The organism is Pseudomonas sp. MF6755, from assembly GCF_016405635.1.
Taxonomy (GTDB): domain Bacteria; phylum Pseudomonadota; class Gammaproteobacteria; order Pseudomonadales; family Pseudomonadaceae; genus Aquipseudomonas; species Aquipseudomonas haemolytica.
The window spans coordinates 57,672-286,786 of record NZ_JAEKDA010000009.1; the positions used below are offsets into that span (position 1 = coordinate 57,672).

At 61.7% G+C, this 229,115-nt stretch carries 191 protein-coding genes, 1 tRNA gene, 4 pseudogenes and 2 riboswitches; of the genes and pseudogenes, 96 read left to right on the top strand and 100 right to left on the bottom strand.

What is annotated here, in order from left to right:
• Positions 1-6: 6 nt before the first annotated feature.
• The 3 genes from codB to JFT66_RS13550 all read right to left on the bottom strand — a co-directional run bounded on the left by codB (position 7) and on the right by JFT66_RS13550 (position 3,093).
• Positions 7-1,275 carry a cytosine permease gene (gene codB, locus JFT66_RS13540; protein WP_034119008.1) on the bottom strand — a complete coding sequence of 423 codons (1,269 nt, stop codon included), beginning with the start codon at positions 1,273-1,275 and terminating at the stop codon, positions 7-9.
• Between the two features lie 284 nt (positions 1,276-1,559).
• Positions 1,560-1,916: a 6-carboxytetrahydropterin synthase QueD gene (gene queD, locus JFT66_RS13545; RefSeq protein WP_003190259.1), complete on the bottom strand. Its 357-nt coding sequence runs from the start codon at positions 1,914-1,916 to the stop codon at positions 1,560-1,562.
• Between the two features lie 97 nt (positions 1,917-2,013).
• A complete protein-coding gene (locus tag JFT66_RS13550; RefSeq protein ID WP_034119009.1) occupies positions 2,014-3,093 on the bottom strand; it encodes a hypothetical protein in 1,080 nt (359 codons plus the stop codon).
• A 158-nt stretch (positions 3,094-3,251) separates the two neighbouring features.
• Here JFT66_RS13550 and JFT66_RS13555 point away from each other — a divergent pair, with 158 nt between their 5' ends.
• From JFT66_RS13555 to JFT66_RS13570, 4 genes are read left to right on the top strand one after another with little or no spacing between them, the layout of a single operon-like run.
• Positions 3,252-3,554 carry a PepSY domain-containing protein gene (locus JFT66_RS13555; RefSeq protein WP_034119010.1) on the top strand — a complete coding sequence of 101 codons (303 nt, stop codon included), beginning with the start codon at positions 3,252-3,254 and terminating at the stop codon, positions 3,552-3,554.
• Positions 3,554-3,865 (top strand): PepSY domain-containing protein, encoded by a 312-nt coding sequence (locus JFT66_RS13560; protein WP_198859418.1) that lies wholly within the window; start codon positions 3,554-3,556, stop codon positions 3,863-3,865. Before JFT66_RS13555 ends, JFT66_RS13560 begins: the two co-directional genes overlap by 1 nt.
• Positions 3,865-4,533 (top strand): response regulator transcription factor, encoded by a 669-nt coding sequence (locus JFT66_RS13565; protein WP_034119012.1) that lies wholly within the window; start codon positions 3,865-3,867, stop codon positions 4,531-4,533. The genes JFT66_RS13560 and JFT66_RS13565 overlap by 1 nt, the downstream gene beginning before the upstream one ends.
• A complete protein-coding gene (locus JFT66_RS13570; protein WP_198859419.1) occupies positions 4,530-5,843 on the top strand; it encodes a sensor histidine kinase in 1,314 nt (437 codons plus the stop codon). The genes JFT66_RS13565 and JFT66_RS13570 overlap by 4 nt, the downstream gene beginning before the upstream one ends.
• Positions 5,844-5,991: 148 nt before the next feature.
• Here JFT66_RS13570 and JFT66_RS30210 read toward each other — a convergent pair whose 3' ends face one another.
• Positions 5,992-6,747 carry a methyl-accepting chemotaxis protein gene (locus JFT66_RS30210; protein ID WP_442963607.1) on the bottom strand — a complete coding sequence of 252 codons (756 nt, stop codon included), beginning with the start codon at positions 6,745-6,747 and terminating at the stop codon, positions 5,992-5,994.
• Positions 6,748-6,849: 102 nt separating this feature from the next.
• A pseudogene (locus JFT66_RS30215) lies at positions 6,850-8,139 on the bottom strand (HAMP domain-containing protein); the annotation flags it as partial.
• A 237-nt stretch (positions 8,140-8,376) separates the two neighbouring features.
• Between JFT66_RS30215 and JFT66_RS13580 the strand changes: the two are divergent.
• The 3 genes and pseudogenes from JFT66_RS13580 to JFT66_RS30225 all read left to right on the top strand — a co-directional run bounded on the left by JFT66_RS13580 (position 8,377) and on the right by JFT66_RS30225 (position 11,542).
• Entirely contained in the window at positions 8,377-9,696 is a 1,320-nt protein-coding gene (locus JFT66_RS13580; RefSeq protein ID WP_161793259.1) for a Na+/H+ antiporter family protein, read from the top strand.
• Between the two features lie 166 nt (positions 9,697-9,862).
• A pseudogene (locus JFT66_RS30220) lies at positions 9,863-10,684 on the top strand (cache domain-containing protein); the annotation flags it as partial.
• Positions 10,685-10,786: 102 nt separating this feature from the next.
• Positions 10,787-11,542 (top strand): methyl-accepting chemotaxis protein, encoded by a 756-nt coding sequence (locus JFT66_RS30225; RefSeq protein ID WP_371319373.1) that lies wholly within the window; start codon positions 10,787-10,789, stop codon positions 11,540-11,542.
• Positions 11,543-11,546: 4 nt separating this feature from the next.
• On the opposite strand, the gene trhP is transcribed toward JFT66_RS30225, so the two are convergent.
• Positions 11,547-12,860, bottom strand: a complete 1,314-nt coding sequence (trhP, locus tag JFT66_RS13590) for a prephenate-dependent tRNA uridine(34) hydroxylase TrhP (protein WP_034119017.1) — start codon at positions 12,858-12,860, stop codon at positions 11,547-11,549.
• Positions 12,861-13,034: 174 nt separating this feature from the next.
• Here trhP and JFT66_RS13595 point away from each other — a divergent pair, with 174 nt between their 5' ends.
• Positions 13,035-14,102 (top strand): AI-2E family transporter, encoded by a 1,068-nt coding sequence (locus tag JFT66_RS13595; RefSeq protein WP_034119018.1) that lies wholly within the window; start codon positions 13,035-13,037, stop codon positions 14,100-14,102.
• Here the strand turns inward: JFT66_RS13595 and JFT66_RS13600 are convergent.
• The 3 genes from JFT66_RS13600 to JFT66_RS13610 all read right to left on the bottom strand — a co-directional run bounded on the left by JFT66_RS13600 (position 14,099) and on the right by JFT66_RS13610 (position 15,171).
• Entirely contained in the window at positions 14,099-14,281 is a 183-nt protein-coding gene (locus JFT66_RS13600; RefSeq protein WP_034119019.1) for a hypothetical protein, read from the bottom strand. The genes JFT66_RS13595 and JFT66_RS13600 overlap by 4 nt on opposite strands.
• Before the next feature lie 91 nt (positions 14,282-14,372).
• Positions 14,373-14,567: a hypothetical protein gene (locus tag JFT66_RS13605; RefSeq protein WP_034119020.1), complete on the bottom strand. Its 195-nt coding sequence runs from the start codon at positions 14,565-14,567 to the stop codon at positions 14,373-14,375.
• Positions 14,568-14,796: 229 nt separating this feature from the next.
• A complete protein-coding gene (locus JFT66_RS13610) occupies positions 14,797-15,171 on the bottom strand; it encodes a hypothetical protein (protein ID WP_080752958.1) in 375 nt (124 codons plus the stop codon).
• 157 nt (positions 15,172-15,328) lie between these two features.
• Here JFT66_RS13610 and JFT66_RS13615 point away from each other — a divergent pair, with 157 nt between their 5' ends.
• Positions 15,329-16,147: a shikimate 5-dehydrogenase gene (locus JFT66_RS13615; RefSeq protein ID WP_034119021.1), complete on the top strand. Its 819-nt coding sequence runs from the start codon at positions 15,329-15,331 to the stop codon at positions 16,145-16,147.
• Positions 16,148-16,267: 120 nt separating this feature from the next.
• Here JFT66_RS13615 and JFT66_RS13620 read toward each other — a convergent pair whose 3' ends face one another.
• Positions 16,268-16,921: a YceH family protein gene (locus JFT66_RS13620; protein ID WP_034119022.1), complete on the bottom strand. Its 654-nt coding sequence runs from the start codon at positions 16,919-16,921 to the stop codon at positions 16,268-16,270.
• A gap of 116 nt (positions 16,922-17,037) precedes the next feature.
• Here JFT66_RS13620 and JFT66_RS13625 point away from each other — a divergent pair, with 116 nt between their 5' ends.
• The gene (locus JFT66_RS13625; protein WP_034119023.1) at positions 17,038-17,547 is read left to right on the top strand and encodes a DUF1993 domain-containing protein; all 510 of its coding nucleotides are present in this window, start codon (positions 17,038-17,040) and stop codon (positions 17,545-17,547) included.
• A 70-nt stretch (positions 17,548-17,617) separates the two neighbouring features.
• Here JFT66_RS13625 and sstT read toward each other — a convergent pair whose 3' ends face one another.
• Positions 17,618-18,838, bottom strand: a complete 1,221-nt coding sequence (sstT, locus tag JFT66_RS13630; RefSeq protein WP_198859422.1) for a serine/threonine transporter SstT — start codon at positions 18,836-18,838, stop codon at positions 17,618-17,620.
• Positions 18,839-19,079: 241 nt separating this feature from the next.
• On the opposite strand from sstT, the gene JFT66_RS13635 reads away from it, so the two are divergent.
• Complete coding sequence (locus tag JFT66_RS13635) at positions 19,080-20,237, top strand: MFS transporter (RefSeq protein WP_198859423.1); 1,158 nt, start codon at positions 19,080-19,082, stop codon at positions 20,235-20,237.
• 4 nt (positions 20,238-20,241) lie between these two features.
• On the opposite strand, the gene nhaR is transcribed toward JFT66_RS13635, so the two are convergent.
• The gene (gene nhaR, locus JFT66_RS13640; protein WP_034119026.1) at positions 20,242-21,144 is read right to left on the bottom strand and encodes a transcriptional activator NhaR; all 903 of its coding nucleotides are present in this window, start codon (positions 21,142-21,144) and stop codon (positions 20,242-20,244) included.
• Between the two features lie 134 nt (positions 21,145-21,278).
• Between nhaR and JFT66_RS13645 the strand changes: the two genes are divergently transcribed.
• The 4 genes from JFT66_RS13645 (at position 21,279) to mnmH (ending at position 24,541) form a co-directional block, all read left to right on the top strand.
• Positions 21,279-21,530: a hypothetical protein gene (locus JFT66_RS13645; protein ID WP_034119027.1), complete on the top strand. Its 252-nt coding sequence runs from the start codon at positions 21,279-21,281 to the stop codon at positions 21,528-21,530.
• Between the two features lie 30 nt (positions 21,531-21,560).
• Entirely contained in the window at positions 21,561-22,310 is a 750-nt protein-coding gene (locus JFT66_RS13650) for a TerC family protein (protein WP_034119028.1), read from the top strand.
• Positions 22,311-22,403: 93 nt separating this feature from the next.
• On the top strand, positions 22,404-23,438 hold the full coding sequence (gene selD / locus JFT66_RS13655; RefSeq protein ID WP_034119029.1) for a selenide, water dikinase SelD: 1,035 nt from the start codon (positions 22,404-22,406) through the stop codon (positions 23,436-23,438).
• Positions 23,438-24,541 carry a tRNA 2-selenouridine(34) synthase MnmH gene (gene mnmH, locus JFT66_RS13660; RefSeq protein WP_034119030.1) on the top strand — a complete coding sequence of 368 codons (1,104 nt, stop codon included), beginning with the start codon at positions 23,438-23,440 and terminating at the stop codon, positions 24,539-24,541. Before selD ends, mnmH begins: the two co-directional genes overlap by 1 nt.
• A 38-nt stretch (positions 24,542-24,579) precedes the next feature.
• Here the strand turns inward: mnmH and JFT66_RS13665 are convergent, their stop codons facing one another.
• Together JFT66_RS13665 and JFT66_RS13670 are read right to left on the bottom strand one after the other, a co-directional pair.
• Positions 24,580-25,635, bottom strand: a complete 1,056-nt coding sequence (locus JFT66_RS13665; protein ID WP_198859424.1) for a permease — start codon at positions 25,633-25,635, stop codon at positions 24,580-24,582.
• Between the two features lie 58 nt (positions 25,636-25,693).
• Entirely contained in the window at positions 25,694-26,395 is a 702-nt protein-coding gene (locus JFT66_RS13670) for a hypothetical protein (RefSeq protein WP_034119032.1), read from the bottom strand.
• A gap of 251 nt (positions 26,396-26,646) precedes the next feature.
• Here JFT66_RS13670 and JFT66_RS13675 point away from each other — a divergent pair, with 251 nt between their 5' ends.
• The 3 genes from JFT66_RS13675 (at position 26,647) to hemB (ending at position 29,283) form a co-directional block, all read left to right on the top strand.
• Positions 26,647-27,345, top strand: coding sequence for a glutathione S-transferase N-terminal domain-containing protein (locus JFT66_RS13675; RefSeq protein WP_034119033.1), 699 nt, complete (start codon positions 26,647-26,649; stop codon positions 27,343-27,345).
• 3 nt (positions 27,346-27,348) lie between these two features.
• Positions 27,349-28,191 (top strand): PhzF family phenazine biosynthesis protein, encoded by an 843-nt coding sequence (locus JFT66_RS13680; RefSeq protein ID WP_034119034.1) that lies wholly within the window; start codon positions 27,349-27,351, stop codon positions 28,189-28,191.
• Between the two features lie 117 nt (positions 28,192-28,308).
• A complete protein-coding gene (gene hemB / locus JFT66_RS13685; RefSeq protein ID WP_034119035.1) occupies positions 28,309-29,283 on the top strand; it encodes a porphobilinogen synthase in 975 nt (324 codons plus the stop codon).
• A 54-nt stretch (positions 29,284-29,337) separates the two neighbouring features.
• Here hemB and JFT66_RS13690 read toward each other — a convergent pair whose 3' ends face one another.
• Both JFT66_RS13690 and JFT66_RS13695 read right to left on the bottom strand, forming a co-directional pair.
• On the bottom strand, positions 29,338-29,724 hold the full coding sequence (locus JFT66_RS13690) for a hypothetical protein (protein WP_153838468.1): 387 nt from the start codon (positions 29,722-29,724) through the stop codon (positions 29,338-29,340).
• A complete protein-coding gene (locus tag JFT66_RS13695; protein WP_198859513.1) occupies positions 29,721-34,466 on the bottom strand; it encodes an RHS repeat-associated core domain-containing protein in 4,746 nt (1,581 codons plus the stop codon). Before JFT66_RS13695 ends, JFT66_RS13690 begins: the two co-directional genes overlap by 4 nt.
• Before the next feature lie 273 nt (positions 34,467-34,739).
• Between JFT66_RS13695 and JFT66_RS13700 the strand changes: the two genes are divergently transcribed.
• Both JFT66_RS13700 and JFT66_RS13705 read left to right on the top strand, forming a co-directional pair.
• Positions 34,740-35,825, top strand: a complete 1,086-nt coding sequence (locus JFT66_RS13700) for a DUF1615 domain-containing protein (RefSeq protein WP_198859425.1) — start codon at positions 34,740-34,742, stop codon at positions 35,823-35,825.
• Positions 35,822-35,950, top strand: a pseudogene (locus JFT66_RS13705) (PaaI family thioesterase); the annotation flags it as partial. The gene JFT66_RS13700 and the pseudogene JFT66_RS13705, both read left to right, overlap by 4 nt.
• A 183-nt stretch (positions 35,951-36,133) precedes the next feature.
• On the opposite strand, the gene JFT66_RS13710 reads toward JFT66_RS13705, so the two are convergent.
• From JFT66_RS13710 to JFT66_RS13720, 3 genes are read right to left on the bottom strand one after another with little or no spacing between them, the layout of a single operon-like run.
• On the bottom strand, positions 36,134-37,315 hold the full coding sequence (locus tag JFT66_RS13710; protein ID WP_056846097.1) for an acetyl-CoA C-acetyltransferase: 1,182 nt from the start codon (positions 37,313-37,315) through the stop codon (positions 36,134-36,136).
• An 11-nt stretch (positions 37,316-37,326) separates the two neighbouring features.
• A complete protein-coding gene (locus tag JFT66_RS13715; RefSeq protein WP_003190327.1) occupies positions 37,327-37,986 on the bottom strand; it encodes a CoA transferase subunit B in 660 nt (219 codons plus the stop codon).
• Between the two features lie 31 nt (positions 37,987-38,017).
• Entirely contained in the window at positions 38,018-38,716 is a 699-nt protein-coding gene (locus JFT66_RS13720; protein ID WP_153872356.1) for a CoA transferase subunit A, read from the bottom strand.
• A 133-nt stretch (positions 38,717-38,849) separates the two neighbouring features.
• On the opposite strand from JFT66_RS13720, the gene JFT66_RS13725 reads away from it, so the two are divergent.
• Complete coding sequence (locus JFT66_RS13725; RefSeq protein WP_034119042.1) at positions 38,850-39,755, top strand: LysR family transcriptional regulator; 906 nt, start codon at positions 38,850-38,852, stop codon at positions 39,753-39,755.
• Positions 39,756-39,815: 60 nt separating this feature from the next.
• Here JFT66_RS13725 and JFT66_RS13730 read toward each other — a convergent pair whose 3' ends face one another.
• From JFT66_RS13730 to JFT66_RS13755, 6 genes are all read right to left on the bottom strand, one after another.
• Positions 39,816-40,145 carry a hypothetical protein gene (locus JFT66_RS13730; protein WP_025854475.1) on the bottom strand — a complete coding sequence of 110 codons (330 nt, stop codon included), beginning with the start codon at positions 40,143-40,145 and terminating at the stop codon, positions 39,816-39,818.
• Positions 40,146-40,633: 488 nt separating this feature from the next.
• A complete protein-coding gene (locus JFT66_RS13735) occupies positions 40,634-41,479 on the bottom strand; it encodes an NAD-dependent protein deacetylase (RefSeq protein ID WP_198859426.1) in 846 nt (281 codons plus the stop codon).
• An 8-nt stretch (positions 41,480-41,487) separates the two neighbouring features.
• Positions 41,488-41,928, bottom strand: coding sequence for a CBS domain-containing protein (locus JFT66_RS13740; RefSeq protein WP_034119044.1), 441 nt, complete (start codon positions 41,926-41,928; stop codon positions 41,488-41,490).
• A 130-nt stretch (positions 41,929-42,058) separates the two neighbouring features.
• Entirely contained in the window at positions 42,059-44,008 is a 1,950-nt protein-coding gene (locus JFT66_RS13745; protein WP_198859427.1) for a DNA topoisomerase III, read from the bottom strand.
• A 164-nt stretch (positions 44,009-44,172) separates the two neighbouring features.
• Positions 44,173-45,795 carry an MFS transporter gene (locus JFT66_RS13750; protein ID WP_153872353.1) on the bottom strand — a complete coding sequence of 541 codons (1,623 nt, stop codon included), beginning with the start codon at positions 45,793-45,795 and terminating at the stop codon, positions 44,173-44,175.
• A gap of 65 nt (positions 45,796-45,860) precedes the next feature.
• Positions 45,861-47,507, bottom strand: a complete 1,647-nt coding sequence (locus JFT66_RS13755) for a GMC family oxidoreductase (protein WP_153838464.1) — start codon at positions 47,505-47,507, stop codon at positions 45,861-45,863.
• 129 nt (positions 47,508-47,636) lie between these two features.
• Here JFT66_RS13755 and JFT66_RS13760 point away from each other — a divergent pair, with 129 nt between their 5' ends.
• Positions 47,637-48,530 carry a LysR family transcriptional regulator gene (locus tag JFT66_RS13760; RefSeq protein WP_034119047.1) on the top strand — a complete coding sequence of 298 codons (894 nt, stop codon included), beginning with the start codon at positions 47,637-47,639 and terminating at the stop codon, positions 48,528-48,530.
• A gap of 124 nt (positions 48,531-48,654) precedes the next feature.
• Here JFT66_RS13760 and JFT66_RS13765 read toward each other — a convergent pair whose 3' ends face one another.
• From JFT66_RS13765 to JFT66_RS13775, 3 genes are all read right to left on the bottom strand, one after another.
• Positions 48,655-50,514, bottom strand: coding sequence for a DUF3857 domain-containing transglutaminase family protein (locus JFT66_RS13765; protein ID WP_034119048.1), 1,860 nt, complete (start codon positions 50,512-50,514; stop codon positions 48,655-48,657).
• A 180-nt stretch (positions 50,515-50,694) separates the two neighbouring features.
• Entirely contained in the window at positions 50,695-52,041 is a 1,347-nt protein-coding gene (locus tag JFT66_RS13770; RefSeq protein ID WP_198859428.1) for a glutamine synthetase family protein, read from the bottom strand.
• A gap of 11 nt (positions 52,042-52,052) precedes the next feature.
• A complete protein-coding gene (locus JFT66_RS13775; protein ID WP_153838461.1) occupies positions 52,053-52,610 on the bottom strand; it encodes a helix-turn-helix domain-containing protein in 558 nt (185 codons plus the stop codon).
• A 61-nt stretch (positions 52,611-52,671) separates the two neighbouring features.
• Between JFT66_RS13775 and JFT66_RS13780 the strand changes: the two genes are divergently transcribed.
• The 3 genes from JFT66_RS13780 (at position 52,672) to JFT66_RS13790 (ending at position 54,699) form a co-directional block, all read left to right on the top strand.
• Positions 52,672-53,019 carry a nuclear transport factor 2 family protein gene (locus tag JFT66_RS13780; protein WP_233094220.1) on the top strand — a complete coding sequence of 116 codons (348 nt, stop codon included), beginning with the start codon at positions 52,672-52,674 and terminating at the stop codon, positions 53,017-53,019.
• An 89-nt stretch (positions 53,020-53,108) separates the two neighbouring features.
• Entirely contained in the window at positions 53,109-53,417 is a 309-nt protein-coding gene (locus JFT66_RS13785; protein ID WP_034119051.1) for an RcnB family protein, read from the top strand.
• 88 nt (positions 53,418-53,505) lie between these two features.
• Positions 53,506-54,699, top strand: a complete 1,194-nt coding sequence (locus JFT66_RS13790) for an MFS transporter (protein WP_153838460.1) — start codon at positions 53,506-53,508, stop codon at positions 54,697-54,699.
• Here JFT66_RS13790 and JFT66_RS13795 read toward each other — a convergent pair.
• Positions 54,662-54,934 carry a DUF1652 domain-containing protein gene (locus JFT66_RS13795; protein WP_034119053.1) on the bottom strand — a complete coding sequence of 91 codons (273 nt, stop codon included), beginning with the start codon at positions 54,932-54,934 and terminating at the stop codon, positions 54,662-54,664. The two genes, JFT66_RS13790 and JFT66_RS13795, sit on opposite strands and share 38 nt — an antisense overlap.
• A 101-nt stretch (positions 54,935-55,035) precedes the next feature.
• A complete protein-coding gene (locus tag JFT66_RS13800) occupies positions 55,036-56,532 on the bottom strand; it encodes a PAS domain S-box protein (protein WP_198859429.1) in 1,497 nt (498 codons plus the stop codon).
• A 201-nt stretch (positions 56,533-56,733) separates the two neighbouring features.
• Between JFT66_RS13800 and JFT66_RS13805 the strand changes: the two genes are divergently transcribed.
• Both JFT66_RS13805 and JFT66_RS13810 read left to right on the top strand, forming a co-directional pair.
• Positions 56,734-57,702 carry a hypothetical protein gene (locus JFT66_RS13805; protein WP_034119055.1) on the top strand — a complete coding sequence of 323 codons (969 nt, stop codon included), beginning with the start codon at positions 56,734-56,736 and terminating at the stop codon, positions 57,700-57,702.
• Positions 57,703-57,780: 78 nt separating this feature from the next.
• On the top strand, positions 57,781-58,401 hold the full coding sequence (locus JFT66_RS13810) for a transglycosylase SLT domain-containing protein (RefSeq protein ID WP_034119056.1): 621 nt from the start codon (positions 57,781-57,783) through the stop codon (positions 58,399-58,401).
• A 316-nt stretch (positions 58,402-58,717) separates the two neighbouring features.
• Here the strand turns inward: JFT66_RS13810 and JFT66_RS29765 are convergent.
• Positions 58,718-58,909: pseudogene (locus JFT66_RS29765) on the bottom strand (DUF6124 family protein); the annotation flags it as partial.
• A 324-nt stretch (positions 58,910-59,233) separates the two neighbouring features.
• Between JFT66_RS29765 and JFT66_RS13820 the strand changes: the two are divergent.
• The 6 genes from JFT66_RS13820 (at position 59,234) to JFT66_RS13845 (ending at position 68,592) form a co-directional block, all read left to right on the top strand.
• Positions 59,234-59,578, top strand: a complete 345-nt coding sequence (locus tag JFT66_RS13820; RefSeq protein ID WP_034119058.1) for an FKBP-type peptidyl-prolyl cis-trans isomerase — start codon at positions 59,234-59,236, stop codon at positions 59,576-59,578.
• Between the two features lie 467 nt (positions 59,579-60,045).
• Positions 60,046-62,751, top strand: coding sequence for a magnesium-translocating P-type ATPase (mgtA, locus tag JFT66_RS13825; protein WP_153872348.1), 2,706 nt, complete (start codon positions 60,046-60,048; stop codon positions 62,749-62,751).
• A 35-nt stretch (positions 62,752-62,786) separates the two neighbouring features.
• On the top strand, positions 62,787-63,503 hold the full coding sequence (locus JFT66_RS13830; RefSeq protein ID WP_034119060.1) for an MgtC/SapB family protein: 717 nt from the start codon (positions 62,787-62,789) through the stop codon (positions 63,501-63,503).
• A 289-nt stretch (positions 63,504-63,792) separates the two neighbouring features.
• Positions 63,793-64,419: a response regulator transcription factor gene (locus JFT66_RS13835; protein ID WP_034119061.1), complete on the top strand. Its 627-nt coding sequence runs from the start codon at positions 63,793-63,795 to the stop codon at positions 64,417-64,419.
• Between the two features lies 1 nt (position 64,420).
• Entirely contained in the window at positions 64,421-68,035 is a 3,615-nt protein-coding gene (locus JFT66_RS13840) for a transporter substrate-binding domain-containing protein (protein WP_198859430.1), read from the top strand.
• Between the two features lie 134 nt (positions 68,036-68,169).
• Entirely contained in the window at positions 68,170-68,592 is a 423-nt protein-coding gene (locus JFT66_RS13845; protein ID WP_034119186.1) for a hypothetical protein, read from the top strand.
• On the opposite strand, the gene JFT66_RS13850 is transcribed toward JFT66_RS13845, so the two are convergent.
• The 5 genes from JFT66_RS13850 to JFT66_RS30030 all read right to left on the bottom strand — a co-directional run bounded on the left by JFT66_RS13850 (position 68,589) and on the right by JFT66_RS30030 (position 73,760).
• A complete protein-coding gene (locus JFT66_RS13850) occupies positions 68,589-69,551 on the bottom strand; it encodes an ABC transporter substrate-binding protein (protein ID WP_198859431.1) in 963 nt (320 codons plus the stop codon). The genes JFT66_RS13845 and JFT66_RS13850 overlap by 4 nt on opposite strands.
• Entirely contained in the window at positions 69,548-69,907 is a 360-nt protein-coding gene (locus JFT66_RS13855) for a (2Fe-2S) ferredoxin domain-containing protein (RefSeq protein ID WP_153872345.1), read from the bottom strand. The genes JFT66_RS13850 and JFT66_RS13855 overlap by 4 nt, the downstream gene beginning before the upstream one ends.
• On the bottom strand, positions 69,907-71,829 hold the full coding sequence (locus JFT66_RS13860; RefSeq protein ID WP_198859432.1) for a TonB-dependent receptor plug domain-containing protein: 1,923 nt from the start codon (positions 71,827-71,829) through the stop codon (positions 69,907-69,909). The genes JFT66_RS13855 and JFT66_RS13860 overlap by 1 nt, the downstream gene beginning before the upstream one ends.
• 91 nt (positions 71,830-71,920) lie before the next feature.
• Positions 71,921-72,125: riboswitch (cobalamin riboswitch) on the bottom strand.
• A gap of 64 nt (positions 72,126-72,189) precedes the next feature.
• On the bottom strand, positions 72,190-73,287 hold the full coding sequence (locus JFT66_RS13865; protein WP_034119064.1) for a 3-deoxy-7-phosphoheptulonate synthase: 1,098 nt from the start codon (positions 73,285-73,287) through the stop codon (positions 72,190-72,192).
• 338 nt (positions 73,288-73,625) lie between these two features.
• The gene (locus JFT66_RS30030; RefSeq protein WP_267910996.1) at positions 73,626-73,760 is read right to left on the bottom strand and encodes a hypothetical protein; all 135 of its coding nucleotides are present in this window, start codon (positions 73,758-73,760) and stop codon (positions 73,626-73,628) included.
• 145 nt (positions 73,761-73,905) lie between these two features.
• Here JFT66_RS30030 and JFT66_RS13870 point away from each other — a divergent pair, with 145 nt between their 5' ends.
• From JFT66_RS13870 to JFT66_RS13925, 12 genes are all read left to right on the top strand, one after another.
• A complete protein-coding gene (locus JFT66_RS13870) occupies positions 73,906-74,655 on the top strand; it encodes a carbon-nitrogen hydrolase family protein (RefSeq protein WP_198859433.1) in 750 nt (249 codons plus the stop codon).
• 1 nt (position 74,656) lies between these two features.
• Positions 74,657-75,103, top strand: coding sequence for a GNAT family N-acetyltransferase (locus JFT66_RS13875; RefSeq protein WP_198859434.1), 447 nt, complete (start codon positions 74,657-74,659; stop codon positions 75,101-75,103).
• 117 nt (positions 75,104-75,220) lie between these two features.
• Positions 75,221-75,586: a helix-turn-helix domain-containing protein gene (locus JFT66_RS13880; RefSeq protein WP_034119067.1), complete on the top strand. Its 366-nt coding sequence runs from the start codon at positions 75,221-75,223 to the stop codon at positions 75,584-75,586.
• A 151-nt stretch (positions 75,587-75,737) separates the two neighbouring features.
• Positions 75,738-76,379, top strand: a complete 642-nt coding sequence (gene gacA / locus JFT66_RS13885; RefSeq protein WP_003190387.1) for a response regulator transcription factor GacA — start codon at positions 75,738-75,740, stop codon at positions 76,377-76,379.
• 1 nt (position 76,380) lies between these two features.
• A complete protein-coding gene (uvrC, locus tag JFT66_RS13890; RefSeq protein WP_153838451.1) occupies positions 76,381-78,204 on the top strand; it encodes an excinuclease ABC subunit UvrC in 1,824 nt (607 codons plus the stop codon).
• Between the two features lie 32 nt (positions 78,205-78,236).
• Positions 78,237-78,797: a CDP-diacylglycerol--glycerol-3-phosphate 3-phosphatidyltransferase gene (pgsA, locus tag JFT66_RS13895; RefSeq protein ID WP_034119069.1), complete on the top strand. Its 561-nt coding sequence runs from the start codon at positions 78,237-78,239 to the stop codon at positions 78,795-78,797.
• A 60-nt stretch (positions 78,798-78,857) separates the two neighbouring features.
• Positions 78,858-78,933, top strand: a tRNA-Gly gene (locus tag JFT66_RS13900).
• Positions 78,934-79,634: 701 nt separating this feature from the next.
• Positions 79,635-80,072: an HIT family protein gene (locus tag JFT66_RS13905; protein ID WP_034119071.1), complete on the top strand. Its 438-nt coding sequence runs from the start codon at positions 79,635-79,637 to the stop codon at positions 80,070-80,072.
• A gap of 188 nt (positions 80,073-80,260) precedes the next feature.
• Positions 80,261-81,037, top strand: a complete 777-nt coding sequence (locus tag JFT66_RS13910; RefSeq protein WP_233094219.1) for an N-acyl amino acid synthase FeeM domain-containing protein — start codon at positions 80,261-80,263, stop codon at positions 81,035-81,037.
• 38 nt (positions 81,038-81,075) lie between these two features.
• Positions 81,076-81,474, top strand: coding sequence for a nuclear transport factor 2 family protein (locus JFT66_RS13915; protein ID WP_153838450.1), 399 nt, complete (start codon positions 81,076-81,078; stop codon positions 81,472-81,474).
• 69 nt (positions 81,475-81,543) lie between these two features.
• Positions 81,544-82,206, top strand: a complete 663-nt coding sequence (locus tag JFT66_RS13920) for an iron-containing redox enzyme family protein (protein WP_034119074.1) — start codon at positions 81,544-81,546, stop codon at positions 82,204-82,206.
• Between the two features lie 137 nt (positions 82,207-82,343).
• Positions 82,344-84,176 carry a long-chain-acyl-CoA synthetase gene (locus JFT66_RS13925; protein ID WP_198859435.1) on the top strand — a complete coding sequence of 611 codons (1,833 nt, stop codon included), beginning with the start codon at positions 82,344-82,346 and terminating at the stop codon, positions 84,174-84,176.
• 211 nt (positions 84,177-84,387) lie between these two features.
• Here the strand turns inward: JFT66_RS13925 and JFT66_RS13930 are convergent, their stop codons facing one another.
• Both JFT66_RS13930 and JFT66_RS13935 read right to left on the bottom strand, forming a co-directional pair.
• Positions 84,388-85,698, bottom strand: coding sequence for an MFS transporter (locus JFT66_RS13930; RefSeq protein WP_198859436.1), 1,311 nt, complete (start codon positions 85,696-85,698; stop codon positions 84,388-84,390).
• Between the two features lie 93 nt (positions 85,699-85,791).
• Complete coding sequence (locus JFT66_RS13935; RefSeq protein WP_198859437.1) at positions 85,792-87,108, bottom strand: L-fuconate dehydratase; 1,317 nt, start codon at positions 87,106-87,108, stop codon at positions 85,792-85,794.
• Positions 87,109-87,191: 83 nt separating this feature from the next.
• Between JFT66_RS13935 and JFT66_RS13940 the strand changes: the two genes are divergently transcribed.
• Positions 87,192-88,178 carry a LysR family transcriptional regulator gene (locus JFT66_RS13940; protein ID WP_198809724.1) on the top strand — a complete coding sequence of 329 codons (987 nt, stop codon included), beginning with the start codon at positions 87,192-87,194 and terminating at the stop codon, positions 88,176-88,178.
• 4 nt (positions 88,179-88,182) lie between these two features.
• Here JFT66_RS13940 and JFT66_RS13945 read toward each other — a convergent pair whose 3' ends face one another.
• From JFT66_RS13945 to JFT66_RS13955, 3 genes are all read right to left on the bottom strand, one after another.
• Positions 88,183-89,763 carry an aldehyde dehydrogenase (NADP(+)) gene (locus JFT66_RS13945; protein WP_198859438.1) on the bottom strand — a complete coding sequence of 527 codons (1,581 nt, stop codon included), beginning with the start codon at positions 89,761-89,763 and terminating at the stop codon, positions 88,183-88,185.
• A 72-nt stretch (positions 89,764-89,835) separates the two neighbouring features.
• Positions 89,836-91,383 carry a UxaA family hydrolase gene (locus tag JFT66_RS13950; RefSeq protein WP_034119080.1) on the bottom strand — a complete coding sequence of 516 codons (1,548 nt, stop codon included), beginning with the start codon at positions 91,381-91,383 and terminating at the stop codon, positions 89,836-89,838.
• A 166-nt stretch (positions 91,384-91,549) separates the two neighbouring features.
• Complete coding sequence (locus tag JFT66_RS13955) at positions 91,550-92,509, bottom strand: LysR family transcriptional regulator (protein WP_034119081.1); 960 nt, start codon at positions 92,507-92,509, stop codon at positions 91,550-91,552.
• Positions 92,510-92,629: 120 nt separating this feature from the next.
• On the opposite strand from JFT66_RS13955, the gene JFT66_RS13960 reads away from it, so the two are divergent.
• Entirely contained in the window at positions 92,630-93,826 is a 1,197-nt protein-coding gene (locus JFT66_RS13960) for a fumarylacetoacetate hydrolase family protein (RefSeq protein ID WP_198859439.1), read from the top strand.
• Between the two features lie 114 nt (positions 93,827-93,940).
• Here JFT66_RS13960 and uraH read toward each other — a convergent pair whose 3' ends face one another.
• Both uraH and JFT66_RS13970 read right to left on the bottom strand, forming a co-directional pair.
• On the bottom strand, positions 93,941-94,351 hold the full coding sequence (gene uraH / locus JFT66_RS13965; protein WP_034119083.1) for a hydroxyisourate hydrolase: 411 nt from the start codon (positions 94,349-94,351) through the stop codon (positions 93,941-93,943).
• Positions 94,352-94,361: 10 nt separating this feature from the next.
• Positions 94,362-94,865: a GlcG/HbpS family heme-binding protein gene (locus tag JFT66_RS13970; protein WP_034119084.1), complete on the bottom strand. Its 504-nt coding sequence runs from the start codon at positions 94,863-94,865 to the stop codon at positions 94,362-94,364.
• Between the two features lie 147 nt (positions 94,866-95,012).
• Here JFT66_RS13970 and JFT66_RS13975 point away from each other — a divergent pair, with 147 nt between their 5' ends.
• Both JFT66_RS13975 and JFT66_RS13980 read left to right on the top strand, forming a co-directional pair.
• A complete protein-coding gene (locus JFT66_RS13975) occupies positions 95,013-95,684 on the top strand; it encodes a heavy metal response regulator transcription factor (protein ID WP_034119085.1) in 672 nt (223 codons plus the stop codon).
• A complete protein-coding gene (locus JFT66_RS13980) occupies positions 95,681-97,051 on the top strand; it encodes a heavy metal sensor histidine kinase (RefSeq protein WP_153838446.1) in 1,371 nt (456 codons plus the stop codon). The genes JFT66_RS13975 and JFT66_RS13980 overlap by 4 nt, the downstream gene beginning before the upstream one ends.
• Positions 97,052-97,188: 137 nt before the next feature.
• Here the strand turns inward: JFT66_RS13980 and JFT66_RS13985 are convergent, their stop codons facing one another.
• Positions 97,189-98,415: an acyl-CoA dehydrogenase family protein gene (locus JFT66_RS13985; protein ID WP_198859440.1), complete on the bottom strand. Its 1,227-nt coding sequence runs from the start codon at positions 98,413-98,415 to the stop codon at positions 97,189-97,191.
• 298 nt (positions 98,416-98,713) lie between these two features.
• Here JFT66_RS13985 and JFT66_RS13990 point away from each other — a divergent pair, with 298 nt between their 5' ends.
• From JFT66_RS13990 to nikE, 5 genes are read left to right on the top strand one after another with little or no spacing between them, the layout of a single operon-like run.
• Positions 98,714-99,781, top strand: coding sequence for an ABC transporter substrate-binding protein (locus tag JFT66_RS13990; protein WP_198859441.1), 1,068 nt, complete (start codon positions 98,714-98,716; stop codon positions 99,779-99,781).
• 4 nt (positions 99,782-99,785) lie between these two features.
• A complete protein-coding gene (locus JFT66_RS13995) occupies positions 99,786-102,020 on the top strand; it encodes a TonB-dependent receptor (RefSeq protein ID WP_198859442.1) in 2,235 nt (744 codons plus the stop codon).
• 48 nt (positions 102,021-102,068) lie between these two features.
• Positions 102,069-103,229, top strand: a complete 1,161-nt coding sequence (locus JFT66_RS14000; protein ID WP_198859443.1) for an LLM class flavin-dependent oxidoreductase — start codon at positions 102,069-102,071, stop codon at positions 103,227-103,229.
• Between the two features lie 5 nt (positions 103,230-103,234).
• Entirely contained in the window at positions 103,235-104,071 is an 837-nt protein-coding gene (locus JFT66_RS14005) for an ABC transporter permease (RefSeq protein WP_198859444.1), read from the top strand.
• The gene (gene nikE / locus JFT66_RS14010) at positions 104,068-105,612 is read left to right on the top strand and encodes a nickel ABC transporter ATP-binding protein NikE (protein ID WP_198859445.1); all 1,545 of its coding nucleotides are present in this window, start codon (positions 104,068-104,070) and stop codon (positions 105,610-105,612) included. Before JFT66_RS14005 ends, nikE begins: the two co-directional genes overlap by 4 nt.
• Here nikE and JFT66_RS14015 read toward each other — a convergent pair.
• The 5 genes from JFT66_RS14015 to JFT66_RS14035 are packed head-to-tail and all read right to left on the bottom strand — an operon-like array spanning position 105,609 to position 110,774.
• Entirely contained in the window at positions 105,609-106,565 is a 957-nt protein-coding gene (locus JFT66_RS14015; RefSeq protein ID WP_198859446.1) for an ABC transporter permease, read from the bottom strand. The two genes, nikE and JFT66_RS14015, sit on opposite strands and share 4 nt — an antisense overlap.
• Positions 106,562-108,145, bottom strand: a complete 1,584-nt coding sequence (locus tag JFT66_RS14020) for an ABC transporter substrate-binding protein (RefSeq protein WP_198859447.1) — start codon at positions 108,143-108,145, stop codon at positions 106,562-106,564. The genes JFT66_RS14015 and JFT66_RS14020 overlap by 4 nt, the downstream gene beginning before the upstream one ends.
• The gene (locus tag JFT66_RS14025; protein WP_198859517.1) at positions 108,145-108,318 is read right to left on the bottom strand and encodes a hypothetical protein; all 174 of its coding nucleotides are present in this window, start codon (positions 108,316-108,318) and stop codon (positions 108,145-108,147) included. The genes JFT66_RS14020 and JFT66_RS14025 overlap by 1 nt, the downstream gene beginning before the upstream one ends.
• 21 nt (positions 108,319-108,339) lie before the next feature.
• Positions 108,340-109,416: an ABC transporter substrate-binding protein gene (locus tag JFT66_RS14030; protein WP_198859448.1), complete on the bottom strand. Its 1,077-nt coding sequence runs from the start codon at positions 109,414-109,416 to the stop codon at positions 108,340-108,342.
• Positions 109,413-110,774 carry an amidohydrolase gene (locus tag JFT66_RS14035; RefSeq protein ID WP_198859449.1) on the bottom strand — a complete coding sequence of 454 codons (1,362 nt, stop codon included), beginning with the start codon at positions 110,772-110,774 and terminating at the stop codon, positions 109,413-109,415. The genes JFT66_RS14030 and JFT66_RS14035 overlap by 4 nt, the downstream gene beginning before the upstream one ends.
• A 266-nt stretch (positions 110,775-111,040) precedes the next feature.
• On the opposite strand from JFT66_RS14035, the gene JFT66_RS14040 reads away from it, so the two are divergent.
• On the top strand, positions 111,041-112,117 hold the full coding sequence (locus JFT66_RS14040; RefSeq protein ID WP_198859450.1) for a sigma-54 interaction domain-containing protein: 1,077 nt from the start codon (positions 111,041-111,043) through the stop codon (positions 112,115-112,117).
• 12 nt (positions 112,118-112,129) lie between these two features.
• Here JFT66_RS14040 and JFT66_RS14045 read toward each other — a convergent pair whose 3' ends face one another.
• The 6 genes from JFT66_RS14045 to JFT66_RS14070 all read right to left on the bottom strand — a co-directional run bounded on the left by JFT66_RS14045 (position 112,130) and on the right by JFT66_RS14070 (position 119,429).
• A complete protein-coding gene (locus tag JFT66_RS14045; RefSeq protein ID WP_153872321.1) occupies positions 112,130-112,933 on the bottom strand; it encodes an ABC transporter ATP-binding protein in 804 nt (267 codons plus the stop codon).
• A 17-nt stretch (positions 112,934-112,950) separates the two neighbouring features.
• Positions 112,951-113,706 (bottom strand): ABC transporter permease, encoded by a 756-nt coding sequence (locus tag JFT66_RS14050; RefSeq protein ID WP_198859451.1) that lies wholly within the window; start codon positions 113,704-113,706, stop codon positions 112,951-112,953.
• Positions 113,703-114,485: an ABC transporter permease gene (locus tag JFT66_RS14055; protein WP_153872319.1), complete on the bottom strand. Its 783-nt coding sequence runs from the start codon at positions 114,483-114,485 to the stop codon at positions 113,703-113,705. The genes JFT66_RS14050 and JFT66_RS14055 overlap by 4 nt, the downstream gene beginning before the upstream one ends.
• A 197-nt stretch (positions 114,486-114,682) precedes the next feature.
• The gene (locus tag JFT66_RS14060; protein WP_198859452.1) at positions 114,683-116,926 is read right to left on the bottom strand and encodes a TonB-dependent receptor; all 2,244 of its coding nucleotides are present in this window, start codon (positions 116,924-116,926) and stop codon (positions 114,683-114,685) included.
• Positions 116,927-117,224: 298 nt separating this feature from the next.
• Positions 117,225-118,286, bottom strand: coding sequence for an ABC transporter substrate-binding protein (locus JFT66_RS14065; RefSeq protein WP_198859453.1), 1,062 nt, complete (start codon positions 118,284-118,286; stop codon positions 117,225-117,227).
• Between the two features lie 12 nt (positions 118,287-118,298).
• Positions 118,299-119,429 carry an LLM class flavin-dependent oxidoreductase gene (locus JFT66_RS14070; RefSeq protein WP_198859454.1) on the bottom strand — a complete coding sequence of 377 codons (1,131 nt, stop codon included), beginning with the start codon at positions 119,427-119,429 and terminating at the stop codon, positions 118,299-118,301.
• Between the two features lie 265 nt (positions 119,430-119,694).
• On the opposite strand from JFT66_RS14070, the gene JFT66_RS14075 reads away from it, so the two are divergent.
• Positions 119,695-120,444: a class II aldolase/adducin family protein gene (locus JFT66_RS14075; protein WP_198859455.1), complete on the top strand. Its 750-nt coding sequence runs from the start codon at positions 119,695-119,697 to the stop codon at positions 120,442-120,444.
• A gap of 98 nt (positions 120,445-120,542) precedes the next feature.
• Here the strand turns inward: JFT66_RS14075 and JFT66_RS14080 are convergent, their stop codons facing one another.
• The 3 genes from JFT66_RS14080 to JFT66_RS14090 all read right to left on the bottom strand — a co-directional run bounded on the left by JFT66_RS14080 (position 120,543) and on the right by JFT66_RS14090 (position 123,538).
• Complete coding sequence (locus tag JFT66_RS14080) at positions 120,543-121,586, bottom strand: alpha/beta fold hydrolase (protein ID WP_198859456.1); 1,044 nt, start codon at positions 121,584-121,586, stop codon at positions 120,543-120,545.
• Positions 121,587-121,680: 94 nt separating this feature from the next.
• On the bottom strand, positions 121,681-122,139 hold the full coding sequence (locus JFT66_RS14085) for an N-acetyltransferase (RefSeq protein ID WP_198859457.1): 459 nt from the start codon (positions 122,137-122,139) through the stop codon (positions 121,681-121,683).
• A gap of 475 nt (positions 122,140-122,614) precedes the next feature.
• A complete protein-coding gene (locus tag JFT66_RS14090) occupies positions 122,615-123,538 on the bottom strand; it encodes a LysR family transcriptional regulator (protein ID WP_198859458.1) in 924 nt (307 codons plus the stop codon).
• A 143-nt stretch (positions 123,539-123,681) separates the two neighbouring features.
• On the opposite strand from JFT66_RS14090, the gene JFT66_RS14095 reads away from it, so the two are divergent.
• Both JFT66_RS14095 and JFT66_RS14100 read left to right on the top strand, forming a co-directional pair.
• On the top strand, positions 123,682-124,527 hold the full coding sequence (locus tag JFT66_RS14095) for an SDR family NAD(P)-dependent oxidoreductase (RefSeq protein ID WP_198859459.1): 846 nt from the start codon (positions 123,682-123,684) through the stop codon (positions 124,525-124,527).
• A gap of 160 nt (positions 124,528-124,687) precedes the next feature.
• Positions 124,688-126,211 carry a sensor domain-containing diguanylate cyclase gene (locus JFT66_RS14100; RefSeq protein WP_162524876.1) on the top strand — a complete coding sequence of 508 codons (1,524 nt, stop codon included), beginning with the start codon at positions 124,688-124,690 and terminating at the stop codon, positions 126,209-126,211.
• A gap of 36 nt (positions 126,212-126,247) precedes the next feature.
• Here the strand turns inward: JFT66_RS14100 and JFT66_RS14105 are convergent, their stop codons facing one another.
• Together JFT66_RS14105 and JFT66_RS14110 are read right to left on the bottom strand one after the other, a co-directional pair.
• Positions 126,248-126,397, bottom strand: a complete 150-nt coding sequence (locus JFT66_RS14105; RefSeq protein ID WP_198859460.1) for a hypothetical protein — start codon at positions 126,395-126,397, stop codon at positions 126,248-126,250.
• Positions 126,398-126,446: 49 nt separating this feature from the next.
• Positions 126,447-126,872, bottom strand: a complete 426-nt coding sequence (locus JFT66_RS14110) for a helix-turn-helix domain-containing protein (RefSeq protein WP_198859461.1) — start codon at positions 126,870-126,872, stop codon at positions 126,447-126,449.
• Positions 126,873-126,953: 81 nt separating this feature from the next.
• On the opposite strand from JFT66_RS14110, the gene JFT66_RS14115 reads away from it, so the two are divergent.
• The 3 genes from JFT66_RS14115 (at position 126,954) to JFT66_RS14125 (ending at position 129,412) form a co-directional block, all read left to right on the top strand.
• Positions 126,954-127,442 carry a DUF2938 domain-containing protein gene (locus JFT66_RS14115; protein ID WP_198859462.1) on the top strand — a complete coding sequence of 163 codons (489 nt, stop codon included), beginning with the start codon at positions 126,954-126,956 and terminating at the stop codon, positions 127,440-127,442.
• 137 nt (positions 127,443-127,579) lie between these two features.
• On the top strand, positions 127,580-128,494 hold the full coding sequence (locus JFT66_RS14120) for a tetratricopeptide repeat protein (protein ID WP_198859463.1): 915 nt from the start codon (positions 127,580-127,582) through the stop codon (positions 128,492-128,494).
• A gap of 72 nt (positions 128,495-128,566) precedes the next feature.
• Positions 128,567-129,412, top strand: coding sequence for a DNA/RNA non-specific endonuclease (locus JFT66_RS14125; protein ID WP_198859464.1), 846 nt, complete (start codon positions 128,567-128,569; stop codon positions 129,410-129,412).
• 6 nt (positions 129,413-129,418) lie between these two features.
• On the opposite strand, the gene JFT66_RS14130 is transcribed toward JFT66_RS14125, so the two are convergent.
• The 6 genes from JFT66_RS14130 to JFT66_RS14155 form a co-directional block, all read right to left on the bottom strand.
• Complete coding sequence (locus JFT66_RS14130) at positions 129,419-129,658, bottom strand: hypothetical protein (protein ID WP_034119107.1); 240 nt, start codon at positions 129,656-129,658, stop codon at positions 129,419-129,421.
• A complete protein-coding gene (locus JFT66_RS14135; protein WP_034119108.1) occupies positions 129,655-129,912 on the bottom strand; it encodes a DUF6555 family protein in 258 nt (85 codons plus the stop codon). The genes JFT66_RS14130 and JFT66_RS14135 overlap by 4 nt, the downstream gene beginning before the upstream one ends.
• A gap of 140 nt (positions 129,913-130,052) precedes the next feature.
• Positions 130,053-131,393: a c-type cytochrome gene (locus JFT66_RS14140; RefSeq protein ID WP_198859465.1), complete on the bottom strand. Its 1,341-nt coding sequence runs from the start codon at positions 131,391-131,393 to the stop codon at positions 130,053-130,055.
• Between the two features lie 16 nt (positions 131,394-131,409).
• Positions 131,410-133,659: a xanthine dehydrogenase family protein molybdopterin-binding subunit gene (locus JFT66_RS14145; protein ID WP_198859466.1), complete on the bottom strand. Its 2,250-nt coding sequence runs from the start codon at positions 133,657-133,659 to the stop codon at positions 131,410-131,412.
• Complete coding sequence (locus JFT66_RS14150; protein WP_153872303.1) at positions 133,659-134,114, bottom strand: (2Fe-2S)-binding protein; 456 nt, start codon at positions 134,112-134,114, stop codon at positions 133,659-133,661. The genes JFT66_RS14145 and JFT66_RS14150 overlap by 1 nt, the downstream gene beginning before the upstream one ends.
• 269 nt (positions 134,115-134,383) lie before the next feature.
• Complete coding sequence (locus JFT66_RS14155; RefSeq protein WP_198859467.1) at positions 134,384-135,319, bottom strand: LysR family transcriptional regulator; 936 nt, start codon at positions 135,317-135,319, stop codon at positions 134,384-134,386.
• Between the two features lie 109 nt (positions 135,320-135,428).
• Here JFT66_RS14155 and JFT66_RS14160 point away from each other — a divergent pair, with 109 nt between their 5' ends.
• The gene (locus tag JFT66_RS14160; protein ID WP_034119191.1) at positions 135,429-136,928 is read left to right on the top strand and encodes a CoA-acylating methylmalonate-semialdehyde dehydrogenase; all 1,500 of its coding nucleotides are present in this window, start codon (positions 135,429-135,431) and stop codon (positions 136,926-136,928) included.
• 176 nt (positions 136,929-137,104) lie between these two features.
• Positions 137,105-137,881 carry an ABC transporter substrate-binding protein gene (locus JFT66_RS14165; RefSeq protein ID WP_034119113.1) on the top strand — a complete coding sequence of 259 codons (777 nt, stop codon included), beginning with the start codon at positions 137,105-137,107 and terminating at the stop codon, positions 137,879-137,881.
• Positions 137,882-137,912: 31 nt separating this feature from the next.
• On the opposite strand, the gene JFT66_RS14170 is transcribed toward JFT66_RS14165, so the two are convergent.
• From JFT66_RS14170 to JFT66_RS14250, 17 genes are all read right to left on the bottom strand, one after another.
• A complete protein-coding gene (locus JFT66_RS14170) occupies positions 137,913-138,539 on the bottom strand; it encodes a helix-turn-helix transcriptional regulator (RefSeq protein ID WP_034119114.1) in 627 nt (208 codons plus the stop codon).
• On the bottom strand, positions 138,539-139,672 hold the full coding sequence (locus tag JFT66_RS14175) for an NAD(P)/FAD-dependent oxidoreductase (RefSeq protein WP_198859468.1): 1,134 nt from the start codon (positions 139,670-139,672) through the stop codon (positions 138,539-138,541). The genes JFT66_RS14170 and JFT66_RS14175 overlap by 1 nt, the downstream gene beginning before the upstream one ends.
• A 13-nt stretch (positions 139,673-139,685) precedes the next feature.
• Positions 139,686-140,633: an ornithine cyclodeaminase family protein gene (locus JFT66_RS14180; RefSeq protein WP_198859469.1), complete on the bottom strand. Its 948-nt coding sequence runs from the start codon at positions 140,631-140,633 to the stop codon at positions 139,686-139,688.
• A 346-nt stretch (positions 140,634-140,979) separates the two neighbouring features.
• The gene (locus tag JFT66_RS14185; protein ID WP_198859470.1) at positions 140,980-142,362 is read right to left on the bottom strand and encodes an isochorismate synthase; all 1,383 of its coding nucleotides are present in this window, start codon (positions 142,360-142,362) and stop codon (positions 140,980-140,982) included.
• Positions 142,359-142,667, bottom strand: a complete 309-nt coding sequence (locus JFT66_RS14190) for an isochorismate lyase (protein WP_034119118.1) — start codon at positions 142,665-142,667, stop codon at positions 142,359-142,361. Before JFT66_RS14190 ends, JFT66_RS14185 begins: the two co-directional genes overlap by 4 nt.
• On the bottom strand, positions 142,664-143,413 hold the full coding sequence (locus JFT66_RS14195) for a thioesterase II family protein (protein ID WP_198859471.1): 750 nt from the start codon (positions 143,411-143,413) through the stop codon (positions 142,664-142,666). Before JFT66_RS14195 ends, JFT66_RS14190 begins: the two co-directional genes overlap by 4 nt.
• On the bottom strand, positions 143,410-145,008 hold the full coding sequence (locus JFT66_RS14200) for a (2,3-dihydroxybenzoyl)adenylate synthase (RefSeq protein WP_153838430.1): 1,599 nt from the start codon (positions 145,006-145,008) through the stop codon (positions 143,410-143,412). Before JFT66_RS14200 ends, JFT66_RS14195 begins: the two co-directional genes overlap by 4 nt.
• A complete protein-coding gene (locus JFT66_RS14205) occupies positions 145,001-145,720 on the bottom strand; it encodes a VOC family protein (protein ID WP_198859472.1) in 720 nt (239 codons plus the stop codon). The genes JFT66_RS14200 and JFT66_RS14205 overlap by 8 nt, the downstream gene beginning before the upstream one ends.
• Positions 145,717-146,862, bottom strand: a complete 1,146-nt coding sequence (locus JFT66_RS14210) for a Gfo/Idh/MocA family oxidoreductase (protein WP_198859473.1) — start codon at positions 146,860-146,862, stop codon at positions 145,717-145,719. The genes JFT66_RS14205 and JFT66_RS14210 overlap by 4 nt, the downstream gene beginning before the upstream one ends.
• The gene (locus JFT66_RS14215; RefSeq protein ID WP_198859474.1) at positions 146,859-148,037 is read right to left on the bottom strand and encodes a cytochrome P450; all 1,179 of its coding nucleotides are present in this window, start codon (positions 148,035-148,037) and stop codon (positions 146,859-146,861) included. The genes JFT66_RS14210 and JFT66_RS14215 overlap by 4 nt, the downstream gene beginning before the upstream one ends.
• The gene (locus tag JFT66_RS14220; RefSeq protein WP_198859475.1) at positions 148,034-149,710 is read right to left on the bottom strand and encodes a class I SAM-dependent methyltransferase; all 1,677 of its coding nucleotides are present in this window, start codon (positions 149,708-149,710) and stop codon (positions 148,034-148,036) included. The genes JFT66_RS14215 and JFT66_RS14220 overlap by 4 nt, the downstream gene beginning before the upstream one ends.
• Positions 149,707-150,741 (bottom strand): class I SAM-dependent methyltransferase, encoded by a 1,035-nt coding sequence (locus tag JFT66_RS14225; RefSeq protein ID WP_198859476.1) that lies wholly within the window; start codon positions 150,739-150,741, stop codon positions 149,707-149,709. Before JFT66_RS14225 ends, JFT66_RS14220 begins: the two co-directional genes overlap by 4 nt.
• Complete coding sequence (locus JFT66_RS14230; protein ID WP_198859477.1) at positions 150,738-151,841, bottom strand: saccharopine dehydrogenase NADP-binding domain-containing protein; 1,104 nt, start codon at positions 151,839-151,841, stop codon at positions 150,738-150,740. Before JFT66_RS14230 ends, JFT66_RS14225 begins: the two co-directional genes overlap by 4 nt.
• A complete protein-coding gene (locus JFT66_RS14235) occupies positions 151,835-153,580 on the bottom strand; it encodes an ABC transporter ATP-binding protein (RefSeq protein ID WP_198859478.1) in 1,746 nt (581 codons plus the stop codon). The genes JFT66_RS14230 and JFT66_RS14235 overlap by 7 nt, the downstream gene beginning before the upstream one ends.
• Positions 153,577-155,316 (bottom strand): ABC transporter ATP-binding protein, encoded by a 1,740-nt coding sequence (locus JFT66_RS14240; protein WP_198859479.1) that lies wholly within the window; start codon positions 155,314-155,316, stop codon positions 153,577-153,579. Before JFT66_RS14240 ends, JFT66_RS14235 begins: the two co-directional genes overlap by 4 nt.
• The gene (locus JFT66_RS14245; protein WP_198859480.1) at positions 155,313-160,766 is read right to left on the bottom strand and encodes a non-ribosomal peptide synthetase; all 5,454 of its coding nucleotides are present in this window, start codon (positions 160,764-160,766) and stop codon (positions 155,313-155,315) included. The genes JFT66_RS14240 and JFT66_RS14245 overlap by 4 nt, the downstream gene beginning before the upstream one ends.
• A 38-nt stretch (positions 160,767-160,804) precedes the next feature.
• Positions 160,805-167,215, bottom strand: a complete 6,411-nt coding sequence (locus JFT66_RS14250) for a non-ribosomal peptide synthetase (RefSeq protein WP_198859481.1) — start codon at positions 167,213-167,215, stop codon at positions 160,805-160,807.
• A gap of 299 nt (positions 167,216-167,514) precedes the next feature.
• On the opposite strand from JFT66_RS14250, the gene JFT66_RS14255 reads away from it, so the two are divergent.
• The 3 genes from JFT66_RS14255 to JFT66_RS14265 are packed head-to-tail and all read left to right on the top strand — an operon-like array spanning position 167,515 to position 173,639.
• Positions 167,515-168,399 carry an ABC transporter ATP-binding protein gene (locus tag JFT66_RS14255; RefSeq protein ID WP_198859482.1) on the top strand — a complete coding sequence of 295 codons (885 nt, stop codon included), beginning with the start codon at positions 167,515-167,517 and terminating at the stop codon, positions 168,397-168,399.
• The gene (locus JFT66_RS14260) at positions 168,396-171,458 is read left to right on the top strand and encodes a hypothetical protein (protein WP_198859483.1); all 3,063 of its coding nucleotides are present in this window, start codon (positions 168,396-168,398) and stop codon (positions 171,456-171,458) included. The genes JFT66_RS14255 and JFT66_RS14260 overlap by 4 nt, the downstream gene beginning before the upstream one ends.
• A 33-nt stretch (positions 171,459-171,491) precedes the next feature.
• The gene (locus JFT66_RS14265) at positions 171,492-173,639 is read left to right on the top strand and encodes a TonB-dependent receptor (protein WP_198859484.1); all 2,148 of its coding nucleotides are present in this window, start codon (positions 171,492-171,494) and stop codon (positions 173,637-173,639) included.
• 152 nt (positions 173,640-173,791) lie between these two features.
• Here the strand turns inward: JFT66_RS14265 and JFT66_RS14270 are convergent, their stop codons facing one another.
• Positions 173,792-175,912 (bottom strand): TonB-dependent receptor, encoded by a 2,121-nt coding sequence (locus JFT66_RS14270; protein ID WP_233097095.1) that lies wholly within the window; start codon positions 175,910-175,912, stop codon positions 173,792-173,794.
• Positions 175,913-176,182: 270 nt separating this feature from the next.
• Here JFT66_RS14270 and JFT66_RS14275 point away from each other — a divergent pair, with 270 nt between their 5' ends.
• Positions 176,183-177,058, top strand: a complete 876-nt coding sequence (locus tag JFT66_RS14275) for a helix-turn-helix domain-containing protein (protein ID WP_233097096.1) — start codon at positions 176,183-176,185, stop codon at positions 177,056-177,058.
• 9 nt (positions 177,059-177,067) lie between these two features.
• Here the strand turns inward: JFT66_RS14275 and JFT66_RS14280 are convergent, their stop codons facing one another.
• The 3 genes from JFT66_RS14280 to JFT66_RS14290 all read right to left on the bottom strand — a co-directional run bounded on the left by JFT66_RS14280 (position 177,068) and on the right by JFT66_RS14290 (position 181,789).
• The gene (locus tag JFT66_RS14280) at positions 177,068-178,333 is read right to left on the bottom strand and encodes a carbohydrate porin (RefSeq protein WP_198859485.1); all 1,266 of its coding nucleotides are present in this window, start codon (positions 178,331-178,333) and stop codon (positions 177,068-177,070) included.
• Positions 178,334-178,390: 57 nt separating this feature from the next.
• Complete coding sequence (locus tag JFT66_RS14285; protein WP_198859486.1) at positions 178,391-180,799, bottom strand: glucose/quinate/shikimate family membrane-bound PQQ-dependent dehydrogenase; 2,409 nt, start codon at positions 180,797-180,799, stop codon at positions 178,391-178,393.
• Between the two features lie 114 nt (positions 180,800-180,913).
• Complete coding sequence (locus JFT66_RS14290; RefSeq protein ID WP_153838416.1) at positions 180,914-181,789, bottom strand: bestrophin family protein; 876 nt, start codon at positions 181,787-181,789, stop codon at positions 180,914-180,916.
• Between the two features lie 329 nt (positions 181,790-182,118).
• On the opposite strand from JFT66_RS14290, the gene JFT66_RS14295 reads away from it, so the two are divergent.
• Both JFT66_RS14295 and JFT66_RS14300 read left to right on the top strand, forming a co-directional pair.
• Complete coding sequence (locus tag JFT66_RS14295) at positions 182,119-182,970, top strand: hypothetical protein (protein WP_198809726.1); 852 nt, start codon at positions 182,119-182,121, stop codon at positions 182,968-182,970.
• A gap of 2 nt (positions 182,971-182,972) precedes the next feature.
• Positions 182,973-184,001: a GGDEF domain-containing protein gene (locus tag JFT66_RS14300; protein WP_198859487.1), complete on the top strand. Its 1,029-nt coding sequence runs from the start codon at positions 182,973-182,975 to the stop codon at positions 183,999-184,001.
• Between the two features lie 14 nt (positions 184,002-184,015).
• Here JFT66_RS14300 and JFT66_RS14305 read toward each other — a convergent pair whose 3' ends face one another.
• The gene (locus JFT66_RS14305; RefSeq protein ID WP_052224569.1) at positions 184,016-184,315 is read right to left on the bottom strand and encodes an ArsR/SmtB family transcription factor; all 300 of its coding nucleotides are present in this window, start codon (positions 184,313-184,315) and stop codon (positions 184,016-184,018) included.
• A gap of 90 nt (positions 184,316-184,405) precedes the next feature.
• Between JFT66_RS14305 and JFT66_RS14310 the strand changes: the two genes are divergently transcribed.
• Positions 184,406-185,497, top strand: coding sequence for an NADH:flavin oxidoreductase/NADH oxidase (locus JFT66_RS14310; protein WP_153838414.1), 1,092 nt, complete (start codon positions 184,406-184,408; stop codon positions 185,495-185,497).
• An 82-nt stretch (positions 185,498-185,579) separates the two neighbouring features.
• Here the strand turns inward: JFT66_RS14310 and JFT66_RS14315 are convergent, their stop codons facing one another.
• The gene (locus tag JFT66_RS14315; RefSeq protein ID WP_034119145.1) at positions 185,580-186,302 is read right to left on the bottom strand and encodes a FadR/GntR family transcriptional regulator; all 723 of its coding nucleotides are present in this window, start codon (positions 186,300-186,302) and stop codon (positions 185,580-185,582) included.
• A gap of 48 nt (positions 186,303-186,350) precedes the next feature.
• Positions 186,351-188,087 carry an IlvD/Edd family dehydratase gene (locus JFT66_RS14320; RefSeq protein ID WP_198859488.1) on the bottom strand — a complete coding sequence of 579 codons (1,737 nt, stop codon included), beginning with the start codon at positions 188,085-188,087 and terminating at the stop codon, positions 186,351-186,353.
• A 191-nt stretch (positions 188,088-188,278) separates the two neighbouring features.
• Here JFT66_RS14320 and JFT66_RS14325 point away from each other — a divergent pair, with 191 nt between their 5' ends.
• From JFT66_RS14325 to araH, 7 genes are read left to right on the top strand one after another with little or no spacing between them, the layout of a single operon-like run.
• Complete coding sequence (locus tag JFT66_RS14325; protein WP_198859489.1) at positions 188,279-189,601, top strand: MFS transporter; 1,323 nt, start codon at positions 188,279-188,281, stop codon at positions 189,599-189,601.
• A 16-nt stretch (positions 189,602-189,617) separates the two neighbouring features.
• Positions 189,618-190,610 carry an AraD1 family protein gene (gene araD1 / locus JFT66_RS14330; RefSeq protein ID WP_198859490.1) on the top strand — a complete coding sequence of 331 codons (993 nt, stop codon included), beginning with the start codon at positions 189,618-189,620 and terminating at the stop codon, positions 190,608-190,610.
• Positions 190,611-190,620: 10 nt separating this feature from the next.
• Positions 190,621-192,201 (top strand): aldehyde dehydrogenase (NADP(+)), encoded by a 1,581-nt coding sequence (locus tag JFT66_RS14335; RefSeq protein ID WP_198859491.1) that lies wholly within the window; start codon positions 190,621-190,623, stop codon positions 192,199-192,201.
• 16 nt (positions 192,202-192,217) lie between these two features.
• Positions 192,218-193,081 carry an SMP-30/gluconolactonase/LRE family protein gene (locus tag JFT66_RS14340; RefSeq protein ID WP_198859492.1) on the top strand — a complete coding sequence of 288 codons (864 nt, stop codon included), beginning with the start codon at positions 192,218-192,220 and terminating at the stop codon, positions 193,079-193,081.
• A 37-nt stretch (positions 193,082-193,118) separates the two neighbouring features.
• Entirely contained in the window at positions 193,119-194,105 is a 987-nt protein-coding gene (locus JFT66_RS14345; protein ID WP_153838410.1) for a substrate-binding domain-containing protein, read from the top strand.
• Positions 194,102-195,604: an L-arabinose ABC transporter ATP-binding protein AraG gene (gene araG / locus JFT66_RS14350; protein ID WP_198859493.1), complete on the top strand. Its 1,503-nt coding sequence runs from the start codon at positions 194,102-194,104 to the stop codon at positions 195,602-195,604. Before JFT66_RS14345 ends, araG begins: the two co-directional genes overlap by 4 nt.
• Before the next feature lie 9 nt (positions 195,605-195,613).
• Positions 195,614-196,582, top strand: coding sequence for an L-arabinose ABC transporter permease AraH (gene araH, locus JFT66_RS14355; protein ID WP_057011311.1), 969 nt, complete (start codon positions 195,614-195,616; stop codon positions 196,580-196,582).
• Positions 196,583-196,634: 52 nt separating this feature from the next.
• Here the strand turns inward: araH and JFT66_RS14360 are convergent, their stop codons facing one another.
• A complete protein-coding gene (locus tag JFT66_RS14360; protein WP_198859494.1) occupies positions 196,635-197,783 on the bottom strand; it encodes an aldose epimerase family protein in 1,149 nt (382 codons plus the stop codon).
• A gap of 139 nt (positions 197,784-197,922) precedes the next feature.
• Between JFT66_RS14360 and JFT66_RS14365 the strand changes: the two genes are divergently transcribed.
• Positions 197,923-198,690: an SDR family NAD(P)-dependent oxidoreductase gene (locus tag JFT66_RS14365; protein ID WP_198859495.1), complete on the top strand. Its 768-nt coding sequence runs from the start codon at positions 197,923-197,925 to the stop codon at positions 198,688-198,690.
• A gap of 50 nt (positions 198,691-198,740) precedes the next feature.
• Here the strand turns inward: JFT66_RS14365 and JFT66_RS14370 are convergent, their stop codons facing one another.
• Entirely contained in the window at positions 198,741-199,337 is a 597-nt protein-coding gene (locus JFT66_RS14370; protein ID WP_198859496.1) for a glutathione S-transferase family protein, read from the bottom strand.
• An 85-nt stretch (positions 199,338-199,422) separates the two neighbouring features.
• Positions 199,423-200,409 carry an AraC family transcriptional regulator gene (locus tag JFT66_RS14375; RefSeq protein WP_198859516.1) on the bottom strand — a complete coding sequence of 329 codons (987 nt, stop codon included), beginning with the start codon at positions 200,407-200,409 and terminating at the stop codon, positions 199,423-199,425.
• A gap of 65 nt (positions 200,410-200,474) precedes the next feature.
• Here JFT66_RS14375 and JFT66_RS14380 point away from each other — a divergent pair, with 65 nt between their 5' ends.
• Complete coding sequence (locus JFT66_RS14380; protein ID WP_198859497.1) at positions 200,475-201,701, top strand: MFS transporter; 1,227 nt, start codon at positions 200,475-200,477, stop codon at positions 201,699-201,701.
• A 42-nt stretch (positions 201,702-201,743) separates the two neighbouring features.
• Complete coding sequence (yghU, locus tag JFT66_RS14385) at positions 201,744-202,571, top strand: glutathione-dependent disulfide-bond oxidoreductase (RefSeq protein ID WP_198859498.1); 828 nt, start codon at positions 201,744-201,746, stop codon at positions 202,569-202,571.
• 29 nt (positions 202,572-202,600) lie between these two features.
• Here the strand turns inward: yghU and JFT66_RS14390 are convergent, their stop codons facing one another.
• Positions 202,601-203,473 (bottom strand): undecaprenyl-diphosphate phosphatase, encoded by an 873-nt coding sequence (locus JFT66_RS14390; protein ID WP_198859499.1) that lies wholly within the window; start codon positions 203,471-203,473, stop codon positions 202,601-202,603.
• Positions 203,474-203,654: 181 nt separating this feature from the next.
• Here JFT66_RS14390 and JFT66_RS14395 point away from each other — a divergent pair, with 181 nt between their 5' ends.
• From JFT66_RS14395 to JFT66_RS14420, 6 genes are all read left to right on the top strand, one after another.
• Positions 203,655-204,161, top strand: a complete 507-nt coding sequence (locus JFT66_RS14395) for a GNAT family N-acetyltransferase (RefSeq protein ID WP_198859500.1) — start codon at positions 203,655-203,657, stop codon at positions 204,159-204,161.
• Positions 204,162-204,506: 345 nt separating this feature from the next.
• Entirely contained in the window at positions 204,507-206,063 is a 1,557-nt protein-coding gene (locus JFT66_RS14400; protein ID WP_162524873.1) for an ABC transporter substrate-binding protein, read from the top strand.
• Between the two features lie 12 nt (positions 206,064-206,075).
• Positions 206,076-207,017 carry an ABC transporter permease gene (locus JFT66_RS14405; RefSeq protein WP_034119162.1) on the top strand — a complete coding sequence of 314 codons (942 nt, stop codon included), beginning with the start codon at positions 206,076-206,078 and terminating at the stop codon, positions 207,015-207,017.
• Positions 207,014-207,868 carry an ABC transporter permease gene (locus JFT66_RS14410; RefSeq protein WP_198859501.1) on the top strand — a complete coding sequence of 285 codons (855 nt, stop codon included), beginning with the start codon at positions 207,014-207,016 and terminating at the stop codon, positions 207,866-207,868. The genes JFT66_RS14405 and JFT66_RS14410 overlap by 4 nt, the downstream gene beginning before the upstream one ends.
• A 2-nt stretch (positions 207,869-207,870) precedes the next feature.
• On the top strand, positions 207,871-209,499 hold the full coding sequence (locus tag JFT66_RS14415; protein WP_034119164.1) for an ABC transporter ATP-binding protein: 1,629 nt from the start codon (positions 207,871-207,873) through the stop codon (positions 209,497-209,499).
• Between the two features lie 155 nt (positions 209,500-209,654).
• Positions 209,655-210,893: an OprD family porin gene (locus JFT66_RS14420; protein ID WP_420875498.1), complete on the top strand. Its 1,239-nt coding sequence runs from the start codon at positions 209,655-209,657 to the stop codon at positions 210,891-210,893.
• 98 nt (positions 210,894-210,991) lie between these two features.
• On the opposite strand, the gene JFT66_RS14425 is transcribed toward JFT66_RS14420, so the two are convergent.
• The gene (locus JFT66_RS14425; RefSeq protein WP_034119166.1) at positions 210,992-211,870 is read right to left on the bottom strand and encodes a GntR family transcriptional regulator; all 879 of its coding nucleotides are present in this window, start codon (positions 211,868-211,870) and stop codon (positions 210,992-210,994) included.
• A gap of 140 nt (positions 211,871-212,010) precedes the next feature.
• Between JFT66_RS14425 and JFT66_RS14430 the strand changes: the two genes are divergently transcribed.
• From JFT66_RS14430 to JFT66_RS14440, 3 genes are read left to right on the top strand one after another with little or no spacing between them, the layout of a single operon-like run.
• The gene (locus tag JFT66_RS14430) at positions 212,011-213,531 is read left to right on the top strand and encodes a serine hydrolase domain-containing protein (protein ID WP_198859502.1); all 1,521 of its coding nucleotides are present in this window, start codon (positions 212,011-212,013) and stop codon (positions 213,529-213,531) included.
• A complete protein-coding gene (locus JFT66_RS14435) occupies positions 213,528-214,823 on the top strand; it encodes an aminotransferase class III-fold pyridoxal phosphate-dependent enzyme (protein ID WP_198859503.1) in 1,296 nt (431 codons plus the stop codon). The genes JFT66_RS14430 and JFT66_RS14435 overlap by 4 nt, the downstream gene beginning before the upstream one ends.
• Positions 214,820-216,241: an aldehyde dehydrogenase family protein gene (locus JFT66_RS14440; protein WP_034119169.1), complete on the top strand. Its 1,422-nt coding sequence runs from the start codon at positions 214,820-214,822 to the stop codon at positions 216,239-216,241. The genes JFT66_RS14435 and JFT66_RS14440 overlap by 4 nt, the downstream gene beginning before the upstream one ends.
• Here JFT66_RS14440 and JFT66_RS14445 read toward each other — a convergent pair.
• The gene (locus tag JFT66_RS14445) at positions 216,228-217,166 is read right to left on the bottom strand and encodes a GlxA family transcriptional regulator (protein WP_034119170.1); all 939 of its coding nucleotides are present in this window, start codon (positions 217,164-217,166) and stop codon (positions 216,228-216,230) included. The two genes, JFT66_RS14440 and JFT66_RS14445, sit on opposite strands and share 14 nt — an antisense overlap.
• A 173-nt stretch (positions 217,167-217,339) precedes the next feature.
• Here JFT66_RS14445 and JFT66_RS14450 point away from each other — a divergent pair, with 173 nt between their 5' ends.
• The 3 genes from JFT66_RS14450 (at position 217,340) to JFT66_RS14460 (ending at position 219,852) form a co-directional block, all read left to right on the top strand.
• The gene (locus JFT66_RS14450; protein WP_198859504.1) at positions 217,340-217,969 is read left to right on the top strand and encodes a TetR/AcrR family transcriptional regulator; all 630 of its coding nucleotides are present in this window, start codon (positions 217,340-217,342) and stop codon (positions 217,967-217,969) included.
• Complete coding sequence (locus JFT66_RS14455) at positions 217,966-218,643, top strand: type 1 glutamine amidotransferase domain-containing protein (protein WP_153872266.1); 678 nt, start codon at positions 217,966-217,968, stop codon at positions 218,641-218,643. The genes JFT66_RS14450 and JFT66_RS14455 overlap by 4 nt, the downstream gene beginning before the upstream one ends.
• A 78-nt stretch (positions 218,644-218,721) precedes the next feature.
• Positions 218,722-219,852, top strand: coding sequence for an alkene reductase (locus tag JFT66_RS14460; protein ID WP_198859505.1), 1,131 nt, complete (start codon positions 218,722-218,724; stop codon positions 219,850-219,852).
• 93 nt (positions 219,853-219,945) lie between these two features.
• On the opposite strand, the gene JFT66_RS14465 is transcribed toward JFT66_RS14460, so the two are convergent.
• Positions 219,946-220,944 (bottom strand): NAD(P)H-quinone oxidoreductase, encoded by a 999-nt coding sequence (locus JFT66_RS14465; protein ID WP_198859506.1) that lies wholly within the window; start codon positions 220,942-220,944, stop codon positions 219,946-219,948.
• Between the two features lie 136 nt (positions 220,945-221,080).
• On the bottom strand, positions 221,081-221,899 hold the full coding sequence (locus JFT66_RS14470) for an alpha/beta fold hydrolase (RefSeq protein ID WP_198859507.1): 819 nt from the start codon (positions 221,897-221,899) through the stop codon (positions 221,081-221,083).
• Between the two features lie 149 nt (positions 221,900-222,048).
• Between JFT66_RS14470 and JFT66_RS14475 the strand changes: the two genes are divergently transcribed.
• Positions 222,049-223,116, top strand: a complete 1,068-nt coding sequence (locus JFT66_RS14475; RefSeq protein WP_153838398.1) for an NAD(P)-dependent alcohol dehydrogenase — start codon at positions 222,049-222,051, stop codon at positions 223,114-223,116.
• A 149-nt stretch (positions 223,117-223,265) separates the two neighbouring features.
• Here JFT66_RS14475 and mntP read toward each other — a convergent pair whose 3' ends face one another.
• On the bottom strand, positions 223,266-223,829 hold the full coding sequence (mntP, locus tag JFT66_RS14480) for a manganese efflux pump MntP (RefSeq protein WP_198859508.1): 564 nt from the start codon (positions 223,827-223,829) through the stop codon (positions 223,266-223,268).
• Between the two features lie 36 nt (positions 223,830-223,865).
• Positions 223,866-224,009, bottom strand: a riboswitch (yybP-ykoY riboswitch).
• Positions 224,010-224,094: 85 nt separating this feature from the next.
• A complete protein-coding gene (locus tag JFT66_RS14485) occupies positions 224,095-224,667 on the bottom strand; it encodes a LuxR C-terminal-related transcriptional regulator (protein ID WP_198859509.1) in 573 nt (190 codons plus the stop codon).
• A gap of 129 nt (positions 224,668-224,796) precedes the next feature.
• Here JFT66_RS14485 and JFT66_RS14490 point away from each other — a divergent pair, with 129 nt between their 5' ends.
• From JFT66_RS14490 to JFT66_RS14500, 3 genes are read left to right on the top strand one after another with little or no spacing between them, the layout of a single operon-like run.
• Positions 224,797-225,975 (top strand): acetyl-CoA acetyltransferase, encoded by a 1,179-nt coding sequence (locus JFT66_RS14490; protein WP_198859510.1) that lies wholly within the window; start codon positions 224,797-224,799, stop codon positions 225,973-225,975.
• Between the two features lie 3 nt (positions 225,976-225,978).
• On the top strand, positions 225,979-227,508 hold the full coding sequence (locus JFT66_RS14495; RefSeq protein WP_198859511.1) for a class I adenylate-forming enzyme family protein: 1,530 nt from the start codon (positions 225,979-225,981) through the stop codon (positions 227,506-227,508).
• A 33-nt stretch (positions 227,509-227,541) separates the two neighbouring features.
• Complete coding sequence (locus JFT66_RS14500; protein WP_198859512.1) at positions 227,542-228,861, top strand: MFS transporter; 1,320 nt, start codon at positions 227,542-227,544, stop codon at positions 228,859-228,861.
• Positions 228,862-229,115: the final 254 nt, after the last annotated feature.

Below are 229,115 nucleotides of genomic sequence, written 5' to 3' on the forward strand. Positions count from 1 at the left end.
AGATCCTCAGGGCGATACCGATGTCCAGGCGGTCATGGCGCGTAGTATGGCGCTGAGTAGCACGTAGGTCAGCGACGCGGCAACAATTCCCACCAATGGCGCGACCCACGGCGAGTTGAATGCCAGCACGGTGCCCACCCCATACGCTACCAGGCCCGGCCAGTTGAACGCTGGCAGGCTAGCATCCGCCAGGCGTGGGTATTGGCCGCGATAGCGATAGAAGAAGTCCGCCATGATCACCCCGCCAATCGGCGGGATGACCGTGCCCAGCAGGATCAGGTAAGGCACCAGCAGGTCGTACATGCCGAGCAAGGCGAGCAGGGTGCCGATCACCGCACCGGCCAGGGTCACGGTCTTGCGGCGCCGGGTGCGCAGCAGGTTGCAGCCGGCGACGGCGAAGTTGTAGATGGTGTTGTCCTGGGTACTCCAGATATTGAGCAGCAACATGGCCATCGCCGCCATGGCGAAACCCTGCAGCAGCAAGACCTCCACCACATCCGGTTGCTGATAGACGATGGCGCCATAGGCACCAATCAGCACCATCAGCCCATTGCCGATAAAAAAGCCGATCAGGCTGGCCAGCACCGCGACCTTGGCCGAGCGCGAAAACCGCGTCCAGTTGGTGGCCTGGGTCGCACCGCTGACAAAGGTGCCGAACACCAGGGTAATTGCCGTGGATAAGTCCAGCTCACCGGTTGGCACCACCGCCAGCAGGCCATCCAGCCCGCCGACTTTCACGGTAGCGACCCACATCGACAGAATCAGCAAAATGCCCATGGCCGGCACTGCGATGTAGGACAGGATCTCCAACCCGCGATACCCCACGTAGGCCGTAGCGCAGAACAGCAAGCCAAACACCACCATCAACCCCAGCACACTGCCCTGGCTCAATTCGAAATACTTGCCCAACACCACGGCCGCCGTGGCAGTGCCCCAGGCATACCAGCCGATCTGCGTGAAGCCGAGGATCAGGTCACTGAGCTTGCTGCCGACTTCGCCAAAGCAGAAACGCCCCATCAACACTGAGTTCAAGCCGCTCTTGAAGGCGATGTAACCCAGGCCTGCGGCGTAGATACCCAACAACAGGTTACCCAGGGCCACGACACCGAGCATGTCGATGAAGCTGAACGCCACCCCCAACTTGCCGCCGGCAAACATGGTTGCGGTGAAAAAAGTGAAACCCAGTAGCACCATGGCCGTAGACGCCAGGCCCTTGCGTGCATGCAAGGGGACTTCGCTGAGGGGGTAATCGTTGCCGGGTTCTTGCTGCGTCATGGGGGTTGCTCCCTGGGTAGTGACGCAGCTCGTTTGCATCGTGCGTGCCAACACAGGGGAGGTAGGCATCAACTGGCGCAAGCAAGCCCTTTACACCGTTACCCCTGCGCAATACAGCGCAAAAGCAGTGCACCCGTGAGCCAAACTGGCTCAGCTCACCGACGCCTGGAAAATCGCCTTGATGGCCGTTCGAAGCCCTTGGCGATCTTCAACGCCAGGGCCAAGCTCGAATCGTAGCGGCCACAAAAAAACCACCCGCAGGTGGTTTTTCAACACGTGATCGCTTACTCGCCGCGATAGATGCAGCCACTCGTGCAGGTCTCATGAATGCGGATCGCACTGAGCTCCGGCAGCAGCGGTTTCAATTCATTCCAGATCCACTTGGCCAGCACTTCGCTGGTAGGGTTTTCCAGGCCGGGGATGTCATTGAGGTAGTTGTGGTCGAGGCGTTCGTAGAGCGGCTTGAAAATCGCCTTGATCTCCGAGAAGTCGCGAATCCAGCCGGTATGGGGATCCAGGTCGCCGCTCAGATGGATGGCCACTTTGAACGAATGCCCATGCAGGCGCCCGCACTTGTGGCCTTCCGGCACGTGAGGCAGGCGGTGGGCGGACTCGAAGGTAAACTCTTTGAAGATTTCCACAGTATTTTCAGCTCGGTCAGGTATCTGGCAGGCGGCGAGTTTAACAGCTTGACCCGCCACTGCGCATACCGCCCCTCGTCTGTAGGCACGGATGCAGTCAAAGGGCCTGCAAGCGCTCACCCAACCCGCTGTTATCCGCCAATGCCAAAAACTCATCCCCGAGTCGCTGGCTCTCGCTCATGGCGGTTTGCCAATACTTGTTGCGGCTCGGGTCGTCGCCCATGAAGCGCTTGAAGTCGGTGCGGTCCGGCAGTTTGCCGTGGGGCAGGCGGGCCAGGTAGTCCCTGGACGGCGCCAGCAGTAACACATCCTGCAAACCTTGCGGGTTGCTGCGTCGCCACGGTAGGCCCTTGTCAAACCAGCCGGGGATGACTCGGTCGGTAAAGTGTGGGTACAGCACAATGTCATCGCCGTGATAGGGCAGGTCGAGGTGGTAGTCCAGCAGGCCGCCGTCGCGGTAGGTACCGGCACCAGCCCCGGGCAGGTCGCGCACGCCTTGCATGACCATCGGGATAGAGCCGGACGCCAGCAGCGCCTGGCGCAGGTTGCCCAACTCCAAGTGAAGGAAGCGCGACGGGAAATCCTTCAGCGGGTGTAACGGTGGCGCCTGGCGTGGGTCGTGAATGATCAGCCGTTCGAAATGCCGCGACAGCCGCGCGCGGCCCCGCAGGTTATCGGCGATTACCGACGACAGGCCCAGGCCCAGTCGCCCACGGTGATCATCGGCGAGCAGGCCATGGCTCTTGACCACCATGATGTTCAGGCGATAGTCGGGGTTGTCCAGCACGCTCGCATCGCGGCCGGCCAGCAGATCATCGAGCATGCGTTGGCAGCTCTGGCTGACTTCGGCCATGGTCACGCCCTTGGCAAAGCGTTGTTCGTTGTACAGTCGGCCCAGGTCCAGCAAGCCTTGCACCGGGTCGGGCAGGCAGGCGCTGGCAAACCGCCAGGAACCGATGGACGCGCCGATCAGCGCACGCTCACGCGGCGCGCGGGGCAGCCAGTCGCCGAACAGCGCCAGGTCCAACCCTTGGATCCCCAGGGCCTTGGGGCCGCCGGCCGCACCTGGGAGGATACCGACGTCGGCAGGCGCAAGGCCCTGTTCGCGGATGCGGGTGAACGCGCGTGTGCCGGCCTTGAGGGTCAAGGCCGGGAACTTGATATGGATGGCTGTCATATCGGTCTCTGTTGAAGCGAGCGGGGCAGTATAGAAAATCTCGCGGGCAGTGGGGAAAACGGCTTGTATGAAATTGCCATGGTGGCAATTCAGTTTCAGTTAAGTTGCAGCAGGTACCGTGGCCGGCGTAGGAAAACATCGTGTAACGGAGACTTGTCATGAAGCGCCTCACTGCTCTGGTCGCCGCCGCTATCATCGCTTCCACTGCCACCCTTGCCAGAGCCGTTGACCCCGACAAACCGCTGACTGTGCCTGTCACTGTTACTATTGTCGCCTTCGACCAATTGGACGCCATGGCCCTGGCCCTGCACCCTGGTTCGACGCTACTGGGCACCGACTTGGATGAGGAATACGGCAAGTACGTCTATGAAGTCGAACTGGAAGACCGCAACGGCATTGAATGGGACATTGAATTGGACGCGCTCACCGGGCAGGTTCTCAAGAATCATCAGGATACGTAATGAAGGTATATTTACGCGTCGGCGGTCTAGCGGCGCTGGTGCTCATGCTGTTCTGCTCCAGCCTGGCGGCCCGCGACCTCAATCAGGATGAAGCCTTGGCGCTGCGCCAGCAGGGCGTGATCCTGCCGCTGGAGCAACTGTTGCAGCAGGCTATGGCGCGGTATCCCGGTTCGCGGCTACTGGAGGCCGAACTTGAAAAGAAACACGGGCAATATGCCTATGAAGTGGAGTTGGTGACCACCGAAGGCGTGGTGCGTGAGATCAAGTTGGACGCGACCAACGGTGTGCTGATCAAAGATGAGGAAGACTGATGCGCCTGCTTCTGGTGGAAGACAATGTACCCCTGGCTGATGAGTTGCTGGCCGGCTTGCAGCGTCAGGGCTATGCAGTCGACTGGCTGGCCGATGGCCGCGACGCCGCGTATCAAGGGCGCAGCGAGCCCTATGATCTGATCATCCTCGACCTTGGCCTGCCCGGTTTGCCTGGTCTGGAAGTGCTCGCGCAATGGCGCGCCGCCGCGCTGGCCATCCCGGTGCTGATCCTCACCGCTCGCGATTCCTGGGCCGAGCGTATCGAAGGGCTCAAGGCCGGTGCCGATGACTACCTGAGCAAACCCTTTCACCCCGAAGAACTCTACCTGCGCATCCAGGCGCTGTTGCGCCGGTCCCACGGCCAAGCCAACCAGCCCACCCTGCAAGCCGCCGGCCTGCATCTGGATGAAGGGCGCCAGTGTGTACTGCGCGATGGCGCCGAGATCCAGCTGACGGCCGCCGAGTTTCGCTTGCTGCGTTATTTCATGCTGCACCCCGAACAGATCCTGTCGAAAAGCCATCTGGCCGAGCATTTGTATGACGGCGAGACCGAGCGTGACTCCAATGTGCTGGAAGTACACGTCAACCATCTGCGGCGCAAGCTGGGGCGCAGTGTGATTGAAACCCGACGCGGCCAGGGCTATCGGTTCGGCGCCCCTGCGGCATGAAGTCGATCCAGCGGCGCTTGAGCCTGGGGTTGATCAGCGTGATGGTGATCGTCGGCGTGGTGCTGGCGCAAACCAGCCTGTGGTTGTTCGAGGCCGGTTTGCAGCGCTATTTGGAGGCGGGCTTGCACAACGACAGTGAGAACCTGCTGGTGGCACTGGTGCGCGGGCCCAATGGCGTACAGTTGGATGAGCAACGCCTGTCGCCCGCTTATCAGCGGCCGTTCTCCGGGCATTATTTCCGTATCGACTTTGCCGATATCCATTGGCGCTCCCGTTCACTGTGGGACCAGGAGCTGCCCAGGCTCCCCGAGGCCGGGCTCAAGGGCAATCTGCAATTAGGGCCGGAAGGTCAACAGCTGTTGGTACTGCGTTCGGACTACAAGCGCTTTGGTAAGTCGATTTCCATCAGCGTGGCCCAGGACTACACGCCCGTGCGGGAAAGTTTTCGCCTGATGCGCCAGATCGGTCTGGTAATCGGGTTGGCGGCGCTGCTGCTGGTGCTGATCCTGCAGCGGGTCACCGTGCGTCGTGCCCTGCGCCCACTGGAGACGGCGCGCAACCAGATCGCCCAGTTGCAACAGGGCCAGCGCTCGCAGCTCGACACTCAGGTGCCGTTGGAGCTGGAACCGCTGGTGGCGCAGATCAACCATTTGTTGGCGCACACCGAAGACAGTCTCAAACGCTCGCGCAATGCCCTCGGCAACCTGGGGCATGCGCTGAAAACCCCAATGGCCGTGTTGTTGAGCGCAGCGTCCAGTGACGCACTCAAAAACCATCCGCAGTTGAGCCAACTGCTGCGCGAGCAACTGCAGCAGGTGCAGCAGCGTCTCAATCGCGAACTCAACCGTGCGCGCCTGGCGGGCGATGCATTGCCCGGCGCCTTGTTTGACTGTGACGCAGAACTACCCGGATTGTTGGCCACCCTGCGCATGATCCATGGCGAACACCTGGACCTGAGCTCCCACGCCGCGCCGGGCCTGCAATTGCCTTGGGACCGTGAAGACCTGTTGGAGCTGCTGGGCAACCTGTTGGACAACGCCTGCAAATGGGCGGATGCCGAAGTGCGTTTGAGCGTCATCGCGACGCCGCGCAGCTACCTGCTGGCGGTGGAAGACGATGGCCCCGGTATTCCCGAGGCCCAGCGTGACCAAGTGTTCAGCCGAGGCGCGCGCCTGGATGAACAAATGATCGGCCATGGCCTGGGGCTGGGGATCGTGCGGGACATCGTCGAGGTGTGGGGCGGGTTGTTGCAGTTGCAGGAGAGTGAGCTGGGTGGGCTTAAAGTGTTGATCGAATTGCCACGCCGCTAACACTGGCACACCACTGCTCAAAATGTGGGAGCGGGCTTGCTCGCGAATGCGGTGTGCCAGTCAATGCATTCGGCACCTGACATACCGCATTCGCAAGTAAGCCCACACACATCTAGATGTTCTTCAGTCTCAAAGGTTGTGCAAGTTGTTACACCCTGAACTGATCCACCAACCCCTGCTGCTGATTCGCCAAACTGTTCAACGCCTGGCTGACCCGCGCCGATTCATTGGCCTGCTCGGACAACGACTCGGTCACATCGCGAATGGTCGCCACGTTGTTGTTGATCTCTTCGGCCACCGCGCTTTGCTCTTCGGCGGCGCTGGCGATTTGCAGGTTCATGTCGCTGATCACCGTGACGGCGTCGCCAATCTGGCGCAAGGCCGTTACGGCCTGGCCGACTTGTTCGACACTGCCTTGAGCCTGGCGATAGCTATTGCCCATCGAGCCGACCACATCGGTGGTGCCGTTTTGCAATTGTTCGATCACCAGACGGGTTTCTTCCACCGATTCCTGGGTACGGCGTGCCAGGTTGCGCACTTCGTCAGCGACCACCGCAAAGCCACGGCCAGCCTCACCGGCACGCGCGGCTTCGATGGCGGCGTTGAGTGCCAGCAGGTTGGTCTGCTCGGCGATGCCGCGAATCACTTCCAGCACCGAGCCGATCTTCTCGCTGTTGGCGGCCAAGCCTTCGACCTGGGCCATGGCAGTGCTCATGTCGGCGGCGAGGTCGCCGATGCTGGCGGTGGTGCGATCGATGACGGTCAAGCCTTCGCGAGTGGCCTGGTCGGCATCCCGTGCAGCTTGGGCCGCCTGAGCGGCGCTGCGGGCCACGTCCTGGGCGGTGGCGCTCATTTCATGGGACGCAGTGGCGACCTGATCCACCTGGCGATACTGCTGCTCCATGCCAGCACTGGTTTGCGTGGCAATCGCGGCGGACTGGTCGGCAGTACCGCGGGCATCCTGCACCGAGCGTTTGACCTCGGCAATGATCGGTTGCAGCTTGTCGAGGAAGCGGTTGAACCAGCCAGCCAACTGGCCCAGTTCGTCCTGTTTGTCGTAGGCCAGGCGCCGGGTCAGGTCACCTTCGCCGCTGGCGATATCTTCGAGCATGTGGGCCACGCCGAGGATCGGCCGGGTCACGCTGCGGGCCATCAGCCACACCAGCATCAAGCCAACCACAGCAGCCAGCAGGCCCAAGCCCAGTTCGAGCAGGGTGCCCTTGGCATTATCAGCGTCCAGCTGGGTTTTCAGCGCTTCGGCCGGTGCCACCAGGACTTTTTCCGGTACATCCAGCAACACGCCCCACGACTTGCCCCCAGGAATTGGAGTGAAGGGCGCGAGTACCTTGAGCTGATGGTCGGTACGCAGGCTGTGTGTCTGGGTACTACTGGCCAACGCACTGACCAACTGCGCGCCGCTGGCCGTGTCGACCTGCTCCAGGCGCTGGCTGAGTTTGCTGGCATCCGGGCTGTAGCCGGCCAGCAAGCCGGTGGGGCTGAGGATGCTGACCTGGGTCTGGCCGTCGTACAGCTTCTGGCTGGCCTGTTGGCTCACGGCCTGCAGGCTGTTGAGGTTGATGTCCACCGACAGTGAGGCGATGACTTTGCCATTGACCATCAGCGGGAACACGATGCTGGTCATCAACACGTTTTGCCCGTCGATCACATAGAAGTAAGGTTCGATGACGCACGGCTTGAGGGTCGTGCGCGGGCAGGTGAACCAGGCGTTGGCTTTTTCGCCGCTGGGGCCGATGGAGGTGTCGGCCATGTCGCTTTCAGGCAGCGCCATCGAGGTGATTTTCCCCGGCGTCGGTTGCGACCAATACAGGGCGAACCGGCCTTTGTCATTACTACCCAGTTCCGCTTGATTGGCGAACAATTCGTCCTTGCCATCCAGCGCATTGGCCTCGAACACCAGGGATAAACCCAGCAGGTCGGGGTTGGCCTGTAGCGCGGCCTTGACCTGGCGGGTCAGGTCCTCACGGGTGTCGAAGGCATCGAGAAAGCGTTTTTCCGCCTGCTCGCGCAAAAACAGCACCTGGCGGGAAAACCCATGGCCGTACTGGTACGCATCCATGAACTGCTGGCGAATGCCCAGCGCCTGCACTTCACCTTGGGCCTCAATGCGCGACTGCGCGGCTTCGTCCAGCATCTGCATGCTGGATGCCTTGACCTGCTCCGAGCTCTGCGCCATGCGGTACAGCGACAGACCCACCAGCAGGGTCACGATCCCAAGCAGGCACAGGCCCGCGAGCAGGGTGATTTTCCATTGAATGGAGAGCTGCCTGAGCGACATCGGGACATCCTTACCTGAAAGCACATGGAAACAGCTTATCGGCCGGCGCCCATGGTTCTTTATTCAAACGATCAATTTTAAACCTCAAAACGCTAGCGTTTTTTGACATGAGCGCCTGCCTGCTGCAAAGTGCGCGCCCTCTAATAAGACCTCTTTCTAGCCTGCACGCCGGCAGCTGTTCCCATGGGCCGTGCGCGGGCATGCCTGTCTTTTATGTTTTTGCTTGAGGTAACCATGATTAACGCAGTCATCGCCGCGGTCGGCACCATGCTGGTGCTCAGCCTGTCCCGCGTGCATGTGGTCATCGCCATTATCGTCGGCGCCCTGGTGGGTGGCTTGACCGGTGGCCTGGGAATCGACGCCACGCTCAAAGCGTTCAACGGTGGGCTGGGAGGCGGCGCGACCGTGGCTTTGTCCTACGCATTGCTCGGTGCTTTCGCGGTGGCGATTGCCAAGTCCGGCCTGGCCCATGCCCTGGCGGACAAAGCCCTACTGTTGGTTGATCGCCAGGAAGCCAGCGGCGGCAGCCACGTCAAATGGCTGTTGATCGGCCTGTTGTGGGTGGTGGCAATCGCTTCGCAGAACATCTTGCCGATCCATATTGCGTTTATTCCGCTGCTGGTACCGCCGCTGCTGTATGTGCTGACCAAGCTGCAACTGGACCGCCGTCTGATCGCCTGCGTGATGACGTTCGGCCTGATCACCCCATACATGTTCCTGCCGGTGGGCTTCGGCAATATCTTCCTCAACCAGATCCTGTTGGCCAACGTGGCCAAGAGCGGTGTGGATATCAGCCAGGTCAATGTGACCCACGCCATGGGGTTGCCGGCGCTGGGCATGGTGGTCGGCCTGCTGGTGGCGGTGTTTATCAGCTACCGCAAAAAGCGCGTGTACGACCTGGAAAAAATCGAGCGTGTCGAACAAGTGGCGGTGCAGTACAACCCCCTGACCCTGCTGGTAGCCGGCCTGGCGATTGCCTCGGCCTTTATCATCCAGCTATGGCTGGACTCGATGATCATCGGTGCCCTGGCCGGGTTCCTGATCTTCTCGGTGTCGGGCATCGTGCGCTGGCGCGACACCGATGACTTGTTCACCGAAGGCATGAAGATGATGGCGATGATCGGCTTCATCATGATCGCCTCGTCGGGCTTTGCCGAAGTGCTCAAGGCCACCGGTGACGTGCGTTCGCTGGTGGAAGCTTCGGCGGCGTTCATCGGTCATAGTCGTGGGGTAGGGGCGCTGCTGATGTTGTTGGTGGGGCTGCTGGTGACCATGGGCATCGGCTCGTCGTTTTCCACGGTGCCGATCCTTGCCGCTATTTTCGTGCCGTTGTGCGTGCAACTGGGCTTCAGCCCGCTGGCCATCGTGTGCATCGTCGGTACCGCCGGTGCGTTGGGCGATGCCGGCTCGCCCGCGTCGGATTCCACCCTCGGTCCCACCTCCGGCCTGAATATAGACGGCCAGCACCACCATATCTGGGACACCGTGGTGCCGACTTTCCTGCACTACAACATCCCGCTGCTGGCGTTCGGCTGGCTGGCCGCGATGACGCTCTGATGAACGCCTTGTAGGAGCGAGCTTGCTCGCGAAAAACGCCAACGATAATGCGATCAACCTGACACCCCGCAGAGTTCTCAGGTTCTTCGCGAGCAAGCTCGCTCCTACAGAAATCACTCACCTGGCCGTTAACCTCTCAAGTCGCCACTCACCAGAGGGAAAAGCCATGCGTCTGAGTTTGAAGGCCAAAGTCCTGGCCCTTGCCGTAGTGCCGGTGTTGTTGTTTGCCGTGGTCATCAGCCTGACCACCGTGTGGATTCTTCAGGGCCAGGCCCGCAACGAAGTGGATGAAACCCGCCAGCGACTGCTCAGCGACGCCAAGGCCACCCTGCAAAGCTATGTCGAGGTGGCCATGACCACCATCAAGCCGCTCTACGACGCAGCCGCGCCCGGCGATAGCGCGGCGCGCGCGCAGGTGGTCAAGTTGTTGTCCAACACCACCTACGGCAAGGACGGTTACTTCTTCGGTTACGACTCCGAGACCATCCGCCTGTTCAAGGGCAACAGCCCGGACGGCGTGGGCAAAAGCTTCAAGGACAACCGCGACCCCAATGGCGTCTATGTCAACCGCGACCTGGTCAAGGTCGGCAAGGACGGCACCCACTACCTGCAATACAGCTCGACCCAACCCGGCCAGACCGAACTGGTGCCCAAGCTCGGCTACACCGAGTATCTGCCCAAGTGGGACATGGTCATCGGTACCGCGGTCAACCTGGACGGCATCGAGGCCCAGGTCGCGGTGGTCGAGGCCAAGGTCGAGAAACGTATGGAAGGCGTGCTGCTGAGCATCTTCGGCGTCGCCGTGGTGGTGCTGCTGGTGATCGCCGCCGTGGGCATGCTGGTCGCCAATACCATCCTGCGTCCGCTGAGCCTGATGAAAGCCAACCTCGACGATATTGCCGCCGGTGAAGGCGACCTGACCCGGCGCCTGGCCATCACCAGCCAGGATGAACTCGGCGACCTGGCCGGTGCGTTCAACCGCTTTGTCGATAAAATCCATGGCCTGGTGCGTCAGATCACCGAAATGACCGCCCAGCTCACCGGCCTGGTCGGCCAGGTATCCGACCAGGCCCAGCGTTCCGAGCAAGCCATGGAACGCCAGCGCCACGAGACCGACCAGGTGGCCACCGCAATCAACCAGATGTCATCCGCTGCCCACGAAGTGGCACGCAGTGCCCAGGGCGCCGCCGTCGCCGCGCAACAGACTGACGCCGAAGGCCAGGCTGCCAAACGTGTGGTGGACGGCAGCATCGCGCAGATCCATGCGCTGGTGAACGATATCCGCAGCAGCGGCGTGTCCCTGGACAGCCTGCAGCAGGATGTTTCGTCGATTGTCAGCGTGCTCGGCGTGATCCGCTCCATCGCCGAACAAACCAACCTGCTGGCGCTCAATGCGGCCATTGAAGCTGCACGGGCCGGAGAGGCCGGGCGCGGGTTTGCCGTGGTCGCCGACGAAGTGCGCGCCCTGGCCAGCCGTACTCAAACCAGTACCCAGGAGATCCAGGGCATGATCGACCGCCTGCAAAAAGGTACCGAGGCTGCCGTGGACGCAATGCGCCGCTCCAGCGATGCCGGCGACGGCACCTCTGCCCAGGCCAATGAAGCCGGGGCGTCCCTGGACACCATGGCCCAGCTGATCGGCACCATCAACTCGATGAACGCGCAGATTGCCAGCGCCGCCGAGGAGCAGACCGCCGTAGCCGAAGAGATCAACCGCAGCGTGCATCAGATCGCTGTGGCGGTGGACAGCGTAGCGGATGAAACCCAACTGGGTGCCCAGACCTCCCGCAGCCTGGCGGATCTGGGCCAGCGCTTGGGGCAGTTGGTCGGTCAGTTCAGGATCTGACTTTTTACAGGTCGCGCATCAGCAGGCCAAAGCGCAGGTCCATTTCCGCCGGCAGGGGCACATACACCGTGTGCCCGTCCCCGGGTGCCACCTCAATGGCTTCGTCCTTGGCGTTTTGCAAGGTGGCCAGGTCAAAGTGAAAATTGCCGGCCGGCGTCATCAATTCCAGGTGATCGCCCACGGCAAATCGGTTCTTCACCTTGACCTCGGCCAACTCGCCGCGACGTTCCCCGGTCAGCTCCCCGACAAACTGCTGGCGCTCTGAAACCGAGCTGCCGTTCTGGTAGTTCTGGTATTCGTCGTGCACATGGCGACGCAGGAAGCCCTCGGTGTAGCCGCGTTGGGCCAGGGAGTCGAGGTTGGTCATCAAGCCGCGATCAAAGGCGCGCCCGGCTACCGCATCATCGATGGCCTGGCGATACACCTGGGTGGTGCGTGCGCAGTAGAAGTGGGATTTGGTACGGCCTTCGATCTTCAACGAGTGCACGCCCATATGCGCCAGACGCTCCACATGCTGCACGGCACGCAGGTCCTTGGCGTTCATGATGTAGGTGCCGTGCTCATCTTCGAAGGCGGGCATTGGCTCGTCGGGGCGATTGGCTTCCTGTAGCAGGAACACTTGGTCGGTTGGCGTACCGATCCCCAGCGTCGGCGGGTACTGCTGGACGATATCGCCGGTCGCGTTCTCCACCGCTGGCGTGGCCTGGTACTTCCAGCGGCAAGCGTTGGTGCAGGTGCCCTGGTTGGCGTCGCGCTTGTTCATGTAGCCCGACAGCAGGCAGCGCCCGGAATAGGCCATGCACAAGGCGCCATGGACAAACACCTCCAACTCCATGGCCGGTACTTGCTGGCGGATTTCAGTGATCTCTTCCAGGGACAGCTCTCGCGACAGGATCACCCGGCAAATACCTTGTTGCTGCCAGAACTCCACGCTGGCCCAGTTCACCGTATTGGCCTGCACCGACAGGTGAATCGGCATCTGCGGGAAGTGCCGGCGCACCAGCATGATCAGCCCCGGGTCGGACATGATCAGCGCGTCCGGGCCCATGGCGATCACGGGCGCCAGGTCCTTGAGGAAGGTCTTGAGCTTGGCGTTGTGTGGCGCGATGTTCACTACCACATAGAAACGCTTGCCCTGGGCATGGGCTTCCAGGATGCCGAGGGCGAGGTTGGCGTGGTCAAACTCGTTGTTGCGCACCCGCAGGCTGTAGCGCGGCTGGCCGGCATAGACGGCGTCGGCGCCGTAAGCGAAGGCGTAGCGCATGTTTTTCAGGGTGCCGGCGGGGGCGAGGAGTTCGGGGGCAATTATCGGGAGCATGGGGGTGGGTCGCAAAAAGGCGCGAGGGTAGTGCAGGGGCGGGCGCGGTTCATTGACCCAGGTCTAAACAAGGCGATCTGTGCTTGTTCGATAAACAAGGGCACTCCCTGGTTTCGCCGCGGACTAAGCAACAGGGCCGACACCGGCCCGCTGCTTTTCTGACATGGATCGAACATGAATCAAACCAACCTGCAATTCAAAACCCTGTTGCTGCTGCTGGCTCTGGTGACCATCGCTTTTATCTGGATATTGCTGCCGTTCTACGGCGCGGTGTTCTGGGCGGTGATCCTCGGCATTATCTTTGCGCCCATGCAACGCCGCCTGCAGCAGCGGTTCGGCTGGAACCGCAACCTGACCTCCCTGACCACCTTGATGGTGTGCCTGGTGATTGCGATTCTACCGGTGATCATTACCAGCGCGTTGCTGGTGCAAGAGGGCGCCACGCTCTATAAAAACGTCGAGAGCGGCAAGCTGGACGTGGCCGGCTATATCGAGCAATTCAAGAATTTCCTGCCGCCGTATTTCCAGCACCTGCTCGACCGCTTCGGCATGGGCAATCTGGAAGGGCTGCGCGAGAAAGTGGTCAAGGGCGCGATGCAGGGCAGTCAGTTCTTTGCTTCCCAGGCATTCAGCTTCGGTCAGGGTACATTTGATTTCCTGGTGAGCTTTTTCATCATGCTGTACCTGTTGTTTTTCCTGCTGCGCGACGGCCCGGAATTGGTGCGCAAGGTGCGTACCGCGGTGCCGTTGGCCGAGCCGCAAAAGCGTCGCCTGCAACTCAAGTTCAACCGGGTGGTGCGGGCCACCGTCAAGGGCAACGTGCTGGTGGCCGTGACCCAAGGTGCGCTGGGTGGCTTGATCTTCTGGTTCCTGGATATTCCCAGTGCGTTGCTCTGGGCCGTATTGATGGCGTTCCTGTCCCTGCTGCCCGCGGTGGGGGCTGGGATTGTCTGGGGCCCGGTGGCGGTTTACTTCCTGTTGAGTGGTTCGATCTGGCAAGGCGTGGTCCTGGCGCTTTTCGGTGTGTTCGTGATCGGCCTGGTGGACAACGTGCTGCGCCCGGTCCTGGTGGGCAAGGACACCAAGATGCCGGACTACCTGATCCTGATCTCGACCTTGGGCGGCCTGTCGGTGTTTGGCCTGAACGGCTTTGTCATCGGGCCGCTGGTGGCGGCGTTGTTCATGTCGTGCTGGGCGTTGTTCGTCGAGACCAAGCCGCGGGTCAAATTGCCGTTGCCCTAGGCGTGAAGCCTGAAGTCGCAGACCAGACGGCGCTGTGTTTCGGCATCGGATAATGAGGTGAGCGGGCCGCTGACCGGCTCGCCATCGAGTACTACGTACCAGCAGGCCAGCAAGCCTAACTTGCGCAAAGGCGTGGGAACGGCGCTGCCGATGACAGACATGATTTGAACAGTGGGCATAAGTACCTCCAATCGCTATGGAGGTCACCTTACGGCGCGCTGGTGCCCAGGAAAAATCACCCGGCTCGATAGTCGACATCAACGCCAGGCGTTAATCCACCACTTGATCGAGCATGTGCACCACTTCCTGTTCATTGAGCAGCCCCTTGCGCACCAGGTTTTCTGTTAGCAGCGCCAGGAGTTTTGCACTGCGATGGCCTTCCAGGTGCTTGAGTTCGGTCAGCACGCTGTAGACCTTGCTGGATGTGCAGAGGCCGGCGGTGCGGTGCGGATTTTGTGTGGGCATGGGCAATCGTCCTTAATTGTTATTGGGTGGACTGGGTCGATAGTGAGACTGTTTTATGACGTAACCATGACAGCGTGAGCGTTCGCCGATCAAGAGGATATTGGACCCCTATCATGTGGGATTGCCGCTCGGGCGCTGTCTTCACAGCGACATCGGCAGGATAAATCCGGACGTTGCAGGCAAAAAAAGGCCCCGCGTGTGGGCGAGGCCTGTTCCATTCAAGTCAACCTTACCAGCCGCGACCGTAGTGGCCGTGGGGAGGGCCGTAATAGCCGCGAGGCGGGCCATAATAGCCGCGTGGTGGCCCGTAATAGACCGGTGCCGGGCGGTAATACACCTGCTGTTGCACATACACTGGCGGTGGCGGTGCGTAATAGACCGGCGGCGGAGCGGCATACACGGGCTGCGGCTGGACGTAGACCGGTTGTTGCACATAGACCTCGCGTGGCTGGCTGGCAACCACGGAGCCGACGACGGCTGCGCCGACAAGCGCGCCCAACACGGCTGGGCCACCCCAACCACCACCGTGGGCGGAGGCTTGGCCGGCCATCGCGAGTGCGCCGATCAGCAAGGCGATCCTGGGGATTTTACGAATCATGGTCATTCCTCGGTTAGCCCCTGCGCTTGTGGTCTGCAATCAATAGACTCAAGGATTGTCGCGGGGATACTGCTAAGACAACGTATTGTTCGAAAAACAGCACAGCCAGTAGGTAAAGGTTGTGTAAGGTCTGTACCGATTTGCTTACTTCAAGGAGTTACCCATGCAAATGCACCCCAACAAGGACACCCAGCTGTGCATGTCACTGTCGGCGCGCCCCGGGAACTTTGGCCTGCGTTTTCATAACCATCTGTATGAACAGCTGGGTCTGAATTTCTACTATAAAGCCTTCAGCAGCCAGGATTTACCCGGCGCGATAGGTGGTATTCGCGCCTTGGGCGTGCGTGGTTGCGGAGTTTCCATGCCGTTCAAGGAGGCCGCCATTGCCTTAGTGGACGAACTCGACGATTCGGTTCAAGCCATTGACTCGCTGAACACCATCGTCAACACCAATGGGCATCTCAAGGCCTACAACACTGACTACATCGCCATCGAGCAACTGCTGAAAAAGCATGCCGTGCCGAAAGACTCGACATTCGCCCTGCGCGGTAGCGGCGGTATGGCCAAGGCGGTCGCCAGTGCCTTGCGTGATGGCGGTTATGCCAATGGCGTGATCGTGGCGCGAAATGAAGCCGCGGGCCAGGCATTGGCCCGGAACCTGGGGTATGAGTGGCAAGCGGACCTGGGCGACCTGCGCCCGCAGATGCTGATCAACGTGACGCCCATCGGCATGACCGGCGGGGCCGAGGCGGATGCGTTGGCGTTCGAGGCGGATGCCGTGGATACCGCGCAGACTGTCTTCGATGTAGTGGCGATCCCGGCTGAAACACCCCTGATCGTGCGTGGCCGTGCCAAGGGCAAGCGGGTGATTACCGGGCTGGAGGTCATTGCGATCCAGGCGCTGGAGCAGTTTGTGTTGTACACCGGTGTGCGCCCGACACAGGAGCAGTTCCAGGCGGCGGTAGCTTTTGCCCGAAGCTAAAGGCTTGCGCACATACCATTGTGGGAGCGGGCTTGCTCGCGAATGCAGTGTGTCAGTCAATGGATTCTTAACTGATGCACCGCATTCGCGAGCAGGCCCGCTCCCACAGTTTTGTCCGTGTCAGGCCTGTTCCAGCTGCACCAGCCGTTCTTCCAGCGCCGCGATCCGGGCTTCCAGCTCTTCAATCCGCTCCAGCGAAACCCCACTGGCGGCCCCACGTTCTACTGGGCTTCCCCGTGCCGCGACAATCGTTTCAATATCCGCCGGATCCCCCAACGCATGGGTATAGCGGTCTTCCCGCTGCCCTGCCTGACGCGGCACCAACAACGCCAGCCCCCGTGCAATCAGGCGTTCCAGCTGATGCACGACCTGCTCGGCATCTTCGAAATCATGCATCCGCCCGCTGCGGGTCAGCAGCTCGTTGACTGTTTGCGGCCCACGCAGGAACAGCAGCCCGATCAAAATCACCTGGGCGGGTACCAGCTCCAGGGCCTTGTCCACCCGCTGTTCCCAGCGGTCGGCGCGGCTGCCCATCACCAGCCGGGTATAACCTTGGCCCTCCAGGGCGCGCAGGCTCTGGCCGACCTGGCCTTGGGTGAGGTTCATCACCGGTTCACGGCTGGTCTTCTGGTTGCAGGCCAGCACCAGGGCGTTGAGGGTCAGGGGGTAGGTTTCCGGATGGGTCGCCTGTTTTTCGATCAGGCAGCCCAGGATGCGAATTTCCGTGCTGTTCAGGCGCGGCTCAGGGGTGTCGGTGTCGTGCTCGGCGGTCATCGCGCTTTCCCTATGCAGTGAACGCTCTAGCCTAAGCTGGAAAAAATAAAAGACAAGCAGCGGGCATGTCTATAATCGCGGTTGGTTCCAACCCTGCCATAACCGATGAGACTGTCATGACCATTTCCCTGTACGCCGCTTCTATCCCAGTCTTCAAGCAAATGCTCACCGCCCTGAGCGGTGTGTTGACCAAAGCCGAAGCCCACGCCACTGCCAAGAACATCGAGCCGAATGCCTTGCTGCAAGCACGCCTGTTCCCTGACATGTTCCAACTGGTGCGCCAGGTGCAGATCGCCGTCGACTTCGCCAAAGGCGTTTCCGCCCGTCTGGCCGAGGTCGAAGTACCGAAATATGAAGACAGCGAAGTCACTTTCGCCGACCTGCAAGCGCTGATCGCCAAGGTCCTGGCGTTCGTCGACACCATCAAGCCTGAGCAGATCGACGGCAAGGAAGGCATCGAGATCGTCACCCGCCCGGGCACTCCGAAAGAGAAGCGCTTCAGCGGCCAGTCCTATCTGTTGACCTACGGCCTGCCGCAGTTTTTCTTCCACGTCACCACCGCTTACGCCCTGCTGCGTCATAACGGTGTGGAAGTGGGCAAGCGCGATTACATGGGCGCGTTCTAATCTAAGCAGCCATAAAAAAGCCCGGGAGCGTTCTTCCACGAACCGTCCCGGGCTTTTTCATGCCTGGCGTTTAAGCCGGCTGTTCTTCCTTGCCCAAACACGCCGCAGCCGTAAACAGCACATCGGTGGACGAATTGAGCGCGGTTTCCGCCGAATCCTGCAGCACGCCGATGATGAAACCGACGGCCACTACCTGCATGGCGATTTCACTTGGAATGCCAAACAGGCTGCACGCCAGCGGGATCAGCAGCAGCGAACCACCCGCCACCCCCGACGCACCACAGGCACACACCGCTGCGACCACGCTGAGCAGCACGGCGGTAGGCAGGTCCACGGCGATCCCGAGGGTGTGCACGGCCGCCAGGGTCAGCACGGTGATGGTGATTGCGGCACCGGCCATGTTGATCGTGGCACCGAGTGGGATCGACACCGAGTAGGTGTCTTCATGCAAGCCCAGGCGCTTGCTCAGCGCCAGGTTGACCGGAATGTTCGCCGCCGAACTGCGGGTGAAAAACGCGGTGATACCGCTTTCACGCAGGCACATCAGCACCAGCGGGTACGGGTTGCGGCGCAGTTTCCAGAACACGATGGCGGGGTTGATTACCAGCGCCACGAACAGCATGCAGCCGATCAGTACTACCAGCAGATGGGCATAGCCGAGCAGGGCGCCGAAGCCCGAGGTGGCCAGGGTCGAGGCCACCAGGCCGAAGATACCCAGCGGGGCGAAGCGGATCACCACGCGTACGATCAGAGTCACGCCGTTGGACAGGTCGTCCAATACCGTCCGCGTGGTTTCGCCGGCATGGCGAATGGCGATGCCCATGCCGATGGCCCATGCCAGGATGCCGATGAAGTTGGCGTTCATCAGCGCGCTGACCGGGTTATCCACCACGCTGAGCAGCAGGCTTTGCAACACTTCGCCGATGCCGCCGGGAGCGCTCACCGTGGCGTCATGGGTGGCCAGTACCAGGGAGGAGGGGAACAACGTACTGGCAACCACTGCAACCACGGCAGCAGCAAAGGTGCCGAGCAGGTACAGGAACAGGATTGGACGGATATGGGTTTCCTGACCATGTTTATGGTTGGCAATCGAGGCCATTACCAGCACAAACACCAGGATCGGCGCGACGGCCTTCAGCGCCGTGACAAACACCTTGCCGATAAAACCGGTAGCGCGGGCGGCCTCGGGGAACAGCAAGGCCAGCACGATACCGGCGATCAGGCCGATGACAATTTGGGTGACCAGGCTGACGCGCATTAAACGTTGCAACAGGGAAGGGGCAGCAGTCATAAACAGTTGTCTCTAGTTTTTTTAGTAGGACACAGCATTGCAGGCAGGAAGTACTGTAGGAAGTAGGTGCAAAGTCTAACATGCTGTAGGACACGTCCCGTTCACTGCGGCATTCCGTCACCTGCGCCTGTCGAGCTTGGCCAAACACGGACATATCCTGTTAAGATTCACCCCTCTCATCTTTCCTCTCCGTCAGCGGGCCCTTCGGGCTGTCGTTGATGTCGTCGTTTCTGGAGTTTCCATGTTGTTCCCTATCCTGCTGCTGTCGGCTGCCGGTTTTACCGTGCTGACCACAGAATTCGTCATCGTTGGCCTGTTGCCGTCGATCGCCCGGGACCTGAATGTCAGTGTGTCCCAGGCCGGGCTGCTGGTGACGCTGTTCGCGTTTACCGTGGCGGCGTTCGGCCCTTTCCTGACCGCGTACTGCGCGCGGTTCCAGCGCAAGCGCCTGTTCATAAGCATTCTGATCATGTTCGCGGCGGCCAATACCGTGGCAGCATTGGCGCCCAATATCTGGGTGATGTCCCTGGCCCGCTTGATCCCCGCGCTGGGGTTGCCAGTGTTCTGGGCCTTGGCCAGCGAAACGGCGGTGGACATTGTCGGCCCGGAATTCGCCGGGCGTGCAATTGAAAAAATCGGCTTCGGCATCGTCTGCGCCACAGTGTTCGGCATTCCAGTGGGCACGCTGATTTCCGACATGTTCGGCTGGCGCACCGCGTTTGCCGTGCTCGCGGTGATTGCCCTGGCCAAGGCGTTGCTGCTGTTTATCTATTTACCGGTCACCCAGGCGAAGAACGAGCAGGTCACCCTACGCTCACAGTTCAAGATCCTGCGCAGCCCGTTGATGCAGGGGCATATTCTGTTGTCGATCCTGGTGTTCAGCGGCATGTTCACCGCCTATACCTACCTGGCGGACATCCTTGAACGCCTGGCCGGGTTCGACGGCACGCTGGTGGGCTGGTGCCTGATGGGCTTTGGCGCGGTCGGGCTGATCGGCAACTCCCTGGGCGGGCGCGCCGTGGATCGCCACCCGCTGATCGCCTCCATGGTGTTCTGCGCGTTCATGGTAGCGGGCATGGTGGCAGTGGTGCCGGCGATTCACTCGACCATCGGCCTGGCCGCGGCGATGGCGGTGTGGGGCGTGACCCAGGCGGCGATGTTCCTGGTCAGCCACGTGCGGCTGATGAAGGCGGCGCCCCATGCGCCGGCGTTTGCCGCATCGCTGAATATCGCCGGGGCCAACCTGGGCATCGGCCTGGGCGCGATGGTCGGCGGGCATGTCATCGACACGTTGGGGTTGGGCAGCCTGGGGTTTGCTGCCTCGGGATTTATCCTGGTGTCGATCCTGCTCGCACTATGGCTGATGACTGCCAAGCAGCCGGTGGCCTCCAGCGCCTGAGCGATCAGGGCAGGGCGGTAAACAGCTCCCGTCGTGCACCTTCGGTAATCGCCACGATACCGGGGTGTTTGACCTTGCGCTCCACCGAGATCGCATAAAACGACTCGGTCACCGCATCGGTCTGGCCAATCAGCGCGACGCCGTATTGGCGTACCACTTCGTCGGCGATCACGCTAGGGGCGATAAAGATCCCGCTGCCGGATTGGCCGAATGCCTGCATCAGCGCACTGTCGTCGAACTCACCGATGATCCGGGGCTGAATCTGCTGTTCGGCAAACCAGCGCTGCAAACGACTGCGCACCACCGTCTCCGCTCCAGGAATCAGTAGCGGCGCGCCCTGCAAACACTGTGGGAAATCACCACCATACTGGTCAGCCAAGGCCTGGGTGGCGAAAAAACTGATGCCGCATTCCCCCAACTTCTGGCTGTAGCCCTTGATGTCCAGATGTGTGGGCATGGGGCTGTCGGAAATCACCAGGTCCAGGCGCTGGATCGCCAGGTCGGCCAATAATCGCTCGAGTTTGTCTTCACGGCAGGTGATACGGATCGGTTCGCTCAGCTCCATGGTCGGTGCGATCAACCGATAGACAATGGACTTGGGCACCACATCCGCCACCCCGACCCGGAACGGAATCTGTTGCTCATCGGGCTGGGCGCGCAGCATCGCCTCCAGTTCATTGCCTGTCTGGAACATCTGTTCGGCGTAGGGCAGGGCCTGACGGCCAGCCTCCGTGAGTTCAAGCTGGCGCCCTACACGCTGAAACAAGGCAATGCCGAAGGTTTGCTCCAACAGGCTGATCTGCCCGCTGATGGTCTGGGGCGTAAGGTTCAACTGCTCGCATGCACGCACAATGCTGCCGGTCTTGGCCACCACCCAGAAGTAATGCAGTTGCCGATAATTGAGCATGACGGTCTACACTTCGTGAAAACCGAAGTATACGCGAGAAAAATACGAATTTTCCTGAACTGTTCGCGTGCATAGAATGCCTCGCTATCGAGGGGCCACTACTTGGACCCAATGGTTCTAACGAGGAATACAGCATGAAACTCAATTCCCTGGGCGCGGCGTCGTTGCTTGCGCTTTCATTGGTAATGATCAGTGGCTGTGATCAGGTCGAGAAAAGCGCGCAACAGGTGTTGGGCAAGGCCACCGAATCGGCCAAGCAGGCCATCGATGACACTCACAAGGCCGCCGAGCAGGCATTGAGCGAAGCAACCCAGGGCTTGATCAGCCCTGAGAAGCAGGAAAAAGACGCCGAAAACGGCGCTGAATCCGACACTAAAGAAACCTAATTCCCAGCACTACCACGTCAGGACTGACCTATGGATTACCTTTTACAACTGGCCGCCAGCCCCACAGCCTGGGTTGCCCTGGCTACCTTGATCGTCATGGAAATCGTGCTGGGCATCGATAACCTGATCTTTATCTCGATCCTCACCAACAAATTGCCCGAGAAGCACCGGGCCAAGGCGCGGCGCATCGGCATCAGCATGGCGTTGATCCTGCGCCTGGGCCTGTTGAGCACCATCGCGTTCATCGTGCAACTGACGGCGCCAGTGTTTGAAGTGTTCGGCCAGGCGTTTTCGTGGAAAGACATGATCCTGATCGCCGGTGGCCTGTTCCTGGTATGGAAGGCAACCACCGAGATCCATCACAGCATGGACCCGGAACCCGAAGAGAAGGCAACCGTCAGCAACGGCGTGACCATCGGCTTTGCCGCGGCGATCGGCCAGATCCTGATGCTCGACCTGGTGTTCTCCATCGACAGCATCATCACCGCCGTGGGCATGACCGAGCATTTGCCGATCATGATCATCGCCGTGGTGGTCTCGGTAATCGTGATGCTGGTGGCGGCCGAACCGTTGGCCAAGTTCATCAACAACAACCCGACCGTGGTGATGCTGGCCCTGGGCTTCTTGATTATGATCGGCATGACGCTGATCGCCGAAGGCTTCGGTGCCCACGTGCCTAAAGGCTATGTGTATGCGGCCATGGCGTTCTCGGCAGCGATCGAGTGCTTGAACATTGCCCGCCGTAACCGGCATGCGCGTTTGCTCGCGGCTCGCCAGTAACCGCTGAACAAACAGGCCGGCTGTGCTCATAAGAGCCCAGCCGGCCTTTTGCTGTCTGCTAGAATCGGCCCACTTGATAGCTTGAGGTCCCCCATGAACGAGCCGATTCGCCTTACCCAGTACAGCCATGGTGCGGGTTGCGGCTGCAAGATTTCGCCCCAGGTACTGGAAGTGATTCTTGCTGGCAGCGGCGCACAGAACCTCGACCCCAACCTGTGGGTGGGCAACGCCTCGCGCGATGATGCGGCGGTATACGCCATCGACGACGAGCGCGGCGTGGTGTCCACCACCGACTTTTTCATGCCGATTGTCGACGATCCCTTCGACTTTGGCCGCATCGCCGCTACCAATGCCATCAGCGACATCTATGCCATGGGCGGCGACCCATTGATGGCCATCGCCATTCTCGGCTGGCCGGTCAATGTGCTGGCGCCGGAGATTGCCCGCGAAGTGATCCGCGGTGGTCGTGCCGTGTGCGACGCTGCCGGCATTCCGTTGGCGGGCGGGCATTCCATCGACGCACCGGAGCCGATATTCGGCTTGGCCGTGACCGGTATCGTGCAAAAGCGCCATATGAAACGTAACGACACGGCTACCGTCGGCTGCCGCCTGTACCTGACCAAGCCCCTGGGCATCGGCATCCTCACCACTGCTGAAAAGAAGGGCAAACTGCGCGAGGCCGATATCGGCCTGGCCCGTGACTGGATGTGTACCCTCAACAAGCCCGGAAGCCGTTTCGGTAAGTTGGCCGGGGTGACGGCCATGACCGACGTCACCGGTTTCGGCCTACTTGGCCACTTGGTGGAAATGGCCGACGGCAGTGGCCTGACGGCTCGCATCGAATACGCCAAAGTCCCACGCCTGCCGGGGGTCGAGTACTACCTGGACCAAGGCTGCGTGCCCGGTGGCACTTTGCGTAACTTCGACAGCTACGCCAGTAAGCTGGGGCGCGTGCAGGAGTTGCACAAACGTGTGCTGTGCGACCCACAGACCAGCGGTGGCCTGCTGATCGCTGTCACCCCGGAAGGCGACGCCGAGTTCCACGCGGTGGCCGCTGAACTGGGCCTGGCCCTTGAGCCTATCGGTGAACTGCTCGAGCGACAGACCACCGCGGTAGAGGTGGTTTGATGGCGACTGACATCACCGATTACCGCGACATCTTCCTCAACGACCGGCCGATGATGGATACCCGCGCGCCGGTCGAGTTCAACAAGGGCGCGTTCCCTGGGGTGCTCAACCTGCCGTTGATGACCGACGATGAACGCCAGCGGGTTGGCACTTGTTACAAGCAGCAGGGCCAGCAAGCGGCGATCGTGCTGGGGCATGAGTTGGTGTCCGGGGCGATCAAGGCCGAGCGTATCGCGCAGTGGGCGCAATTTGCCCAGGCCCATCCTGACGGCTACCTGTACTGCTTTCGCGGCGGGCTGCGTTCGCAGATCGTGCAGCAATGGTTGAAAACCGAAGCGGGTATTGAGTATCCCCGCGTCGGCGGTGGCTACAAGGCCATGCGTAGTTTTTTGCTGGACACCCTGGAGCAGGCGACCGCCCAGTGTGATTTCCTGCTGCTCGGCGGCATGACCGGCACCGGCAAAACCGAAGTACTCGGCCAACTGTGTAATGCCCTGGACCTGGAAGGTCACGCCAACCATCGCGGCTCCAGCTTCGGTAAACGTGCTACGACACAACCGTCGAATATCGACTTCGAGAACTGCTTGGCGGTGGACGTGCTAAAGAAACGTGCAGGCGGCATCGAGCAGTTTGTGGTCGAGGATGAGAGCCGCATGATCGGCAGTTGTGCGCTGCCCTTGTCGTTGCACACGGGGATGCAGACGTTCCCGATGGTGTGGCTGGAAGACAATGTCCAAGGCCGCGTTGAGCGCATCTTGCGTGATTACGTGGTGGACCTGTGCGCCGAGTTCATTGAAGTGTTTGGTGAAACCGGCCAGGCGTTGTTCGCCGAGCGCTTGACCCAGAGTCTGGTCAATATTCACAAGCGCCTTGGCGGTGAGCGCTTCCAACGGTTGCAGGCGCTCTTGCAAGAGGCCCTGGCGGAACAGGCGCGCAGCGGCGCGGTGGATTTGCATCGGGTGTGGATTGAAGGGTTGTTGCGCGAGTACTACGACCCGATGTACGCGTTCCAGCGTGAAAAGAAAGGCGCGCGTATCGAGTTTGCCGGCGAGCAGGCTGCGGTAGTGGAGTATTTGCGCGAGCGGGTGGCACGGGTGGGGTGACCTATCGGGCCTCATCGCAGGCAAGCCTCACGCTACCACTAAAGAATTACTGCCCCGATCAACCCACACACCACCCCCACCAGCATGGTCAGCCCGGCCACCGTCACCAGCACCCGCGCATCGAAATCCTTGCGCAGCATCAACAGCGACGGCAGGCTCACGCTCGGCAGGGTCATCAGCAAGGCCACGGCCGGGCCGTTGCCCATGCCCAGGGTCATCATGGTTTGTACGATGGGAATCTCTGCTGCCGTAGGAATCACGAACAGCGTGCCGACAATCGCCAGTGGCACCAGCCATACAAGGCTGTTGGTCATCGCTCCGTCCACATGGGGGAACAGCCACACCCGCGCCGCGCCGAGGATCAGCACCGCCAGGATATACACCGGGATGGTGCTCCAGAACAGCTGCCACAGGGTGCGCAGCCAGCGCCCCAGGAACGGTTGCGACTCCACGGTGCTGACGTTGGCGACGGCCTCCAGCGCCGCTTCCGGCACTTTGTCCGGGCGCGCAATCCGCTGCGCCACCAGAGACACCCCCACCACCAGCACAATCCCCGCCACCAGCCGTAGCGCAGTGAAGTCCCAGCCCAATACAAAGCCCATGAACACCAGGGTGGCCGGGTTCAACACCGGGTTGGCAATCCAGAACGCCAGCGCTGCGCCTACCGACACCTGTTGGCGCCGCATGCCTGCCGCCACAGGGGCTGCACAGCAACTGCACATCATCCCCGGCAAGGCGAACAACCCGCCGCGCAGGGTCGAGCCCAGCCCGGCGCGGCCAAACAGGCGCAGCAGCCAGTCGCGGGGGATCAGCACTTGCAGCAATGAACCCAGGATCACCGCCAGCACCGCGGCTTTCCAGATCGCCAGGAAATACACCTGGGCATAGGCAAGCGCCGCCGCGAGGGGCGAGCTTCGCTGGTCATTGAGAATCGAGGCGCCGATGCTGTGGCTGTCCGCCGCTACAAACGCCTTGAAGTAGTAGGGCGACCATTTCACATAGTAGAGGCCGATGCAGGCCACCAGGAGGAACAGCGCTGGTTTCCACCAGAACGACCAGCCCCGGCGGGGCTGGGTGGAAGCGAGGTTGGGCATGAAGATGATCCGCAGGTGAGTCGATAGCCGCGCATCATACGCCCCTGCGGCTCATGCTTCAGATATCTGCGCTGACCTGGGTTGGATCCGGGCAGCTTTCCTCGCCGTTATTGAGCCCCTGCTTATAGTTACGGCTGAGCAGCGAGGCCTTACCGTTGTGCCAGGTCAGTGTCAGCACGTACAGGGAGTCATAGTCATTGCCGGACCAGTCATCGGTGATGGTGTGCTTTTCGCCGGACGCTTCGCTGGCGACTTTGTTGATCAGTTCCGGCAAGTAACCATGGGACCAGGCCGTGTAGATCGTCGCGTTGCGGTACTTGTCCTCGACCAGTTCTTCGGCCAGGGCGCTGGTGTCATTCGCTGAAAACTCGATGTTCACCGGCAGGCCAAGCTTTATCGCGCTGGGGCTGATGGTTATCAATGGACGAATGTAGCTGTAGGAATTGTCCAGCTCACCTTCCTCGACATTACGTGTCGGGTTGGCGGCAAACACATAGTTGGCCTTGCCGAATTTTTCCGGCAACACGGTAGCCAGGTTCATGGCGCGGTTCAGGCCCTGGCAATTGAGTTGGCCCAGGCCGCCGGCCGGTTTTTCGCCATGGCGCAGGAATACCAGGGTTTGCACCCCGTCCACAGGTTGGGCACGGCTTTCACGGGCGTCGAGAACGGTGACGATGGCCGCGCTGACCAGCAGCAGCGGCAACATCATGTATGAATAGCGTTTGAATTGTTGCACAAGGCGCAGAGGCTTGATCTTCATTATAGGTTCGAGTCTTCGTGCGTCGGGTTAGGGCGGACAAGCCCGGCCCCAGTGACGCGTCAAGCGTCCTGCGGTATTCCCTGTCGGTATAGCAAGGTGCCTCCTTCACCCTTCGAGCGCTCTTAAGAGTGCTTTCGGGCGCTTTGGTTCGCCCATGCGGGATACTAACCGGGAAATGTTGCGCAACGATGACCCATGCACGCAGGCGGGCAGATGACTATCATGAGGGCTTTCCGCCCAGGGAGTTCTCGATGAACGCACTCGCCGCTTTCCCGATCAACAGCAAATGGCCCGCCCAGCACCCGGAACGCCTGCAACTGTACTCGTTGCCCACGCCCAACGGCGTCAAGGTGTCGATCATGCTCGAGGAGCTGGGCCTGCCCTATGAGGCGCACAAGGTCAGTTTCGACACCCAGGACCAGTTGTCGCCCGAGTTCATGTCCTTGAACCCCAACAACAAGATCCCCGCGATCATCGACCCCAACGGCCCGAGCGGTCAGCCGCTGGCGTTGTTCGAGTCCGGCGCGATCCTGATCTACCTGGCGGAAAAGACCAGCCAGTTGCTCTCCGAAGACCCGGCCACCCGTTATGAAACCCTGCAGTGGCTGATGTTCCAGATGGCCGGGATCGGCCCGATGTTCGGCCAGGTAGGGTTCTTCAACAAATTCGCCGGCAAGGCTTATGAAGACAAGCGCCCGCGTGATCGCTACGTCGCCGAAGCCCGGCGCTTGCTGGAAGTCCTGGAAAAACGCCTGCTGGGCCGCACCTGGATCATGGGCGACGAGTACAGCATCGCTGACATCGCCACGTTCCCCTGGATTCGCAACCTGATTGGCTTCTACGAATCCGGCGACGTGGTGGGTATTACCGACTTCCCTAACGTACTGCGCGCGCTGGACGGCTTTGTTGCACGTCCGGCGGTGATCCGTGGCCTGAACATTCCGAGTTGAAGCATGCCGACTTTTGATTTCCAGCAATTGGACGTATTTAGCCGAGTCCCCCTTAAAGGCAACCCGCTGGCAGTGGTACTGGGTGCCGATAGTTTCACGGACCAGCAGATGGCGGACTTCGCCAATTGGACCAACCTCAGCGAAACCACGTTCTTGCTGATGCCCCGCGATCCGCGGGCCGATTACCGCGTAAGAATCTTCACCACTCTCAAGGAACTGCCATTCGCCGGGCATCCGACTTTGGGCAGTTGCCACGCCTGGCTGCAAGCCGGTGGCGTGCCGCACGGGGAGGAGATCATCCAGGAGTGCGAAATCGGCTTGGTGCGCATCCGTCGCCAAGGTAATGAACTGGCGTTTATCGCGCCGCCGTTGTTGCGCACCGGGCCGTTGGAGGCGCCGCTGCTCGAGCGCGTGCGCCTGGCACTGGGCCTGGCGCACGGGGCCATTGTGCGCAGTCAGTGGGTCGACAACGGTGCAGGTTGGCTGGCAGTGATGCTGGCTGATCGTGATGCGGTGTTGGGCCTGAGGCCGGACTATTCGCAGCTACAGGATCTCGCGGTGGGGGTGATTGCCCCTTGTGACCCGGCTCGCGACGCAGTAGATGCGCAATTTGAAGTGCGCGCCTTTGTCGCTGGCGACGGTGCCCCTGAAGACCCGGCCACCGGCAGCTTGAATGCCGGTGTGGCGCAATGGTTGCTCGCCGAGGGCCTGGCACCCAGCCGTTACGTCGTCAGCCAAGGCACGGCCATGGGGCGAGCGGGGCGTATTCACATCGAGCGCCAGGGTGACGAGATCTGGGTCGGTGGCGCCGTAGCGCTGTGCATCGAAGGGCGACTACAGCTCTAGATCAATGAATTGTTACGTGCCTGGCAATACACTATTGGCCCCTTGGCGTTTGTGTTGCCAGGACTTGGGGGCATAAGCTTTGGCCCCAAAGATTTCAGCCATTTTTTCAGGAAAGCCATGACCAGTCAGTTCCCCCAAGCCCGCCCCCGTCGCCTGCGCCGCTCCCCGGAGCTGCGTGGCTTGTTCCAGGAAAGCGAATTCACCCTCAACGACCTGGTGCTGCCGATTTTCGTCGAAGAAGAAATCGACGACTTCGTGCCGATCACCAGCATGCCGGGCGTGCTGCGCATCCCTGAGAAGAAACTGGCCGGTGAGATCGAGCGTTACGCCCGTGCGGGTATCAAGTCGGTGATGACCTTCGGTGTGTCCCACCACCTGGACGCCAGCGGCAGCGACACCTGGAAAGAACAGGGCCTGGTTTCGCGCATGTCCTCGATCATCAAGGACGCGGTGCCGGAAATGATCGTGATGTCCGACACCTGCTTTTGCGAATACACCGACCACGGCCACTGTGGCGTGATGCACGGTGCCCATGTCGACAACGACGCGACCCTGGTCAACCTCGGCAAACAAGCCGTAGCCGCCGCCCGCGCCGGGGCCGACGTGATTGCACCGTCTGCCGCCATGGACGGCCAGGTCCAGGCTATCCGCCGCGCCCTGGATGACGCTGGTTTCACCCATATCCCGATCATGGCCTACTCCACCAAATTCGCCTCGGCCCTCTACGGCCCATTCCGCGAAGCCGGCGGCAGCGCCCTCAAGGGCGACCGCAAAAGCTACCAGATGAACCCGATGAACCGCCGCGAAGCCGTGCGCGAATCACTGCTCGACGAACAGGAAGGCGCCGACGCGCTGATGGTCAAGCCAGCCGGCGCCTACCTCGATATCATCCGCGACATCCGCGAGGCTTCACGCCTGCCAGTGGCGGCGTATCAGGTGAGTGGTGAGTACGCGATGATCAAGTTCGGCGCACAGGCCGGGGCGATTGATGAGGACCGGGTGGTGCGTGAGACGTTGGGGTCGATTAAGCGGGCGGGGGCGGATTTGATTTTTACGTATTTTGCGATGGATTTGGCGTTGGCAGGAATTTAAGGGCATCGGTTAACCCTGTGGCGAGCGAGCTTGCTTGTCACGGGGGGGATTCGGCTAAATCTCTACCGACTCAGCCCAACGTTGGCAGAAGTCATGCTGCTCTTGTATGTCGTTGGTGAGATCGTTTTCCTCATGAGCGAAGATATGTACGAGTTCTCCCTCTGGCTGCCCCATTGTCATCTCGTAAGCAACAAGTCCATTGGACATATGTGAAGACATACCTGACGTGTGGACGTTGATTTTCGCACCTTTGCACAGAAAAATTGTGTCTTTCAAGTCAGCTCTCAATAAGCCGAAGCAATCGTACAGGTCCATTGCTGTGTAGGTTTTTTGTGTCCCATTGCTAAGCAATAGATAAAGGGTGGGTTTGCCCCCTTCGTATTCGACCACCGCACTGTCACGTATACCGTTTTTGATGGTGGTGATTTCACGTGATTTCATGGGTATTTCCTATTAGGGTTCAATATCGTGTATCCCCTGAAGGTGCCGTCTTCATTGACTGGCGATGCTCCTAAAATATCCTTCGTATCTATTCGCCCTGGAATTGCAATTTCTAATTCATTTTTATGTTTTGAGCGTGCGCCCAACTCTTTGTTTACGTCCCTTCCAGGGATTTTTCTCAGCGTGTAAAGAAAGCCTTCTTCGAAACCATAATTTGAAGCAAATACCAGTGCTTGTTTCCTTGAAGTCGAGGTGGGGACGAAATTGCTAGGAGGGCTGGCATTATTCAACGTGTGGAGGAAAAGGTCTGTGCTAGTTCCTCTACTTTCAAATCCATTTTCAAAGATTTCATCTGGTTCTCTCAAGTCTCCGCGATATAGATATTCTCGTTTGTTGTCTGGGCCCGGTAGCGGAGGAGCTCCCTCATCCACCTTTGCCTGTCTGTGAGAGGTTTCTGTATTTTGATAAGGCTTACATTCATCTGCGCCTGGACATGTACTTAAGCCTAACGGATCCACCCACCCCGTAGGATTGGGCACATACCGGTACCCATTGTTCCCCCCCGCCAACTTCACCGGATCCGGCGTCAGGTAACGACCAATGTCCGGATTGTAGTAGCGATGGCGGTTGTAGTGCAGACCGCTTTCTTGGTCGAAATACTGCCCTTGGAAACGCAGCGGATTGTCGATTTTGCCTACGTCGAGCCGGGCAATCTGGCCGTAGGCGCGGTAGTGGGCGGACCAGACGATTTCGCCTTCGGGAGTGGTGAGTTCCTGCGGTGTGCCGAGGTGGTCGAGTTGGTAGTGGTAGGGCTTTGTTTCTTTTGGACCAAACCCTTCCAGCAGTGCCAACGGGCGGAAGCTGTCTGGTTCGTAGATGTAGCTGCGATGACAGTCCGCATGGTGTTCGGCAATCAGCTTGTCGCCTTGCCAGAAAAACTCCGTGGTTTTGTTATCCACGTTCTTGCTGATACGCCGCCCAAAGGGGTCATAGCGATAACTGGCGGTTTCGCCGTTCGGTTTTGTGACGCCGATCAGCCGATGCTGGCAGTCGTAGCGGTATTCGGTGACGAGTTTATGGCCCTTGCCACGCCGTTCGCGGATGAGGTTGCCGAAGGCGTCGTAGTCGTAGTTGCGGTCGCCCTGGATCACCAGGCGGTTGGCGGCGACGATGTCCGGGCCGGGGCGGTCTTGCATGAGCAGGTTGCCCGCTGGGTTGTGGCCGAAGCGTTCCTGCACGTCCTGCGAGTGATCGGCGCGGGTCAGGCGGGCGAGTGGGTCGTAGCGGTAGTCGTGTTGGCCTTTGCGGGTGTCGTGCAGGCGGGTGAGGTTGCCGCTTTTGTCGTAGTCGTATTGGCGCTGGTAAAGGTAGTTTTCCTGCTGTGTGACGGCGTGAGCGTGCAGGCGGTGCTGGTCGTCGTAGTGGTAGTGGCTGAGCAGTTGGCCTTGTTGGCGCTGGTGTTCGCGACCGCTGTGAAATAGATGCGAGGTGAGCACTTCGCCGTTGAGCTCGACGGTGGCGAGGTGGCCGCCTTTATCGTGGTTGAAGGTGAGGCGGTTGTTATCCGGCAGGCGCAGGTTTTTCAGTTGGCCGCAGGCGTCGTAGCCATAGCGCAAGGTGCCCCAGCCTTGGTGTTCGGCGGTGAGGCGGTTTTGGCGGTCGTACTCGTAGGCTAACGCCCAGTGGCCGTCCTCGACGCTGAGGAGATTGCCTTGGCGGTCGTAGGTGTAATCGACCACGCTGTTATCGGGCAGGGTTTTTCGTACAAGACGCCCGGCGTGGTCGCGCTCGTAGCGGGTAACTAGCTGACTGCCGTCGTCGCCGTATTCGGTCTTTTCCTGCAGGTTGCCGTTGAGGTCGTAAACGTAGGCGGTGCGCTGGCCGTCGAAGCCGGTTTCCTGTTGGATCAGGCCGTTGGGGTGATAGTCGAGTTGGTAGGTTTCGCCGACTTCGTTTTCGATTTCGGTCAGCAGTAACCGAACGTTGTCGTAGCGGTACTGGACCTGGGTGCCGTCGGCGTTGATGCGGCGGCTGATCAGGTGCAGGCCGTCGGCGTATTCGTAGCGGGTGACGTGGCCGAGTTCATCGCGTTCGGCGATGATTTTGCCGTAGGGGTTGTAGCTGAATTCCCTGCAAGCTCCGCCGGGCTGGGATAGTTTCAGCAGGCGACCTGCGGCGTCCCATTGATACTGGGTCTGCGCGCCATGTTCATCCTCACGGGCAATCTGTCGCCCGAGGTCGTCATAGCGATATCGCTTGATCGCGCCATTCGGCAATTGCTCCTCAAGCAACTGCCCACTCTCATTCCACACCAACCGATGACAACTGTGATCCGGGTACCAAACCCCCGTCAGTTGCCCCTGTTTGTTGTAGCTGTAGTCCGTAACATGCCCATCGGGATCGGTCCTACGCGTAACGTAGCCCTGGTGATTACGCTCATATTTCCAGACCGCCTCGCCACGCCGTACAACCCGTACGAAGCCGTTGTCATGCTCGTAGGACGTCGGCTCATCATCCCCCGGAAACAACGCCACCAAGCGCCCAGCTTCGTCGTACTGATAAGCCGTCACCGCCCCCAGCGGATCTTGCTCGACAGTTAACCGGCCTTTTTCATCGTAGGATTTGAAATGCTCGGCGCCGTCCGGATCAATCCGCTGCACCAGCCGCGCCCGGTCATCGTGAACATAGACTTCCTGGCTACCATCGGCGTTATGCACGGTGACGCGCCCGTCATCCCCCCAGGCATAGCGCGTGTCCATCTGCGAAAAACTCGCCCAATGCCGGACACAGCGCGCCGCCTTGCCGGAGCCTTCCCACGCCCAATAGAAACTCGCCCCACCGGCCAACTGTCGCTCAACTATGACGTGCTGATCGTCGTACCGATAACCCTCGCTTTCACCGACGGCATTGGTCGCGCAAACCAGTCGTCCGTCTTCGTCATAGGCGTAGGAAACAACGTTTTGCTCGGTCACCCAGACGTCGGGGGCGCGGCCTGTGGCGCGATGAACCTGGTAGTCCACCGCGACGATGCGATCCAGTTCATAGCGCAACAAAAGCGAGCGACCGACGCCGTTATCCAGCCGCTCAATCCGCCCTGAACGATCACGGCCAATGCGCAGGCGGTTGTCATACGCATCACTGATCGAAACCAGCACACCATCGCGAAAGTGATAGAACCGTGACGCCTGGGCCAGCACCAGTTCATCAGGAGCCGAGCCCAAGTAGATCGCCGCTTCCGCCAGGCTATTGGTGATCGCGGGTCGAGAATCGGTGGGCAATGGAAACTGAGTACGGCGATTCTCATGATCGGTCCACACCACCGAGTCGCCAGAAACAACCAGCCGATGGGCCAGCGAATGACTCCACCCAAACCCCAACCCACACTCCAGTTCCACCGCACTGGTGCGATACAACCGGGTCCACTCAAACGGCAAAACACCGTCCAGCGCACCATCGGTGAGGGTCAGCAGTTCCTCGCCGGTGACCATCGACACCGGGCAGCCATTGGTGGCAGTTTTATTCGCTGGAGCCGCCGCATCCCCTTTGGGATTCGATGCCACGGCAGGCACATCATCCACAGGCTCCTGCCGGACCAGCACCGTCTGCCGAGTCTTGTTACGAACCGCTGGCACCGAGTTGGCAACCAGATTTTCCCCAGCCTTCAACGGCGCAACCGATACTGCCTTGACCGGCGTCGCCGCACTCCCCAACAACAACGGCTTTGCCGCCTCCACATGCGGCCCCAACCCCGGCCCCACAAGCTGCTTGGCCAGCAGCTCCAACAACGCCCGAGCACGGCCAGATTTGATATGACTGAGCACCTGAGTCCCCAGCCGAGCCGTCAACCCCATCGCCCCCAAGACGCGAATCAGCAGCAGGCTGATCAGCACCTCACCGGTGATTTCGCCCCACAGTTCATTCATCTCCGGCGGCGGCAGCATGCGCATCCAGCTGACCATCGCCGACAGATAGATAAACAACAGCGGCTCATCACTGAGCACCAGCAGGCCCTGGGCAATCGTGTCCTTGCCCAGCGTCAGCAGCTCATCCAGTTCAGCTTGAGAGAGATACTGCAGCAGCTTTTCGCTGTTGGGCTTGAGGTCTGCCAACAGGTCATACAGCTGTGTGACGTTGTCCCACAGGTGGTAAAGCGCCTTGCCCATGCCACTGAGAAACGCCGCTTCCACGAGTCGGCGTCGGTCAAGCGGTGTCGCGTCCGTGTAGCTTTTCCATTGCGCCTGAAACGTGCTGCTCCACGTTTCGCGCAAGCGCACTTCCAGCCCGCCGATTACCGCCTGATAAGACGCATACAGCGCCTTGACGTGATCCGCGGAAACGTTGGGATAGAAAGTGATTTGGTACTGCTGGTCACGGGTACAGCCGTTGACTTCAAGGATGCCGCTGGGGCCGATGGTCCGGTGGATCGGCGCACCCACCGGAGTGCCATCCCGGGCCAGGGCTTGCAGCATCACCGGTGTATTGCCAATGGGCACAAACCGCGTGCTCTGGAACATATGCACCAGGGTCAACGTACCGCTGGCCTGGCACATCGCAACGGTGCTGCTGGGAAGGCTGGAAGCCTTGATCGGCGCAACCAGCGCCACTTCATCCCCAACCTTGAACACCTGCTCCACATCCAGCGCCGAGAAGCTCCAGAAGCTCGAAGCCCAGGCGTCAAACGTGTTCAGGCAATCGCGGAAGTCGCGCAGAACACCATCAACGTTGGGCGTCTGCGCATCCATCGGGGTCAGGGCCAGCCTGCCGATGGCCGGGTTCAAGCGCCAGCCCCATCAACCACAGCTCTAACGAAAAAAACCATCTGCAATCCCTCGCACTGTTCAATCAGGCGAGGGACTTTGCAGCGGCTACCGGGGCAGGGGAGTAGAGCTTATCCGGCAGTTATGTGGGATGTTTCAGCTACGGCCAGGTACCCGGTTCTGCACACCAACGAACCCCGGTTAGACTTACCTGTCGATATCTGCACTGCCCGGTCCGCCGTTAACCAAGGAAGCCTCATGTATTCAAACCGCCTGATCCTCTGTCTCATTCCTTTGCTGGTGCTGGCCGGTTGCTCCACTTCACGTGGCCCGCAGCAGCCTGAGCGCAGTGAAGCCGAGGTGAAGGCGCAGATCGTGCGCCTGCTGCCGGCCAAGGTGGCGGACCGCAACGGTTGGGCCCAGGACATCTACACTGCCTTCGACGCCCAGAAAATCTACCCCAGCACCGAAAACATCTGCGCCGTGCTGGCGGTGACCGAGCAGGAGTCGACCTATCAGGTGGACCCGCCGGTGCCTGGCATGGGTAAGATCGCTCAGGATGAAATCCTGCGTCGTGCCGGCAAGGTGCATGTGCCCGCGTTCGTGGTACGCAGTGCATTGCAATTGCGTTCGCCCACCGGCAAGTCTTACGCCGACCGCTTGAATGCCGCACGCACGGAAAAGGACCTGAGCGCGATCTTCGATGACTTCATCAGCATGGTGCCCCTGGGCAATACGTTGTTTGGCGGGTTCAACCCGGTGCACACCGCAGGCCCGATGCAGGTCAGTATCGACTTCGCGCAAAAACAGGCGCGGGGTTATCCCTACACGGTGGACGGTACTATTCGCCGCGAAGTGTTCACCCGTCGCGGCGGTATGTACTTCGGCATTGCGCATTTGCTCGGCTACCCGGTGAACTACGACCAGCCGCTGTACCGCTTTGCCGATTTCAATGCGGGCTGGTACGCCAGCCGCAATGCTGCGTTCCAGGCCGCTGTCAGCCGCATCACCGGCAAAGAACTGGCGCTGGATGGGGATTTGATCCGCTACGGCTCCTTGCTGCCCGGCACCACCGAGCTGGCGGTGCGCTCACTGGGGGCGAAGCTGGACATGCGTAACCCGAGCATCCGCAGCCAGCTGGAGCAGGGCGGGCAGTTGGATTTCGAGGGCACCACCCTCTACAAGCGCGTATTCGCCCTGGCCGATCAGGCTGCCGGCAAGCCGCTGCCACGGGCGATCCTGCCGGGCATTGTGCTCAAGAGCCCGAAGATCACCCGCAACCTGACCACGGCATGGTTCGCCAAACGTGTGGATGAGCGCTATCAGCGTTGCATGAAGCGTTGATGCGCTTGGACAACCACAAGCGCGGGCGGCAGATGGCGTTTGCTACGCTGAGCCTGCAAGTGGAGGAGCGGATTGTGCTGCGGGCGAGTGCGGTGTTTGCGGTGCCACAAGCTGACAGGCAATGAGATCAAATGTGGGAGGGGGCTTGCTCCCGATAGCGGTGGCTCAGTCACTTCAGTTTGGCTGATAAATTGCTATCGGGAGCAAGCCCCCTCCCACATTTTGACTGTGTTTTCTGCAGCAGATTGTCGTCAAAGAAAAGGCCCGGCTTTTCGTGGAGCCAGGCCTTTTCCATGGTGCTCTTTGAATCAGCTGCGTTCGAGCGCCAGGGCTACGCCTTGGCCGCCGCCGATGCACAGCGTCGCCAGGCCTTTCTTGGCATCTCGCTTGATCATTTCATGCAGCAGGGTCACCAGCACGCGGCAGCCTGAAGCACCAATGGGGTGGCCGATGGCGATGGCGCCGCCATTGACGTTGACCTTGTCGGCGTCCCATTCCAGCTCTTTGCCCACCGCCAGGGATTGTGCGGCGAAGGCTTCGTTGGCTTCGATCAGGTCCAGGTCTGCCAACTGCCAGCCGGCTTTGTCCAGGCAACGGCGGGTGGCTGAAACTGGGCCAATGCCCATGATGGCCGGGTCAACGCCGGCATTGGCGTAGCTGGCGATGCGCGCCAGTACGGGCAGGCCGAGGGCGCGGGCTTTGTCGGCGCTCATCAGCAGCACCGCAGCGGCGCCGTCATTGAGGCTGGAGGCGTTGCCGGCGGTGACGCTGCCGTCTTTTTTGAACGCGGGCTTGAGTTTGGCCAGGGATTCGGCGGTGGTGCCGGCACGGGGTTGTTCGTCTACCGCGAAGGCCACCGGGTCGCCTTTGCGCTGGGGAATCAGGATCGGTGTGATCTCATCGGCAAAGCGTCCGGCTTCGATAGCGGCGGCGGCTTTTTGCTGGGATGCGGCGGCGAACGCGTCCTGGGCTTCACGGCTGATGCCGTACTTGTCCACCAGGTTCTCGGCGGTGATGCCCATATGGTAGTCGTTGAACGCATCCCACAGGCCGTCGGTGATCATGCTGTCGATCATCTTCGCGTGGCCCATGCGTAAACCGGTGCGTGCGGCGGGCAATACGTACGGGGCCAGGCTCATGTTTTCCATGCCGCCGGCGATGATCACCTCGGCGTCGCCGCAACGGATGGCCTGTGCGCCCAGGTGCAGGGCCTTGAGGCCCGAGCCGCAGACCTTGTTCAGGGTCAGGCTCGGCACGGCATGGGGCAGGCCGGCGAGGATCGAAGCCTGGCGCGCCGGGTTCTGGCCGCTGCCTGCGGTAAGCACTTGGCCGAGGATCACTTCATCCACTTCGGCCGGGTCCAGGCCGGTCTGCTCCAGCAGGCGGCGGATCACGGCGGCGCCCAGTTCCGGGGCCGGAATGCTCGCCAGCGAACCTTGGAAGCTGCCCACGGCGGTGCGGGTGGCAGCAACAATCACGACGTCTTGCATGGAATCTGTCCTCACTGGAAGTGCATTTCTGGAACGTGGTCCGGAACGATCAGTTTACCGGCGGTCTTGCTCACAATCTCTTCAACGCTGACGCCAGGTGCGCGTTCCTTGAGGACAAAAGCGCCATTTTCGATTTCCAGGTACGCAAGGTCGGTCAGCACGCGCTTGATGCAGTTGGCACCGGTCAGTGGCAGGCTGCATTGGCTGAGCAACTTGGACTCACCGTCCTTGGACGCGTGGGTCATGATCACGATGATGTTTTCCGCGCCGGCCACCAGGTCCATGGCGCCGCCCATGCCCTTGACCAGCTTGCCCGGGATCATCCACGAGGCGATGTTGCCTTGTACGTCCACTTCAAATGCGCCCAGTACGGTGAGATCGACATGCCCGCCGCGAATCATCGCGAAGGACTCGGCGGACGAGAAGATCGAGGCGCCGATGCGTGCGGTGACGGTTTGCTTGCCGGCGTTGATCATGTCGGCATCGATGGTGTCTTCAGTAGGAAACGGGCCCATGCCGAGCAGGCCGTTTTCCGATTGCAGCATTACTTCCATGCCGTCGGGGATGTAGTTGGCCACCAGGGTTGGAATGCCGATGCCCAGGTTTACGTAGTAACCGTCCTGCATTTCGCGGGCGACGCGTTGAGCCATTTGTTCGCGGGTAAGAGCCATGGTTGTTTCCTCTTATTGTTCTGGACGGGGATTACTTGCGGACGGTGCGCTGTTCAATGCGCTTTTCGAAGGTGCCGCAGATGATCCGGTCGACGTAGATGCCAGGGGTGTGGATCTGCGCCGGGTCCAGCTCGCCCGGTTCGACGATTTCCTCGACTTCAACCACGGTGATCTTGCCGGCGGTGGCGGCCAGCGGGTTGAAGTTCTGGGCCGTGTGGCGGTAGATGACGTTGCCGAAGTGGTCAGCTTTCCAGCCTTTGACGATGGCGAAATCGCCGGTGATGGATTCCTCCATCAAATATGGGCGGCCATTGAACTCACGGGTTTCCTTGCCTTCGGCGACTGGGGTGCCGACGCCGGTGGCGGTGAAGAAGGCCGGGATGCCGGCGCCGCCTGCGCGCATTTTTTCCGCCAGGGTGCCTTGGGGAGTGAGGATTACCTCGATCTCACCACTGAGCAGTTGTTTTTCGAACAGGGCGTTTTCACCCACATAGGAGGCGATCACTTTGCTGATCTGTTTTTCTTCCAGCAGCACACCCAGGCCGAAACCGTCGACGCCACAGTTGTTGGAAACCACCGTCAGGTCGCGGGTGCCTTTGCGCTTGATCTCGGCAATGAGGTTTTCCGGAATGCCACACAGGCCAAAACCGCCGGAGAGCACGGTCATGCCGTCTTCCAGGCCTGCCAGCGCTTCTTCATAGGACGCCACGCGTTTATCGAAACCTGCCATATGCACCTCTTTTATTGTTTGTGGTCCAGCCAGTGAATTGAGTGTTGCGCCGACGGATTGATTTGTTAAGTTGTTTTTTAAGGTTGATTGATTTAGAAAACAGCATAGTCGACCCGTCATCCGGAGCAGCCTCATGACCGTTAAACAGATGCGCGCCTTTCTCGCCGTGGCCCAGAGCCTGAGTTTCGCCGCGGCCTGCGAGCGCCTGCACCTTTCTCAATCGGCGCTGAGCCTGACCATCAAGGGCCTGGAAGAAGGGCTGGGCGGGCGCCTGTTCAGCCGAAATACCCGCAACGTTGCGCTGACCCCTGAAGGTGAATCCCTGTTGCCCCTGGCACGTCGCTTGATTGCCGATTGGGACAATACCGAGGACGAACTGCGCCAACGTTTCACCCTGCAGCGTGGCCGCGTCACGGTGGCGGCGATGCCGTCGTTCGCGGGGAATCTGTTGCCGCCGATCCTGAAGATATTCCGCGCACGTTACCCCCAGGTGAACGTGACGGTGCATGACTTGATCAACGAGCAGGTGCTGGAGATGGTCCGCGACCGTCAGGTGGAATTGGGCGTGGCGTTCGAACCGTCTGAAGGTTCGTCACTGGCGTTCACGCCTTTGTATCTGGACCGCTTTATGGCGGTGGTGCCAGGGGATTCGCCGTTGGCGCAGCGTGCCGAGATCGATTGGAAGACCTTGCTGGAGCAACCGTTCATTACCTTGCAACGGCCCTCCACGGTACGGGTGATGCTGGAAGAACACCTCGGCGCCTTGCAGATGAAGCTGCCCGTTGCGTTGGAAAGCCACCAACTGGCGACTGTGGGCAAGATGGTCGCCAGTGGCCTGGGGGTCAGCGCTGTGCCGGCGTTGTGTGCTCGGCAGATGGAGGAGGCGGGTGCCCAGTGCATTACCTTGACCGGCCCGGTGATCGAGCGGCCGATTGGCGTGTTGACCAAACCCGGGCATGAACTTTCGGCGGCGGCGCAGGTGTTGTTTGATATCTTTCGCGATGAAGCGGGGAAGGGCAGATTTCCCGCGCTGTTATAAAACAGGTATTAAAAAGCCCGCTCGAATAAACGAGCGGGCTAAATGGTTAATGCTTGGTTATCAGCAGTATCTATCAATCACTTTAACTTGCGATTGGCCTTTGAGGTTCTGCCATTCGGTATTAAGTGTATGGAACACCTGCTCGATAAAGTTGCGATCGGCCGCGGCTTTCTTGCCGACATAACCCTGGCCACGGCGGTACATCTTCAGGCGCGCCGCCAGTTCACGGTTATTGCGGTCGAACTCGGCTTCTTCGGTATGGGGCGCCAGGCAGTCAATTTGCACTTCGCCCGATTTGCCAATCCACAGGATATGGTCGTCGAGTGTGTCTTTCTGCGCTGCGAACATCTCAGCCAATTCATCGATAGTTGGTTGGTTGTTCAGATTCATGTGTAAGCCCCTTGACCAGTTGGCGATCTATCAATTGATTCGTTAAAACTGCTTATTTGTCTCCGGTTCCGAAAACCGGGCGTCAGTGACGGTCTGCCGAATACGGGCAGGGTCTTGAACCTGATGCATGTAGTCTTGCTGATGAACTGCTACGCAACGCTTTCATAACGAAGACAAGCAGCGTTTGAGCTCCTTGTACCTGTCCCTTTCAGGGCCGGTCAGCTTCATCAATCTGCCTTGTGGGCAGTGCACATCCGGAAAAACAGCTCGGCGGTCAGACGAGCCTGTTCAAAACGCTTGTTACCAACGCTCCCGATCCGGGAGACGTCTAGATCATGCAAGGACAAAAACGTTACGTCAACGGTTATGTAGTGATTATTTTTGGTCACTACATAAATGGCTGTGGGGACGGGAGAATGCGGGAAAACGTGACTTGGGCGTCATTTTTTGTGCGCTGGGTCGCTGGGGCTGAGAGGTCAAATGACCTGCTAGCCGAGTCGATCAGCCAACAACGGCAACAACCGCTCGCACGACGCCTCGATCTTCATCTGCAACAGCTCATCACCACGAGTCTTGCCCAGGTTGATGGCAATCACCGGCTTGCCCTGTTCGGCCATTGCCTTGCACAGGCGGAACGCCGAATAGGCCATCAGCGACGAGCCCACCACCAGTAACCCTTCGGCATTGTCTACCGCCGCCATCGCCTTGAGCGCCGTCGCCGGGGCGACATTCTCACCAAAAAACACCACGTCAGGTTTCAGCCGTTCGCCATTGCAATGGGGGCAGCGGGGCACCTGGAAGCGTTCTTCAAACACCGGGTCGAGCAAGGTGTCGCCGTCCGGCGCCTGTACCGCATGGACGTGTGCCATATGGGGATTATCGACTTCCATCTGCCGCTGGATCACATCCCGCTCGCTGCGCAGTTGGCAATCCAGGCACAGCACCCGATGCAAGCTGCCATGCAGCTCGATCACCGCATGGCTGCCGGCCTGATCATGCAGGGTGTCGACGTTTTGCGTGATCAGCCCACTGATGTGCTCGCGCTGTTGCAGCGTCGCCAGTGCCAGGTGGGCCTTGTTCGGCTGGGCAATGCGCACCCGTGGCCAACCCAGCATTGCCCGCGCCCAGTAGCGGCACCGCGCTTGCGGGGTGGCAAGGAATTCCTGGTACATCATCGGTGCCTTGCCCCGGCGTACACCTTCACTGTCGCGGTAATCAGGGATGCCCGAGGAGGTGCTGATCCCCGCACCGGTCAAGACCAAAAAGCGCCGTTCGGCCATGGCCCGGTGCAGGGTGTCGAGGTGGTCTTCTTGATGTTCCAGCGTGTCGAGCATGGGTTTCCCTATTCGCCGCGAATGTACTGCTCCAGCTGTTTGATCAGGTCGGCTTGTTCGGCGATGGCTTCCTTCACCAGGTCACCGATGGACAGCAGGCCCAACAGTTTGCCGTCTTCGACGACCGGCAAGTGGCGCAGGTGACTGTCGGTCATGATCTTCATGCATTCTTCGACACTTTTATGGGTGTCGACGGTGATGACAGGAGAACTCATGACATCGTCGACCCGCGTGGTCACCGACGACAGCCCCTTGAGGATGAGTTTGCGTGCGTAATCACGTTCGCTGATGATCCCTACCACCGTGCCTTCCTTGACCACCGGCAAGGCGCCGACGTTTTTCTCTGACATCCGCACCAGCGCTTCGAACACGGTGTGGTCCCATTGGATGGTGTGGACGTCCTGGTTTTTCTGGTCCTTGGTTTTGAGCACTTGTGCGACGGTTTTCATGGCGGCCACTCCGGTGTTGTTGTTAGGTAGTCAGGGTCCCCTAAAGAATCCTAGACCGCCCACGGCAGGGCAAGGCCCAAAGCGGCGTTAAACTCGTCGAAAAGCGTCATTCACCGGATTTTTTCCGGTTTTACTTTGCCGTTATCGGTTTTTTCGCCCGCTTGGTGCTTCCCGCCGTCTTGCGTGGGGCGCTCTTGCGTTTGTTCTTCCAGGGCGCGGCGCCTCGGCCTGCCGGGCTGGCTGGGCCGGTGATGGTCATGCGCATGCCATTGCAGCGAGCCACCTGCTTGCTCATCCACGCCGCTTGTTTGGCGACGAATTCTTCCAGGCTCATTTCGCCGCTTTGTACCATGTCCAGCGCCTGTTCCCAGATGGCGGTGGTGCCCGGGTCGGCGATGGCGCGGGGCACTGCGTCGATCAGGCTGAACGCCGCCGGTGTGGCCGACAGGGCCTTGCCGTTTTTCACCAGGTAGCCACGGTCGAGCAAGCCCTGGATGATCCCGGCGCGGGTGGCTTCGGTGCCAATGCCGGTGGTGTCCTTGAGCTTCTGCTTGAGCAGCGGGTCTTCCACCAGCTTGGCGACGTTTTTCATCGCCTTGATCAGGTCGCCTTCGGTAAAGGGCTTGGGCGGTTGGGTCCATAGGTCCTTGAGGTTGACCTTGGCCACGCTGTAGTCCTGGCCTTGCACCAACGTCGGCAGGGCTTGTGGCGCGGGTGCTTCGCGACCTTTTGCGGGCGCCAGCGCTTCGGGCAATGCGCGTTTCCAGCCCGGCTCGATGATGACTTTGCCCACCGCACGCAACGCTTGCCCTGCGCAGTCGAAATCCGCCTGGGTACGGTCGTATTCATGGTTGGGCAGGAACTGCGCCAGGTAGCGTGCCCGTATCAGGGTATAGACCGCCCGGTGTTTGCCGGTCAGTTGGCTGACATCCTTGCCGGCCCCGGTGGGGATGATGCCGTGGTGGGCGCTGACCTTGGCGTCGTTCCAGGCCCGCGAGCGGCGTTGGGGGTCGATGTGCGGTATCAGTTCGTTGACCGCCGTATCCGCACGGCCCAGGGCCGCGAGAATCTTCGGCGCGTCACTGTGCTGGCTCAACGGCAAGTAGCCGCAATCGCTGCGCGGGTAAGTGATGACCTTGTGGGTTTCGTAGAGGGATTGGGCGACATCCAGGGTTTCCTGGGCGCCCAGGCCGAGCTTCTTCGAGCAGATTTCCTGCAATGTGCCAAGGTCGAAGGGCAGGGGCGCCACCTCGCGCATGCGTTCGGTACGCAGCTTTACCAGCCGCGCAGCGGCGGCGTTGAGCATGGCGTCGGCGGCGTCTCGCGCCAGTTGCGGGTCAAGGCAGCGGCCCTGGTCGTCGCAGGCATCATCATGGGCACGCCATTGGGCGGTGAAGGTCATGCGCTCGTGGCGCAGGTCGACATCAATGGCCCAGTATGCCACCGGCACGAAATCGGCAATGCTGCGATCACGGTCCACCACCAGGCGCAGGGTCGGGGTTTGCACCCGGCCTACCGGTAATACGCCTTGATAGCCGGATTGGCGCCCCAGCAAGGTAAACAGGCGGCTCATGTTCATGCCGATCAGCCAGTCGGCGCGGGAACGGCCCAGGGCCGAATGATACAGGCTGAAGGTGTCGGCACCCGGTTTGAGGGCAGCCAGGGCCTTGCGAATGGAGGCATCATCCAGCGCCGACAGCCACAATCGCTGGATAGGCCCGCGATAGCGGCAGTGCTCCACCAGTTCACGGGCGATCATCTCGCCTTCGCGGTCGGCATCGGTGGCAATCACCAACTCCTGGGCTTCCCCCAGCAAGCGCTTGACGGCCTTGTATTGGCTGGCGGTCTTGGGCTTGACCAGCATCTTCCATTTGTCCGGGACGATCGGCAGGTCGGCCAGTACCCAGCGCTTGTACTTGGCGTCGTAGGCGTCGGGCGGGGCGGTTTCCAGCAGGTGGCCGATGCACCAGGTTACGGTGACTCCGTTGCCCAGCCAGCAACCGTCGCCGCGGCGACTGGCGCCGAGCACGGCCGCGATATCCTTGGCCTGGGAGGGTTTTTCACAGAGGTACAGCCGCATGGTCATCACATCAGATCGGGTTGATGCCTTGCAGGATGCTTAGTCAGGAGGATTTGAGCAACCATTATCTGTATGGATGTACAGCAATTTGTGTGGGCACTACAGGGCAAATGTGGGAGGGAGCAAGCCCCCTCCCACAGGGGATCTGCGGTATTTAAACAAACTCAGTTGTTATCAATATCCACATGCCGCGTTTCTTTGAGGCAGAACAACCCGACGACCAGGCTCACCCCCGTCACCACCACCGGGTACCACAAGCCATAGAAGATATCGCCGGTGTACACCACCAACGCAAAGGATACGGTCGGCAGGAACCCGCCAAACCAGCCGTTACCAATGTGGTAGGGCAGGGACATCGAGGTATAGCGGATGCGCGTCGGAAACAGCTCCACCATCAGCGCCGCCAAAGGCCCGTAGCACATGGCCGCGATCAGGATCAGCACGACGATCAGTACCACCACCATCACCTTGTTGACCTGGGCCACATCCGCCGAAGTCGGGTAGCCGGCCAGGGCCACGGCGCCACGCAGGGCCGCTTCATCGAAGCCGTCGATGCGCACATCGCCCACGCTCACCTGCACCGGGCTGCCTGCCGGGGCGGCGGCGCTGCTGTAGGGCAGGCCCTGCTTGACCAGGAAGGTCTTGACCTTGTCGCACGGGCTGTCAAAACGCGCCTTGCCCACCGGGTCGAACTGGAAGGTGCAGGTGGCCGGGTCGGCCAATACGGTGATCGGCGCCTGGTGGCTGGCCTGGTCCATTGCCGGGTTGGTGTAGTGCGCCAGGCCCTTGAAGATCGGGAAGTACAACGCGGTTGCCAACAACAGGCCGAGCATCAGCACCGGTTTGCGTCCGACTTTGTCCGACAGCCAGCCAAACAGGATAAAGAACGGCGCGCCAATCACTACGCTGATGATCAACAGCATGTTGGCCAGGGCCGGGTCCATCCGCAGGAACTGGGTGAGGAAGAACAGCACGTAGAACTGCGCCGCATAGAATGTCACCGCCTGCCCGCCGTTGATGCTGAACAGGGCAATCAGCACCACTTTGAGGTTTTCCCATTTACCGAACGACTCGCGGATCGGCGCTTTGCTGGCCTTGCCTTCCTCTTTCATTTTCAAGAAGGCCGGCGACTCGTGCAGGCTCATGCGGATCCAGGTCGAGATGCCCAGCAGCACGATGGAAAACAGGAACGGAATACGCCAGCCCCACACTTCGAACTGGTCACCGGTGAAGTAGCGGCAGGCCAGCACCACCAGCAACGACAGCAGTAGGCCGAGGGTGGCGGTGGATTGAATCCAGCTGGTATGCAGCCCGCGCTTGCCCGGTGGCGCATGCTCGGCCACGTAAGTGGCTGCACCCCCGTACTCGCCGCCGAGGGCCAGGCCCTGCAGCATGCGCAGCACGATAAGGATGATCGGCGCAGCAATGCCGATGCTGGCGTAGGTTGGCAGCAGCCCGACGCAGAAGGTCGCCACACCCATCAGGATGATGGTGACGAGGAAGGTGTACTTGCGCCCGATCATGTCGCCCAGGCGGCCGAACACCAGCGCACCGAAAGGCCGTACCACAAAGCCGGCGGCGAAGGCCATCAAGGCAAAGATAAACGCGGTGGTGTCGTTGACGCCGGCAAAGAACTGCTTGCTGATCACCGCCGCCAAGGCGCCGTAGAGGAAAAAGTCATACCACTCGAACACCGTCCCCAGGGACGAGGCGAAGATGACCTTTCTTGATTCGTTGGCGGTGCTCGCACTGGCCGCCGAGCCCAGGGGTTGAGCATGTTCTGACATCGGGTGTCCCTCACAGTGATTATTTATTGTTGTCCCACTGTCGGCGCCAGGTGTGGCGCCGCTATTCAGATTGCATGAGTCAGTTCTTTCTCCGCGGCGAGGCTCCTTGTATTCGGTGAAAGGATCAGTTGCGCGGCCTTCTCCGCGATCATCAGCGTCGGTGAGCAGGTATTGCCGGAGGTGATGCGCGGCATGATCGACGCATCGGCAATGCGCAGGCCGGGGATGCCGTGCACGCGCAGTTGGCTGTCGACCACGGCGTCCTTGTCAACGCCCATGCGGCAGGTACCGACCGGATGGAAAATGGTGGTGCCGATACGTGCGGCGGCTTCGTGCAGTTGCTCTTCGGTTTGCAGCGCATCGCCGGGCAGGTATTCCACCGGTTTGAACTGGCTCAGGGCCGGTGCGGCGACGATGCGCCGGGTCAGGCGGATGGCGTCGGCGGCCACGCGCAAGTCCTCGGGGTGGCTAAGGTAATTGGGTTGAATCAGTGGGGCATCCTCAGGGCTGGCCGAGCGAATATCCACGCGGCCGCGGCTTTGCGGGCGCAGGTCGCAGACCGAGGCGGTAAACGCCGGGAAGCCGTGCAGCGGTTCGCCAAAGCGCTCCAGGGACAGCGGCTGCACATGGTATTCAAGGTTGGCCGAGGTCTGCTCCGGCCCGGAACGGGCAAATGCGCCAAGCTGGCTGGGCGCCATCGACAGCGGGCCGCTGCGGTCATACAGGTAGCGCAGGCCCATGCCCATCTTGCCCCACAGCGTGCCGGCGATCTGGTTCAGTGTGCGGGCGTTTTCCAGCTTGTAGATCAGCCGCAGTTGCAGGTGATCCTGCAAGTTGCCACCCACGCCTGGCAGTTCATGCACCACATCAATGCCCAGTGGCTTGAGCACATGGGAAGGGCCGATGCCTGAGCGTTGCAGAATGCCCGGCGAGCCCACGGCACCCGCGCACAGCACGATTTCCTTGCGTGCCTTCCAGCTCAACGGCTGGCCGTGTTGGCGTCCCAGCACCTGCGAGGCGCGGCCGTTTTCCAGCAGCACACGGTCTACCTCGACGTCGGTGAGCACGGTCAGGTTGGGCCGCTGGCGGATCGGTTTGAGAAACGCCTTGGCCGCATTCCAGCGCACGCCCGCCTTCTGGTTGACCTGGAAGTAGCCGCAGCCCTCGTTATCGCCCTGGTTGAAGTCATTGATGTTGGCGATACCGCTCTGGGCCGCCGCCTCACGGAACGCATCGAGAATCGGCCACGACAGACGCTGTTGCTCGACACGCCATTCGCCGCCATCGCTGTGGAACTCAGAGCCGCCGGCAAAATGGTTTTCGCTGTGCTTGAACAACGGCAGCACGTCTTTCCAGGCCCAGCCCGAATTGCCTGCCGCGGCCCAGCCGTCGTAGTCCTGGGCCTGGCCGCGCATGTAGATCATGCCGTTGATCGATGAGCAGCCGCCGAGCACCTTGCCCCGTGGGTAACTCAAGGCACGACCTTGCAGGCCTGCCTGGGCCTCGGTCTTGAAGCACCAGTCGGTGCGTGGGTTACCGATGCAGAACAGGTAGCCGACGGGGATATGGATCCAGGGGTAGTTGTCGCGGCCACCGGCTTCCAGCAGCAGGACGCGGTGGGCCGGGTTGGCGGACAAACGATTGGCCAGCAGGCAACCAGCGGGGCCGGCGCCGACGACGATGTAATCGTATTCAGCAGTTTCCATGGGCATCTGGGGTCTCGCTTGTTTTTCTTATTGAGCCCATCCTAGTTGTTAGTTTTCGTCTTAAAAATGTTAGTTTTTACCCAGCTGCTGTGCGTTTTTAAACAGCGTGGGCCGGGCCCTGGCAATGGAGGCGACATGTTCGACTGGAATGACCTGCGGTTTTTTCTCGAGTTGCAGCGCAGTGGCCGCCTGCTCACCGCCGCGCAACGCTTGAAAACCACGCATGCCACCGTGGCCCGGCATATCGAGGCCATCGAGAAAAGCCTCGGCACTGCGCTGTTCGTGCAGCACGCCCAGGGCTATGAGCTGACGCCCTCGGGCGAAGCGCTGCTCAAGCATGCCGAAGCCATGGAGAACGTGGCGCTGCTGGCCGAAGACGAACTTACCCACTCCGCTGCGCCCCTGGGCAAGATCCGCCTGGGTGTGGCCGAAGGTCTGGGCGTGATGTTCCTCGCCGGTCGCATGGGTGGGTTGTTCGAGCGTTACCCGGGATTGGAAGTGGAGCTGGTCGCAGTGCCGCGCTTTGTCAGCATCCTTAACCGCGAAGCGGAGATCAGCATCCACCTGGAACGCCCCAGCGTCGATCAACTGGTGACGCGCAAACTCACCGACTACCGCCTGGCGCTCTATGCCAGCCGTGCCTATCTGGAGCGCAGCGCCCCGATCGAAAAACGCGAAGACCTCGCTGCCCATTCCTGGATCGATTACGTCGATGATCTGCTGTTCAGCCAGGAGCTTAAATTCCTCAGCAGCTTCTGCCGTAACCCCAAGGTGGTGTTCCACAGCACCAGCGTTATTGCCCAGCATCAGGCGGCGCGTTCGGGGTTGGGCATTGCGGTGTTGCCATGCTTTATGGCGGCTGGCGATGCGGATTTGGTGCCGTTGCTGCCGGCGGAAGGCATCCAGCGCAGTTACTGGATCAGCTCGCGTCGGGAGCTGCATAAGTCGGTGCGGTTGCGGGTGTTGTGGGATTACGTGGTGGAGTTGTGCGCACGGGAGCAGGGTTTGCTGCTTGGCGAATCCAACTGACGGAACGGGGATCAAAATGTGGGAGGGGGCTTGCTCCCGATGGCGGTGTATCAGTCGATGCAACTGTGACTGAACCACTGCTATCGGGAGCAAGCCCCCTCCCACATTTGACCTGAGTTTGATTTTAAAGCTTCACAACTTGATGCACCTGCTCGGCACACGCCCGAGCCTCATCAATCATTTTGCCGAACGCATCACTGGCCACTTCTTTATGGGTCAGCCAGCGCTGTTTCTGGCTCAGGCGATAGTGATACCGCAGCGAACCGTCCTCCAGTTTCCCATCCAGGTCGAGGTCGTACCATGGCGAGCGTACCTTGCAGCCGGGGATGGCTTTTTCCATCTGCCCGCCTGTCAGGGTGAAGGTGTAGTCATAGGTTTCAGGGTTGCCCAGGTAGAGGTCGGCCTGTTGTCCTTGACGGCGATAGTTGATGTAGCCCTCCCAGCGGTCTTTCAACGACGGGTCGGTGTAGACATAGTCATTGGCCAGCTTTTCCAGGGCTCGCTGGTCGTTCATGCTGGCGGTGACGCTGTAACCGTCATGCACCACAAAGCCGGTAGGTTCGCGGGTGATCTGGCAGTCGCTGATGTCGTTGCCGAAGTTGGCGCAGATGTTCTGGTCGGTGGCCGTGGTGCCTTGCTGGCGGTCGGCGACGCTCAATTGCATCAGCGGCAGGCGACTGAAGGTGATGGTGGCCTTGACCGCGCCATCGCCCTCCTTGCCGAACTGCACATGTTTGTCCAGGCGCACCGCGACTTCGGGGCGTTCCAGAGGAATGTGTTCTTCGCGCACCTGGCCCTGAGCATCGTTGACCAGCACCCAGCGGTCCTGGATGTCGGGCATGGTCTGGCCGGGGGCGAAGACCGGGTTGGTCGGGTCGAGCCACCACACCTGGCCATCCACTTCGGCGCGCACGATGGCGTGGTTTGGCGCCTGGGTGCCGGGGATCAGCAAGGCGTCTACCACATCGCCACGGCTCACCCATGCTGTCTCAGCCTTGACGCCGCTGGCCTTGAGCATGGCGGTCAGCAGGGTCGCAAGGTCCTTGCAGTCGCCGTAACCATGCTGCTCGATTTCCGCCAGGCTGAACGGCACGTAGCCACGCTCACTGGCGCGCCAGTCACCCAGGTAGCGGTAGTGATCATTGATGTGCTGCATCATCGCAGCGACCTGCTCGGCCGGTGCCAAGCTGCGTGCGGCGGTCACGGCGGCGGCAGCTTGCGCCGGCAGGTTGGCACCGAGGATCTGGTTGTAGCGTTGCGCGAAGTCACCGAAATACGCTTGGCGTTCCACGGCGCTGCCCACTTCCAGGCGCGGACTGCGTAGCAGTGCGGCGGCGGAAGATTCATTGATGTAGTTGACGTAGGTCGGGGCTTTCAGCACCACGTCCAGGGTCTTGCCGTTGCTCGACGGGGTGACCTTGAAACCGTCGAACATTTCACTGCGCCACTGGATCGGCCGTTCAGCGGTAAAGCGTGCCTTGAAGCGATCACGGCGGACCGCGCCGGGGCCGAGTTTGAGTACATAGTGGAACTGGGTCATCAGCGGTTTGGCCGGGTAGTGCTGACGCACGGTGTAGCGGATCTGTGTGCCCACGCGCAGGTTGGGGAAGGCCAGGGAGGTTTGCTTGTTGCGGCTGAAGCCCTGGTCTGGGTTGGGCGCGGTGCGCGTGTCGATTTGTGTGGCGGCCAGGGCGACCGGCTTGGCGCCGGGCTGTGTGGACTGAGCACTGATCACTTCAAAGGTGTCGCCTTCGGAATAATCGAAGTCGATGCGCGAGAGCATTTCGCGGCCGTTGGCTTTGAGGATCGTGTAGCGGTAGGTGGTGGTGCAGTCGGTACTGGCGTCGCGGTTGAAGTGGCAGTGAAACTCGGTGTCGTTGGCCAGCGGGGCTTCGGCCAAGGGTTGAAGTGCAGCAGAAACACAATGGCTGACCAGCCCCAGGCTGATGACCATCAAAGGGCGGTGAAACGAAAAACGGTACATGGGCGCCTCGGGTGACACATTGAAACAACTACCCGGCGGGTAGCGAGAAGGCGCCGGATGATAATGGATCTCACCGGCAAAATCCAGGATTGTTCGACAATTTTTCCAGCTGAAAGGCCCGTGCTAGAGCCTTTCGTTTGATTTATGTCAGGGTTTTAGCATGTTCAGTTCGACAGTTTCTTAAAGAAACCAGCGATATTCCCGCGCATGGATCTCTTGTTGAAAGGCCAAGTGATCCTGGCGTTTGTTCTCGCAGTACACGTCGACAAACTCGGCGCCCAGCTTATCGCGCACGACCGGTTGTTGCTGCATGGCGCGCACGGCGTCGAGCATTTCCACCGGGAAATCGGTGCCGCTGCTGCGGTCCTCGTTCAGCGGGGTAATGGGTTCGCGCTTGGCTTCGAGCCCATGCTCCAGCCCCACCAGGATTGCCGCCAGCACCAGGTAGGGGTTGGCATCGGCGCTGGCCAGTCGATGCTCGATTCGCAGGTTGCGCGGGTCGGATTCGGGGATGCGCACACAGGCGTCACGGTCTTCAAAGCCCCAGCTGGCACGCGTCGCGGCGTTGACCGCGCCGCCCAGGCGGCGGAAGGCGTTGTGGTTGGGCGAGAAGATCGGCATGCAGTGGGGCAGCAATTCCAGGCAACCGGCCACGGCGTGGCGCAGCGGCTGCTGCTGATGGGCGGCGAGCAGGTTATTGCCGGCCGCGTCGTAGAGGCTGACATGCACATGCATGCCGCTGCCGGGAAATTGCAGGTAAGGCTTGGCCATGAAGCTGGCGCGGTAACCGTGCTTGAGCGCCACGCCGCGGGTGCTGCGGCAGAACAGGGCGGCCCAGTCCGCGGCGCGCAGGCCGTCATCGCAGTGGCCGAAATTGATCTCGAACTGGCCGGGACCGATCTCGGCAGTGATCACCGTGATGTCGATGCCCTGGTCCTTGGCGGTTTGCGCCATGTCGTCCAGCACTTCACTGAAGCGTGACAGGCGTTCGATATGCAGGTTGGGCTGGTCATCGGCATCATCGCTCAGCGGGTCGCGGGCGAACTGCGGCAGGCCGTTTTCGAGTTTTTTATCGAACAGATAGAACTCCAGTTCAAACGCCACCACTGGGTGAATGCCCTTGTGCTGCAAGCGCTCCAGCACCTTGGCCAGGACTTCGCGGGGTTCGAATTCGATCGGCGCTTCGGTGCCGTCGGAGGTGATGAGCATTTGCCCCAATGGCTGTGACTCCCAGCTCACCGGCTTGAGCGTACCGGGCACCAGTCGGCGATTGGCATCCGGGTCACCGTCGTTGAAGCAGTAGTCACCAATCTTGAACAACCCACCCTGAGCCCCCAGCAGCACGGCGTTCTGCGGCAGCTTCAACGGGCTGCCGGCGGCGACTTTTTCAAGCATCTCCACCGGGTAGCGCTTGCCGTAGAAATGCCCGGGGATGTCCAGGGCAATCAGGTCGACATAGCGTACGTCGGGGTGGTTCTGGCGAAAGGTCCGTACTTCGGCCAGTAACGTGGAGGAATGGCTTTTCACGGGTGTAGCTCCTAGTTGTAAACCCACAGGACGCGGGCGGGCAGGTCGGTCAGGTTGGCGTAGCGGCAGTGGGCGAAACTGGCCAGGTGGAAACTGTCGCCGGGGCCGAGGGTGACGGGGTCGGCCTCATCTTCAACCCATAGGGTCAGCTCGCCTTCCAGCACAAAACCGGCCTGTTCGGCGCGGTCGCTCATGCTTTGTTCGCCGCTGTTGGCACCGGGGGCCAACAGGCTGTCGAGCATCGAAAACGCGCCATTCATGCTCGGCGACACCAGGATGTCGGTGATGCCATTGGCGTAATACACCGTGCGCCGCTCGTTGGGGCGGGTGACCCAGTCGACCGCCTTGGGTTTGGGCAGGCTGTAGAAATAGGTGGTGGGTACGTCCAGAGCGTGGCTGATGGCAGTCAGGTCGGCCACGGTCGGTCGCGACAGGCCGCGCTCGACCTGGGACAGGAACCCCACCGACCGCTCGATTTTTTGCGCGAGTTGGGCCAGGGTGAGCTTCTTGTGCTTGCGCAAGTCGTGGATCAGCGCTGCGAGGGTGGCGAGTTCTTCTTGTGGCGTCATGAAATTTATGTCGAATAATTTCATGAAAAATTACAGGATTAATTTCATAGGGGCAATGGGGATGGAACTTCAAGCGCATTTATTCGCACTGGAACAGGAGCTTCAGGGGTATGCGACGCGCTCGGATGCGGAACGGCTGGGGCACCTGCTGGCGGATGATTTCGTTGAGTTTGGTGCCAGTGGCACTGTCTGGGGCAGCAAGGCCGAGGTGATTGCCGGGTTGCAGGATGAGGTGTTTTCACCGCGGCGCATGTCCGGGTTTACCGTGAAAATGCTTAGCCGCGGCGTGGCACTGGTGACTTATCGCGGTCATCGCCAAGGGGTGGGGGACTCATTGCGCAGTTCGGTGTGGCGCGAAGAGCACGGGCAGTGGCGGATGGTGTTTCATCAAGGCACACCGGCTCACTGACTTACACCTTGTGGCGAAGTCAGCAGGCTGAATGATTCCGCGCCGCTGCGGTCGGAAGTTGGGTACGTACCATCATTGAAGGAGCACCCATGAAGTCGAAAACCTTAGCCGCTTGCCTGCTGGTCGCTGCCAGCTTCTCCACCGCCAGCGCTGTCGTGCAGGCTGGTGATACCCCTCAGGAAACCGTGCAACCTTCAAATATCAACGCTCGCGACTTGAAGGAGGGCGACCGCGCCCCGGATATGCTGATGCGCAAGGAATCGGCGGTCAGTGACTGGAAAAAGCGCGGCCTCAAGCAGCCCGAAGAAGACAGCCAATGGGCACGGGTGGGCGACAAGTTCGTGCTGCTCAAGACCACCAACGGCACCATCCTCGAGATCACCCCGGTGAAGAAATAATCCCGCATCACCAGCTGCTGTTTTCCAGATTCTTGCGTTAAGGTAACCGGCCCCATGGGTCGCGTTACCTTTGAAGAATGAGAGCAGGATGCTTGCCACAATAAGAAACTACCCCCGTACCGTGAACCTGTTGCTGTGTGCCACGTTGTTGCTGACGTTGGCCAAGGCGATCACCTTTCCCTACCTTGTCATCTACCTCACCAGCCACTTCGCCCTTGACATTACCCAGGTCGGCCTGGTGATCGGCAGTTCGCTGATCGTCGGCTCGCTGCTCAGTGTCTACGGCGGTTTCCTGGTCGATCGCATTAACAGTTATCGACTGCTGCTCGGCTTGAGCCTGGTGTTTGTGCTGGGGTTTATCGGCACGCTGCTGGCGCAGAATATCTGGGCGTTCTATAGCTGCCTGATTCTGATCAACCTGGCCTACGCGGTCATCGACATTGCGGTGAAAGCCGGCTTCGCCAGCCTGCTGCCCGAAGACGCACGCAGTGAAGTGTTTTCCATCAAGTACACCCTGACCAATATCGGCTACGCCGTCGGGCCGTTCTTCGGAGCGATGGTGGCCAAGCTGGATATCAGCCTGCCGTTTATCCTGTCGGCGCTGCTGGGGCTGGGGTTTTTCCTGTTGTACTGGCGCTGGGGTGACCGCAACTTGGCCACCGTCGATGTGGCGCAAAAGCCGGTGCCGTTCCTCGCCGTCGCCCGCGTATTGCTGCGTGATCGCCGCCTGGTGTGCTTCACGTTGGGCGGTCTGCTCAGTGCGGTAGTGTTCGGCCAGTTTACGGCTTACCTGTCGCAATACCTGGTGACCACCACTACCGCCGAATACACCTACACCGTGATCAGCGCAGTGCTGACCACCAACGCCGTGTTGGTGATTGCCTTGCAGTACCTGATCGGCCGACAAATTTCCCACCGTTACCTGAGCCAGTGGCTGATCGCTGGCTTGAGCATGTTCATGTTGGGTTTGATCGGGTTTGCGCTGTCCACCAGCGTGTTGTGGTGGGTGCTGGCAATGGCGGTATTTACCGTGGGGGAGATCATCGTGTTCCCGGCCGAGTACATGTTTATCGACCGAATCGCCCCGGACCATTTGCGCGGCATGTATTACGGGGCGCAGAACCTGTCCAATCTCGGCGCCGCGATGGGGCCTGTGTTGTGTGGGCTGGTGCTGGCCAGCCTGCCGGCCCACTACATGTTCTACATGCTGGGGGCGTTTATTGTCGGGGGCGGGGTGTTCTATTTCATAGGTGCGGCGATGAAGGCAAATCATCCAGCGTGAGTTTGCCGACGTTGTTGCTTTGCAGTTCGTAGCGCAACTCATCGACCATTTTTTCCACTTCCTGCGGGGTCTGCAGGCGGTTGGTGCTTATCCCGGTGACCACCAGGTCGACCCGGCCGGTTTCGGCGTCGTAGACCTTGAGGGTCAAGGACGCGTCCCGGCACAGGGTGAACTCGCACGTCAGCGGTGACAGGCCTTCTTCGATGCAGTTGCGCAGTTGAGAGAGGGTAAACATGCGGGTTCCTTCGAGGCATAAGTACGATCCTTGAAGGTTATGGCGTGCACCCTCGCGCTATAAGGCGAATTCGCACTAGCTCAACTAGTGCATTTGTATGTTCAGGGCTTGCTTTTCAGGCGCAACTCACCGGCAAACAACCCACGTTCACGAGCCCAGACGATGGCCGCACTGCGGCTGTGCACCCCCAGCTTGGAATACACCGTGGCCACATGGTTACGCACGGTATTAGGTGCCAGTTTAAGGCGCGAGGCGATCTCCTTGTCGGCCAAGCCCTCGCAGATCAGGCCCAACACATCGCGTTCACGGGCGGTCAGGTCGGTGAAGGCCACGTTCGGCAGGTTGGGGCTGTTGACACTCTTGGCGTTGGCCAGTTTTTCGATCAGGGTCTGGCTGAACCACGACGCGTCCTGCATCACTTCCTCAATGGCCGCGACCAACTCAAGCTCCGAGCGTTTGCGTTCGGTGATGTTCATCAGTACCAGCAGGTAGCAGGGCACGTCCTGGATGACCACGGTATCGGCCCAGACCACGCAGTCGACCACCTCGTTGCCTTTCTTGCGCACCTTGAGGTCCTGGCCGTCGAGGTTGCCGGCTTTTTCCAGGCTGGCGAACAACTGTGCGCCGGCCTGCGGGCTGTCGATGAAGTTGATCTCTTCGATGGATTTGCCGATCAGCTCCTCGCTGTTGTAACCGGTGATCGTCATAAAGGCTTCGTTGATATCCACCACCTGGCGGTTATCGGCGCTGCACACCAGGGTCGGCACTGGCGTCAGGCGGAAGGATTTGGCGAAGCGCTCTTCGCTCTGGCGCAGGGCAATTTCCGCTTTGCGCCGTGGCTCCAGGTCGGTGAAGGAAAACAGCATGCAGTCTTCCTCGTTCATGTCCAATGGCTGGCCGGCGACAATCACCAGTTTGCTGCCACCTTCAGGCAGTTTCAGTTCGGCCTGCATTTGCGGGATGGTCGAGCCTTCGCCCAGGCGCTGGATGGCCAGGTCCTTGCGTTCGGCCTGTTCGAGCACATCCAACTCGTACACGGATTTGCCGATGACCTGGTCGCGGTTGTAGCCGGTCATTTCCAGGAAGCCCTGGTTGACCTTGATATAGCGCAAGTCGCTGAGACGGCAGATCACCGCGGGCGCGGGGTTGGCGTTGAAGGTTTTCTCGAAGCGTTGCTCGGCGCTGGCCCATTCGGTGGCGTCGCTGAGGATCAGCACCAGCAGCTCCGGCGCGCCTTGAGCGTCGGTCAGCACCAGGCTGCGCAGGCGGTGCACCCAGCTGCGCTGTTCGTTGGCAGTGGGGCTGACTTCCACCACCACATCGCTGAACTCTTCACCCGCCGCGACGCGGCTAAGGGGGTAGCTGTCCAGCTGTAACGGATGATTGTTGCGATAGCGCAGGGCGAAACGCTTGGCGTACGCCTCGGTGTTGGCGCCGAGCTCTTCGACTTCGCTGACCCCGTGCATGGTCAACGCCGCTTCGTTGGCCCAGAGGATGGTTTGGTCGACCTCGGCAAGTATCACCCCGTCGGACAGCCCGGAGATGATCTGCTGCAATTGGCGGCGGTTGGTTTCTTTGGCGAGAACATCCTGGGTCATAACTTCTCCGGCGGCAGGTCTAGGGCGCATGGGACTACGACATCCCGGCTTCAGGATAGTGCAGAGTAATTACCCGGGGAGCAGTGCGAATGCACCAGTTGGCCTGGTGCATATGGCCCACGACTGAACGTATGTCGTTTCGCCACACTCACACCCATCAAGGCGCATTGCCTTGCTCCTAAAACTGAAAAGGACCTTTGTATGACCACTGTCTATGAAACCAATCGATCGCTATTCCGTGTGTCGTGGAGTTCGGTACTGGCCGGTAGTGCAATCGCACTGGTGACCTACCTGGTATTGAGTGTGTTGGGTACGGCCATTGGCGCCAGTGCCGTGGACCCTATGGAAGCGGGTAACCCGCTGAGCGGTTTCGGCACAGGCGCGGGTATCTGGCTGTTTGTTTCGACATTGGTGGCCATCGCCCTGGGTGCTTTCGTGGCCGGGCGCACTGCACCGGACCGTGGCGGCCTGCACGGCGTCTTGACCTGGACGCTGACCACCTTGCTCACCACCTGGCTGCTGGCCGGTTTGGCTGCCAGTGTGGTGGGTACCGCAGGCAATGTCGTGGGCAAAGGTTTGTCGGCCGCCGGCAGTGGCATCGCCGCCGCAGCACCGGGGATCGGCAACAGCCTCAAGCAACAGCTGAACGAACAGGGCATCCAGCTTGACTGGAACAGCCTGCAAGGCCAGCTGGACACCCTGCTCAAGCAGAGTGGCAAGGCTGAACTGGACCCGGCCAATGTCGAGCAGAAAGCCGACCAGGCTGCCGCTGATGGCAAGCAATCGGCTACCGATGCCGCGACCAACCCGGCCCAGGCCGGTGATGAGTTGAAGCAGTGGTTCGAACGCGTCAAAGCCTCCGGCGAGCCGGCGCTGAATGCCGCGGATAAAGAAGCACTGGTCAACATTGTTGCCGCCCGTACCGGCAAGAGCAAAGAAGAGGCCACCCAGATCGTCGACAATTATGCCCAGGCTTACCAGCAAGCCATGCAGAAGGTCGATGAACTCAAGCAACAGGCTGAACAAAAAGCCCGTGAAGCTGGTGAAGTAGCGGCCAAGCAACTGTCCCGCGCCGCCTGGAGCACCTTGGCCATGCTGCTGTTGGGTGCGGCCTTGAGCTTTTTCATCGGTCGTATTGCGCTGACTACCCGTCGCGTGCCATTGGCTTAAAACGGTCTGCGGCAAGGACGCCGCCGTGTTGAACGCGTAAAATGCCGGATTTTTACGCGTTTCACGCAAAGGTGCCCCTTGATCGCAGGCAAAGCCGTCGGACTGTTATTACTCACTTCTCTGTTGGCGGCGTGCGGCACCTCGCCGCCACGCACGCCCAACGATATCTGCGGTATTTTTCGCGAAAAAGATGACTGGTACGACGCGGCCAAGGTCACGCAAAAGCGCTGGGGTGTGCCGATCCAAGTGCCGCTCGCGATCATGTATCAGGAGTCGGGCTTTCGCCACGACGCCAAGACCCCGCGTAAATACCTGCTGTGGATCATCCCCTGGGGCCGCGTTTCTACCGCTTCGGGCTATGCCCAGGCCAAGGATGAAGTGTGGAGCGACTACCGCAAAAGTACCGGCCGCAGCGGCGCTGATCGCGAAGACTTCGACGACGCCATCGACTTTATCGGCTGGTACATGGACAAGACCTACACCATCAATGGCGTCTACAAATACGACGCCTACGGCCAATACCTGAATTACCACGAAGGTTGGGGCGGCTATCGCCAGCGCACCTACGCCAGCAAAGCCTGGCTGCTGCCGGTGGCAAGCAAGGTGCAGGCGCGTTCGCAGCTGTACGCGCGCCAATATGCCGGGTGCAAGAATGAGTTGGGGCGGGGGTTCTGGAGCCGGTTCTGGCATTGGTTGTAAAGGCTGATAGAGCGACCTCGGAATGCATACAGATCAAAATGTGGGAGGGGGCTTGCTCCCGATAGCAGAGTGTCAGTCAATGATGTGGTGACTGATGCACCGCCCTCGGGAGCAAGCCCCCTCCCACAGTAAATTGCGGTACGGCGCTGGACCTTTGGCGAGGCTGTTGGCAGCCTGAAAGCCGACCGCTATCTAGCTGATGCCCTGCGATCAAAATGTGGGAGGGGGCTTGCTCCCGCTAGCAGAGTGTCAGCCATGATGGGGTGACTGATGCACCGCTATCGGGAGCAAGCCCCTTCCCACATTTAGTTTTGCATTAGCGCGGCAGTATGCATTCCAGGGAACGGTCCACCATCCCGCTGGCCATCTCCACCAGGTGCATGACCGAAATGACCAAGGTGCGCGAAGTGCCATCCAACTGCTCACCCGCTGTCTGCGCGGCAACGGCGGCGCAACGCAGTACGCTGCTGGCATGAGCCAGGGCGTCTTCGAAGCTGAGGTCGGGTGTGGTGGCGAAGAATTACAGTTCTGGGGCGGGTGCAGCGGGTATGAGCTTTTCCATGGCTTGATTCCTAATTGAGCCGAAAAAAAGCGCCTTGCAGAAGGGGGCGTTTAGCGCCTAATCATTCGCGGTCTACCAAACCCCGAGTCACTGAATTGGCAGTGACCAACGAAGACTAGCCACGCGATTTGAACGGCGCAAGCGGTTGGGATTCTCTCGGAACATGCTTCAAGTTAAAGGGAAATATCATTGTTCCGACTGTTCCTACACTTGCCAAACCCACCCGATTCTGGGAAAACCCCAGCCTTTCACGCCTTCAACGAGAACCCCATGAGCAACGACGAACTGCAGATCACCGACATCCGCCTGGGCGACGGCAAGGCCGTGGTCAAGGGCGCGCTGATCACTACCCAATACACCGGCACCCTGGAAGACGGCACAGTGTTCGATTCGTCCTGGGAACGTGGCAAGCCGTTCCAGTGCGTGATTGGCACCGGGCGCGTGATCAAGGGCTGGGACCAGGGTTTGATGGGCATGCAGGTCGGCGGTGTACGCACGCTGTATGTGCCGGCGCATCTGGCCTACGGCGAGCGCTCGATGGGCGCGCATATCAAACCCAACAGTAACCTGCGCTTTGAGATCGAGTTGCTGGAAGTGTTGACGCGGGATGATTGAGGATTCCATCCCACATTTAAGCTTCATTGGTTTCAAAAAACACTTCCTGAACCCATCCTGAAGAATTTTCTTATTCCCCATATGGAAACTTTCCTACGGTTTACTCTGCTGACATCGGGGCGTAAGCTTCGCGCGTTTTCATCAATAGCGGAGACCCTCAGTGGGTACTTGTTCGAGTGACAGTCGTCGGCCGGTTTCGGTAACCGGCACCTACTTGGCAAGGTAACGCGCATTCTTTCGATGCCGTTGTCTCGCCTCACAAAGCGAGAAGCGGCATCCCGGCAGTGGCCAGTCCTGGCGCCTGCCTGAACCCCTCTCATCGACGCTGACCAGCATCTGGTGCAATCCAGGATGCTACGGACGCGCCTGCCTTTTACGGTGGGCGGGCCAATCTGACTGTGCCTTGTATCCGGCACGGTGCAGACGGCCGTACCTGCACGAAGGTTTCCTCGCGCAGGAGTAACACCATGAACCTCACTCTGCTCAAAGAGTTCTTCGCCGGTTTCCTGCGGACCCGGCATATCGCTCGGCACTTCCGCCGGTTGGCGATGCTTGAGACCGTCACCGACGCCAGCGTCAGCCGCGAAGTCCCGCCAAGCCTGGCGCACACCCTGGTGGCTGCGGCCAATGGCAGTGCCGTGCAGTTGTTGAGCGTGCTGGGCAGCCATTCGGCGGGGCTCACTAACCAGGAGGCCGATGCCCTGCGCGTGCAATACGGCCTCAATGAGGTCGAGCACGAGCAACCGCTGCCGTGGTGGGTGCACCTGTGGCACTGCTACAAAAACCCGTTCAACCTGCTGCTGACGTTGCTGGCGGTAATCTCCTGGCTGACCGAAGACATGAAGGCCGCCACGGTGATTTTCTCCATGGTGGTGCTCTCGACGCTGTTGCGCTTCTGGCAAGAGGCCAAGTCGAACAAGGCGGCCGACGCCTTGAAGGCGATGGTGAGCAACACCGCGACGGTGCTGCGCCGGGATGCAGCCAAGCGTATTGAGTTACCGATCAAGCAACTGGTGCCGGGCGACCTGATCGTGTTGTCGGCCGGTGACATGATCCCCGCCGACTGCCGCGTGCTCAGCGCCAAGGATTTGTTCGTCAGCCAAGCGGCGATGACCGGTGAATCCATGCCGGTGGAGAAGTTCGCCCATCAGCAGGACGCCCACACCCGGAACCCGCTGGAGTTGGAGAACATCCTGTTCATGGGTACCAACGTGGTGTCCGGCGCCGCCACGGCGGTGATCCTGGCAACCGGCAACAGCACTTATTTCGGTGCGTTGGCGCAACGCGTCACGGCAACTGACCGCGCGACCACCTCGTTCCAGCACGGTGTCAATAAAGTCAGCTGGTTGCTGATTCGCTTTATGTTCGTCATGGCGCCGCTGGTACTGTTCATCAACGGTTTCACCAAGGGCGACTGGACTGAGGCGCTGTTGTTTGCGCTGTCGATCGCCGTGGGCCTGACCCCGGAAATGCTGCCGATGATCGTCACCTCGACCTTGGCCAAGGGCGCGGTGTTCCTGTCGCGCAAGAAGGTCATCGTCAAGCGCCTGGACGCGATCCAGAACTTCGGCGCCATGGACGTGCTGTGCACCGACAAGACCGGCACGCTCACCCAGGACAAGATTTTCCTGGCGCGCCACGTGGACGTGTGGGGCCAGGAGTCTGAAGACGTACTGGAAATGGCTTACCTCAACAGCTACTACCAGACCGGCCTGAAAAACCTGCTGGATGTAGCCGTGCTGGAGCACGTGGAAGTCCATCGCGAGCTGAAAGTCGGCACCGCGTTTCATAAGGTTGATGAGATCCCCTTCGACTTTAACCGCCGCCGCATGTCGGTGGTGGTGGCCGAGCAGGACCAGCCGCACCTGTTGATCTGCAAGGGCGCGGTGGAGGAGATTTTGTCGGTGTGCACTCGCGTACGCCATGGCGACGTCAATGAAGCGCTGAGCGAAGAACTGCTGGCGCGCATTCGTCAGGTGACGGCGGCCTTTAACGAAGAAGGGCTGCGTGTGGTGGCAGTGGCAGCGCAGCCGATGCCGGCAGGGCGTGACACCTACAGCCTGGCGGATGAAAACGACCTGACCCTGATCGGCTATGTGGCGTTTCTCGACCCACCCAAGGAAAGCACCGCACCCGCCCTCAAGGCCCTCAAGGCTCACGGTGTGGCGGTGAAGGTGCTGACCGGCGACAACGAACTGGTCACGGCAAAGATCTGCCGTGAAGTGGGCCTGGAGCAGCAAGGCCTGTTGATGGGCAATGATATCGAGGCCATGACCGACGCCGAGCTGGCCCTGGCTGTGGAAACCACCAATGTGTTTGCCAAGCTCACGCCCAGCCACAAGGAGCGCATCGTGCGCTTGCTCAAGGCCAATGGGCATGTGGTGGGCTTTATGGGCGACGGCATCAACGACGCGCCGGCGCTGCGCACGGCGGATATCGGTATTTCGGTGGACAGTGCGGTGGACATCGCCAAGGAAGCGGCCGACATCATTTTGCTGGAAAAGAGCCTGATGATCCTCGAGGAGGGCGTGTTGGAGGGCCGCCGTACCTTCGCCAACATGCTCAAGTACATCAAGATGACCGCCAGTTCCAACTTCGGCAACGTGTTCTCGGTGCTGGTGGCCAGTGCCTTTATCCCGTTCCTGCCGATGCTGCCGATGCATCTGCTGGTGCAGAACCTGCTGTACGACATCTCGCAGATCGCGATTCCATTCGATAACGTCGATGACGAAATGCTCGCCACGCCGCAACGCTGGCAGCCGGGGGAGGTGGGGCGCTTCATGCTGTTTTTCGGGCCGATCAGCTCGATCTTCGACATCACCACGTTCGCACTCATGTGGTATGTGTTCGATGCCAACACCCCGGACCACCAGACCCTGTTCCAATCCGGCTGGTTCGTGGTGGGGCTGCTGACCCAGACCCTGATCGTGCACATGATCCGCACCCCGAAAATCCCCTTCCTGCAAAGCCGTGCGGCACTTCCGTTGATGCTGATGACGGGCGTGATCATGGCCGTGGGGATTTTCCTGCCAATGGGGCCGCTGGCGCATTACTTCAAATTGCAGGCGCTACCGTCGCTGTACTTTGTGTTTTTGCCAGTGATTCTGCTGGCATATATGGCGCTGACTCAGGCGGTGAAGGGCTTTTATATCCGTAGGTTTGGCTGGCAGTAACCGGTCACAGCCACTGCATTCATGGAGATTTTTTTATGCAGGCAATCAACAACATCAACCTCAACTCCCTGGTCGACACTGTAGTCAGCCTCAGCGCGGCGTTTATCCTCGGTGGCTTGATCGGCTTCGAGCGCCAGTACCGCCAGCGCACCGCCGGCTTGCGCACCAATGTGCTGGTGGCCGTCGGTGCGGCGATTTTTGTCGACATGGCCAACCGCCTTGGCGGCGCTGAGGGCGCTGTGCGCGTGGTCGCTTACGTGGTGTCGGGCATCGGTTTTCTTGGCGCCGGCGTGATCATGCGCGAAGAGGGCAATGTGCGTGGGCTCAATACGGCCGCCACTCTTTGGGCTTCTGCGGCAGTGGGCGCCTGTGCCGGCGCCGACCTGATCCTTGAGGCATTGCTGGGTACGCTATTTGTGCTGGCGGCCAATACCTTGCTGCGACCGATCGTCAATAACATCAACCGCCAGCCGATGGACGTGGTGTCGGCAGAGGTCACCAACATCCTCTACGTCATTGCGCGACGCAGTCAGCAACAGGCCGTCATGGTGTTGCTGGAAGCCGAGTTGGCACGCTGCAACTACCCGGCCAGCGATGTCGACGTGCGACCGTTCGGCAGTGAAGAGGTGGAAATCGAGGCCACTCTGGCCGCAACGTCGGTCGATGGCGACGAGCTGGATGCACTGGTGGCGCGTATCTCAACGTCAACCTTGGTGGTGCAGGCTTTCTGGAGCCCAAGTACCACTGACTGACTGTTGTGGGCAAGTGAGGGTCGGCTAGTCTTTATTGTAGAAAAATCCTACATGCAGTCAGGATTATCCCTTCAGATGAAACATTTTTGCGTTGCTAAGGTTGTGCACTTGCGGCTGCTGGGTCTTCGAGGTCTGGCGTCCGTGGTTATGCTGAGTTAATGGAAAGGGCCAGACACCGCTTGGTTATCGTCCTGAGGCTGTGCAGTACCGTTCGTCGGAACTGTCATTTCTCACAGGTATCCAGGTCAGGTGTGATGTGTAAGGGTATTTTGTCCACAAAGGGAAGTTTATGAGCAAAGCATTAATTGTGGATGACCATCCGTTTATCCGTGCGACGGTCAAACATCTCTTGCAACTGGAAGGGTTTGTTGAAATTTATCAGGCGGGGGACGGCGCCGATGCAATGCAGTTGGCGAGGGAGCAACGTCCTGACCTGATTATCCTCGACCTGGCGATGCCCAAGTTGGGTGGGTTGGAGGTCATCAGCCGGGTCAAGGCATTGGGCTTGCCTTGCAAGATTCTGGTACTGACCTCCTACCTGGCGGTGTTTTTTTCCACCCGCTGCATGCGCGCCGGCGCCATGGGCTTCGTGGCCAAGACTGGCGAACTGGATGAGCTGCAAAAGGCCATCAAGGCAATCATGTCGGGATACAGTTGCTTTCCCAGTTTGCCGACCAGTTCGGTACGCCGGGACGACCTGCAGGAAACAGAACGGCAGATGATCGAGTGCCTGTCGGATCGTGAATTGACCGTATTGCAGAAGCTGGCCATCGGGTTGGGTAATAAGGAAATTGCCGAGGATATGCTGTTGAGCCACAAAACGATCAGCACCTACAAGACTCGCCTCAAGGAGAAGTTACGCATGTCTTCGGTAGTGCACTTGTCCAAGTTTGCCCAGCGCAACCATCTGATCTGAAATGATCACCACCGCGTTTACGAGGTTCGCCACGATCCTTTGGATGAGCCTGTTACCCCTGATCGCGGTGGCCCTCGACGAGCCTCACGCTTTGCGGCTGCTGGGGCACTCCCATATCGAAACCACCGCAGTGGGGCTGGGGGAGGCTGATTGGCGCTGGCTACGCGAGCGGCGCACATTGTTGATGGGGATTTCTGCTCCCGATTACCCACCTTTTGATTTGACCAATAACAACGACGAACTCGAAGGTATCACTGCCGATTTTTCCGCATTGATCGGCCAGGCCCTGCATATTTCTATCGAGGTTCGGCGTTACGGCTCCCGCGATGAAGTGGTCGAAGCCCTGAAGCAGGGCGCGGTGGATTTTCTGGGCTCCGCCAATGGCTATGAGGCTGCCGACCCGCAACTGCTTTTGTCGCGCTCTTACGCCAACGATCAACCGACCCTGGTGACCCGCAGCGGTGACAGCCAAGTGTTAAGTGACGACCTGGCAGGCAAGCGTGTGGCAATGCTGTATCACTATATGCAACCCGACGCAGTCCGGGCATTTTACCCCCATGCCCAGTTGGCGCTTTTTGCCTCGACCTTCGAGGCGATCGGCGCCGTGGCGTTTGGGCGCGCCGATGTCTACCTGGGCGATGCGATAAGCATCAATTACCTGATCAATCGTAACCACCTCAACAACGTGCGCATGGCGGATTTTTCCGGCTTGGAAGTCAACCCGTTTGCGTTTGCCGTCGCCCGGGAAAATACGCGGTTACTGTCGATCCTTAATGCCGCGCTGGAGGCGATTCCCGCGAGTGAGCAGATGGAAATCCTGCGCCGCTGGAGCGGTGGCAACCTCGGGATTGTCGGTGTCGACCGGCTGCACTTGAGTGCCAATGAGCAACGCTGGGTGCAGAAAAATCCACGGGTCAGAGTCGCGGTGCTCAACGACTTCCTGCCGTTGTCCTTTATCGGTGATCAGGGGCAATTCGAAGGGTTAAGTGCGGAGGTGCTGTCACGCATCAGCTTGCGCACCGGTTTGAAGTTCGATGTGGTCCCCGGCAGTTCGTTGCCGCGCCAGATCAATATCGTCAGTGCGGGCACGGCGGATATGCTGGCGGTCGTCACCCCCAGTGTGGAGCGTGCCGAAAAGGTGCGCTTTACCCGGCCCTACCTGACCAATCCATTTGTACTGGTGACCCGTGACAGCCCGCACAGCCCGCTCACGCTGGAGGATATGGTCGGCAGACGCCTGGCCATGGTGATCGGCAATGGCCTGCATGATGAGATCTCGCAGGATTTTCCAGGGATTGTGTTCGTCGACGTGGAGAACCCGCAGCAAGCTATGGCGCTGGTGGCCAATGGTGACGCTGATGGTGCGGTCAATTCACTGATCAGTGCGCGCTATCTGATTGCCCGGCATTACCGCGACCGTTTACGAATCACCAGCACAGTCGGAACTGAGCCGGCACGGGTGACCTTTGGGGTCAATCGCAGCCAGTTGGAGCTGTATTCGATCCTGGACAAGGCACTGCTGAGCATCACACCGCAGGAAATGGACGAATTGATTGGCCAATGGCGCAGCGAAGTCATCATTGAAGACAGCTATTGGCTGCGTTATCGCAGCGTGATCATTCAAGGCTTCGGGTTGGCCGCGCTGTTGTTGGTGGTCACGCTGGGCTGGGTTATCTACCTGCGCAGTCTGATTCGTAAGCGCGTGCAGGCCGAGCGGGCGCTTAGCGATCAGATGCGGTTCATGAGTGTGTTGATAGATGGCACTCCACACCCAATTTACGTGCGCGACCGCCAGGGGCGGTTGATGGCCTGCAATAACGCGTACCTCGATGTGTTTGGTTACAAGCTTGAAGACGTGATCGGCCGGACTGTGGTGGAAACCGACACCGACAACCCTCCACAGGCCCAGTCGTTTCAGGAGGATTACCTGCGTTTGATGGCCGGGGGCGAGCCGCAGATTCATGACCGGATACTCAAGGTGCCCAATGGCGATGTGCTGACCATTTACCAGTGGATGCTGCCCTACCGCGACGGCGACGAGAAGGTGGTGGGCATGATTGCCGGCTGGGTAGACGTGAGCGAACGGCATCGGCTGCTGGGCCAGTTGCAGGAGGCCAAGGACGATGCCGATGCCGCCAACCGCGCCAAGACCACTTTCCTGGCGACTATGAGCCACGAGATCCGCACGCCAATGAATGCGGTGATCGGCATGATCGAGCTGGCCTTGAAAAATGCTGAGCAGGGGCGGGCCGACCGCGACGCATTGGAGGTGGCATCGGTGGCCTCGCGCGGCATGTTGGAGTTGATTGGCGATATTCTTGATATTGCGCGAATCGAGTCCGGGCATTTGTCGCTGAGCCTGGAACCGGCCAACCTGCATGAGCTGCTGGCGTCCGTGGCGCGCGTGTTCGAGGGGTTGGCGCGGGCCAAGGGGCTGGCGCTGCACGTTGAGCTCGACCCATTGAGTGACCGGACGGTGTTGGTCGACCCGCTGCGATTCAAGCAGGTGGTGTCGAACCTGCTGAGCAATGCCATCAAGTTCACCGCCAAGGGTCAGGTAAGCCTCTGTGCTCAGACCGCGGTCGAAGGCGATCGGTTGAAACTGCAGTTATGGGTGCAAGACACCGGTATTGGTATCAGCGTCGAGGACCAGAAGCGGTTGTTCAGTTTGTTTATCCAAGGCACCAATAACCAGCAGTCGGCCCGCAGCGGTTCTGGCCTGGGGTTGGTGATCAGCCGCAGCTTGTGCGAAATGATGGGCGGCCAACTGCACTTGAGCAGCGTGCTGGGGCATGGCACACGAGTGGATGTGAGCTTGGCGCTGGCCACGACAGACACGTTGCCGGCCCGAGCGGCACCCTCGGGTGATGTGGCACCTCAGGGCCGCGCGCTGAGTATTCTGGTGGTGGACGACTACCCGGCCAACCGTTTGCTGTTGGCGCGCCAGTTGAGTTTCCTGGGCCACCGCATCACCACGGCCGAGGATGGTGTTCAAGGGGTTGAACAATGGCGCGCCGGACAGTTCGACGGTGTCATTACCGATTGCAATATGCCGCTCAAGAACGGCTATCAGTTGGCACAGGAGATTCGCGCACAAGAGCATGAACGCGGCTTGGCACCCTGCCTGCTGTTGGGGTTCACCGCCAACGCACAGCCTGAGGAAGCTGAGCGTTGTCGGCAAGCAGGCATGGATGGCTGCCTGTTCAAGCCTACCGGGCTTGATGACTTGCGGTTGGCGTTGGCCTCGCGCTCGGCCGACCTTGGCCCGTCGCAGCTGGCGACGTTTGACTTGAGCGGGCTGGTTGCGTTGACGGGGGATGATCACCCCGCGCTGGTCGAGTTGCTGGCGCCGTTGCTCGAAAGTCTGGAGGCAGATCGTGCCTTGTTGCCACTGCTGGCAAGCCAGGTTGACTTTGCCAAGCTGCACGACCTGGCCCATCGTGCCAAGGGGGGCGCGCGGATGGTCAAGGCGCATCGGTTGATCGATGGGTGCGAGGCATTGGAGGCGGCGTGTGAACAGCGCGACCGCCAGGCATTAGGGCAAGCGGTTGAGGCCGTGGGTGAGGCGATCGATGTTTTGCATCATGGCTTGAGCGCTTATTGCAATCAGCCTTGACCGTGGCTCATCACCATTCGGAGTATTTGGGAGAACTCCTACATGAACTGGGAATATGCCTGATTTTGTCGTCGGCATATGTCTGGAAAATGGCCGACGCTCACTGCCGAGCGCTGCCTGCCCAAGGGTTTGCCATGCCAAACAAAGCACTGACCATCCTGATTGCTGATGAACAGCATCTGCAACGCTTGCACATCGAGAAAATGCTTAACCAATTGGGGTATTACCGGATTGTGCCGGTGCAGACTCTCGAAGAGGTCCAGATTCTTACCGCCATTCCTGCTGAACCCTTCGATGTGCTGATCATCAACGCGGGGCTGATGGCCCATCCCTATGGGCCTCAGCTTCATGTGCATCATGTGCTGGTATACGAACATCTGGACCTGGGCGCCCCTGCCGGCGTAACCCCGGCGGTGCGGGTGCGTCTGCCGGGCGTGCCGGACATCGTCAACCTCGAACACTTCATCGACATCGTCGATCCATCCGAGGCTGCTCAGGGCCTGCGGGTATTACCGTGGCTGCGTGAGCTATCCCGCGTGCCGGTGGCCCGGGTCTAGGGGGCGTTCTCAACCACGCGGGATGCCGCAGGCGCGTTGTACGGCGCGCTGGCCTTGAGTTTTCGGGCCAATTCAAGCGCCACCTGGCCGCTGCCGATGTTGGGCACCAAATGGGTAAACGGGATAGCGATCATCCGGTTCTCACGCACCGCTCGCAACTTCGACAATACCGGGTCGGTGGTCAGTAACTGGCGCTTGCGGCTGGCGGGGGACCACAGGGCGTCGGCCAGCACAATGACGTCCGGATCCTTTATCAGCAAGGTTTCGCTGCTCACGGTGACACGTGAAAGGGGTATATCAGCCATCACGTTTCGGGCACCGGATGCGGCCAGCAGGGCGGTGACAAAGCCCCGTTGGCCTTCGCTGTCGAGGCCGTTGACCTCACTGTCCAAGTAAAACACCGACACGGGGCTGGCATCGCTCGCCATTGCCTGGGCCTGCCGCAAGTCGGCATCCAGTGCATCGCTCAATGCCTGGGCGCGCTGGGTCTTGTGCAGCAGGGCGCCGAGGGAGCGCAGGTCCTGGCGGATATGTCCGAAGTAATCCAGCGTGTGCCCGGCGCATGCAGATTCAAGCAGGTAGGATGCCACGCCGTTATCGGCCAGACCGGTGCGGGAGGTCACACCGTTGCCGAACGCGCTGGCGAAGCCACCTACCACCAAGTCGGGGCGCTGCGCATACAACACTTCGCTGGAGGGGTATTTGGCGGCAATCACTGGCACTTCGAAGTACCTGCCCTGTCGATGGGGCATACCGTCGTCATCCAAGTAAGCCACCCCGACCAGTGATGGCCCGGCATCCAGGGCCAGCAGCAGGTCGGCCGCGTGTTGATTGAGGGCGACGATGCGTGAAGGCGGTGTGTGCGGCAGCGTCCAGGCCTGGGCGCAATTGCGGTAGCTGTCCGCCAGTACCGGCGCGCTGCAGAGCAGGGCACCCACGCTTAACCACGGCACTTTCATGAGCGCTCCTGGATCAGCATCTCATCGACCACCTCACCGCCCACCAGGTGCACATCCACCAGGCGTATCACATCGGCCTTGCTGTGTACGCCGTACCAGCAACGCTGTGGGTACACCGTGAGCACCGGCCCCAGGTTGCAGGGGAATTGGCAATGGGTGCGGGTCAATAGCACGCCGCCGGGCACTTCGATGCGCCGGTGTTCCAGCAAGCGGCGGCGCAGGGTTTTCCACAGCTGCAAGGCACCGCGCTGGGTGCAGCGCGGGCCAGTGCACAGCAATACATGGTGGGCGTGGTCGGGGATACGCGACCAGTCGGGATGGGTATCCACCCCGTCGATTTGTATGATGTCGGTCATCAGAAGCGATACGTATAACGCACCTCTGAGGTGAACGGTCGGCCCAGGTTGTCGACGTTGTTGGAGCGGCTGGTGACGTAGTCGCGGTCGAACAGGTTTTCCACCAGCAGGCTCACGCGGTGCTGGTGCGCAGTGTCCAGGTAGCGATAGGCGTCTGCGTCTACCACCGAATAATGACCGTACTCGACCTGCTTGGAGCTGATGACATCGCGAATATAACGGATGGCCGCACCTGCACCCCACAAGCGGTTTTCCGATTCGAAACCAATGCGTGAACGGGCAAAGAAGCTCGGGATATCGTTGATGGTGACTCCGGCACGCGACTCGGTAAGGTTGCGGGTCATGTCCGCCTGCACGCTCCATTGGTTGTTGAGCGCCAGCTTGGCGTCGGCCTCGAAACCGCGCATCTGGATCTGGCCCTGGCCATTGACCCACTGCACACCGTCCAGGGTGATCAGGTCGGTGATCTTGCGCTTGAACAGGGTCACGCTGGCGTTGAAATCGCGCCCGGCAAGCAGGCCCTTGTAGTCGATACCCAGTTCGGCGTTGCGGCTTTTTTCCGGCTTGAGGTTGCGGTTGCCCTTTTCGTCATCTTCATTGACGAATAGCTGCTCGGCGTTGGGCAGCTTGTAAGCCGTGCCGTATTGGCCGCGTACTGCCCAGTTATCGTTGAGGTCGTAGAGCGAGGTGAGCATGCCGACGGTGGCACTGTCACCGCCGCTCATGGCCTCGTGGCGCACGCCAATGCTGGGATGCCAGTCGGGCATGGCGTCGATCTGTGGGCGCAGTTGGGTGTACAGCGCGTGGGCCTGGGCTTTGTTGTCGTCGATTACCAGCACATCGTCCTGGCCCTTGAACCATTGGTTATCGCTGCCGACGATCAACACATGCCCTCCCGGCAACTCGGCCTTGCCCTCGGCTTGCACGCCCCAGTCGGTAAAACCCCAGTAGTCGTTATGGTTGATGACCTTCGTACCACCGCCTTCGAGGTTGTTGATGCGGGTATAACGGGTGTCCCAATCGTTGATATGGCCCTTGACGAAATAGCTCAGGCGTTCGTTGATGTTCTGCTCGAAGGTCGCCGTGGCGATCTGCTGAACGCGGTCGTTGGTGGTCTTGTGGGAAGCCACCGGGCGGGCGAAATCCAGATTGGCATCGGCGTATTGGTAGAACAGTTCCAGGCGCGAATCGTCGCCAATGGATTGAATGGCCTTGGTGCCGAAGGTGGTGACTTCGTAGGAGCGTCGTTTGTCCGTGACGTTTTTCATATCGCGGTTGCGAAACGGTTGGTAGCCCTCGGACGCATTGCGGCTGACGTAGGCCAATAAGCCCAGGTCGCCCCAACCGTTGTTGAAGATTTTCTCGACCCGCGCGTCGCCGGTGGTGCCACCGAAGGTATCGACCCCAAGGTTCACTTCGCCGGAAGCCGTACGCGTTTGTGGGCTGCGGGTGACGATATTGATCACCCCCGAGACTGCCTGGGTGCCGAACAGCAGGCTCTGGCCACCCTTGAGTACTTCGATGCGTTCGATAGCGTTGGCCGGCAGGGTGTCGAGGTACAGGCCGCCGTACAGGCGATTGTTCAGGCGCACGCCGTCGAGCAGAATCAGGGTGTCATCGTTGCGCCCGCCGAGCAGGGAATAGGTACCGTAGTCGAACGGGCCGTTCTTCGGCGCTACGTACAGCCCGGGAATGAACATCTGCATCACCCGGGATACGTCGGCGGCAGGTCCGGCCCGCTCGATCTGTTCGCGGCTGACCACCTCGACTTTACTGCCGTATTGGGCCATGGCTGCGACGGTGGTGGACTCCACCGATGGCGCCGAGACGATTTGCGGGTTGAGTATCAGGGCGTTGTCGTCAGCCAGCAGCAACGGGCTGAACAGGTAGCCGATCAAGGGAGTGAATGAACGTCGAATCATAGTCTTCTCGAAAGTATCTTCGCAGAAGCACGCAGGAGAAGGCATCGAGCACACGCCAATACCGGCCCATGCCCGCCCACCGCAGGAGTTTGCCAAACAGAAATTCCAGGCCGGTCTCCGGGCTCATGCGTCTGGATACCTCCACCTTCCCATGGCGCGATGGCCACAGTGGTGTATCGAAGGGATCACGCATATACCGTTGCGGGGGCAGCACCGGACTTGCTCGAGCGAGCGTACCGGTTTCCCGTTTCACCCCAAGCACGGCGGCAGGGGGCACCTGAAACAGGAGGGCATCTGAACATTCGCACGACCGTTCGTCAACTTTCCCATTCCTGCTGCCCCTCCCATATTTTTTGATCTTTATCCGTCAGTCGGTTTGCGGTGGTCCCGCAATCGCTCGGCCGCATCGCGCAACAACTGCTCGGTACCGTTCCAGCCCAGGCAGCCATCGGTGACCGACACGCCGTACTTCATCGAAGGGCTCAACGGCTGGCAGCCTTCGAAAAGGTGGCTTTCAAGCATCATGCCGATCAGCGACGTATCACCCTGCAAGCGCTGCTCCAGCACGTCGTTGAATACCGCCGGCTGGCGCAGCGGGTCTTTGCCGCTGTTGGCATGGCTGCAATCGACCATGATTCGCGCCGCCACTTTGGACTTGGCCAGATCCTGCTTCACCTGGGCCACGCTCTGCGCATCGTAGTTCGGCCCGCGATGACCACCGCGCAGTACCAGATGAGTGTCGGGGTTGCCTGGGGTCTGGATGATCGCCGGGTGGCCTTGGCTGTCGACGCCGAAATGGCGGTGCGGGTGGAAGGCGGACCGCATCGCATCACAGGCAATCGCGACGCCGCCGTCGGTACCATTCTTGAAGCCCACAGGCATGCCCAGGCCGCTGGCCATTTCGCGGTGGATCTGCGATTCAGTGGTGCGCGCGCCAATCGCGACCCAACTGAGCAGGTCATCGAAGTAGCCGGCAGCCATGGGTTGCAGCAGCTCGGTGGCGATCGGCAAGCCCAGGCGCAGCATTTCACGCATCAGCTCGCGGGACAGGGTCAGGCCGGCGGCCATGTCATCGCTGCCGTCCAGGTGCGGATCGTAGGCCAGGCCTTTCCAACCGATGGTGGTGCGGGGTTTTTCTACGTAGGCGCGGATCACCAGCAGCATCTGGTCGCTGACTTCAAGCGCCAGCTTCTTCAGGTTGCGTGCGTATTCCATGGCCGATTCCGGATCGTGTATCGAGCACGGGCCCACTATCACCAGCAGGCGTGAATCTTCACCATTGAGGATGGCGCGCACCGCTTGGCGGTGGGCGTGGATCTGTTCATTGAGGAACGGGCTGAGGGGCAGTTGGTGCTTGAGTTCAAGGGAGCTGGGCAGGCGCTGGGTCAGGGCTTCATTGGCGCAAGACAGGGCGCTTTTCATGGCAGAGCGGGGCAAAGCGGCGACGGAGGAGTTCATATTCAAGGCTTCCTGGGCAAGCGGCGGGCGATTCCCGCGCGCTTGGCCTACTGGGGTGTTCGACAATTGGCCGTATCGGCTACGTGTGTTGGCTTGCCACCACGGGGTGACCGGTCGGAGGCGGCAGGCTGTCCCGAACGGAGCTGGCTAAATCGCCATGCAGTGCAAGTGTCGTAGCGGTAATAGGTGGCGTAGTTCATGGCTTGATTCCTTTAAGTGGTCTTGAGCAAACAAATTATTAGAGGCTGAAAAAACAAAACCCCCGGTCGGGGAGCCGACCGGGGGTTTAGATTTCTCTGGTAGGCGACCCCTTGAGTAGTGGGCGCCGATTTCAGGTATCAGGCGCGCCAGTGGCTAAACCAATACCCAAAATAAAAGCCGGCCAGTGCGCTCGAACCGTTCACACGGGTGGCCGACACCGAGCGCAAGGCGCTGGCAGCAGGGCAAACCTGAGTGTGGGTGAGTTGCAACATGGTGGCTCTCCAAATGATGGGGGGAGCTTACTAGAGGCGTACCGGTGGATTCAATCAGTAATTTCTATCGTGTGGGGGGACTTACGGCTATGGGTGTGTGCCGATATGCTGATGACACTTAAACAATGATTGCCAGGACGCGACCATGACTGCCTTGACCCTTGCTGCCGCGCAAACCATTTCCATCCCCGGCGACGTAGCGGCCAATATCCAGCGGCACCTTGCCATGATGCGGGCCGCGGCAGAGCAGGGTGTGCAATGGTTGGTCTTTCCGGAATTGTCGTTGACGGGCTATGAACCCTTCCTGGCGGCGGACTTGGCTATTACCCCCGAGAGCGCGGTGTTGGTTCCGCTGCGTGAGATGGCGCGGGAGCTGCGATTGACGGCAGTGGTGGGCATGCCGGTACGGCTGGCGCCACACGCGGGCGTGCTGATTGGCGCGCTGGTGCTGGGAGCGGACGGTTCAGTGGGCGTCTACACCAAGCAGCATCTGCACTCTGGCGAAGAGCTGGCATTTGTAGCCGGGCAGGGCGGCGAGATCCTGGCGTGGGGAGATGAGCGCATTGCGCTGGCGGTGTGCGCGGACTTTTCCCACGCCAGCCACCCACGGCGTGCGGCTGAAGCGGGTGCCACGGCGTATGCGGCCGGCGTGCTGGTGAGTGAGGGTGGCTACGCGGCGGACAGCGCGCTGCTTCAAGGCTATGCAGCCGAGCATGGCATGCTGGTACTGATGGCTAATCATGGTGGCCCTTCGGGAGGCTGGGCCTGTGCAGGGCGCAGTGCGATCTGGACCGGGGATGGCAACTTGCTTGCCGCTGCACCCGGGGTCGGCGACGCGTTGGTGATCGCCCGTCGCGAGGATGGGCTGTGGGCTGGCCAAGTGGTCGCTGTCTAACATGGCGTTTCACCTGCGCCAGGCGACGGACCAGGACCTGCCGTTTGCCCGAAGCCTCACCTATCAAGCCATGAACCGCTACTACCTGCAGTACGGTTTGCTGTGGTCCAACGACGGCTTCGACACCGCCTGGGCGGGTCGCGAGAACTGGCTGGTGTGCAACGATGATGGCGTAATGGGGTTTGTCAGTCTGAGTCGCGACGAAAAGGCCTTGTATATTCGTGAGTTGCACATGCTGGAACACTGCCGCAAGCAGGGTGCGGGCAGTTGGGTGCTGGAACAGATGGCGCTCAAGACAGGCACCGAGGGCCTGGGTTTTTTACGCTTGACCGTGTTCAAGACCAACCCGGCAAAAAGGCTGTATCAGCGCCTGGGGTTGTGCATTGTGGGTGAAGAGGACTGCTTCTGGCGCATGGAGCGGGAGTGTCGCGCACTCACACCGGACTAAAACAAGCACGCTGTACGAATAAGCGCATACTGCTGTCAGTCACTGCTTACAAATTTGTTTAACGAAGTGATGGTGTATCACCTCTCAGGGTGTGCAAATTCAGGGTCATACATCTAAATGAATGGAATCGGTTCGCGCTTAAGGCAAGAAAGAGAGCGGCTTGGCTTGTCGCAAAAAGCTTTTGGTGAAATAGGGGGTGTTGAAGCCAACGCACAAGGCAAATATGAAAGTGGCGGTCGCGCACCCAAGGCCGACTATCTGTCCCGTGTCGCCGAAAGAGGTGTAGACGTCCTGTACGTGTTGACCGGCAGCCCAACGCCGATCCAACTGGATAACGTCAGCCAGAACGAAGAAAAAGTGCTGGCTAACTACCGCGCGATGTTCAAGGAAGACCAGGATGCAATTCGTCGCCTGACCAGTACCTTGGCCGAACATTCATCCGTATTGAACGCAAAAGCCAAGCCACAACCCCAGGATTCCTGACCTTTCACCCAGGAAACAGCGTTGCTCGCCACCCGGCGAACAGCCACAGCGCGTTGAATCTCTATATATATGCCACTTGCAACTAGGTCTGCGCCTTGGTTTTTTGTTAAGGTGTTCAGCAACCTATAAGACCATATCGCGAGGTGTCTGCTTGATTAGGGTGCTAGTAGTCGATGACCATGATCTCGTTCGTACAGGCATTACACGAATGCTGGCTGACATCGATGGCCTGCAAGTGGTCGGCCAGGCGGAGTCGGGGGAGGAGTCCCTGATCAAGGCCCGAGAGCTGAAGCCCGATGTGGTGCTGATGGACGTCAAGATGCCTGGGATCGGCGGTCTGGGTGCCACGACCAAATTGTTGCGCAGTCATCCGGATATCAAGGTCGTGGTAGTGACAGTGTGCGAGGAAGACCCTTTCCCGACTCGCCTGCTGCAGGCCGGTGCCGCCGGTTATCTCACTAAAGGCGCGGGCCTGGCGGAGATGGTACAAGCCATTCGCCTGGTCTTTGCCGGCCAGCGCTACATCAGCCCGCAGATTGCCCAGCAATTGGCTATCAAGTCGTTCCAGCCCACCAGTGATTCGCCTTTTGACGCGCTGTCGGAGCGGGAAATCCAGATCGCCCTGATGATCGTCGGTTGCCAGAAGGTGCAGACGATTTCCGACAAACTGTGCCTGTCGCCCAAGACTGTTAACACCTACCGCTATCGCATCTTCGAGAAGCTCGCCATCAGCAGTGATGTTGAATTGACCCTGCTCGCGGTGCGCCACGGCATGGTGGACGCCAGCGCCTGACATGACCACACCGTTTGATCCAAGTGCCTTTCTCTCCACCTGCAGTGGCCGCCCCGGCGTATACCGCATGTTCGACAGCGAGGCCCGCCTGCTGTACGTGGGCAAGGCCAAAAATCTGAAGAACCGTCTGGCGAGCTACTTTCGCAAGACCGGCCTGGCGCCGAAAACCGCTGCCCTGGTGGCGCGTATCGCCCAGGTCGAAACCACCATCACCGCTAATGAAACCGAGGCGCTGCTGCTTGAGCAGACGCTGATCAAGGAGTGGCGGCCGCCCTACAACATCCTGCTGCGCGACGATAAATCCTACCCTTATGTGTTTTTATCGGACGGCAATTTCCCACGCCTGAGCATTCACCGTGGGGCAAAGAAGCAGAAGGGCAAGTACTTCGGGCCTTATCCCAGTGCGGGTGCGATTCGTGAAAGCCTGAGCCTGCTGCAAAAAACCTTTTTTGTGCGCCAGTGCGAAGACAGTTTCTACAAGAACCGCACGCGACCGTGCCTGCAATACCAGATCAAGCGCTGCAAGGCACCCTGCGTGGGCCTGGTGGAACAGGCAGAGTACGCCGAGGATGTGCGCCACTCGGTGATGTTCCTTGAAGGGCGCAGTAACGCGCTCACCGATGAGCTGTCCGGTGCCATGGAGCAGGCCGCCAGCACCCTGGATTTCGAGAAGGCCGCCGAACTGCGCGACCAGATCTCCTTGCTGCGCCGCGTCCAGGACCAGCAAAGCATGGAAGGTGGCACCGGCGACGTCGACGTGATCGCCGCCTTCGTCAACCCGGGCGGCGCTTGTGTGCACCTGATCAGCGTGCGCGCTGGCCGGGTGCTGGGTAGCAAGAACTTCTTCCCGCAGACCGGTATCGACGAAGAGGTTGCCGAGGTGATGGCCGCGTTCCTTGGCCAGTACTACGTCAGCAGCCCTGAGCGCGACCTGCCGTCTGAGCTGATCGTCAACGTGGTGCATGAAGATTTCCCCACCTTGATCGAGGCTATCCACGAGCTGCGCGGCCGCGAGCTGGACATCAGCCACCGCGTACGCGGCACCCGTGCGCGCTGGCAGCAACTGGCCGTGACCAATGCCGAACAGGCCCTGGGCGCGCGCCTGGCGAATCGTCAACACGTTGCCGCACGCTTCGACGCCCTGGCCGAGGTGCTCAACCTGGACGAGCCGCCCCAGCGCCTGGAGTGCTACGACATCAGCCACTCCAGCGGTGAGGCGACGGTGGCTTCTTGCGTGGTGTTCGGACCGGAAGGGCCGATCAAGTCCGACTACCGGCGCTACAACATCGAAGGCGTTACCGCCGGCGATGACTACGCCGCCATGCACCAGGCACTCACGCGGCGTTTCAGCAAGTTGAAGGACGGGGAGGGCAAGCTGCCCGATATCCTGCTGGTGGACGGCGGCAAGGGCCAGTTGTCCATGGCGCGAGACGTGCTCAACGAGCTGGCCGTGCCCGACCTGATCTTGCTCGGCGTGGCCAAGGGCGCCACGCGCAAGGCAGGTTTCGAGACGTTATACTTGAATGATGCCGCCCATGAGTTCACTTTGAAGGGCGACTCACCCGCACTGCACCTGATTCAACAGATTCGCGACGAAGCCCACCGTTTCGCCATTACCGGCCACCGTGCGCGCCGTGGCAAAACCCGGCGAACTTCAACCCTGGAAGGGGTTGCCGGGGTAGGCCCGACCCGGCGTCGCGACTTGCTTAAACATTTTGGTGGCTTGCAGGAGCTATCCCGTGCCAGCATTGAGGAGATAGCCAAAGCACCCGGTATCAGTAAAAAGCTCGCTGAGCTGATTTATGCAAACCTGCACAGCGAATAGAATGCCTTCTCACCTCGTAGCCAGTTGTGCCGATGAATATCCCTAATCTGATTACCGTTCTACGTGTCCTGCTTATCCCGATTTTCATTTTGTTGTTTTATTTGCCGTATGAATGGAGTTATGTAGCCTCCAGCTCGGTCTTCGCCTTCGCAGCCGCCACCGACTGGCTCGACGGCTACCTGGCGCGCCGCCTGGAACAGAGCACGCCTTTCGGTGCGTTCCTCGACCCGGTGGCCGACAAACTCATGGTGGCCGTCGCCCTGGTGCTGCTGGTGCAGGAGCACGGCAATCTGTGGCTGACCCTGCCGGCCGCCGTGATCATCGGCCGCGAGATCGTCGTCTCGGCCCTGCGCGAATGGATGGCCGAAATTGGCGCCCGCGCCCACGTCGCCGTGTCGAACATGGGCAAATGGAAAACCGCCGCGCAGATGCTCGCACTGGTCATCCTGCTGGCCAACCCGTCGGACTTCTCGTTCTGGGTCCTCACCGGCTACGCCTTGCTGCTGATCGCCGCCGGCCTGACCCTGTGGTCCATGCTCCAATATCTGCGCGCCGCCTGGCCGCATCTGCGCACGACCGTTGAAAAGAAATAAAACTTTTTTGAATCAAGGGGTTGACGGGTTCTGAGATTTCTATAGAATGCGCATCACCAAGCGGGAATAGCTCAGTTGGTAGAGCACGACCTTGCCAAGGTCGGGGTCGCGAGTTCGAGTCTCGTTTCCCGCTCCAAACATAACGCTACAGAGTTTCAGTGAATTCTGTAAGTGATTGAAAAAAGGACCTTCGGGTCCTTTTTTCGTTCCTGTGGGAACCACTGAAATCCAGCACTATCCGGTGTGTTTAAGTCCTGAATGAGAGTCTTGAATTCGGACGCGCACTGAGTTGGTTTTTTGCTGGAGCAGCTTGGAGAGGGGCGTCAGAGCACACTCTCGCAGATCCTGAGACTCTTCAAAAAAGACACCCTGCCAACGCTCGGCCGGTGGTCCATCTACGAAATCAATCGCCACGACCTGATGCACCTCCTGAGCGGAATCGAACAACGCGAGATGCTGAGCCAGGTTGTCCCCGCGCGGCTTTATTTGTTCGCGCAACGGAGCGACCTAAGCAGCGCATTAGAGAGAACACCTTCCAGACCTGAAACGGTTTGATGTGATATCCAGTCGTGGCCTGTACCGTTTTTCAGGGACAGGTACAAAATCCACCTAAGAAAAATTAAATTAAATCAACTTGTTATGTGTTTTTCAGCAGTTCAGATACAAAACATTTCAAAACTCCCGTGTACAGCTGTGGAATCCCCAGCGTAATTTCACCCTCAAGCTAAGCGTTCAACGCTGTCAGGTCTGCAATGGAATTCGGACCGTAGCATCCCGGATCTTCATGCCTCCACCGGGTATGCACCACAACAATAGAGGGAGCTATCCGTGAACTGCATGTTCTGTGCAATCGCCAACAAAGCATCACCGGCTGCCGTTGTCTACGAAGACGAGCAATGCCTGGCCTTTCTTTCCATCCAGCCGATTACGCCAGGCCATGTCCTGGTCATTCCCAAGGTTCACGCAAGTGGCCTGGGTGATATCCCTCCTCAAACCTTTGGCCACATGATGCGTGTGGGTCAACGGTTGGCCGCCGCTCTGCGCGAAAGCGGCTTGAGCTTCAATGAACAACCCTGCGAAGGAATCAACCTACTGCTGTGCGATGGCGCTGTGGCCGGCCAAACCGTGGGCCACGCCCACCTGCATGTGCTGGCCCGTTTTGTCGGTGATGGTTTCAACCTGGGTCATGCAGACCTTCCGCTCGCTACGCCCCAAGTGTTGGGCGAGCGCGCAGAGCAGATCCGTCGAGCCTTGACCTCGCTGCCACCCTTTTAACCGTAAGTCGCTTTAGTCTAAAGGCACGCCCGCACTAAGAGGAGTGAATGCCTTGCTGCGTGCAGTGCGCAAATCAACCACCTGTAGACATCTACGCAAGGAGGCGCAGCCATGTATTGAACTGTGGAAACTTAAGTGTGCGCTGGGCTGAAATAAATAATAAAAATCACAATAAGAAGGGGATTTTCATGCCGTCACTCGCAAGTAATATGACTGCCTTGCCTTCGGCAAGTATGCAGTTGGTAAACGATGAGCCAGCCGGTTCGGCAATCTACAGTTTCTATGATTCAGTACTTCAAGACTTGTGTCAGTCTGACAAAGTCAAAGTCAGGCAAGTGGTTACGCCTGCGCAGTTTTCCGAACTGTCTCGTGCCCGCAACCGGTTGTATGGGCAACGAAAGGTTTATTACAAAACGTTGTTTGGTAACTCGGTAGACGACACCGTCTGCCTGGATGAGTACGATCCGCGCTCTTATGTGTTTGGCTTTTATTATGATGGTGAAATTATCGGCACCCAGCGTATTACGCCTTTCCCTCACGAGTCGGGCGAGTTCATCAGCCATGAACAACTGGTGCAGTTCTCCGGGCCCAATTATGAGCATGACTGCGTCGAACTCTCGCGACTTATTGTCGACAAGCATTCCCCGGTCAAGAATGTGGTCAACGGATTGGCCATGACCGGTGCCTCGCTGGTTGCCCTGCAAGGCGGCTACAGAAAATTCATCACCTACGTGAAACCAAGGCTGGCGCCGAAGTTCGACAGCTTTGTCTTTGATCAGGACGGTATTTTCTTCCAAATCAAAGCCCGCGGCGAACACTACTACGCTCTGTACAAAGGCGATCTGTTGCCATCGGTCACGCCGTTCTTCGGCCTGCAAAGCTGCCCCGCAGACCTGATGGACATTGATGACTTGATTCGCCACACCTTGGCCGCCCGAACCGCGAGGCTCCCGCTGGCGGTCTGAGCATCCCAAAATAACGACAATATTGAGGTTGATCCAAGATGGAAGCCAGGAACAAAGAAGTGGTCATCGAGTTTTACGAGCGCATGTTTGGCCAGCGTGAACTGGCGGTCGCCGATACATTGATTGCGGAGGAATATGTACAACACAATAACGTATTTATTCCACCGCGCCGCGAAGGCTTCAAGACCTACTTTACGCAGTTCTTCAAGACATTCCCCGAGTCAGGCACCCAAATTGAGCGAGTCTGTGCCGAAGGCGATTATGTTTTCCTGTATGCCAAACATTGGGCCAGGCACAAGTTCTTCACGGTGAATTACAAGGTGATCGATATTTATCGTGTGGAAAACGGTGTGCTGATGGAGCACTGGGACACCATCGAAGGCTTGGGGTTCTTCTCCAAGTTTATCTACATCATAAAGTCCGTGCTGCGCCTGTAAGTCGGTGCTCCCCTGAAATTATAAAAAGTGTCATAAGCGATTTATCAACCCGCCAAGGAAGAGAGTGAAATGACTGAAGTGACCGAGTTTCGTAAAGAGCTGAAAGCCGTCTGTGATGCCGAATGGGAAAAGATCAAGATCGGCCGTTTTTTCCAGATGATGAAACGCCCCGAGTTGCAGCGCGACCTCTACATCAAGTCGATTGTCCAGGTGTATCACTACACCAAGAACAACGCGATCAACCAAGCGGTGGCGTGCTGGAACCAGGACCACAAAAAGGTTGGCTTGCTGCGTTTTGCGATGAAGCATGCGTTGGAGGAACTGGGTCATGAAAACATGGCGTACAACGACCTGATCGCCATTGGCGTCGACAAGTCCGAGTTCGAAAAACCCATGCTGCCGGCGACCGAGGCGTTCTACGGCTATCTGGATTTCGTCTCTGTATGCCGCGGGATCATTCCACGCCTGGGCTACAGCTTTTGGGCCGAGGACTGCTACGAGCACCTCGAGCCTTTGATGGACGTATGCAAAAACCATCTCAAGCTGACGGATAAAGAACTTACCTTCTTTGTTGCCCACGCGATCATCGACGAGAAACACTCCGAGCAAGTCAACGCGGCCATCGACCGCTGGGTCGTGACCGACGAAGAAAAAGAGTCGGTCAAACAAGTCGCACGTACCACGGTTTACTTGATGGGCAAGATCCTCGAGTCGGTCGCCGACGAGTTCTAAGTCTTGGCAACAGGCGCCCTCGCGCACCCCGCTGCGTGAGGGCTTTTTACATGGCGTGCACAACAATAAAAACGATCGGTTGGTCATGGCGCTTGTCGAGCCGCCTGCCTGCCACGGTCAATCCACTAGGAGGTGCCATGAGTAGCAATAGCGACATGATTACCTGGGGCATGATGCTGCGCAAAATCCCCTCGATCACCCGCGCCATTCCCCGGCTCGTCAGGGGCGTCAAAGTGTCCAAGCTCAAGGCTGATCAACCCTGCGGCCTGGGTTGGGCCTTCGAACAGGCGGTTGCGCGCAACCCTCAAGGACCGGCGCTGCTCTACAAGGACAATCGTTTCAGTTATGAACAGGTCAACCAGTGGGCCAACCGTTTCGCCCATTACTTGCTTGACCGTGGCCTGAAAAAGGGCGATGTGGTCGGCATCTTTATTGAAAATCGCCCGGAATTGCTGGTCAGCGTGCTGGCCGTCAGCAAGATCGGGGGTATCTGCGCCATGCTCAACACCTCGCAGACCCACAACGTCCTGATTCACAGTTTGAACCTGGTCAATCCCTCGGCGATTATCGTCGGTGAAGAGTTGGTACCCTCTTTTGACGCGGTGCGTAACGACGTTGCCATTGATGAGCTGAGCACTTTCTTCCTGGCTGACACCGACACCACGCGCGATGCGGGTATTGCGCCTGAGGGTTACGTCAACCTGACCCGCGTCAGCGAAGAGCATTCCACCGCCAACCCGGCGACAACCCAGCAGGTCTACTCCGACGACGCTTGCTTCTACATTTACACCTCCGGCACTACCGGTTTGCCCAAGGCTGGGGTGTTCAAGCACGGCCGCTGGATGAAAGCCTACGGTAGCTTCGGCATGATCGCTCTGGATATGCGCCCCGATGACATCGTCTATTGCACCTTGCCGCTCTATCACGGCACCGGGCTGTGCGTGAGCTGGGGCTCGGCATTGGCGGGCGCCTCGGGTTTCGCCATCCGCCGCAAATTCAGCGCCAGCCAGTTCTGGGATGACGCGCGCAAATTCAAGGCCACTACCATTTGCTACGTCGGTGAATTGTGTCGCTACCTGATCGACCAGCCTCCAGCCGGCAACGATGGCGACAACCCAGTGGTGAAAATGATTGGCAACGGCCTGCGCCCCGGCGTGTGGATCGACTTCAAGACACGCTTCAACATCGAGCGGGTCTGCGAGCTGTATGCCGCCAGTGATGGCAACATCGGCTTTACCAACATCCTCAACTTCGACAACACCATCGGCTTTGCGCTCAACGCTTGGTCGCTGGTGGAGTACGAACACGACACCGGCGAGCCGCGGCGCAGCGCGAACGGTTTCATGCAGAAAGTCGGCAAGGGTGGCCAGGGGTTGTTGCTGGCCAAGATCGACGACAACGCCCCGTTCGACGGTTACACCGATCCAGAGAAGAACAAAAAAGTGGTGCTGTGCGACGTTTTCGAAAAGGGCGATCGTTACTTCAACAGCGGCGATCTGATTCGCGATATCGGCTTTGGCCACGCCCAATTCGTCGACCGCCTGGGAGACACTTACCGCTGGAAAGGCGAAAACGTCTCCACCACCGAGGTCGAAAATATCATGGTGCAACACCCCCACATCGCCGAAGCCGTGGCCTACGGTGTGGAAATCAAAAACACCAACGGTCGCGCCGGAATGGCCGCCATCACCCCATCGGCCCCACTGGAGCAACTGGATTTTTGCGACCTGCTGCGTTTCGTCAGAAGCCAGATGCCTCACTACGCGGTGCCGATGTTCCTGCGCATCAAGACCCACATGGAAACCACCGGCACGTTCAAATATCAGAAAACCAAGCTGAAGACCGAAGCGTTCGACCCCGGCCAAACCGGCGAAGACCCGGTCTACGCATGGCTGCCGGGTACCGAAACCTACGTGCGCGTGACTGAGCAGGTGCTGCAGGACATTCATGGCGGCAAGTTCCGCTACTGAAGGGCAACTGCGCGTGGGTTCAACCACCAGGCCCGCAAAGGCGTAAGGCTGCTCTCTAAGCGGAGCGGCCTTACGATTCATCGGAAACTGGGTCTTTGATATCTTCACCGTTCTCGGCGTGGACGGCGATCCCTGCAGTAAATGTTCGTTTCCACCTTCATGGCGGGGTTGGCCCCATATGGCCACCCCCGAAGCGCACTGCCTTGACCTCTCAGGTGGCGGTTTGCTCTTGGCCCTGTCGCAAGCGCGTGCTGACCAGCGCCGCAACGACCAGTAAGCCAGCAATTACCCACAACCCATTGCGCGTGGTACCTGTCGTCTGTTCGATCAGCCCCATCACTGATGGGCCGACAAAGCCACCCAGCAACCCGCACGTTGTGACGAACGCCAGGCCACCCGCCAGGGCGGTTCCAGTCAAGCGACTGGAGGGGAAAACAAAGATGATCGACTGCACGACGAACAGCATCAGTGCCGTCAGTGAAAAACCGATCAGGCCAATATAGGAATTGGAAAACGAAGCTACCAGCAGTCCGGCAGACATGGTTAGCAGGCCAAAGAATAGAATGCGTCGGCACCGCTGCGCAGAGGTGGCCAAACGTGGAAAAGTGGCGGCACCAATGGCGGCGGCGATCCACGGTACGGAGGTCAGCAGACCGATTTGCAGCGGCGTCAATGAGCCGTAGTTGCCGATAATGCCGGGCAAGAAGAAGATCACGGTGTAGATGGTGATCTGGTGCACGAAGTAGACGGCGATCGCCAGCCAGATTTGCTTATCGCGCAACATCTGATTGAGGCGGGTTTGTTGTGGGGCGTCGTCGCTCTCGGCATCCAAGCGCGCTTGGATTTCCCGAGCGTCAGCCGCCGACAACCAGGACGCGGAGGAGGGGCCGTCGGGCAGTTTCTTCCATACTACATAGGCCAGCGCCACGGCTGGCAAACCTTCCAGTACGAACAACCATTGCCAGCCATGCCAGCCGAGCCAACCATCGAGCTGCAACAGGGCACCGCCCAGCGGGCCGCTGAGAATATTGGCGATGCAAACACCGAGCAGAAAATACCCCGTGGCGCGGGCGCGTTGTTCGCGGTTGAACCAGTAGGTCAGGTAAAGCATGACACCTGGAAACAAGCCCGCTTCGGCGACGCCCAGCAGCAGGCGCATGACATAGAACGAGGTTTCACCCTGGACGAACGCCATGCCCGTCGAGAGCAGGCCCCAAGTGATCATGATGCGAGTAATCCAGAATCGCGCGCCGACCTTTTGCATGATCAGGTTGCTGGGCACTTCGAACAGCGCGTAGGTCAGGAAGAACAACCCTGCACCCAAGCCATACGCCGCAGCGGAAAGTCCAAGGTCGATGCCCATGCTGGCTTTGGCCAGGGCAATGTTGGTACGGTCCAGAAAGCTCATGACATAGACCACGACCAGCAGCGGCATCAGTCTGCGCAACAGCAGGTTGGTCAAGCGATGCTCGTTACAGGCACCAGGGGCCTGGGTCACGGCGATGGGGCTTAGGATTGTCATTTTTATAGTCCTAATAGAGTTGGGTGCACGTGTCATGGCGCCCCGTGTAAGGGGCGCCACTGTGCCGTTGTAAGAACGGATGCTGCTTAGCGGTCAGGATTGGGCAAGATCAATCCAAACCGGGCCATTGGGATACTGGTAGCGTTCCAGCGTTTCGGCAGTCATTTCGATGCTGTAGCCGGGCCGTTGCGGGGGCATGTAGCGGCCGTTGCGAATCACCACGGGTTCCAGGAAGTGCTCGTGCAAGTGATCGACGTATTCCAGAACACGATTTTGCAGCGAGCCGGATACCGCGATGTAATCGAACAGCGAGATGTTCTGCACGTACTCGCACAAGCCGACGCCGCCGCCGTGCGGGCATACCGGCACGTCAAACTTGGCGGCCATCAGCAACACAATCAACACTTCGTTGAGACCGCCCAGGCGTGCGGCGTCCAACTGGCAGAAATCCAGGGCCTGGGCCTGGAACATCTGTTTGAACATTACCCGGTTATGGCAGTGTTCACCGGTAGCGACGCCAATCGGTGCAATGCGCTGGCGGATGGTTGCGTGTCCGAGGATATCGTCCGGGCTGGTCGGTTCTTCGATCCACCACGGGTCGAAAGCGGCCAGGCGACGCATGTTTGCCACCGACTCATCAACGCTCCAGACTTGGTTGGCGTCCATCATCAAGGTGCGTTCCCAGCCAATTTCTTCGCGCAGGATCGCAGCGCGGCGCATGTCGTCTTCCAGGTTGGCGCCGATTTTCTGTTTAAAGTGAGTCCAGCCATCGGCTACGGCTTCTCGGGCCAGCCGGCGCATTTTCTCTTCAGAGTAACCCAGCCAGCCCGGGGCGGTGGTGTAGCCGGGGTAGCCTTCGCGCAGCATCTTTGCTTCACGCGTGGCTTTGCCGGGCGCCTGACGACGAAGCAGGGCGATGGCTTCCTCAGGCGTGATTGCGTCAGTCACATAGCTGAAGTCCAGGCAGGCGACGAGTTGCTCGGGTGTCATGTCTGCCAGCAGTTTCCACACCGGCTTTGCTTCGGTCTTGGCCCACAGGTCCCACACCGCGTTGACGATGGCGGCAGTAGCAAGGTGTATCACGCCCTTTTCCGGACCCAGCCAGCGCAATTGACTGTCACCCACGGTGATGTTGTGCCAGAAGCGGCCCATGTCGCTGGTGATCTCTTCCAGGGTCAAGCCGACGATCAGTGGCGCCAGCGATTGCACGGCGGCCACACAGATTTCATTGCCGCGGCCGATGGTGAAGGTCAGGCCATGGCCTTCCATACCGCCTGAGGAGTCGGTGTGTAATACCACGTAGGACGCCGAATAGTCTGGCGCGCTGTTCATGGCGTCAGAGCCGTCGAGTGACCGGGAAGTAGGGAAACGAATGTCGCGAACGCTCAGGTGGGTGATTCGAATGCTCATGGAGAACTCTTTTTATAGGTGACCACTTGGGAGTTCGACTGTAGGTTGGTCGGCGATATAGGCATAATCGTCGATTCGTATAGATGGATATTAAAATTGATATGTCAGAGCCGTCGAAAGACCCAACGCTCGCCAGCTCGGCGCCAGCGAAAACCTTCAGCCCGCTGAAGATTTCCAGCCGCCAGATTGCACTGCTCAATGCCCTGGGCGAGTTCCGCAACCTGCGTCGCGCGGCCGCCGCAATGCACACTACGCAGCCGGCTGCGAGCCTGTTATTGCAGCAGTTGGAAGAGCGCCTCGGCGCCAAGCTGTTCGAGCGCCTGCCACGGGGCATGGAACCGACGCTCTATGGCGAAGTAATGATTCATTACGCCCACGGGGCCATTCATGAGTTTGAACATGCCGAAGCGCAGTTGGCGGAGCTGGCACGCGGTGCTTCGGGGTTGGTGCGCATCGGCACGGTGATGGGCCCGGTGCCGACCTTGTTGACCCGGGGCGTATTGGCATTCAAGGCGGATAACCCGAAGGTGCGTATCTGTATTGAAGTCGGGACCAGCGACGCGCTACTGCCGGCGCTGATTCGCGGCGATTATGATGTGGTGCTGGGGCGGCTCCCGGACCAGATCGACAGCCAGGGCCTGGATATTCAACTGTTCGAAAAGGGCGAGCAGATGCGCGTCATTGCACGTCCCGGGCACGCACTGGCCACGGCCGCAAAACTGAGCCTGGCTGACTTGGTGACGCAGACCTGGATTCTGCATCCGATCGGCAGCCCGATGCGTCGCCATGTGGAAAGCGCACTGAAGGCGGGGGGCATGGTGCAGACGCTGGACATCGTTGAAACTGCGTCGATCTTGGCCACCACCTCAATGATCGAGGCCTCGGACATGATCGCCGTGGTGCCCAATGACGTCGCGGAGCACTACCTGCGCTATGGCATGGTAGCGATCCTACCGGTGGAGTTGCCCATCACCATGGTCAACATCGGCCTGCTGACGCGCGAATCTCGGCCATTGTCCGCCGCCGTCAGCAAGCTGTTGGGTTACCTCAAGGAACATGGGAAAGGGTAGAGGTTTACTGGCTGTCGCGGCTGCTCACCCCATTCACCAAGCGCGCGATACCTAGAGGGTTGGCATCTTTCAAGGCATCGGGCAGCAAGGCGTCCGGGAAGTTCTGGAAGCACACCGGGCGCAGGAAGCGGTCAATGGCCAGCGTGCCCACTGACGTGCCGCGCGCATCCGACGTCGCCGGATATGGGCCGCCATGAACCATCGAATCGCAGACTTCCACACCCGTCGGATAGCCGTTGAGCAGAATTCGCCCGACCTTCTGCTCCAGTAGCGCGGTCAGTTCGCCGAACTGTTCGAAGTCCGCCGGTTCGCCGATGATGGTCGCCGTCAGTTGCCCGTGCAGGCCATGCAACGCGGCACTGAGCTGCGCCTGATCCGCCACTTCGACGAACACCGTGGTCGGGCCGAACACTTCTTCCTGCAAGACTTCATCGCCATCGATCAAAAGGCTGACATCAGCTTTGAACAGTTGCGGCTGGGCCTGATTGCCCAATTGCGCGTTGCCGGCCAGGTGCTCTATGCCAGGGTGCGCGAGGAGTTTTTGCAAGCCTTGGCCATAGCTGCGCAACGTTCCGGCGTTGAGCATGGTTTGCGCCGGTTGATCACCGATCAAGCGCGCCACTTGCTGCACGAACGCGCTGAACTGCGGCGAACGAATACCGATCACCAGACCCGGATTGGTGCAGAACTGACCACAACCCTGAACCACCGAAGCGGTCAGGTCGAGGGCGACGCTGTCGGCCCGCGCCTCCAGCGCCAGGGGCAAGACGATCACCGGATTGATGCTCGACATCTCGGCGAACACCGGAATCGGCTGTGGACGTGCTGCCGCCATGTCGCACAGCGCGCGGCCACCCTTGAGTGATCCGGTGAAACCCACTGCCTGAATCGACGGATGCGTGACCAGCGCTTCGCCAACCCCGCCGCCGTAGATCATGTTGAACACTCCGGCCGGCATGCCGGTTTTTTCGGCGGCGCGAATCAACGCACCCGCGACGAGCTCGGCGGTGGCCATGTGGCCGCTGTGCGCCTTGAACACCACCGGACAACCTGCGGCCAACGCCGAAGCTGTGTCGCCGCCGGCAGTCGAGAACGCCAGGGGAAAGTTACTCGCACCAAACACCGCCACCGGCCCGAGGCCAATGCGGTACTGACGCAGATCCGGGCGCGGTAGCGGCTTACGCTCCGGTAGTGCCTGATCGATCCGCGCCCCATAGAAATCCCCACGACGCAGTACCTTGGCGAACAGGCGCATCTGGCCGCTGGTGCGGCCACGCTCGCCTTGAATACGGGCAGCGGGCAATGCGGTTTCGCGGCAGACCAGCGCCACAAAATCATCATCGAGGGTGTCCAGTTCATCGGCGATTGCGTCGAGGAATTCGGCACGTTTGGCGGCGCTCAGGCTGCGGTAAGCCGGATACGCGATGGCCGCAGCGTTGGCGGCATGGTCAACTTCTTCAACCGTGGCCTGGTGGAAACTGTAAGGCAACTGCTCGCCTGTGCTGGCATCAATGCTTTTGATGATGACAGTGCCGGCAGCGCTGCGCTGGCCGCCGATGTAGTTGTGGCCGGTGATCGTAGACATTTCTGGCTCCAGAAGGGTGGGGTCGCATCGTCTTTTAAGAGGATGTCGGGGGAGGTGGGCGGGGCCGTCGACTCAGGTGACAGCGCCGATCTGCCAGGGCACGAATTCGTTCTGGCCGTAACCGTGCTGTTCGCTCATGCTGCGTTCGCCCGAAGCGATGCGTAGCATGAGATTGAAGATGGCCTCACCGCAGGCTTCGATGGTCATGGTGTCTTCGGCGATTTCTCCGCAGTTGATGTCCATGTCCTCGCGTTGGCGGTTCCACAAAGCGGTATTGGTCGCCAATTTGATCGACGGGGAAGGGGCACAACCGTAAGCAGAGCCACGTCCCGTGGTGAAGGCAATCAGGTTGGCGCCACCGGCCACTTGGCCTGTGGCCGACACCGGGTCGTAGCCTGGGGTGTCCATGAACACCAGACCCTTCGCGCCGACCTGCTGGGCATACTCATACACATCGACCAGGTTGCTGGAACCTGCCTTGGCGACGGCCCCCAGCGACTTTTCCAAGATCGTGGTCAAGCCACCAACCTTGTTGCCGGCGGACGGGTTGTTGTTCAGTTCGGCGCCATTGCGTTCGCAATACGCCTCCCACCAGTGAATCCGTGCGACAAGTTTTTCGCCGACGGCGCGGTTGACGGCACGGCGAGTCAACAGGTGCTCGGCGCCATAGATTTCTGGGGTTTCGGAAAGGATTGCCGTACCGCCACAGGCGACCAAGCGGTCCACGGCATTACCCAGCGCAGGGTTGGCGGTGATCCCGGAATAGCCATCCGAACCGCCGCACTGCAGGCCAACGAGCAGATGCTTGGCACTCACCGGTTCGCGCTTGACCTGGTTTGCTTCTTCCAGCAACGACTTGACCTGGACGATGCCGCTGGCGACCGCCTTGGAGGTGCCGCCGCTGTCCTGAATACTGAACGTACGCAGGGTATTGCTGCGGCTCAGACCTTGGCTGCTGAGCAGCCCTTCGATCTGGTTGGTTTCGCAGCCCAGGCCGATCACCAGCACAGCGGCAAAGTTGGCGTGGGTGGCGTAGCCAGCCAATGTCCGGCGCAGCAGGGCCAGGCCTTCTCCGGCGGGGTCCACGGCGCAACCGGCGGAATGGGTCAGGGCGACGACGCCATCGACGTGAGGGTACGCCAACAGCGCAGCCGGATTAATGTCGCGGCGGAAATGGTCGGCGATGGCGCGGGCCACGGTGGCCGAGCAGTTCACCGACGTCAGGATGCCGATGTAATTACGTGTCGCCACACGGCCATCCGGGCGCACGATTCCCATGAACACGGGCGCATCGTTCAGCGTCTGCTCGGGTTTCACATCGTGGCTGAAAGCGTAGTCGCGGGCGAAGTCGCCCATGGCCAGGTTGTGCACATGCACATGGTCACCGGCCTGGATTACCTCGGTCGCAAACCCGATGATCTGCCCGTAACGACGCAAAGGTTGGCCTGCCTCGACTCGGTGCGAGGCGATCTTATGGCCGGCGGGGACGGGCTGGCGAACCACCACGCCTTGTGGTTCGAGGACTTCACCCGACAACAATGGCCGGCGGGCGATCAGCACATCGTCCAGAGGATTGAGGCGCAGCACGGCGGCTGCGCCGGTTTTCATAATCAATTCCATCGGGGACTCTCTGGCTATCAAGCGTGGGAGGTCGCTGGCACACGGGCCGCGCCATACCTTTGTCGCGCCACTATAAGAGCCCCCGGACACCGCTGCCTAATGAGACCTTTGGATTGATTGATAACTTTCTCTCATCGATTGGGCGTTCAGACCCTGCAATGGAGGTTCAATGTTTGGTGGCTTCGCGGCGCAACCTGGCGAGCTCCAGCAAGGTATCGGTAAAGTCACGGGCCGCTTCGCTCAGCGGTTCGTTCTTGCGTGTGATGATGCCGTAGTCCTGCGGTTCGACCTTGAACGGTGTGTTGAGCACTTTGAGCAAGCCAATCTGAATCTGCGACTGAACCATGGACTCGGGCAGAAACGCGAGCATCGGTCCCGACTGCAGGAGCTGCAGGAAAGTGGGCATCGAGATGGTTTCAACGGTGTTGGTCGGCGTGCGCATGTTGAATTCGATGAAGGCGCTTTCCATCTGGCGACGTATGGGCGCATTGAAGGGGTACATGACCCACGGCCAGTCACTGAGTTGTTCGGTCGCCACCTCGTCGAGTTGCGCGAGGGGGTGACCGCTATTGACCACCAGGCAAAAAGGCTCGGGCCCTAGCGTCCGAAATTCGAACGGTTGCTGATAACGCTCATCGGTGAAGCGGGCAATGATCAAATCCAGCTTCTTATGCTCGAGCATTTCCAGAAGTTGATTGCTGGTTTGCTCGATCACTTCGATGGACAGCATAGGGCGGTCCAGTTTGATCCGGGTAATGGCTTCGGGCAGCACCACCGACGTTGCGGCGAAGATCGCGCCGACTCTCAAGTGACCATGGCCACCTTTGCGGACTTTATTCAGTTGATCGACGAAGGACTGTGTGTCGTCCAGCGTCATCCGCGCATACCGGACGACAAACTCACCCAGTTCAGTCAGCGCCATGCTGCGCGTCTGCCGTTCGAACAAGGCGAATCCAAATAATAGTTCGATGTCGCGCAGCATCTTGCTGATGGCGGGCTGGGTCAGATTCATCAGCTCGGCGGTGGTGTGCATGTTGCGGGTCCGGGCCAGCGTATCGACCAGCATCAGGTGCTTGATCTTCAGCCACTTGCTGACACTGGCGAATGAAATCTCGTCGTTTTCCATACGGTACTCAACCTGATTGATAACGAAACGATATCAAATGCTGAAAATATGTCATTGGGATTTATCAATCAAGTCCACTAGTTTTTGCCCGAACGACATCCAATTGATAGGGATTGCCTTATGCCCACTGCGAAATTGACCTGTGAAAACACCCTCCCGATTGATGGCTTGCACGGGACACTTATCGGGCGAGCCTGGGTGCCGGGGAAGACAGCAGGCCCATCGCCAGTCGTACTGCGCGCCGATGGCGTATTTGATTTGTCCGAAGCCTTCGCAACGTTGAGTGATCTACTGGAAAGTGCATCGCCGCTTGAGGCGGTTCGCAACGTTCGCGGTCGATACATCTGCACCACAGCAGCACTGTTGGCCAACACCGGATCGGGCTCTGACCCTGCCAAGGCGTACCTGCTGCCACCGGTTGACCTGCAAGTGATCAAGGCCGCTGGCGTGACCTTCGCGTCGAGCATGATCGAGCGCGTGATTGAAGAGCAGGCCGGGGGCGATGCGGTCAAGGCCGAAACCGTACGTAGCCTGGTCAAGTCAGCCATCGGCGATAACCTGGGCTCGATCAAACCCGGTTCGGCCGAAGCGGCGCGCCTCAAGGATATGTTGATCGAGCAGGGGTTGTGGTCGCAGTATCTGGAAGTGGGCATCGGCCCTGATGCCGAGATATTTACCAAGGCCCCGGTTCTTGCGTCTGTCGGCAGCGGCAACGACGTCGGTATTCATCCCAGGTCGAAATGGAACAACCCTGAGCCGGAAATCGTTCTGGCGGTGAGCAGCCGTGGGCATATTCACGGCGCAACACTGGGCAATGACGTCAATCTACGCGACTTCGAAGGCCGTAGCGCCTTGCTGCTGAGCAAGGCCAAGGACAACAACGCATCGTGTTCGATCGGCCCATTTATTCGCCTGTTCGATGAAAGCTTTTCCCTGGATGATGTGCGCTGCTGCGTGGTCGAGTTGGACGTCGAAGGCGATGACGGTTTTATCCTGCGCGGCAGCAGCTCGATGGAGAAGATCAGCCGCGATCCGTTGGAGTTGGTGGCCCAGACCGTGGGTAGCGATCACCAGTACCCAGACGGTTTCATGCTATTTCTCGGCACCCTGTTCGCCCCGACGCAAGATCGTGAAGAGCCGGGCAGCGGCTTCACTCACAAACAGGGCGATAGCGTGCGCATCGGCAGTCCGCTGCTGGGCGCTCTGCACAACCGCGTCACCTACAGCAATGAGGCTACACCCTGGACGTTTGGCCTGCGTGCATTGATGGGCAACCTGGCCGCTCGCGGTCTGGTGGCAGGTAAGTCGCTGCACTGATTTACCCACTGGAGGTGGCGGGTAGATAAAACACAGGGTGTTGATGCCAAATAATCAAGCACAAATGCCGCCCATGAGATTAGGGGCGGCCTTGTCTCTCTGTCCGGTAGAAGCTCAATTCCCTCTGTAGGTAGAGAAACCGTAGGGGCTGAGCAGTAATGGGATGTGGTAGTGCGCAACGGTACCGTCCACCTCGAAAATAACCGGTACCTCTGGAAAGAAGCTGGAGATTTTGTGAGCTTTGAACCACTCACCGGTTTTGAAGGTGACACGGTAGATGCCTTTTTCCAGGGCCTGACCATCGGGGTACAGCCCGGGAATACGACCTTGCTCGTTTGTCGCTGCGCTGTTGAGCGTGTTCCAGTTCTTGCCGTCCTGTTTTTCCAACGTGACATTGACACCAGGGGACGGCAAACCATCTTGTAAGTTGAGTACATGCACGCTGAGCGGGTTTGCTGCCGCTAATGCCAATGACGATACGACACTCAATACAACGCCAGCGAAAAAAGTTTTTATTACAGTCATGATCAGGTCCTTAGTTTTTAACAGCAGGTAAAATTTTGTTGATAGCGACTAATGCGCAACCTTCATCGAATGCTGCCCCACCGGCACCGGCCACTCCGATAGCGCCAATGACTTGCCCTTCAAACAACAGCGGCACGCCACCGCCCAGTAGCAATAGCTCATTCAGGGTGTTGAGGTTTTCAGCATCGGGTGTACTGCGAGCACGCTCTGCCAATAGTCGTGTTGGCGTCTTGGTCGATAGGGCGGTATAGGCCTTGCGTTGGGCTGCTAATGTGTTGTGTGGGCCCACGTTATCGTCGCGCTGCAGGGCGACTAAGTTGCCTCCACTGTCGACAATTGCAGCAACACTTGTACGGCCATCGGCATGACACGCTGCCAGCGCGGCATTTAGCAAATCATTGGCCATGGCCAGTGAAACGTCGTTGCGCTGCACAACTTGATCCGGGGCTGCGACGGCGAGCGCCGAGCTCATTGCGAGTGACGTCAGCAATGAAGTCGATAGGCTTATACGCATGCTTTTTCCTTTGTGTTGTCTGGGTGAGTCATAGCCAGACATGATGACCAGTGCATTCCGTCAGAATGATTGCCCCATGATTACCAAGATGTAATGTGCCAAAAACAGCGAGGCGCGCTAGCCTATGCTCCAGCTTTGGAGGAAAAGATGCGTATCCTGGTTGTTGAAGATGAAGCGAAAACAGCGGATTACCTCCACAAAGCCCTGACTGAATCGGGCTATGTGGTTGAGGTCGCCTTGGATGGCCTGGAGGGCCAGTATCTGGCGCAGGAAAGTGAGTTCGACCTGATCATTCTGGACGTCATGCTGCCGGGCCTGGACGGATGGCAATTGCTTCAGATTATTCGGCGCAAGTGGCAAACCCCGGTGCTTTTTCTTACCGCCAGGGACTCTGTGGAGGATCGGGTCAAGGGGCTTGAATCCGGGGCAGATGATTACCTGGTCAAACCTTTTTCCTATGCCGAGTTGTTGGCACGCGTACGTACTCTGCTGCGCAGGGGACCGCCCCGTGAGGTCGAGCAGTTCTTGGTTGCAGACCTGAGCCTGGATCTGTTGCGACGTAAGGTTACGCGCGGGGGTGAGCGCCTGACCTTAACCAACAAGGAGTTTGCTCTGTTGCACCTGCTGGTCAGTCGTGAAGGGGAGGTGCTATCGCGCTCGTTGATTGCCTCACAGATCTGGCAGATGAACTTTGACAGTGATACCAATGTGGTCGATGTCGCCATCCGACGACTGCGCGCCAAGGTTGACGATCCTTACCCACTAAAGTTGATACACACAGTGCGTGGCATCGGCTACATGCTTGAGGTGCAATCCTGAAACTCTTTCCGCGTGCCCTGAGCTTGCGCCTCGCGGTCATGTTCGCGTTAGTCAGTGCGCTGCTGCTGGGCTCCATTGGTTTTTATCTTTATCAGTCGTTACAGCGAGAAGTCGCGTGGCGCGATGACCAGGCCCTGCTCGGGCGCCTGGAGCGCATGCAGGCATTGATCAACGACAGTGACAGCATCGAGCAACTACGAAATCGGCCCAAACTTTACGAAAACATGCTGGGCAATCGCGACAACCTGCTGTGGATTGTCGATGACACTGGCCAGGTGCTGATCGAAATCAACCCCGTCAGCATGAGCTTGCCCAAGTTACCTGCCGCAGCCCAGGCTCAGCTCGGTGAGGGCCACTCTTCAGTACCAGTGCGGCTTGCCTGGCAGCATGTCATGCAGGGTGATCGCGGCTTGACCCTGATTGCTGGCAAGTTGTTAAGTGAGCGCGAGCAGATGCTGGGGGCTTACCGACTCAAGCTCTGGCTCGCGATGTCAGTCGGCTCGCTGCTGGCGTTTGTGCTCGGCGGGTGGGTCAGTCAGCGGGGCCTACGACCTGTGCGTCTGCTGGCGAAGCGCGCTGCCGCAATTGATGTACACCATCTGCATCTGCGACTGGATGAGTTCAACGAACTGAGTGAACTACAAGCGCTCAGCCAGGCGCTTAATAAAATGCTTGCACGCCTCGAAGAAGGGTTCGCCCAGCTGTCACGATTCTCAGAGGATCTCGCCCATGAGATGCGGACCCCACTCTCTAACCTGATGGGGCATACCCAACAATCCCTGAGGCATGGTCGTTCAATCGAGGACTATCAGAACCTGCTGGTTTCCAATCAGGAAGAGTATGAGCGTCTGGCGCGAATGATCGACAGCATGCTGTTTCTCGCGCGTACCGAGCAGGCGCATGCCTCTGTAAGTGATGAGCTCATCAACCTGCACGATCTGGTAGAGCAACTGTGTGAGTATTTTGAAGGTGTGGCGCAAGAACGTGATGTCACTCTGATCAATCACGCCCATGATCAGTTGCGTGGTGATCCTGCCTTGATCCGTAGAGCATTGGCTAACTTGCTGGCCAATGCGTTGCGTTATGGCTCTCCTGCTACGGCAGTGACTATTAGCAGTGTGGTGTGGGAAAACAGGATTGAGGTCACCGTGCACAACCAGGGCCAGCCGATTTCAGCGCAACATCTGCCTCGACTGTTTGATCGGTTCTACCGTTGCGACCCCTCACGCAATCAGCCGGACGATTCCGGTGGCCTGGGGCTGGCAATCGTTCGCTCGATTCTGCAGCTGCATGGCGGTCGAGTGACCGTAGATAGCAGTCAATTAGGAACTAGCTTTCGTCTGGAGTTTCCTATTCGAAACGCTTGAATTGTTTTGTTTAAATGACAGCGCCCGCTTACCCAATTTAATCCGCGTTCACTTACGGATTCCGGACACCTTATAGGTGGAAACATACTTGGGATCACCCCTTTTTCCATACGGCCAAGGGGCGATTTGCCCGCTGACTACTGTCCGCGATCCCGACCCTGTTCCCCTTTGGCCAGGATCGCCGTGTATTCGCCGGGGTCCACCCCGTTGAGGTAGTAGTTGCCCACGTGGTGCAAGCGCCAGCGAATCGGGTCGTGGGTGGTGTGCACGCGGGCATTGCGCCAGAAGCGGTCGAGGTTCCATTTGCTCAGGGCGGAGCTGGCGCCGAGCAGGGAAAACATCTCGCTGGAGATCTTCAGTGAAGCGCTATCGGAATGGGCGCGCACCGTCGCCACCGCCAGAATCAGCTCGCTCTGCAACGCCGTGTCGTGCTCATCCTGCAGGTGCTGGTCGAACAACCGCGCGGCCTCGCGCAACAATGATTCGGCAGCGCGCAAGGTCACGGCGAATTCGCCGATCTGGCGGATCACGTGGGGCTCTTCACTGGCGCGGTCCACACCACTTTCCACCCAAGGCCTGGCATGCTGGCGCAGGTACTCGACCCCGGCCTGCAAGGCGCCGGCTGCGATGCCCGTGTCAATGGCGGCGTGCAGGATTTGTGGAAAGGTCAGCCCGGTACGTTTCATCGGCCCTTCGCGCAGCAGCACGTAATCTGCATCCAGGATGATGTCTTCGAAGCGTACAGTGCCGCTCACTGAGTGCTGCTGACCGAATGCACGCCAGTCGTCCACCAAGGTCAAGCCAGGAGTGTCGCGGTGCAGCCAGATGCCCGCGCCGCCTTGCTCCGAGGCCGCGGCCAGCCAGATCCAGTCGGCCAGGAAAGCGCCGGTCGAGTAGAACTTGCTGCCGTTGAGCACCAGTTGCCCGTCTGCGCGACGCTCCACGCGGGTTTTCAAGGCAAATTTGTTTTTCCCGCCGACTTCGGCCAAGGCGTTGGCTAGGCGCTTGCCGGCCAATACATCGCTGACGATGCGTTGGCGTGCCGTCTCGCTGTAGTCCTCCAGTATGCCGCGCAGCATTACGTAGTGAATCTGCAGCAATTGGCCGACACCCCCGTCAGCGGCGGAAATGATCCGTACTACCTCCACCTGGGTGAGTATTGACGCCCCCAGCCCGCCCAGCGCCGCAGGCACGCCAATCGCCGTCAGGCCGTAGTCGCTAAGCCATTGAGCCTGGCGGCTGGGCAACTGCTCGTTGTGTGCAGGATCGTTTGCCAGTTGGGCGATCCGCACTGCGGCGGCGGCAGCGGCTTCCAGGGCGTGGCGTTCGGTGCGCAGGGGGAGATGAGGGGCGATGTTACTCATGGATGAAAGTCTCGCAGGGCAGGTAAAAGTAGGTCCATACGGGTGCTGAGCAAGTTCTGCGCCAGCGCCTGTTCGCCCGTGTGCGCTGGCGGTGGCAGGGTGCGTGTGTGGCGTGTTGTGGCAGCGGCAGCAATGGTTGCTGGTGGCCTGCTGCGCTGGCAGCAGTCGGTTGTTTTTAGGGTCTCTAATTTAAATTAAATCCTTGTAAGTCAGGTGCTTGTTCTGTTGGCATGGTCGTTGCGATGGGCTGCGTATCTACCCGTTATCGGGTCTTTCATTCGCGCTGATCGGAGTTCCCATGCCCATTGCTGCCACCTTGCCCACCCCCACGCTGGACACGCTGTGGTTCACCCGTTGCCCGGTACCCACCGCTTCCGGTATTGCGTTCAAGTTGGGCTGGTTGGGCGAGGAGTTCGCCCGCGACGGCATCCGCGTTGCCACCTTGCAGGACACTCAGCAACTGGGGCGTCACCACTACGATCACGAACTGCCTGGGCTGTTTCGCGAAGGCGGCAACGTGCCGGCCCTGGCCGCGCGCGGCGCTGGTACGCCGACACGTTTGATCGGTCTGACCTGGATCGAGGAATGGCAAACCATCCTTGTGCGTCCCGACTCGGGCATTCGCTCTCCCCGCGACTTGCGTGGCAAGCGCCTGGCGCTGCCAGCTTGGGAAGCGGGCGACCGCCCCGGCAGCATCGCCCGTGCCATGAGCTTGTCCGGCTACAAGGGCGCACTCTCGTTGGCGGGCCTGGACTTCACTGATGTCCACCTGGTGGAGGTGGCCCTGCACCCCCGCGATGACAGCCTGCCACCCCAGGAAGGTCTTCAGCGCCTGTGGTCGGGCCTCGACCCACTCGTACGCGGTGAAGTGGACGCGGTGTACGTCAAAGGCGCATCCGCCGCCGACGCCGCCCAGCGACTCGGGCTGGTGGTGGGCATCGACCTGGACCAGGTCGCCACGCCGCGCCAGCGCATCAACAATGGCACGCCACGGCCCATCACCATCCACCAAAACCTGTTGGACGAACACTACGACGTCGTGGTGCGTTTCCTCGCACAAACCCTGCGCGCCGCCGATTGGGCCAGCCAGAACCTCGACGCACTGCGGGGCATCCTGGCGGAAGAAACCCGCGCCGCCAGTGCCGGTGTGGAAGCGGCCTATCGCGGCGATTTCCACACCTCACTGCACCCGGACCTGTCGACCGAGCGCCTGGAATACCTGGCGCTGCAAAAAAACTTCCTCTATCGCCACGGTTTCCTCGAGCACGACTTCGACCTCGCCCAATGGGTCGCCCCCCAGCCCCTGCAAGACGCCCGCGCACTGCTGTCGAGCCGTGCCTCTGCCACGCCGACGCAAGGACGCTAAGCCCATGCCCGCACAATTTCGCTACAACCGTCTGGCCTTGGCGATTGCTGGCACCCTGGCGTGGCACAGCCAGGTTGCCTTCGCCGCCGTTGAAGGAGTTGCAGGCAACGATGCCTTACCCACTGTCACCGTCACCGCGCAAAAGCGCGAAGAGTCGCTGCAGGATGTGCCTTCAGCGATCTCTGTAGTCGGCGCCAAGGACATCGAGAGCAGCGGTGGCGGTTTCAGCGCCGGCAAGGCCTTGCGCAACGTGCCCAACGCCATCGCCCCGGAGTTCGCCGGGCACCAACGGCCGCGCTGGTACATCCGTGGCATGGGCTCCGGCGATATGGCCTCGACCACGGTCTACCCAGTGGGCATCTACGCTGACGACGTGTACATCGACCCCCATGTCGCCACCGGCTTTCCTCTGTACGACATGGAGCGTGTCGAAGTGCTGCGCGGCCCCCAAGGCACCCTGTGGGGCAAGAACACTACCGGCGGGGCGATCAACTTTGTCTCGCGCAAACCCACCCTTGAAGACCCCGCGGGCTACTTCAAGGCCGATGCCGGCAACTACAACGCCAAGCTGTATGAAGGCGCCTACGGCGGCACGTTGCTTAAGGACAAGCTGGCCGGACGCGTGTCGTTCATCGACCAGAGCAGCGACGGCCAGTTGAAAAACAAGGTGGATGGCCACACCGTCGGCGACATCCACGATCAGGCGCTGCGCCTGCAATTGCTGGCGCAAATAAACGATGACCTGCAAGCCACCCTTCAACTGCATGCCCGTGACTACAAAGGCCAGGGCATTGCCACGCGTGCCTGGGGCGCGGGGCCGGGAGGTACCACACTGTTTGGCCCGGCACCCAAGCCCAATACCGGCCACGCGGCGTTCACCGGCAAGGCTGAGGACCGCATCCAGCACAATGGTGTGCAGCTGGCGTTGAAGTGGAACCTGGGCGATCTGCAACTGGATTCGATCACCGCGTTCGACGACATCCAGGAAAAGGCCCAGGGCCCGAACATGAGCATCTACGAGTTCGGCCGTTCCTATTCTGACGACCATTGGAAGCAGGCGTCCCAGGAACTGCGCCTGTCGTCGGCGAAGAACCAGCCGGTCAGCTGGATCATCGGTACCCATCTGTTCCACGAACACCTGGACAGCGCCGCCAGCAGCGCTTTACTGCCAGCCGACTACAACCAGGCCTTCGGCGTCGCCGATTACGGCAAAACCGCCATCGACCAGAACACCGACAGCTTCGCCCTGTTCGGCAGCACCACTTGGCAGGTCACCGAGCCCTTGAGCCTCACTACCGGCTTGCGCTGGACCCGTGAAACCAAAGACATCGACCTGCAACGCGTGGCCGCCACCGACAGCAACGATGTGTCGTTCCGCAGTGCGAACTCATGGTGGAAGCATTACACCGGGCCGCTGGCCACGACCGTGATCCAGGACGAGAAACGCACCTGGAACAAACTCACCTACGACATCACCCCGCAGTACCAACTCAACGACAACGCCCGCGTGTATTTGCGCTATGCCAAAGGCTTCCGTTCCGGCGGTTTCAGTGGCGGCGCGTTGGTACAGGCCGAGGCTGCGGTGGTGGCGCCGGAAAACGTCGACGCCTATGAGCTGGGCATCAAAAGCGAGTGGTTCGATGAGCGCCTGACCGCCAACGCCAACGTTTTCTACTACGACTACTCGGACATTCAGGTCAACGCCGTGTCGGTGCGCGACGGCCAAGTGGTGTCGTTGCTGACCAATAGCGGCAAGGGCGTGATTCGCGGCGCCGAATTCGAGCTTGAAGCCCTGCCGATCAACAACCTGCACCTGAATGCCTCGGTGGGCTTGCTGCATACCCAATTGCAGGACTTCGAATCCGGTGGCATTGACTACTCCGGCAACCGCATCGCGCGGTCACCGTCGCGCACCCTGGCGGTGGGTGCCAGCTACCGCATCCCGCTGGACAACGGCGACTCGCTGAATTTCGGCAGCGACTGGCGCTACCAGAGCCGCATCTACTTCCTGCCCACCGCCCAGGAAGACCACAGCGTCTCCCAGGGCGGTTACACGCTCGGCAGCGCCAGCGCCACCTACCATTTTGGCGGGCGGCTGGACCTGGACCTGACCGCCTACGTCAACAACCTCACCGATAAACACTACAAGACCGACAGCGTGCCCTTGCCCTTCGATGTGGCCTGGGACGCGCGGGGTGATCGGCGCACCTTTGGTGTCAGCGCGCTGACCCGATTCTAAGGCCATGCCCACGCGTGCATCCCTGATCTTTTACTGGAGCGACACAGCATGACAATCAAACTCTTGTGGTACCTCACCACCCCCGACGGCCCGTACCCGTGGGAAGAAGCGGGGCGCTGGGTGACCGGTTTCGAGCAACTCAAGCAGATCGCGGTGGTTGCCGACCGCCTCGGCTTTTATGGCTCGCTGTTGGGCACCAGCCCCAATGCCAACCTGGCCACCGCCGCTGCGTTGATCGATGCCACCCAGCGCCTGCGCTTTCTGGTGGCGCAGTACCCCGGTGAATTGTCGCCAGCGGTCCTGGCCAAGTGGGCGTTGAGCTTCGATCAGTATTCGGGCGGGCGCTTGTTGCTCAACCTGGTCAACGGTGATGACAGCGGCCTGGCGTCCTTGGGCGTGCACTTCCCCCACGATGAGCGCTACGACTTCAGTCGCGAATACTGGCGCGCGTTTCGCAGCGTGTATGCCGGTCAAACCCAAGGCTTTGACGGCAAGTACATCAAGCTGGCGCCGCGTGACCCACAGCAGGCCCATCACCCTCTGGGTGGGTGGTTGGCACCGACGCAATCCACCCCGATCGAGTTCTGGGGCGCGGGTACGTCCGATGCCGGGGTTGCCCATTCGGCGGACTTGCTGGACGTGTACCTGAGCTTCGCCGACACCCCGCCACGCCTGGGTGAGAAATTCCGCCGTGTCGGCGCCGAAGCGGCGAAGCGCGGGCGCACCCTGCGTTTCGGCACACGCTTACAGATCATCGTGCGCGAGACCGAGGAGGAGGCGTGGGCCCACGCCGAGTTATTGTTACAGCGCACCTCGCTGCAAACAGCCCTGGATAGCGTCGCGCGGCAACTGCCTCCCGGCGAAACCCTGGGCAGTTACGTCAGCGAAGATCCCCAGGTGCAACGCAACCTGCAGACCCTGCGTGAAGGGTGCCTGCCCTCGGCTCGGGAGCTGGAGATCTACCCCAATGTGTGGCTAGGGCCAAGCCTCTTCGGTTTCGACATCCTGCGCCCGGCGGCTGGCACCTACCTGGTGGGCAGCGCAACCCAGGTCGCCGAGCGCTTGCGCGAGTACCAGGCACAAGGCGTGTCGGCGTTCATTCTCTCGGGCTATCCGCTGATCGATGAAGCCCAACGCGTGGCTGACCTGCTGTTCCCATTGCTGGACCTGGATCATGGTTTCGAGATCCCGTCGTTGTCTGCGAGGTGAGCCCCATGTTGTCTCTTCCCTGGCGCGCTCTGGCGGCCAATCGACAAGTGCGCCAGGGCGCGGGGCTGAGCCTGCTGGTGATCGGCCTGGCGCTCGCCGGGCCGTTGCTGGCGCCCTATGGCGCCAGTGAATTGCTCGGGCCGGTGTACGGCGCGCCCACGGCCGGTGCGCCGTTGGGGTACGACTACCTCGGGCATGACGTATTGTCGCGAGTGTTGGAGGGCGGCTGGAGCGTGGTGTGGATGTCCCTCGCGGCGTCGTTGCTGGCGCTGCTGACGGGCGCCGGGCTGGGGTTGCTGGCGGGGTTCTCCCGTGGACCGCTGGACCGGCTGATTCGCTGGAGCGCCGACGTGTCGCTGGCTTTTCCCGAGTTGATCCTGGTGCTGTTGGTGGTGTCGTTGCTCGGACGTGAGCCGTGGTTGATCGTGCTGACCGTGGCCTTCGCGTTTCTACCCGGAATGATTCGCCAGACCCGCGCCAGTACCCAGGCCGTGATGGAGCAGGCGTTTATCGAAGTGCTGCGTGCCATGGGATTACCGCGCCGGCACCTGTTGTTACGCGAAGTACTGCCGAACATCCTCACGCCCATGCTCGTGCACTTGGGCAGCATGCTGACCTGGGCCATTGGTATCTTGTCGGGGCTGAGTTTCCTTGGCTACGGTGTGGCGCCACCGGCGGCGGACTGGGGCCTGATGATCAGTGAGAACCAGGGCGGGCTGGTCCTGCAACCCTGGGCCGTGCTGGTGCCGGCCTTGTTGATTGGCGTGTTCGCCTACGCCAGTAACATGCTCGCCGAAGGCATAGGCCGGGTGCGCGCCGGGGTGTTGGAGCATACGCCATGAAACCGTTGCGCGTTGAGCACCTGCGGGTGCAACTGGACAGTGGCAGAGACGTGATTGCCCAGATCAATTTTGAATTGAGTGCGGGGCAAATCCTTGGCCTGGTGGGGGAGTCCGGTTCGGGCAAAACCACGTTGGCCACCGCACTGTTGGGCCATGTGCGCAAGGGCGCGCAGCTCACGGATGGGCGGGTGATTGTCGCGGGTGCCGACGTGTTGAGTCTGCATGGCGAAGCGCTGCGCAAGGCCCGTGGCGGCTTGATCGCCTATATCCCCCAGGACCCGGCGATGGCGCTTAACCCGGCGTTGCGCATCCTCAGGCAGTTGCACGAAACCTTGGCGGCCCATGAGCCGCAATTGTCCCGTGCGGCGCGGCAACAGCGCCTGCGGGAAACCCTGCAGCAAGTGGGATTGCCGGATGACGAGGGCTTTCTCAAACGGTTTGCCCATCAATTGTCCGGTGGTCAGCAGCAGCGGGTATTGCTCGCGCTGGCGTTTATCTTGCGGCCACAGGTGGTGGTGCTGGATGAGCCGACCACGGCGTTGGACGTGACCACCCAGGCGCGCTTCCTGGCTTCCCTGCGTCAGTTGTGCAAAAGCCAGGGCGTGGCGGCGGTGTACGTGTCCCATGATCTGGCGGTGGTCAAGTCGCTCGCCGACCGAGTGATGGTGCTGTACGCCGGCCGAGTGGTGGAGTGTGCCGAGACCGCGCAGTTGTTTCGCCAGCCCGTCCACCCCTACAGCCAGCGGCTGGTGGCTGCGGCCACGTTGGCGGCCAGGCCCTCGACGGTGCTTGCGCCGCAACCGGTACTGTTGGCGGTCAGCGAGTTGGCGGTGCGCTATGCAGGGCGGCCGGTCGTCGAGGGGGTGAGCCTGCACGTGCACGTGGGCGAGTGCCTGGCGTTGGTGGGTGAGTCCGGCTCGGGCAAAAGCAGCGTGTCCCGTGCCCTGGTCGGGCTGGCGCAGGAGGCGTGCGGGCAGTTGCGCTTTGCCGGTGAGCCATTGAGCCTGGCCGTGGGCGGTCGCTCGGCAGAGCAGCGCCGTCGTATCCAGTACATATTCCAGAACCCGCTGCGCGCCTTGAACCCGCGTCACACCGTGGCGCAAAGCCTGGCCACGCCGTTGCGGCATTTCTTCGGCCTCAAGGGCGCAGCGTTGCGCCAGCGTATTGAGCAAGCGTTGATCCGTGTGGCGTTGCCCGTGTCACTGGCTGACACCTACCCCGGCAGTTTGTCGGGCGGTGAGCGCCAGCGCGTAGCGATTGCTCGCGCGCTAGTGTGTGAGCCCCGGTTGCTGATTTGCGATGAGATCACTTCGGCCCTGGATGTTTCGGTGCAGGCGTCGATCCTGGCGCTGTTGCGCGGCCTGCAGGATGAGGGGATGGCGTTGCTGTTTGTCACCCATGACCTGAATGTGGTGCGGGCGGTGGCGGATCGGGTGCTGGTGCTCAAGGACGGCAGGCTGGTGGAGCAGGGCGCGGTGACCGAAGTGTTCGAGCAACTGCGTGCGGCCTACACGCGGCAACTACTGGAGCACTCGCTTTAGGGCTGCAAACGCTGGGTGCGCAGTGTCGCAATACACAGCGTGGCCAGCAGGTCCGCGAGCAGATTCACCAGCACCACAAACGCCGCAATCGCACTCACCGCGGCCTGAATGACCGGCACGTCGCGCAGGCGAATGGCATCGTTGAGCAAGCTGCCCACCCCGGGGAAAGTAAATGCGATCTCCACCAGCAACGTGCTGCTGAAAAACACGCTGAGCGTCAAGGCCAGCCCCTGGATCAGCGGCAGTGTTGCGTTGGGCAAGGCATGCCCGAGCACCAGGCGCCAGGGTTGCAGGCCACGCAGGCGTGCGGCTTCGACGTAGTCGCTGTGCAACGCTTCGATCATCGCGGCGCGCACCAGGCGGATCAGGTACGGCGCGCTGGCCAGCACCAGCGCCGCCACGGGCAGTACCAGATAGCGCCCCTGGGCGAACGCCGAGCGTTCGGGGTCCAGTAGTGACACGGCCGGCAGCCAGGTGAACACGCTGGTGGCGAACAACATGATCAACGCAATCGCCAGCACAAACCCCGGCAGTGACTTGAACATCACCAGCACCGGCAAGGTCAGGCGGTCGACCCAGCGGTCGCGGTATAGCGCCAACAGTGTGCCTAGTCCCACGGCCAATAGCAGGTTGCACAGCGCAACCAGGCTGAGCAGGGCCAGGGAGTTGGCGAAGCGCTGGTCAAGCAGTTGGGTCACAGCGACCTGTGAGTCCAGCGACAGGCCCAAGTCGCCACGCAACGCTGCTGCGAGCCATTGCAGGTATTGTTGCCACAGCGGCAAGTGCAAACCCAATTGCTCACGCAGCGTGTGTAACGACGCCTCGGGGGCGCCTGGCCCGAGGATCACCCGCGCCGGGTCCGAGGGCAGCAGGCGGATCGCCAGGAACACCAGCACGCTGATCAATAATACGGTGCCGAGCCCGGATAACAGGCGCCGTGCCAGCCAGCTCACGCCGACTCCTTGAGCCACAGGCTGTCGAAGCGCCAGGTGGGGAACAAGGTCTTCTCGGCCTGGGTCCCGCCGACGCGGCTAGCGAAGCCATCGAGCAGGTTGGCGTAGCCCCAGATCAGCATCCCGCCCTTGTCATGTTGGATCTGTTGCGCTTGGTGCACCAGCAAACGGCGTTTTTCCAGATCGGGTTGGGCCAGGGCCTCCAGGAACAGACGGTCGAAAAGCGGGTCGCTGAAGTGGGTTTTATTGGCCACTGACACCGGCGCGTCAGCGTGCAGCCCGCAGGTCAGAAACGGCGCACCGATGCTGCCACCGGTGCTCAAAGGCCATTGGGTCAGTTGCGGGCCGTTGAAGGTGGCGCTGTCCACTTGGCGCACGCGAATGTCTACGCCTGCGCGCTTGGCCTGTTCGGCGAACACCAGCGCCGAAGCGACGGCGCCGCTGTCGTGGTCTGCCACCAGTTCCACGCTCAACTGTTCCTGGCCGGCTTCACGCAACAGGGTTTTGGCCCGCTCCAGGTTGTAGGGGCGTTGCGCGATGCTGTGGTTGAAGGTCGGGTCATTGGGAGCATACAGGTCGTTGGCCACGCGCCCTTGGCCATTCAAGGCACGAGCCACCAGTTCGTCGCGGTCAGCCATCAGGCGAAAGGCTTCGCGCACCCTCGGGTCGTTGAACGGCGCTTGGCTGAGGTTCATGTCGAAGGACAGCCAGTTGCCGGTCACAGAGGTCAGCACCTGCAGTTTCGGATCGGCCTGGACCAGGCGCAGGTGTTCGTTGGCCAAGCCATTAGCCAGGTCGATCTGCCCGGATTGCAGGGCCGCCAGGCGTGAGGTCTGATCCTTGAAGTCGATGATCTCCAACTCATCGGCGTAGGGTTTTCCTGCCTTGTAGTAGTTCTCGAAGCGGGTGAACAGCGACCGTTGGCCAGGGGTGAAGCTCTTGAACTTGTAGGGGCCGGCACCCACCGGGTTGGTCACCGGGTGATAGTCCACCGGCACGATGCCACCGAAGTTGACCCAGGTTTCCGGCAGCGGCACGAAACCGGCGCCGTCCTTGAAGCGCACGCGAAGGGTTCGCGCGTCGAGTTTCTCCAGGTTATCGCGGTCGATCCAGTGCAGCAGCGCCGCGTAGGGCGAGGCCAGTTGTGGGTCGGTGAGGCGGCGGATGGAGAAAACCAGGTCGTCGGCGTCGATGGTCTTGCCGTGGTGAAATTCCAGGTCCTTGTGCAGGCGCAACGTCCAGGTGCGCGCGTCCGGGCTGACCTCGGCCTCTTCGGCCAGGGCCAGGCGCGGCAGCATGTTCTCGTCCCATTCCCACAGTTTGCTGTAGAGCGCAAAGCCGCGAATGATGCCGCTGCCCACGGGTTTATGTGCGTCGAGGTTGCCACTGCGGCTGCCATCGATGACCCCCAGGCGCAGGCGCCCGCCATACTGTGGGCCGCTGGTCGCAGTGATGGCCTTGGCCGCCGGCGCTGCACCGTCGCCACAGGCGCTGAGCAAACTGCTGCCCAGCACGAGACTTGAGCCCAGGGTCAGGCTGTTGCCGAGGAAACGTCGGCGGCTTAAAAACGTCTGTTCCATTACGCCACCTGTTCGCTAGGGTGCGCCGGATGCCGCGCAGCGGGCTGACGAAGATGGCGAAAGTGCGGGCGGATGTGTTCGCCCAGGCGGTAGTTCTCCTCCAGGTGCGGGTCGCCCGGCAGGAATTGGATTTCGCCATGCAGGGGCAGGCGGGTGAAGAAGTCGATGCTCATCAAGCGATCTCCGGGAAAGGGTTAGCGGGTGCTTTCGACCTGGGCCTTGAGGTCGGGCCACAGGTCCACCAGGCCCAGGTCACGAATGGCTTGGTGGGTGAAGCGGGTGGCCAGCGACTGGCTGAGGTCGGGCTGGGTGCTGATCAACTGATTATTCAGGGCGTACTGGGACAGGGCGGCAAAGTGCTTGAGCAACTGCGCATCGGTTTTCGGTGCCCAGCGTTGGGCCCACGGCACCGGGTCGCCCTGGTCGTCGCGGCGCAACACGCTTTGTGGGGTGCCGGCCAGGGACGAGAAGCGGTAGTACTCATCGGCATTGCGTGGGTCGGCGAGCCATTGGCTGGCTTTGACCCAAGCGGTGGCGACCAGTTGGGTCAACTGCGGCTGGCTGTCGACAAAGCGCTCGGTGCCCCACAGGTCTGACACAAGGCGCCAGTCTGCATCGCCTTGTTTGCTTGACCACAGCACCCGGCCTACTTGCTTGTCTTCCAGCAGATACGCCTCGCTGAGCAGCACAGCGGCGTCCACCTTTCCCGCCGACACTGCTGCGGCCCCGACTTGCGGGTTGATATTGGCGATCTTGAAATCCTTGAGCGCCAGGCCCTTGCTGGCCAGGAACTCACTGAAGGGAAACTCCCATGGACGGCCACGGTGCAGGGCCAGGCGTTTACCCTTGAGGTCTTCAATGGAATGCGCCGGCGAGTCCTTGGGCACCACGAGGTAAATGTTGTTGCCGCTGCCGCCGGGCACCACCAGTTTGCCCGGCACGCCACCGGCCAGGGCGATGACCGAGGGCAGGTCGCCGCGTACGGCGAAGTCCATGCCATTGTTGGAAAACCCCTCGTTGATTTGCGGGCCGGCGTTGGCGTGGGGCAGGGCTTGCCACTCCAGGGCGACGCCGCGTTTTTCAAGTTCCTGTTCCAGCCAGCCCTCTTCGATCACCCGCCCGGGGATGCCGCCGAATACCGGCTTTCCGCCTTGGGTGAACGAGACAATCCCGATGCGCACGCTGTCAGGGGTAGCAGCGGCCAATGCCGTCAGGACCGGGCTCAGGGCCAGCGCCAGTGTGGCGATCAGGCGTTTGTAGGGCAGGTTCATGGCTGTACTCCAGCAGGCAGGTTGAAACCGTTGTTGGCGAGATAGGCCAGTGTCACGCGTGAAAGCGCGCGCACGCCCACCGGCAGGGCGTTGTCGTCTACCAGGAATTTGGGTGAATGATTCGGCCAGGTGTGGGCAGGATCGATACCGTCGGGCGTTACGCCCAGGCCGAAGAACACGCCGGGGATCCTGCGCGAGTATTCGGCGAAGTCGTCTGCTGCATAGACCCCGGATTCGATGTCCACCGCCAGCGTGGAAGAGGCTTTGAGCTGGGGCAGCAACGCATCCACCAAGGCGCTGTTGTTGTAACCTGCCGGGTAGGTCGGCGTGACCTCTATGTGGGCACTGGCGCCGGCACTTTCCGCGATTTTGCTGGCGGTGCGGCGCAGGCGTTCGATCACATCGTCGCGCTGGGCCTGGCTCAAGGTACGCACGGTGCCTTCCAGGCGCACCTGGGCGGGGATGATATTGCTGCGTACGCCCGCGTCGATGCGACCGACTGAAATGACCGGCGCCGGCAGTGCTACCAAGTCCATCTGGCGGCTCGGGATGGTTTGCCAGCCCAATACGATTTGCGCCGCCAGCGGGATCGGGTCGATGCCAGCCCAGGGAAAGGCGCCGTGGGTTTGCTCGCCGGTCACTGTGGCCACAAAGGTATCCGCCGCGGCGGTGGTGCGTTGGCGGCTGATCGACAGCGACCCGGAAGCCCCCGGGCCCACATGCAGGCCGAAAATCGCTGCCGGCGCCGGGTCAGCCAACACGCCTTGTTCGATCATCAAGCGTGCGCCGCCTTTCTCGCCCACCGGCACACCTTCCTCGGCTGGCTGGAAGATGAACTTGACCGTGCCGGGCAGGCTGTCCTTGTGCTTGGCCAGCACTTCGGCCACCCCCAGTACAATCGCGATATGCGCGTCATGGCCGCAGGCATGCATCACGCCGACGGTCTTGCCGGCCTGGCTGAAATCGTTGCCGCTGTAGGGCACGGTAACGCTGGAGGCGTAGGGCAGACCCGTCTGTTCGGTGACCGGCAGCGCATCCAACTCTGAGCGGATAGCGACCACTGGGCCGGGTTTGCCGCCGTGCAAAATCCCCACGACACCGGTGTGGGCCACCTCGGTCTGCACCGTGATCCCAAGTTCACGCAAGCGTTTGGCTACGCGTTTGGCGGTGTCGAATTCGCGATTGCCCAGCTCGGGATGCTGGTGAATGGCATGACGCAGTTCGATCAGTTGCGGCGTGGCGCGCTGGATATCCTGATCCAGTTGGCTCAACCGCTGTGGGTCGATCTCGGTGGCCATGGCCAGCGGCGATGCCAGCAGTGTGGCGATCATCGCAGGCAGGGAACGGGTTAATTTCATGAACAGGCCTCGGTGGTCAAACGACGAATACCGGGCTACAACGCAGAATGCATGCCAGCCGCCAAAGCGCCCTGTACCAGAGGGTTTGACGGGTTCAAGGGGGAATTTGTGCTGGTCAGGCAGCGACCGATTGCTGATGGGTTGCTGCTCCAGCAGCAGCTATTTTTATATTCTTTAATAGAATAACCAAATACTAATTAATAATTATTTTATCTATGCAGCTTGGTTCAATATGAGCCCAAGTACTTTGGACACAGGACCGTAAGATGTCATTGCTCACCCACCCCAACGCCCGTGAACTGAGCAAAACGGTTCGGGCCACCGTACTGGTTTTCAAAGACCCGCGCTCCCAGGAACTGCTCAACCGCATCGAGCGCCTCGCCCCCAGTGAAGCCAATGCCTTGATCATTGGCGAGACCGGCACCGGCAAAGAATTGGTGGCGCGCCAGATTCATAATCTGAGCCGGCGCAGCCAGGAGAATTTCGTCGCGGTCAACTGCGGTGCCTTTCCCGAAACCCTGGTGGAAAGTGAGCTGTTCGGCCATGAGAAGGGCGCGTTCACCGGCGCCACCCAGAACAAAGCCGGCTGGTTTGAAGCGGCCAACGGCGGCACCTTGTTCCTCGATGAGATCGGCGACTTGCCGCTGGGCATGCAGGTCAAATTGCTGCGGGTACTGCAGGAGCGCGAAGTGGTACGCCTGGGCTCGCGTACGCCGATTCCGATCAATGTGCGGTTGGTGGCGGCCACCAATATCAACCTGGCCGATGCCGTGGTGGCGGGTAATTTCCGTGAGGATCTGTTTTACCGGCTGCATGTGGCAACCATCCGTCTGCCGCCTTTGCGTGAGCGTCCGGGAGACATCCTGCCGCTCACCGAGTTCTTCGTTGCCGAACACTGCCGGCGCCTGGGCTACAGCAGTGCACAACTGAGTCCTGAGGCCGAGCGCAAACTGCTGGCCCACAACTGGCCAGGCAACATTCGCGAGCTGGAGAACGCCATTCACCACGCCTTGCTGGTGTGCCGTCAGCAATTGATCCAGCCGGGGGATTTGCATCTGGTGGAAATGAGTGCCGCCGTCCGCCAGGAAATCCAGGCGCCCCTGGGGCTTGCGGCGAGCGGCGGGGATCTGGAGTCGGCCTTGATCAGCCTGTTCGAGAAGAACCTGGACAACCTGTTCGATCACATCGAAGAGTGCGTATTTCGCACGGCCTATCAGTTCTGCCATGGCAACCAGTTGCAGACCGGTCGCCTGTTGGGCATCAGCCGCAATATCGTACGTGCGCGTCTGGAGAAGATCGGCGAGTTGCCACCCATCGGTGGCTACCCGGTCAAGCCTGAGTAAGGGGGAGCGGCATCACGCGTGATGCTCGCCCAGCAACTCGCTGCGCAGTTGTACCTTCAGCTCATGCAGGTGCGGGGACAGAGGGTCCCTTGGGTGGGGCAGGCCCACCGTGATTTCCCGCCGAATCTTCCCGGGGTGCGCCTGCATCACAATCACCCGGTCCCCCAGGTAAAGCGCCTCTTCGATGTCATGGGTCACCATGATGACCGTGCAACGTTGCTGAGCCCAGATGCGTTGCAGTTCCTGTTGCAGATACACCCGGGTCAAGGCATCCAGGGCGCCCAGCGGCTCATCCAGCAACAGTACTTTGGGTGTGTTGATCAGCGCACGAGCGATGGCCGCGCGCTGGGCCATGCCGCCTGACAGCTGATGAGGGTAGGCGTCGGCAAAGCCTTGGAGGTTGACCTTGGCGATGTGTTCGTCCACACGTTGTTGCTTGGCCTGGGGGCTCAGGCGGTGGTTTTTAAGGGCCAGGGCGATGTTCTGGCTGACGGTCATCCACGGGAACAGACGGTGGTCCTGGAACACGATGCCACGGTCCAGGCTGGTGCCGAGCACGGGTTGACCGTCGAGCAGGATCTGGCCCTGATAGTCGTTGTCCAGTCCGAGGATCAGTCGCAGCAACGTGGATTTGCCGCACCCGCTGGGGCCGACGACGCTGACGAATTCCCCTGGTGCGACCTTGAGGTCAATCCCGTCCAGCACCGCGAGGCGCTGGCCCTTGAGGCTGTAGTTCTTGCTCAGCCCTCTGATCTCAAGAGCGCCGGGAAAGGTGTGTGGGGTAAGAGAAACCATGTCCGGTGCGATTGCAGTCATTTCCAGGCCTTTCAAAGTCAGGGGCGCCAGCGCAGCAGATAGCGGCTCAGGCGGGTGAATAACAAGCTCATGCCGTAGCCCAGGGCGGCGATGCTGATCACGCACAACAGGATGATCTCCATGCGCGCACCGGCTTCGGCATTCATCATCAGGTTACCCAGCCCTGGGCCGGCAGACAGGAACAGCTCGCTGCCCACCGCCGTGACCCAGGCGAAAGCAATCGCTTGCAGCACGCCGGTACACACACTCGGCCTCGCTGAGGGCAGCAGCACCAGGACGAAGCGCTGGCGGCGTGTGAGGACAAGGGCCTGGGCCACTTCCAGGTGGCGGGCGTCGACCTGGCGCAAGCCTTCAAAGGTGTTGAGCGCCATTGGGTAGCTGGCGGCCAAGGCAATGATCAGTACCTTGGAGCTTTCGCCATTGCCGAACCACAGCGCGATCAGCGGGATCCAGGCAAGCATCGGTACTTGGCGCAAGCTATGGAACAGCGGGGCGATCAAGCGTTCGCCCCAGGCTGACAGGGCCATGGTGGCGCCCAGCGCCGTGCCGGCAGCTACACCGAACATCAGGCCCTGGCTGGTGCGCAACAGGCTGGCCAGCAGGTTGGTCAGCAGTTCGCCATTGCCGATGATTTCCAGCAATCCGGCGCCGATCTGTGCCAACGGCACCACCGCATAGGCACCGCTGGCACCGCGACTGGAAGCCCAGTCCCAGGCCGCCAGTAACAGCAGGGGCAACACCCAGCCACGGGCATAGTTGAACCCTGACTTCATGACGCCACCCCTGGCGGCTGCCAGCGCTGCAAGTGGCGTTCAAGACGGCGCAAGGACCAGTCCAGGGCGAAGCCGACGATGCCGGTGACCACGATACCGACCATCACCACGTCGATGCGCAGCATCTGCCGCGCCATCTCGATCATCTGGCCCAGGCCGCTGTCGGCTGCCAGCAGCTCGGCAGCGATCAGCACCACCCAGGCGCGGGTCAGGCCGATGCGCAGGCCGGTGACGATCTGCGGCGTCACCGCCGGCAGCGCGACCTCTTTGACCAGGCTCAGCCAGGGCAGGCGATACACCGCCGCCACCTCGAAATAGCTGCGGGGAATGCCCTTGATGCCTTGGCTGGTGGCCAGCGCGAGGGGAAAAAAGGCAGCCTCGGCGACGATGACGATCTTGAACACTTCATCGATGCCGAACACCAGCACCAGCAACGGGATCAGCGCCAGGCTGGGGATCTGTCGCAGGCTGTGGAACAGCGGCCCGCAATAAGCTTCCACGGTCTTCGACAAGCCCATCAGCAAGCCGAACAGCAATCCGCTGGCGGCGCCGATACTCAAGCCCCAGCCCAGGCGGGTGAGGCTGGTGAGTAAGTGTTCCAGCAGCTCGCCATTGCCCAGCAACAGCTCGAAGGTGCGCCACACCTGCAAGGGGGGCACCAGTAGTTGCCGAGGGAACACCCCGGCTGCGGCGACACCGGCCCATAGCGCGAGCAATGCCAACGGCGAAATAAGCCAAGAGAGCCTGGACGCAAGCGCCGGCAGTGAGAGGTTGGGCATGCAAATACTCTTGTCAGTCTGCTGGCTGCGAATCTTGCAGCTTGTATGCCAAGCCTCGAGGCCCGGCAAACACGGGTGGGTGAGGGGTACCGCGCTGCTGCGCGTGCAGCGCGTTGCTGGAGCACTGCTGCCAGGGCAGCAATCAGGCCGGGACGGGCAGCTGGCGACGTGCCGAAGAGGACGTCTTCATGGGCGGCTCAGAACTTCGCCGTGACGGTGACACCTGCCGTGCGTGGGTCACCAAACGCGGCCCAGTACGGTGCGCTGCCGCGATTGAGGGACAAGCCATGGGTCTGGTAGTGCTTGTCGGTGAGGTTGTTGACGAAGCCGGTGATGTTGTATTTCTCATCGGCCGTGGTGTAGCTCAAGTGCGCATTGCTGACGGTGTAACCGCCCTGGTTGAGCCAGGTCCACTGCGACTGCTGGTAGGCCGAGATGAAGTACTCCTTGCTTTGGTAGCGCAGGTCGCCGCCCAGCACCAGGGAGCCGGGAATGTCCAGCGCGAAGCGGTAGTCGGCACCTAGCGCATAGGTGTGGCGCGGCGCGCGGATAAAGCTGTTGCCTTTCCACAAGTCGCCGGTGAACTCACTGCTGAACAGCGATGCGGCCAATTGCAGGTGCAGGTTGTCGGTGGCCTGGGCTTCCAGTTCGAACTCCGCACCACGGGCCTTGCCCTCGGCGCCGTTGGTCAGCAACGACACCAGGCTGCCGCTGGTGGTGGTCGTGGTGGCGCTGACCTGCATGTCCTTGTAGTCGTAGTAGAAGACGTTGGCGTTGGCGTGCACACGGCCGTTGAGCCACTCGGACTTGAGCCCCAGCTCATAGGAGTTGAGGGTCTCCGGCTGTACCGTACTCAACTGCTCCAGGCTGCTGGACAGCCCGGTGTTGAACGCGCCAGAGCGGAAACCCTTGGCGTAGCGTGCGTACACCCTCAGGTTATCGTTGATACGGTATTCCGGGGTCAGGTCGTAGGTCACCGCACTCCAGGTCTTGTTGCGGCGGGCGTTGCCGTTGGTGGTGATGCCTGCGCCCGTCACGTCCACCGGGTTTTGCAGGGAGCCGGCGTCCCACCAGTCGTCACTGAAGTTGCTGCCGGTGGTTTGCACCAGGTCCAGGTCGATGTCTTTTTTCTCACGGGTCCAGCGCAGGCCGCCAGTCACGGTGAACTGGTCGGTGAAGTCGTAGGCGAGGTTGCCGAACAGCGCGTAGCTGGTGTTCTTGTGATCGAACGAGGTACCGGTGTAGCTCGCTTCTGAAGCGCCGGCATCCGGCAGCGCCGAGGTGGCGCCGGCGCTTTGCAGGTCTTCGTGGAAGACATGCGTGCCGAGGATCCAGCGCAGGGTTTCGCTGGTGGGGGAGGCGATACGGAACTCCTGGGAGTACTGGCGCCAGCGGTTGTTGGTATAGCTGCGACCGCTTTCTACTGGAGACAGGTCATCGTCGCCGATAGCCCGTTGTTTGGTTTCGTCGTAGGCACTGATCGATGTCAGGCGGTAGTCGCCCAAATCGTAGTTGAGGGTCAGGGACGTGCCGGCGTGTTCGATCTTCGATTTATTGTCGACGTTGCTGTCGATGTAGCGTCGATCCGGGTTACTGCGGCTATAGCCGCCCAGCCACGGGAACCGACCCACCGGTAACAGGCCCGCCGCGGTGCCGCGGGTCTGGCTGTCATGCAGGCTCCACAGCGCGGTGAGGTCGGGGTTGAACTTGGCGAGGAACTGCAGGCGTACGGCTTTGTTGTCGACGCGGTCGTAATCCTTGTCGTCGTAGACGTTCTTGATAAAACCGTCGCGCTCCTTGGAGTACAACGACACGCGTGCAGCCAGGCGGTCTTCCACCAGGGTGCCGCCGAGTGCGCCATTGACGATCTTCTCGTTCTTGCTGCCGTAGCCGAGGGTCGCGTAGCCGTCGTTTTCGAAGGTCGGCTTTTTGGTCAGGATATTCACCGCGCCGCCAGTGGTGTTCTTTCCGTACAACGTGCCTTGTGGTCCGCGCAGGATTTCGATGCGGTCCAGGTCGAACAGCGGGTCACCACCGGCCAGCGGTGCGTTGAGGTAGACGTCGTCGACATACACACCCACCGGGAACACGGTGGCTGCGCCCTGATCGCCGGTGCCGACGCCGCGAATGTACCAGCGCGGTCGCGCATCGCCGTCGGGGTTGTTGGCCTGGGCGTTAGGTACGAATTGGATGGCTTTGCCGATGTAGTCGGTACCGGTCTGGCCAAGGGTTTCCCCTGACACTGCACTGACGGCGTTGGCGATGTCCTGCACACTTTCTTCGCGGCGTTGGGCGGTGACCGTCACCGATTTCAACGTCGGTGCCGTGTCCTGTTCTGCGGCGGGTGTTTGTTCCTGCGCCAGTGCAGGCAGGCTGTGCCACGTGCCCGCCAAGGCCGTGGCCAGCCAGATGCTGCGGGTAATCCTGTTAATGCGGTGCATAACCCCTCCGAAAGTAATTTACCTGTCACTTTTCGGTTTGCTTAAGTTGTCTTTTAAATGCGCTGCAAACCTTGAAAGTAACTCTGTATAGCAGGGGGTATGCCAAGTTATTGGTGTGATCTAACATCATGTTTTAATTGGATTAATTTTTTAATTCTGGCGTGAGTTTCTGACTCGGTCGAATGGAGTGCTGCCCCAGCAGCAGCGCGTCAGCAAGGGCTGTTTTAAATTCCGACAAGGCGCGTTTAGTCAGGCAAAGAAAAGGCCGGTAAACCGGCCGAGAATGCGTGCTGTGCAACTAGATGGACAATTTTGACGTGGCCCCCAGCACGCTTTCCAGTACGCTGAAATCAATCCAGTCACGCACATCGAAACGCCGTGGAATGAACTGCCAGCGCTGCAGGAAATCGGTGAAGTCCTGCAGTGCCAGGATCGACTGTTCATCGAGCATGGTGCGTAAGCGTCGATGGGCATCTTCGCCGTAGGCGGTGGCGACCCAGTACTCACTGGTGTTGAGTTCGCGGGCGAGGAATTGACGGGTTTTTTCGGGGTTGGCCCAGGCCCATTGCTCCGCGCGCAACACGCAATCGACGATGGTTTCTGCCGCGTCGAAATGATGCTCCAACAAGTGCCGGTCTACGGTGAGGGTACGGGGTGTACCGTTATTGGAGCGGATCATCGGGTCGGGGTGGGAGCCGGTGTCGATGACGATGTGCAGGCCGAACTCATCGGCCAATTGCACGGCGTGGGCGCCCTTGAGAAAGATCGCATCAATGTCCCCGCGCAGCAGGCCGATCAATTCATTGTTGCGTCGCTGGGTGCGATTGAAGCCGAACGACACCTGGGCGCCGTGGACGTGGCGTACTTGTTCGTCGCTGTAGGTGCCGCCATAGGGGTAGTCCACCAGGTCCACATCGCTGACGCTCATACCTTCGAGCTTCAGTGCATTCTCCAGGCCACGCAGGGCCTGGGCACGGGTGAAATCGATTTGCACATTGGCCCACTTGGGGATGCCAAAACGGCGGTGTTTGAGGTCGCGGACGGTTTTGACCCCGCTTTCGACCGTAGTCAGGATCAGTTGTACTTCGTCGCTCCACGACAGTCCCAGCAGGCGTGTGTCGCTGCCGTTGGCATAGGCCCAGATCGCCGGGATGTTGCCGCCATGGCGGACCGAATTGGGCAGGTGATGGTCGAAGTGCGCTTCGCGAATATCCCGTTCACTGGACTCGCGCAGCGCCTGGATATTCGTGCCCGTTGGCAGGAACGCTTCGGCCAGGCGTCCGGATTCCACGGCAATGCCCAGCCCGGTCGGGACGGGGCTGTGGGTGTACCAGAGGGTGTCGAGAGGTGTTTGGCTCATGGTCATCCTTGTTCAGCGCGAAGGGCGGTCTTGCACCAGTGGCAACACTTCCTGGCCAATGCGCAAGGCTTCTTCCAGGTGTGGGTTGCTGGCGAGGATAAAGGTCGAGAAGCCCGCGTCACGGTATTCGACCAGGCGTTCGGCGACATTCTCATGGCTGCCCACCAGGCCCACGGTCGGGCCGGGCTTGGCCTTGGCGAAGCCGGCCCACAGGTTGGGGCCGATGATCAGGTCTTCGAAACGATCGACATTCTGGTGATAGGCCGTCTGGCGTGCAGCCCCCACCGAATCGGAGCCACCGACGAAGGCCTTGGCCTCGCTGCTGCCGCGATTACCCACGGCATCGAATTGACGACGTAGATCGCGCCAGGCGGCTTCTTCGGTTTCCCGGGCGAACAGGTCGACCCGCAGGCCGAAGCGCACTTCGCGGCCCTGCTGGGCCGCGCGTTCACGCACGCGCTCCATGTGTGGCTTGAGGGTGTCCAGGGGCTCGGCCCAGTTCAGGTACACATCGGCGTGCTTGGCGGCCACATCCAGGGCCGGCTCGGAGAAACCGGAAAAATAGATGCCGGGCTTGCGCTCATCGCGTAGGCCGGGGGGCAGGGAGCCTTTCTCCAACTGGTAGACCTGGCCTTCATAGGAGAACTGCTCGTGCTCCCACAGGCCCTGAATGATGTCGAGGAATTCCCCGGTGCGGCGGTAGCGCTGGTCATGGTCGAGGAAGTCACCCTGGGCACGCTGGCTGGCAGGGTTGCCACCCGTGATGATGTTCCAGTCCAGGCGGCCGTGGCTCAAGTGCTGAAGGATGGCAGCCTGTTGCGCGGCATAGGCGGGAAGCGTCCAGGTGGCCTGGAAGGCAACCAGAAAGCGGATGCGTCGGGTCTCCCGGGCCAGGGCCGCGGCGACGATCCACGGCTCGGGGCCGGTGGGCAACAGTGCGCCTTCAAAGCCGGCCAACTCGGCGGCTTTGGCCACTTGGGCGATGTAATCGATGTAGGTAAAACCGTCAGGCTGACCGTTGGGTCGATGGCCGGGCGCGATATGCCCTGGGCTTAAATTGAAGCTGCCGCGATTGTGCAGGTCTGTACTCAATTGCTGGCCGTCGGTGCCCAAGGGCAGCCGCCAGAAAAACTCCGTGCTCATGCAGACTCCGAAACGAAATGGAAATAGCGTGGCTGTTAAAGCCTGATAGCAACGCTCATGCCATGCCCGGGCATTGGCGTAATCACGCGCCCGATCCTGATGCTTGCCGGGCGAGGTGCTGCTGTGGCAGCAGTCGGTCAGCAGGGGCTGCTGGAGATTCAACAGTCACCGCCCGCCACAGGCCGCAGAGCCTGGCCTGACGGCGGTGGCACAACTCGTGCTCTGGCTTTGCAGGTGACTATTTCTGAGCATGGAGTTGAATAAATTGAGCCAGATTGCCTCGTTGAGTGAAGCCGTACTGCAACAAGTCGAACAGACCAAGCGCGACACCGCGAAGATCTTCAGGGTCTTGAAAGAGACCCGCACGCTGACCGCGACCAATACCTTCCAGGCCCATGTTCGTGTGCCTGGCACTGATCTGCTGATTGTCGTGGCCACCCCTGGGCCCTGGGATGATGACCAGGGTATCCGCGCCGTGGTCGCCAGTTATGACGGCGTGGTGCATCTGGATGAGTTCCTGCCCGTGGGCACGCCACTGAGTGAAAGCCGCCAGGGTGGCGGTGGCCGGCGCTACGCAGCGGTGTTTCGCGAAGCACCCCAGGTCAATGTGGTGATCCATGTGCACACGCCGTACCTGGGTGGCTGGGCCGCCGCGCACAGGGTGTTCCCGCTCAACTATGCAGCGGCGCAGCGCGTGACGCTCGCTCGCGAACTACCGGTGTATATCGACCGGCGTCAACCGGAGTCGGGGTTCATTCTCGATGCGCTCGCCGCCGACCCTCATGTGCCTGCGGTGCTGGAAGCCAATGGCGGCGCGACGTTCTTTGGGCCGCGCCTGTTGCAATCGGCGCGGTGGATCCTGCTGTTTGAAGAGGGGGCCTACTTCCAGGCCTTGGGGGAAAACCTGGGTGGCGTGCAGCCGTTCGGCGAAGGTGTGCTGGAGCAGCAGTGGCGCATGACGGGATTGTGGGAGGAAGGGCGCAAGCTGATTCAGCACCAGCGTGCCTCGTCTTGAATACAGCGTGCGCCTTCTGATCTGTTCAGGGCCGCGCCATGGTATCGGGTGGTACAGGTATGGTCAGGCCGATGGCTTTGCTTTGGACAAACGCATCGTCATAGTTGATACGACGAGGGTCGTGATTCCCACTTTCTATTCTTCAGCCAGGTGCTGATGGCTTCAACGAGCTCTGTCTTGCATTCCACCGGCAGCCAATGCCCGCCGGACAGGCTCGTCACGGTGAGGTCTGTGCAGGCTTCACGCATGGGGTCGCCCAACGGGTTGCCCTTGATAGTATTCATCGGGTCGTAATCGCCGTTCACAAACAATACGGGCAATGATATGCGGCCGCCACTGGGCGCTCGGTGGGCATACTCGATGTTGGCATCGTCGTTGAGATACCACGCGCAGGGGGCGCGGAAACCATGGGCCTCGAAACTGCGCACCAGTGCCGCAAAGTCCGCTTGCGGCCAGAGCGCGAGGTCGGGTTGGGTAGGTGGGGCACGGTGCGCTTGGCCGAACCGCCCCCCTTTGCGGGTCACTTGAGCATTTGATGCAACCTTGCCGATGCTCGCCGGGTCGCCTCGTCGATAGATCGACGCCAGCGAAGCGGCTTTATCCGCATCCAGATCAGCGACGGCGGACGCAAAGTGCGTGTTGTAGTAGCGGTAATAGTCCCATTGACCGTCTGGATACTGATCCACCGGATAGATCGTTCGGTCAACCAGCGGGACGAGCGTGGGCAGTGCGTTCGTGGAGGGGAAGTACGGGACCGAAATCAACACGACGCCGCGGCTGCGCTGAGGTTCATGAGCGACCAATTCACCCGCCACCACGCTGCCCCAATCATGGCCCACCCAGATGGCGGGCATTGCACCGAGATGGTCATGAAGTTCTGCCATGTCGGCCACGATGTTTTCAAGGGTGTACGCATCGGTGAGGGCTGGTGCAGAAGAGCCACCATAGCCGCGCATGTCGGGTGCGACGCAATGCCAGCCTTCGGCAGCAAACGCTTCTAGCTGTGCGCGCCAGATCAGGCTCAGCTGCGGCCAGCCGTGCAGGAACATCATCAATGGCCCCTCGGCAGGTCCCATCTCTACATAATGCGTCGTATGGCGTGGCGTGCAGAAGACACGCGAGGTCAACCCGGAAGTGGACACAGTAGCTCTCCATTCTACGCCGGCCGATAAACGCCAGGCGCCAACACTATACTGAGCGGTACGTTGGGTCGTTTGTTCCCGTCTTATAATGCCTTCACTTCCTACGAGCGCGACGTTCCGCTATAGCTCGAGCAACCCAGCGCATGACCTTCTCCATGTGACCGGTGTGTTCATCCCGTTGTTCATTGAGTACCACAAAGCCTTGCTGCTCATAGAAACGAATGCTGGGCGTATTCGCGCAATACACGCTCAACTGTAGAGCTGTCTTGCCCGCCTTCGCGTCCGCGAGCAACTGCGTGCCGATGCCGCGCCCTTGATGCTCAGGTGATACGAACAGTGCCGCAATGGTATCTGCGTGGACGGAGCAGAAACCGACGGGTATCGCGTCTGCCTCGAACACTCGTGTCATGGCGCTGGGCAGGTATACCTCGCGCATGGCGTCCAGTTGCTCATGCCAGAATGTGGGGGCTATGAAGTGATGGGCCTGGATTGATGCTCGCAACCAAATGTCCAGTACAGCGTCCAGGTCTGCGTTTTGTAAGTCACGAATCATGAGGTCTCAACGATTGAGTTATGAGCGAGGCATTGTGCCATAGCGGGCTCTGCGCAACTGGCTGGCTAACCCTGGGCCAGGCGTCCTGCGCGACCAGCCCACGACCACTGCGCCAATCAGCAAGTTTCTGCCTTATTGGTTTTGGTGACGCGTGCGGATCACTCGCAGCGTGGTCAAAACGGCAAGTACCGGTGCGAAGGCGAACACGCCAAACAGCCAGCCAGCTGCGTTTGCCATGCCAGGGATACCACCGGGCTCCGTAAGCCCGGCAAGATTTGCCACCATTCCTGCCAGTGCAGCGCCGAGCGGTGGCGAACAACTGCACGGTGGTAATCGACGACGCCACCAGGGCTTTACACTCGGGAAGTGCTGCGCAGGATTGCCGTGATCAAGGTCGCGATCCCGGTGATCATTTGAGCAAGTTGCCATGCCGTTGCTGAGTCACTTTCGGCCAGCGCGCTTTCATGTGTAAGCGCTACCCGCCAGCGCAAAAGCGCGGGGAGACGTTGGCATCGAGCAAGGCGATGAAGCTGGCTATCAGCGGTGATTCGTTGTGGCGGTTCCAGTTCAGATACAGGCCGATGGCCGGGTTGGGCGCATCGGTCACCCTGGCGATCCGGCGAAACACAACCTTGTCGCGCATGCCTGAATGGGCAATCGACTCGGGTACCAGGGCGACACCGAAGCCACAGCCTACCAAGCCGACCAGGGTGTGGAGCTGCGCGGCCTCCTGCACCACTTTTGGGTAAAAACCGGCGGCTTCACACAAGGCGATCAACTGGCTGTGGTAACCGGTGCCCAGGGCGTGAGGGGTGAATACGAAGTCCTCCCCGGCGAAGTCCCTCAAGTCGAGCGGGCCATCCTTGGCCCTGGGGTGATGGGCAGGCAGCGCCAGGACGATCTCCTCATCCAGCAGCAGGCGTGTCTCGACGTTCTGCGCCGCCACCGGCAACTTGCGCATGAGGGCAATATCCGTTTCCCCCGCCACAAGGGCCTTGGCCTGGCTGGAGGAAGGCATTTCCTTGATGTTCAATTGGACCTTGGGAAAGGTCTCGCGAAACTGGCGCAGGCTACTGAGCAGCGATTCGTAATAGGCGATCGACACCGCGGTCACCGTCAGTGTGCCGGCGATACCTTCGGATACCTGGCGTGCGTGTTCGATGCCCAGCTCCAGCTCGCTGAGGGTGCGATAGGCTGCATGCTGAAATGCAGCGCCGGCCGGGGTCAGCGTGACTGCGCGTTTGTTGCGGGTAAACAGGCTGAATCCCAGCTTGTCTTCCAGGCGATGGATAGCTTGGCTCAGTGGCGGCTGGGCCATGTGCAAGCGAAGGGCCGCCTTGTGAAAGTGCAACTCTTCAGCCACGGCGATGAACTGGCGCAGCAGGCGGGTTTCGATCATTTCTTCTGTTCCTTCATTTGAATTGATCAGTGTGCTGGTGAGGCGCATTGATAGGCACCAGGTATCAATGTGCGCCGCCGTTAGTATTAAACAACGTAAAGGCACCTCGTTAAGGTGGGAGGGCACTCAAGAGGAAACAGCCAATGAACTTTACAGGAAAAACCGCCGTTATAACCGGAGCTGGCCGAGGCTTGGGTTTCAGTTACGCACAAGCGTTGGCCAGGCTGGGCGCCAATGTGGTGATCAGTGATATCGGCGCGGATAACCTGGGTGCTGGAGGCGATAGCTCCATTGCCATGGACGCTGCACACACCCTCAGCAGCAAGGGGTACAACGTGGTCGGGCATCACGGTGACCTGTCCACCGAACAGGGTTGCCAACAATTGGTAGCGAAGGCCATCCAGACGTTTGGCCAACTCGATATCTTGATTCACAACGCCGGTTGGGTCGGCTACCAGCCCATTGAAGAGGCCGATGCAACCTTCATCAACCGCGCGGTGGATATCAACATCTATGCGCCCGTGTGGTTATGCAAACATGCCTGGAAGTACCTCAAGCACTCTACTGCCGCCCGGGTGGTGCTGACGACCTCTGACCGTGCGATGTACGCGCACTATGCACAATCGGGCCTGGTAGCGTATGCCGCTGGCAAGATGGCGCAACTGGGCATCATGAATGCATTGAGCATGGAGGGCGGCCCGGTGGGCATCCTGGTCAATGCCGTATCGCCGGTGGCCAAGACGCGCATGTGGGGCGTGACCGGCGAACCGGAAAACCTCAAGCCCGAATGGGTGACGCCTGGGGTTGTCTTTCTGGCGTCGCAGCAATGCCGGGACAGCGGTTATGTACTGCGCGCCAGCAACGGCCAGTTTACGGCGACGCGGTTTGTCGAAAACCCAGGTGTTGACTACCCGGTCGATCTGGCCCGGGTAAAAGCCGCCACTGCCGAGCAGGTTGCCCAGCTTTGGGACCACATCAAGGAGCGTTGAACACGCCTGCCCAAGAGGTTCTCCGTGTTTTTCGGCCTGCCAGGCTGATGCAACCTCGGCAGACTGCTTGTATGCTTGCGCCCCGGAACATGTGCCCGCGGTGAGTGCTGGCGCTTGCACGATGGCTGGATCGGAAACCGGACTGCCTTAAGGGACTGACGTGAAGCGTGATATCCGCCTTGTGATGCTGTTGCTGTTGGTGATTGGCTGTTCCCTGACCTCGCTGACCATCTGGAAAGTCCTGTCTTCCCGTGACCGAGCGCTGGCAGAGGTGAACATTCATGGTTTGAACCTGACTCAGGCACTCACGACCTATACCGAAGGTATCGTCCGGCAAAGTTCGCTGTTGTTGCTCGGGTTGGTCGAGCGCCTGGAAACCGAAGGCAGTGGCCCGGCGCAAATCCAGCGCATCAGTGCGTTGATCGGTCGACAGCAGCCGCTGATGCCGCAACTCAGTGGCATCACCGTTTATGACCATCATGGCCGCTGGTTGATGTCGTCCAATCGACCGATTCCGCAGGGTGCCAACAGCAGCGATCGCGCCTATTTCATTCATCATCGCGATGATCCGAGCCGTGAACCTTTCATCGGCCCGCCGATTCGCAGCCGTGCCAATCAGGAATGGGTGGTCACCGTCAGCCGCCGTTTCAATGACGCACAAGGTAAGTTCGCCGGGGTCGTCGCCGTCACGCTGGGGGTGGAAAACTTTCTGCGGGTGTTCGGCAAGCTCGATGTAGGCCAGGAAGGGGCGATCGGCTTGTCCTACGCCGACGGCACGTTGCTGGTGCGTTATCCCTTCCGTGAACAGGACATGGGCCGCAACTTTTCCAAGTCGCCTATCTATACCCAGTATCTCGTCGACCAAACGGTCGGCACCGCCGCGTACACCTCAAGCCTGGACGGTGTGGAGCGGCTCTATGCCTTCCGCAAAAGCGAGACCCTGCCACTGATCACCACCGTCGCGTTGGGCAAGCACGAAGCCCTCGCGGCGTGGCGTATCGAGGCGGCGCTGTCAGCGGTCGTGGTGGCGGGGCTGCTGGGGTTGACCGGGTTGATCGGCGGGTTCCTGATTCTGGATATCCGCCGACGTACTGCGGCGGAAGAGGCGTTGCGCGTCGCCCAGCAACAGTTGCTCGACTCCAATCGGCAATTGGCGCAATTGGCGAAGAAAGATGCGCTGACCGGCCTGGCAAACCGCCGCTGCTTCGACGAAACCCTGGCCCTTGAAGCGCGACGGGCGCAGCGCGAGGGTACGTCGCTGGCGTTGCTCATGATCGATATCGACCATTTCAAACGGTTCAACGATGCCTGTGGTCACGTCGCTGGAGATGCTTGCCTGCAAGCGGTCAGCATACTGTTGGAGACGAGTGTGCGGCGGCCGTCAGACCTGGTGGCGCGTTATGGCGGAGAGGAAATGGCGATCATCCTGCCTGCCACTGACAATGAAGGCGCGGTGGTGGTCGCGCGGCGGATCCTCGAGCGTCTGCAGCACGAAAACATTCGGCATCCCAGCAGCCCGCTCGGTTACGTGAGTGTAAGTATCGGTATTGCGGCGGGCAGGGGCTCACGGCTGGAGCCGGCGCTGGGTTTGATCGAGGCGGCCGATGCGGCGCTTTACCGTGCGAAGGCTGCCGGGCGCAATGGCTTTTCCCTGCAGCCCTCGGGAGTTGCTTCGGACGGCTGAAAACGGCCTGTACCGATGTGCTTGCCGGGTCGCCGTTCACATCCCAAGTGTTGGCATCGTGAGTTCGCCGCATTCCATGAGTTGGCCGGCTGAGACTTGTAGATGTTCTGTGGGTTTGGCCGCATAGCCAGCGATGAAGCCGACGCTGAGCAGCGTAAGGCATAGGGCGGCTTTAATCAGGATCATGGGAATGGTTCTCACATCGGGTCGAAAGGGTGAACCACAGATTGTGAATTCAAGAAAAGGTTCCTGGGTGGCGGACAGTACCGCGCTTGAAGGCCCCCGCGGCGGCGATTTTGAGCAGCCTTCGAAAGTTCGGGCATTGCGCGTGGTTGGGCGCAGGGCAGGCGGCGGCGTGACGTAAACCGCGACTCATAGCCTTCAACTGTTTGATCGTCGCATCAATCTCGTCGGCCTTGGCCCGCAGCACGGTTCTATCCACCTCGGCCTGGCCATTGGGCGACAGCATGGCCTGTATCTCATCCAGCGACAGGCCACCTGCCTGGCCGAGTGCGATCACCGCCAACTGCTCAACCACCGCCGCTGCAAACTGGCGACGAGCACCCGGTGGGCTGATCGATGTGATCAAGCCTTTCTTCTCATAGAAACGCAACGTGTGGGCAGGCACGCCCGTGCGTTTGACGACCTCGGTGATATCCATTGGCAGACCATTGACTTGAAGTTGACTTCAACTTCTATGATGCCTGTGCAGGTTCAATGGGTCCATGAATAAGAGGTCGATATGGCAGCGCTGGAAGTGGTTGCACAGGTTGTGTTGTTGGGAGCAGGGGCCACCCTTGTGATGGATATGTGGATGGTGCTGATGAAGGCCCTTGGCGTTCCAACCCTGAATTTCGCGTTTGTGGGACGTTGGGTCGGTCATGCGTGCCAAGGCAGGTTCACGCATTCCAGCATCGGGCACGCATTACCCGTTCGCGGTGAGGTGGCCCTGGGCTGGATCGCCCACTACGTCACCGGTGTGGTTTTCGCGCTGGTGCTGGTGTGGGTTGAAGGGGTTGCGTGGCTGCAGGCACCCACCTTTGTGCCGGCATTGGTGTTGGGTGTAGTGACCGTAGCCGTCCCGCTGTTGGTGATACAGCCGGCCATGGGAGCGGGGTTTGCCTCCTCCAAAACGCCGACGCCGGGCAAGAATTGCTTGCGCAGTCTGATCAACCATGGGGTGTTTGGTGTGGGCCTCTATCTGGCTGCGCTGGTGATTGCCTGGGCGTAGGGGGCGACGATAGAGGCGTGCAGGCGTCGGTATCAGACATTGCTGGCGAACCGCTTTCATTGGTGTAAAGGCCCGCTTCGACTTGCAAGTTGATGGCATAATGCCTTGTTTTCTTTTCAAACGGATGCATGGACGCTATGTTCAAAACCCTCACCCTCCTATTGCTTTTCACCGCCATTACGGGCTGCCAGAGCCTGTTCCGCCCCGCCGACTATGACACCTCGCTCGTCGGCTTTCGCTGCCTGTGGATCGCCCCCCAGAAGCCGTTCGACCCAGACAACCTGCGTTACATCGAGCGCTACGCCGGTTATGGCAATGCCACGTGCAAGGCGGTGTTGGGCAAGCTGTATCAGGAAGGGGGATATGGCGTCGTTCAAGACTTCAGCGAAGCCCACGCGCTGTTCGTCGAGGCCGCCAAGCTAGATCCGTCTATGAATGTGCTCTTGGGGCAGATGGCTGAACGCGGCGAAGGTGAGCCGGTGGACTACGTCAAGGCGCGTGAGTTCTATCGTCGCTCGGGAAAGGGCGCCGCGTTGCAGCTGGGGCGTTTTATGGAAGAGGGCAAAGGTGGCCCGCAGGATTTGCCTGGCGCGCTAGCCGTGTATTTGGACGCGGTCGAATACTGCCGCGATGATGCCTGGGAAGCGATGAACCGTTTGCGAAAGGCAGGGCAGCCGCTCAATGACGCCCAGGCCAAGCGTTATCGACAGCTTTGGCTGACAGCTTTCATCAGGTTGCAGACACGGCGTCTGGCGGTGGGGGAAGTGTTCGAGGCCGTGAATGCCACGGGGGCCGTCAAGAACGTGACGTTGTCCTACCGCTTCAAGTCAGACAGTGGCATACCTCAGGTGACGATGATCAAGGGCTCGGGCGATGCCAATGTGGATCAGTGGATCATGAAGGCAGCGGCGCGGATCACCCTGGGTGACTCGGCGCCACTGACTGACAGTTCGGGCGAGTTGGAGATCAAGGCGCCGCTGGTCTTCTCACCGCAAGACTCGCAACACAAGCCATACCTGGATTGGATATGTGGCAGGAAACGCTGCGCTTGATCGGCGTGCGAAGAAACCGCATCCGTCGAGGCCAATTATCGTTGTCAATGATTCACCCAAAGGAGTAACACCATGCAAGGAAGCAAGCAGTGCAAGTACCTGGCGTTTTTGTTGATCCCACTCATCGCCGCCTGTACTACACCCACACGCCAATCCGCGGTCACCACTGAGCCACAACAGGCACTACCGTTCGATAACTGTGCAGTCGGCTGCCCCACCGGTGGCAGCCCGCTGACGTTGAACCGCCAGGCATACACGCTGAACAACAATGGCTCGACCAAGTTTGCCAACTGGGTGTCGTACAAAATCACCAAGGGCACCCCGGCCAGCGGGCGCTCGCGTGACTGGCGGACCGACCCGGATATCCCCGCCGCAGAGACGCTCGACCCGGTGGATTACAACGGCGCCAACGTTGCGCTCAAGGTCGACCGCGGGCATCAGGCCAATCTGGCGTCGATGGCTGGAGTTGCCGACTGGCAAACCCTTAATTACCTGTCGAACATCACCCCGCAGAAGGCCGATCTCAACCAGGGGCCGTGGGCGCGCCTGGAAGACCAGGAACGCAACCTCAGCAAAGCACCCGGCGTCGAGCAGGTATATGTCGTCACCGGGCCGCTGTACGAGCATTTTGTCGGCACGTTGCCGGGGACGAACAAGGTGCACACCATTCCCAGTGGCTACTGGAAAATCATCGTTGTGGGCAGTTCACCTGAAACGGGCCTGTATGCCTCCTTTGTGATGAACCAGGAAACGCCCAAGGGCGCAGACTTCTGCAATTACCAAGTCACCATCGATCACATCGAAGAGCGCTCTGGGCTGACGTTCTGGAGCACCCTGCCGCAGGCGGTGCAGGCCACGCTGAAGTCCAGACCGGGGCAGTTGCCGAGCCGGATCGGCTGTAAATCAACAGGCGCCTGAGGCGGGTTATTTTCCCATCGCACGCTGGATGCGCATCCATTCTCGATAAGCCGCAGTACGGTGCGTATCTGCGGTTTTCTTCGCCTCGGTGAAGAGCGCCCAGGTAGCCGCATCGCCGCTGTAGGACTCGATGATTTGATAAGCCTGGGCCTCCAGGCGATCAGCTTCGAAGAACATCTGGGTGTTGTACGCTATTTCGTCGTCCCACGTCCGTGTTGGGGTGGGATCAAGCACGCGACTGTTCATGATGTGAGGCCCTCCGCCCACTGGATCTGTGCCGCGCGGCACCAGCGCACATCGGTAATGCCGTACTTTTCCGCCATCGGTTTGGACACACGCTTGAGTGTGTGTTGACCGAACCTGGGGATAACCGCCACGCCGGCATCACAACTTGCCCAATGCCAGGCCTCGGCGTTATTCATCAGTGGCGCGCGCAGGATGAAGGACTTGGGCTTACCGTGAAGTTGGTATTCGATTGTAAAGAGATCGTTGGTGTTCATGAGGCCTCCCTATGCTCATGAAGTACAGATAATTGACGTCAAAGAAAATTCCAAAAATTGTTGGACAAGGCGATGGGCGTGAATGCCCGCCCCCATGCAGAGTATGGGAGCGAGCGGTAAGCGCCGTTATGAGGGGCGTCTCAGCGCATATGCAGGATGATCGGGCTGCTGCTGGCCGGGTCGGTGTGCCCTCGCAGTTTGCCGACCGCCTTGGCGTCGACCGCGCCGCCCTGGTTGCCCCAGGTGCTGCGCACGTAGGTCAGGACCTGGGCAATTTCGTCGTCGGACAACTGCTCGCGGAACGCCGGCATACGGTATGCATCGGGCAGGCCGGCAGTCACCACCCGTTGGGAGCCATTGAGAGTGATGTTGATCGCGGAGGCGTTTTCCTTGGCCAACGCCGACGTGGCACCGGCCAGGGGCGGCATCCATTCGGGTTGGCCTTTGCCGTCGAGGCCGTGGCAGGAGGCGCAGCGGGTCGCATAAGTGAGGGCGCCGGGAACATCCTGGCTCGCCGCCACCGCCTGATACTGCCAGGGGCTGCCATCACGCTGCGGGTCGCCGGGCAGTGACTTGAGATAACGGGCGATAGCGGCCAGGTCGTCGTCAGCCATGAACTGCGTGGAGTTGTTGAACGCTTCGGTCATCGAACCGTAAACCACTGCATGGGCATTGCGCCCAGTCTTGAGGAACTGCACGATCTGCGCCTCACTCCAGCGGCCCAGGCCGGTGTTGTGGTCCTGGCGCAGGCTCGGCGCGTACCAGCCATCGAGCAGGGCGCCGGCAAGGAAGGGCGCGCCGGACTCATCCAAGGCTTTCTCGTTGAAGGCCAGGCCGCGCGGCGTATGGCAACTGCCGCAATGGCCGGGGCCCTGGACGATATAGGCGCCACGGTTCCACAGCGCATCCTGGCCGGGCTTGGCTGCATAGGTCGCGGTGGGCGCGAAGACACCGTTCCACAGGGCGATGGGCCACCGCATATTGAGCGGCCAGGGAATATCGCTGGGGATGTTGGGCGGGTTGGCCGGTTGGACGCCTTTCATGAAAAACGCGTACAGCGCCTTCACGTCGTCGTCGCTGAGCTTTACATAAGACGGGTAGGGCATGGCCGGATACAGCCGCCGCCCGCCCGGCGCTACACCATGGCGTACGGCGCGGTCGAAGTCGGCCAGGCTATAGGTGCCAATGCCATGCTCGCGGTCGGGGGTGATATTGGTGGCGTGGATCGCCCCCAGTGGGGTGGCCATTTCCAGGCCACCGGCGAAGGGCTGCTTGCCAGCCAGGCTGTGGCAGGCCACGCAGTCACTCACGCGCGCGACGTATTCGCCGCGACTGACCAATGCAGGGTCGAAACTCGTGGCCTGTTGCTGTTCAAAAGGCGAGGCGGGCTGGCGCGTGACGTACCAGGCCAGCAGGCCTGCGGCGACCACGCAGGGCAGCACCAGCCACCCTGCGGTTCTTGCGAATCGGCGGTTGTTCATGGGCGTTCCTTGTCGGTTAGCTGAAGGTGTAGCGGCTCAATGGCAGGCTGCGGATACGCTGGCCGGTCAACTGCGCCACCGCATTGGCCACGGCCGGCGCCACTGCGGGCAGCGGCGGTTCGCCGATACCGCCCATCTTTTCGCCACTCTCGACAATCCGCACATGCACCCGTGCCATCCGTGCAGGCGGCAGCACCGGGTAAAGGTCGTAGTTGCGTGCCCGTGGCTTGCCGTCCACGTACACCGCTTCCTCCATCAGCGTTTGCGACAGCCCCAGGGCCACGGCGCCGTTGACCTGGGCTTCGATGATCGCCGGGTTGACGATGCTGCCTGGGTCGATGGCCTGCCAGATGTCATGCACCTTGACCTGGCCGTTTTCAATCGACACTTCGGCGATCACCGCCGCGTGAGAGCCAAACGGCGACGCCATGGCCACGCCACGGGCACGTCGGCTGCCGTCTTCGGCGGTGAACGGGCCACGTTTCCAGCCACCGGACAGCTCACCCACGGCTTGCAGCAGGGTGGTCAGGCGCTGGTTATCACGTAGCAGGTGCAGGCGCAGCTCAAAGGGATCGTGGCCGCCCTTGTCCGCCAGTTCATCGAGGAACGCTTCGTAGAAGAAATCGTTGAGCGAATTGCCCACCGAACGCCAGTAGCCCAGCATGACCGGCCCCTTGACGTAGATCTGCGCGATGCGCTTGTTGGGGATTGCATAAGCCTTGCCTGACAGCCCTTCAACGGCAGTGGGGTCGACTTTTTCACCCTGTTTGCCGGCGAGGGCTTCGGTCGGGCCTTCGGTGGCGCTGATCGCCTCGATGGCCACCGGCAAGCCCTTGGCGTCGAGGCCGGCGCGGAACTTGACCACGGCTACCGGGCGCAGCACATCGCGCAGGAACTCTTCTTCGCGGCTCCAGATCAGTTTGATCGGGCGACCCACGGCCTTGGCCAGTTCAATGGCCTGGGGGTAAGGGTTGGCCGACTCATAGAGGAAATGCCGGCCAAAAAAACCGCCCAGCAACGGCGAGTGCAGGGTGATTTTCTCAGCGGCCAGACCGGTGCGCTTGGCTATGTCGTCACGGAACATATCCGGCGCCTGGTTAGGCAGCCACACCTCCAGCGTGCCGTCCGGGTTGTAGCGCGCCAGGGCCGAAGGCGGCTCCAACTGGGCGTGGTTGAGGTATTGATTGTGGTAGGTGGCTTCTACCTGGGTCTTGGCGCCGGCCAGCGCGCCGGCTACATCGCCTTCGTTTTCGTCATCGCGGGCCGGGCCTTGTTGGGCGGCGAGAAAGTCGCGGTGCTTGTCGCTGGAAAAGTCTGCCGGCATCACCCGCACTGTCGAGTCGGCAGGGGCTTCCTGCCAGTCAACCTGGATGGCCTCCACCGCACGCTTGGCGTGCCACCAGCGCTCGGCCACCACCGCCACGGCGCCGGGCAGCAGGTGCACGGAATGTACGCCGGTCATGGCCTCGACCTGGGCCTGGTTACGCAGGCTGCCCACGCTCATGCCCAGGCGCGGCGCATGCTGGACCGCGGCGTGGAGCATGCCGTCGACCTTGAGGTCGATGCTGTACTGCGCCTTGCCGGTGGATTTGTCGTAGGCATCAAGGCGCTTCACCGGCTTGCCGATCCAGCGGAACTGGCTCGGGTCGCGCAGGGTAATGGTGGCCGGGTCGGGCACCGGCATGTCCAGGGCGCGACCGGCCAACTCACCGTAACCCAGGGAGCGGCCCGACGCGGTATGCAGCACACGGCCAGGTTGTGTGGTCAATTGCGCCACCGGCACACCCCATTGTTGCGCCGCGGCTTGCAGCAGCATGGCCCGCGCCAGGGCGCCCAAGCGACGCATGGTCGGGTAGCTCATGCGCACCGACATACTGCCGCCGGTGATGCGCATACCGTTTTCCATCACCACATAGGCTTCGCCCGGTGGCGCGCTTTCGACGATGAAGGTGGACGGGTCGGCATCCAATTCTTCGCCAACGATCTGCGCCATGGCCGTGTGGGTACCTTGCCCGCCTTCCATGAACGGGCTGAGCAAGCGCACGCTGCCGTCCGGGCGAATTTCCAGGAACGCCGGCACCTGAGTGCCGCGTTCGGCGGCGCCAGCGGTGGCGGCTTGCACGCGGGCCGAGCCCAGTGGCAGGCCGAAACCAATCACCAGCGCGCCCACGGCGGTGCTGGCCAGGAAGCGGCGGCGGGACAGGTTGATCGGCTCGCCCGAAGACAGGTCGAGCAGGGCTTGAGGCAACTGGATAGGTGTGTTCATCAGACGCTCTCCTGCTTGGCCAGGTCTTGCATGGCGCTCTGGATAGCGTTGTAGGTACCGCAGCGGCACAGGTTGATCATCGCCGCTTCAATCTGCGCATGGGTGGGCGCCGGAGTGTGCTTGAGCAGCGCAGTGGCCGCCATCACCTGCCCGGACTGGCAATAACCGCATTGCGCCACCTGGCGTTCGACCCAGGTGGCCACCACCCGTTTGCCGACCTCATCGGCTTCGATGGCCTCGATGGTGGTGATTTCGCGGCCGACCACGCCCGCCACTGGGGTGACGCATGAGCGCACCACATTGCCGTCTACCAGCACCGAGCAGGCGCCGCATTGGGCCAGGCCGCAGCCGTACTTGGTGCCAGTCAGCCCCAGGTTGTCGCGGATCACCCACAACAACGGTGTGTCGGCTTCTGCATCGACTTGATAGGCCTTTTGGTTAATACGTAATTCCATGGCTCACCTGCTGATCAACGGTTGGTGGTGCTGTTTTTATCAGGGAAGTGCGGGGTGGCCTGCCCTGTTGCCGCTCATAGGCGACTTGATGTGGCGGCGGGGTTGAGAAGGGTTTTCATCTCGACTACGCGCGCATTATTGGACTCTAGACGACGGTACAAGAGGTATCTATCCCGGTAGTCGATAAGTCGGAGGATCAGGCAAGTATTCGCGAGGATTGAGCTATAGCAAGCCACCTTGTTCATTGATGCCAGCCAACCCCACCTTGATCAAACAACCCGAAACCCTCCCGCCAGCCTCTCCTTCAAATACCCCACCAACGCCGTCACTGACTTGGGCACGTGGGGCGAGTACGGCCGAATCAAATAGATCTCATCGGCAAACGCCCCCTTGAGCGTCCAACCTTTCAACACCTGCACCAACTTGCCGCTGGCCAGGGCGGCATGGGCGCTGAAGTCCGGGAGCAGGGCAATGCCCAGATGGTTGAGCGCCGCATCGCGCAGCGCCTCGCTGTTGTTGGTGGAAAAACTGCCGGCGATGGGCACGGTGACGCGCTGGGTGTTTTTGCTGCCGCGTTCGAAGGTCCAGGCAGGTTGGTCGCTGCCTCGTGGGTAGTAGAGGCAGTTATGCGCGCCGAGGTCTGCCGGTGTTCGGGGTTCGCCGTGGCGTTGCAGGTAGTCCCGGGTGGCGACCAGTACCGACGTGGTGTCGCACAGCTTCCACGCCACATGGGTTTCCGGCACCTGGAAACCGTGACGTACCGCCAGGTCGTAACCCTCGGCCGCCAGTGAACTCAGGGCGTCTGACACGTCCAGTTGAATGCGTACCTGCGGGTACTGCTGCAAGAAGCCTGAAAGGTGTGGCACCAGTTGCTGCCGGGCGAACGCTACCGGCGCGGTCAGGCGCACCCGCCCGCGAATTTCGCCGACGGAGTCGCGCACCGAGGAAAAGCTGCGGGCGATCTGCGCGTAGGCGCTGCGTACCTCGCGGGTCAATGACAGCCCAGCCTCGGTCAGCCGCACGCTGCGGGTGGTGCGGGTGACCAGGCGCGTGCCGGTGGCCTTTTCCAGGTCGGAGATGCGCTGACTGACCGCGGACTTGCTTACGCCCAGGCGCGCGGCGGCGGCGGTGTAGGTGCCTTGTTCCTCCAGCACCGACAGCCAGTGAATGTGGGTCCACAGCCCCTCGATCTCAGCTTTTTCCATGATCGTATTGTTCGCCTGCAAGGACAATAAGTTCTGGATTCTGCTCTGGTTTGGAACAAATCTAAAGCCTATCGTGTGCTCCAACGCTACCCACCTGGGATCCATTGCCATGACCACAACCATTGAGCACTACATCAACGACCAGCGCGTGAGCCGCGATGATCGTTATCAGGACGTCTACAACCCGGCCACCGGTGAAGTGACCGGGCGCGTCGCACTGGCCAGCCGCCAGACCGTCGCCGAAGCCGTCGCCGCTGCCCAGGCCGCATTTTCCGGTTGGGCCGACACGCCGCCGATCCGCCGCGCCCGTGTGTTGTTCGAATACTTGCACCTGCTGCGTGAGCGCAAGGACGACCTGGCGCGCATCATCGTCGCCGAGCACGGCAAGGTGTTCACCGATGCCCAGGGCGAAGTCGACCGTGGCATCGACATCCTCGAATTCGCCTGCGGCATTCCCAACCTGCTCAAGGGCGAGCATTCCGACCAAGTCTCCCGTGGCATGGACAACTGGACCCTGCGCCAACCCTTGGGCGTTGTCGCCGGTGTTACTCCATTCAACTTCCCGGTGATGGTACCGATGTGGATGTACCCCATCGCCATCGCCGCGGGTAACACCTTCATCCTCAAGCCCAGCCCGACCGACCCGAGCGCCGCGCTGTTCATGGCCGAGTTGCTGCGTGAAGCCGGCTTGCCCAAAGGCGTGTTCAACGTGGTGCAAGGCGACAAGGAGTCGGTGGACGCACTGATCGAACACCCCGACGTCAAGGCCGTGAGCTTTGTCGGCTCCACGCCTATCGCCCAGTACATCTACGAGACCGGCGCGCGCCACGGCAAGCGCGTACAGGGCCTGGGCGGTGCAAAAAACCATATGGTGGTGATGCCCGATGCGGATATCGAGCGTACCGTCGATGCCCTGATGGGCGCCGCCTATGGCAGTGCCGGCGAGCGCTGCATGGCAATCTCGGTGGCGGTGCTGGTGGGGGATGTGGGGGACAAAGTCATTGCAGCCTTGACCGAGCGCGCCAAGACCCTGCGCATCACCGATGGCCGCGATTTGAAAGCCGAGATGGGCCCGATCGTGTCCCGGGCGGCGCTGGAGCGCATCAGCGGCTATATCGAGCAGGGCGTACAAGCCGGCGCGCACTTGCTGCTGGATGGCCGTGACTACGTGCCAACCGAGCCGGGCCTGGAAAACGGCTTCTGGCTCGGCGCCACGCTGTTCGACCACGTGACCCAGGACATGAGCATCTACCGCGAAGAGATCTTCGGCCCGGTGCTGGCCTGTGTGCGCGTCAACGATTTCGCCGAGGCCGTGAAACTGGTCAACGACCACGAGTTCGGCAACGGCGTCAGTTGCTTCACCCGCGACGGTAACATTGCCCGCGAGTTCGCCCGGCGTATCGAGGTGGGCATGGTCGGCATCAACGTGCCGATCCCGGTGCCGATGGCCTGGCATGGTTTTGGTGGCTGGAAGAAGAGCCTGTTCGGTGACATGCATGCCTACGGCACTGAGGGCGTACGTTTCTACACCAGGCAGAAGTCGATCATGCAGCGTTGGTCGGAGAGCATTGAGCAAGGCGCGGAGTTTGCGATGCCAGTCTCCAGGTAAAGTTTAAGCTACGCCGCAGAACCTGATGTGGGAGGGCTCAAGCCTCTCCCACATTTTTTTTTGCCTGTTGACGGCAAATGACATAAAAGTCCAGTATGGAATTATAAGTACAAAACAGTTGCTGCACATTTTTCTTCACTCTTGCCAAACCAACAACAACCCGCGAGAACCCGATCATGAAGAAACGCCACCTCATCCCCGCCCTGGCCCTGAGCTTGTTCGCCGCCAGCCATCTGTTGGCCGCCGAGAAAACCTTGCGTATCGGCATCGAGGCCGCTTACCCACCGTTCGCGTCCAAGACTCAAGACGGCAAGATCGTCGGTTTCGACTACGACATCGGCAACGCCCTGTGCGCGCAAATGAAGGTCAAGTGCGTGTGGGTGGAAGGTGAGTTCGACGGTCTGATTCCGTCCCTCAAGGTCAAGAAAATCGACATGGCCCTGTCATCAATGACCATCAACGAAGACCGCAAGAAGTCGGTGGATTTCACCCACAAGTATTACTTCACCTCCTCACGCCTGGTGATGAAAGACGGCGCGGTGGTGGATGACCAATACGCCAGCCTCAAGGGCAAGAACGTCGGCGTACAGCGCGCCACCACCACCGACCGTTATGCCACCGAGGTGTTCGAGCCCAAGGGCATCCACGTCAAGCGCTACAGCAATAACGAAGAAATCTACATGGACCTGGCAGCCGGGCGCCTGGATGCGATCTTTGCCGACACCATCCCCTTGAGCGACTTCCTGTCGATGCCACGCGGCCAGGGCTACGCCTTTGTCGGCCCGGAACTCAAGGACCCGAAATACGTGGGCGAGGGCTCGGGGATTGCCGTGCGCAAGGGCAATACGGCGTTGGTCAGCGAGTTGAACGCCGCCATCGACGGCATACGTGCCAGTGGCGAGTACCAGAAGATTTCCCAGCACTACTTCAAGTCCGATATCTACGGCGACTGAGGATCACGGCAGCGAACTGTTGTGGCGGGCGTTAACCCTTCAATTCCTTCAAATGCTTGTAGACCGTCGCCCGCCCCATGCCCAGCACATTGGCCACATAGTTGGAGGCGCTCTTGCCCTTGAACGCACCTTCGGCATGCAGCGCCAGCACCAGTTCGCGCTTGTGGTCGCGGGTCAGCAGGTTGAGGCTCAACTGGCGTTCGCGCAGCCAGGCGTGAAGGAACGTGTTGATGCGTTCCTGCCAATCATCGCGAAACAGCGCGTCGGGCTGTGCGATCAGCTTGCTCGGCGACAGGAACAGGTCCAGCGCCGCCTTGGCGGTTTCAAACATTGAGATATTCAGGTTGATGCACAGCACAGCCAGCCGGCGACCTTTGTGGTCGTGCAGTACGCTGCTCAGGCTGCGGATTTTCTGGCCGTCCCAGTTGAGCTTTTCGTACGGGCCGATATTCACTTCGCTCACGTCACCCTCCAGCATGTCCTCCAGCGACGAGTCGTCGCCGATGCTGCGCTTGGACAGGTTATTGGCGATGTAGTCGACGGTTTGCGTGCGCAGATCATGCAGCACCACTTCCGCATGGGGAAAGAACAGCGTGGCGATCGCATCGGCGATCGCACGAAAGTTCTGCATGACCTTGTCTTGTTCAGCGGTGTTCATCAATGGGGCTCCAGGCGGACGGGGGAGAGCATACCAGCGTCCAGGCCGAACCGCGTCAGCGCCTCGGGCAGCGGCGCGCCGCGCACCAACGCGGCACTCGCCTGGCCCATGGCTGGCGAGGTCTGGATACCATAGCCACCCTGTGCCGCCACCCAGTACAGCCCCGGCACCTGCGGATCAAAACCGGACAACAAATCACCGTCGGCCACGAAACTGCGCAGCCCGGCCCATGTGCGCGTCGGGCGGCGGATGGTCAGTGTGGTGGCCTCCTCGATCTGGTAGATACCCATGGCGATATCCAGCTCTTCGGGCTGCACGTCCTGGGCCTGAACCGGGTCGGCGTTAGCGGGCGAGCCGAGGAACATACCGGCATCCGGCTTCATGTAGAAGGCTTCGTCGAGGGCTACCAGCATCGGCCAGTCATGGCTGGCCAGGCCATCGGGGCCGGCGAAGATGAACGCCGAGCGGCGCTTGGGTTGCAAGCCGATGGACGCTGCGCCCGCCAGCCCACCGATATGGTCAGCCCAGGCGCCGGCAGCGTTGATGATGATCGGTGCGGTGAAGACTGCATCCTGGGTATGCACCTGCCACAGGCCTTCGGCGTCGCGGCTCAAGCCCAGCACATGGCTGTCGGTGCGCACCTGGCCGTGGTTGCGGCGAATGCCGCGCAGATAACCCTGGTGCAGGGCGTCGGTGTCGATGTCGCAGGCGGTAGGGTCATAGATTGCACCGTGGACTTTTTCACGACGCAGGATCGGTAGCCGCGCACAGGCCTCGTCGGCACTCAGGCGTTCCACCTGCTCCACGGTGGCCTTGGCGCTCAGGTATTGGCTGTCGAGTTCCGCGGGGTCACCGTTGAAGTCGACAGTCATTTCGCCCCGGGGTGTCAGCAGTGGGTGCTCACAGAACCCAGCGGGTGGCTGGTCGAAAAACGCGCGGCTGGCCAGGGTCAACGCCCGCACTTGCGGGGTGCCGTACGCCGCGGTGTAGAGCGCCGCCGAGCGCCCGGTGGAGTGATAGGCCGGATGGTTTTCACGTTCCAGCACCAGCACTTTGCCGTGCTGTGACAACCAGAAACCGGTGGACGCGCCGGCAATGCCGCCGCCGATGATGATGTAGTCTGCCTGGTGCATAAAAATCTCCTGATCAGCGCTGCAGTTGGTACAGCGCGTTGGCCAATGCAATGTCTTCCAGGCCCAGACCGATGGAACGGAAGAATACCGGACGCTGGTAGTCAGGGCGCTGCGCCATGTCGCTGAGCAATTCGGGCAGGTCGCCGAGCACTGCGCGTTTATCCCAACCATGCTGTTCGCTCGCGATCAGCATTTCGCCGGCCGAACCTGGAGTGGTCTGGCGGTAGTCGCAATACACCTGCATGTGGTTGAGGCTTGCCGGGGGCACTTCATGGGCACGCGGAGCGTTGGTGCTGATGGACGTGATCAGCGCGGGTTTGCGCAGGTGCATCGGGTTGATCACCGGGCCTGCCGATGAGGTGCAGAGCATAATCACATCTGCGTCTTCCAGGGCAGCCTCGCAGCTGGCGGCGAGGGTCAGGCGCGGGTCCAGGCTGCTCAACTGTGCGCGGGTTTCGGCGCTGGCGCTGCCAAGGCTGGGCGAATACAGCTGGATGTGCTGCCAGTCGCGCAGGTTCTGTACATAGCGCAAGTGCGCCTGGGCGACCTTGCCGCTGCCGATGATCGCCAGGCGCTGCGCCGTCGCCGGGGCCAGGGCGTCCACCGCCAATGCGGTGGTTGCGGCGGTGCGTGCAGTCGTCAGTTCAGAGGCATCGCATAACAGTAACGGCTGGCCGCTGTGCATCGACATCAACAGCGTCCAGGCCGTCACCAGAGGCCCTTGCTCACGCACGATATAGGGCGAGGTCTTGACCCCATATACGCCGTCTTCGGCCAGCACGCCCAGGTAGTTGATAAAGTCCCCGGCGCCTTGGGGAAACCCCACCAGCTGCTGCGGCGGTTGCACGGCCTGCCCGGCGGCCAGGTCGCGGAACAGCTTGCGCAGGATAAGCGGCACGTCGATCTGGGCGAGCAATGCCCGCGCTTGAGCTTGATCGATGATGAGGGGGGCATTGGACATGGATGTCTCCGGGAGAACTAATTTGTCTATTATGGACATTTAGTTCTTGTGCGCAATAACCTGGGGGAAAATGAGATCAATGTGGGAGGGGGCTTGCTCCCGATGGCGATATGTCAGTCACAAATGTGCTTACTGACACTCCCTCATCGGGAGCAAGCCCCCTCCCACAGCTTTAGCCGCGTTTTAGGCAGTGGCTTTTGTGCAGCTCAGGCACTCGATGGAGCGATCCACCGTGGTCTTGGCGATCTCCAACACGCGCCCTGCGCACAGCCACCATAAAACCTCCCATTAAAAACCATGACCAAATGCCACTAACCCCGCGAGCTTGCCGTGGGACCAAAACCGATCAGGTCGTCGCTTCAGTATCAGCCATGCAGGCCAGCAACAACGCCTGCTGCATGCTTGCCAGCTTGATCTGAGTCTCCTCGTACTCGTTAGCCGGCAGCGAACCCTCGACAATCCCGCAGCCGGCAAACGCATGGCAATGCCTCGGGGTGATCAGCGCCGAGCGCAGGGCCACGAGGAAATCGCCATTGCCATTGGCGTCCAGCCAACCCACGGGTGCTGCATACCAGCCGCGGTCAAACCCTTCATGTTCACGGATGAATGCCAAGGCCGGCGCCCTGGGCAGGCCACCGACAGCGGGCGTGGGGTGCAGCGCCTGGATGCCATCAAGCAAACGCTTGCCGGCGTTGAGGCGGGCGGTGATGGGCGTGCTCAAGTGTTGCACAGTGGCGAGTTTGAGCAGGCCGGGTCGTGGCGCGGCCTGCAGGTCGCTGACCTTGCCGTGCAGGGCCTCGGTGATGGTTTGCACCACCAGTTGATGTTCGTGCTGCTCCTTCGGGTCTGCCAATAAGCGTTCCCCCAGCGCCTGGTCTTCTTGCGGCTTGAGCCCGCGACGCGTGCTGCCCGCCAGGGCGTGGGTGGTCAGGCGGCCCGCGTCACAACTGAGCAGCCGTTCGGGCGTGGCGCCCATGAAGCACTGCTCGCCACGGTGGATGGCGAACAGGTGCGAAGCGTTGCGCCGGGCGTGCAAACGGCCCATTACCGCGCCGGTGTCGAGGGCTGCATTCAAGTGGTGGTCGATATGCCGCGCCAGCACCACCTTGCTCAAGTCACCCAGGGCAATGGCGTGCAGCGCGGTCTTGACCTTGGCCTGCCATTCGAGTGGGGGCAGTGCGGTGCGCTTCAATACAGTGGGTGTATGCGCGACGTAGATGCCCGGGTTGAGCAGGTGCTCATAGGCGGCCAGGCTGTCGCGCACCAATGCGGCAGGATCGCTGCCCGGCTCGACCACGCGCTGGCAGCGCAGCCAGCGCCCTGTGGCGTCCTCGCTGAGCAACCAGTGGGCGAGGTGGAAACTGGCGTCGGCAAACGGCGCCCAATGGGGCGCACAGGGTTGCTGTTCATCGAAGCGCATGCCGCCCAGCAGCAAGGGCGGGTAGGGCCCCTCCACCAGCGCATCGGCGCACAGCGCAAACCATTGGCGATCCACCTCGGCCATGCGCTGCGGCCCGGTGGCATCGATCTGCCAGGCGCAGCCCAGGCCGAACAGGCTCAGGTCCGGCGAGTGCGCGCACCAGAAGAAACCCTGCCGATGGGCTTCATACAGTGCCAAAGGCTCCAGCGTCGGCGCGGGGTACGCGCTCACGGCAATCACCGGCCGCTGGTACGCCACCGCCCGTTGATGCGCGGCCTGGAACACACTGAGCAAGTCGGCAGCGTTCATACTGCCTTGCTCTTTTTCTGCAGCCAGAACGCGGTCTGCTCGGCGATGTACCAGTGGATGATCTGGTTGAACAGGCTCTCGATAAACTCCCCATCCAGCCCGACGTCCTGCGCCCATTGTCGGCGTTGGGGCAGCATCGCCGCGACGCGCTCCGGGGCGGCGATGCTGGCCTGGTCGGGCTTGAATGCGGAGGCGGCCTTGACGTACTGCATGCGCAGGCCGAGGGCGTCGATGATCTGCTGGTCGAGGCTGTCGATGGCGTGGCGGATGTCTGCCAGGCCTGTGCACGCTTGCGGGGTTTTCATAGCAGGGCTTCCTGAGGCAGGTTGGCAACGCGTTGCAGCAGGTGATCGATCACCGGGCGCGGCTGTTGCTTGAGATAAAAATGATCGCCTTGGAACAGGCGGATATCCGTGGCGTGATGGCTCAAGTCGGCCCACGCGCAGGCTTGCTCAAGGCTGACCTCTGTATCCTCTCGGCCCAGCAGCACATCAATCGGCGCTGTCAGGCGCTTAAGTTCGGTGGGGCTCCAGGTCTCGATGGCCTGGTAGTCGCTGCGCAACGTGGGCAGGAACAACGCACGCAACTGCGGGTTGGCCCACAGGCTGGCGGCCTGGGCGTCCTGGCGCAGGATGTCGGCGATCAGCGTGGCGTCGTCCTGGCGGTGCAGGTCGCTGGGCGGTTGCCGGTGCGGTGGCGCGTGGGCCGAGACAAATACGTGGGCGGCCCCCCTGCCGACGGCTTCAAGTTGCACGCCCACGGCATAGGCAAGTGCTGCCCCCATGCTGTGACCGAACAGCAACAAGGGCCGCGCCGGCAAGGCCAGCAGCGCTTGGGTAATGTGCTCAGCCAGGGTCGCCAGGCAGGGCACATGGGCTTCGTTGAAGCGCTCTTCACGGCCGGGATACTGCACCGCCAGCAGGTCGATATCCCCCGGCAGGAGCGCCAGCCACGGGCGGAAAAAACTCGCGCTGCCACCGGCATGGGGCAGGCACACCAGGCGTGCGCGGGGCTGTTGGCCCTCACGCAACACGCGCAGCCATGGGCTCATAATGCCAATACCTGTTCCGCCAGGGCCTTGCGGTTGACCTTGCCCAGGCGCGTCAGCGGAAACTCGCGCAGCACCTGCAAGCGGTCCGGCAACTTGTAGGCTGCCAGCCCACGTTCGCGCAGCCAGGCGTTGATCGACGCCAAGTCCAATGGCGCGCCATGGGCCAGTACGCAGGCGCAACTGCGTTCCCCCAGCAACTCGTCGGCCAGGGCTACCAGCGCCACATCGCGGATCAGCGGATGGCCGAGCAGCAGGTTCTCGATCTCCTCCACCGGAATCTTCTCGCCGCCGCGGTTGATCACATCCTTGCTGCGCCCCTCGACAATCAAATGCCCCTCGGGCAGGCGCCGTACCAGGTCGCCGCTGCGGTAAAAGCCGTCGGCGGTAAACGCCCGCTGGTTGTGCTCGGCGGCGTTGTAGTAGCCGCGGATGGTGTAGGGCCCGCGCACCAGCAACTCACCTACGTCACCGGGCGCCACCGGCACATCATCGGCGTCGACGATACGGATCTCATCGGCGACCGTCAGAGGCAGGCCCTGGGTCTCGAAGATCCGTTCCTGGGGATCGTCCAGCGGCGTGAAGCACAGCAACCCTTCGGCCATGCCGTACACCTGTTGCAGGCCACAGCCCAGGGCCGGGCGGATGCGTGCGGCGATCTCGGCCTTGAGGCGTGCGCCGCCGACTTGTAGCCATTGCAAACTGCTGAGGTCATTGTCGGACCATTGCGCCACTTCCAGCCACAGCAACACCAGGGGCGGGATCAAGGCGGTGTGGGTGATGCGTTCGCGTTCGATCAGTTCGAAGGCGGTGTCCGGGCTTGGCTCCGGCGCCAAAACCACGGTGGCACCGACACTGAATACCCCGAGTGCGCCGGGTGAGGCCAACGGAAAGTTGTGCGCCACCGGCAACGCCGCCAGGTAACGGGTGTGGCCGTCGAACCCGCAGGCCTGGGCCGCCAGCCGCGCGTTGCACGCGTAGTCGTCATGGGTGCGCGGGATCAGCTTGGGCAGGCCGGTGGTGCCGCCGGACAACAGCAGTACCGCAACGTCTCGAGCGTCCGGTGCGGGGAACTCGCGGGGCGCGGCGACGCAATCGGCCAGGGCCACGAACTCCTCGGCCGCACCCACCACCCACACCTGTTGCAGGCTCGGCACTTGCTCACGCAAGGTGCGCGCCAGCGGCCGGTAATCAAAGCCCAAGTGCTGATCGACAATCACATAGGCCACCGCCTGGCTCAGGTGCCCCAGGTGGACCAATTCATGTTCGCGATGGGCCGGCAGCGCGAACACCGGGATCACGCCCAGGCGCAGCAGGGCGAAGGTCAGGCTGAAAAACTCGGCGATATTCGGTAACTGCACCAGCACCCGCTGGCCGGCAACCAGCCCGCGCTCGGCAAGGCCGGCGGCCAGTCGGTCGGCGTGTTGGTCCAGTTCGGCGTAGCTCCAGCGCCGATTGCCATCCACCAGGGCTTCCTGATGCGGTGTGCGTCGGGCTTGTTCGCGCAGCAGTTGGCCCAGGGGCACGCCTTGCCAATAGCCTTGCTCGCGGTAGCGGCGGATAAAATCTTCGGGCCAGTCAGTGCATCCATCAAGCATGGGAGTCTCCTTCGGCGGTCGGGCAGCTCAGCAACTGAGCGCCGTGCAATGTCAGCGGTTGCGCCAGGCCGGCGATTTGCACCGCCTGTACGCCGGTAAATTCAGCCGGTTGTAGGTGCAACATGGGGTCGTCGCCTGCCAGCAGGTTGAGGGCGGTGCGGTCGGCGGGGCTGACCCCCAGATGAATCGCCGCCAGCCCGGTAGCGCCGTTGGGGTGGATCAGCCGCACCGGGTGCTGGGAAGGCGTGTAGGGCGTGACCAGGAACGGCAAGCGCGCATGGCGCGGGTACACGAAACTAAAGCGCGTCTGGCTGCCGTCCACGCAGGTGCGTTGCCACTTCACCATCCGGCCCATCGCCACACCGCAGGCCGCCAGGCCCTTGAGGCGCGGCGCCAGGTGCTGGTCGTCGCAGAGCAAGGCCAGGTCACAAAAGCCTTCGCCGTGGGCGGCCCAGCGCAACATGCGCCGCCCGGCGCCACGCCCGGCCAGGCAGTCGATGGGCCACTTGAACAGCCAGGCGTGGCGCGGTGTGGTGAGCAACTCGATGATCGGCCCGTGGCTGAACCAGATATGCGCGTGTTGGGCGCGGGCCTCGGCGGTGGCGTAAGTGACTTCGAAGCCGGCAGCACGAAAGTTCGCCACGGCCTGGTGCAGGTCGCGCACCCACAGCAGCACATGGCTGCAGGCAGAACGGGATTGGGCAGTGTTCACAAGGGCAGGGCTCCCAACAGTTGCGCGCTGGGGTCAGCGCAGGGGGGTTGCACGGCGTCGGCGCGGCGGTGCAGTTCGGCCAGCGGCAGCGCTCGGGGGATCGGCGGTTCGATCAATTCCGGCATGCCGATCAAGCTGTTCATTTCGCGCCAGGCCATCGACACCTCGGTGGCCCACACGCCGCTGCGCAGGCGCCGTGCCGGTTCGTCGATGTCGTCGCACAGCGCGTCGAGGGCGACGCTGACCGCGTCGGGCCAGAGCTCGCTGAACACTTGGTGATAGCTGGCGGGCATCTGCGGGTCGAGCACCACCATGCTCGGCCCGGCCAGCCGCTCGCTGCCTTCGCCTGCCATGATCAAGCGGTCGGTGCTGTCCCGTGACGCGTGCAGGCGTGGGTTCCACAGCACCGGGCCATGGGTGTCGCACAGGCTCAGCACGCCGGCTTCACAGCCGACTTCAAGGCGATGCAGCAGGAAGGAGTGGTTGTCCGGGTCCTGGGGGTGCACCTGGTTTTGCACGCGCAGGCTGATCGGCACGCCATTGAAGCTGGCGTTCAACCGTGTAAACGGCTGTGCACCGACACTGGCGGCCGGTGCCGCAAATGCCCAGGGCCGCAAACCGCCGGCCAGCCGCCCGAGAATATCCAGCAAGGGGTAGGCCACCTGGCTGTTACAGGTCGCGTCGATATACGCCAGCCCCTGTTGCTCGCGCAGGTACGCGGCCACCGCGAGAAAACGCCGGATCGCGAGGATATTCGGGTACAGCGTATTCACCGCGTAGGCCGCCTGGCCCTGGCGTGCCGCCTGCATGCACGCGGCAATTTCGCGGTGGTGCACCGGGTGTTCCTGCAATACGTGAATGCCACGGCGCAACAGTTGCTGGGCCAGCTCACTGCCGGCGCCACCCGTCGCGCCGGACCGCACCACCACGCAGGCAATATCCACCGCGTTGGGCAGGTGCTCGACCGCATCGAACAGCGGCACGCCATAGTGGTCGGCGCAGGCTTGGGAGTAAGCATTGCCCCGCGACAGGATGCCCACCAGTTCATAGCGCTCATGGGCGCGGGCCAGGGCTTGCAGGTAGATGCGGCCAAACGCGGTGCCGGCGACGATCACGCGTTTGCGTGCCGGGGCGCGGCTCATGACCAAGTCACCGGCAGGCAATGGGCGCCGCGAAAGAACGTCGCGGTTTTCCACCGCACATCGCCGCAGCGTCGCAGGTTGGGCAGGCGCTCCACCAGCGCTTGCAGCGCCTCTTGTAATTCCACCCGCGCCAGGGCCGAACCGATGCAGTGATGCAAGCCGTGGCCGAAGCCAAAGTGGCCGCTGGCATCGCGCTGCAAGTCGAGGGTCTGCGGGTCGGCAAAGCGCGCCGGATCGTGGTTGGCCGCACCAATCGAGGCGAACACCGCTTCACCCCGGCGCACTAGGGTTTCACCGACCTGGATGTCGTCCAGGGCGTAATGCACAAACATCGCCGCCGACGCCAGCGGGATATAGCGCAGCAGCTCTTCCACCGCCTGGGGGATCTGCTCGGGATGGGCCTTGAGCTGTTGCCACTGCGCAGGGTTGTCCAGCAGTACCTGGATGAAGTTGGGAATCTGCGAGGCGCTGCCTTCGTAGCCAGCGACGAGGATGGCGATGCACAACAGCAGCAGGTGTTCTTCGCTCAGGCACTCGCCTTTCTCATCGGCCTGGGTCAGGGCGGTCATGAAATCGTCCTGTGGCTGGCGGCGCCGCTCGGCAACCAGGCCGTTGATATACGCGGCGAGTTCGCCCAGGTGTTGCTGGGTCAGGGCGGCGTCTTCGGCGCGGGTCGACAGCAGCGAGTCGTTCCACACCTTGAAGCGTTCGCGGTCTTGCAGCGGCACCCCCAGCAGCTCGCAGATCAACGCCAGCGGCAGCGGCAGGGCGTAGTCATTGACCAAGTCGGCGGGCGGGCCGGCGGCGAGCATGCGGTCGATCAGCTCATGGGCGTAGGCCCGGGCATGGGGGCGCAAGGCTTCGACGCGGCGCCGGGTAAACGCCTGGGCGGCGCGGGAGCGAATACGCGTCAGTTGCGGTGGATCCATCATCACAATGCCACCGGCAATCCGCGGGAACGCCCGGGGGGTGTCGTCGCGGCGAAACGCTTCGCTGCGGCTGAAACGCCGGTCGCCCAGTACCAGGCGCACATCGTCATAACGGGTGGCGAGCCAGGCGGGCGCGCCGATGGGCATCTGGATACGCAGCAGGCCCGGCGCTTGCTGGGCATGGCGGTAAGGCTCGGCCAGCTCCAGGTCGGTGAAGGCGTTGAAGGGGTAGGCCAGCGGGTTCATGGCAAGTCCTTGGCGATTGGCAGGTCGGGCAAACGGTCGAGCAGTTCAAGCTGCAGGTCGGGGTGTTCCAGGTGGGCGGCCAACGCGGCACGGCTCAGGCGCTGGCTCGGCACCTGGGCGACGAACACCCGATGGCCAAGACGCGCCAACGGGTGATCGGCGGCGGGCAGGCTGCGATTGCCCTGGAACCCGGCGCGGGCCAGGGCGGTTTGCCATTGGTCGAGGTCGAGGAAGGTGGTGCTGCTCAGCGCACGCTCATCACTGGCCTGGTTGAGCATGAAGGCCTGGGACGCCATCACCCAGAATTCCTCCTGGGTCGGTTCGCTGAACACCAGCCAGCCACCCGGCTTGAGCAAGGCCAGCAGCGTGGCGAGGGAACGCTCGGTGTCGCGGGCGGCATTTAGTACGCCACCGGCAACGATCAGGTCCCAGCTCTGGGTGGGATAACCCTGGGCCAGCGCAGGGCGGTCGATGTCGAATACGCCGTGGCGCACCCATGGCCAGGCGCGCAGGCGCTCGGCGGCCTGTTCACTGAAGTAACGCGACACGTCGGTGCACAGGTAGTCCACCGCTACATTTGCCAGGGCCGGCAACAGCGCCTGGGTGGTAGAGCCGGTGCCCGCGCCGACTTCCAATACCTGCAACGGTGCGTCGGTTGCCTGGCGTGCTGCCCAGGCGCCGACCCAGTGGGCCACTGCGCGATGCTGGTACTGCGCCGCGAGGCTTTCGCGGTACAACGCCGCCGCACGTTCGGTGCGGCCTTCGGGAAACAGCAGGTGCACCGCCGCGCAGTCACCGCGCATCAGCGCCGGCAACTGGCGAGCATTGTCCCGCGCATAGTCGAGGGTGGCGCTGCCGCCGGTATTGCGCGCCCAGTCCAGGCTCAGTTGTGCCCAGGTGCCTTCCAGGCTGGCGTCGCTCCAGGCGCTGGCGTCGAGGCAGGGGTGCAACTGATCGCCTTGGCGGTGCAGCAGTTGCTGGGCTTGCAGCACGTCGAGCCAGCGTGCGATCAAGGGCCGGTGGCCGGGGGCGATGCCAGCGTTGGCAAGGCCTTGGGCCATGTCGTGAAGCGGCGCGGGCAGCAGGCCGCAGTGTTCCAGGCCGTTGAGCATCGACAGCAGCGCGGCGTGGCTCAAGCGTTGGTTCAACTGTACGGCGTCGTGCAGTTGCGCGGCGCTGAACTGTTGATTGACGGCGGCCTCGGTCGCGTCCAGATAATCGTCCACCGCTGCCGGTGCGCAAGGCTGGGGCACGGCAAACAAGGTCTGGCCATGCAGCGCGACCGCACTCACCAAGGCATGCTCCAAGGCCCGCTCACACCAGCGCTGGTGCTCAAGCTTGACGCTGGCCAGCTCGCGCCCGTCGTCGGTAAAACCCTGCACGCGGCAATCGAGTTGCGCCGCAGCGCGCTCTGCCAGTTGCCAGTCGCCGGGGCGCGGGCTGACGAACAGCACCTGTTCCAGATGGCTCAGATCACTCAAGGCCAGGGCGGGAAAATCCAGCAGGCGTTCCAGTTGTTCGGCGCCCATCACCACCACTGCCGGGCGCTGGCGTTCGAGCACCGCGAGCAAACGGGCCGGCGCCTGTTGATGCACGCCCAGGCCGGTAAAGGCCGGTAGAGGCCAAGGCAAGGTTGCGGTTGGCAGGTCGATCAGCAACGTGTCGATATTCATGCGCGAACCCCTCTGGCGTGGAACACGCGTTGCCCCGCAGCGGCGAGCGGTTCCGACGCGGCGGGCCATACCTCGAGTAACTCGAAGCCGGCCGCCTGCAAGGCCAGGCGCCAGGCGTCGGGCGCCATGAAGGCTTCATCGCTGGTGCGCAACGGCGCGTCGAAGGGCGGTGACAGCAACAGGTGCATGAAGGTCAGCATCGCCGGGTTGTCGGCGATCGATTCGCTGAACAGCAAGGTGCCGCCATCGCCCAGGCAGGTGCGGATCTGCCCAAGGCAATAGGGCAGGTCGCGGGCGTTGTGCAGCACATTGCCAGCGATCACCAGGTCCTGGCTGCGCGGCGCGATGCCTTGGTCGCTGAAGCTGCGATTGAGGTCGAGCAGAGCGAATTGCATGCCCGGTTCAAGGCGCAACTGTCGTTGCGCTGCGCCGGTAAACAGCGAGCTGATATCGGTAAAGCGATAGTCCTTTTCACGCGCTTGCAGCGCCGTCAGCACCGCATCAGTGGTGCAGCGGGCGCCGCCGCCCAGTTCCAGCACCCGCAGCAATCCATCCGCGGCGCTGACTGGCTGTGCCCGCTCGGCCAAGGCGTGATTGATCGCCGCAGTGAAATGGTTGTGCTGGTAGGCGCCCAATACCTTCACCGGGTCTCCGCCGAGCATGAGCAAGTGGGTGAGGGTGAATTGATCGCGCAGCAGGTCGGGCAGGCACTCGATGACTTGGGTGTGCAGGCGCGCCATGTTGGCGGGAAAGCCCAGCTCGGCATACAGGCGCGGCAGTTCACCCACCTGCGGGTCGAGGGGCGGTGCTTGCCAGCCTAACTGTTCAGCGTCTGCGCACAGCATGCCCGCGCGGGTCAACGCCGCCAGCCAACGCCGTACCACCCAGGCATGCCGTGCGGCTGTGCCCAGCGCTGCGTTGATCTGTTCGGCGTTGCGCCAGGCCTGCAACGGCAATGCTTCGGTGTGCAGCAGCACCTGGGCCATCACGCCCAGGCTCAAGTGTTCCAACTCGTTCAGGGCGGTGTTCATAGGCAACCTTCTTCGGCGGCATGCAGTTGATCGAGTGGGCTGTGCAGCAGGTTCAGGGCACGAATCGCCGAGGTGCGCAGCAGGCGCTCAAGGCTGGCGGCGGGCGGCAAGGCCTGGGCGGCTTCATGGCAGCCGGCGCGGATCTCACCCTCGACCACGCTGACCACCGTGATCGCTGCCATGGCACCGGTCAGCGCCGCATTGCCGGCGCCGCTGAGCACCAGGCTGCGGGTCAGGGCCTGATCGTGGTGCCGGCCATCGAGTTGCAGCAGCAGGGTGACGAAAGGCGCCTGGCCGCTCATATCCAGGCGGCTGGCGTCGCACAAGCGCTGCACGGCGTCGGCCCGTGGCAGGCCATGGGCCTGGTCGAGGGCCTTGAGCACGTAGCCGTCGGTGATCACGCTGAACCACTGGCCGACTTCAAGGTTCAGGTCCACGGCCAGGCGTTCGCCCTCAAGGTTCAGGTAGGGCAACAGGTGCACCTGGCCGGGAAAGCAGGGTACCGACACCTCGCGCTGGCGCCGCAGTGCGCGGCTGCGGCGGCCGTTGTGCCAGGCCGCCAGTGGTTCGCTGCTGCCGTCCACCGCGCCTTGCAAAAAGTCGTCGGCGGCCACAGCGGTGAAGTGATCGCGCACACCGAAATAGCTGGTCAGGCCCCGCACCTGGGTGAACGCCTGCTCGGCCAGCCACCGCGGCAGCAGGCCGGTAAGCCCTGGTTGCAGGCCGGCGCCCAGCACTGCGCAGCGGCCACGCCACTGGGCCGGGTCGAGGTGCGTTGGGCCGGCAGCATCGACGTAATGGGCGTCGGCGTGCAACGCGGCGTGTGCGGCACGCTCCTCTACGCGCCAGGAAGGGCCGGCGCAGTTGAGCAGCACATCGCAACTTCGGGCGAACGCGGCCAGGGCCGGGCCGTCGTTGAAGTCCACTGCGGCCCATTGCAAATGCGCTTGGGGCCATTGCTGCTGGAGTACTTCCATGCAGCGCGCACCCTTGACGGCATCACGCCCACCCAGGCGCAGAGCGTTCACCCCGAGCTTCAACAGCGCCTGGGCGCTGGCCAGACCCACGTCGCCACTGGCGCCCAACACCCCGATCAGCATGGCTGGGCCTCGGCGCTCAAGCGCCAGCCGCCGGCGCGCTGGCGGTCATGCCAGAACCCGGCGTAGCGACCGTTGCGGGCCAGCAACTGTGCATGGGTGCCCGACTCCACCAGGCAACCTTCATCCAGCACCAGGATCTGGTCGGCGGCCATGATGGTCGGCAAGCGATGGGCGATCACCAGCACGGTGGAGCTTTGCATCAGGCGGCCAATTGCTGCCTGTACGAAGGCTTCGTTGTGCGGGTCCAGCGCCGCCGTGGCTTCATCCAGTAGCACGATCGGCGCACGCTTGAGCAAGGCGCGGGCCAGGGAAACGCGTTGGCGTTCGCCGCCGGACAGCGCCGCGCCGCCTTCGCCCACTGGCGTGTTCCAACCCTGGGGCAGGCGCGCGACGATTTCATCCACGCCCGCCAGCCGCGCCGCTTCGGCCACTTGCTCAGTACTGGCGTCCGGGCTGCCGACGCGGATGTTTGCCTCGAGGCTGTCGTCGAACAGGTAAACGTCCTGCATCACCAGGGACAACTGCGCCATCAGCGCGGCGTTAGACAGCTCGCGCACGTCCACGCCACCGACCTTGACGCTGCCCTCGCTGGCATCGAAAAAACGCATCAACAGGCGCGTGACGGTGGTCTTGCCCGAGCCCGAGGCGCCGACAATCGCGGTCATCGAATGGGCCGGGGCGTTGAACGTCAGGCGGTGCAGCACCTTGGGCCCGCTGGGGTAAGCGAAGCTGACCTGGTCAAAGGCCAGGCTGCCGGGCGCCGTCAGCGGCTGGCTCACAGCGGGTTCCGGCAACGACGGTTCGCGCAGGATGCTCACCAGTTGCTCCAGGTCGTTACCGGCCATGCGCAACAAGCCGCTGCGCGCCGCCGCTTCGGCCAGTGGCCCGACAAAACGCGCGGCCAGGGCGAGCAGGGCGACCAACTGGATGGCGTCGATTTCACCCTGGGCGGCCAGGGCAATGCCCACGCCCACCAGTAGTGCGAACGCCAACTGCACGGTCAAGCCACCGGCCAGCAATTTCGGAAAGGTCTGGGACAGCATCGAGCCGCCCGCGTGTTTCTGCGCCAGGTTGGCAGCTTGCAACGGCGCGTAGCCGTCCTGGGTGCGACCAAAGGCACGCAGCACTTGCTGGTAGCGGGCGAACTCCACCACGCGGTTACCGGCCAGGGTTGCGGCGGCTTCCACCCGTGCGTCGTTGCTGCCGATGGCCGCAGCCGACCAATGATGGGTGAAGTAAATCAAAGGCGCGCACAGCACGGCGGTCAGGCCCAGGCGCCAGTCGAACACAAACAGGCTCAACGCAACCGTGGCCGGCACCACCACGCCGGACACTACCGGCCCCAGGTAATGGGCAAATAACCCGGTCACCATCAAGGTGCCGCTGGTGGCACTGCGCGACAGGCGACCGACTTTTTCCGAGTTGAACCAGCCCAGCGGCAGGGTCACCAGGTGCTGGCCAAGGCGATCATGCAGGGTAGTCAACACCACCAGCGCCAGCGCGAACCCCTTCATCGCCTGTTGGTAATGGGCAATGCAGGTCAGCACCACCATCGCCGCCAGGCCCGCCAGCCAGAGGCCTGCGCTGTGCAGGTCGCCGGCAAACAGGGCTTGCAGGATCGGCACCAGGAACGCCACGGCCACGCCTTGCAGCACGGCACTGGTCACCAGCCACGCGAGGTAGCGGTACAGGCGTGCGGCATGGGCCGGGCCCAATAAAGTCACAAGGCTGCGGATCACAAGGACATCTCCAGGTCGGGGGCGGTGGTTTCGGCGCCGGTGCGCCACAGGCGGGCATAGGCGCCGTTGGCCTGCAGCAGTTGTTCATGGCGCCCGCTTTCGAGGACGCGGCCCTGGTCGAGCACGACGATTTGGTCGACCCCGCAAATGCTCGCCAGGCGATGGGCGATCACCAGCACCGTGCGGCCCCGGGCCAGGGCGGACAGGGCGTCCTGGATCAAGGCTTCGGACTCGGGGTCGGCGTGGGAGGTGGCTTCATCGAGGATCAATACCGGCGTGTCGGCCAGCAGCGTGCGGGCGATGGACAGGCGTTGGGCTTCACCGCCGGAGAAAATCGCGTCTTCACCGATCACCGACTGGTAGCCCCGGGGCAGGGCCTGGATGCGCTGATGAATCTGCGCCGAACGGGCGGCGGCTTCGACGTCGGCGTCGCTGGCTTCGGGGCGGCCCAGGCGCAGGTTATCGGCGACGGTGCCGTGCACCAGTTGCGCGTCTTGCAACACAAAGCCCACCTGTTGATATAGCTGGCGCGGGTCAATTTCGCGCACATCCACACCGCCGACGCAGACCCGCCCGGCGTTGACGTCATGAAAGCGCGGCACCAGCTTGGCCAGGGTCGACTTGCCCGCGCCGGAGGCCCCCACCAACGCGGTGACGCTGCCGGCCGGGCAATGCAGGTCGACGCCATTGAGGATCCTATGCGCGGGGTCATAACCGAACTGCACCTGTTCAAAGCTGATGTCGCTGCCCTGTGGCGGCACGCATACCTTGGGCGTGGGCAGTTCTTCGACGTCCAGCAGCGCTTCGATGCGGTCGGCCGCCGCCAGGGCGGTGCGCTGCGCGGTGAGGCTCTGGTTGATCACCAGCAGCGACTGCGGGATCACCACCGCCACCAGGGTTTCTGCGAACAACTGCAACGGTGTGATCCAGCCTTGGGCCAGCAACAGGCTGCCCACCGTCAGGCTGACCAGCAGGATCACCGGCACACTCAAGGCCATCGACGAAAACGCTTCCAGGCGCAGCAATGGTTTGACCCAGCCAGCGTATTGCGTGCTGAACTGGTTGACCGCCTGCTGATAGCTGCGATGGGCCTGGCCGACCTGGCCGAACGCCTTGACCACGGCAATGCCGTGGACAAACTCGACAATCGCCGCGCTGACCCGGGTCATGCTCTTGTCGAGCAACTGCATCTTGGCGCCGAAGCCGCGCATCATCAGGCTGTAGGCCACCGCGTAGATCGGCAGGGTCAGTACCGCCAGCAGCGCCAGGCGCCAGTTCAACGTGGCCAGCCAGGCCAGCCCGGCCAGCGGCGTGACAATCGCGGCGGTGAGTTCCACAGCGTGATGGGCGATCAGGTGGTGCAGGTCTTCGAGGTCGTCCTGCACCACCTTGCGCACGGCGCCGGAGGTGGTGTCGGTGTACCAGCCCAGGGGCACGCGCCCGAGTTTGCGCACCATGGCTTCGCGCAGGCTCGATTGCAGCCGGTGGTCGGCCACATGGGTCAGCCACAGCGCGACGCCGCTGGCCATCCAGCCCAGGCTCAGGGCGATGACCACCAGCGCTGCCCACTGCCATAGGGTGGAACTGTCGGCATTACCGGCGAGCAGCAAGCGGCCCAGTTCGGTGAGGCCGATAAAGGGCACCAGGTTGACCAGCGCGCCGATTGCGGCAAACACCACGCCGAGGCGAATCAAGCGGTTGACCGGACGTTTCAGGGTATCCAGAGCAGTAGTCATGAGTTTTTCCGAAGGGCCTCGAGCAGGTGCGCGGTGACGGTGTGCACATGGGGCGGTTCGATCACGCTGAAGTGGTTGCCGGGCACATCGATCAAGTTGAATTGACCCAGGCACGCGTCTTCCCAGAAGGGCGCCGCCAGGTGGCCGACACCGCCGGTGATACCGAACGATTGCTGCTCCAGGCAGCGCAGGTAGGTCATGTTGCCGAGGAAGGGCGGCGGGTCGAACCGCGCCGCTCGCATGCTGTGGCGACATACGCGGAACAGGGTCGGCACCAGTTCGGGGCCGATGGGCACCCCGGCCTGGCCGGACGCCAGGCGTGCGTACTCGGCCAGGCGCTCTTCCTGGCTGCGCGCCGATTGTTGCTGCACCGCCAGCGCCAGCGCCTCCAGGCCGGGGTCGCCTTTCAGCGCAGCCATGGCCCCGGCGGGCACGCGACGGTTGTCGCGGGCCATCAGCAGGTCGATGGCGCGGTACACGTCGTAGTCTTCGATATGGGCGCCGAACACGGTCTTCACCGGGTCCAGGTTGAGGTTGGGCACGAAGATCGCCTCATAGGCCAGCTCTTCGTCGGTGTCGATAAACATCGGGATGCTGTCGATCAGGCTCAGGTCCACCACCTCCATGCCGCGCTCCAGCAGGCGCCGGGCGACTTCGGTGGCGAGCAGGCCGCCGAGGCAGTAGCCGATTAACTGGAAGCGCTGATGGCCGTCGGCGATCAAGCGGTCGGCATAGTCCTGGGCCACGCTTTCGATCAGGCGCTTGGGCTCCAGGGCCAGGTACTGCGCGGTGTCGGCCACCGCAAAGCCAATCACCGGCCCGGCTTGCTGGGCGGCGAGTGAACGGCCCAGGTGCTGGAAATAGTCGAGGGTGCCCAGGGCAGCATGGAACATCACCCGCACCGGGCCGACCTCGCCACCGCCGAACGGCACGACCAGGGCGTTGCTGTTGGTTGCGCGCTGCGACTCGTTAGGCATCGCAGCGGTGGGCGCGCTTTCACCGTGGTTGAGCAGGCGCGCCAGAGCGCTGACAGTCGGCTCGTTGAGCATCTGGCGCAGCAGCGTGTCGTAGCTCAGGCTTTGCGCCTGGGGCAGTTGTTCGCGCAACTGGCCGGCGACGCGGGCGAGGATCAGCGAATCGGCGCCTTTCTCGTAGAAACTGTCGTCAGCGCCGATCTGCGCCAGGCCCAGGGCCTCGGCCCACACCTGGCACAGCTCGGCGGTGAGCGGGTCGCTGGGCACCTCATCGCTATTGCCGGCCTGGGCATCGACGGCGGGGCGCCAGGTGGCCAGGGTCTTGCGGTCGACCTTGCCGTTGGCGGTCAGGGGCAGGCGGTCGAGCACTTGCAGGTGCGCCGGCAGCATGTAGTCCGGCAGGCGTTGCGCCAGGACGCGGCGCAGGCTGTCGACGCTCAAACGTTGGAACCCGGCCTTGAAACGCGCCGCGAACACTTGCATACCGAGGGCGGCCAGCGGGTGGTCGGCGTAGGGCAGGGCCGGCAGGCATTCGCCGCCGAACGCCTTGACCCTGGCCTGCCAGACATCCGCACCACGCAAACCGCTGCGGCCCTGGTCGCGGTCGTCGCCCGTCGGCGTCATCATAAAGCCCTGGGTCAGCAGGATCGGCGGCCACTCGCCGGTCGGTTCGCTGAACACCAGCCAGCCACCTGGGCTGAGTAATTCGGTGATCTGGCCGAGGGCGTTGTCGATGTCCTTGACGCTGTTGAGCATGCCCGCGCACAGCACGATATCCACGCTGTTGCTGGCCAAGCCCTGGGGGCGGATGTCCTGGTCAATGTCCAGCACGCCATAGCGTACCCAGGCGTGGTCGGCAAAGCGCTGCTTGGCCGTCGGCAGGAAAAATGCGGTCATGTCGGTGAACAGGTAATCCACTTCCAGGCCATCGAGCAGGCTGATCACCGGCGCGCTGGTGGCCCCGGTGCCGGCACCGATTTCGAGGATGCGCAGCGGGCCATCGCCGTCATGCTGGGTGGCAAGACGGTTGATCAGCGCGGCGATGCTGTGGTTGTTGTAGCGCGACACCGCATCCCCGCCATACAGCTGCGATGCCAGGTCTTGCTGGCCCTGTGGGAACAGCAGATCGAACGGGTTGACCTCGCCGCGCAGCAGTTGCGGCAGTTGCCACACGTGGCTGAGTTGATAGTCGAGCAGCGTCTGGCTGCACAGCCCGGACGCGACCGCGTGCTCCACTCGGCCCCAGGCCAACGCCGGGTTTGGCGCGCTGTGCAGCAGGCGATAACGGGATTGTTCACGCTGCAACAGGCCCGCTTCACACAAGGCCACCAGCCAGCGACGCACCAGCCAGTGATGGCGCGGTTGCACGTGCAAGGCATCGAGGATCGCGGGTGCATCCGGCTCGGCCAGCGCACCGCTGAACAGTTGCGCCTTGAGCATGACCTCCAGCATCGAACTCAAGGCAGCGGCGCTGAGGTCAGCCTGATAATCACTGACCTGTTGCGCGTCAAAGCGGCCGACCTGGCTGTCGGCATAACGCTGCACCGCCGTCAGCAGCGGCGCGTCTGGCAGCGGTTCGGGCTCTACACGCGCCGCCGTGACGAAGGCCAGCAGCTCGCCGCTGAGCAGGCTGACCGCGCTGTCCACGCCAGGGGTGGCGAGCAGCGCGGCGTCGATTTCGCCCAGCTCCACGCGATGCCCACGGATCTTGACCTGGCCGTCTTCACGGCCGAGGAACTCCAGCTCACCTCCCGGCAGGTAGCGGCCTCGGTCACCGGTGCGATACAGGCGCTGGCCGTCGAGCGGGTGGGCGAAGAAGCGGGCGTCACTCAATGCCGGGTCGCCGAGGTAACCCTGGGCCAGGCCAACCCCAGTGATGTACAGGTCGCCCGGCACCCAGGTCGGCGCATCGCGCCATTGGCTGTCCAGCACTCGGAAACCCTGATTGGCCAACGGCAGCCCGTAGGGAATACTGCGCCACGCCGGGTCAATCGCGCCGATGGGGTGCAGGTTCGACCAGATCGAGGCTTCGGTGGCACCGCCCAAGGCTACCAGGGCCAGGTCCGGCAATAGCGCTTGCAGCTGTGGTGGCAGGTTCAGTGGGATCCAGTCACCCGACAGCAGCGCCAGGCGCAGGCTGTCCAGGGGCCGCGGCTCGGCCTGCAGGTAGTGGGCGAGCATGTGCAGTTGCGCCGGTACTGAGTTCCACAGCGTGACCTGATGACGCTGCACCAGCTCGGCCCAGTGCGACGGGTCGGCGCCGCGTGCCGGGTCGGGCAGCACCAGGGTGGCGCCTACCGCGAGAGGGCCGAACAGGTCATACACCGACAAGTCGAAACTCAGTTGCGCCAGGCCCAGCACGCGGTCGGCGGCGTTGACCTGGAAGCGCCGGTTGATGTCCTGCACGGTATTGAGGGCGGCGCGGTGGCTGATCATCACACCTTTGGGCTCGCCGGTGGAGCCGGAGGTGTAGATCACATAGGCGAGGTCGTCGGGGCTGGCGTCCTGTGCCGGGAAGTCTGGCGTGGCCGCTGCCAGTTGATCCACCGCATGCCAGTGCAAACCCTCGGGCAATGGCGTGTGGGGCAGCGCCTGGGAGTGGCCGAGCACATGCCGCACGTTGGCGCTGTGCAGTACGCGGTCGCGGCGGGCGGCCGGGGCGTTGCTGTCCAGCGGCAGGTAAGCCGCGCCGGCCAGCAGCACGCCGTAGGCGGCAATCACCTGGTCGCGGCCCTTGGGCATGAGGATTGCCACCGGTTCCTGAGCGCGACAACCAGCGGCGCTCAAGGCTGCGGCAACCGCCAGGGCGCGCTCCATCAATGCGGCGTAGGTCAGGCTGCCGTGGGCGTCGACCACTGCGAGGGCCTGTGGCCGTTCCCAGGCCATGGCCAACAGGCCGTCATGCAGGCGGCCGGTGGGCAGCGGTGCGGCAGTGGCATTGGCGGCCAGGCGCTCACGCTGTTGCCAGGCCGGAAGCGGCACTTGCATGGGGTGGTCCCAGGCCGCCGGGTCCTGGGCTAACAACTGCAACTCGGCAACGAACGCTTGCTGCATATCCTCGATCAAACCGTCGGGGAATACGCCCTGGCGCACGTCCCAGTGGATGTGCAAGCCATTCGCGTCATCCATCACCTGGCAATCGAGGGTCACCTGCGGGGTCTGGGTGATGCCGTGACCAACCCGGCGCTGGCTGGCGGCCGGCGGTTCGATCGCCAGCCCAATGGCGCTGGTGAACACCACCGGCATGGCCGCCGCTTCACGCCCGCGACGGCGGCCGATTTCGCGCATCACTTGAATGCCGGAGAACAAGCGGTGCTCCAGGTCGGCGAACAATTGGTTGCCCAGTTGCCGTGCCTGGGTGGTGAAATCCTGGCCTTGGGGATCGTTGACCTGCAACAGGCTGACCGAGGTGAAGTCCCCCACCAGTTGGCCAACTTGAGGATGCAGCGGCAAGCGGTTGAGCAGCGTCAGGTTGAGGCTGAAGGTGGGTTGCTGGCTCCAGCGTTGCAAGGTGCCGGCATAGGCGCTGAGCACCACGATGGATGGGGTGAGGCCGAGGGCGTTGGCGGCTTTTTTCAGGGCGCCCCATTGCTGCGCATCGAGTTGCGCCGAGTGGCGTTGGAAGCGTGGCACTGTGGTGTCTTCGCCGCTCAAGGGCGCTGGCAGTTGCGGGGCTGCGGGCAGTTCATCGATACGCGCCAGCCAGTAGTCACGGTCGCGCTGGTGGCGGCTGCCTTCGAGCAGGCCGCGTTCGGCCAGCAGGTAATCGCGGAAGGTGATGTCCAGTTCCGGCAAGCTGGCCTGGGGATCGTGCAGCAGTTGCTCCAGCTCATTGAACAGCAGCTGCGCGCTGGCCCAGTCGGCGATCAGTGAGTCCATGGAAAAGTGCAGGGTGTCGCCGTTGTCGCTGCGGCTCAGGCGCAGTTCGAACAGTGGCCAGGTCTCGGTGGGGTAGAGCTTCTGCTCCATGGCCTGGCGGATGTGTTGCACGCCGTGCTGATGCTGCTCGCGGGTGACGCCGCGCAGGTCCGCGACCGCCAGCGGGTAATGGGCGACCTCGGCGAGCACGCGTTGGGAGCCTTCGCTGGCGATCACCGCACGCAGCATGTCGTGGCGCGCGATCAGGCGGTTCCAGGCCTGTTCTACGAGCTGCGGGTCGAGGCGCGGCCAGCTCAGTTCGAGGTAACCATGACAGGCCACATTGCCGTAGCCGAACGACGACTGGCGGCCGAGCAGGTAGGCGTTCTGCACATCGGTAAGCGGGAAGGGCGCGTGGCGCTGCGATGGGTCGGGCACGACCTCGGGGCGCTCCTGGGTTTGCAGCAGGTGCAGGATCTGCTGTTTGTGCTCGCGCAGTTGCGCCAGGCGCTCGGCGTCGAGCAGGCCCTGGGGCGCGCGAAATTTGAGTTGACCATCCTGGGGCCAGAGTTCGACGCCCAGGGACTTGAGTTCGCTTAACAGTTTGGCGGCGGGCATGGGGACAGCTCCTGGAATAAGGGGAGTTTGCACGGGCATCAGATAACGCCCTCTTCAACGGTGTGCGGGGTAGGCTGGCGCTCGAGGGTTTGCGCCACTTCCAACAGGCTGGCGGCGCCGAACAACTGGCCCATGGGCAGTTCCAGGCCGAGGCGGCTGCGTAGCATTTCGAGAAACCGTGTGGCCAACAGGCTGTCGCCGCCCAGGCGGAAAAAGTTGTCGTGGCGCGACACGCTGGGCACGTTGAGTAACTGCTGCCACAACTCGGCAACCAACTGTTCAGCGCCGCTCAGCGGGGCTTCATCCTGCGCCGGGCGGGCCTGGGCTGCAGCGGCCAGCGGCGCGAGCAAGGCACGGCGATCGACCTTGCCGTTGCTGCTCAGCGGCAGGCGATCCAGCACCAGAATCTGTTCCGGGCGCATATAGGCTGGCAAGCACTGCTCCAGGTGCAGGGCCAGCACCTCGGCGCAGGTACTGGCGGAGACGGCGGCGAGCAAGCGCTGGTCCGCGACCAACGCCACGGCCTGGTTCACGCAGGGATGACGGGCCAGGGCGGCTTCAACTTCACCCAGCTCGATGCGATGGCCACGAATCTTCACCTGGGTGTCGGCGCGCCCCAGAAATTCCAGCAAGCCGTCCGGGTGGTAGCGCCCCAGGTCGCCGGTGCGGTACCAGCCGTCGACAAAACGCTCGGCATTCAACTGCGGGGCATGACGGTAGCCGCGTGCGACGCCGGCGCCGCCGATCCACAACTCGCCGGTGACCCAGTCCGGGCAGTCGCGACCAAGGGCGTCCACCACGCGGTAAGCCTGGTTCGCCAGCGGCACGCCGTAGGGGATCGAACGCCAGCCCGGCAGCGGCTGCCGCACCTCGAAATGGTTGGACCAGATCGCCGCTTCGGTCGCACCGCCGAGGGCGATAAAGCGGCAGTTCGGGGCTTGTTGTCGCAGGCGTTGTGGCAGGTCGAGGCCAATCCAGTCGCCCGACAACAGTGCCACTTTCAATGCCAGGGGTTGCTGCTCCAGAGTGTTGGCTTCCAGCAGCATATCGAGCAATGCCGGCACGCTGTTCCACAGGCTCACGTGGTGCTGTTGCAGGGCCTTGAGCCAGGCGCGGGCATCACGGCGCTGGTCTTCGTCGATCAATACTAGGGCGCCGCCTACCGAGAGCAGGCCGAACAGGTCATACACCGACAAGTCGAAGTCCAGCGCCGATAGCGCCAGGCCACGGTCTGACGCATCGATGCCGTAGCAGCGGTTGATCTCGGCCACGGTGTTCATCGCGGCGCGATGGGTGATTTCCACGCCCTTGGGTTGGCCGGTGGAGCCGGAGGTGTAGATCACATAGGCCAGTTGGTTGGCGCACACCGCCAGCGGGGCCAACAGCGGTTCAGCGCTTTGCGCCTGGGACGGCTTGAGATGTTTGACGCCCGGCAGTTGCGGGTCGTGCTCGGCGAGGATCAGGCTGACGCCGGCCTGTTGCAGGATGCGCTGGCAACGCTGCAACGGTTGGTCGACACCCACCGGCAGGTAGGCGGCGCCGGCGGCCAGCACCCCCAGCACACTGGCGAGCTGTTGCGGCCCCTTGGCCAGGGACACTGCCACCAGGTCACCGGCTGCGACGCCTGCGTCCATCAGGCTGCGGGCGATGCGCAGCGCACGCTCGGCGAGTTCGCCATAGCTCAGGCTGCCCTGCTCGCCCCACAACAAAGCGGGGCGTTGCGGGGTGTGGTGCGCGTGCTGGAAGAAGCCCTGGTGCAAGGTTGAGTCACGCGGCACGCCGGGGCCAGGGGCATTCAGTCGGGCGCGCACCTGTGCCTGGGCCAGGGGCAGCAAGTCCGGCGGGGCGCTGTCCCAGACGTGTTCGGCCAGCCAGTTGAGGCTGTGCAGGTAGGCGTCGAACATCGCTTCCACGAGCCCGTCGGGAAACAGGCCGACCACCCGGTCCCAGTTCAGGGCGATGCCGCCGTCGGCTTCCACCACCTGATGGTCGAGCCACACCTGCGGGGTCTGGGTCAGGCCGAATACCTGTTTGGCGAACGGCCCGTCCAGCGGCGCGGCAGTGCCATCCGGCACCCCCAAGGCGCTGGTGAAGACCACCGGCATGCTGACCTGTTGTTCGCCGCTGCTGCGCGCCAGTTGGCGCAGCAAACTTACCGAACCGACGCAGCGGTGCTCCAGGGCGTCACCCAGATGCTGCTGGGTGCGCCGTGCGCGGTCGATCCAGCGTTCGCCCGCCACGGGGACATAACCGAGCAGGGTCAGGGAGGTGAAATCGCCCATGACCTGATCGATCTGTGGGTGCACCGCACGGCGGTCGAACAGCGTGAGGTTGAGGCTCAGGTCCGGGCGCGCACTCCAGCGCCCGAGGGTTTCGGCAAATGCACAGAGCAGCACCGCCGAGGCGGTCAAACCATGCTGTTGAGCCTTGGCCAGGATCGCTCGCCAGGCATCGGCGTTGACCTGCCCTTGCAGGCGTTCGAAACGTGGCTGGCCCAGGCTGGCGGGGTCGGCAGCCAGGGGCAGTTGCGGGTGCGGCGGCAGTTCGGGCAAGCGTGCCTGCCAGAAGCGTTGCGCGGCGTGCAGTTCGGCAGGCTCCACGCGCGACTGCATTTGGTAGTCACGAAACGACAGTTCCAGTGGCGTCAGGGCCAGCGTCGGCTCGCGGTATAACGCGTCGAGTTCGGCATAGAACCGCAGGATGCTCAGGGCGTCGAGGATCAGGTTGTCCAGGCTGATCGCCAGGCGTGTATGGCGGCCCTGGGTCACCACCTGCACATCGAACAGTGGCCATTGGGCCGGATCGAATACGCGGTGGGCACAGTGTGCGCGCAGTGCGTCGAAGCTGGTGTGGCGCTGGCCGATCACGAAGGTGGGCACCTGTGGGAGGATGCGCGCCTGGCCCGCGTGATCGAACACCGCGCGCAGCATTTCGTGGCGCTCGATCAGGCGCCCGAGGGCGTGTTGCAGGCGCGGCAGGTCGAGGTCTTCGACCTCGTATTCGCGGTAGAAGTGGCAGCTCACGCCGCCCAGCACCAGGCTCGGGTCACGGCCTAGCCAGTAGGCTTGCTGCACCTCGGTGATGGGGAAGGGCGCGTGGCGCTGGGCGATGTCCGGTACCAGGCTGCGCTGAGGCTCGGCCTGGGCCTGTTGATGCAGGCTGGCACAAAACTGCGCCAGCACCGGCTTGGCGAATACCTGGGCGATGCGTGCACCGCCCAAGCCTTGCTCGGCCAGCAGGCGCACCAGGCGTGTGGCGCTCAGGGAGTCGCCACCCAAGGCAAAAAAGTTGTGCTCGCGGCAGACTTCGCCACAGCCAAGTAACTGCTGCCAGGCTCGGGCCACCTGTTGTTCGATGGCCCCGCAGGGCGGCGACAGCTGGGCCGTGGCAGCGCCGCTATGATCGGCCAGCCAGCCGTTCAGCGCCTTGCGATCCACCTTGCCATTGGCGGTCAACGGCCACTGTGCACAGCCAAGGATCAGGCTGGGAATCATATAGGCGGGCAGGCGCTCGGCCAGGCCCGGCAGCTCCAGCGCAGTAGGGTGCGCCGGGCCATTTGCCAGGCGCACCACCGCCGCCAGGTGCTGGCCGGCGAGCAGCGCCACTGCCTGTTCGACGCCGGGGCAGGCCAGCAACGCATGCTCCACTTCACCGGCTTCGATACGGTAGCCGTGCAGCTTGAGTTGGAAGTCGTTGCGCCCAAGGAACTCGACGGTGCCGTCGGGGTGGTAGCGCGCACTGTCGCCGGTGCGGTACCAGCGCAGGCCCTGATACTTCACAAAGCGTTCGGCACTGCGCAGCGGATCACCCCGATAACCTTCGGCCACCCCGGCACCGCCGATCCACAGTTCACCGGCCACCCAGTCCGGGCAGTCATGGCCATGCTGGTCGACGATGCGCAGGCTGACGTTGTCCAGTGGCTTGCCGTAGGGCAGGCAGTGCCAGTCCAGCGCCTGGCCGGGCACGACTTCAAACAGTGTCGAGTGAATCGCCGCTTCCGTCGCACCGCCCAGGGCCATGAAGCGGCAGCCGGGGGGTTGGGCCCACAGGCGCGGCGCCAGCTGCGGCGCGACCTTGTCACCGCCGAGTAATACCGCACGCAGCGGCAGTGGAGCGTCGGCGCAGCCAAGCAGCATGTCGAGCAGCGCCGGCACACAATTGAGCACGCTGGCGCGGTGCTGCACGGCCAGTTCGCGCCAGCGCAGGGCGTCGCGTTGCGCGTCGGGCTCGATCAGGATCACCGCCGCACCGCAGGCCAGCGCGGCAAACAGGTCGAACACCGACAGGTCGAATTCCAGTGCGGAGAGCGCCAGGATTCGGTCGTTATGGTTGAGCTGCAAGCGCCGTTGCAGGTCCTCCAGGGTGTTGGCGGCGGCCAGGTGGCTGATCTCCACGCCCTTGGGTTCACCGGTGGAGCCGGAGGTGTAAAGGATGTACGCCAGGTCGCTGATCGCCCCGGCTCGTGGCGCCGGCAGTGCGCTGCCAACGTGCGGCAACTGGGTGAGCAGCAAGCGTGCGCCGGAGGCATCGCAGATCTTGCGGCAACGCGTGGCAGGCTGGTCGACGCCGATGGGCAGGTAAGTGGCGCTGCACGCGAGGATGCCCAGCACCGCGATCACCTGCTCGGGGCCCTTTTGCAGTTGCAGGGCCACTACGTCACCGCGCTGCACGCCTTGGCCTTCGAGGTAGGCCGCGACGCCCAAGGCACGCTCGGCCAACTCGCCATACGTGATGGCGCAATCGCCGTGCAGCAGTGCGGGCAGCATCGGCGTCAATTGCGCCTGGGTAAAAAAACGCTCGTGCAGGCGCTCGACCGGTAGCGCTACCGATTGGCCTTGGGCGGCGCTGCGTACGTCAAGTTGGCGCGCGGGGATCAGTGCCGGCACTGGCTGATCCCAGGCCGTGGCGTCATGGCACAAGCGCTGTAACAGGCCGGTATAGGCGTCGAACAGCCCATCCAGTACGCCGTCGGCAAACAGCCCTTCACGGGCGTCGAGGTTAACCAGGATGCCGCCGTCCAGCTCGGTGACCTGGGCGTCCAGCCACACCTGCGGGCCCTGGGAAATGATCCACGCCGGCTGGCCGAAACTCGCCTGTACGCCCTCGGCGAACAATTCCCCCAGGCCCAGGGCGCTGGTGTACACCACCGGCGCCAGCACTTGCTCGCCGCGATGGCGGGACAGTTCGCGCAATACCTCAAGCCCCGAAAACGCACTGTGCTCCGCATCGCCGTGGAAACGCCGTTGCAGCGCTGTGGCGCGGGCGGCGAAGGTGCCGGCCACACGGCCATCCCAAGCCAGCAGGATTGATGAGGTGAAGTCGCCGACCAGGTGCTCGACATCGGCATGCAGCGGCGTGCGGTTAAACAACGGCAGGTTGAGCAACAGCTCGGGTGATTCGCACCAGGCGCCGAGGGCTTCGCAAAACACTGCCGCCAGGGCCATGGCCGGGGTAAGGGCGTGCTCGCGGGCGTGGCGTTCAAACGCCTGGCGCTGGGACGGCGACAACCAGTGGTGACGGCGGCGCACCTGACGCTCATCGCCCTGGGCCTTGATCGGCAGGCGTGGCGCGCCGGGTAACGCGTCCAGGCGCTGCAACCAATGGTCGCGGGCTTGTCGGTGGCGTTCACGGTGCTCAGGGCTGGCCTGTTCCTGGCGCAGGTCGGCCAGGTAGCAGGGGAAGCTGTAGTTCAGTGCGGGCAGCGGTTGTTGCCGATACAACTGCACCAGGTCGCCCAGCAGGGTACGCAGGCTCAAGGCGTCGGCGGCGAGCATGTCGAGGTTCAGGTGCAGGCGCGTGCCTTGGGGCAATAGCGATAACTGGATGTCCAGCACCTGGCCGTGTTCCACCGCCAACTGGCGATGGGACAACTCGGCGCGCAAGGCCTCCAGTTGTTGTTGCACCTGTGCGGCATCGGCCTGGCGCAGGTCATGCACCTTCAGCCCTGCCCACGGGCTGCGCGGCAGGATCTGTTGGCGGCCATCGTCGAGAAACTGCGCACGCAGCATCGGGTGGCGTGCCAGCAGGGCATGTACCGCAGCTTCCAAGCGGGTCGGATCAACCCCGTGACCGTCGAATTCGTTGTAGAAGTGCGCGGCCACACCGCCCAGCGCTTGGCCAGGGGCACGGCCGATCCAGTACGCGTGTTGCATGGGCGCCAACTCGAAGGGCAGGCCGTCGTCCGCACTGTGATTGAGGGGCGCCGGGGCAGCGGGCGCGCCGTCAAGCAGCGCCAGCCAGGCGCACAGGCGTGGGTCGGCCACCAACTCGGCGAAACGTGCGGCCAGGCCCTGGCGTCGCCATTGGCCGGCGAGGCGGATCAGGGTGACGGAATCCAGCCCCCATTCGATCAGGTTGGCCTCCAGGGGAATCTGGTCGGCGGGCTGGCCCAGGGCTTCGGACAGGGAACGGCGCAGCAGTGTTGCGGTTGAGGTGCTGGAAGTGGCCATGGCTCAACGTCTTCTCATCGCTAGGGCCCGGGCCGGGGTTGGCCCAGGCGCTGGGGGCAGGTCAATGCGTGGAAGGTGATGCTAGTCATTCTCATTATGTGGACTACCCGGATCGAATCGTTTTTGCCCCGTATCCGTTTGCCAAGCACGGGGCAGGGCGTGGCGGCGGTGGGGCGTAACGCCGATCACTGCGCGGGATACGGTTGGAAAATGACTTGAATCGGGTAGAGCCGCGCCACCGGCCTTGACTACCGTCGCTCGCCGCCCTTTTGCAGGGCTTGTCCTTGATGGAGTTGTGGATGTCAGTCAATTCAGGTTTACAGGTGCGCGGTTTGTGCAAGCGCTACACCAACGGCGTCGAAGCGCTGCGCGGCGTGGACCTGAGCGTGGGGCCGGGCATGTACGGTTTGCTTGGCCCCAATGGTGCGGGTAAAAGCAGCCTGATGCGTACCTTGGCGACCTTGCAGCTACCGGATGCGGGCAGCATCCAGCTCGATGGCGTGGATGTGTTGGCCGACTCCGAGCATTTGCGCCGCCGCCTGGGTTACCTGCCGCAGCAGTTGGGCGCCTACCCTGGGGTGAGTGCGCGGGATTTGCTCGATCGGTTTGCCTGGCTAAAGGGCCGTACCGACACCCGCCAGCGTCGCGAGGAAGTCGAGGGCCTGCTGGCCAAGGTCAACCTGCAAGAAGCCGCGCACCGGGCGCTCGCCACGTATTCGGGAGGCATGTTGCGCCGCTTCGGCATCGCTATGGCCCTGATCGGCTCGCCGCGCCTGCTGATTGTCGATGAGCCCACCGCCGGCCTCGACCCGGCTGAGCGCAACCGCTTTCACCGGGTGCTGGCGGATGTGGCGGCTGAGTCCATCGTGCTGCTGTCGACCCATATTGTCGAAGATGTCGAGAACCTGTGCAGCCGCCTGGCGGTACTGGCCGGTGGGCGGATTATTGTCGAGGGCCGCCCGGCGGACTTGCTCGGCGCCGAGCAGGGCCGCTTGTGGGAAGCCTCGTTCGGCCGTGGTGAGCCGCTGCCCGCCGCCTTGCATGTGGCGGCCAGCCCCGCCGGCAGCCGCGTGATCGTACACGGCGAGCGCCCGGCTGACCCGCGCTTCACACCCCACGCGCCGCGCCTGGAAGACATCTATTACCTGGCGCTGGCCCAGGCCGGTGAGGCGCTCGAGGCATGAATACTTTTGCTCTGTTGATGCGCGAGGCCTGGGTGGAAGTCCGCGCCGGGCTACGCAGCGGGATTCCGTTGCTGGTGTTCCTGGGCTTGACCGGCTATTTGCTGATGTCCCTGACTAATGCCGACTACGTGCAGAAAATGGGTGCCAGCGACATTGCACGCAATGCGCCGAGCCTGATCTACCTGATGTCCTGCGGTTGCATGTTTTTTCTGTTTTTCGCCTGGGCCTGGGTGTTCGCGCAACCGGCCTTGCGCGACCGCAAGGCGCAGTTGGAAGAGGTGTTGTTGGCGTTGCCGCTGTCGCTGCCGGCGCTGCTGTGGGGGCGCTTTATCGGTGCGGCGTTGGTGGGCGGCTTGCTCGCCAGTTCGCTGATCGTCGGCTTCCTGGTCAGCCCGGTACTGGGCTGGCTCGGCTGGGTGCCGGCGGCCAGTATCGGTGCGCCAATGTGGTCGGCGCTGGGGTTTGCCTGGGTCGCCTTGCTGTTGCCGGTCAGCACCGGGATCGGTGCGTTGTATTACCTGCTGGCGTTGCGCAGCCGTGGCCTGGCGGCGCCGTTCGGGTTGGCGACGGTGTTGATGCTGTTGTGGATGTTTGCCGTGGTGGTACTCAAGGGCGGGCATATCAACCCGCTGTTGGCCGCCAGCCTGGACCCGTCATTGTTTACCTTTGCCCAGGCTCAGGTGGAGACTTGGAGCGCCGCGCAAAAGTCCCAATCGCTGCTGGCCCTGACTCCCGGGTTCTGGCTTAACCGTGTGTTGTGGTGCGCGGTGCCGCTGCTGTTGCTGGCCGTCGTATTGGCCCGCACCACGCGCCAGGGCTTGATGGGCAGGCGTAGCGGGGCGGTGTTGGCCGAGCCGCCGATGCTGCTGGCGAGCGCGGTGACCTTGCCTGGCCCGCTGGTGAGCAGCCAGTGGCCGCGCGCCTTGTGGTGCGAGGTACGTTGGCAGGTACGCCAGTTGTTCGCCCGGCGCATCTGGTGGGTGGCCCTCGGGTTGCTGTTGGTGATGGGCGTGCTCAGTGGCTTTGTCCATGGCGTGTGGCATGCGCGTGGGCCGATGGTGCCCCGGGCGGATCTGACCCTGCCGTTGCTGTCGAGTGCGTTGTTTCTGGTGATCGCGTTTATCGTCGCGGCCCTGGTCGGGCTGGTGTGCCGACGCGATGACGTCGAAGGCTTTGGCGCCATGCTGCAGTCGACGCCTGCGCCGTCCTGGCTGCGTCTGTTGGGGCGGGTGGCCTGTGTGCTGATAGCGACACTGGCCCTGGCGTTGGTGCCGGGCCTGGCCAGCTTGCTGATCAGTGCGATTGTCGCGCCCGACAGCCTGGCGCCGGGTTTTGTGCTGGTGTATCAGGCGCTGGTGTTCGCGCCGCCGCTGCTGGAACTGGCGATGCTTGCGGTGCTGGTGCACGCGCTGATTCGCCGCTCCGGGCTGGCCTATGCCACTTCGATGCTGCTGACGTTTTTCCTGGTGCTCAACCATGAGTTGGGGTTGGTCAGTTACCCGGCCTATGCAATGGCGATCCCGGCGCATGTGGGGGTGTCGCTGCTGATCGGTTGGGCGCCATGGCTGGGGTTTCTCGCCACCTTGGCCAGTTGGAAACTCGCCGGTTGCCTGGTGTTGCTCGCGGTGGCGGCACTGGCCTTGCCCCGTGGCCCGGAGCGTCGGCGGTTGAGCGATGTGCGCCGTGGTTTACTCGGCCTGCCCGGTGCGTTGCTGGCCTTGGGCATCGTCGGCTTGCTCGGCAGTGGCTTGCCGTTGCAGCGGCATCTGGTGGAGCAGGGCGAGTACCAGTCCGTCGCCGAGCAACGCGCCGAACGTGCCGACTGGGAACAGCGCTGGGTGCCTGGGGCGAGTGCCTGGCAGGTGGCGGGTGGGCGGTTGCAGCTGCAGGTTGATTCGGCGGCGCGGCACGTCGTGGGCCAGTGGACCTTGGACGGGGTGATCGCTGCCCATCTGGATGCCGAGTTACCGCCGAGCCTGCACGTGACGGCGGTCAGCGTGATGGGGCGACCGGTTGCGTTTGAACAGGCCACCGAGCATCTGCGTGTGCCCTTGGACGGGTGCGCGGCGAGCGGTTGCCAGGTGGTCTTGAACTGGACGGTGAGTGCTGATGGCTGGCCTGCCGAAGGCGAAGCGTTTTGGCTTGGCCCCCAAGGCGTATGGCTGGAAGCGCGCCGCGTGGTGCCGCGCCTGGGCCTGAACAGTGAGCGGCTGTTGCGTGCGCCGGCACAGCGTGACGAAGTCGGTTTGCCCGCCGCGGTGCCGCAGTTGCCCGCGGGGGCGGCAGTGGCAGTAGATGCCGTCGCACCGGCCGGCAACTGGCAATGGCAGCTTGCAGTCGATGACCAAGCCTTTACCGGCAGCAGCCTGGGGCCATTGGACTTTGCCTACGCCACGCCGGCTCAGAAAGATATCAGTCGTGAGCAGACCGCCCGTGAAGTGCAGGAAGACTTGGACGTGATGAGTGCCTGTGTGGCGCGCCGCCTGGGCAGCTACCCGCGTGTCGAACACCTGAGCCAGTGGCCAGCCGGCATGGGCGCCAGCCGCTTGAGCCACGGCCACCTGCTGCTCAGCCAGTCACCCAATTGGGACGTGGCAGCGGCAGGCGTCGGGCGCTGGGCACGTCGCGCCCACATTGCCGAACTGCTCGCCCGCCAATCGCTGATCAGCGCCAGCAACTTGCGCCAAACCCCCGGCTACCTGTGGCTGAGCCAGGGTGTGGCGGGGGCGGTGGGCTTGCTGTGTGTGGAGGATATCGACGGTGCTCAGGCCCGTGCCGCGTTGGTCAAGCTGACAGCCGACGACCTGACCCGCGCCCTGGGCAACGACGGTGAGCCGGTCGGCACCCTGGCCGATGCCCGCGAACAGGGCTGGGCCGCCAGTTACGCAGCGCTGGTCAGCCTTGACTGGGTCGCCGCACAAACCCCCGAACACCTCACGACGATGACCGCCGAAGTCCGTCACGGCCAGGGATGGCCAGCCGCGATCCAGGGCCTGCTGGGCGCGCCCTCCGATCCCGCGATTGCCACCGCGCTCAAGCGCTGGGGGCCAGCGCAATGAAGTTGAACCATCCCTGCCTTTTGGAGCTTTGTCATGTCATCTGAACTGTCTATCCAGCCGCTGCGTCGTCCTCTCGGTTGGCGGGCCAACGTATTGACCCAAGCCATGGCGCTGACCTTGTCCAGTCAGATGTGTGCGGCCTATGCCGCTGACCATCAACCGGCCGCCAGCGCCGAAACTATCGAGCTGGCACCGGTGACGGTGAGTGCGCGGTTGAACCAGGAGAGTGCCAAGGATATTCCGTTCGGTCTCTCGGTGCTCGATGGGCAAGCCCTCGAGACCCGGCGCCTGCGTACCCTGGAAGATGCCTTGCGTACCACGCCGGGGGTAGATGTGAACTCCTGGGGCGGCGCCAACGATGCCAACGTACGTATTCGTGGGGTCGGCTCGCTGAACCAGATGAGCATGGATGACGGCTCGGTGGTGCTGAACGTGGACGGGGTGCCGATGTCGGTGCGCAACGCGGCGATGGCGACCCTCGACGTGCAGCAAGTGGAAGTGCTCAAGGGGCCACAAGGCACGCTGTTCGGGCGCAACAGTGAAGCCGGGGCGATCAATGTCACCACGCGCAAACCCACGCGTGAACGGGAAGGCTACGTGCGCGGTGAAGTGGGCAACCAAGGCCAGTTCATGACCGAAGGCGCAGTGGGTGGGCCGCTGACCGAGTCCCTGGCCGGGCGGATTGCGGTGCGGCGCAGCGGCTTTGATAACTGGGTCGACAACCAGCAGGACGGCGACCCCCTGACCCAACCCCGCGACCTGGCCCTGCGCGGCAGCCTGCTGTGGGACAACGACGAAGGCACCACCGGCCTGCTGACCGCCGAGCGCCAGCGCGCCGATCACTACGCCGGCTCGGAGATCCTGCGCCCGTTCGGCAATCGCCCAAGCCTCGACTACACACCGGGCACCTTCAACGGCAACAAGAAGACCAACGAGCGTTATTCCTTCGAGCTCAACCACGACCTGGCCCAGGCCCGGATCACCTCGATCAGCGCCTACACCAGCACCGACTTCAAGGCGATCAAGGGCTACGATCGCAACATCACCCAGGCGTTATATGGTCAACCTTTTGAGTACCTGGTCGAAGACGTGGCCCACGAGCGGGTCTGGAGCCAGGACCTGCGCCTGGGCTCGCTGGCGGATGCGCAGGTGTTCTGGGTGACCGGGGTGAACCTGTCCCGCTCCGAGCGCAGCTTTGATTCGACCAACTTCAGCAACGGCGCCCGACAACTGCGCGATTTCACCACCAACAGCTATGCCGCCTACGGCGAGGTGACCTTCCCGATTGCCGAAGACTGGAAACTCACCACCGGCCTGCGCCACACCTGGGACCGTAAGACCTACGGCGCCGACTACACCGGTGGCGGCAACCTGGTCAGCGACAGCCGCCGCTTGCAGGTCGACTACAACACCGGGCGCGTGGCCCTGAGCTACGCGTGGACGCCGCAGACCAATTTGTATGCGGTGTTGTCACGGGGCTACAAGTCGGCCGGGTTCAACGATTACGCCACCTCGATCAAGGACAGCGAGCCCTACAAGGCGGCCAAGGTCAACTCCGCCGAAGTCGGCTTCAAGCATGAAAGCGAAAGCGGTGCGTTGAGCCTGGAAGGTGCGTTGTTCATCACCCGCGTGCAGGATGACCACCTGCTGGGGTACGACTTTAAAAGCATGGCGGTCAGCGCAGTGAATGCCGACACCCGCAGCAAAGGTGCCGAGTTTTCGAGTACCTGGCATGTCACCGATGAACTGACCCTGGGCAGTGCCATCAGCTACACCAACGCGGTGGTCACCTCGGATGCGCCAGGTGTTTCCGGTGGTGATGTGGCCAAGGGCAGCCGCGTGCCGGATGTGCCGTTGTGGAGTGGCAACTTCAGCGTGGCCTGGAACAAACCCTTGGGTGAACTGCTGGGCTTGCCGGCGCCGCGCCTGAATACTTTGCTCAATTATCGCGTACAGAAAAATCGTCCGGCTGATCCGCAGAACCACTATGACCTCAAGGGGTACGCCAAGCTCGATTTGCACGTTGGGGTCGAGAGTGGGGGGTCGGAGGTTTACTTGTGGGGCGATAATCTGCTGGATGCGCGGTATGACCTGTATGGGGCGTATTCCACCGATACGGTGTTGACCGGGATGCCGGGGCGCGGGCGTTCGGCGGGGGTTGGGTATAGCTATCAGTTTTGAGGCAGTCCGGCTGCACTCGGTTAAAAATGTGGGAGGGGGCTTGCTCCCGATGGGGGAGTGTCAGTCAGCACATCTGTGACTGATCCACCGCGATCGGGAGCAAGCCCCCTCCCACATTTGGACTGAGGACAGCAGGCTGAATCGCCGTCAGTTCAGAACTGATAGGAATAGCCTACGCCCAACGTACGCCGCCGCGACGGTGCCCCGTAAGCCACCGGCTCACTGTAGAAACCATAGGTGTCATACGTCTGGTTCAACAGGTTGTCGGCAAACGCATACACCTCTCCAAACTTGCTCTCCAGCCCCGCCCGCAGGTCGAGTTTCTCGTAGTTATCCAGGTTGAAATGATTCTGCGGATCGGCCGCGCGCTCACCCACCAGGTGGTAGTTGAGGCTGGTGTTGAGGGTGGTTTCACCAAGGCTGGCGACGCTGCCCAACGGGTGCTTCCAGCTGGCGTTGAAGTTGCCGCTCCAGCGTGGCACATCCGGGGTGCGGTTGCCGGCGGCGACGTCACCGGCCTGGATGCCTTGCACGCCGCTGGTGATCTTGGCGTCGAGGTAGGTGGCGCTGGCGGCCAGGGTCAGGCCGTAGTCGAAGCGCCAGGTGCCTTCCAGTTCGGCGCCGCGGGTGCGGGTGTCGGCATTGAAGGCATTGGTGGCAAAGGTCGCGGCGTCATAGCCGAGCAAGTGATCGTCGTGTACACGGGTGTAGAACAGCGCGCCGTTGAGGCTGCCGCGACGGTCTTCTGTCTCGCTCTTGAAGCCCAGCTCGGCGGCCTTGCTGACGGCGGCTTTGTAGGGCGCGCTGTCGCTGACCTGGGACGCATAGTCATTGAACCCTCCGGACTTATACCCCCGTGCCAGTTGCACGTAGACGTTGGTCTGCGGGGTGATCGCATAACTCAGGGCGGCGCGACCGGTGGCGTAGTGGTCGGTGAGTTTGCGCGAGTCATCCACAGCGCTCGAGCCTGCGAAATATTGGCCGTTGTAGGTCTTGCGGTCCCAGGAGTGGCGGTAGCCCGTGGTGAGTTTCAGGCGTTCGGTCAGCGGGAAAGTCACTTCGCCGTAGCCGGCGTAGATGGTGGTGGTGAAGTCGCGGAACTTCGCGCCGGAGGTGCCGTAGGTATTGCGCGGGGTATCGTAGCTGCGCTCGTTGCGGCTGGCGGCGACGCCGGCGACCCAGAACACGTCGGAGTCTGGCAGTGAACCCAGGTGCACGTCCTGGCTCCAGCTGCGCTCAAAGGATTTGTCCACCACCCAGAACTCGCCGGGCGTGCCATAGAGCGCGCCCATCAGTTTGCTGTCGTAGGCGATCAAGCCGGTGAAGTCGGCAGTGCCGGTGGCGGTGGTGGAGGTCAGGCGGCTGTTGGCGAAGTCGTGATCGACCTTGATCATGTAGCGCTCGGTGGTCTTGTCGTTGTCGTCGAACAGGCCGGGAGTCAGGTCCAGGCTCGGGTGGCTGCCGTAGGGGCGCAACACCAGGGAGTTGGTGGCGCGTTCGGTCTGCTGGCGTTCGGCGCTGAACAGCACCTGGGTGTCATCGTTGAGGTCCCACAACAGGCTGCCGCGATAGGCCTCATTGCGCGGCTTGGTGATGGGGTGGTGGGTCTGGTCGTTGTCGATCCAACTGTCGTAGCCGGCACGGCGCACTGCCAGTCGGCCGCTGAAGCTGTCACTGAGCGGCCCGCCGATGGCGCCCTCGGTGAGAAACTGGCCTTTCTGGCCGACTTCGCCACGCACATAGCCTTGCAGTTCGCGGGTGGGTTGGCGGGTGGTGATATTCACCGCGCCGGCTTGGCCAATGGCACCGGACAGAGTGCCCTGCGGGCCCTTGAGCACTTCGATGCGGTCGACGTCGAGGGTGCCGAAGCCCAGGCTGCGCGACGACACCGGCACGCCGTCGATATTGAACGCCACCGAGCTGTCGTCCATGGACATCTGGTACAGCGAACCCACGCCTCGGATCAGCACGTTGAAGTCATTCGGCCCGCCGGAAGAATTGACGCTGACCCCTGAGGTATTGCGCAGGGCGCTTTCCAGGGTGTCGAGGCGTTGGGTACGCAGTTGCTCGCCGCTGATCACACTGACGCTGATTGGCACTTCCTTGGGATCTTCCTTGCCCATGCGCGCGGTCACCGTCGAGGCGGGCAGTTGCAGCGGCTCATTGTTGGCGGCGAAAGCTGAATGGGTCAGTGTCAGTGCAATTGCTATTGTTATACTATTACGTTTGTAGCAAGATTGGCGGGTAGCCGTCGTGTTGCATCGTGCAGACATGATGGGACCTTGACTGAGAATTCTGATCGGCGCGCGTTGCGCAGGGCAGCGGCGGTTTGGCGTAGCGTTTGCGGCGCGCCAAATGCTAATAATTATCAATTGCGCACATCTACCCCGATATGATCTGATTCGAGCCGTATCCGGTCAGCCAGGAGATTTACGATGTCAGTCGTTCAAGGAGGCGCAGGGGAGCCGATGCCGGTCTCGCGAATCATTACGGGAGGGTATGGAAGCGATCTCGGGCCAGGGGCGCATTGTCGGGTCACCCGCATGACGCTGCAGGAGGGCCTGGATATCGTGCGCTGGCAAAGCACCTTCGAGCAGCCGGTGGAACTGCCGTTGCAGGACGACAGCGAATGCATTCATTTCAGTTTCACCAACCTGCTCAAGGGCAAGGCGGCGTGCAGCTTTCGCGATGGGCGTCGGCAACGGCGCTATGCGATTGACGAGGGCGCAGGCAGCATCAGCTTTGGTCGCTGCCGCCATGGCCTTTATCACCAGCACGGCGAGATTGACAACATCACCGTCATGATCCGCCCCGAGCTGCTAGCCCAGTGGGAGCTGAAACTCGACCCGCTGCTGCACAAGGCGTTGGCCTGTGAGCAATGCTTTCTCGACGGCCACCGCAGCGGTGAAATGAGCGCCACTGCACACATGCTCGGTTTGGCCATGGACCACGGTACCAGCCTGCCGCCCGCCCAGCCACGCAGCAGCCTGTGGTTGTACGGGCAAAGTGTCACGCTGGTGAGTTTGTTCCTCGAAGCACGTCAGGACGCGCAATGCTCCTGCCGCGTCAGCCACACCGACCGCCAGCGGCTGGTGCGGGCCCGCGATCGATTGCTCGAGGACCTGGGCAAGGCGCCGAGCCTGTCGGAGTTGGCCCGCGAGTCCGGCTTGAGCCAGCCCAAGCTCACCCGAGGGTTTCGCCAACTGTTCTCCAACAGTGTCTACGGCGTGTTCCAGCAGATGCGCATGATCCAGGCGCGCAGCCGCTTGATGAGCGGTAATGAGTCGGTGATGCGCATCGCCTCGGACCTGGGTTATGCCAATGCCAGTCATTTCGCCACGGCGTTCCGCAAGCAGTTCGGGATCAACCCATCGATGCTCAAGAACGGTGGCCGTGGCAAATCCCTGGGGGCCGGCTGACGCTGCCGGTCAGAACACCGCTTTGACCTGCAGGCCCAGCACCAGCGCGTTGTCGATGTTGCCACCGGAAAACGCCCCCGGTTCGATGATGTATTGCACATCCGGGCGCAGGGTCAGCCACGGCGTGGCCTGATAGCCATAACTGAGTTCGATCAGCTGTTCGGCAGTGTCCAGGTCGGGATAGGTCGTGCCTGCATTGAACGCTGCCAGCTCCTGCACATCGCGACTGCGGGGGTTGGGCACCGCACGGCCGTAACCCAGGGCGACGGTATCCCGCGGGCGGCCTTCGAACGGCTTGTACAGAACCATGCCCGCGCCATACCACTTGGTGAATGGCGACGCCGCCTGGCTGGCGGCCGAGTACTGGCCGAAGGCGTGCAGGCTGCGACCTTGCGATGACTCGGAAGCCCACACGGCTTGATCGATCAGCAGGTAATGCCCACCGCGACCGCTGACGGTTTTATCGCTGCCAATGCGCTTCACATTGGAGCTGTCGTAGTAATACCCCAGCTTGTATTCACCCGGCAGCGAGCCCGCGTGCTTGTAGATCAACTCGATGGGCACCACGGTGCCGGTGGTGTGCTTGGGCCCCAGGTGCCAGGCGCGGCTGGAGTTGCCGTTACTGGACGGGTCGACATTGAACGCCGCCACGCGCAGTTGCCAGTTCGGCGAAAAATCATATTTCACTCGCGCGCCCAGATGCGCATTCGGGTAGTTGGCCCAGCCGCTGCCGCCGGACATGTTCAACGGATGCCCGCAGAAACCGGCATTCATGAAGTTGCACAGGATGCCGCTGTCCAGGCCGCCAAGGTCGTTACCCATGGCCATATAGCCGAGCTTCACATTCAGTGCAGGAGTAAACAGGCTGCGCTCGTAGCTCAGCTCGGTGAGACGGGTGTAGAGGCCGCCGTAGTTTTCCTGGATCGGCAGGCGGTTGCCGACCAAATCCTCGGAGGCGCTGTTGCCGCGCCGGTCATTGATGGTCAGCTGGACACGGTCGCCGTTGTTGAAACCGTAGAGCTTGCCCAGGTCGAACTGCACACCGAGCTTGAGGTTTTGCGAATAGCGCGCCGAGCGGTGCTGGCCGCCGTGGGCGTTGTAGGCGGTCTCGCCGCTGTAGTCGCCGGTAAAGCGCACACCTTGTGCGTCGAGTTCGCGGCGCAGGCCGCCCCAGTCGCCGGTCAGGGTGGTGTCGTCGGCTTGGACGGGCAGGGCGGCCGCAAAGGCCAGTCCCAGCACCAGGCGGCCAAAGGGCAGATGAGAAGTAGGGTTCATGCGCGGTTTTCCAAACACAAAGCGCGGTGCGGGAGCACCGCGCAAACAGAGGGGTTGTTACGGCAGGGCGTAGGCGATCACGTAGTCGCCACGGTCGGTGGACTGGCGTGCGCCGCCGGCGGTGACCACGATGTACTGCTTGCCGGTTTTCGGCGACACATAGGTCATCGGGCCGCCTTGGCTGCCGACTGGCAAGCGGGCTTTCCAGATTTCATCGCCATTGCCGCTGTTGAAGGCGCGCAGGTAGAAGTCCTGGGTGCCGGCGATAAAGATCAGGCCACCCTGTGTCGACAGCGTACCGCCCAGGGTCGGCAGGCCCACCTTGATCGGCAGGTGCATGCGAATGCCCAGCGGGCCGGTGTCTTCAACAGTGCCCACCGGTACTTGCCAGGCGACCTTCTGCGTCTTCATGTCGATGGCGGTCAGAGTGCCGAACGGCGGCGCCTGGCAGGGGATGCCGGCCACCGACAGGAAGCGGTTCTTGTTCACCGCATAAGGCGTGCCCTTGAGCGGCACGGCGCCCATGCCGGTGTTCAGCGCTTCACCACCAGAGGAGGCCTGGGCCTTGTTCTGCGATGGCACCATCTGGATCCACAGGCCCAGGCGCATGTCATTGACGAAGATAAAACCGTGCACTGGGTCGGTGGAGATACTGCCCCAGTTCATGCCGCCCAGGGAGCCCGGGAAGCTCAGGGATTTATCGGTGCCTGGCGCGGTGTACAAGCCGTCGTAGCGCATGCCCTTGAAGTCGATGCGGCACAGCAACTGGTCATACGGCGTGGCGCCCCACATGTCCGATTCGGTCAGGGTTTGCGCGCCGATCTGTGGCATGCCCACGGACTTTGGCTGGGTTGGCGAGTAAGGTTCATTGGGAATGTTCGCGGCCTTGACCGCTACCTCCTGCACGTCGGTCAGCGGCTTGCCGGTGGCGCGGTCGAGCACATAGATCTGCCCGGCCTTGGTGCCGATCACCACGGCCGGTACCGCCTTGTCGCTGCCCGGAGGGGTGAAGTCGATCAAGCTTGGCTGCATCGGCAGGTCGAAGTCCCACAGATCGTTGTGGACGGTCTGGTACACCCACTTCTCGGCACCGGTGGAGGCGTCGAGTGCCAGCACGGAAGCACCGTATTTGTGGTTGAGCTGGGTGCGTTCGACACCGTAAATGTCGGTGGACGAACTGCCCATCGGCAGGAAGACCGTGTTCATCTGTGGGTCGTAAGACATCGGTGCCCAGCTGTTCGGGGTGCTGCGCACGTAGGTGCTGCCCGCGGCAGGTGCTTGCTTGTCTTCGGGGTTACCCGGGTCGAATGCCCAGCGCATCTGGCCGCTGATCACATCGAAACCACGGATCACGCCGCCGGGCATGTCGGTCTGGACGTTGTCGGCGACGCGGCCACCGACGACGACGGTGGTGCCGGCAATCAGGGGCGCCGAGGACAGTTGGTAATAGCTGTCCGGCACATTGCCCAGGCCGGCTTTCAGGTCGACCTGGCCATGGGTGCCGAAGTCTTCGCAGAACTTGCCGGTGTCGGCATCTACGGCGATCAGGCGCGCATCAATGGTGTTGGTCAGCAGACGACGCTGGCACTGCGCGCCGGCAGGCACGCTGGCGGCAATGATCGGCGAGCTGTTGGGCTGGGTCGGCTGGGCAATCGGCGCGCTGGCGTCGAAATAGGCCATGCCCCGGCAACGCTGCCACACCGCCGATTTAGCGTTGACCTCGTTCTTCCACAGCTCTTTGCCGGTGTCGGCATCCAGGGCGATCAGGTTGTTGTGCGGCGTGCAGATGAACACTTTGTTGCCGATCTGCAGTGGCGTCAGTTGGTCTTCGGCACCGTTGCCGTCGCTGATGGCCACGTCACCGGTGTGATAGGTCCAGGCGACTTTGAGCTTGTCGATGTTGTCGCGGTTGATCTGGTCCAGCGCGGCGAAACGGCTGCCACCTTCAGTATTGCCGTAGTGTGCCCAGTCTTTCTGCGCATCGGCCGCGGCCACCGGGGTGATGCCCGGGCCATTACCGGTGGGCGCCACGCTTGGGTGCGCGACAAACATATTGCCCGCCGCAACCGCTACGCCCACCGCCATCACGGCGGCAATGCCATAGGCGCCGCGTGCAGGGCGGCCCACCAGCAGCGGATACACCAGCGCCACCACCAGGCCAATCACCGCAAACATGAACAGCCGCGAAAACAGCGGCCAGAACACCAGGCCCACATCCGCCACCGCCCACACGGCGGTGCCCAGCAGGAACGCGGCGAACAACCACGCGCCCGCCGGTTTGCGCCGGGCAATCAACAGCCCAGCGACCGCCATTGCCGCGCCGCCGACCAGGAAATACCAGGAACCGCCCAGGCTGACCAGCTTGGCGCCACCCACGGCGAGTGCCACGCCGAGCAGGGCGATGACCACGCCCAGGCCCAGCAGTAAGAATCTAGAGACGCCAGCGGCGCGCGATGCTCGTTTCATATCGATCAGGACTCGAAGGTGAGAGGGCAAAGCGCGATTTTAGCAATATAAGTAACCAGTTAGTACATTGTGCCTTGCAATAGTCTTTTACAACTGCGGTGATGATCGTCTCAGTCAGGCCAACGCATCACGCTGCATCGACTGCAAATTCTTCTCGATGGTCTCGCAGATACTTTCCATCTGGATCTGGTGTTCGCTGGCGTTGAACGGGCTTTGCAGGTCTGTGCCGATGCGCTCGATGGCCAGCAGCATGAAGCCCACCACCGTGGAAGCCAGCGGCGTGAACCAGCCGAGTGATTCCACCAGGCCCACCGGCACGATCAGGCAGAACAGCGAAATGAACAGCCGTGGGAAGTACACGTAGGGGTAGGGCAGTGGCGTGTTGGCAATTCGCTCCATGCCGCCTTGGGCGTTGGACAAATCCACCAGGGTCGACTCCAGCCGTGCCAGGCGGATGCTGTCCAGGCGCCCGGCCTGGTATTCACGGGCCAGCAACGTGGCCGAGCCGGTGAGGATGTCATTGGCAAAGTTATTGGTGGCACCGCTGCGCGCAAATTCCTCGGCAGGGATAAAAGCCCGCACTTCTTCCGGGCAGGCCTGGCCCTTGAGGTGCGCGGCCAGGCAATTCACATAGGCCACGTGACGGCGCAACAGCGTCGACTTGACCGGGTTTACCTCACCCGGTGTGTCATCGAGCAAGGTCAGCACTTGCCGGGCGAAACTGCGCGAGTTGTTGACCATCGCCCCCCACAGCGTGCGCGCTTCCCACCAGCGGTTGTAGGCGCTGCTGTTGCGAAAGCTGATCAGCACCACCAGCGCCGAACCCAGCAGGGTCAAGGGCATCAGCGGCAGGTTGATCTTGGTAGTGAGAAACAGCATGAAGTCCACCGTCACCGCCACGTCCCACAACAACAGCCAGAACAGGGACCAACCCACATAGCCCATGGTCTTGATGATCAGGCGGTATTTCTTCAGGACGGCAGCTTTCAAACGAGAACCTCGCGGCGGATGGTTGGCAACAATGCCCTGTTACGACGTCGCGGGAGAGGGAAGGTTCGCAGCGCGCTGAATCGATTAGTTGTTCGGTCAATATCTCTGGAGAATGTGACGAGAGGTTTCACGCAAGTGCGTGCCGAAGATCAGTTGAATTCGGAACAACTTTGGTACTGATGACGTCTGGTGCGGCAATCGCTGTACATTGCGTTCGGGGCAAATAGCCATCAACCGTAGGGTTAATGCCGTGATTTGTTTTGGGGCCTGGCTGCAGGGATTTCGTAGCCGAGATCAGTGGAATAAAGTTGGTTGATCAGGGCTCTTTCATGCGTGTCAGTTCGTTGAAGTCAGCTATGTGTAATACCGCGCAAGCACTCGAACGTCATAGGGATTTTGAAGCGTGCATGAGAGCGCATTACCACGTGCTGCTCGTGCCCTATTCGAGACGACCGTTTTTCTACAAGAGTGCACTTAAATACAGCCGCTTGATGGTGTCGTTCGCGTTATTGAGCCAGTACTTTTCCACGCCACTGCCGTTGTTGGCAGAAGTTAAAACCCTGTGCGTGACGCGCAGGTATTGTTCGAAAAACAGCCTGGAATCAATCTTCCTGCTATTGCGGGCGCTGGGGTTCATGGAGGTTGCACCACACCCCGAAGACAGTCGCTTCAGGGTCTACTCACCCTCCGATGAAGCCTGCCGTGAAGCGCGCTTGATGTTGACGGCCCTCACCGAGTCGTTGGCGCAGCTGTACCCGGAAAGAGAGATTTTCCGGCAGATGCGCGATCTCGATGATCGCGGGTTCCTGGCGCTCTATTTCAAAGGTTTCGCCGTGATCCTCGCCTCCGAGTTGACGGTAGATGTATTGCTGCCTGAGTGTTATTGGCTGGTCAAAAGAGACGCCGGGCATCTGTTGATGCTGGCCATCTATAACGATGCTTTTGCGCCAGACAATGACCGAGCCACCTTCAGGTCGTCTTCCTACCTGGCATTGGCCAAGCAACTTTCCGTGTCCAAGACCCACATTATCCGCATGGTGCAGGAGGGCGTGGAGAAGGGCTATTTCAAGGCCCACTCCAAGACCCGGCTGGAAGTCCTGCCACCTTTCGCCAGTCTGGTAAAGCGCTTCATGGCCTTTTCATTTGCGGTTGGCCTGCATGCTATTGAGATGGGAGCGTAAGGATGCCTACTAACTTGAAGTTGCGGCCCAGGATGCGCGGTTTGCTGTCGCCGGCGGTAACGCAAGCCGAATGGATAGGGATCATTGCCTGGATAGGCATGCTATTGATTCAACCGGCCCTGAAGTTGGATATTTATATGTTGGGCCTTACGGTTGGCCTCTTGGCGGTTTGCCGGCTGCATGCGGTGACGGCGAACTTTCTGTTGTGGCGGATGCTGGGCGTGACTTATATGGTGCTGTTGTCCGTCGGCTTCGCCTATATCGTTCGCTTGAATGAAGAGTTGCGTCTTTATGGCTTGCCGTTGGCTGTCACCCTGGCAGTGGGCAGTGCCATCTTGTTTATCAGTGTCCAGGATTATCTGGCCAGCGCCCTGTTGGTCTGGCTGATTCTGTGGCCGCCGATGCAGGCCGATATATATGCAGGCACCGAGGTGTATCTGCTGATGTTTTGTGCTTCTTCGGTGTCCATCGGGTTTATCTTGAGTTATTCCTACTTGAAAAACCTGCGCTCGGTATTGCTGGTGGAAAGTGAGTTTCGCGCATTGGCCGAAACCGATTACCTGACCTCCATCCTCAACCGACGCGCCTTTATGCAAAGCTTCGAAAAGTTGCTCTGCGGTGGTCAGGGCGGCTACTTCATCATGCTGGATATCGACAGCTTCAAAGAAAAAAATGACCTGTATGGCCATGACGTAGGTGACAAGATTTTGCGTGCCATGGCCGTCTGCCTGAAAAACGCCAAGGGTAGCCACAGCTTTGGAAGGATCGGCGGGGAAGAGTTCGGTGTGTTGTTGCAGGGCGATGACCCGGAACTGGCCTGTGACTTTGCCCTGGGCTTGTTGCAGGCGATCCGCAGCAGTGTCGCCGCACCGCATAACTACACCTGCAGTGCGGGCATGGCGCGTTTTTCGCCGGGGGACGAGTTGTCGGCGGTGCTCAAGATGGCGGACAAGAATCTTTATGGCGCCAAGCGCAACGGCAAGGACTGCGTGCATCTGGACGGTGCGCTGCTACAACCGGTCGTGGCCTGACGCGCTGGCGCCCTCTACAGCTGCGACAGAATACTTGCCAGCAACCCGGGAAAGCGGCTCTCCAACTCGTCACGACGCAATGAGTTCATATGAGTGGTGCCCACATTGCGGGTGTGCACCAGGCCGGCGTCGCGTAATACCCGGAAGTGGTGGGACATGCTGGACTTGGGCCGCCCGCCATCGAGTTCACCACAGGTGGCTTCGGGCACGCCGGCCAGGCAGCGCACGATTTCAAGGCGTACGGGGTCGCTCAGGGCGTAGAGCACGCGCTCAAGCGTCAATTCTTGCAGGGTAGGGTGTTTGAAGGCTCGCATGGGGCGGATCATAACAGGGGGGTAGCGTTCAATACCATAGTTCGATTACCATCGAACTATCGAATCACACACCCTTCCCCGGAGTATCTGATGTCCGCTTTGTTCGAACCGTTCAAACTTAAAGACGTTACCTTGCGCAATCGCATTGCCATCCCGCCGATGTGCCAATACATGGCCGACGACGGCATGGTCAACGATTGGCACCACGTACACCTGGCCGGCATGGCCCGTGGTGGGGCCGGCCTGCTGGTGGTCGAGGCCACCGCAGTCGCCCCTGAAGGGCGTATTACCCCGGGCTGCGCCGGTATCTGGAGCGATGCCCATGCCCAGGCGTTTGTGCCGATGGTCAAGGCCATCAAGGCCGCAGGTTCGGTACCGGGCATCCAGATCGCCCACGCCGGCCGCAAAGCCAGCGCCAACCGGCCCTGGGAAGGTGATGACCATATCCCGGCCTCCGATGTGCGCAGCTGGGAAACCATCGCCCCGTCCGCCATCGCGTTCGGTGCCAACCTGCCCAACGTGCCGCGTGCCATGACCCTGGACGATATCGCTCGCGTCCAGCAGGACTTCGTCGACGCCGCCCGTCGCGCCCGTGATGCCGGTTTTGAATGGATCGAATTGCACTTCGCCCACGGCTACCTGGGCCAGAGCTTTTTCTCCGAGCATTCCAACCAGCGCACCGACGCCTACGGTGGCAGCTTCGATAACCGCAGCCGCTTCCTCCTGGAAACCCTGGCCGCCGTGCGTGAAGTCTGGCCGGAAAACCTGCCGCTTACCGCTCGGTTCGGTGTGATCGAATACGACGGCCGTGATGAACAGACCCTCACCGAGTCCATCGAACTGGCTCGCCGTTTCAAGGACGGTGGCCTGGACCTGTTGAGCGTCAGCGTCGGTTTCACCATTCCTGACACCAACATCCCGTGGGGCCCGGCCTTCATGGGGCCGATTGCTGAGCGTGTGCGCCGTGAAGCCGGTATTCCGGTCACTTCTGCATGGGGCTTCGGCACGCCACAACTGGCCGAAGGCGCATTGCAGGCCGGGCACCTGGACCTGGTTTCGGTAGGGCGTGCGCACTTGGCCGATCCGCATTGGGCGTACTTTGCCGCCAAGGAACTGGGCGTTGAGAAGTCGTCGTGGACCTTGCCGGCGCCTTATGCGCATTGGTTGGAACGCTATCGCTGAGGTAGCCAAGGCAATCGCCTAAACGCTGAAACGTGCCGCACAGCGCTGCAAAATGTGAGCGGGGCGGCGCGACAGCGCGGGATTACAACGGCGTCAACACATTCATCACCGTATCCAGCGCCACTCGGGTGTCATCCAGTTGCACCAGCGACGCATGTCGCGCGCCCAGTGCATCGCGGTTCTGAATCGCGGTGAGGATCGCCTTGTGCCGGGGCAGGCTCAGGCCCTGGATATCCGGGCGGCGGTTGGTGATGTTGATCGACTCACGCAATGGCAGTGAGAGCATGTTGCACATATAGGCGAGCAGGTCATTGCGAGTGGCGTCGGCAATCGCGCGATGGAAGTCCAGGTCAGCCTGCAACAGCTGTTCGTGGGTCTGCGCGGTTTCCATGCCCTGGTAGGCTTGTTCGATGGTGGCGATGTCTTCGTCGGTGGCGGTGGTCGCGGCCATGGCGGCGATTTCCGGCTCCAGGATGCGGCGCACCCCGGCCAGGGTATTGAAGAACTCACTGTGGGGCGTGGATTGCATCAACCAGGACAGCACGTCGGGGTCGAGCAGGTGCCATTTCAAGCGTGGCCGCACCACCGCGCCTACCCGTGGCTTGGAGTAGACCAGGCCCTTGGCGCTCAGCACTCGCGTTGCCTCGCGCAATACCGAACGGCTGACCTGGTATTCCTCGCACAGCGTGGCTTCCATGGGCAGCCGTTCTTCGGGCTTGAAGCGACCGGAAACGATGTGCATGCCCAAGTCCTGAACGATTTGGGCATGCTGGCTCTTGCGCGGCTTGGGCGGCTGGTGATCCATGACGACGGGGAGGCTCTGGCTTAGATTCGCCGCATCATAGCATCCCAATTAGTGGGAATGCCGTGGGACTTCGGCGCCACGGCAACCCACCAGGAAGTCGAAATCGCAGCCTTGGTCGGCCTGTAGCACATGGTCGATGTACAGCTGGCGATAACCGCCAACAATGAGTTTCTGCGGCGGCGCCAGGTCGGCCATGCGTGCGGCCAGCTCGACGTCGGGGATGTCCAGGTGCAGGCGGCCGTTGGCACAATCGAGTTCGATCCAGTCACCTTCCTGCACCGTGGCCAACGGTCCGCCGGCAGCGGCTTCCGGCGCTACATGCAACACCACTGTGCCGTATGCCGTGCCGCTCATGCGTGCATCGGAGATGCGCACCATGTCGGTCACGCCCTGGGCCAGAAGTTTGGCCGGCAAACCCATGTTGCCGACTTCGGCCATGCCTGGGTACCCCTTGGGCCCGCAGTTCTTCATGACCAGGATCGAATTGGCGTCTACGTCCAGGTCCGGGTCGTTGATGCGTGCCTTGTACATGTCGAAGTTCTCGAACACCACCGCGCGGCCGCGATGCTGCATCAGCTCCGGGCTGGCCGCCGATGGCTTGAGCACCGCACCCAGGGGTGCCAGGTTACCGCGCAGTACACAGATGCCGCCGTCGGCGCGGATCGGGTTGTCGAGGGTGCGGATCACTTCATCCTGGCCATAGATCGGCGAGTCCTGGGTGTTCTCGCCCAGGGACTTGCCGTTGACGGTCAAGGCGTCGGGGTGGGGAATCAGGTTGGCTTCACCGAGGCGGCGCAGAACGGCGGGCAGGCCACCGGCGTAGTAGAACTCTTCCATCAGGAACCGCCCGGAGGGTTGCAGGTCGACGATGGTCGGCATGCCGCGGCCGATGCGGGTCCAGTCATCCAGGTCGAGTTCAACCCCGATGCGCCCGGCGATGGCTTTCAGGTGGATCACCGCATTGGTCGAACCGCCGATGGCCGCGTTTACTCGAATGGCGTTTTCAAACGCCTCCTTGGTGAGGATCTTCGACAGCTTCAAGTCTTCGCGCACCATCTCCACCGCCCGCATGCCGGACATATGCGCCAGTACATAGCGCCGTGCATCCACTGCCGGGATCGCCGCGTTGTGGGGCAGGGACGTGCCCAGTGCCTCGGCCATGCAGGCCATGGTCGAGGCAGTACCCATGGTGTTGCAGGTGCCTGCCGAGCGCGACATGCCGCCCTCGGCCGCGAGGAAATCATCCAGGGTGATGGTGCCGGCCTTGACCTGTTCGCTGAGCTGCCACACCACCGTGCCCGAACCGATGTCCTGGCCCTTGTGCTTGCCATTGAGCATCGGCCCGCCGGTGACCACGATGGCCGGCACATCACAACTGGCCGCACCCATCAGCAATGCCGGGGTGGTCTTGTCGCAACCCGTCAGCAGCACCACGCCGTCGATGGGGTTACCGCGAATGGCTTCTTCCACGTCCATGCTCGCCAGGTTGCGGGTGAGCATGGCGGTGGGGCGCAGATTCGATTCGCCATTGGAAAACACCGGGAATTCCACCGGGAAGCCACCGGCCTCGATCACGCCGCGCTTGACGTGCTCGGCGATCTGGCGGAAGTGCGCGTTGCACGGGGTCAGCTCCGACCAGGTGTTGCAGATGCCGATGATCGGCTTGCCATGGAACTGATGATCGGCAATGCCCTGGTTCTTCATCCAACTGCGGTACATGAAGCCGTTCTTGTCGGCGGTACCAAACCATTGGGCAGAGCGGAGGCCGGGCGTTTTGTCAGGCATGATCGATTCTCTTATTGTATGACTATATGTTCTATTCGTGCTTAAACATAAGCGCAAAATCGACGCTTTGGAAGTGTTGTTTTGTAAATAGTCCTACTATATAGTCTATCTCAACTGAGGCATGACCCTGGCGGATTTCGCGAGAGGCGTCCCCCGAGCTTCTATAAAAACAACAATCGGAGATCGACCCCATGAGCCAGGAATTGCGGCTTATTCGGCGCATCACGCTGAAACTGATTCCCTTCCTGATCCTGCTGTACCTGATCGCCTACGTCGACCGTTCCGCCGTAGGGTTCGCCAAGCTGCACATGGGCGCCGACGTCGGCATCGGTGACGCCGCCTATGGCCTCGGCGCCGGGCTGTTCTTCATTGGCTACTTCCTGTTCGAAATTCCCAGCAACCTGATGCTCGACCGCTTCGGCGCGCGGCGCTGGTTTGCGCGGATCATGATCACCTGGGGCGCTATCACCATCGGCATGGCTTTCGTGCAGGGGCCGCACAGTTTCTATGTGATGCGCTTTCTGCTCGGCGCGGCGGAGGCGGGGTTCTTCCCCGGCGTGCTGTACTACATCACCCAATGGTTCCCGGTGCGCCATCGCGGCAAGATCCTCGGGCTGTTCATCCTGTCCCAGCCCATCGCGATGATGATCACGGGCCCGGTGTCCGGCGGTTTGCTCGGCATGGACGGCATTCTTGGCCTGCACGGCTGGCAGTGGTTGTTTATCGTGATCGGCACCCCGGCGATCCTGTTGACCTGGCCGGTGCTGCGCTACTTGCCGGACGGCCCGAAACACGTCAGCTGGATGAGCGCGGATGAAAAAGCCTGGCTCACCGGCGAGCTGGAAAAAGACCTGCAGGCCTTCGGCCAGACCCGTCATGGCAACCCCTTGCATGCCCTCAAGGACAAGCGCGTGCTGCTGCTGGCGCTGTTCTACCTACCGGTGACCCTGAGCATCTATGGCCTTGGCCTATGGTTGCCGACCCTGATCAAGCAGTTCGGCGGCAGCGACCTCACCACCGGCTTCATCTCTGCCGTGCCGTATATCTTCGGCATCATCGGCCTGCTGATCATTCCGCGCAGTTCCGACCGCTTGAACGACCGTTACGGCCACCTTGCTGTGCTGTACGTGCTCGGCGCCATTGGCCTGTTCTGCAGCGCCTGGCTGAGTGTGCCGGTGCTGCAGATGGCTGCACTGTGCCTGGCGGCGTTCGCGCTGTTTTCCTGCACCGCGGTGTTCTGGACCTTGCCGGGGCGCTTCTTCGCCGGAGCCAGCGCCGCAGCGGGCATCGCCTTGATCAACTCGGTGGGCAACCTCGGCGGCTACATCGGCCCGTTCGTGATCGGTGCGCTCAAGGAGTACACCGGCAACCTGGACTCGGGCTTGTATTTCTTATCCGGCGTGATGGTGTTCGGGCTGGTCTTGACCTTAGTGGTCTATCGCGTGCTGGAGCGCAAGCACGTGCTGCCCGTCGACCAATTCGCCGCCAGCGCCCGTGGCGCCACACGTACTTAAACCCTGGAGAAAATGCATGCGTCTAGTTCAGTTCGAGTTGCGCAACGGTGAGCGCCGCGTCGGCGTGGCGGAAGGCGATAGGCTGCGGGAAGTGCAGGGCGCCCATAGCGTGCGCGAGCTGGCGCTGGCCGCTATCGAAGCCCGCGTGGGCCTGGCGCAAAAGGTGCAGGACCTGGGCCTGGGCGACAGCCATGACTACACCGCGCTGCTGGCCGAGTTGAAAGTCCTGCCACCACTGGACCACCCGGACCCGAGCCATATGCTGATCACTGGCACCGGCCTGACCCACCTCGGCAGCGCCTCGGCCCGCGACAAGATGCACCAGCAGGCCGGTGACGACAGCGCCATGACCGACACCATGCGCATCTTCAAGTGGGGCGTGGAGGGCGGTAAACCTGCGGCGGGGCAGGCGGGCGTACAGCCGGAGTGGTTCTACAAGGGCGACGGAAGCATCGTCGTACGCCCAGGCGCCGCCTTCCCGGTACCGCCGTTTGCCGAAGACGCCGGCGAGGAGCCTGAGATCGGCGGCCTTTACGTGATCGGCCACGACCGCAAACCCTACCGCCTGGGTTTTGCGGTGGGCAACGAATTTTCCGACCACGTGATGGAACGTAAGAATTACCTGTACCTGGCCCATTCCAAGCTGCGCAGTTGCAGCTATGGGCCGGAGCTGCGCGTAGGCGAGCTGCCCCGGCACCTGGCCGGCAGCAGTCGCATCCTGCGCAACGGCGAGGAAATCTGGCGGAACGAATTTCTCAGTGGCGAGGCCAATATGTGCCACAGCCTGGAAAACCTTGAATACCACCACTTCAAATACAGCCAGTTCCTCAAGCCGGGCGATGTGCACATTCACTTTTTCGGCACCGCCACCCTGTCATTTGCCGACGGTATACGTACCCAGCCGGGCGACGTGTTCGAGATCAGCCAGGCTGAATTCGGCGCGCCGTTGATCAACGGTATTGGCAGCAGCGATGCGGCATTTGAACCCGGCCAAGTCACCCCCCTTTAAGGAGATCAACATGACCCAGTTCCTCGGCCACAACTACATCGGCGGTCAGCGCAGCGCCAATGGCAACGTCAAGCTGCAAAGCGTCGATGCCAACAGCGGTGAAGCCTTGCCGCAGGATTTCTACCAGGCAACGCCCGAAGAGGTCGATGCCGCCGCCAAGGCCGCCGCCGCTGCGTATCCGGCTTTCCGGGCGTTGAGTGCCGCGCGCCGTGCGCAGTTTCTGGACGCGATAGCCGACGAGCTGGATGCCCTGAGCGATAACTTCATCGAGCTGGTCTGCCGCGAAACCGCGCTGCCCGCTGCGCGCATCAAGGGCGAGCGTGGGCGCACCAGTGGCCAGATGCGCTTGTTCGCCACGGTGCTGCGTCGAGGTGATTTCTATGGTGCGCGTATCGACAAGGCCCTGCCGGATCGCCAGCCGCTGCCACGCCCGGACCTGCGCCAATACCGAATCGGCCTAGGTCCGGTTGCGGTGTTTGGCGCGAGTAATTTTCCCCTGGCGTTTTCAACGGCCGGCGGTGATACCGCAGCAGCGCTAGCGGCTGGCTGCCCGGTGGTGTTCAAGGCCCACAGCGGGCACATGGCGACGGCCGAGCAGGTGGCCGATGCAATCATCCGTGCCGCTGAGGTCACTGAGATGCCTGCTGGCGTGTTCAATATGATCTTCGGTGCAGGCGTTGGCGAAGCGCTGGTCAAGCACCCGGCGATCCAGGCGGTGGGTTTTACCGGCTCGCTCAAAGGCGGTCGTGCCCTGTGCGATATGGCAGCGGCGCGCCCGCATCCGATCCCGGTGTTCGCCGAGATGTCGAGCATCAACCCGGTGATCGTACTGCCCCAGGCCTTGCACGCCCGCGCCGAAAGCGTGGCTCGCGACCTGACCGCCTCGGTAGTGCAGGGCTGCGGCCAGTTCTGCACCAACCCCGGTCTGGTCATCGGTATCGCTTCGCCACAATTCACGGCGTTCACTCAACAGGTCGCGCAATTGATCGGCGCGCAACCGGCGCAGACCATGCTCAACGCCGGTACCTTGGGCAGCTATGGCAAGGGCCTGGAAAAACTCCTGTCCCACCCCGGCATCCAGCACCTGGCAGGTAACGCGCAATCGGGCAACCAGGCTCAACCGCAGCTGTTCAAGGCAGATGTACGGCTGTTGATCGACGGCGACGAAGTGCTGCAGGAAGAAGTGTTCGGCCCCACCACGGTGTTCGTCGAAGTTGCCGACCAGGCCCAACTCAGCACCGCCTTGCAGGGGCTGCACGGGCAATTGACCGCCACCATCATCGGCGAACCGACTGACCTGCAACTGTTCGCCGATCTCACGCCGCTGCTGGAACAGAAAGTCGGACGCATCCTGCTCAACGGTTATCCCACTGGCGTCGAAGTCTGCGATTCGATGGTCCACGGCGGTCCGTACCCGGCAACCTCCGACGCCCGTGGTACCTCGGTTGGCACCTTGGCCATCCACCGCTTCCTGCGCCCGGTGTGCTTCCAGAATTACCCTGATAGCCTGCTGCCCGACGCGTTGAAAAACGCCAACCCATTGCGTATCCAGCGGCTGGTGGATGGCACGCCATCTCGTGAATCGCTGTAAGTCACCAGGAGGCTTCATGTCGTTCAGAGCAGTGACCCCACACCGTGCCCGGTTGGGCGAAGGGCCGTTCTGGGACATACCGTCCCAGGCCCTGTACTGGGTGGATATCGCCGCCAAACAGGCCCTGCGCCTGATGGGCGGGCAAGTGCGGACCTGGCAGTTGCCCGAGCACCTCTCGGCGTTTATTCCCTGTGAAAGCGGCGATGCGCTGGTGGCCCTGAGCAGCGGCGTGTATCGCCTGGACCTGGCCACCGAAGCGCTGACCCTGCTCTGCGTGGCAGACCCGCAAGCGGGCAACCGTGGCAACGAAGCGCGCTGCGATGCCCAGGGCCGGCTATGGCTGGGCACCATGCAGAACAATATCGGTGAGCAAGGCGAGGACTTGCCCATCACCCAGCGTTCCGGTGGTTTGTTCCGCATCGATGCCGATGCCACGGTCACGTCGCTGCTCAGCGGCCTGGGCATTCCCAATACCTTGCTCTGGAGCGAAGACGGCGCTCAGGTGCATTTCGGTGACAGCATGGATGCCACGTTGTACCGGTATTCGATCCAGCCCGACGGCCAACTCGACCCCGCGCAGGTGTGGTTCGGGCCCCACGAGCGCGGCGGGCCGGACGGTTCGGCCATGGACGCCGAGGGCTACATCTGGAATGCCCGTTGGGACGGCAGTTGCCTGCTGCGCCTGACGCCTTGTGGTGAGGTGGATCGCATCATCGAACTGCCTGTCAGCCGTCCCACCAGTTGCGTGTTCGGTGGGCCTGACCTGACCACGTTGTATATCACCAGTGCCGCGAGTCCCTTGGACCACCCTTTGGACGGTGCGCTGTTGGCCATTGAAGTCGATATCCCTGGCAAACCTTGCCATCGTTTCGCCGGTTAAACCCAAGACTCAAAAACAACAACAAGAGGTGTCGTTCATGAAAAAGGCTCTACGCGTTCTGGCTGCCGCCGTTGCTTTAAGCAGCCTCAGCAGCATCGTCTGCGCTGAAGAAGTGAAGATCGGTTTTCTGGTCAAGCAGGCCGAAGAGCCCTGGTTCCAGACCGAATGGGCGTTCGCCGAAAAAGCCGGCAAGGAACACGGTTTCACCGTGATCAAGATCGCCGTGCCCGACGGCGAGAAAACCCTCTCGGCCATCGACAGCCTGGCCGCCAACGGCGCCAAGGGCTTTGTCATCTGCCCGCCGGACGTGTCCCTGGGCCCGGCCATCGTCGCCAAGGCCAAGGTCAATGGCCTGAAAGTGATGGCCGTGGATGACCGCTTTGTTGATGCCAAGGGCAACTTCATGGAGGACGTGCCGTACCTGGGCATGGCCGCCTTCGAAGTGGGCCAGAAGCAGGGCGCCGCCATGGCCGCCGAAGCGAAAAAGCGTGGTTGGGACTGGAAGGACACCTACGCGGTGATCAACACCTTCAACGAACTCGACACCGGTAAGAAACGTACTGACGGCTCGATCAAATCCCTGGAAGAAGCCGGCATTCCCAAGGACCACATCCTCACTGCCGCCCTCAAGACTCTTGACGTACCCGGCAGCATGGACGCCACCAACTCAGCCCTGGTCAAGCTGCCCAGCGGCGCGAAAAACCTGATCATCGGCGGCATGAACGACAACACCGTGCTCGGCGGCGTGCGCGCGACTGAAAGCGCCGGCTTCAAGGCAGCCAACGTGATCGGTATCGGCATTAACGGCACCGACGCCATCGGCGAATTGAAGAAAGCTGACAGCGGTTTCTTCGGCTCCATGCTGCCGAGCCCGCACATCGAGGGCTATAACACCGCGCTGATGATGTACGAGTGGGTCACTAAAGGCACTGAACCGCCGAAATATACCGCCATGGACGAAGTCACCCTGATCACCCGCGAGAACTTCAAGGAAGAACTGACCAAGATCGGGCTGTGGAAATGACCGCTGCGGCCCTGCGTTTTGACGCGATCGGCAAAGCCTTTCCCGGGGTCAAGGCGCTGGATGGCATCAGCTTCACCGCCCACCCGGGGCAGGTGCACGCCCTGATGGGTGAGAACGGTGCGGGCAAGTCGACGCTGCTGAAGATCCTCGGCGGCGCCTACATCCCCAGCAGCGGCAGCGTACAGATCGGCGCGCAGGTCATGGCGTTCAAAAACGCCGCCGACAGCATCGCCAGCGGCGTCGCGGTGATCCATCAGGAACTGCACCTGGTGCCGGAAATGAGCGTCGCCGAGAACCTGTTCCTCGGGCACTTGCCGACGCGCCTGGGCGTGGTCAACCGCGGCCTGCTGCGCCAGCAGGCGCTGGCGTGTCTCAAGGGCCTGGCCGATGAGATCGACCCCGACGAGAAGCTCGGGCGTCTGTCCCTGGGGCAGCGCCAACTGGTGGAAATCGCCAAGGCGCTGTCCCGTGGCGCCAACGTGATCGCCTTCGATGAACCGACCAGCAGTTTGTCGGCGCGGGAAATCGACCGGCTGATGGCGATCATCGCGCGCCTGCGTGACGAGGGCAAAGTGGTGCTCTACGTGTCCCATCGCATGGAGGAAGTGTTCCGTATCTGCGACGCGGTGACGGTGTTCAAGGACGGTCGCTATGTGCGCACCTTCGATGACATGAGCACGCTGACCCACGACCAGTTGGTGACCTGCATGGTCGGTCGCGATATCCAGGACATCTACGACTACCGCCCACGCGAACACGGCGAGGTGGCGCTCAAGGTCGATGGCCTGCTCGGCCCGGGCCTGCGTGAGCCGATCAGTTTCCAGGTGCGCAAGGGCGAGATCCTCGGCCTGTTCGGGCTGGTGGGCGCGGGGCGCACCGAGCTGTTTCGCCTGCTCAGCGGCCTGGAGCGCGCCAGCGCCGGCAGCCTGGCGTTGTGCGGGCAAGCGTTGCACCTGCGCTCACCGCGCGACGCCATCACCGCCGGGGTGCTGCTGTGCCCGGAGGACCGCAAGAAGGAAGGCATCATCCCGCTGGCCAGCGTTGCCGAAAACATCAACATCAGTGCCCGCGCGGCGCACTCCACCTTTGGCTGGCTGTTGCGCGACGGCTGGGAAAAGGGCAACGCCGACCGGCAGATCCAGGCGATGCGGGTCAAAACCCCGAACGCCGCGCAGAAGATCCTCTATCTCTCCGGCGGCAATCAGCAGAAGGCCATTCTTGGCCGCTGGCTGTCGATGCCGATGAAGGTCCTGCTGCTGGATGAGCCTACCCGTGGCATCGATATCGGCGCCAAGTCAGAGATCTACCAGATCATCCATAACCTGGCGGCCAGCGGCATTGCGGTGATCGTGGTGTCCAGCGACCTGATGGAAGTGATGGGTATTTCCGACCGCATCCTAGTGCTGTGCGAAGGCGCCCTGCGTGGCGAACAACGGCGCGAACAGGCCACCGAATCCAACCTGCTGCAGATGGCCTTGCCACGCGGCGCAGCGAACTGAGAGACGACGATGACAACCCAACCCAACGCGTTGCCCTCGGCACGCAAGCCTCTTGATATGCGCGCATTGCTCGACAACTGGGCGATGCTGTTGGCGGCCGTGGGCATATTTGTGCTGTGCGCCCTGTTGATCGATAACTTCCTTTCGCCGCTGAACATGCGCGGCCTGGGCCTGGCGATATCTACGGTTGGCATCGCTGCGTGCACCATGCTGTTCTGCCTGGCCTCGGGGCACTTCGACTTGTCGGTGGGCTCGGTGATCGCCTGCGCCGGAGTGGTCGCAGCGATTGTGATGCGCGATACCGACAGCGTGATGCTGGGCATTGGCGCGGCGTTGTTGATGGGCCTGATGGTGGGGCTGATCAATGGCATCGTGATCGCCAAGCTGCGGGTCAATGCCTTGATCACTACGTTGGCGACCATGCAGATCGTACGTGGCCTGGCGTACATCTTTGCCGATGGCAAAGCGGTAGGCGTATCCGAGGAACAGTTCTTCGTCTTCGGTAACGGCCAACTGTTTGGCGTGCCGGTGCCGATCCTGATCACCATCGTCTGCTTCCTGTTCTTCGGCTGGCTGCTCAATTACACCACCTACGGGCGCAACACCATGGCCATCGGCGGCAACCCGGAAGCGGCGCTGCTGGCCGGGGTCAACGTGGACCGCACCAAAATCCTGATCTTCGCCGTCCATGGCCTGATCGGCGCACTGGCCGGGGTGATCCTGGCCTCGCGCATGACCTCCGGCCAGCCGATGATCGGCCAGGGCTTCGAGCTGACGGTGATCTCTGCGTGCGTGCTGGGCGGGGTATCGCTGAGCGGCGGCATCGGCATGATCCGCCACGTGATCGCCGGGGTGCTGATCCTGGCGATCATCGAGAACGCGATGAACCTGAAGAACATCGATACGTTTTACCAGTATGTGATCCGCGGCTCGATCCTGCTCTTGGCCGTCGTTATCGACCGCATGAAACAACGCTGATCCAAGCCATATGGAGATCCAATGTGGGAGGGGGCTTGCCCCCTCCCACATTTTATTCAGCGGAGAATTTGAAGAGGGTGTGCTGGGTATAGGTCTGCCCAGGATTCAAGCGAGTCGAGGCAAAGCCTGGCTGGTTAGGCGCATCCGGGAAGTGCTGGGTTTCCAAGGTAAACCCGCTCCAATGCTGATACGTCTTGCCCCCTTTACCCTTCACCGAACCATCGAGGAAGTTGCTGGTATAGAACTGCACACCCGGTTCGCTGGTGTAGAGCTGCAAGCGCCGGCCTGACTCAGGGTCATGCACGTCCGCGGCGAGCTGCTTGATATCACCCTTGGTATCCAGCGCCCAGTTGAAGTCGAACCCACCCTGTTTCGGTTCGGCGAACTTGAGCTGCGGATGGTCCGCCTTGATGTGCTGGCCGATAGGCGTGGGCGTCAGGAAGTCCATTGGCGTGCCCTTGACTGGCGCCAGTTCACCGGTGGGGATCAGGGTAGCGTTCACGGGTGTGTAGTGGCTGGCATGCAGGGTGGCGACCTGCTTGAGAATGTCGCCGTTACCCGCGCCGGCGAGGTTGAAGTAGCTGTGGTTGGTGAGGTTGAGCACCGTCGGTTTGTCGGTGGTGGCCTTGTAGTCGATGTGCAGTTCGTTGTTGTCGTTCAGGCGGTAAGTGACTTCGGTCTTGAGGTTGCCGGGAAAGCCCATCTCACCGTCCTTGGACAGGTAGGTGAGGGTGACGCCCACCGAATCCTTGTCTTTGACCGATTGGGCTTGCCACACCTGCTTGTCGAAGCCTTGGGCGCCGCCATGCAGGGAGTTGGGACCGTCGTTGAGCGGCACCTGGTAGCGTTTGCCGTCGAGTTCGAAGGCACCGCCGGCCAGGCGGTTGCCGAAGCGGCCGATGGTCGCGCCAAAAAATGCCGTGCCGGCCTGATAGCCCTGCACGTCATCGAAGCCCAGCACCACGTCGTCGACCTTGCCGTTTTTGTCCGGCACCTTCAACGACTGCAATACGCCGCCGTAGGTGATCACCGTGGCTTGCATGCCATGGCTGTTGCGCAAAATGTACTGTTCGACGGCGGTGCCGTCGTTGGTTTTGCCGAAGGGTTTGTGTTCGCTGGTCAGGCCGGCAGCCTGGGTGCCGCCGCTGGCGACCAGCATGGACAGCGCCAGACCGGACAGCAGGTAACGAGGGTGCTTCATGGTCGAACTTCCTTTTGTTGTTTTGAATGGAATAGTTCTACTAATTTGAGATAATTTGTGGTGATGGCCTCGAATTTATAGCCTTTAACGGCGTATTTGCAAAATAAAATAAGACTAATTAAGTGGAGCGATCATTCATATGACTACCCGGCAAGCGATTTATCCCGACCTCAAGGACAAAACCGTGCTGATTTCCGGCGGCGCCTCGGGGATAGGCGAGTTCATGGTGCGCGCCTTCGCCGCGCAAGGCGCCAAGGTGGGCTTCGTGGATCGTGCGCAAAGCCAGGGTGAACGCTTGGCTGCGCTGTTGAATTCCAAAGGGCATACCGTCGAGTTCGAGTGGTGCGACATCACCGACGAAATTGGCTACCGCGCCGCCATCGGGCGCTTTGAGCAGTCCCTGGGGCCGATCACGGTGCTGGTGAATAATGCGGCCAATGACGTGCGTCACAGCCTGGAAGAAATCGACTCGCAAATGTTCGACCAGTTGATCGCAGTCAACCTCAAGCACGCTTTCTTTGCTGCCAAGGCGGTGTTGCCGATGATGAAAGAGGCCGGTGGCGGCTCGATTATCAACCTGGGTTCCGTCGGCTGGATGATGGCCTCGGCCGGCTACCCGGTGTACGCCGCCAGCAAGGCCGCGGCCCACGGCATGACTCGCGGCCTGGCGCGGGAACTGGGGCCGAGCCATATCCGCGTCAATACGCTGGTGCCGGGCTGGGTGATGACGGAAAAGCAACTGGCCATGTGGGTCGACGATGCGGCCAAGGAACTCATCGCCCGCAGCCAGTGCCTGCCCGGCAATGTGATGCCGGAACACATCGCCAATATGGCGTTGTTTCTGGCCTCGGATGCCTCGGCGATGTGTTCGGCGCAGAATTTCATCGTTGACGGCGGCTGGGTCTAAGCCGGGCATAATTGCTCAAGGCGACGCCGTCCAAATGTGGGAGGGGGCGTTTACTCGATGGGATAACGCCTGAACGCCGGGTGCTCTTCCAGGCGCTCCGCATGGCGCTTGAGGTTGGGGAACGCATCCGCCTTCACCACCGAGGCCACGGTGAACTGGCTGAACGACCAGGCGACCGCCGCGGTAATGGACGCCTGGGTCAGCGCTTCACTGTCTGCCAGTTGCTTGTCCAGCAGCGCATAAGCCGCCAGCAATTGCCCGCTGACGCGCTCGAGCCACGGCGCATGCTGCTTTTCGGCCGGGCGCAGGTTGTGTTCATAGACGATCTGCACGCTTTTTTCACAGGCCGCGAGGGCCAGCCCGAGCAATTGCAAGTCTCGGGCGCGTGCCTCTGGTTGCTGGGGCAGTAGCTTCTTCTGCGCGGGCGCCAACGTTTCCAGGTAATCGAGGATCAGGCTCGAATCCATCAGCACCGTCCCATCATCCAGCACCAGGGTGGGCGCCTTGACTACCGGATTGATCTGGGCGAATTCCGTGAAAGTGCTGAACACCGACAGCGGCTCATGCACAAACTCCACCCCATACAAGTCCAGGGAAATCGCCACGCGGCGTACGTAGGGCGAGTCCAGCATTCCGACCAGTTTCATGCAGCCTCCATTGCTTTCGCGGTGTGATTGGCTGACGAGATTAAGGCTTCATGATCGGGGGGCGCAATACGTGAAGGGGCAGTCGCTACATCGAATTGCGGGCCGCCCCGGGCGGTTGCCCAGTGATGCGCTTGAAGGCACGGCTGAACGCTGCCTGGGAGGTATAGCCCAGGCGTTGCGCGACGGTTTCGATGGGCATGCGCTCCAGAGTCAGCCACTGGCTGGCCAGGCGCATGCGCAGTTCCGTGGCGTAGCGTAACGGCGGTATGCCGAGGATGGCCTGGAAGCGATCGGCAAACACCGAGCGCGAGGTATGGCACTGCGCGGCCAGTTCCGCCACGCTCCAGTCGCGGCCCGGCTGCTGGTGCAGGGCGAGGAGGGCGCGGGCCAGGCGTGGGTCGCGCAGCGCCGCCACCAGGCCCGAGGCGTTGCCGCAGGCACATTCGACCCAGCCGCGTACGATCATCGCCGACACCACATCGGCCAGGCGCGCGAGGATACCGGCAAAGCCGATGCGCGCCGTGGAGACTTCCCGTTCCATCACCGCCAGGATCGGCATCAGGCCGGGGTAACGCTGGCCCCCGGCATCGATCAGCATCAGCGCCGGCATCAGGTTGCCGAGGCCCTGGATGCTGCCGAGTTCGAACTCCATGCAGGCACTGAACAGCAGAGTGCTGGGGACGGTCTCGGGTGACGCATCCACGGCGCAGACCGCGTCCCCCAGCGGTGCGCTGTCGAAATCGCCGATGTCGTGCGTTGCGGCATTCGCGTCGGATAACAATGCATGCGCGCCGCCATGGGCGATGAACACCGCATTGCCCGCCGACAGTTCGAAAAGGTCGCCATCCTCGCCGCGCAAGGTCACGTGGCCGGCCGCGACAAAGTGGAAATAGGCGTGGCCGGGCTTGGCGCCAAAGCCCATGCCGAAGGTCGGGCCGGCCTGGATGCGACGGTACTGCACGCCGCGCAGGCGCATGCCGCGCAACAGTTCATTGATCAGGTCGGAAGACAGGGTAAAAGCATCCGCGGCAGTCATGGTCGGGGTTTCGGTCAAAAACTCAAGGGTTTGCATCATAGATCATCCTAACAGGCAAACCTAGACTGGCCGCCTTGCTAATGATCTGAGGATGACCTGTGATGAGTGAATATGCAGCCCATGCCCCTGCCGGGGTGGTGACGGAGCCGGCCTGGCTGGCGGTATTTTCTTTGGCAATGGGGGTGTTCGGTTTGCTGACGGCGGAATACCTGCCGGCCAGTTTGTTGACACCCATGGCATTGGACCTGGGTGTTTCGGAAGCGCTGGCCGGGCAAGCCGTGACGGTGACGGCGGTGGTGGCGTTGTTTGCCGGCTTGCTGGTGCCCGGCCTGACCCGAAGCATCGACCGGCGCGTGGTGCTGCTGGGGTTCTCCACGCTGATGATCGCCTCCAACCTGCTGGTGGCGCTGTCTTCCAGCCTGACCGTGCTGTTGTTGATGCGCATCCTGCTGGGCATCGCCCTGGGCGGTTTCTGGAGCATGGCGGCGGCGGTGGCCATGCGCCTGGTGCCGACCGCGTCCCTGCCACGGGCGCTGTCGATCATTTTCAGCGGGATTGCGGCGGGCACCGTGGTCGCCGTGCCGCTGGGCAGCTACTTGGGTGGGCTCTACGGTTGGCGCAGTGCGTTTATCGCGGCGGCTGCCGTGGGTGGGGTGACCCTGGCGTTCCAGGCGTTCACCCTGCCGCGCCTGGCGCCCAGTGGCACCGCGCGCCTGCGCACCGTGCTGGAGGTGCTGCTGCGCCCGGGTATCGCCATGGGCATGTTCGGCTGCGTACTGGTCCATACCGCGCATTTCGCGTTGTTCACCTACATTCGTCCGTTCCTGGAAAGCACCACCGGCGTCGATACCCAAGGGCTGGCGCTAATGCTGCTGGGTTTCGGCGTGGCGAATTTCGTCGGCACCTTGCTCGCCGGTTGGTTACTGGTGCGTCACCCGCGTGGGACGTTGGTGTTGATGCCGGTGCTGGTGGGTATTGCGGCACTGGCCCTGGTCTGGCTGCCCGTGTCACTGCCGGGTCAGGCGTTGCTCCTGGCGCTGTGGGGCATGGCGTTCGGCGGCGTACCGGTGGCATGGTCCAATTGGGTCGCCCGTGCGGTGCCGGACCAGGCTGAAAGTGCCGGCGGCATGGTGGTCGCTTCGGTGCAGTCGGCGATTGCCGCAGGGGCTGCCGGTGGCGGGTTGATGTTCAGCGTCAGCGGTATTGGTGGGGTGTTTGTCGGCGCGGGCGTGTTGATGCTGATCGCGGCTTTGCTTATCGTCCTGCGCGTACAGGTGCCTCGACAAGACGGGGATGCCGGTGTGACGCACCAGCCGTCTTTGGTTTAGTCTGGAACGCTTGGTTGAATACAATCCCTGAGGAGCAGTGGCATGGCTGACTATCTACCCCCAAAGGTCTGGACCTGGGACACCGAAAACGGCGGCACCTTCGCCAGCATCAACCGGCCTATCGCCGGCGCTACCCACGAAAAGACGCTGCCGGTGGGCAAGCACCCGCTGCAGTTGTATTCCCTGGCCACCCCCAACGGGCAGAAGGTCACGATCCTGCTCGAAGAGTTGCTGGCCCTCGGGCACACCGGCGCCGAATACGATGCCTGGCTGATCAAGATCGGTGACGGCGACCAGTTCGGCAGCGGCTTCGTGGCGGTGAACCCGAACTCGAAGATTCCGGCCCTGATGGACCACAGTGGCGCCACGCCGATTCGGGTGTTTGAGTCGGGCGCGATCCTGCAGTACCTGGCCGAGAAATTCGGCGCGTTCTTGCCCACCGAGCCTGCGGCGCGGGCTGAATGCCTGTCGTGGTTGTTCTGGCAGATGGGCAGCGCGCCCTACCTGGGTGGTGGCTTCGGACATTTCTACGCCTATGCGCCGAGCAAGATGGAGTACCCGATCAACCGCTTTGCCATGGAGGCCAAGCGCCAACTGGACGTGCTGGACAAGCGCCTGGCGGTGAGCGAGTACATCGCCGGGGATGAGTACACCATTGCCGACATTGCCATCTGGCCTTGGTACGGCGGGCTGGTCAAAGGCCGGTTGTATGGCGCGGCGGAGTTTCTATCGGTGCATGAGTACCAACACGTGCTGCGCTGGGCCGACGCAATTGACGCCCGGCCAGCGGTGCAGCGCGGGCGGCGGGTGAATCGGGTGTCGGGTGAGGATCTATTGCCCGAGCGTCATGATGCGAGCGACCTGGACTGAAGGTAACTGGCCGACCGCGAACCCGCGGCTTAACTCAACAACCCGGTGCTGACTGCCACGATCAGGAAGATCCCCAGCAGCGCACGGTAGATCACGAACGGCCAGGTGGAGAAGCGCTCCAGGAACTTCATCAGGCCCCAGATCGCGAAGAACGCCGAGACGCTCGCCACCACCAGGCCGAAGATCAAGTGCGGCCAGGCGTGAGCCGGCATATCGGCGTGCAGCAGCACCCACAGCTCTTTCAAGCCGGCCAGGGCGATGGCCGGCAGGCCCAGCAGGAAGGAAAATCGCGCCGCTTCCTCACGCTTGAAATTCAGGAACAGCGCTGCGGTGAGCGTGGAGCCCGAACGCGATACCCCAGGAATCAACGCGCCGATCTGCGCCACCCCTACGATCAGCGCATCGCGCAGGCGCATCTGGCTCACGTCGCGGGTGTGGCGGGCGCGCACTTCGGCCAGCGCCAGCAACACCGCCATCACCACGCACGAAATGCCGATTACCATCAGCCCACGCAACGGCGAGTTGCAGGCATTCAGGGTCGAAGACAAGGCCAGGCCGGCAATGCCGATCGGCACGGTCGCGAGCACAATCGCCACGGCCAGCTTGAACCACGGGTCGTTGTAGTCACCCCGGCGTACCGCACTGATGCTGCCGGTGGTGACCTGGTGCACATCCCGCCAGAAGTAACTGACCACCGCCGCCAGCGCCGCCAATTGCATGGCTGCGGAAAACGCCGAGCCCGGGTCTTGCCAGCCGAGGAGGGCGGGCACCACGCGCATATGCGCGGTGGACGACACTGGCAGCAATTCGGTAATGCCCTGGATTACGCCCAGAATGAAGATCTGCAGGTAATCCAGGGAGGCAAAGCCCACATCCAGGCCGGCGGTACAGACGTTGGTCAAAATTAGGTGTCCTTGAGCAAAAGGTGGAAACCTGCGAAGTTTATTCTAAATGTTTCAGGAATTAGCCCAGGGCAACCGCTATCTGCAATCGGTTCAGCAAGTAGAAAGGAATCGACAATCCATTGGCTTGACGAACACTTTTGTGAACAATGGCGCCCTGCGTTTTTTCACTGAGAGCCCCATGCCTGAAACCACCGTCGAATTGATCCAGACCGGCCCTGAAGACGCCGAGCTGATCCGCAATCTCTACCAGTACTACGCCTACGAGTCTTCGGACTGGGAACAGGAAGATGTCGAGGCCGATGGCCGTTTCTACATCCATGACGAGCACCTGGCCCGTTACTGGCACGACCCGCAGTGGAGCGCCAACCTGCTGCTGGTGGACGGCTATATTGCTGGTTTCCTGCTGATCGAAGGTAGCGAACTGCCCGGCATCGACGCCCTCGAACTGGCCGACCTGTTTATCCTCAAGCGCTACCGTCGCAAAGGCATTGGCCGCGCCATCGCCAGCCAGGTGCTGTGCAGTGGCGAGGCCAATTGGCTGGTGCGTTTTTATGATCAGGACGAGGTGTCCCAGGCGTTCTGGCGCACCGTATTGGATACCCTGCCGCGTCCAGTGCAGACGATTGAGCTGGAGGATGATCCGCAGTTGGTGAGCTATCTGATTACCCGGGTTTCGCTGCATTGACGGGCGGTTTTTTCCGAGTGTGAAGGCGGGTCGCTGTCACTGATCCCCTGTGATCCAAATGTAGCAGGGCAAGCTCCAATGCCGCTCCCCCAGTTTGCTCTGCAAACTTCAGGCAGATATCCATCTGCTTGATCTTGAGCGGCAGCAATTTGCTTCATAATGTTTTTATTTGCATAAAAAAACATTTACATCAGAAGCTGCTGCTGCAAATATGTCTCGGCGAATTTAAAAAAACAAAAGCCCGCGGTACTGATCCCGATCAGGCCATAACAACAACTACCTGACACAGGCTTGAAGCCGGCTCCTGCCCCAGGCCGGTCTTTTCAGCGTAGGAGAACGTCTCCCGTGAATCGCTTACTCAATGGCACACTGTGCGTCACCCTCGCACTTGGCGCCGGCCTTGCGCAGGCCCAGAGCACTTTGCGCGTCGGCTTGAACGCCGACATCCGCAGCACCGAACCGGGCGTCAACCGTGACGAAAACACCGACACTGTGATGCTCCATATCGTCGAAGGCCTGGTGGCCCATCGCGAAGACGCCTCCGTCGGCCCGTTGTTGGCCCGTGAGGTGCAGCAGTCCGATGACGGCATGACCTACACCTTCAAGCTACGCGAAGGCGTGCACTTCCAGAACGGCGCAAGCTTGACCGCAACCGAGGTGAAGTGGACTTGGGAGCGTTACCTCAACCCTAAAACACAATGGCGCTGCCTGGCTGAATTCGATGGCCGCGGCGGTGCGAAAATCACCGGCATCGACACCCCGGACCCACTCACCGTGGTGTTCCACCTCGATCAGCCCAGCGGCCTGTTCCTGGCCGCGATGGCGCGCCCCGATTGCGCCGGCAGCGGCATCCTGCATCCCGACTCACTGGCCGCAGACGGCAGTTGGAAGGCCCCCATCGGTACCGGCCCGTTCAGCCTCGCCGAATGGAAACCCGGCCAGTACGTGACGTTGTCGCGCTTTAATGACTACAGCCCGCGCGACGAGGCCGGGCCGGATGGTTTTACCGGCAAGAAGCAGGCCCTGGTGGAAGCGGTACGGTTCATGGTGATCCCCGATCCGTCGTCGGCCAAGGCGGCGTTGATGTCCAACAACATCGACCTGCTGCCCAATGTCAGCGCCAGCGATGCCGAGGAGTTGAAGGTCCGTCCGGGCGTGCAGATCTCGTTCAGCCCGATCATGGCGATCTGCGGCTTGCTGTTCCAGACCAACGACCCGCTGCTCAAGGATGTGCGCATCCGCCAGGCCATCGCCCATTCCCTGGACTACGGGCAAATGGTTAACGCGCTGTCCAACGGCACTTCCGAGCCGAACAATTCGGCGGTCCCACAAACCAGCGCCTTCTACAGCGCCACGGCCAGGCAGGGTTACCGCTACGACCCGCAGGAATCCCGGCGTCTGTTGCAAGAGGCCGGCTATCAGGGCCAGCCGATCAAGATGATCGTCAACAAGCGCTATCCGCAGATGTTCGACATGGGCCTGCTCAGCCAGGCGATGGCCATGGCCAGCGGCGTGAATATCCAGATGGAAACCCTGGAGTGGGGCACTCAACTGGAGCGCTACCAGAGCGGCAATTACCAGATGATGGCGTTCTCTTATTCATCGCGCCTGGACCCGGCCACCAGTTTCGATTCACTGATGGGCGACAAGACCAAGGAACCGCGCAAGGTCTGGGACAACCCCCAGGCCCAGGCGCTGCTGCGTGAAGCTGTGCGTGAGAGCGACACGGCCAGGCGCCAGGCGCTGTTCGACCAATTGCACACGATGATGATCCACGACACGCCGATGGTGATCATCTACAACGGCACGGTTGCCGCAGCGTTGCGCGATAGCGTCAAGGGTTTCCATTCGTGGCCGGTGTCATCGCCAAGGCTGTGGGGCGTCAGCCTCGCGGCGCACTAACGGGGCTTGAGCATGTTGCGTTTTATCCTGCAAAAACTCGCCATGGCGATCCCGACGCTGTTGCTGATTTCGGTGATGGTGTTCGCGCTGATTCGCCTGATCCCCGGCGACCCGGCACTGCTGATGCTCGGCGATATGGCCGACCCCCAGAGCCTGGCCGACATGCGCCACACCCTGGGCCTGGATCACTCACTGGTGACCCAGTTCCTGATCTGGTTCAAGGCGGTGCTGAGCGTTGACCTGGGTTTTTCCATCAGCACCAAGCAAGCGGTATTGCCGCTGATTCTCGACCGGTTCAGCGTCAGCGCCACCATCGTGCTGGTGGCGGTGCTACTCGCCACGCTGATTGCGGTGCCGATTGGCCTGATCGCGGCGTGGAAGCAAAACAGCGCTCTGGACCTTGGTCTGGTGTCCGTTGCCACCTTGCTGCTGTCGATCCCCAGCTTCTGGCTCGGCCTGTTGTTGCTGCACGCGTTCGGCATCCAGCTCGGTTGGTTGCCGGTGGTGGGCTACGTCAGCTTCGCCCAGGCGCCGTGGCAAGCGATCAGCTACATGGTGCTGCCAGTGGTGACCCTGACCTTGGTGGAAGTCGGCGCAATTACCCGCATGGCGCGGGCCAGCACCATCGAAGTGCTGCGCCTGGAGTACATCGCCCATGCACGGGCAAAGGGGCTGTCGGAGCGGGCGGTACTGTGGAAACACGCACTACCCAACGCCTTTGCACCGACCTGGACCCTGGTGGGTTTGATCCTCGGCAACCTGTTGGGCGGTATCGCTGTGCTGGAAACCGTGTTCACCCTGCCGGGCATCGGCCGGCTGATGGTGGACGCGATTTTCGCCCGTGACTACCCGGTGCTGCAGGGCTGCCTGTTGCTGATCACGTTTATCTACGTGCTGGTCAACCTGTGTGTGGATCTGCTCTATCCGCTGTTCGATCCAAGGGTGAAGTTATGAGTGCGAGTATTGCCGTGCCCGTGCCGGGCAAGCGCCGACGCGTATGGGCGCCGGCCAATGCGTTGATCGGCGGCGGGTTGCTGGTGGTGTTGATTGGGTTGGCGTTGCTAGGCCTGGTGTGGTCACCGTTCGACCCGTTGAAGATTGACCTGATGTCGCGTTTCCAGGCGCCCTCGGCGGCCCATTGGCTGGGCACCGACGAGTTTGGCCGCGACGTGTTCAGCCGCTTGCTGATTGGTGCACGCACCAGCTTATGGGTGAGCGTGCTGACGGTGAGTGTCGCGGTGCTGGCTGGCACCTTGATCGGCATGCTCGCCGGTTACCTGCGTGGCTGGACTGATCGCGTGCTGATGATGCTCAACGATGCGCTGCTGGCGTTTCCCGGCATCCTCATGGCGCTGGGCATCATGGCGATCATCGGTGCCAGCGAGTACGGCATTGTCCTGGCCCTGGGCATCGCCTACACGCCGTCGGTGGTGCGGGTGGTGCGCGGCACTGTGCTGTCCTTGCGTGAACTGGAATACATCGAGGCCTCGCGGGTGATCGGCAACTCCGAGCTGTACACCATGCTGCGGCATATCGCCCCCAACTGCCTGGCGCCGCTGTGTGTGCTGGCCACCAGTATGTTCGGCTGGGCGCTGCTCTCGGAAAGCGCGCTGAGCTTTCTTGGCCTGGGCGTGCCAACGCCGGCTGCCACCTGGGGCAACATGCTCGCCAGCAGCCGGCCATATATGGCCTCGGCGCCCTGGCTGGGTGTGTTCCCTGGGCTGTTTATCTGCCTGACGCTGTTGGCGATCAACCTGTTCGGCGATGCCTTGCGTGATCGCCTCGACCCCCGGATGAGGAAGTAGGCATGTCGGCCAATCCTGTTTTGTTGAACGTGCAACACCTGAAGATCCGTGTTGGCGAATACGGCCCGTTGGCGGTGGATGACCTGAGTTTCAGCATCGCACCGGGGGAGATCGTGGCGCTGGTGGGCGAGTCCGGCAGCGGCAAGACTATGGCCGCCCGCGCCGCGATTGGCCTGCTGCCCTTACCCATGCAAGTCTGCGGTGGGCGCCTGGACTTCCAGGGGCGCGACCTGGCCAGTGCCAGCACCGAGGCGCTGCGCGCCATTCGTGGCGCGAGCATCGGCATGGTGTTCCAGGAACCGATGGTGTCGCTCAACCCGGCGTTGAAGATCGGCCAGCAGATGAGCGAAGCCCTCAGGCTGCACACCGACCTTGACGCCACGCAGATTCGCGAGCGTTGCCTGAGCATGCTGCGGCGTATCGGCATCAAGGCCGCCGAGCGCTGCCTGGAGTCCTACCCGCACCAGTTCTCCGGCGGCATGCGCCAACGCATCATGCTGGCCTCGGTGATGCTGCTGCGCCCCGCCTTGCTGATCGCCGATGAGCCCACCACCGCCCTGGATTGCCTGGCGCAGCTGGACGTGATCGAACTGATGCTGGAACTGACCCGCGAGCAAGGCACGGCGATCCTGTTCATCAGCCATGACCTGTCCCTGGTCGCCCGCTATGCGCATAAGGTGGTGGTGATGCGCCATGGCCAGGCAGTGGAGCAGGGCACTATCGAGGAGATTCTGCTCTCGCCGAAGGCCGAGTACACCCGCCAGTTGCTGGAAGCCTTGCCGCGCCGTGGTGTGCTGGCGCCATTGCCGGCGAGCAACGGGCCCTTGGTTGAAGTTGACCAGGTGAGCATCGAGCATCCCGGGCCGACCTCGTTCTGGGGCAAGCGCCAGCACCACCGCGTGGTGCATGCCGCCAGCCTGGTGATCGCCCCGGGCGAAACCCTGGCGCTGGTGGGTGGCAGTGGCTCGGGCAAGACCACCCTGGGCCGCTCGTTGGTCGGGCTGATCAAGCCTTGCGCCGGCTCGATCCGCTTCAAGGGTGTGGACATTCTCAAGGCCGCCAACCGTACCCATCGCCTGCAGTGCCAGATGATCTTCCAGGACCCGTATTCATCTCTGAACCCACGGATGAAAATCGGCGAAATCCTTGCCGAGCCGTTGCGTCACGAACCCGGTTTGAATGCGGCCGAGCGCCGTGAGCGGGTGGTGCAAACCCTCAAGGACATCGGCCTGGGCGAGCAGTTTGTCGAGCGCTTTGCCCATCAGCTTTCCGGCGGCCAACGCCAGCGCGTCGCCATCGGCCGCGCCCTGGTGCGCCACCCGCAATTGGTGATCGCCGACGAGCCGATCTCGGCCCTGGACATGACTATCCAGAAGCAGATCCTCGAACTTTTCGAGCGGTTGCAGGCGCAGTACGGCTTTGCCTGCCTGTTCATCTCCCATGACCTGGCGGCAGTGGAGCGCATTGCGCATCGGGTCGCGGTGATGCATCAGGGCGAGGTGGTGGAAGTGGGCCCCCGCGAGCAGATCTTCGATCACCCGCAGCACCCGTACACCCGTCAGTTGCTGGCCGCCGCCAGCCCGTTGGAGCAACTGCCGGGCGGCGGCTACCGAATACGACCGGCCATTTAGACCCTGATTTCTTCCGGCGCGCAGCCTTGAAAACCTGCGCGATGGGGAATGTCGTGCCCAAAAAAACAATAAGACCTACTCACCCGTAACGACTGCCAGGAGCCAAGCCCATGCATAACAACCATTTCAACCTGATCTTGAAAGGTGTCGGCCTGATGAGCGGGGGCCTGCTGTGCGCCCCAGCCCAGGCGGACTTCATCAAGGACAGCAAGGCCGACCTGGACGTGAAGAATTACTACTTCAACCGCGACTATCGTGAAGACGCCGGGCAATCCAAGCGTGAGGAATGGGCCCAGGGTTTTATGCTCAACCTGAAGTCAGGCTTCACCGAAGGCCGAGTGGGGTTCGGCCTGGACGTAGTCGGCATGCTTGGCCTGAAACTCGACTCCAGCCCGGATCGCTCAGGCTCCGGCCTGTTATCCAGGGACAACGATGTTGCACCGGGTAAGCCCAGCTATGCCAAGCGCGCCCATGACGAGTACTCCAAGCTCGGCGTGACCGGCAAGGTGCGCCTGGCCAAGAGCGAGTTGCGCAGCGGCTACCTGCTGCCGGACCTGCCGACCTTGCAACCCAACACCAGCCGGTTGTTCCCGCAGACCTTCCGTGGCACCCAGGTAACGTCCACGGACATTGCCGGCTTGGCCTTGGTCGGCGGGCAGATCGACCAGACCAGGCAACGCGAATCCACCGACTACGAAGACCTGGGGCTGACCAGCCAGAGCGGTGCCTACAAGAGCAGCGCCAAGAGCGACCGCTTCCGCTTTGCCGGCGGCGACTACACGCTCACCCCAGGCATGGTCCTCAGCTATCACTTTGCGCAACTGCAAGACATCTATCAGCAGCACTACGTCGGGCTGAAAAACAGCTTTGCCCTCGGTGGTGGCACGCTCAAGACCGATATCCGCTATTTCGACGCGGACAAATCCGGCGCGGGCTTGGCGGGCAAAGTCGACAACCGCGCGCTGAGTACGCGGGCGATGTACAGCTACAAGGGCCATAGCCTGGGCGGCGGGTATCAGGAGCAGTTCGGGTCGACGCCGTTTACCTATGTGGACGGGACCAATACCTACCTGTTTTCCGAGTATCAACTGAGCAACTTCTCCCAGACCAACGAGCGGGTCTGGCATGCGCGGTATGACTTTGACTTCGCCGCCCTGGGCGTTCCGGGGCTGACCTTTTCGACGCGTTGGGCCAAGGGCGATCAGGCGCAGGTCAAGGGGTTTGTGGGGGAGGGGCGTGAATGGGAGCGGGATATCGATCTGGGCTATGTGGTTCAGTCCGGGGCGCTCAAAGGGGTGTCGTTGCGCTGGAGGAATGGGTTGAGCAAGTCCAACTACTTGCGGGATATGAATGAGAACCGGGTGATTGTTGGCTATACCGTGGCGCTTTGGTGATGAACGTATTCGGCCAGCACGGTTCAACGGGGCGCCAGAGATCAAGATCAAGAGCGCCTCTCCCACCTTCGGCTTTTTGTGTCTGTGACAGCAACGCCTCAGCCCTTATTGCGCGCCACCCGCAACTTGCTCGCCACCTCCAGGTGGCGGTGCAACAGCGTCGCCGCCCATTCGTTATCGCCTTGCTCCAACGCATCGAGGATTGCCAGGTGTTCCTGGCACGACACCTTGACCCGTTCCACATTGCTCACCGTGTGGAATTCGGTGAGCCGGCGCAAGCGGTTCTGCTGCTGGATCGCTTGCAGGATATAGCCATTGCCCGACGCCGCCGCCAGCAGTTCATGGAACTCTGCGTTGCACTCGATAAAGCGTTGCCCATCGACCTGGCCTTCGAGCAGTTCCAGTTGCCGTTCGCGGCAGCGGCGCAATTGTTCGCGGTTGATCCTGAAGGTCGGCTCCAGCAACCCGGCGGGCTCCAGCAGCATGCGCAAGCGATAGCTTTCGAAGCGCGTCTGCGGGCTGTTCAGGGTCGGCAGGAATTGCCAGCCATGCCCGTGCTTGCGCTGCATCACGCCTTCATCCGACAGGCGCAACAGGCAACGACGCAGCACGCTTTTGCCGACGCCATAGCGGCGCAGCAAATCGCTTTCGGAAATCTGGTCAGGCAGTGCCTGGTTCAAGCGATCGTCGATCAGCCGCGTGTACAACTGGTCCTCTTCGTTGTGCAACTCGCTGACCTGTTGCGCCAGGCCAGCGGCCGCCTGCAGCGGTACGCGAAAGCCCTGTTGCGGCAATGGCTCGATGGCCTGCTGTTGCGCCAGGTAGGACAGCGCGCTGCGAATCGGCGAGCGCGACACCCCCAGGCGCTGGGCCAGCTCGACTTCTTTGAGGTGCATACCGGGTTGCAAGTCGCCGCTGGCGATGGCGGCAAGGATCTGGCCGGCAACTTTGGTCTGCAGCGAGGTGAGTGGGGACATGGCGCGGAGTCATTCCTGTGACAGGGGAGGCAAGGATACTCGGAAAAACGGAATTATAGGTGGCTCAAATACACCAGGCCGCTGTGAGCAAATCTTTATCTGCATTATTTGAAATATAAAAACATGAACGAGGACCCACTATGACTTACATCCCGTTGCCCCGGGCCTTGCCCATTGAACGCGGTGTCGACCCCGCCGGTATCGTCGACTTTATTCAGGCCGTGACCGAGGCGGGCCTGGAGCTGCACAGTTTCATGCTGTATCGCCAGGGCGCAGTGGTGGTCGAGGCGTTCTGGCAACCCTATTCGGCCCATCGCATGCATGTGCAACATTCGGCGACCAAGAGCTGGACCGCCACAGCAGTGGGCTTGTTGATCGACGATGGTCGGCTGGCGCTCACGGACAAGGTGATCGATTTCTTCCCCGAGCTGTGCCCGCGGCCCATCAGTGCCAACCTCGCGGCCATGACTGTGGAGGACCTGCTGACCATGCGCACCGGCCACACACGCGGCATTTCCGGTGGTGACTGGCGCAACCTGCAAACCAGCTGGGTCCAGGCGTTCCTCAATGAGCCGGTGGACGAGCCGCCGGGCCAGTCGTTTATCTACAGCAGTGCCAGCAGTTTCATGCTGTCGGCCATCGTCACCCAGGTCAGCGGGCAGACCCTGCATGCACTGCTGCAGGAGCGGGTGCTGAAGCATATGGGCCTCGACCGACTGGAATGGGACCTGGCGCCGGGCGGTTTCAACTCCGGTGGCAATGGCTTGAGCTGCACCAGCGAGGACTCGCTGAAGTTCGGCGTGCTGCACTTGAACCAGGGCCAATGGCAGGGCCGTCAATTGCTGTCGCCAGCGTGGGTGGGCGCCGCCACGCGCAACCAGGTGCAGGATGTGTGGATGGGCGAGTTCGACGGCAAGCAGTACTTGCCACGGGACAAGAACAAGGCCAATGAAGCCCAGCGCGAAGGCTATGGCTACCAATGGTGGATGACCCAACACGGCGGCTACTACGCGTCCGGCGTGTTCGGCCAGTACTGCATGGTGCTGCCCGAGCAGGAGGCGGTGATGGTCTTTACCTGCGGCCTGCGCCTGGGGGAAAAGCGCGTGCACCAGGCGCTGTGGCAACACTTGTTCCCGGCGCTGGGGCGCAGCAGTGCCGACCCCAAGGCCAGCCAGGTGCAGCTGGAGGCGCTGATTGACCACTTGCGCCTGCCCACTTTGCAGGGTTTGTCGGTATCGCCGGCGAGCGCCGCACTGCAAGGGCGTTACATCATCGAACCGAATGAAGATGGCGTGCACGAACTGGCTTTTGAATTCCACGGCGATCACTGCACCTTCACCCTGGTCGACCACCGCGGCACTCACCACCTGCGCGCCGGTTTCCAGCGGCCGCTTGAAACCATCACCAGCATCACCGGCAACTACCTTCACCACCAATACCAGCCTGAGCAGACTCCAGTGGTTGCCAAGGCTGGCTGGACCACCGACGGCGAGTTGCGCATGGACTGGCGTTTTGTCGAAACCGCGTTCGGCGACCACGTCAGTTGCCGCTTGCATGACGGGCGTCTGCACTTCGACCGCGGCGTCAACACCAACGCCGGTGCCCTGCAACGTCCGACTCTGTTCGGCACGCGAATCTCTGCTCAAGGAGTACACCCATGAGTTCTTCCCTGTGGGCGCCGTTTACCGCGATGCGCCCGTTCAACCGTGCGCCGATGCTGTTTGATCGCGCTGCCGGCATGCACTACACCACCACCGATGGCCGCGCGGTGCTCGATGCCATGGCCGGGTTATGGTGCGTCAACGCCGGCCACGGCCAACCACGGATTGTCGAGGCAATTCGCGAGGCAGCGGGGCGCCTGGACTTTGTGTCGTCGTTCAAAATGAGCCACCCGGCGGCGCTGACCCTGGCCGATCGCCTGGCGGCCATGGCGCCGGCGGGCCTGGATAAAGTGTTCTTCACCAACTCCGGTTCCGAGGCGGTGGACACCGCCCTGAAAATCGCCCGCGCTTACCATCAGGCCCGTGGAGACTGCCGCCGTACCAAGCTGATCGGCCGCGCCAAGGGGTATCACGGCATGGGCTTTGGCGGGCTGTCGGTATCGGGAATAGGCCGCCAGAAGCGTGACTTCGGACCGTTGCTCGGCGATGTGGCGCATTTGCCGTTGCCTTATGACACGGTGTCACGTTTCAGCCACGGCCAGCCAGAGCAGGGCGCCCACTATGCGGACGCGTTGCTGCAACTGCTGGAGATCCACGACCCGGCCACAGTGGCGGCGGTGATTGTTGAACCGATCACGGGCTCCGGTGGCGTGTACGCCCCACCCCAGGGTTACCTGCAACGGTTGCGGGACATCTGCGATCGCCATGGCGTGCTGCTGATTTTCGATGAAGTGATCACTGGCTTTGGTCGCGTCGGCCATGGTTTCGCCGCCCAGGCCTTCGGCGTCACGCCAGACCTGATGACCCTGGCCAAGGGCCTCACCAATGGTGCGGTGCCCATGGGCTGCGTGCTGGTCAGCGGTGCGGTCTACGACGCCTTTATGCAAGGCCCGGAACAGGCCATCGAGCTGATGCACGGCTACACCTATTCGGCCCATCCGCTGGCGTGCGCGGCGGGTTTGGCGACCCTGGATGTGCATGCGCAGCTGGGCCTCAATGCCCATGTCCAGCAGATCGCGCCGCTGTGGCAAACCACCGCGCTGGCGCTGCGCGAACAGCCCCTGGTGCTGGACGTGCGGGCCATCGGCCTGCTCTGCGCGGTGGAACTCACCCCCCGTGACGGTGCTCCCGGTGCGCGGGCGGCGGAGGTGGCCCAGCGCTGTTTCGATGCCGGGGTGCTGGTGCGGGCGTCGGGGGACAATATTGTGCTGTCGCCGCCACTGATCATCAGCGAGGAACAGGTCGCGCTGGTGTTCGGCACGTTGAAGCAGGCCCTTGAGGTAACGCGATGAACCCCCTGGATTTCTACATCGACGGTCAATGGGTCAAGCCCCAGGGCACCGAGACCCTGGCGGTGATTGATCCTGGCACCGAGCAGGCCATCGCCCACATCAGCCTGGGCAACCGCGCCGACCTCGACCTGGCTGTCGCTGCGGCAAGGCGCGCTTTCCACAGCTACGGGCAATGGAGCCGTGAACAACGCCTGGACCTGTTGGCGGCGATCATCGACGGCTATCGCGAACACGCCGAGGCGTTGGCGCTGTGCGTGCACCAGGAAATGGGCGCACCATTGTCCCTGGCCCGTAGCGCCCACGTGCCCGCGGGGCTCGGCCATCTGCAACGGGCCTACGAAATTCTCAAGGACTATGCCTTCGACCGTCCCCACGGCAGCACGTTGATCAGTCGCGAACCCATTGGTGTGTGCGGGCTGATCACGCCGTGGAATTGGCCACTCAACCAGCTCACCTGCAAGCTCGCCCCGGCACTGGCGGCGGGCTGTACGGTGGTGCTCAAGCCCAGCGAAAAGGCGCCGTTATCGGCGATGTTGCTCGCCGACATCCTGCACCGCGCCGCAGTGCCCAAGGGCATATTCAACCTGGTCAATGGCGACGGCCCGACCATCGGCGATGGCCTGGCCCGACATGCCGACATCGATATGCTCTCGTTCACCGGTTCTACCGGCGCCGGCATCGCCGTGGCCAAGGCGGCGGCGGATACGGTCAAGCGCGTCTCCCAGGAGCTGGGCGGCAAGTCGGCCAACTTGATTCTCGAGGATGCCGACTTCGATGCGGTGGTGCGCCATGGGGTCAGCAGCTGTTTTCGTAATAGCGGGCAGTCGTGCAATGCACCTGCGCGCATGCTGGTGCCACGGGCCTTGCAAGCACGGGCTGTAACGATTGCGCAGGAGGTTGCCGCGCACGTGTGCTGGGACGACAGCAACCCGGCCACGGCCATGGGGCCGCTTGCCAATCAGGCGCAGTTCGAACGGGTGCAGGGCTTGTTGGCGGCGGTGGATATGACGCCGGTCTGCGGTGGAGCAGGGCGTCCGGCAGGCGTGACCACCGGTTTCTATGCCAGGCCCACGGTATTCGCCGATGTCGACCCGGCCATGCCAATTGCCCGTGACGAAGTGTTCGGCCCGGTACTGGTGATCATTCCCTATGACAGTGAGGAACAGGCCATCGCCATTGCCAATGACAGCGTCTACGGCCTGTCGGGCTATGTCAGCGCCGGCACGCTGGAGCGCGCCCGTGCCGTGGCCCGGCGCCTGCGCACCGGGATGGTCCATCTCAATGGCAGCAAGGCCGACAATGGCGCACCGTTCGGCGGCTACAAGCAGTCAGGTAATGGGCGTGAGTGGGGGGTGTTCGGGTTGGAGGACTACCTGGAGGTGAAGTCGATGTTCGGCTATGAGCCTAGCCTGGATTGAACAACACCTGCTGCATCGCCTGGGGCGGCTGCCCGAACGCTCTCAGGAACGCCTGGCGCATGCGCTCGCGATCACCAAAGCCAGTTTCGCGGGCCACCACTTCCACCGGGTGGCGGCTGGTTTCCATCATCGCCCGCGCCGCTTCTACCCGCAGGGCTTCAATGGCCTTGGCCGGTGTCTGCCCGGTTTCTTCGCGAAACACCCGGCTGAACTGGCGCGGGCTGAGCCGGGCGACGTCGGCCAAGGCTTCCACTGACAAGTCATGGGTCAGGTTCTCGCGGGCATAGGCCAGGGCCAGTTGCACGCGGTCGGACTTGGGGTCCAGTTCCAGCAAGGCCGACAACTGCGATTGCTCGCTGCCGCGGCGCTGGGCAATCACCAGCTTGCGTGCGATGCGGCGGGCGAGGTCGCTGCCCAGGTCGTTCTCTACCATCGCCAACGCCAGATCGACCCCGGCGCTCATGCCGGCGCCGGTCCACACCTGGCCGTCCACCACGAACAGCTTGTCTTCTTCCAGGCGGATGTCCGGGTAGCGCTTGCGGAATGCCGGCGCGTGGATCCAGTGGGTGGTGGTGCGCTTGCCGGTGAGCAGGCCGGCTTCGGCCAGCACAAAGATGCCCATGCATAACGATGCCACACGGCGTGACTGCGCGGACGCCGCCTTGACCAGTTCCAGCAGGTTGGCCTCCGGCAGGCGAAACTCCAGGTAGCCGCTGACGATCAGGGTGTCATAGCCCTGCGGCCGGATCGCCGTAGTGTTCACCGAAAAACCTTGGGAGGTCATCACCGCGCCGCCGCTTTCCGACACCAGATGAAACTCATAGGCCGGCTCACCGCGCAGCAGGTTGGCGCACTCGAACACCGAGCCCAGGCTGAGGCTCAAGGATTGGAAATTCGGGTAAACCATCAGTGCAACGCTGTGCATCGCTTCTCTCCAAGGGGCGGTGGAGCGGCGATTGTCGGCGTGTGCCGGGTAAACGGCAACCGACTTTGGCGCATGGCCGGAATCCTTGCGGATATGACATTGTGAGCCGTTGCCTCGCTGCCTAACATGGCCCCAACGAACTAGACGACTGGTCTAATCGGACGGGGTCAAGCATGAACCACACAAGCAAAAGTGCACGGCAGGCGATTCTGGAACGTGGGCAATCGATTGTCGGTGCCAAGGGGTTTTCCGCGGTGGGCTTGAACGAAATCCTGCGGGCTGCCGAAGTGCCCAAGGGTTCGTTTTATCACTACTTCGGTTCCAAGGATGCCTTCGGTGTGGTGTTGCTCGACACCTATTTCGACCACTACCTCCAAGGTATGCAGCAGCTGTTCGACCAGCCGGGTTTATCCCACTACGCCAAGCTGATGCGCTATTGGCAATGCTGGATCGACAACCATACGGGCTGCACCGATGCCGGCAAATGCCTGGCGGTAAAGCTCGGCGCCGAAGTGTCGGACTTATCAGAGCCGATGCGGTTGGCCCTGCAACGCGGGACCTCGCGCACCATCGATTTGCTCACCATGGCCCTGCAACGCGGCGCCGAAGACGGCTCGCTCACCTTCGAGCAAGCTCCCGACAGCCTGGCCCGGCGCCTGTATGCGCTGTGGTTGGGAACCAGCGTCATGGCCAAGATTACCCGTACCACCGCGCCGTTCGCTGAGGCGCTGCTGCTGACCCGACAGTTGTTGGGCGGCCCTGAAACCCCTGATATCTACATCGATCGAGGCACTGGAAAATGAACGTATTAATGGTACTGACCTCTCACGACCAGCTTGGCGATACCGGGCGCAAGACCGGCTTCTGGCTCGAAGAATTTGCCGCACCCTATTACGCATTCAAGGACGCCGGCGCCGAGGTGGTGCTGGCCTCTCCGGCCGGCGGCCAGCCGCCGTTGGACCCGGTGAGCGACCTGCCGGACTTCCAGACCGAACAAACCCGTCGTTTCGCCGCCGACCCGGCTGCACAGCAAGCACTGGCCAACACCGTCAAGCTGGACTCGGTCAACGCCGCCGACTTCGACACGGTGTTCTACCCAGGTGGCCACGGCCCATTGTGGGATTTGGCGGAGTCGCCGGTGTCCATCGCGCTCATCGAGTCGTTCGAACGAGCCGGCAAGCCTATCGGCTTTGTCTGCCACGCCCCGGGTGCGTTGCGTCACGTCAAGGCGGTCAACGGTGCGCCGTTGATCAAGGGCCGTCGTGTGACCGGGTTCTCCAACTCGGAAGAAGCGGCGGTGGAGTTGACCGATGTAGTGCCATTCCTGATTGAAGATGAATTCAGGAAATTGGGCGGCAAGTATGAGAAGGGCGCCGACTGGCAGTCTTTCGTGATCGTCGATGGCTTGCTGGTGACCGGGCAGAACCCCGGCAGCTCCAGCGAAGTGGCCAAGGCCCTGCTGACACTCAGCGCCTAAGTCAATCAACTGCTGTACGCATTTGGCGACTCCCAGGAGTCGCCAGTGTTTTCGTTCGTTCTGAATTTGGACTACCCCATGCCTGACTGCATCTTGAATACCCCGATAAAGCTGGGGCATCACCGATTGAACAATCGCATTGTGCTGCCGCCGCTTACACGCCAGCGCAGTGCCCAGCCGGGTGATATCGCCACCGACCTGATGGCCGAGTACTACCGCCAGCGTGCCAGTGCCGGCTTCATGGTCAGCGAGGGCACGCAGATCGAGCCCCGTGGCCAGGGTTACGCCTGGACGCCGGGTATCTACTCTGCGGCGCAGATCGACGGCTGGCGCAAGGTCACTGCGGCGGTGCACGCTGAGGGCGGGGTGATCTTTGCCCAGTTGTGGCATGTGGGGCGGGTGTCCCACAACGCCTTACAACCCGGTGGTGCCGCCCCGGTAGCACCCTCGGCGCTGCCGGCGTTGCAAGCCAAGGCCTTTATCGAAACCGGCCCGGGTGTTGGTGAGCTGGTGCAACCACCGGTACCTCGTGCATTAGCCACGCTGGAAATCGAAGAGCTGGTCGGGCAGTACGCCCAGGCTGCGCGAAATGCGCTGGATGCCGGGTTTGATGGCGTGGAAATCCACGCGGCCAACGGCTACCTGATTAACCAGTTCATCTCGGCCCATTCCAACATCCGTGAAGATGAATACGGCGGCTCGCTGGAGAATCGCCTGCGCTTGTTGCGCGAGATCGTCGAAGCCGTGTGCAAGGTGGTCGGGCCGGAGCGCCTGGGTGTGCGCTTTTCGCCGCTGTTCAGTGGCACGGACCAGGACCGCGTCTACATCGGCCTGGTGGAGCAAGACCCGCACCACACCTATATCGAAGCGGTCAAGGTGCTGGAAGCGTCGGGCATCGCTTACGTGTCCATCGCCGAAGCCGACTGGGAAAACGCTCCCGACCTGCCTGCGACCTTCCGCCAGGCGGTGCGCAGCACCTTCAGCGGCAGGATCATCTACGCCGGACGCTACACCGCCGAGCGCGGTGCTCGGCTGGTAGAGGCAGGGCTGGCGGACATGATTGCATTCGGGCGACCGTTCATTGCCAACCCGGACCTGCCCCAGCGCATTTTCAATGGCTGGCCGTTGAATGCGTTGAAGGCAGAAGGGTTGTATGGCGGGACGCAGGCGGGGTATGTGGATTATCCGGTGTATGCCGAACCAAAGTGACACACGCACTATGTGGGAGGGGGCAAGCCCGCTCCCACATTTGTACCGGGTACCGTCCATCTAAGCCGGCCGCCAAGGATTCAGGAAAGCGCCTCACTCCACCCGCAACACAATCTTGCCAATATGATCCCCGCCTTCCATCCGCGCATGGGCTTGGGCGGCGTCGGTGTAGGCGTAGACCTTGTCGATGATCGGCAGGCAGCGCCCGGCACTCAGCACCGGCCATACGTATTCGCGCAGTTGCTCGGCGATCGCAGCCTTTTCTTCGCGGGTACGGGCACGCAGCAGCGAGCCGGTGATCACCGCGCGTTTGGCGAGGATGGTCAGCAGGTCGACATCATGGGCCTTGCCGCCGCCGAGGAAGCCGAGCATCACCAGGTGGCCGTCCATGCCCAGAGACTTGAGGTTGTTGTTCAGGTACGAGGCACCCATGATGTCGAGGATCACATCGACGCCTTTGCCGTCGGTCTGTTTGGCGATGACCTCGGCAAACTCCTGCTCGCGGTAGTTGATCGGCTCGGCACCCAGCCTGGCAATCGCTGCGCATTTGTCAGCACTGCCGGCGGTGGCGAATGCCTGGATACCGAACTCCTGGCAGAGCATCAACGCGGTAGTGCCAATGCCACTGGTGCCGCCGTGGATCAAGGCGCGCTGGCCTTTGTGCGCTCCGCCCAGGCCGAACAGGTTGGCCCAGACCGTGAAAAACGTCTCCGGCACGGCAGCGGCTTGAATCCAATCCATACCTTGGGGGATCGGCAGTGCCTGGCTGGCCGGCACTGCACAAAACTGTGCATAGCCACCGCCATTGGTCAGGGCACAGACCTTGTCGCCCAGGCTGTATTCGGTCACACCGCTGCCCAGTGCCACCACTTCACCCGCCACTTCCAGCCCGGGAATCGGGCTCATGCCGGGTTTCATCGGGTACTTGCCGGCGCGTTGCAGGGCGTCGGGGCGGTTGACCCCGGCGGCGTGCACGCGAATCAGGATTTCACCAGGCCCGGCCACCGGCACGTCTGCTCGCCGTGGCTGCAGGACGTCGGGGCCACCAGGGGTAGTGATTTCGATCAGGGTCATTTCTTGAGGGAGCGTCATGGGTGAGTTCCTGTAGCGATGAGCGTATGGGTTGGGACCGTGGCCAGTGGTCGGCAGTTCAGCAAGATCATACGCGGCTACAGCGAGATGTCGGCGCCCATCGAAAAAAAGGCCGGAGAGCTCCGGCCACACAGTTTCAACGGTTCAGGAACGCCAGAAGGTCTTCATTCAGCTGTTGGGTGTGGGTCGCCGCAAAGCCATGGGGGGCATCCTTGTATACCTTCAACTCGGCGCCCTCGATCATCTCGGCCGCGACTTTGCCGGTCGTCTCGAACGGTACCACCTGGTCGCCGTCGCCGTGGATCACCAGGGTCGGCACGTCGATCCTGGCCATGTCCGGGCGGAAGTCGGTCTCGGAGAACGCGGTAACGCAATCCACCGTCGATTTGAGCGAGGCGAGCAGGGCGATTTGCAGGGTTTGGGTGAGCACGCCTTCCGAGACTTCCTGGCCCTTGTTAAGGCCGAAGAACGGCGTGTTGAAATCGCTGATGAATTGCGCGCGATCTTTCAACAGGCCAGCCTTGATGCCATCGAAGACATCGGCGGGTACGCCTTGGGGGTAATCGGGTTTCTGGCCGAATATCGGCGTCACCGCGCCCAGCAGTACCAGGCCGGCGACACGGGCGCTGCCATGGCGGGCGATATAGCGCGCCACATCACCGCCACCCATGGAGAAGCCCACCAGGGTTACGTCCTGCAGGTCCAGGTGTTCGATCAACTGCGCGATATCGTCGGCGAAGGTGTTGTAGTCGTTACCGGTCCAGGGCTGGTCCGAGCGGCCAAAGCCACGGCGGTCGAACGCAATGGTGCGAAAGCCGCGGCTGCTCAGGTATTGCATCTGGTACTCCCACATGTCCGCATCCAACGGCCAGCCATGGCTGAACAGGACCGGCTTACCGCTGCCCCAGTCCTTGAAGTAGATCTGGGTACCGTCTTTGGCAACAAAAGTGCTCATGTAAAAAACTCCTGATTGAGGGGGCTGAAAGACTCTAGCCCACTCTCGCGATAAACCGGACGAAGGGCTTGTACGGGTGTGCTCGGTTGAACGGTTCAGCGTCTATGCTGGTCCACTGACCTCCAACGTCAGATCAACAGGTGAACCAAATGGCCAAGACTTACAGCTACGCCGCCCAGAACGCCAAGGACGCCCTCAAGCCCTACACCTTCGAGCGCCGCACGCCGGGGGCTGACGATGTGCAGATCGACATTCTTTATTGCGGTGTGTGCCACTCCGACCTGCACACCGTGCGCAACGAGTGGAACAACACCCTATATCCTTCAGTGCCTGGCCATGAGATCGTCGGACGGGTGACGGCGGTCGGCGCCAATGTGAAGAAATTCAAGGTCGGCGACCTGGCCGGTGTCGGCTGCATGGTCGACAGCTGCCAGCAGTGTTCATCCTGCGCCGAGGGCGAGGAGCAGTATTGCGAGAACGGCTTTACCGGTACTTATAACGGCCCGATGTTCGGCGGTGAAAACACCTTCGGCGGCTATTCGGACAACATCGTGGTCAAGGAGCAGTTCGTGCTGCGCATCTCCCATGACGACTCGAACCTGGCGGCGGTGGCGCCGTTGCTGTGCGCCGGCATCACCACCTACTCGCCGCTGCACCACTGGAAGGTCGGCCCTGGCAAGAAAGTCGGTGTGGTTGGCTTAGGCGGGCTCGGCCATATGGCGGTCAAGATTGCCCACGCCATGGGCGCCCACGTGACGTTGTTCACCACCTCCCCGAACAAACGCGAAGACGGCCTGCGCCTGGGCGCCGACCAGGTGGTGGTGTCGAAGAACCCGGACGAAATGGCCAAGGTCGCCAACAGCCTGGACTTCATCCTCAACACCGTGGCCGCGCCGCACAACCTGGATGCATTCATCAGCCTGCTCAAGCGTGACGGCACCATGACCCTGGTCGGCGCCCCCGACAGCCCGCATCCGTCGCCCACGGTGTTCAACCTGATCTTCAAGCGCCGCAGCCTGGCTGGCTCGCTGATTGGCGGCATCCAGGAAACCCAGGAGATGCTGGACTTCTGCGCCCAGCATGGGATTGTCTCGGATGTGGAGATGATCGATATCCAGAACATCAATGAGGCGTATGAGCGCATGCTCAAGGGCGATGTGAAGTATCGCTTCGTGATCGATATGGACAGCTTGAAGCAGGAACATCACGCGGCCTGATAATGCCGTAATGGGGCTTGCCCCGGTACAAACCGAGTACATATCCGTTACCGCAGCAACGGATATGTACTCGGTCAAAACCCCCAGCATTCTGGTGGGCTGTCAGGCTGCCATCGCAGGCAAGCCACACACATGATTCTTTGTGTGCTTCAGACCGAAAGATGCTCGTACAGAATCGTCGCTCCCACCAGCATCAACACTACGCCACCGACCATCTCCGCACGCTTGCCCACCACCGTGCCCAGCACCCGGCCGAGCATCATGCCAATGGTCACCATGGTCATCGTCGCCAGGCCAATTGCCGCCGAGGCCAGCAGGATATTCACGTCGACAAACGCCAGGCCCACGCCTACGGCCATTGCATCAATGCTGGTGGCAAATGCCGTTACCGCCAGGATCATGAAGGAGTGCTGTGTGGGTTTTTCTTCTTCCTCATCCTCGGCCTTGAGCCCGTTCCAGATCATATGCAAACCCAACCCGACCAGCAGAGTGAAGGCAATCCAGTGGTCCCATTTTTCCACCCAGCGGGTGGCCGCGTGGCCGATCGCCCAGCCGATCATGGGCGTGATGGCTTCGATCACACCAAAGATCAGGCCGGCGCGCAGGGCTTCGGTCAAGCGTGGTTTATGCAGGCTGGAGCCTTTGCCGATGGCCGCTGCAAAGGCGTCCGTGGACATGGCCAAGGCCAGGAGAATCAAGGAAATGGGGTTCACGGTAAGGCTTCCAGTCGGGCTGTATGAGTCAACGACACCGCCACACGCCCGACTACCGGCATGGCTGTGTCGCTGGTCTCACCAACCACAACGGTGTTCGTACCACGGCAGGTTGCCGAATATGTTGATACGAACGCTTCTGAGCGGGTCAGAAGCCGGTTACTCCCCAACGAAGGGCGTCAGCATAGCCGCGCACATATGAAAAAACTGTCAACGCCCCTCGAATACGCCGGGCGTGACTTGGAGTCAATCCAACGACCGCCCGTCAGGCCACCATAATGATCTTCGACACCAACTCCACCACGGTCTTGGCCTGCAGCTTCTTCATCAGCCGCGCCCGGTGCACTTCCACCGTTCGGTGGGAGATCGCCAGGCGCAGGGCGATTTCCTTGGATTTGAAGCCATTGACAATGTGCATGGCGATTTCCCGCTCCCGGGGCGTGAGGTCGCCGGTGCCCTGGTGCATGCGATCCAGGCGTTCGAAGTGCCAGATCATCAACTTGAACGGGTCGTTGGGGGTGAGGGTGTAGCCGTGGGACTTGGCCCAGAACACTTCGCCATTGTGGTGTTGCATGAAGCGCTCATCGGAATAAAAGCCGTTGTCGCTGTCGAGCAGCCAGTCATGGCTGCGCTTGCCGATGGCGTGATAGTCGGCCTGGGAAGGGTAGATCAGCAGGGTCAATTGATTGACCAGTGCCTGGCGTGTATAGCCGAACAGCTTCAGGAAAGCGTCGTTGCAGTCGAGTATCACGCGGTCGCTGGTGACGATCTGCGGGGCAGGGGACAGCTTGAACGCCAGGCGTTCGAGATCTTGGAATTGATGTGCAAGCGCGTTCATGGGGCATCCTGCCTCGTTGTTCATTCCCTGGCGCGCTACTTACCCATGTAAGTAGTTACACGAATTGGCGGGCGACCTGGGGTGGGTCATTGTAAGTAAAGTCTGAATCAAGAACAGAAGAAATTGATTATGCCTGCTGATTGCGTCTCCATTGTTGCCGCTGGTCATTCCCGCTTTGGTCGCCTGGAAGGCACCACGCTGGAAGACCTGATCGTTCAGGTCACCCGTGAAGCCTTGAGCGACGCCGCGATTGACGCTTCGCAAATCGACGCGTTGTTCCTCGGCCATTTCAACGCGGGGCTGGTACCCGACGGGTTTGCCGCCTCATTGCTGTTGCAGGCCGACCCCGGGCTGCGCTTCAAACCCGCCACCCGCTGCGAAAACGCCTGCGCGTCCGGCTCGGCGGCGATCCTGGCGGGGGTCAATGCGATTCTCTCCGGCAGCGCCGAACTGGTGCTGGTGGTGGGCGCCGAAAAGATGACGCACACCAGCACCGCCGCAGTCACCCAAGCCTTGGCCGGTGCCGGTTACCAGAATGACCCGGCTGAAGCCGGCCTGAGTTTCCCGCAGTTGTTTGGTCGCGCAGCACGGCAATACGCCGAGCGCTACCACTGCCCGCTGGGCTCGATGGCGGCCATCGCCACCAAGAACCACTCCAACGCCATGGCCAACCCGCTGGCGCAGATGCATCGGGAGATGAATTTCGAGCACTGCAACAACGTGTCCCAGAGCAACCCCTTTGTGGCCGAGTCCCTGCGCCTGACCGATTGCTCGCTGATCAGCGACGGTGCCGCCGCTATCATCCTGGCGTCGCCCAAGCGGGCGCGGGCGTTTCGCCGCGACGTGCAGATCCGTGCGCTGACCCAGGTCAACGACATGTTACCCATTGCCCAGCGCGACATCCTTGCCTTTGAGGGCCCGCAGCGGGCGATTCACTCGGCGTTGCGCGGCGCGAACATCACCCTGGCCGACCTGAGTTTCGCCGAGGTGCACGACTGTTTCACCATCGCCGAATTGCTGATCTACGAAGCCATGGGCCTGGCGCCCAAGGGCGAGGGGCACCGGGTGCTCGACAGCGGCGTGGTGCGCGCTGGCGGGCGCTTGCCGGTGAACCTCTCCGGCGGGCTCAAGGCCAAGGGGCATCCGGTGGGCGCCACAGGGGTATCGATGCATGCCCTGGCGTTCCGGCAATTGACCGGTGAGCCGATAGGCCTGGCGGTGCCCAACCCTGAGTTCGGCCTGGTGTTCAACATGGGCGGCATGGCGGTGGCCAACTACGCCTCGGTCCTGCACGCACGCCGGAGCTGAGCCATGAACATTGCCAACTGGCTGCACGACACCCAGCGTCGTGCCCCTCGACGCCCGGCGCTGTTTGACGGCACCGAGCTAGTGGCCGACTACGCTACTTTTGCCGCCCACGTGCGCCAACGCGCTGCGCACCTGGTGGACCAGCACGGGCTGGTGCCGGGAGACGTCGTGGCGCTGTTGATGAAAAACAGCTGCGACTACCTGGAATTGCTCTACGCCATTTGGTGGATGGGCGCCGTGGCGGTGCCGATCAACGCCAAGCTGCACCCCGGCGAAGCGGCATGGATTGCCGATAATGCCGAGGCGCGGTTGATCTTTACCGATGGCGGCCAGGTGTTTTCATCGCGGGATTTGCCCCAGTGCTGCAAAGAGCTGGACGGCCACCTGCTACCCGCCAACCGTGGCTGGCCGACCCTGGAACACCCGGTGTCGCGTCAGGATCAGGACCTTGCCTGGCTGTTCTACACCTCTGGTACCACCGGGCGCTCCAAGGGCGTGATGCTGTCCCACGGCAACCTGGTCGCCATGTCGCTGTGCTACGCCACCGATGTCGATGCGGTCAGCGCCGACGATGCGGCGGTGTATGCCGCGCCGATGTCCCACGGTGCCGGTTTATACAACTTCATCCATGTGCGCTGCGGTGCGCGGCACGTGGTGCCGGCCTCCCACGGCTTCGACGCTGCCGAGCTGTTCGGGCTGGCAGAGCAGGTGGGCAATGTGTCGCTGTTTGCCGCGCCGACGATGGTCAAGCGCATGGTCGAGCAGGCACGGCGCCAGGACTATCACGGCGCCGGCATCAAGACCATCGTCTACGGCGGCGGCCCCATGTACCTGGCCGACCTGCGCGACGCCATCGACACCTTCGGCCCGCGCCTGGTGCAGATCTACGGCCAGGGCGAGAGCCCGATGACCATCAGCGTGTTGCCCCGTGCACTGATCGCCGAGCGCCAGCGTCCCGACTGGGCCAGCCTCGCCGCCTCGGTAGGCCACGCGCAATCCTGCGTGGAAATCCGCATCCTCGATACCGGGCACCAGCCATTGCCCACGGGCGAGCGCGGCGAAATCGCCGTACGTGGCGCCACGGTGATGCAAGGCTACTGGCGCAACCCACAGGCCACTCGCCAGACCTTGGTGGACGGTTGGCTGCTGACCGGTGATATCGGCTATCTCGACGCGGCCGGCTACCTGACCCTGACGGATCGTTCCAAGGACGTGATCATCAGTGGTGGCAGTAACGTGTACCCGCGTGAAGTCGAGGAAGTGCTGGCCCAGCATCCCGAGGTGTTCGAAGTGTGCGTGGTGGGCGAGCCGGATGCGCAGTGGGGCGAGTCGGTGGTGGCCTTCGTGGTAACCCGCAATGGCCAGCCCCTCGATGAAGGCGAACTCACCGCATGGTTCCTGACGCGCATGGCGTCGTTCAAAAAACCGAAAAAGTATGTGTGGCGCAGCGACCTGCCGAAGAACAGCTACGGCAAGATTCTCAAGACCGACTTGCGGCAGTGGTTGAAAGCAGCGAGTATCGCCGCGCTTTAACATGGATCGACAATCAGACAAGGAGTCCCCTCGATGGGCAATCCCGCACAAGACACCGTCCGCAAGCGCCGCCGTGCGTTTCTCGGTGCCACCTCCGGCCACTTGATCGAGTGGTACGACTATGGCGTCTATGGTTTTCTCGCCGTCTATATCGGCCAGGCGTTCTTCGTCTCCGATGACCCCACCACCAGCCTGTTGGCCAGCTTCGCCGCATTTGCCCTGAGCTTTTTTATCCGCCCCTTGGGTGGGCTGTTCTTCGGCCCGCTGGCGGACAAGATCGGCCGGCGCAAAACCTTGATCATGGCACTGGTGATGATGACCGGCTCCACGGTCATGCTGGGCCTGTTGCCGACTTACGCGAGCCTGGGCATTGCCGCGCCGATCCTGCTGATCCTGGTGCGCTGCGTACAGGGCTTCTCGGCGGGTGGCGAAATCGGCACCGTCACCAGCTTTATCTCCGAATACGCCGGCCCCGGCCGCCGCGGCTTCGCCACCTGCTGGTTGATGGTCACCGCCGTGCTCGGCCTGCTGCTGGGCGGCGCCGTGGCCAATGGCATGACTTGGGTATTGGGCGCCGAGGTCATGCAGGAATGGGCCTGGCGCGTGCCGTTCCTGATCGCCGCACCGCTGGGCTTTATCTCCATGTACATCCGCCTCAAGCTCGAAGACAGCCCCGAGTTCCTCGCGCTGCAACGCGCCGGGCAAACCTCGCGGGCGCCGCTGCGGGAAGTCTGGCAATGGAAGCGCGCGATTGCCCTGGTGTTCTTTATCATCACCTTGCACAGCTCGATCTTTTACCTGGTGCTGACCTTCGCCTCGACCTACATGGCCAAGATCCTCAAGTTCGACAGCGGTACCACCTTGCTCTATGTGTTTGTTGCCAGCTTCTCGGCCGCCTTTGTGATGCCGTTTGGCGGGGCGTTTACCGATAAATACGGGCGCAAGCCGTTCCTGATGGTGATTGGTACGCTGGCGACCCTGGCGATGTTCTGGATGTTCAAGTCGGCCCCGACCGCGACCCCGGCCTCGTTCTTTGCGCCGTTGATGGCGGTGGCGATTCTGTTCGGGCTGTATGCGTCGTCGACCTATGCGTTGATGAGTGAATTACTGCCGACGCGGATTCGTTCTACCGGGATTGCGGTGGCGTATAACGTGCCGGTGGCGGTGTTTGGCGGCAGTGCGCCGTTGATTTCCACCTGGTTGATCAAGGTGACGGGGGATATCACGTCGCCGTGGTATTTCTATGTGGCGACGGGGGTGGTGTCGTTGGTGGCGTTGGTGGTGTTGCGCAAGGAGGACTTTGTCGCCAGCGGTGGGGTGGTGGCGGTGCCGGTTGATGCGGCTTTGGCCTGATGTAGGCCTTAAAGTGGGGGTTTTGACCGAGTACATATCCGTTGCTGCGGTAACGGCCACTTAGGGTTCCGCTCTTACAGCGGGTCACTTTTGGAAGGACCCAAAAGTAACCAAAAGGTCCTCGGTGGGTATGACTCACCCACATGGGTTACAAATCAGTTCACGCACATAGGTAACAGTTTTTAACTGGCAGGGTCGATTTCGCGAGGATCTGACCATGCCCTGGAAAGAGCTGAAACCTATGGACCTAAAAG

Coding starts and splice junctions, on each gene's coding strand:
- JFT66_RS13915 (WP_153838450.1), top strand. CDS start 81,076: ATGGAAGCCAGGAACAAAGAAGTGGTCATCGAGTTTTACGAGCGCATG.
- JFT66_RS14455 (WP_153872266.1), top strand. CDS start 217,966: ATGAACGTATTAATGGTACTGACCTCTCACGACCAGCTTGGCGATACC.
- JFT66_RS14280 (WP_198859485.1), bottom strand. CDS start 178,333: ATGAACCCTACTTCTCATCTGCCCTTTGGCCGCCTGGTGCTGGGACTG.
- JFT66_RS13550 (WP_034119009.1), bottom strand. CDS start 3,093: ATGACAGCCATCCATATCAAGTTCCCGGCCTTGACCCTCAAGGCCGGC.
- JFT66_RS13775 (WP_153838461.1), bottom strand. CDS start 52,610: ATGACGCCACAAGAAGAACTCGCCACCCTCGCAGCGCTGATCCACGAC.
- JFT66_RS13995 (WP_198859442.1), top strand. CDS start 99,786: ATGCCCGCACAATTTCGCTACAACCGTCTGGCCTTGGCGATTGCTGGC.
- araH (WP_057011311.1), top strand. CDS start 195,614: ATGACAACCCAACCCAACGCGTTGCCCTCGGCACGCAAGCCTCTTGAT.
- JFT66_RS14410 (WP_198859501.1), top strand. CDS start 207,014: ATGAGTGCGAGTATTGCCGTGCCCGTGCCGGGCAAGCGCCGACGCGTA.
- JFT66_RS14020 (WP_198859447.1), bottom strand. CDS start 108,145: ATGGAACAGACGTTTTTAAGCCGCCGACGTTTCCTCGGCAACAGCCTG.
- JFT66_RS14365 (WP_198859495.1), top strand. CDS start 197,923: ATGACTACCCGGCAAGCGATTTATCCCGACCTCAAGGACAAAACCGTG.
- JFT66_RS14315 (WP_034119145.1), bottom strand. CDS start 186,302: ATGGATCACCAGCCGCCCAAGCCGCGCAAGAGCCAGCATGCCCAAATC.
- araD1 (WP_198859490.1), top strand. CDS start 189,618: ATGCGTCTAGTTCAGTTCGAGTTGCGCAACGGTGAGCGCCGCGTCGGC.
- JFT66_RS13710 (WP_056846097.1), bottom strand. CDS start 37,315: ATGCAAGACGTCGTGATTGTTGCTGCCACCCGCACCGCCGTGGGCAGC.
- JFT66_RS14415 (WP_034119164.1), top strand. CDS start 207,871: ATGTCGGCCAATCCTGTTTTGTTGAACGTGCAACACCTGAAGATCCGT.
- JFT66_RS14430 (WP_198859502.1), top strand. CDS start 212,011: ATGACTTACATCCCGTTGCCCCGGGCCTTGCCCATTGAACGCGGTGTC.
- JFT66_RS13840 (WP_198859430.1), top strand. CDS start 64,421: ATGATCACCACCGCGTTTACGAGGTTCGCCACGATCCTTTGGATGAGC.
- JFT66_RS14485 (WP_198859509.1), bottom strand. CDS start 224,667: ATGAACGCGCTTGCACATCAATTCCAAGATCTCGAACGCCTGGCGTTC.
- JFT66_RS14305 (WP_052224569.1), bottom strand. CDS start 184,315: ATGCGAGCCTTCAAACACCCTACCCTGCAAGAATTGACGCTTGAGCGC.
- JFT66_RS14250 (WP_198859481.1), bottom strand. CDS start 167,215: ATGGCCACTTCCAGCACCTCAACCGCAACACTGCTGCGCCGTTCCCTG.
- JFT66_RS14285 (WP_198859486.1), bottom strand. CDS start 180,799: ATGAAACGAGCATCGCGCGCCGCTGGCGTCTCTAGATTCTTACTGCTG.
- JFT66_RS13695 (WP_198859513.1), bottom strand. CDS start 34,466: ATGGATGCGCAGACGCCCAACGTTGATGGTGTTCTGCGCGACTTCCGC.
- JFT66_RS13935 (WP_198859437.1), bottom strand. CDS start 87,108: ATGAGCATTCGAATCACCCACCTGAGCGTTCGCGACATTCGTTTCCCT.
- pgsA (WP_034119069.1), top strand. CDS start 78,237: ATGAATATCCCTAATCTGATTACCGTTCTACGTGTCCTGCTTATCCCG.
- JFT66_RS30030 (WP_267910996.1), bottom strand. CDS start 73,760: ATGTTGCAACTCACCCACACTCAGGTTTGCCCTGCTGCCAGCGCCTTG.
- JFT66_RS13720 (WP_153872356.1), bottom strand. CDS start 38,716: ATGGCAGGTTTCGATAAACGCGTGGCGTCCTATGAAGAAGCGCTGGCA.
- JFT66_RS14295 (WP_198809726.1), top strand. CDS start 182,119: ATGCGTGTCAGTTCGTTGAAGTCAGCTATGTGTAATACCGCGCAAGCA.
- JFT66_RS14190 (WP_034119118.1), bottom strand. CDS start 142,667: ATGAAAACCCCGCAAGCGTGCACAGGCCTGGCAGACATCCGCCACGCC.
- JFT66_RS14440 (WP_034119169.1), top strand. CDS start 214,820: ATGAACCCCCTGGATTTCTACATCGACGGTCAATGGGTCAAGCCCCAG.
- JFT66_RS13635 (WP_198859423.1), top strand. CDS start 19,080: ATGTTGTTCCCTATCCTGCTGCTGTCGGCTGCCGGTTTTACCGTGCTG.
- JFT66_RS14475 (WP_153838398.1), top strand. CDS start 222,049: ATGGCCAAGACTTACAGCTACGCCGCCCAGAACGCCAAGGACGCCCTC.
- JFT66_RS13715 (WP_003190327.1), bottom strand. CDS start 37,986: ATGGCTCTTACCCGCGAACAAATGGCTCAACGCGTCGCCCGCGAAATG.
- JFT66_RS14225 (WP_198859476.1), bottom strand. CDS start 150,741: ATGAACACCGCCCTGAACGAGTTGGAACACTTGAGCCTGGGCGTGATG.
- JFT66_RS14200 (WP_153838430.1), bottom strand. CDS start 145,008: ATGCTTGATGGATGCACTGACTGGCCCGAAGATTTTATCCGCCGCTAC.
- JFT66_RS14175 (WP_198859468.1), bottom strand. CDS start 139,672: ATGCACCAGGCAGACTACATCATCATCGGCGGCGGCATTGCCGGCGCG.
- JFT66_RS14420 (WP_420875498.1), top strand. CDS start 209,655: ATGAGCGGGGGCCTGCTGTGCGCCCCAGCCCAGGCGGACTTCATCAAG.
- JFT66_RS13595 (WP_034119018.1), top strand. CDS start 13,035: ATGAATCAAACCAACCTGCAATTCAAAACCCTGTTGCTGCTGCTGGCT.
- JFT66_RS14345 (WP_153838410.1), top strand. CDS start 193,119: ATGAAAAAGGCTCTACGCGTTCTGGCTGCCGCCGTTGCTTTAAGCAGC.
- JFT66_RS14460 (WP_198859505.1), top strand. CDS start 218,722: ATGCCTGACTGCATCTTGAATACCCCGATAAAGCTGGGGCATCACCGA.
- nhaR (WP_034119026.1), bottom strand. CDS start 21,144: ATGCTCAATTATCGGCAACTGCATTACTTCTGGGTGGTGGCCAAGACC.
- JFT66_RS13955 (WP_034119081.1), bottom strand. CDS start 92,509: ATGGAAAACGACGAGATTTCATTCGCCAGTGTCAGCAAGTGGCTGAAG.
- JFT66_RS14435 (WP_198859503.1), top strand. CDS start 213,528: ATGAGTTCTTCCCTGTGGGCGCCGTTTACCGCGATGCGCCCGTTCAAC.
- JFT66_RS30225 (WP_371319373.1), top strand. CDS start 10,787: ATGGAACGCCAGCGCCACGAGACCGACCAGGTGGCCACCGCAATCAAC.
- JFT66_RS13845 (WP_034119186.1), top strand. CDS start 68,170: ATGCCAAACAAAGCACTGACCATCCTGATTGCTGATGAACAGCATCTG.
- JFT66_RS13665 (WP_198859424.1), bottom strand. CDS start 25,635: ATGCCCAACCTCGCTTCCACCCAGCCCCGCCGGGGCTGGTCGTTCTGG.
- JFT66_RS14055 (WP_153872319.1), bottom strand. CDS start 114,485: ATGCCCAACCTCTCACTGCCGGCGCTTGCGTCCAGGCTCTCTTGGCTT.
- JFT66_RS14125 (WP_198859464.1), top strand. CDS start 128,567: ATGCAAGGAAGCAAGCAGTGCAAGTACCTGGCGTTTTTGTTGATCCCA.
- JFT66_RS13700 (WP_198859425.1), top strand. CDS start 34,740: ATGTATTCAAACCGCCTGATCCTCTGTCTCATTCCTTTGCTGGTGCTG.
- JFT66_RS13735 (WP_198859426.1), bottom strand. CDS start 41,479: ATGCTCGACACGCTGGAACATCAAGAAGACCACCTCGACACCCTGCAC.
- JFT66_RS14445 (WP_034119170.1), bottom strand. CDS start 217,166: ATGCACAGCGTTGCACTGATGGTTTACCCGAATTTCCAATCCTTGAGC.
- JFT66_RS13905 (WP_034119071.1), top strand. CDS start 79,635: ATGTTCTGTGCAATCGCCAACAAAGCATCACCGGCTGCCGTTGTCTAC.
- JFT66_RS13600 (WP_034119019.1), bottom strand. CDS start 14,281: ATGCCCACTGTTCAAATCATGTCTGTCATCGGCAGCGCCGTTCCCACG.
- JFT66_RS13615 (WP_034119021.1), top strand. CDS start 15,329: ATGCAAATGCACCCCAACAAGGACACCCAGCTGTGCATGTCACTGTCG.
- JFT66_RS14155 (WP_198859467.1), bottom strand. CDS start 135,319: ATGGAAAAAGCTGAGATCGAGGGGCTGTGGACCCACATTCACTGGCTG.
- JFT66_RS13860 (WP_198859432.1), bottom strand. CDS start 71,829: ATGATTCGACGTTCATTCACTCCCTTGATCGGCTACCTGTTCAGCCCG.
- JFT66_RS14140 (WP_198859465.1), bottom strand. CDS start 131,393: ATGAACAACCGCCGATTCGCAAGAACCGCAGGGTGGCTGGTGCTGCCC.
- JFT66_RS14160 (WP_034119191.1), top strand. CDS start 135,429: ATGACCACAACCATTGAGCACTACATCAACGACCAGCGCGTGAGCCGC.
- araG (WP_198859493.1), top strand. CDS start 194,102: ATGACCGCTGCGGCCCTGCGTTTTGACGCGATCGGCAAAGCCTTTCCC.
- JFT66_RS14005 (WP_198859444.1), top strand. CDS start 103,235: ATGTTGTCTCTTCCCTGGCGCGCTCTGGCGGCCAATCGACAAGTGCGC.
- JFT66_RS13555 (WP_034119010.1), top strand. CDS start 3,252: ATGAAGCGCCTCACTGCTCTGGTCGCCGCCGCTATCATCGCTTCCACT.
- JFT66_RS14105 (WP_198859460.1), bottom strand. CDS start 126,397: ATGATCCTGATTAAAGCCGCCCTATGCCTTACGCTGCTCAGCGTCGGC.
- JFT66_RS13570 (WP_198859419.1), top strand. CDS start 4,530: ATGAAGTCGATCCAGCGGCGCTTGAGCCTGGGGTTGATCAGCGTGATG.
- JFT66_RS13755 (WP_153838464.1), bottom strand. CDS start 47,507: ATGCCCATGGAAACTGCTGAATACGATTACATCGTCGTCGGCGCCGGC.
- JFT66_RS14130 (WP_034119107.1), bottom strand. CDS start 129,658: ATGAACAGTCGCGTGCTTGATCCCACCCCAACACGGACGTGGGACGAC.
- mnmH (WP_034119030.1), top strand. CDS start 23,438: ATGGCGACTGACATCACCGATTACCGCGACATCTTCCTCAACGACCGG.
- JFT66_RS14115 (WP_198859462.1), top strand. CDS start 126,954: ATGGCAGCGCTGGAAGTGGTTGCACAGGTTGTGTTGTTGGGAGCAGGG.
- JFT66_RS14360 (WP_198859494.1), bottom strand. CDS start 197,783: ATGAAGCACCCTCGTTACCTGCTGTCCGGTCTGGCGCTGTCCATGCTG.
- JFT66_RS13620 (WP_034119022.1), bottom strand. CDS start 16,921: ATGACCGCCGAGCACGACACCGACACCCCTGAGCCGCGCCTGAACAGC.
- mgtA (WP_153872348.1), top strand. CDS start 60,046: ATGAACCTCACTCTGCTCAAAGAGTTCTTCGCCGGTTTCCTGCGGACC.
- JFT66_RS13650 (WP_034119028.1), top strand. CDS start 21,561: ATGGATTACCTTTTACAACTGGCCGCCAGCCCCACAGCCTGGGTTGCC.
- JFT66_RS14035 (WP_198859449.1), bottom strand. CDS start 110,774: ATGAAATTAACCCGTTCCCTGCCTGCGATGATCGCCACACTGCTGGCA.
- JFT66_RS14215 (WP_198859474.1), bottom strand. CDS start 148,037: ATGAACCCGCTGGCCTACCCCTTCAACGCCTTCACCGACCTGGAGCTG.
- JFT66_RS13750 (WP_153872353.1), bottom strand. CDS start 45,795: ATGTCAGAACATGCTCAACCCCTGGGCTCGGCGGCCAGTGCGAGCACC.
- JFT66_RS14240 (WP_198859479.1), bottom strand. CDS start 155,316: ATGACTACTGCTCTGGATACCCTGAAACGTCCGGTCAACCGCTTGATT.
- JFT66_RS14180 (WP_198859469.1), bottom strand. CDS start 140,633: ATGTCCAATGCCCCCCTCATCATCGATCAAGCTCAAGCGCGGGCATTG.
- JFT66_RS13800 (WP_198859429.1), bottom strand. CDS start 56,532: ATGACCCAGGATGTTCTCGCCAAAGAAACCAACCGCCGCCAATTGCAG.
- JFT66_RS13960 (WP_198859439.1), top strand. CDS start 92,630: ATGCCCACTGCGAAATTGACCTGTGAAAACACCCTCCCGATTGATGGC.
- JFT66_RS14500 (WP_198859512.1), top strand. CDS start 227,542: ATGGGCAATCCCGCACAAGACACCGTCCGCAAGCGCCGCCGTGCGTTT.
- JFT66_RS13560 (WP_198859418.1), top strand. CDS start 3,554: ATGAAGGTATATTTACGCGTCGGCGGTCTAGCGGCGCTGGTGCTCATG.
- JFT66_RS13925 (WP_198859435.1), top strand. CDS start 82,344: ATGAGTAGCAATAGCGACATGATTACCTGGGGCATGATGCTGCGCAAA.
- JFT66_RS14060 (WP_198859452.1), bottom strand. CDS start 116,926: ATGCACCGCATTAACAGGATTACCCGCAGCATCTGGCTGGCCACGGCC.
- JFT66_RS14070 (WP_198859454.1), bottom strand. CDS start 119,429: ATGAGCACGGAGTTTTTCTGGCGGCTGCCCTTGGGCACCGACGGCCAG.
- JFT66_RS14025 (WP_198859517.1), bottom strand. CDS start 108,318: ATGAGCATCGACTTCTTCACCCGCCTGCCCCTGCATGGCGAAATCCAA.
- JFT66_RS13865 (WP_034119064.1), bottom strand. CDS start 73,287: ATGAACTCCTCCGTCGCCGCTTTGCCCCGCTCTGCCATGAAAAGCGCC.
- codB (WP_034119008.1), bottom strand. CDS start 1,275: ATGACGCAGCAAGAACCCGGCAACGATTACCCCCTCAGCGAAGTCCCC.
- JFT66_RS14040 (WP_198859450.1), top strand. CDS start 111,041: ATGTCATTGCTCACCCACCCCAACGCCCGTGAACTGAGCAAAACGGTT.
- JFT66_RS14050 (WP_198859451.1), bottom strand. CDS start 113,706: ATGAAGTCAGGGTTCAACTATGCCCGTGGCTGGGTGTTGCCCCTGCTG.
- JFT66_RS13830 (WP_034119060.1), top strand. CDS start 62,787: ATGCAGGCAATCAACAACATCAACCTCAACTCCCTGGTCGACACTGTA.
- JFT66_RS14090 (WP_198859458.1), bottom strand. CDS start 123,538: ATGATCGAAACCCGCCTGCTGCGCCAGTTCATCGCCGTGGCTGAAGAG.
- JFT66_RS13985 (WP_198859440.1), bottom strand. CDS start 98,415: ATGAGTAACATCGCCCCTCATCTCCCCCTGCGCACCGAACGCCACGCC.
- JFT66_RS13875 (WP_198859434.1), top strand. CDS start 74,657: ATGGCGTTTCACCTGCGCCAGGCGACGGACCAGGACCTGCCGTTTGCC.
- JFT66_RS14120 (WP_198859463.1), top strand. CDS start 127,580: ATGTTCAAAACCCTCACCCTCCTATTGCTTTTCACCGCCATTACGGGC.
- JFT66_RS13990 (WP_198859441.1), top strand. CDS start 98,714: ATGCCCATTGCTGCCACCTTGCCCACCCCCACGCTGGACACGCTGTGG.
- JFT66_RS13795 (WP_034119053.1), bottom strand. CDS start 54,934: ATGTTTACCCTCTCTCAACTGCGCAACTGCATCGAAGAAGGCCTGTCA.
- JFT66_RS14450 (WP_198859504.1), top strand. CDS start 217,340: ATGAACCACACAAGCAAAAGTGCACGGCAGGCGATTCTGGAACGTGGG.
- JFT66_RS14095 (WP_198859459.1), top strand. CDS start 123,682: ATGAACTTTACAGGAAAAACCGCCGTTATAACCGGAGCTGGCCGAGGC.
- JFT66_RS14255 (WP_198859482.1), top strand. CDS start 167,515: ATGTCAGTCAATTCAGGTTTACAGGTGCGCGGTTTGTGCAAGCGCTAC.
- JFT66_RS14085 (WP_198859457.1), bottom strand. CDS start 122,139: ATGATTCGTGACTTACAAAACGCAGACCTGGACGCTGTACTGGACATT.
- JFT66_RS13765 (WP_034119048.1), bottom strand. CDS start 50,514: ATGTACCGTTTTTCGTTTCACCGCCCTTTGATGGTCATCAGCCTGGGG.
- JFT66_RS14195 (WP_198859471.1), bottom strand. CDS start 143,413: ATGAGCCCATGGCTGCGCGTGTTGCGTGAGGGCCAACAGCCCCGCGCA.
- JFT66_RS14320 (WP_198859488.1), bottom strand. CDS start 188,087: ATGCCTGACAAAACGCCCGGCCTCCGCTCTGCCCAATGGTTTGGTACC.
- JFT66_RS13820 (WP_034119058.1), top strand. CDS start 59,234: ATGAGCAACGACGAACTGCAGATCACCGACATCCGCCTGGGCGACGGC.
- JFT66_RS14380 (WP_198859497.1), top strand. CDS start 200,475: ATGAGTGAATATGCAGCCCATGCCCCTGCCGGGGTGGTGACGGAGCCG.
- JFT66_RS13940 (WP_198809724.1), top strand. CDS start 87,192: ATGGATATTAAAATTGATATGTCAGAGCCGTCGAAAGACCCAACGCTC.
- JFT66_RS14150 (WP_153872303.1), bottom strand. CDS start 134,114: ATGGAATTACGTATTAACCAAAAGGCCTATCAAGTCGATGCAGAAGCC.
- trhP (WP_034119017.1), bottom strand. CDS start 12,860: ATGCTCCCGATAATTGCCCCCGAACTCCTCGCCCCCGCCGGCACCCTG.
- JFT66_RS14170 (WP_034119114.1), bottom strand. CDS start 138,539: ATGAACACCGCTGAACAAGACAAGGTCATGCAGAACTTTCGTGCGATC.
- JFT66_RS14275 (WP_233097096.1), top strand. CDS start 176,183: ATGACGCTGCAGGAGGGCCTGGATATCGTGCGCTGGCAAAGCACCTTC.
- JFT66_RS13645 (WP_034119027.1), top strand. CDS start 21,279: ATGAAACTCAATTCCCTGGGCGCGGCGTCGTTGCTTGCGCTTTCATTG.
- nikE (WP_198859445.1), top strand. CDS start 104,068: ATGAAACCGTTGCGCGTTGAGCACCTGCGGGTGCAACTGGACAGTGGC.
- JFT66_RS13870 (WP_198859433.1), top strand. CDS start 73,906: ATGACTGCCTTGACCCTTGCTGCCGCGCAAACCATTTCCATCCCCGGC.
- JFT66_RS14325 (WP_198859489.1), top strand. CDS start 188,279: ATGAGCCAGGAATTGCGGCTTATTCGGCGCATCACGCTGAAACTGATT.
- JFT66_RS14135 (WP_034119108.1), bottom strand. CDS start 129,912: ATGAACACCAACGATCTCTTTACAATCGAATACCAACTTCACGGTAAG.
- selD (WP_034119029.1), top strand. CDS start 22,404: ATGAACGAGCCGATTCGCCTTACCCAGTACAGCCATGGTGCGGGTTGC.
- JFT66_RS13790 (WP_153838460.1), top strand. CDS start 53,506: ATGCTTGCCACAATAAGAAACTACCCCCGTACCGTGAACCTGTTGCTG.
- JFT66_RS14495 (WP_198859511.1), top strand. CDS start 225,979: ATGAACATTGCCAACTGGCTGCACGACACCCAGCGTCGTGCCCCTCGA.
- JFT66_RS13855 (WP_153872345.1), bottom strand. CDS start 69,907: ATGACCGACATCATACAAATCGACGGGGTGGATACCCATCCCGACTGG.
- JFT66_RS14465 (WP_198859506.1), bottom strand. CDS start 220,944: ATGACGCTCCCTCAAGAAATGACCCTGATCGAAATCACTACCCCTGGT.
- JFT66_RS14165 (WP_034119113.1), top strand. CDS start 137,105: ATGAAGAAACGCCACCTCATCCCCGCCCTGGCCCTGAGCTTGTTCGCC.
- JFT66_RS14220 (WP_198859475.1), bottom strand. CDS start 149,710: ATGAATATCGACACGTTGCTGATCGACCTGCCAACCGCAACCTTGCCT.
- JFT66_RS14245 (WP_198859480.1), bottom strand. CDS start 160,766: ATGCCCGCCGCCAAACTGTTAAGCGAACTCAAGTCCCTGGGCGTCGAA.
- JFT66_RS14370 (WP_198859496.1), bottom strand. CDS start 199,337: ATGAAACTGGTCGGAATGCTGGACTCGCCCTACGTACGCCGCGTGGCG.
- JFT66_RS14300 (WP_198859487.1), top strand. CDS start 182,973: ATGCCTACTAACTTGAAGTTGCGGCCCAGGATGCGCGGTTTGCTGTCG.
- sstT (WP_198859422.1), bottom strand. CDS start 18,838: ATGACTGCTGCCCCTTCCCTGTTGCAACGTTTAATGCGCGTCAGCCTG.
- JFT66_RS13850 (WP_198859431.1), bottom strand. CDS start 69,551: ATGAAAGTGCCGTGGTTAAGCGTGGGTGCCCTGCTCTGCAGCGCGCCG.
- JFT66_RS14265 (WP_198859484.1), top strand. CDS start 171,492: ATGTCATCTGAACTGTCTATCCAGCCGCTGCGTCGTCCTCTCGGTTGG.
- JFT66_RS14335 (WP_198859491.1), top strand. CDS start 190,621: ATGACCCAGTTCCTCGGCCACAACTACATCGGCGGTCAGCGCAGCGCC.
- JFT66_RS14000 (WP_198859443.1), top strand. CDS start 102,069: ATGACAATCAAACTCTTGTGGTACCTCACCACCCCCGACGGCCCGTAC.
- JFT66_RS14065 (WP_198859453.1), bottom strand. CDS start 118,286: ATGAGCCAAACACCTCTCGACACCCTCTGGTACACCCACAGCCCCGTC.
- JFT66_RS14210 (WP_198859473.1), bottom strand. CDS start 146,862: ATGAGCCGCGCCCCGGCACGCAAACGCGTGATCGTCGCCGGCACCGCG.
- JFT66_RS13725 (WP_034119042.1), top strand. CDS start 38,850: ATGACCGTTAAACAGATGCGCGCCTTTCTCGCCGTGGCCCAGAGCCTG.
- JFT66_RS14145 (WP_198859466.1), bottom strand. CDS start 133,659: ATGAACACACCTATCCAGTTGCCTCAAGCCCTGCTCGACCTGTCTTCG.
- JFT66_RS13835 (WP_034119061.1), top strand. CDS start 63,793: ATGAGCAAAGCATTAATTGTGGATGACCATCCGTTTATCCGTGCGACG.
- JFT66_RS14405 (WP_034119162.1), top strand. CDS start 206,076: ATGTTGCGTTTTATCCTGCAAAAACTCGCCATGGCGATCCCGACGCTG.
- JFT66_RS14340 (WP_198859492.1), top strand. CDS start 192,218: ATGTCGTTCAGAGCAGTGACCCCACACCGTGCCCGGTTGGGCGAAGGG.
- JFT66_RS13945 (WP_198859438.1), bottom strand. CDS start 89,763: ATGTCTACGATCACCGGCCACAACTACATCGGCGGCCAGCGCAGCGCT.
- JFT66_RS13970 (WP_034119084.1), bottom strand. CDS start 94,865: ATGCGTATAAGCCTATCGACTTCATTGCTGACGTCACTCGCAATGAGC.
- JFT66_RS13675 (WP_034119033.1), top strand. CDS start 26,647: ATGAACGCACTCGCCGCTTTCCCGATCAACAGCAAATGGCCCGCCCAG.
- JFT66_RS30210 (WP_442963607.1), bottom strand. CDS start 6,747: ATGGAGCAGCAGTATCGCCAGGTGGATCAGGTCGCCACTGCGTCCCAT.
- JFT66_RS13610 (WP_080752958.1), bottom strand. CDS start 15,171: ATGACCATGATTCGTAAAATCCCCAGGATCGCCTTGCTGATCGGCGCA.
- JFT66_RS14395 (WP_198859500.1), top strand. CDS start 203,655: ATGCCTGAAACCACCGTCGAATTGATCCAGACCGGCCCTGAAGACGCC.
- JFT66_RS13760 (WP_034119047.1), top strand. CDS start 47,637: ATGTTCGACTGGAATGACCTGCGGTTTTTTCTCGAGTTGCAGCGCAGT.
- JFT66_RS13625 (WP_034119023.1), top strand. CDS start 17,038: ATGACCATTTCCCTGTACGCCGCTTCTATCCCAGTCTTCAAGCAAATG.
- JFT66_RS13880 (WP_034119067.1), top strand. CDS start 75,221: ATGAATGGAATCGGTTCGCGCTTAAGGCAAGAAAGAGAGCGGCTTGGC.
- JFT66_RS14470 (WP_198859507.1), bottom strand. CDS start 221,899: ATGAGCACTTTTGTTGCCAAAGACGGTACCCAGATCTACTTCAAGGAC.
- JFT66_RS13605 (WP_034119020.1), bottom strand. CDS start 14,567: ATGCCCACACAAAATCCGCACCGCACCGCCGGCCTCTGCACATCCAGC.
- JFT66_RS14260 (WP_198859483.1), top strand. CDS start 168,396: ATGAATACTTTTGCTCTGTTGATGCGCGAGGCCTGGGTGGAAGTCCGC.
- JFT66_RS14045 (WP_153872321.1), bottom strand. CDS start 112,933: ATGACTGCAATCGCACCGGACATGGTTTCTCTTACCCCACACACCTTT.
- JFT66_RS14490 (WP_198859510.1), top strand. CDS start 224,797: ATGCCTGCTGATTGCGTCTCCATTGTTGCCGCTGGTCATTCCCGCTTT.
- uraH (WP_034119083.1), bottom strand. CDS start 94,351: ATGACTGTAATAAAAACTTTTTTCGCTGGCGTTGTATTGAGTGTCGTA.
- JFT66_RS13565 (WP_034119012.1), top strand. CDS start 3,865: ATGCGCCTGCTTCTGGTGGAAGACAATGTACCCCTGGCTGATGAGTTG.
- uvrC (WP_153838451.1), top strand. CDS start 76,381: ATGACCACACCGTTTGATCCAAGTGCCTTTCTCTCCACCTGCAGTGGC.
- JFT66_RS13680 (WP_034119034.1), top strand. CDS start 27,349: ATGCCGACTTTTGATTTCCAGCAATTGGACGTATTTAGCCGAGTCCCC.
- JFT66_RS13745 (WP_198859427.1), bottom strand. CDS start 44,008: ATGCGGCTGTACCTCTGTGAAAAACCCTCCCAGGCCAAGGATATCGCG.
- JFT66_RS13975 (WP_034119085.1), top strand. CDS start 95,013: ATGCGTATCCTGGTTGTTGAAGATGAAGCGAAAACAGCGGATTACCTC.
- JFT66_RS14185 (WP_198859470.1), bottom strand. CDS start 142,362: ATGAACGCTGCCGACTTGCTCAGTGTGTTCCAGGCCGCGCATCAACGG.
- JFT66_RS13730 (WP_025854475.1), bottom strand. CDS start 40,145: ATGAATCTGAACAACCAACCAACTATCGATGAATTGGCTGAGATGTTC.
- JFT66_RS14425 (WP_034119166.1), bottom strand. CDS start 211,870: ATGTCCCCACTCACCTCGCTGCAGACCAAAGTTGCCGGCCAGATCCTT.
- JFT66_RS13950 (WP_034119080.1), bottom strand. CDS start 91,383: ATGGAATTGATTATGAAAACCGGCGCAGCCGCCGTGCTGCGCCTCAAT.
- JFT66_RS14030 (WP_198859448.1), bottom strand. CDS start 109,416: ATGAACCTGCCCTACAAACGCCTGATCGCCACACTGGCGCTGGCCCTG.
- JFT66_RS13780 (WP_233094220.1), top strand. CDS start 52,672: ATGGAACTTCAAGCGCATTTATTCGCACTGGAACAGGAGCTTCAGGGG.
- JFT66_RS13690 (WP_153838468.1), bottom strand. CDS start 29,724: ATGAAATCACGTGAAATCACCACCATCAAAAACGGTATACGTGACAGT.
- JFT66_RS13805 (WP_034119055.1), top strand. CDS start 56,734: ATGACCACTGTCTATGAAACCAATCGATCGCTATTCCGTGTGTCGTGG.
- JFT66_RS13740 (WP_034119044.1), bottom strand. CDS start 41,928: ATGAAAACCGTCGCACAAGTGCTCAAAACCAAGGACCAGAAAAACCAG.
- JFT66_RS14230 (WP_198859477.1), bottom strand. CDS start 151,841: ATGCTGATCGGGGTGTTGGGCGCCAGTGGCGACGTGGGTCTGGCCAGC.
- JFT66_RS13785 (WP_034119051.1), top strand. CDS start 53,109: ATGAAGTCGAAAACCTTAGCCGCTTGCCTGCTGGTCGCTGCCAGCTTC.
- JFT66_RS13920 (WP_034119074.1), top strand. CDS start 81,544: ATGACTGAAGTGACCGAGTTTCGTAAAGAGCTGAAAGCCGTCTGTGAT.
- JFT66_RS13910 (WP_233094219.1), top strand. CDS start 80,261: ATGCCGTCACTCGCAAGTAATATGACTGCCTTGCCTTCGGCAAGTATG.
- JFT66_RS13930 (WP_198859436.1), bottom strand. CDS start 85,698: ATGACAATCCTAAGCCCCATCGCCGTGACCCAGGCCCCTGGTGCCTGT.
- JFT66_RS14310 (WP_153838414.1), top strand. CDS start 184,406: ATGTCCGCTTTGTTCGAACCGTTCAAACTTAAAGACGTTACCTTGCGC.
- yghU (WP_198859498.1), top strand. CDS start 201,744: ATGGCTGACTATCTACCCCCAAAGGTCTGGACCTGGGACACCGAAAAC.
- JFT66_RS14270 (WP_233097095.1), bottom strand. CDS start 175,912: ATGTCTGCACGATGCAACACGACGGCTACCCGCCAATCTTGCTACAAA.
- hemB (WP_034119035.1), top strand. CDS start 28,309: ATGACCAGTCAGTTCCCCCAAGCCCGCCCCCGTCGCCTGCGCCGCTCC.
- JFT66_RS14110 (WP_198859461.1), bottom strand. CDS start 126,872: ATGGATATCACCGAGGTCGTCAAACGCACGGGCGTGCCTGCCCACACG.
- JFT66_RS13670 (WP_034119032.1), bottom strand. CDS start 26,395: ATGAAGATCAAGCCTCTGCGCCTTGTGCAACAATTCAAACGCTATTCA.
- JFT66_RS14375 (WP_198859516.1), bottom strand. CDS start 200,409: ATGCAAACCCTTGAGTTTTTGACCGAAACCCCGACCATGACTGCCGCG.